General features: G+C 42.7%; 233 protein-coding genes, 1 tRNA gene, 2 pseudogenes and 3 riboswitches (1 of these 239 cut by a window edge). Of the genes and pseudogenes, 43 read left to right on the forward strand and 193 right to left on the reverse strand.

Going from position 1 to position 230,686, the window contains the following annotated elements; all coding sequences use genetic code 11:
- From V6C11_RS08150 to V6C11_RS08165, 4 genes and pseudogenes are all read right to left on the reverse strand, one after another.
- A pseudogene (locus V6C11_RS08150) lies at positions 1–494 on the reverse strand (transposase); the annotation flags it as partial.
- A gap of 163 nt (positions 495–657) precedes the next feature.
- The gene (locus tag V6C11_RS08155; protein WP_333530646.1) at positions 658–1,044 is read right to left on the reverse strand and encodes a hypothetical protein; all 387 of its coding nucleotides are present in this window, start codon (positions 1,042–1,044) and stop codon (positions 658–660) included.
- Between the two features lie 607 nt (positions 1,045–1,651).
- Positions 1,652–3,001, reverse strand: a complete 1,350-nt coding sequence (locus V6C11_RS08160; RefSeq protein WP_333530647.1) for a 4Fe-4S binding protein — start codon at positions 2,999–3,001, stop codon at positions 1,652–1,654.
- Position 3,002: 1 nt separating this feature from the next.
- Entirely contained in the window at positions 3,003–3,404 is a 402-nt protein-coding gene (locus V6C11_RS08165; RefSeq protein WP_333530648.1) for a hypothetical protein, read from the reverse strand.
- A 172-nt stretch (positions 3,405–3,576) separates the two neighbouring features.
- Here V6C11_RS08165 and V6C11_RS08170 point away from each other — a divergent pair, with 172 nt between their 5' ends.
- From V6C11_RS08170 to V6C11_RS08185, 4 genes are all read left to right on the forward strand, one after another.
- Entirely contained in the window at positions 3,577–3,750 is a 174-nt protein-coding gene (locus V6C11_RS08170; RefSeq protein ID WP_333530649.1) for a hypothetical protein, read from the forward strand.
- Positions 3,731–4,072 (forward strand): hypothetical protein, encoded by a 342-nt coding sequence (locus V6C11_RS08175; protein WP_333530650.1) that lies wholly within the window; start codon positions 3,731–3,733, stop codon positions 4,070–4,072. The genes V6C11_RS08170 and V6C11_RS08175 overlap by 20 nt, the downstream gene beginning before the upstream one ends.
- Before the next feature lie 6 nt (positions 4,073–4,078).
- Complete coding sequence (locus tag V6C11_RS08180) at positions 4,079–4,774, forward strand: anti-sigma-I factor RsgI family protein (protein ID WP_333530651.1); 696 nt, start codon at positions 4,079–4,081, stop codon at positions 4,772–4,774.
- 108 nt (positions 4,775–4,882) lie between these two features.
- Positions 4,883–5,083: a hypothetical protein gene (locus V6C11_RS08185; RefSeq protein ID WP_333530652.1), complete on the forward strand. Its 201-nt coding sequence runs from the start codon at positions 4,883–4,885 to the stop codon at positions 5,081–5,083.
- 82 nt (positions 5,084–5,165) lie between these two features.
- On the opposite strand, the pseudogene V6C11_RS18690 reads toward V6C11_RS08185, so the two are convergent.
- A pseudogene (locus V6C11_RS18690) lies at positions 5,166–5,243 on the reverse strand (hypothetical protein); the annotation flags it as partial.
- A gap of 42 nt (positions 5,244–5,285) precedes the next feature.
- The gene (locus tag V6C11_RS08190) at positions 5,286–6,662 is read right to left on the reverse strand and encodes an MATE family efflux transporter (RefSeq protein ID WP_333530653.1); all 1,377 of its coding nucleotides are present in this window, start codon (positions 6,660–6,662) and stop codon (positions 5,286–5,288) included.
- 465 nt (positions 6,663–7,127) lie between these two features.
- Between V6C11_RS08190 and V6C11_RS08195 the strand changes: the two genes are divergently transcribed.
- Positions 7,128–7,700 (forward strand): TetR/AcrR family transcriptional regulator, encoded by a 573-nt coding sequence (locus V6C11_RS08195; RefSeq protein ID WP_333530654.1) that lies wholly within the window; start codon positions 7,128–7,130, stop codon positions 7,698–7,700.
- A 622-nt stretch (positions 7,701–8,322) separates the two neighbouring features.
- On the opposite strand, the gene V6C11_RS08200 is transcribed toward V6C11_RS08195, so the two are convergent.
- Both V6C11_RS08200 and V6C11_RS08205 read right to left on the reverse strand, forming a co-directional pair.
- Positions 8,323–8,823 (reverse strand): cyclophilin-like fold protein, encoded by a 501-nt coding sequence (locus V6C11_RS08200; RefSeq protein ID WP_333530655.1) that lies wholly within the window; start codon positions 8,821–8,823, stop codon positions 8,323–8,325.
- An 88-nt stretch (positions 8,824–8,911) separates the two neighbouring features.
- Entirely contained in the window at positions 8,912–9,490 is a 579-nt protein-coding gene (locus V6C11_RS08205) for a sugar O-acetyltransferase (protein WP_333530656.1), read from the reverse strand.
- A 257-nt stretch (positions 9,491–9,747) separates the two neighbouring features.
- On the opposite strand from V6C11_RS08205, the gene V6C11_RS08210 reads away from it, so the two are divergent.
- A complete protein-coding gene (locus V6C11_RS08210; RefSeq protein WP_333530657.1) occupies positions 9,748–10,191 on the forward strand; it encodes a MerR family transcriptional regulator in 444 nt (147 codons plus the stop codon).
- Between the two features lie 149 nt (positions 10,192–10,340).
- Here the strand turns inward: V6C11_RS08210 and V6C11_RS08215 are convergent, their stop codons facing one another.
- The 7 genes from V6C11_RS08215 to V6C11_RS08245 form a co-directional block, all read right to left on the reverse strand.
- Positions 10,341–11,447 (reverse strand): DUF362 domain-containing protein, encoded by a 1,107-nt coding sequence (locus V6C11_RS08215; protein WP_333530658.1) that lies wholly within the window; start codon positions 11,445–11,447, stop codon positions 10,341–10,343.
- 184 nt (positions 11,448–11,631) lie between these two features.
- The gene (locus tag V6C11_RS08220) at positions 11,632–12,489 is read right to left on the reverse strand and encodes an arginase family protein (RefSeq protein ID WP_333530659.1); all 858 of its coding nucleotides are present in this window, start codon (positions 12,487–12,489) and stop codon (positions 11,632–11,634) included.
- Positions 12,490–12,621: 132 nt separating this feature from the next.
- The gene (locus V6C11_RS08225) at positions 12,622–13,470 is read right to left on the reverse strand and encodes an ADP-ribosylglycohydrolase family protein (protein WP_333530660.1); all 849 of its coding nucleotides are present in this window, start codon (positions 13,468–13,470) and stop codon (positions 12,622–12,624) included.
- Positions 13,471–13,491: 21 nt separating this feature from the next.
- A complete protein-coding gene (locus tag V6C11_RS08230) occupies positions 13,492–13,782 on the reverse strand; it encodes a hypothetical protein (protein WP_333530661.1) in 291 nt (96 codons plus the stop codon).
- Between the two features lie 254 nt (positions 13,783–14,036).
- Entirely contained in the window at positions 14,037–14,573 is a 537-nt protein-coding gene (locus V6C11_RS08235; RefSeq protein WP_333530662.1) for a cysteine hydrolase family protein, read from the reverse strand.
- A gap of 207 nt (positions 14,574–14,780) precedes the next feature.
- Entirely contained in the window at positions 14,781–16,022 is a 1,242-nt protein-coding gene (locus V6C11_RS08240; protein WP_333530663.1) for an MFS transporter, read from the reverse strand.
- Between the two features lie 96 nt (positions 16,023–16,118).
- Positions 16,119–16,760: a Vat family streptogramin A O-acetyltransferase gene (locus V6C11_RS08245; protein ID WP_333530664.1), complete on the reverse strand. Its 642-nt coding sequence runs from the start codon at positions 16,758–16,760 to the stop codon at positions 16,119–16,121.
- A 141-nt stretch (positions 16,761–16,901) separates the two neighbouring features.
- Here V6C11_RS08245 and V6C11_RS08250 point away from each other — a divergent pair, with 141 nt between their 5' ends.
- Positions 16,902–17,762 carry an alpha/beta fold hydrolase gene (locus V6C11_RS08250; protein WP_333530665.1) on the forward strand — a complete coding sequence of 287 codons (861 nt, stop codon included), beginning with the start codon at positions 16,902–16,904 and terminating at the stop codon, positions 17,760–17,762.
- A 72-nt stretch (positions 17,763–17,834) separates the two neighbouring features.
- On the opposite strand, the gene V6C11_RS08255 is transcribed toward V6C11_RS08250, so the two are convergent.
- The 6 genes from V6C11_RS08255 to V6C11_RS08280 all read right to left on the reverse strand — a co-directional run bounded on the left by V6C11_RS08255 (position 17,835) and on the right by V6C11_RS08280 (position 25,009).
- On the reverse strand, positions 17,835–19,298 hold the full coding sequence (locus V6C11_RS08255) for an Msr family ABC-F type ribosomal protection protein (protein WP_333530666.1): 1,464 nt from the start codon (positions 19,296–19,298) through the stop codon (positions 17,835–17,837).
- A gap of 594 nt (positions 19,299–19,892) precedes the next feature.
- Positions 19,893–20,978: a ribosome small subunit-dependent GTPase A gene (rsgA, locus tag V6C11_RS08260; RefSeq protein ID WP_333530667.1), complete on the reverse strand. Its 1,086-nt coding sequence runs from the start codon at positions 20,976–20,978 to the stop codon at positions 19,893–19,895.
- A 326-nt stretch (positions 20,979–21,304) separates the two neighbouring features.
- Positions 21,305–21,928, reverse strand: coding sequence for a GTP-binding protein (locus tag V6C11_RS08265; RefSeq protein ID WP_333530668.1), 624 nt, complete (start codon positions 21,926–21,928; stop codon positions 21,305–21,307).
- A gap of 4 nt (positions 21,929–21,932) precedes the next feature.
- A complete protein-coding gene (locus V6C11_RS08270; RefSeq protein ID WP_333530669.1) occupies positions 21,933–22,973 on the reverse strand; it encodes a CobW family GTP-binding protein in 1,041 nt (346 codons plus the stop codon).
- Positions 22,974–23,191: 218 nt separating this feature from the next.
- A complete protein-coding gene (locus V6C11_RS08275) occupies positions 23,192–24,211 on the reverse strand; it encodes a metal ABC transporter substrate-binding protein (RefSeq protein ID WP_333530670.1) in 1,020 nt (339 codons plus the stop codon).
- A 411-nt stretch (positions 24,212–24,622) separates the two neighbouring features.
- On the reverse strand, positions 24,623–25,009 hold the full coding sequence (locus V6C11_RS08280) for a winged helix-turn-helix transcriptional regulator (RefSeq protein WP_333530671.1): 387 nt from the start codon (positions 25,007–25,009) through the stop codon (positions 24,623–24,625).
- A 176-nt stretch (positions 25,010–25,185) separates the two neighbouring features.
- Between V6C11_RS08280 and V6C11_RS08285 the strand changes: the two genes are divergently transcribed.
- The 4 genes from V6C11_RS08285 to V6C11_RS08300 all read left to right on the forward strand — a co-directional run bounded on the left by V6C11_RS08285 (position 25,186) and on the right by V6C11_RS08300 (position 31,019).
- Positions 25,186–25,476 carry a hypothetical protein gene (locus V6C11_RS08285; RefSeq protein WP_333530672.1) on the forward strand — a complete coding sequence of 97 codons (291 nt, stop codon included), beginning with the start codon at positions 25,186–25,188 and terminating at the stop codon, positions 25,474–25,476.
- 196 nt (positions 25,477–25,672) lie between these two features.
- Positions 25,673–26,620, forward strand: coding sequence for an SLAC1 anion channel family protein (locus tag V6C11_RS08290; protein WP_333530673.1), 948 nt, complete (start codon positions 25,673–25,675; stop codon positions 26,618–26,620).
- Positions 26,621–27,260: 640 nt separating this feature from the next.
- Positions 27,261–27,641 (forward strand): hypothetical protein, encoded by a 381-nt coding sequence (locus tag V6C11_RS08295; RefSeq protein ID WP_333530674.1) that lies wholly within the window; start codon positions 27,261–27,263, stop codon positions 27,639–27,641.
- A gap of 297 nt (positions 27,642–27,938) precedes the next feature.
- The gene (locus V6C11_RS08300) at positions 27,939–31,019 is read left to right on the forward strand and encodes an EAL domain-containing protein (RefSeq protein WP_333530675.1); all 3,081 of its coding nucleotides are present in this window, start codon (positions 27,939–27,941) and stop codon (positions 31,017–31,019) included.
- A 50-nt stretch (positions 31,020–31,069) separates the two neighbouring features.
- Here V6C11_RS08300 and V6C11_RS08305 read toward each other — a convergent pair whose 3' ends face one another.
- The 3 genes from V6C11_RS08305 to V6C11_RS08315 are packed head-to-tail and all read right to left on the reverse strand — an operon-like array spanning position 31,070 to position 33,746.
- Positions 31,070–32,491 (reverse strand): polymer-forming cytoskeletal protein, encoded by a 1,422-nt coding sequence (locus tag V6C11_RS08305; protein ID WP_333530676.1) that lies wholly within the window; start codon positions 32,489–32,491, stop codon positions 31,070–31,072.
- A complete protein-coding gene (locus V6C11_RS08310; protein ID WP_333530677.1) occupies positions 32,491–33,168 on the reverse strand; it encodes an anti-sigma factor family protein in 678 nt (225 codons plus the stop codon). The genes V6C11_RS08305 and V6C11_RS08310 overlap by 1 nt, the downstream gene beginning before the upstream one ends.
- Positions 33,169–33,170: 2 nt before the next feature.
- Positions 33,171–33,746 carry an RNA polymerase sigma factor gene (locus V6C11_RS08315; RefSeq protein WP_442886061.1) on the reverse strand — a complete coding sequence of 192 codons (576 nt, stop codon included), beginning with the start codon at positions 33,744–33,746 and terminating at the stop codon, positions 33,171–33,173.
- 226 nt (positions 33,747–33,972) lie between these two features.
- Here V6C11_RS08315 and V6C11_RS08320 point away from each other — a divergent pair, with 226 nt between their 5' ends.
- Both V6C11_RS08320 and V6C11_RS08325 read left to right on the forward strand, forming a co-directional pair.
- The gene (locus V6C11_RS08320) at positions 33,973–34,575 is read left to right on the forward strand and encodes a class I SAM-dependent methyltransferase (protein WP_333530916.1); all 603 of its coding nucleotides are present in this window, start codon (positions 33,973–33,975) and stop codon (positions 34,573–34,575) included.
- A 74-nt stretch (positions 34,576–34,649) separates the two neighbouring features.
- Complete coding sequence (locus V6C11_RS08325) at positions 34,650–35,207, forward strand: hypothetical protein (RefSeq protein ID WP_333530678.1); 558 nt, start codon at positions 34,650–34,652, stop codon at positions 35,205–35,207.
- 109 nt (positions 35,208–35,316) lie between these two features.
- Here the strand turns inward: V6C11_RS08325 and V6C11_RS08330 are convergent, their stop codons facing one another.
- The 12 genes from V6C11_RS08330 to V6C11_RS08385 form a co-directional block, all read right to left on the reverse strand.
- Positions 35,317–37,161 (reverse strand): heavy metal translocating P-type ATPase, encoded by a 1,845-nt coding sequence (locus tag V6C11_RS08330; RefSeq protein ID WP_333530679.1) that lies wholly within the window; start codon positions 37,159–37,161, stop codon positions 35,317–35,319.
- A 130-nt stretch (positions 37,162–37,291) separates the two neighbouring features.
- Complete coding sequence (locus V6C11_RS08335) at positions 37,292–37,513, reverse strand: cation transporter (protein WP_333530680.1); 222 nt, start codon at positions 37,511–37,513, stop codon at positions 37,292–37,294.
- Between the two features lie 212 nt (positions 37,514–37,725).
- The gene (locus tag V6C11_RS08340) at positions 37,726–38,097 is read right to left on the reverse strand and encodes an ArsR/SmtB family transcription factor (protein WP_333530681.1); all 372 of its coding nucleotides are present in this window, start codon (positions 38,095–38,097) and stop codon (positions 37,726–37,728) included.
- A gap of 140 nt (positions 38,098–38,237) precedes the next feature.
- Positions 38,238–38,966, reverse strand: a complete 729-nt coding sequence (locus tag V6C11_RS08345; RefSeq protein WP_333530682.1) for an EcsC family protein — start codon at positions 38,964–38,966, stop codon at positions 38,238–38,240.
- Positions 38,953–39,519, reverse strand: a complete 567-nt coding sequence (locus tag V6C11_RS08350; RefSeq protein WP_333530683.1) for a GNAT family N-acetyltransferase — start codon at positions 39,517–39,519, stop codon at positions 38,953–38,955. Before V6C11_RS08350 ends, V6C11_RS08345 begins: the two co-directional genes overlap by 14 nt.
- Before the next feature lie 119 nt (positions 39,520–39,638).
- Positions 39,639–40,808, reverse strand: coding sequence for an MFS transporter (locus tag V6C11_RS08355; protein WP_333530684.1), 1,170 nt, complete (start codon positions 40,806–40,808; stop codon positions 39,639–39,641).
- A gap of 552 nt (positions 40,809–41,360) precedes the next feature.
- Entirely contained in the window at positions 41,361–41,789 is a 429-nt protein-coding gene (locus V6C11_RS08360) for a MarR family winged helix-turn-helix transcriptional regulator (RefSeq protein ID WP_333530685.1), read from the reverse strand.
- A 314-nt stretch (positions 41,790–42,103) separates the two neighbouring features.
- On the reverse strand, positions 42,104–42,640 hold the full coding sequence (locus V6C11_RS08365; protein WP_333530686.1) for a DUF2269 family protein: 537 nt from the start codon (positions 42,638–42,640) through the stop codon (positions 42,104–42,106).
- 104 nt (positions 42,641–42,744) lie between these two features.
- Positions 42,745–43,014, reverse strand: a complete 270-nt coding sequence (locus tag V6C11_RS08370) for a hypothetical protein (RefSeq protein WP_333530687.1) — start codon at positions 43,012–43,014, stop codon at positions 42,745–42,747.
- Positions 43,015–43,102: 88 nt separating this feature from the next.
- Entirely contained in the window at positions 43,103–43,531 is a 429-nt protein-coding gene (locus V6C11_RS08375) for a MarR family winged helix-turn-helix transcriptional regulator (RefSeq protein ID WP_333530688.1), read from the reverse strand.
- 239 nt (positions 43,532–43,770) lie between these two features.
- Positions 43,771–45,051 (reverse strand): alkyl/aryl-sulfatase, encoded by a 1,281-nt coding sequence (locus V6C11_RS08380; protein ID WP_333530689.1) that lies wholly within the window; start codon positions 45,049–45,051, stop codon positions 43,771–43,773.
- Positions 45,052–45,134: 83 nt separating this feature from the next.
- Entirely contained in the window at positions 45,135–45,593 is a 459-nt protein-coding gene (locus tag V6C11_RS08385; RefSeq protein ID WP_333530690.1) for a MarR family winged helix-turn-helix transcriptional regulator, read from the reverse strand.
- Positions 45,594–45,749: 156 nt separating this feature from the next.
- Here V6C11_RS08385 and V6C11_RS08390 point away from each other — a divergent pair, with 156 nt between their 5' ends.
- Positions 45,750–46,301: an HDIG domain-containing metalloprotein gene (locus V6C11_RS08390; protein ID WP_333530691.1), complete on the forward strand. Its 552-nt coding sequence runs from the start codon at positions 45,750–45,752 to the stop codon at positions 46,299–46,301.
- 141 nt (positions 46,302–46,442) lie between these two features.
- Positions 46,443–47,756, forward strand: coding sequence for a hemolysin family protein (locus V6C11_RS08395; protein WP_333530692.1), 1,314 nt, complete (start codon positions 46,443–46,445; stop codon positions 47,754–47,756).
- Positions 47,757–47,860: 104 nt separating this feature from the next.
- On the opposite strand, the gene V6C11_RS08400 is transcribed toward V6C11_RS08395, so the two are convergent.
- The 4 genes from V6C11_RS08400 to V6C11_RS08415 form a co-directional block, all read right to left on the reverse strand.
- On the reverse strand, positions 47,861–48,988 hold the full coding sequence (locus V6C11_RS08400) for a putative sulfate/molybdate transporter (RefSeq protein WP_333530693.1): 1,128 nt from the start codon (positions 48,986–48,988) through the stop codon (positions 47,861–47,863).
- A 21-nt stretch (positions 48,989–49,009) separates the two neighbouring features.
- A complete protein-coding gene (locus V6C11_RS08405) occupies positions 49,010–49,834 on the reverse strand; it encodes an extracellular solute-binding protein (protein WP_333530694.1) in 825 nt (274 codons plus the stop codon).
- A gap of 17 nt (positions 49,835–49,851) precedes the next feature.
- Positions 49,852–50,208, reverse strand: a complete 357-nt coding sequence (locus tag V6C11_RS08410) for a PadR family transcriptional regulator (protein WP_333530695.1) — start codon at positions 50,206–50,208, stop codon at positions 49,852–49,854.
- A 268-nt stretch (positions 50,209–50,476) separates the two neighbouring features.
- The gene (locus V6C11_RS08415) at positions 50,477–51,235 is read right to left on the reverse strand and encodes a L,D-transpeptidase (RefSeq protein WP_333530696.1); all 759 of its coding nucleotides are present in this window, start codon (positions 51,233–51,235) and stop codon (positions 50,477–50,479) included.
- A 148-nt stretch (positions 51,236–51,383) separates the two neighbouring features.
- Here V6C11_RS08415 and V6C11_RS08420 point away from each other — a divergent pair, with 148 nt between their 5' ends.
- Positions 51,384–52,076, forward strand: a complete 693-nt coding sequence (locus tag V6C11_RS08420) for an AzlC family ABC transporter permease (protein WP_333530697.1) — start codon at positions 51,384–51,386, stop codon at positions 52,074–52,076.
- Complete coding sequence (locus tag V6C11_RS08425; protein ID WP_333530698.1) at positions 52,063–52,389, forward strand: AzlD domain-containing protein; 327 nt, start codon at positions 52,063–52,065, stop codon at positions 52,387–52,389. The genes V6C11_RS08420 and V6C11_RS08425 overlap by 14 nt, the downstream gene beginning before the upstream one ends.
- On the opposite strand, the gene V6C11_RS08430 is transcribed toward V6C11_RS08425, so the two are convergent.
- From V6C11_RS08430 to V6C11_RS08475, 10 genes are all read right to left on the reverse strand, one after another.
- Positions 52,369–54,066 carry a GAF domain-containing protein gene (locus tag V6C11_RS08430; RefSeq protein WP_333530699.1) on the reverse strand — a complete coding sequence of 566 codons (1,698 nt, stop codon included), beginning with the start codon at positions 54,064–54,066 and terminating at the stop codon, positions 52,369–52,371. The two genes, V6C11_RS08425 and V6C11_RS08430, sit on opposite strands and share 21 nt — an antisense overlap.
- Positions 54,067–54,219: 153 nt before the next feature.
- Complete coding sequence (locus V6C11_RS08435) at positions 54,220–54,486, reverse strand: YgaP family membrane protein (RefSeq protein WP_333530700.1); 267 nt, start codon at positions 54,484–54,486, stop codon at positions 54,220–54,222.
- Between the two features lie 32 nt (positions 54,487–54,518).
- Positions 54,519–55,994 carry a protein adenylyltransferase SelO gene (locus V6C11_RS08440; protein WP_333530701.1) on the reverse strand — a complete coding sequence of 492 codons (1,476 nt, stop codon included), beginning with the start codon at positions 55,992–55,994 and terminating at the stop codon, positions 54,519–54,521.
- Positions 55,995–56,160: 166 nt separating this feature from the next.
- On the reverse strand, positions 56,161–56,613 hold the full coding sequence (locus V6C11_RS08445; RefSeq protein WP_333530702.1) for a MaoC family dehydratase: 453 nt from the start codon (positions 56,611–56,613) through the stop codon (positions 56,161–56,163).
- Positions 56,614–56,664: 51 nt separating this feature from the next.
- Complete coding sequence (locus V6C11_RS08450) at positions 56,665–57,774, reverse strand: 4Fe-4S dicluster domain-containing protein (protein ID WP_333530703.1); 1,110 nt, start codon at positions 57,772–57,774, stop codon at positions 56,665–56,667.
- Positions 57,775–57,854: 80 nt separating this feature from the next.
- Positions 57,855–58,322 carry a MarR family winged helix-turn-helix transcriptional regulator gene (locus tag V6C11_RS08455; RefSeq protein WP_333530704.1) on the reverse strand — a complete coding sequence of 156 codons (468 nt, stop codon included), beginning with the start codon at positions 58,320–58,322 and terminating at the stop codon, positions 57,855–57,857.
- A gap of 203 nt (positions 58,323–58,525) precedes the next feature.
- Entirely contained in the window at positions 58,526–59,932 is a 1,407-nt protein-coding gene (locus tag V6C11_RS08460) for a biopolymer transporter Tol (RefSeq protein WP_333530705.1), read from the reverse strand.
- 147 nt (positions 59,933–60,079) lie between these two features.
- Complete coding sequence (locus V6C11_RS08465; RefSeq protein WP_333530706.1) at positions 60,080–61,459, reverse strand: biopolymer transporter Tol; 1,380 nt, start codon at positions 61,457–61,459, stop codon at positions 60,080–60,082.
- 59 nt (positions 61,460–61,518) lie between these two features.
- Positions 61,519–62,955 carry a sensor histidine kinase gene (locus tag V6C11_RS08470; protein ID WP_333530918.1) on the reverse strand — a complete coding sequence of 479 codons (1,437 nt, stop codon included), beginning with the start codon at positions 62,953–62,955 and terminating at the stop codon, positions 61,519–61,521.
- On the reverse strand, positions 62,936–63,610 hold the full coding sequence (locus tag V6C11_RS08475; RefSeq protein ID WP_333530707.1) for a winged helix-turn-helix domain-containing protein: 675 nt from the start codon (positions 63,608–63,610) through the stop codon (positions 62,936–62,938). The genes V6C11_RS08470 and V6C11_RS08475 overlap by 20 nt, the downstream gene beginning before the upstream one ends.
- A 225-nt stretch (positions 63,611–63,835) precedes the next feature.
- Here V6C11_RS08475 and V6C11_RS08480 point away from each other — a divergent pair, with 225 nt between their 5' ends.
- Positions 63,836–64,426, forward strand: a complete 591-nt coding sequence (locus tag V6C11_RS08480; RefSeq protein ID WP_333530708.1) for an HD domain-containing protein — start codon at positions 63,836–63,838, stop codon at positions 64,424–64,426.
- A gap of 73 nt (positions 64,427–64,499) precedes the next feature.
- Here the strand turns inward: V6C11_RS08480 and phoU are convergent, their stop codons facing one another.
- From phoU to V6C11_RS08515, 7 genes are all read right to left on the reverse strand, one after another.
- Positions 64,500–65,156 (reverse strand): phosphate signaling complex protein PhoU, encoded by a 657-nt coding sequence (gene phoU, locus V6C11_RS08485; RefSeq protein ID WP_333530919.1) that lies wholly within the window; start codon positions 65,154–65,156, stop codon positions 64,500–64,502.
- Positions 65,157–65,175: 19 nt separating this feature from the next.
- Positions 65,176–65,934 (reverse strand): phosphate ABC transporter ATP-binding protein PstB, encoded by a 759-nt coding sequence (pstB, locus tag V6C11_RS08490; RefSeq protein ID WP_333530709.1) that lies wholly within the window; start codon positions 65,932–65,934, stop codon positions 65,176–65,178.
- 18 nt (positions 65,935–65,952) lie between these two features.
- Complete coding sequence (gene pstA / locus V6C11_RS08495; RefSeq protein WP_333530710.1) at positions 65,953–66,837, reverse strand: phosphate ABC transporter permease PstA; 885 nt, start codon at positions 66,835–66,837, stop codon at positions 65,953–65,955.
- The gene (pstC, locus tag V6C11_RS08500; protein ID WP_333530711.1) at positions 66,834–67,766 is read right to left on the reverse strand and encodes a phosphate ABC transporter permease subunit PstC; all 933 of its coding nucleotides are present in this window, start codon (positions 67,764–67,766) and stop codon (positions 66,834–66,836) included. Before pstC ends, pstA begins: the two co-directional genes overlap by 4 nt.
- 251 nt (positions 67,767–68,017) lie before the next feature.
- A complete protein-coding gene (locus V6C11_RS08505) occupies positions 68,018–70,105 on the reverse strand; it encodes a DNA topoisomerase III (RefSeq protein WP_333530712.1) in 2,088 nt (695 codons plus the stop codon).
- Positions 70,106–70,240: 135 nt separating this feature from the next.
- Positions 70,241–71,032, reverse strand: a complete 792-nt coding sequence (locus tag V6C11_RS08510; RefSeq protein ID WP_333530713.1) for an NRDE family protein — start codon at positions 71,030–71,032, stop codon at positions 70,241–70,243.
- Between the two features lie 35 nt (positions 71,033–71,067).
- Positions 71,068–73,617, reverse strand: a complete 2,550-nt coding sequence (locus V6C11_RS08515) for a PEP/pyruvate-binding domain-containing protein (protein ID WP_333530714.1) — start codon at positions 73,615–73,617, stop codon at positions 71,068–71,070.
- A 434-nt stretch (positions 73,618–74,051) separates the two neighbouring features.
- Here V6C11_RS08515 and V6C11_RS08520 point away from each other — a divergent pair, with 434 nt between their 5' ends.
- Positions 74,052–74,834 (forward strand): respiratory nitrate reductase subunit gamma, encoded by a 783-nt coding sequence (locus tag V6C11_RS08520; RefSeq protein WP_333530715.1) that lies wholly within the window; start codon positions 74,052–74,054, stop codon positions 74,832–74,834.
- A gap of 344 nt (positions 74,835–75,178) precedes the next feature.
- Here V6C11_RS08520 and V6C11_RS08525 read toward each other — a convergent pair whose 3' ends face one another.
- From V6C11_RS08525 to V6C11_RS08595, 15 genes are all read right to left on the reverse strand, one after another.
- Positions 75,179–76,468: a TerD family protein gene (locus tag V6C11_RS08525; protein ID WP_333530716.1), complete on the reverse strand. Its 1,290-nt coding sequence runs from the start codon at positions 76,466–76,468 to the stop codon at positions 75,179–75,181.
- Positions 76,469–76,471: 3 nt separating this feature from the next.
- Entirely contained in the window at positions 76,472–77,875 is a 1,404-nt protein-coding gene (locus tag V6C11_RS08530; RefSeq protein WP_333530717.1) for a serine/threonine-protein kinase, read from the reverse strand.
- Between the two features lie 5 nt (positions 77,876–77,880).
- Complete coding sequence (locus V6C11_RS08535; protein ID WP_333530718.1) at positions 77,881–79,137, reverse strand: PP2C family serine/threonine-protein phosphatase; 1,257 nt, start codon at positions 79,135–79,137, stop codon at positions 77,881–77,883.
- Positions 79,138–79,198: 61 nt separating this feature from the next.
- Entirely contained in the window at positions 79,199–79,858 is a 660-nt protein-coding gene (locus V6C11_RS08540; RefSeq protein ID WP_333530719.1) for a vWA domain-containing protein, read from the reverse strand.
- Between the two features lie 235 nt (positions 79,859–80,093).
- Positions 80,094–81,353 carry a TerD family protein gene (locus tag V6C11_RS08545; RefSeq protein ID WP_333530720.1) on the reverse strand — a complete coding sequence of 420 codons (1,260 nt, stop codon included), beginning with the start codon at positions 81,351–81,353 and terminating at the stop codon, positions 80,094–80,096.
- Between the two features lie 43 nt (positions 81,354–81,396).
- Positions 81,397–82,083, reverse strand: coding sequence for a TIGR00266 family protein (locus tag V6C11_RS08550; protein ID WP_333530721.1), 687 nt, complete (start codon positions 82,081–82,083; stop codon positions 81,397–81,399).
- Positions 82,084–82,133: 50 nt separating this feature from the next.
- Entirely contained in the window at positions 82,134–82,928 is a 795-nt protein-coding gene (locus tag V6C11_RS08555) for an HAD family hydrolase (RefSeq protein ID WP_333530722.1), read from the reverse strand.
- Positions 82,925–84,124, reverse strand: a complete 1,200-nt coding sequence (locus V6C11_RS08560; RefSeq protein WP_333530723.1) for a cysteine protease StiP family protein — start codon at positions 84,122–84,124, stop codon at positions 82,925–82,927. Before V6C11_RS08560 ends, V6C11_RS08555 begins: the two co-directional genes overlap by 4 nt.
- Positions 84,117–85,460 (reverse strand): phosphoribosyltransferase family protein, encoded by a 1,344-nt coding sequence (locus V6C11_RS08565; RefSeq protein ID WP_333530724.1) that lies wholly within the window; start codon positions 85,458–85,460, stop codon positions 84,117–84,119. Before V6C11_RS08565 ends, V6C11_RS08560 begins: the two co-directional genes overlap by 8 nt.
- Positions 85,399–86,586, reverse strand: a complete 1,188-nt coding sequence (locus V6C11_RS08570; protein WP_333530725.1) for an HpcH/HpaI aldolase/citrate lyase family protein — start codon at positions 86,584–86,586, stop codon at positions 85,399–85,401. Before V6C11_RS08570 ends, V6C11_RS08565 begins: the two co-directional genes overlap by 62 nt.
- Positions 86,583–87,353, reverse strand: coding sequence for a TerC family protein (locus V6C11_RS08575; protein ID WP_333530726.1), 771 nt, complete (start codon positions 87,351–87,353; stop codon positions 86,583–86,585). Before V6C11_RS08575 ends, V6C11_RS08570 begins: the two co-directional genes overlap by 4 nt.
- 31 nt (positions 87,354–87,384) lie before the next feature.
- Complete coding sequence (locus tag V6C11_RS08580; RefSeq protein ID WP_333530727.1) at positions 87,385–87,837, reverse strand: tellurite resistance TerB family protein; 453 nt, start codon at positions 87,835–87,837, stop codon at positions 87,385–87,387.
- Positions 87,838–87,916: 79 nt separating this feature from the next.
- Positions 87,917–88,495: a TerD family protein gene (locus tag V6C11_RS08585; RefSeq protein WP_333530728.1), complete on the reverse strand. Its 579-nt coding sequence runs from the start codon at positions 88,493–88,495 to the stop codon at positions 87,917–87,919.
- A gap of 31 nt (positions 88,496–88,526) precedes the next feature.
- Complete coding sequence (locus tag V6C11_RS08590) at positions 88,527–89,138, reverse strand: TerD family protein (protein WP_333530729.1); 612 nt, start codon at positions 89,136–89,138, stop codon at positions 88,527–88,529.
- A gap of 18 nt (positions 89,139–89,156) precedes the next feature.
- Positions 89,157–89,732, reverse strand: coding sequence for a TerD family protein (locus V6C11_RS08595; protein ID WP_333530730.1), 576 nt, complete (start codon positions 89,730–89,732; stop codon positions 89,157–89,159).
- Between the two features lie 121 nt (positions 89,733–89,853).
- Between V6C11_RS08595 and V6C11_RS08600 the strand changes: the two genes are divergently transcribed.
- A complete protein-coding gene (locus V6C11_RS08600) occupies positions 89,854–90,147 on the forward strand; it encodes a helix-turn-helix domain-containing protein (protein ID WP_333530731.1) in 294 nt (97 codons plus the stop codon).
- A gap of 75 nt (positions 90,148–90,222) precedes the next feature.
- On the opposite strand, the gene V6C11_RS08605 is transcribed toward V6C11_RS08600, so the two are convergent.
- From V6C11_RS08605 to cobT, 23 genes are all read right to left on the reverse strand, one after another.
- A complete protein-coding gene (locus tag V6C11_RS08605) occupies positions 90,223–92,139 on the reverse strand; it encodes an ABC-F family ATP-binding cassette domain-containing protein (RefSeq protein WP_333530732.1) in 1,917 nt (638 codons plus the stop codon).
- 307 nt (positions 92,140–92,446) lie between these two features.
- Positions 92,447–93,130 carry a response regulator gene (locus V6C11_RS08610; protein ID WP_333530733.1) on the reverse strand — a complete coding sequence of 228 codons (684 nt, stop codon included), beginning with the start codon at positions 93,128–93,130 and terminating at the stop codon, positions 92,447–92,449.
- On the reverse strand, positions 93,127–95,844 hold the full coding sequence (locus V6C11_RS08615) for a sensor histidine kinase KdpD (protein ID WP_333530734.1): 2,718 nt from the start codon (positions 95,842–95,844) through the stop codon (positions 93,127–93,129). Before V6C11_RS08615 ends, V6C11_RS08610 begins: the two co-directional genes overlap by 4 nt.
- Positions 95,845–95,912: 68 nt before the next feature.
- Positions 95,913–96,053, reverse strand: coding sequence for a hypothetical protein (locus V6C11_RS08620; protein WP_333530735.1), 141 nt, complete (start codon positions 96,051–96,053; stop codon positions 95,913–95,915).
- A gap of 338 nt (positions 96,054–96,391) precedes the next feature.
- Positions 96,392–97,045 carry a potassium channel family protein gene (locus V6C11_RS08625; RefSeq protein WP_333530736.1) on the reverse strand — a complete coding sequence of 218 codons (654 nt, stop codon included), beginning with the start codon at positions 97,043–97,045 and terminating at the stop codon, positions 96,392–96,394.
- Positions 97,046–97,057: 12 nt separating this feature from the next.
- Positions 97,058–98,392 (reverse strand): TrkH family potassium uptake protein, encoded by a 1,335-nt coding sequence (locus V6C11_RS08630; RefSeq protein ID WP_333530737.1) that lies wholly within the window; start codon positions 98,390–98,392, stop codon positions 97,058–97,060.
- Between the two features lie 427 nt (positions 98,393–98,819).
- On the reverse strand, positions 98,820–99,368 hold the full coding sequence (gene cobO, locus V6C11_RS08635; RefSeq protein WP_333530738.1) for a cob(I)yrinic acid a,c-diamide adenosyltransferase: 549 nt from the start codon (positions 99,366–99,368) through the stop codon (positions 98,820–98,822).
- Positions 99,369–99,460: 92 nt separating this feature from the next.
- Entirely contained in the window at positions 99,461–100,039 is a 579-nt protein-coding gene (cobU, locus tag V6C11_RS08640; RefSeq protein ID WP_333530739.1) for a bifunctional adenosylcobinamide kinase/adenosylcobinamide-phosphate guanylyltransferase, read from the reverse strand.
- 14 nt (positions 100,040–100,053) lie between these two features.
- The gene (gene cobD, locus V6C11_RS08645) at positions 100,054–101,124 is read right to left on the reverse strand and encodes a threonine-phosphate decarboxylase CobD (RefSeq protein WP_333530740.1); all 1,071 of its coding nucleotides are present in this window, start codon (positions 101,122–101,124) and stop codon (positions 100,054–100,056) included.
- Positions 101,125–101,135: 11 nt separating this feature from the next.
- Positions 101,136–102,041 carry a GHMP family kinase ATP-binding protein gene (locus V6C11_RS08650; RefSeq protein ID WP_333530741.1) on the reverse strand — a complete coding sequence of 302 codons (906 nt, stop codon included), beginning with the start codon at positions 102,039–102,041 and terminating at the stop codon, positions 101,136–101,138.
- On the reverse strand, positions 101,993–102,742 hold the full coding sequence (gene cobS, locus V6C11_RS08655; RefSeq protein ID WP_333530742.1) for an adenosylcobinamide-GDP ribazoletransferase: 750 nt from the start codon (positions 102,740–102,742) through the stop codon (positions 101,993–101,995). Before cobS ends, V6C11_RS08650 begins: the two co-directional genes overlap by 49 nt.
- A gap of 18 nt (positions 102,743–102,760) precedes the next feature.
- Positions 102,761–103,708, reverse strand: a complete 948-nt coding sequence (gene cbiB / locus V6C11_RS08660) for an adenosylcobinamide-phosphate synthase CbiB (RefSeq protein WP_333530743.1) — start codon at positions 103,706–103,708, stop codon at positions 102,761–102,763.
- Positions 103,705–105,243 carry a cobyric acid synthase gene (locus tag V6C11_RS08665; protein ID WP_333530744.1) on the reverse strand — a complete coding sequence of 513 codons (1,539 nt, stop codon included), beginning with the start codon at positions 105,241–105,243 and terminating at the stop codon, positions 103,705–103,707. Before V6C11_RS08665 ends, cbiB begins: the two co-directional genes overlap by 4 nt.
- A gap of 12 nt (positions 105,244–105,255) precedes the next feature.
- Positions 105,256–105,879: a precorrin-8X methylmutase gene (locus V6C11_RS08670; protein ID WP_333530745.1), complete on the reverse strand. Its 624-nt coding sequence runs from the start codon at positions 105,877–105,879 to the stop codon at positions 105,256–105,258.
- Positions 105,880–105,885: 6 nt separating this feature from the next.
- Entirely contained in the window at positions 105,886–106,668 is a 783-nt protein-coding gene (gene cobK / locus V6C11_RS08675; RefSeq protein WP_333530746.1) for a precorrin-6A reductase, read from the reverse strand.
- Positions 106,665–107,375, reverse strand: a complete 711-nt coding sequence (cobJ, locus tag V6C11_RS08680; protein ID WP_333530747.1) for a precorrin-3B C(17)-methyltransferase — start codon at positions 107,373–107,375, stop codon at positions 106,665–106,667. The genes cobK and cobJ overlap by 4 nt, the downstream gene beginning before the upstream one ends.
- The gene (locus V6C11_RS08685) at positions 107,360–108,424 is read right to left on the reverse strand and encodes a cobalt-precorrin 5A hydrolase (protein ID WP_333530748.1); all 1,065 of its coding nucleotides are present in this window, start codon (positions 108,422–108,424) and stop codon (positions 107,360–107,362) included. The genes cobJ and V6C11_RS08685 overlap by 16 nt, the downstream gene beginning before the upstream one ends.
- Positions 108,402–109,148 (reverse strand): precorrin-4 C(11)-methyltransferase, encoded by a 747-nt coding sequence (cobM, locus tag V6C11_RS08690; protein WP_333530749.1) that lies wholly within the window; start codon positions 109,146–109,148, stop codon positions 108,402–108,404. Before cobM ends, V6C11_RS08685 begins: the two co-directional genes overlap by 23 nt.
- Positions 109,149–109,244: 96 nt before the next feature.
- On the reverse strand, positions 109,245–109,847 hold the full coding sequence (gene cbiT / locus V6C11_RS08695; protein ID WP_333530750.1) for a precorrin-6Y C5,15-methyltransferase (decarboxylating) subunit CbiT: 603 nt from the start codon (positions 109,845–109,847) through the stop codon (positions 109,245–109,247).
- Complete coding sequence (cbiE, locus tag V6C11_RS08700; protein ID WP_333530751.1) at positions 109,840–110,466, reverse strand: precorrin-6y C5,15-methyltransferase (decarboxylating) subunit CbiE; 627 nt, start codon at positions 110,464–110,466, stop codon at positions 109,840–109,842. The genes cbiT and cbiE overlap by 8 nt, the downstream gene beginning before the upstream one ends.
- Entirely contained in the window at positions 110,445–111,557 is a 1,113-nt protein-coding gene (cbiD, locus tag V6C11_RS08705) for a cobalt-precorrin-5B (C(1))-methyltransferase CbiD (RefSeq protein WP_333530752.1), read from the reverse strand. Before cbiD ends, cbiE begins: the two co-directional genes overlap by 22 nt.
- Positions 111,544–112,941: a cobyrinate a,c-diamide synthase gene (locus tag V6C11_RS08710; RefSeq protein ID WP_333530753.1), complete on the reverse strand. Its 1,398-nt coding sequence runs from the start codon at positions 112,939–112,941 to the stop codon at positions 111,544–111,546. The genes cbiD and V6C11_RS08710 overlap by 14 nt, the downstream gene beginning before the upstream one ends.
- Before the next feature lie 117 nt (positions 112,942–113,058).
- Positions 113,059–114,114 (reverse strand): nicotinate-nucleotide--dimethylbenzimidazole phosphoribosyltransferase, encoded by a 1,056-nt coding sequence (gene cobT, locus V6C11_RS08715; protein ID WP_333530754.1) that lies wholly within the window; start codon positions 114,112–114,114, stop codon positions 113,059–113,061.
- Between the two features lie 159 nt (positions 114,115–114,273).
- Positions 114,274–114,454: riboswitch (cobalamin riboswitch) on the reverse strand.
- 126 nt (positions 114,455–114,580) lie between these two features.
- A riboswitch (cobalamin riboswitch) is annotated at positions 114,581–114,762 on the forward strand.
- 106 nt (positions 114,763–114,868) lie between these two features.
- On the opposite strand from cobT, the gene V6C11_RS08720 reads away from it, so the two are divergent.
- The 6 genes from V6C11_RS08720 (at position 114,869) to cobI (ending at position 119,170) form a co-directional block, all read left to right on the forward strand.
- Positions 114,869–115,690: a sirohydrochlorin cobaltochelatase gene (locus tag V6C11_RS08720; protein ID WP_333530755.1), complete on the forward strand. Its 822-nt coding sequence runs from the start codon at positions 114,869–114,871 to the stop codon at positions 115,688–115,690.
- A 77-nt stretch (positions 115,691–115,767) separates the two neighbouring features.
- Complete coding sequence (locus V6C11_RS08725) at positions 115,768–116,520, forward strand: energy-coupling factor ABC transporter permease (RefSeq protein WP_333530756.1); 753 nt, start codon at positions 115,768–115,770, stop codon at positions 116,518–116,520.
- Positions 116,504–116,827 (forward strand): energy-coupling factor ABC transporter substrate-binding protein, encoded by a 324-nt coding sequence (locus tag V6C11_RS08730; RefSeq protein WP_333530757.1) that lies wholly within the window; start codon positions 116,504–116,506, stop codon positions 116,825–116,827. Before V6C11_RS08725 ends, V6C11_RS08730 begins: the two co-directional genes overlap by 17 nt.
- Positions 116,787–117,593: a cobalt ECF transporter T component CbiQ gene (gene cbiQ / locus V6C11_RS08735; protein ID WP_333530758.1), complete on the forward strand. Its 807-nt coding sequence runs from the start codon at positions 116,787–116,789 to the stop codon at positions 117,591–117,593. The genes V6C11_RS08730 and cbiQ overlap by 41 nt, the downstream gene beginning before the upstream one ends.
- Positions 117,593–118,456 (forward strand): energy-coupling factor ABC transporter ATP-binding protein, encoded by an 864-nt coding sequence (locus V6C11_RS08740; protein WP_333530759.1) that lies wholly within the window; start codon positions 117,593–117,595, stop codon positions 118,454–118,456. Before cbiQ ends, V6C11_RS08740 begins: the two co-directional genes overlap by 1 nt.
- A 3-nt stretch (positions 118,457–118,459) precedes the next feature.
- The gene (gene cobI / locus V6C11_RS08745) at positions 118,460–119,170 is read left to right on the forward strand and encodes a precorrin-2 C(20)-methyltransferase (RefSeq protein ID WP_333530760.1); all 711 of its coding nucleotides are present in this window, start codon (positions 118,460–118,462) and stop codon (positions 119,168–119,170) included.
- Between the two features lie 69 nt (positions 119,171–119,239).
- On the opposite strand, the gene V6C11_RS08750 is transcribed toward cobI, so the two are convergent.
- Positions 119,240–119,440 (reverse strand): hypothetical protein, encoded by a 201-nt coding sequence (locus V6C11_RS08750; RefSeq protein WP_333530761.1) that lies wholly within the window; start codon positions 119,438–119,440, stop codon positions 119,240–119,242.
- Positions 119,441–119,468: 28 nt separating this feature from the next.
- A complete protein-coding gene (locus V6C11_RS08755) occupies positions 119,469–119,723 on the reverse strand; it encodes a hypothetical protein (protein ID WP_333530762.1) in 255 nt (84 codons plus the stop codon).
- A gap of 278 nt (positions 119,724–120,001) precedes the next feature.
- Between V6C11_RS08755 and V6C11_RS08760 the strand changes: the two genes are divergently transcribed.
- Both V6C11_RS08760 and V6C11_RS08765 read left to right on the forward strand, forming a co-directional pair.
- Positions 120,002–121,462, forward strand: coding sequence for an AlkA N-terminal domain-containing protein (locus V6C11_RS08760; RefSeq protein WP_333530763.1), 1,461 nt, complete (start codon positions 120,002–120,004; stop codon positions 121,460–121,462).
- An 11-nt stretch (positions 121,463–121,473) separates the two neighbouring features.
- Positions 121,474–122,013, forward strand: coding sequence for a methylated-DNA--[protein]-cysteine S-methyltransferase (locus V6C11_RS08765; protein ID WP_333530764.1), 540 nt, complete (start codon positions 121,474–121,476; stop codon positions 122,011–122,013).
- Between the two features lie 163 nt (positions 122,014–122,176).
- Here the strand turns inward: V6C11_RS08765 and V6C11_RS08770 are convergent, their stop codons facing one another.
- Entirely contained in the window at positions 122,177–123,733 is a 1,557-nt protein-coding gene (locus V6C11_RS08770; protein ID WP_333530765.1) for an ABC-F family ATP-binding cassette domain-containing protein, read from the reverse strand.
- A 131-nt stretch (positions 123,734–123,864) separates the two neighbouring features.
- On the opposite strand from V6C11_RS08770, the gene V6C11_RS08775 reads away from it, so the two are divergent.
- Positions 123,865–125,169 carry a hexokinase gene (locus V6C11_RS08775; protein WP_333530920.1) on the forward strand — a complete coding sequence of 435 codons (1,305 nt, stop codon included), beginning with the start codon at positions 123,865–123,867 and terminating at the stop codon, positions 125,167–125,169.
- Here the strand turns inward: V6C11_RS08775 and V6C11_RS08780 are convergent.
- On the reverse strand, positions 125,162–125,518 hold the full coding sequence (locus V6C11_RS08780; protein ID WP_333530766.1) for a hypothetical protein: 357 nt from the start codon (positions 125,516–125,518) through the stop codon (positions 125,162–125,164). The genes V6C11_RS08775 and V6C11_RS08780 overlap by 8 nt on opposite strands.
- Positions 125,519–125,743: 225 nt before the next feature.
- A complete protein-coding gene (locus V6C11_RS08785) occupies positions 125,744–125,995 on the reverse strand; it encodes a YgiT-type zinc finger protein (RefSeq protein WP_333530767.1) in 252 nt (83 codons plus the stop codon).
- 168 nt (positions 125,996–126,163) lie between these two features.
- On the opposite strand from V6C11_RS08785, the gene V6C11_RS08790 reads away from it, so the two are divergent.
- On the forward strand, positions 126,164–126,490 hold the full coding sequence (locus V6C11_RS08790; protein ID WP_333530768.1) for a hypothetical protein: 327 nt from the start codon (positions 126,164–126,166) through the stop codon (positions 126,488–126,490).
- A 165-nt stretch (positions 126,491–126,655) separates the two neighbouring features.
- Here V6C11_RS08790 and V6C11_RS08795 read toward each other — a convergent pair whose 3' ends face one another.
- The 3 genes from V6C11_RS08795 to V6C11_RS08805 form a co-directional block, all read right to left on the reverse strand.
- Positions 126,656–127,078, reverse strand: a complete 423-nt coding sequence (locus tag V6C11_RS08795; RefSeq protein ID WP_333530769.1) for a GatB/YqeY domain-containing protein — start codon at positions 127,076–127,078, stop codon at positions 126,656–126,658.
- A 96-nt stretch (positions 127,079–127,174) separates the two neighbouring features.
- Positions 127,175–129,289: a transglycosylase domain-containing protein gene (locus V6C11_RS08800; RefSeq protein WP_333530770.1), complete on the reverse strand. Its 2,115-nt coding sequence runs from the start codon at positions 129,287–129,289 to the stop codon at positions 127,175–127,177.
- A 351-nt stretch (positions 129,290–129,640) separates the two neighbouring features.
- Positions 129,641–129,934, reverse strand: a complete 294-nt coding sequence (locus V6C11_RS08805; protein ID WP_333530771.1) for a DVU0772 family protein — start codon at positions 129,932–129,934, stop codon at positions 129,641–129,643.
- Between the two features lie 138 nt (positions 129,935–130,072).
- Between V6C11_RS08805 and V6C11_RS08810 the strand changes: the two genes are divergently transcribed.
- Positions 130,073–130,702 carry a hypothetical protein gene (locus V6C11_RS08810; protein ID WP_333530772.1) on the forward strand — a complete coding sequence of 210 codons (630 nt, stop codon included), beginning with the start codon at positions 130,073–130,075 and terminating at the stop codon, positions 130,700–130,702.
- 27 nt (positions 130,703–130,729) lie between these two features.
- On the opposite strand, the gene V6C11_RS08815 is transcribed toward V6C11_RS08810, so the two are convergent.
- The 7 genes from V6C11_RS08815 to V6C11_RS08845 form a co-directional block, all read right to left on the reverse strand.
- Positions 130,730–131,890 (reverse strand): glycosyltransferase family 4 protein, encoded by a 1,161-nt coding sequence (locus V6C11_RS08815; protein WP_333530773.1) that lies wholly within the window; start codon positions 131,888–131,890, stop codon positions 130,730–130,732.
- Between the two features lie 76 nt (positions 131,891–131,966).
- Positions 131,967–132,239 (reverse strand): late competence development ComFB family protein, encoded by a 273-nt coding sequence (locus V6C11_RS08820; protein WP_333530774.1) that lies wholly within the window; start codon positions 132,237–132,239, stop codon positions 131,967–131,969.
- Between the two features lie 20 nt (positions 132,240–132,259).
- Positions 132,260–133,336 carry a 6-phosphofructokinase gene (locus tag V6C11_RS08825; RefSeq protein ID WP_333530775.1) on the reverse strand — a complete coding sequence of 359 codons (1,077 nt, stop codon included), beginning with the start codon at positions 133,334–133,336 and terminating at the stop codon, positions 132,260–132,262.
- Between the two features lie 213 nt (positions 133,337–133,549).
- The gene (locus V6C11_RS08830) at positions 133,550–136,354 is read right to left on the reverse strand and encodes a UPF0182 family membrane protein (RefSeq protein WP_333530776.1); all 2,805 of its coding nucleotides are present in this window, start codon (positions 136,352–136,354) and stop codon (positions 133,550–133,552) included.
- A 29-nt stretch (positions 136,355–136,383) separates the two neighbouring features.
- The gene (locus V6C11_RS08835; RefSeq protein ID WP_333530777.1) at positions 136,384–136,578 is read right to left on the reverse strand and encodes a hypothetical protein; all 195 of its coding nucleotides are present in this window, start codon (positions 136,576–136,578) and stop codon (positions 136,384–136,386) included.
- A 282-nt stretch (positions 136,579–136,860) separates the two neighbouring features.
- Entirely contained in the window at positions 136,861–137,793 is a 933-nt protein-coding gene (locus tag V6C11_RS08840; RefSeq protein WP_333530778.1) for a D-alanine--D-alanine ligase, read from the reverse strand.
- Positions 137,794–138,031: 238 nt separating this feature from the next.
- Positions 138,032–138,107, reverse strand: a tRNA-Trp gene (locus V6C11_RS08845).
- 181 nt (positions 138,108–138,288) lie between these two features.
- Between V6C11_RS08845 and tlp the strand changes: the two genes are divergently transcribed.
- Both tlp and V6C11_RS08855 read left to right on the forward strand, forming a co-directional pair.
- The gene (tlp, locus tag V6C11_RS08850) at positions 138,289–138,504 is read left to right on the forward strand and encodes a small acid-soluble spore protein Tlp (RefSeq protein WP_333530779.1); all 216 of its coding nucleotides are present in this window, start codon (positions 138,289–138,291) and stop codon (positions 138,502–138,504) included.
- 32 nt (positions 138,505–138,536) lie between these two features.
- Entirely contained in the window at positions 138,537–138,695 is a 159-nt protein-coding gene (locus V6C11_RS08855) for a hypothetical protein (protein WP_333530780.1), read from the forward strand.
- 82 nt (positions 138,696–138,777) lie between these two features.
- On the opposite strand, the gene V6C11_RS08860 is transcribed toward V6C11_RS08855, so the two are convergent.
- The 21 genes from V6C11_RS08860 to fusA all read right to left on the reverse strand — a co-directional run bounded on the left by V6C11_RS08860 (position 138,778) and on the right by fusA (position 164,815).
- On the reverse strand, positions 138,778–139,548 hold the full coding sequence (locus tag V6C11_RS08860) for a type III pantothenate kinase (RefSeq protein ID WP_333530781.1): 771 nt from the start codon (positions 139,546–139,548) through the stop codon (positions 138,778–138,780).
- A 32-nt stretch (positions 139,549–139,580) separates the two neighbouring features.
- Positions 139,581–139,964, reverse strand: a complete 384-nt coding sequence (panD, locus tag V6C11_RS08865) for an aspartate 1-decarboxylase (RefSeq protein ID WP_333530782.1) — start codon at positions 139,962–139,964, stop codon at positions 139,581–139,583.
- Between the two features lie 5 nt (positions 139,965–139,969).
- The gene (panC, locus tag V6C11_RS08870; RefSeq protein WP_333530783.1) at positions 139,970–140,815 is read right to left on the reverse strand and encodes a pantoate--beta-alanine ligase; all 846 of its coding nucleotides are present in this window, start codon (positions 140,813–140,815) and stop codon (positions 139,970–139,972) included.
- Between the two features lie 22 nt (positions 140,816–140,837).
- Positions 140,838–141,671 carry a 3-methyl-2-oxobutanoate hydroxymethyltransferase gene (gene panB / locus V6C11_RS08875; protein ID WP_333530784.1) on the reverse strand — a complete coding sequence of 278 codons (834 nt, stop codon included), beginning with the start codon at positions 141,669–141,671 and terminating at the stop codon, positions 140,838–140,840.
- Positions 141,577–142,554, reverse strand: a complete 978-nt coding sequence (locus tag V6C11_RS08880; protein ID WP_333530785.1) for a Rossmann-like and DUF2520 domain-containing protein — start codon at positions 142,552–142,554, stop codon at positions 141,577–141,579. Before V6C11_RS08880 ends, panB begins: the two co-directional genes overlap by 95 nt.
- 646 nt (positions 142,555–143,200) lie before the next feature.
- Entirely contained in the window at positions 143,201–144,442 is a 1,242-nt protein-coding gene (locus V6C11_RS08885; protein ID WP_333530786.1) for an L-lactate MFS transporter, read from the reverse strand.
- 528 nt (positions 144,443–144,970) lie between these two features.
- Complete coding sequence (locus V6C11_RS08890; protein ID WP_333530787.1) at positions 144,971–146,152, reverse strand: acetyl-CoA C-acetyltransferase; 1,182 nt, start codon at positions 146,150–146,152, stop codon at positions 144,971–144,973.
- A gap of 348 nt (positions 146,153–146,500) precedes the next feature.
- Entirely contained in the window at positions 146,501–147,661 is a 1,161-nt protein-coding gene (locus V6C11_RS08895) for a (Fe-S)-binding protein (protein ID WP_333530788.1), read from the reverse strand.
- A gap of 397 nt (positions 147,662–148,058) precedes the next feature.
- Entirely contained in the window at positions 148,059–149,198 is a 1,140-nt protein-coding gene (locus V6C11_RS08900; RefSeq protein ID WP_333530789.1) for an acyl-CoA dehydrogenase, read from the reverse strand.
- 236 nt (positions 149,199–149,434) lie between these two features.
- Positions 149,435–150,247, reverse strand: a complete 813-nt coding sequence (locus tag V6C11_RS08905) for a CoA-transferase subunit beta (RefSeq protein WP_333530921.1) — start codon at positions 150,245–150,247, stop codon at positions 149,435–149,437.
- Positions 150,244–151,203: a CoA transferase subunit A gene (locus tag V6C11_RS08910; protein WP_333530922.1), complete on the reverse strand. Its 960-nt coding sequence runs from the start codon at positions 151,201–151,203 to the stop codon at positions 150,244–150,246. Before V6C11_RS08910 ends, V6C11_RS08905 begins: the two co-directional genes overlap by 4 nt.
- A 69-nt stretch (positions 151,204–151,272) precedes the next feature.
- Entirely contained in the window at positions 151,273–152,415 is a 1,143-nt protein-coding gene (locus V6C11_RS08915) for an acyl-CoA dehydrogenase (protein ID WP_333530790.1), read from the reverse strand.
- 128 nt (positions 152,416–152,543) lie between these two features.
- Positions 152,544–153,326: a short-chain-enoyl-CoA hydratase gene (locus V6C11_RS08920; protein WP_333530791.1), complete on the reverse strand. Its 783-nt coding sequence runs from the start codon at positions 153,324–153,326 to the stop codon at positions 152,544–152,546.
- 17 nt (positions 153,327–153,343) lie between these two features.
- A complete protein-coding gene (locus V6C11_RS08925; protein WP_333530792.1) occupies positions 153,344–154,198 on the reverse strand; it encodes a 3-hydroxybutyryl-CoA dehydrogenase in 855 nt (284 codons plus the stop codon).
- 45 nt (positions 154,199–154,243) lie between these two features.
- A complete protein-coding gene (locus V6C11_RS08930) occupies positions 154,244–155,422 on the reverse strand; it encodes an acetyl-CoA C-acetyltransferase (RefSeq protein ID WP_333530923.1) in 1,179 nt (392 codons plus the stop codon).
- Positions 155,423–155,539: 117 nt separating this feature from the next.
- Positions 155,540–155,710, reverse strand: coding sequence for a Com family DNA-binding transcriptional regulator (locus tag V6C11_RS08935; RefSeq protein ID WP_333530793.1), 171 nt, complete (start codon positions 155,708–155,710; stop codon positions 155,540–155,542).
- Between the two features lie 84 nt (positions 155,711–155,794).
- Positions 155,795–156,772 carry an electron transfer flavoprotein subunit alpha/FixB family protein gene (locus V6C11_RS08940; protein ID WP_333530794.1) on the reverse strand — a complete coding sequence of 326 codons (978 nt, stop codon included), beginning with the start codon at positions 156,770–156,772 and terminating at the stop codon, positions 155,795–155,797.
- A gap of 15 nt (positions 156,773–156,787) precedes the next feature.
- Positions 156,788–157,555 carry an electron transfer flavoprotein subunit beta/FixA family protein gene (locus tag V6C11_RS08945; RefSeq protein WP_333530795.1) on the reverse strand — a complete coding sequence of 256 codons (768 nt, stop codon included), beginning with the start codon at positions 157,553–157,555 and terminating at the stop codon, positions 156,788–156,790.
- Positions 157,556–158,079: 524 nt separating this feature from the next.
- Positions 158,080–160,113 (reverse strand): (Fe-S)-binding protein, encoded by a 2,034-nt coding sequence (locus tag V6C11_RS08950; protein ID WP_333530796.1) that lies wholly within the window; start codon positions 160,111–160,113, stop codon positions 158,080–158,082.
- Positions 160,114–160,557: 444 nt separating this feature from the next.
- Positions 160,558–162,642, reverse strand: coding sequence for a sigma 54-interacting transcriptional regulator (locus V6C11_RS08955; RefSeq protein WP_333530797.1), 2,085 nt, complete (start codon positions 162,640–162,642; stop codon positions 160,558–160,560).
- A 169-nt stretch (positions 162,643–162,811) separates the two neighbouring features.
- Entirely contained in the window at positions 162,812–164,815 is a 2,004-nt protein-coding gene (gene fusA / locus V6C11_RS08960; RefSeq protein WP_333530798.1) for an elongation factor G, read from the reverse strand.
- Positions 164,816–165,196: 381 nt separating this feature from the next.
- Here fusA and spoVB point away from each other — a divergent pair, with 381 nt between their 5' ends.
- Entirely contained in the window at positions 165,197–166,744 is a 1,548-nt protein-coding gene (spoVB, locus tag V6C11_RS08965) for a stage V sporulation protein B (protein WP_333530925.1), read from the forward strand.
- Between the two features lie 203 nt (positions 166,745–166,947).
- Positions 166,948–167,115, forward strand: coding sequence for a small, acid-soluble spore protein, alpha/beta type (locus tag V6C11_RS08970; protein ID WP_333530799.1), 168 nt, complete (start codon positions 166,948–166,950; stop codon positions 167,113–167,115).
- 58 nt (positions 167,116–167,173) lie between these two features.
- Here the strand turns inward: V6C11_RS08970 and surE are convergent, their stop codons facing one another.
- The 8 genes from surE to V6C11_RS09010 form a co-directional block, all read right to left on the reverse strand.
- On the reverse strand, positions 167,174–167,938 hold the full coding sequence (gene surE / locus V6C11_RS08975; RefSeq protein WP_333530800.1) for a 5'/3'-nucleotidase SurE: 765 nt from the start codon (positions 167,936–167,938) through the stop codon (positions 167,174–167,176).
- A 10-nt stretch (positions 167,939–167,948) separates the two neighbouring features.
- On the reverse strand, positions 167,949–168,131 hold the full coding sequence (locus V6C11_RS08980; protein WP_333530801.1) for a YpmA family protein: 183 nt from the start codon (positions 168,129–168,131) through the stop codon (positions 167,949–167,951).
- Positions 168,132–168,277: 146 nt separating this feature from the next.
- Positions 168,278–168,841 (reverse strand): GTP cyclohydrolase I FolE, encoded by a 564-nt coding sequence (gene folE / locus V6C11_RS08985; RefSeq protein ID WP_333530802.1) that lies wholly within the window; start codon positions 168,839–168,841, stop codon positions 168,278–168,280.
- 12 nt (positions 168,842–168,853) lie between these two features.
- The gene (locus V6C11_RS08990) at positions 168,854–169,585 is read right to left on the reverse strand and encodes a 7-carboxy-7-deazaguanine synthase QueE (RefSeq protein WP_333530803.1); all 732 of its coding nucleotides are present in this window, start codon (positions 169,583–169,585) and stop codon (positions 168,854–168,856) included.
- The gene (locus tag V6C11_RS08995; RefSeq protein ID WP_333530804.1) at positions 169,586–170,149 is read right to left on the reverse strand and encodes a DUF366 family protein; all 564 of its coding nucleotides are present in this window, start codon (positions 170,147–170,149) and stop codon (positions 169,586–169,588) included.
- A gap of 1 nt (position 170,150) precedes the next feature.
- On the reverse strand, positions 170,151–170,849 hold the full coding sequence (gene queC / locus V6C11_RS09000; RefSeq protein ID WP_333530805.1) for a 7-cyano-7-deazaguanine synthase QueC: 699 nt from the start codon (positions 170,847–170,849) through the stop codon (positions 170,151–170,153).
- The gene (gene queD, locus V6C11_RS09005; protein WP_333530806.1) at positions 170,849–171,235 is read right to left on the reverse strand and encodes a 6-carboxytetrahydropterin synthase QueD; all 387 of its coding nucleotides are present in this window, start codon (positions 171,233–171,235) and stop codon (positions 170,849–170,851) included. The genes queC and queD overlap by 1 nt, the downstream gene beginning before the upstream one ends.
- A 111-nt stretch (positions 171,236–171,346) precedes the next feature.
- A complete protein-coding gene (locus V6C11_RS09010; RefSeq protein WP_333530807.1) occupies positions 171,347–172,426 on the reverse strand; it encodes a tetratricopeptide repeat protein in 1,080 nt (359 codons plus the stop codon).
- A 195-nt stretch (positions 172,427–172,621) separates the two neighbouring features.
- Here V6C11_RS09010 and V6C11_RS09015 point away from each other — a divergent pair, with 195 nt between their 5' ends.
- The gene (locus tag V6C11_RS09015; protein WP_333530808.1) at positions 172,622–173,074 is read left to right on the forward strand and encodes an N-acetyltransferase; all 453 of its coding nucleotides are present in this window, start codon (positions 172,622–172,624) and stop codon (positions 173,072–173,074) included.
- 90 nt (positions 173,075–173,164) lie between these two features.
- On the opposite strand, the gene V6C11_RS09020 is transcribed toward V6C11_RS09015, so the two are convergent.
- Positions 173,165–174,064, reverse strand: coding sequence for an NAD(P)/FAD-dependent oxidoreductase (locus V6C11_RS09020; RefSeq protein ID WP_333530809.1), 900 nt, complete (start codon positions 174,062–174,064; stop codon positions 173,165–173,167).
- A 139-nt stretch (positions 174,065–174,203) separates the two neighbouring features.
- Here V6C11_RS09020 and V6C11_RS09025 point away from each other — a divergent pair, with 139 nt between their 5' ends.
- On the forward strand, positions 174,204–174,398 hold the full coding sequence (locus V6C11_RS09025) for an LAS seventeen-binding protein 3 (RefSeq protein ID WP_333530810.1): 195 nt from the start codon (positions 174,204–174,206) through the stop codon (positions 174,396–174,398).
- 56 nt (positions 174,399–174,454) lie between these two features.
- On the opposite strand, the gene V6C11_RS09030 is transcribed toward V6C11_RS09025, so the two are convergent.
- On the reverse strand, positions 174,455–175,051 hold the full coding sequence (locus V6C11_RS09030) for a TatD family nuclease-associated radical SAM protein (RefSeq protein WP_333530811.1): 597 nt from the start codon (positions 175,049–175,051) through the stop codon (positions 174,455–174,457).
- A 79-nt stretch (positions 175,052–175,130) separates the two neighbouring features.
- Between V6C11_RS09030 and V6C11_RS09035 the strand changes: the two genes are divergently transcribed.
- Entirely contained in the window at positions 175,131–175,529 is a 399-nt protein-coding gene (locus tag V6C11_RS09035) for a TIGR04086 family membrane protein (RefSeq protein ID WP_333530812.1), read from the forward strand.
- 35 nt (positions 175,530–175,564) lie between these two features.
- Here the strand turns inward: V6C11_RS09035 and V6C11_RS09040 are convergent, their stop codons facing one another.
- The 3 genes from V6C11_RS09040 to V6C11_RS09050 form a co-directional block, all read right to left on the reverse strand.
- Positions 175,565–176,566 (reverse strand): two-component system sensor histidine kinase NtrB, encoded by a 1,002-nt coding sequence (locus V6C11_RS09040; RefSeq protein WP_333530813.1) that lies wholly within the window; start codon positions 176,564–176,566, stop codon positions 175,565–175,567.
- Between the two features lie 545 nt (positions 176,567–177,111).
- Positions 177,112–177,615 (reverse strand): CDP-diacylglycerol--serine O-phosphatidyltransferase, encoded by a 504-nt coding sequence (gene pssA / locus V6C11_RS09045; protein ID WP_333530814.1) that lies wholly within the window; start codon positions 177,613–177,615, stop codon positions 177,112–177,114.
- An 89-nt stretch (positions 177,616–177,704) separates the two neighbouring features.
- A complete protein-coding gene (locus V6C11_RS09050) occupies positions 177,705–180,491 on the reverse strand; it encodes a helicase C-terminal domain-containing protein (RefSeq protein WP_333530815.1) in 2,787 nt (928 codons plus the stop codon).
- A gap of 124 nt (positions 180,492–180,615) precedes the next feature.
- On the opposite strand from V6C11_RS09050, the gene V6C11_RS09055 reads away from it, so the two are divergent.
- Both V6C11_RS09055 and V6C11_RS09060 read left to right on the forward strand, forming a co-directional pair.
- Positions 180,616–180,948 (forward strand): hypothetical protein, encoded by a 333-nt coding sequence (locus tag V6C11_RS09055; protein WP_333530816.1) that lies wholly within the window; start codon positions 180,616–180,618, stop codon positions 180,946–180,948.
- 123 nt (positions 180,949–181,071) lie between these two features.
- Positions 181,072–181,503 (forward strand): peptidylprolyl isomerase, encoded by a 432-nt coding sequence (locus V6C11_RS09060; RefSeq protein WP_333530817.1) that lies wholly within the window; start codon positions 181,072–181,074, stop codon positions 181,501–181,503.
- Between the two features lie 178 nt (positions 181,504–181,681).
- Here V6C11_RS09060 and V6C11_RS09065 read toward each other — a convergent pair whose 3' ends face one another.
- From V6C11_RS09065 to V6C11_RS09080, 4 genes are all read right to left on the reverse strand, one after another.
- The gene (locus tag V6C11_RS09065) at positions 181,682–182,503 is read right to left on the reverse strand and encodes a hypothetical protein (RefSeq protein ID WP_333530818.1); all 822 of its coding nucleotides are present in this window, start codon (positions 182,501–182,503) and stop codon (positions 181,682–181,684) included.
- A gap of 170 nt (positions 182,504–182,673) precedes the next feature.
- A riboswitch (FMN riboswitch) is annotated at positions 182,674–182,802 on the reverse strand.
- A 112-nt stretch (positions 182,803–182,914) separates the two neighbouring features.
- Entirely contained in the window at positions 182,915–183,427 is a 513-nt protein-coding gene (locus V6C11_RS09070; protein WP_333530819.1) for a GNAT family N-acetyltransferase, read from the reverse strand.
- 186 nt (positions 183,428–183,613) lie between these two features.
- A complete protein-coding gene (locus V6C11_RS09075; protein ID WP_333530820.1) occupies positions 183,614–183,802 on the reverse strand; it encodes a hypothetical protein in 189 nt (62 codons plus the stop codon).
- Positions 183,803–183,829: 27 nt separating this feature from the next.
- Positions 183,830–184,321 carry a GNAT family N-acetyltransferase gene (locus tag V6C11_RS09080; protein WP_333530821.1) on the reverse strand — a complete coding sequence of 164 codons (492 nt, stop codon included), beginning with the start codon at positions 184,319–184,321 and terminating at the stop codon, positions 183,830–183,832.
- A 71-nt stretch (positions 184,322–184,392) separates the two neighbouring features.
- Between V6C11_RS09080 and V6C11_RS18695 the strand changes: the two genes are divergently transcribed.
- Positions 184,393–184,641 carry a flavodoxin family protein gene (locus V6C11_RS18695; RefSeq protein ID WP_442886058.1) on the forward strand — a complete coding sequence of 83 codons (249 nt, stop codon included), beginning with the start codon at positions 184,393–184,395 and terminating at the stop codon, positions 184,639–184,641.
- 45 nt (positions 184,642–184,686) lie between these two features.
- On the opposite strand, the gene V6C11_RS09085 is transcribed toward V6C11_RS18695, so the two are convergent.
- Positions 184,687–185,571: a DMT family transporter gene (locus V6C11_RS09085; protein WP_333530822.1), complete on the reverse strand. Its 885-nt coding sequence runs from the start codon at positions 185,569–185,571 to the stop codon at positions 184,687–184,689.
- Between the two features lie 412 nt (positions 185,572–185,983).
- Here V6C11_RS09085 and V6C11_RS09090 point away from each other — a divergent pair, with 412 nt between their 5' ends.
- On the forward strand, positions 185,984–186,184 hold the full coding sequence (locus tag V6C11_RS09090) for a cold shock domain-containing protein (RefSeq protein WP_333530823.1): 201 nt from the start codon (positions 185,984–185,986) through the stop codon (positions 186,182–186,184).
- 37 nt (positions 186,185–186,221) lie between these two features.
- Here V6C11_RS09090 and V6C11_RS09095 read toward each other — a convergent pair whose 3' ends face one another.
- The 29 genes from V6C11_RS09095 to V6C11_RS09235 form a co-directional block, all read right to left on the reverse strand.
- The gene (locus V6C11_RS09095; protein ID WP_333530824.1) at positions 186,222–186,689 is read right to left on the reverse strand and encodes a CarD family transcriptional regulator; all 468 of its coding nucleotides are present in this window, start codon (positions 186,687–186,689) and stop codon (positions 186,222–186,224) included.
- Positions 186,690–187,144: 455 nt separating this feature from the next.
- Entirely contained in the window at positions 187,145–187,831 is a 687-nt protein-coding gene (locus tag V6C11_RS09100; protein WP_333530825.1) for a metal-dependent hydrolase, read from the reverse strand.
- Between the two features lie 269 nt (positions 187,832–188,100).
- Positions 188,101–188,640 carry a hypothetical protein gene (locus tag V6C11_RS09105; RefSeq protein WP_333530826.1) on the reverse strand — a complete coding sequence of 180 codons (540 nt, stop codon included), beginning with the start codon at positions 188,638–188,640 and terminating at the stop codon, positions 188,101–188,103.
- A 143-nt stretch (positions 188,641–188,783) separates the two neighbouring features.
- Positions 188,784–189,629: a flavodoxin family protein gene (locus V6C11_RS09110; RefSeq protein WP_333530827.1), complete on the reverse strand. Its 846-nt coding sequence runs from the start codon at positions 189,627–189,629 to the stop codon at positions 188,784–188,786.
- A 299-nt stretch (positions 189,630–189,928) separates the two neighbouring features.
- Positions 189,929–190,852 carry a thioredoxin-disulfide reductase gene (gene trxB, locus V6C11_RS09115; protein ID WP_333530828.1) on the reverse strand — a complete coding sequence of 308 codons (924 nt, stop codon included), beginning with the start codon at positions 190,850–190,852 and terminating at the stop codon, positions 189,929–189,931.
- 100 nt (positions 190,853–190,952) lie between these two features.
- Positions 190,953–192,422 (reverse strand): HEAT repeat domain-containing protein, encoded by a 1,470-nt coding sequence (locus V6C11_RS09120; RefSeq protein WP_333530829.1) that lies wholly within the window; start codon positions 192,420–192,422, stop codon positions 190,953–190,955.
- Positions 192,423–192,499: 77 nt separating this feature from the next.
- A complete protein-coding gene (locus V6C11_RS09125; protein ID WP_333530830.1) occupies positions 192,500–192,670 on the reverse strand; it encodes a hypothetical protein in 171 nt (56 codons plus the stop codon).
- A 5-nt stretch (positions 192,671–192,675) separates the two neighbouring features.
- Positions 192,676–193,926 carry a Ger(x)C family spore germination protein gene (locus V6C11_RS09130; protein ID WP_333530831.1) on the reverse strand — a complete coding sequence of 417 codons (1,251 nt, stop codon included), beginning with the start codon at positions 193,924–193,926 and terminating at the stop codon, positions 192,676–192,678.
- A 33-nt stretch (positions 193,927–193,959) separates the two neighbouring features.
- Positions 193,960–195,072 carry a GerAB/ArcD/ProY family transporter gene (locus tag V6C11_RS09135; RefSeq protein WP_333530832.1) on the reverse strand — a complete coding sequence of 371 codons (1,113 nt, stop codon included), beginning with the start codon at positions 195,070–195,072 and terminating at the stop codon, positions 193,960–193,962.
- Between the two features lie 260 nt (positions 195,073–195,332).
- Positions 195,333–197,228: a spore germination protein gene (locus V6C11_RS09140; RefSeq protein WP_333530833.1), complete on the reverse strand. Its 1,896-nt coding sequence runs from the start codon at positions 197,226–197,228 to the stop codon at positions 195,333–195,335.
- 176 nt (positions 197,229–197,404) lie between these two features.
- The gene (pruA, locus tag V6C11_RS09145) at positions 197,405–198,949 is read right to left on the reverse strand and encodes an L-glutamate gamma-semialdehyde dehydrogenase (RefSeq protein ID WP_333530834.1); all 1,545 of its coding nucleotides are present in this window, start codon (positions 198,947–198,949) and stop codon (positions 197,405–197,407) included.
- 45 nt (positions 198,950–198,994) lie between these two features.
- Positions 198,995–200,143 (reverse strand): NAD(P)/FAD-dependent oxidoreductase, encoded by a 1,149-nt coding sequence (locus tag V6C11_RS09150; protein ID WP_333530835.1) that lies wholly within the window; start codon positions 200,141–200,143, stop codon positions 198,995–198,997.
- Positions 200,136–200,426, reverse strand: coding sequence for a (2Fe-2S)-binding protein (locus V6C11_RS09155; protein WP_333530836.1), 291 nt, complete (start codon positions 200,424–200,426; stop codon positions 200,136–200,138). The genes V6C11_RS09150 and V6C11_RS09155 overlap by 8 nt, the downstream gene beginning before the upstream one ends.
- On the reverse strand, positions 200,427–200,921 hold the full coding sequence (locus V6C11_RS09160; protein WP_333530837.1) for a 4Fe-4S binding protein: 495 nt from the start codon (positions 200,919–200,921) through the stop codon (positions 200,427–200,429).
- Between the two features lie 26 nt (positions 200,922–200,947).
- Entirely contained in the window at positions 200,948–202,024 is a 1,077-nt protein-coding gene (locus V6C11_RS09165) for an NAD(P)/FAD-dependent oxidoreductase (RefSeq protein WP_333530838.1), read from the reverse strand.
- Positions 202,021–202,326 (reverse strand): (2Fe-2S)-binding protein, encoded by a 306-nt coding sequence (locus V6C11_RS09170; RefSeq protein WP_333530839.1) that lies wholly within the window; start codon positions 202,324–202,326, stop codon positions 202,021–202,023. The genes V6C11_RS09165 and V6C11_RS09170 overlap by 4 nt, the downstream gene beginning before the upstream one ends.
- 297 nt (positions 202,327–202,623) lie before the next feature.
- The gene (locus V6C11_RS09175; protein WP_333530840.1) at positions 202,624–204,351 is read right to left on the reverse strand and encodes a sigma 54-interacting transcriptional regulator; all 1,728 of its coding nucleotides are present in this window, start codon (positions 204,349–204,351) and stop codon (positions 202,624–202,626) included.
- 237 nt (positions 204,352–204,588) lie between these two features.
- Entirely contained in the window at positions 204,589–205,296 is a 708-nt protein-coding gene (locus tag V6C11_RS09180; RefSeq protein ID WP_333530841.1) for an ABC transporter ATP-binding protein, read from the reverse strand.
- A gap of 3 nt (positions 205,297–205,299) precedes the next feature.
- Entirely contained in the window at positions 205,300–206,070 is a 771-nt protein-coding gene (locus V6C11_RS09185; RefSeq protein ID WP_333530842.1) for an ABC transporter ATP-binding protein, read from the reverse strand.
- 15 nt (positions 206,071–206,085) lie between these two features.
- Positions 206,086–207,009, reverse strand: coding sequence for a branched-chain amino acid ABC transporter permease (locus V6C11_RS09190; protein ID WP_333530843.1), 924 nt, complete (start codon positions 207,007–207,009; stop codon positions 206,086–206,088).
- A gap of 10 nt (positions 207,010–207,019) precedes the next feature.
- Positions 207,020–207,892 carry a branched-chain amino acid ABC transporter permease gene (locus V6C11_RS09195; RefSeq protein ID WP_333530844.1) on the reverse strand — a complete coding sequence of 291 codons (873 nt, stop codon included), beginning with the start codon at positions 207,890–207,892 and terminating at the stop codon, positions 207,020–207,022.
- 82 nt (positions 207,893–207,974) lie between these two features.
- Positions 207,975–209,171 (reverse strand): ABC transporter substrate-binding protein, encoded by a 1,197-nt coding sequence (locus V6C11_RS09200; RefSeq protein WP_333530845.1) that lies wholly within the window; start codon positions 209,169–209,171, stop codon positions 207,975–207,977.
- 181 nt (positions 209,172–209,352) lie between these two features.
- Positions 209,353–211,098: a sigma-54 interaction domain-containing protein gene (locus V6C11_RS09205; protein WP_333530846.1), complete on the reverse strand. Its 1,746-nt coding sequence runs from the start codon at positions 211,096–211,098 to the stop codon at positions 209,353–209,355.
- A gap of 143 nt (positions 211,099–211,241) precedes the next feature.
- Positions 211,242–211,946 (reverse strand): ABC transporter ATP-binding protein, encoded by a 705-nt coding sequence (locus V6C11_RS09210; protein ID WP_333530847.1) that lies wholly within the window; start codon positions 211,944–211,946, stop codon positions 211,242–211,244.
- Positions 211,946–212,713, reverse strand: coding sequence for an ABC transporter ATP-binding protein (locus V6C11_RS09215; RefSeq protein ID WP_333530848.1), 768 nt, complete (start codon positions 212,711–212,713; stop codon positions 211,946–211,948). Before V6C11_RS09215 ends, V6C11_RS09210 begins: the two co-directional genes overlap by 1 nt.
- A gap of 13 nt (positions 212,714–212,726) precedes the next feature.
- Positions 212,727–213,668: a branched-chain amino acid ABC transporter permease gene (locus V6C11_RS09220; RefSeq protein ID WP_333530849.1), complete on the reverse strand. Its 942-nt coding sequence runs from the start codon at positions 213,666–213,668 to the stop codon at positions 212,727–212,729.
- A 4-nt stretch (positions 213,669–213,672) separates the two neighbouring features.
- On the reverse strand, positions 213,673–214,554 hold the full coding sequence (locus V6C11_RS09225; RefSeq protein ID WP_333530850.1) for a branched-chain amino acid ABC transporter permease: 882 nt from the start codon (positions 214,552–214,554) through the stop codon (positions 213,673–213,675).
- Between the two features lie 82 nt (positions 214,555–214,636).
- Complete coding sequence (locus tag V6C11_RS09230) at positions 214,637–215,821, reverse strand: ABC transporter substrate-binding protein (protein WP_333530851.1); 1,185 nt, start codon at positions 215,819–215,821, stop codon at positions 214,637–214,639.
- A gap of 346 nt (positions 215,822–216,167) precedes the next feature.
- Positions 216,168–216,809, reverse strand: coding sequence for an adenylate kinase (locus V6C11_RS09235; RefSeq protein ID WP_333530852.1), 642 nt, complete (start codon positions 216,807–216,809; stop codon positions 216,168–216,170).
- Between the two features lie 185 nt (positions 216,810–216,994).
- On the opposite strand from V6C11_RS09235, the gene V6C11_RS09240 reads away from it, so the two are divergent.
- Complete coding sequence (locus V6C11_RS09240; RefSeq protein ID WP_333530853.1) at positions 216,995–217,222, forward strand: hypothetical protein; 228 nt, start codon at positions 216,995–216,997, stop codon at positions 217,220–217,222.
- 122 nt (positions 217,223–217,344) lie between these two features.
- Here V6C11_RS09240 and V6C11_RS18700 read toward each other — a convergent pair whose 3' ends face one another.
- The 15 genes from V6C11_RS18700 to priA all read right to left on the reverse strand — a co-directional run.
- Positions 217,345–217,458, reverse strand: a complete 114-nt coding sequence (locus V6C11_RS18700) for an RCKP-type rubredoxin-like domain-containing protein (RefSeq protein WP_442886059.1) — start codon at positions 217,456–217,458, stop codon at positions 217,345–217,347.
- Between the two features lie 36 nt (positions 217,459–217,494).
- A complete protein-coding gene (rpe, locus tag V6C11_RS09245) occupies positions 217,495–218,151 on the reverse strand; it encodes a ribulose-phosphate 3-epimerase (protein ID WP_333530854.1) in 657 nt (218 codons plus the stop codon).
- Position 218,152: 1 nt separating this feature from the next.
- The gene (gene rsgA / locus V6C11_RS09250) at positions 218,153–219,031 is read right to left on the reverse strand and encodes a ribosome small subunit-dependent GTPase A (protein WP_333530855.1); all 879 of its coding nucleotides are present in this window, start codon (positions 219,029–219,031) and stop codon (positions 218,153–218,155) included.
- Positions 219,032–219,060: 29 nt separating this feature from the next.
- The gene (gene pknB / locus V6C11_RS09255; RefSeq protein WP_333530856.1) at positions 219,061–220,944 is read right to left on the reverse strand and encodes a Stk1 family PASTA domain-containing Ser/Thr kinase; all 1,884 of its coding nucleotides are present in this window, start codon (positions 220,942–220,944) and stop codon (positions 219,061–219,063) included.
- A gap of 33 nt (positions 220,945–220,977) precedes the next feature.
- Positions 220,978–222,405, reverse strand: coding sequence for a peptidoglycan D,D-transpeptidase FtsI family protein (locus V6C11_RS09260; protein ID WP_333530857.1), 1,428 nt, complete (start codon positions 222,403–222,405; stop codon positions 220,978–220,980).
- On the reverse strand, positions 222,389–223,714 hold the full coding sequence (locus V6C11_RS09265; RefSeq protein WP_333530858.1) for an FtsW/RodA/SpoVE family cell cycle protein: 1,326 nt from the start codon (positions 223,712–223,714) through the stop codon (positions 222,389–222,391). Before V6C11_RS09265 ends, V6C11_RS09260 begins: the two co-directional genes overlap by 17 nt.
- Positions 223,715–223,751: 37 nt before the next feature.
- On the reverse strand, positions 223,752–224,465 hold the full coding sequence (locus tag V6C11_RS09270) for a Stp1/IreP family PP2C-type Ser/Thr phosphatase (protein WP_333530859.1): 714 nt from the start codon (positions 224,463–224,465) through the stop codon (positions 223,752–223,754).
- On the reverse strand, positions 224,443–224,961 hold the full coding sequence (locus V6C11_RS09275) for an FHA domain-containing protein (RefSeq protein WP_333530860.1): 519 nt from the start codon (positions 224,959–224,961) through the stop codon (positions 224,443–224,445). Before V6C11_RS09275 ends, V6C11_RS09270 begins: the two co-directional genes overlap by 23 nt.
- Positions 224,962–224,963: 2 nt before the next feature.
- The gene (locus V6C11_RS09280) at positions 224,964–225,752 is read right to left on the reverse strand and encodes a DUF3662 and FHA domain-containing protein (protein ID WP_333530862.1); all 789 of its coding nucleotides are present in this window, start codon (positions 225,750–225,752) and stop codon (positions 224,964–224,966) included.
- A gap of 14 nt (positions 225,753–225,766) precedes the next feature.
- The gene (gene rlmN / locus V6C11_RS09285) at positions 225,767–226,813 is read right to left on the reverse strand and encodes a 23S rRNA (adenine(2503)-C(2))-methyltransferase RlmN (RefSeq protein ID WP_333530863.1); all 1,047 of its coding nucleotides are present in this window, start codon (positions 226,811–226,813) and stop codon (positions 225,767–225,769) included.
- Between the two features lie 2 nt (positions 226,814–226,815).
- Positions 226,816–228,177, reverse strand: coding sequence for a 16S rRNA (cytosine(967)-C(5))-methyltransferase RsmB (rsmB, locus tag V6C11_RS09290; protein ID WP_333530864.1), 1,362 nt, complete (start codon positions 228,175–228,177; stop codon positions 226,816–226,818).
- Positions 228,174–228,914: a DUF116 domain-containing protein gene (locus V6C11_RS09295; protein WP_442886060.1), complete on the reverse strand. Its 741-nt coding sequence runs from the start codon at positions 228,912–228,914 to the stop codon at positions 228,174–228,176. The genes rsmB and V6C11_RS09295 overlap by 4 nt, the downstream gene beginning before the upstream one ends.
- A gap of 56 nt (positions 228,915–228,970) precedes the next feature.
- Positions 228,971–229,924 carry a methionyl-tRNA formyltransferase gene (fmt, locus tag V6C11_RS09300; protein WP_333530865.1) on the reverse strand — a complete coding sequence of 318 codons (954 nt, stop codon included), beginning with the start codon at positions 229,922–229,924 and terminating at the stop codon, positions 228,971–228,973.
- Between the two features lie 14 nt (positions 229,925–229,938).
- Complete coding sequence (def, locus tag V6C11_RS09305; protein WP_333530866.1) at positions 229,939–230,397, reverse strand: peptide deformylase; 459 nt, start codon at positions 230,395–230,397, stop codon at positions 229,939–229,941.
- Positions 230,398–230,491: 94 nt separating this feature from the next.
- Positions 230,492–230,686, reverse strand: partial view of a primosomal protein N' gene (gene priA / locus V6C11_RS09310; RefSeq protein ID WP_333530867.1) — the final stretch only. It continues 2,004 nt past the right edge of the window; 195 of the gene's 2,199 nt are visible here — the last part of the coding sequence; its start codon lies off the right edge, out of view; the stop codon is at positions 230,492–230,494.

The raw sequence follows: 230,686 nt of genomic DNA on the forward strand, positions 1-230,686 counted from the left end.
TTTTCCACACGAAGCTATATCGGTTTGCGTTGGCTTCCAGCTTTGTTCCATCAATAAAAACACTGCATAATGACAGTTCCCCTGCTTGGGACAAAAGCTCTATCAGTTGGGAGAACATATCCTCCACTATTCCCATCAGACGTTCGCTCCGAAAGCGGGCGATGGTGGCATGATCGGGTGCCGGAGACCGGCCTAACAGGTACCAGGTACATGAAGTTAATGTCTCGCTGACAGGCCTGTTCCAGTTTTCGGCTGGAATAGATGCCGTTCATGTATCCGTAAACGATGATTTTAAAGAGACTTTCCGGTGACCTCTCGATTCTCCCCAGCCGGGAGTACGCCGCATGCAATTTCCGATAATCAATCCTTTCCAACACGGCATTGAGTAGTCTCACTGAATCGTCCTCCGGGATCATTTCCCCTATATCCATCGGAATTACCAGTTGATATACATTCCCGGTTAATGTATAATCTGGTTGTAAAGTTTTGTTCACAACTATATTTTACAACAAAAGACGGCTTCTGGCATTTGCCAGTCGCCGTCTTTTGTTGCTTTCCAAGCTGCCTGACTGCGACAGCCCCATGATTGTGCTTTAGAAAAAACTAATATAGAACGAAATTTTTCTCGTTCTATATTAGTCAAATTGTTAAATAAGATTAATAAAGAATCATTATAATCTCAGATTTTATAGGGATATCATAACCAACATTTTGACAGTGCCATCTCTCAAAAGTGATATTTACCCTGATTTTGTTATGCTCTGGGCTTCTATCTAAGATTGCCTTATATTCTCTCAGTCGACTCAAGAAGGTTTTCGCATTGGAAATAATTTGAGTAACTGAGAGATTATATAATTGTGCACAGGCCCTGAGTGCTAAAGCTCCATACGCACAAACTATCATAAGAAGATCGGTAAAAACAAAAGTTGTTACATCTACAAAAAACGCTTCGTTATCTTGTTTATTAATAAACCGTTCCATCTCTCTAATAGCATTGTCAATATCAGATCTAGTCAAATCACATTTTTCTGTCCAAGTTGCCATAACTAATCTCTCCTCTTATTTTATTAATTTTCTGAACGCAATTCCCGTGGCCACGGTTATTTTTACATTCATCTCTTAAAGAGGGATAAATCTTATTTTTGCAAACCTGGTTCAATAAATTTGTGTGAGTATTTTTTTGTTCCGAACTTGCCATCAATAAATATGGAGTACGAATCATGAACTATTCAATCAAGAATGGCATCTGCCAAGGTATCCTCGCCAATCTTTTGGTGCCAGCCACAGGGGCGAATTGTGAACCAAAGATGATTGAGCCATTCCCATGCCTTACCTCGATGATCTCAAGTAGGTCACGTACTTCGGCTCCCTTCAGTGATCATTCTCTCACCACTGCATAGATGGTGAAATCAATGATTTTTTCGGGGTCAATATCTTCCCTCTGAGCCAAACGCATGGCCAGCCAAAGCCCAGCCATAATCCCTAAGAACACCATCATTCCTCATGCCCTAATGGGAAAATCACTGATATAGAAGAGAATCGGATACTCCTCTCACACCCCTTTCAAAGAAATCTTTATTATCTTATCAAGCACCGCAAAGGTTGTTATGCCAAGAACAGGCCACCCGATGGGTAACCTGTTCTGAGTTCTTTACATTCTATGGGCCATCGGCAGCATGAACAGGTAGACGTTAAAGGCCACCAATGCCAGGATGAGGATGGCATAGGGCACAACCGTACCCATAACTTCTGGTCCTTTATAGTTGTCCTTGGCAATGCGGTAGGCTGCATAGATAGAAGCCAGGGTACCCAGGACAAGTAGCGCATACTGTAGGAAGACAATGGTTCCCATGCCCACCAGTGCTGCAGAAACCCCTTCGTTTTGGATACCAAACAAGGCCAAGCCAGTAAACAGTACAGACTTTCCTTCGGCCAGTAGGTGGAACAGGTTGTGGGCCATGTGACCGGCAAAGTCAAGCGGGATTAAGGCATAACCAAATTTAGTTAAGTTCATCAAGGCATTATCAGAGTTCTTTAAGGACGCTACCCAACTGGTTAGGTAGAGAATAAGGGCCGGGATAGCCATTGCAATAATAAAGGTAACAGTGAAGATGACATCTTTATTGGCGGTTCCTATTAGGCCACCCATCCACTGCTGAATTTCTGCCCATACTTCCAGCATGGTAATGTTCTGCACGAACACGATACCCATGATGACAATGGCTAAGAAGGATTCTTCCAGCTTCGGTTTACGGATAAACCACAGTTCCTTGGTAGGAATTCTTGTGGAAACCGTAATGGAATCATTGGGGCAGTTCTTTACACAGTTACCGCAGAAGTTGCAGCGGGCGCTGTTGTCCATTGTTTTGGGAAATTCAAACATCGGACAACCAGGGGCCTTTTTCCCACCTTTGTAGCAGGCGGATACGGTACACTTGGCGCAGACTTCCGGTGTGCCCCGTAGTTCCAGGGCTCCGGCCCGGGAATAGTTGCCTGCCAAACCGCCAATGAAGCACAGGTAACGGCACCAGGTTCTTCTTTCAAAGAAGGCTCCAGCTACGATAACACCGGTTGTAAGAATAAGTAGCAGTACGCCGGAACCCCGGGGGGATTCCACAATACCCCAAATATGATCTGCCCAGGTAATAAGGATAAACAATGCATCAATAATCCAGATACCATACTTTTTCAAAAACTTGGGTACCGGGCGTTTGTTGCCCACAAACTTTTGTACCAAATCACTGACGGTAGCAAAGGGACAGATGGCGCACCAGAAACGACCCACCAGTAGGAAAACCAGCGGTATTACAGGCCACCACAAGACCCATGTCATGGCGGTACCAAAGTTATCGTGGGCTACCGGAATGCCGATTAATAATTCATACATAATGACAGCAAAGACAATTAAAGTAGGCCACTGAAAGATACCTGGAAACCATTTGCTTTTTAATATATTTTTCAATAGTTGACGACCCTGTTGACGACCCTTTGGTTGGCTCAACTTAATTCACCCCATTTACACTTTTGTTTTTCAGAAACGCCGCAGCAAGTATTACCAGTAGGTTAAAGCCACCAAAACCATAAATCACTGGCCAGTTAGGAGGCATATTGGGATCTTGAGGTGCCCCGCCATGAGCGCCGCTACCGGAATCATGACTATTTCCACTTGAGTCATGGCTGTTGTGAGAGGAACCTTGGTCACCTCCCACATTTTCTCCATGCTCAGTTGCTGAACGATCATGGGACATGTCTTCCATATCATTCATATCATGCCCACTCGTTTGATCCGACCTCATGTCATGGCCCCCGTGATCACCCGCTGCCAGTGCCCCACCTGCTAAGGGACCTGCCAGCAGTATGAATGCTAGCATAATACCAAACAAACCCAACCATTTTGACCTCATATCTTTCCACCCTTTCAATCCGTTTCATTTTTCTGGCCCACTTGCTGGGCTGGCTTAATTTACAGAAGCAATAATACCGAATAAATTTCACAGGGCTGTTACAAAAATAACACGTTTTTGTGATATTTTATAAAACCACAAAAAACAGTAACCACGATAAAGGAGGAATTGCATGATGCCAATGATGTACGGCGGTTATGGCATGGGCTTTGGAGGGATTTTCATGATGTTAAATCCCATAGCTCTGTTTGGACTGGTGATTTACTGGGCGGTAAATGCCGGGATGAAAAATGCCCTTAAGGATGGAGGTGAATTAAATCAATTGGTTGATAAGTTTAAAGTATAAGCAAAGAAGCCAACCTGGCTGGAGGTTGGCTTCTGGTATTACTCTGGAGGACATGGTACTGTGTTCCCCCAAGCACCGGGATAGTCGGGAAAAGTTATTTCAGGTGGCCATGACCATTCTCCATCACGAAAATTTGCTGGGCTGCCTGCATAATACCCGGAAGCTACCGGCCAAAGAGTTGGTGGAAATTACCGGTCTTAGCACCCGGGTGCTGGAAAAGGGTCGTAAATATATTATTGCTACGGTCCTCCTGTTCAGCGAACCGGACCTCTCAGCCCTTAAGAGGTTCACTAAACCATTCAACCCTGAGACAGAGAGGTAAAAACAAATGGCAAAAGTAAAAGCAGTGGTTATGGCCCACAGAAACCAATATAAAAATGTCTTGGTCTACACCGAAGACGGCCAATACCTAACCACCCGCCTCCAACCGATCCCGCCGGTGGGCTCTACCGTCTATGTGAAGCCACCGGCACTCATAGCCAAACCCAAAATGTTGGCTGTGGCAGCGGCAGTATTTTTAATCCTCTTCACTGGTCTGATGCCCAATTTCGCTCCTACCCCGGCAGCATCCGCGGCCTATGTTAACCTAGCCTGGCAGCCGGAAATTGGGCTGTGGGTGGACGAAGAAGGCAAAGTCACCCAGGCCAATCTAGTGGGCCTACCGGAAGAGGAAGAGAATTTTGCTACCACCCTTAAGGGCCAAGACCTTTACACCGCCCTTGACCAGCTATTGCAGTACAGCCGAGAGCAGGGGACTTTGAACAACAAACAAACTCTGGTTATCGGCACCTTAGTTAAAACGGATGAGCAAAAGCCTCCCCATCTAACGGAGCAGCAGTTACAGGACTTTTTATACAGCCAACTGGCAAAGCAGGGCTACCAGGGGGCAGTGCTGGTAACCAGCCAACCCCAGGAGATGCTGCAAGCCGCTGAAAAGGCCGGGATGCCCTTGGGCAAGTACACCGTTTATGAAAAATGCCGTCAGCAAAATCAACCGGTAAAACTTGACCTATTAAAGCAGTAGGATGTACCCACCGCCCTAACTAAGTCTGACGTCAAGGCCAGCGATGTCTTTGGCCAACATTACTTGGAGTTTGAGGGGCATATGCAAAACCAAAACCAGGAGAGCCCTATGGAACAAGGCACGATGATGCCCCAGCCTATGGAGCACCAACAGAGCACGACACCCGCTACCAACCCCTCCACCGGTGTATCCGGTCAAACCCAGATGCATGGGAACCAGGGGACTTTGCCGGGTAGCAGCAATTCGGACACTTCACCGCATACAGCTCCTACCCAGGATGGTCATATGAGAATGAACAGACACAACTAATGTAACAGCCAGGCAGCAACATCTTTGCACCTGGCTTTAAGTTTTTGACTAAAGAAAAAAGCCTGTGGTTTTTGCCACATGCCTAAGTCATTTGCTCCTTTTGTCTTCGAAAATCGTCCACGGTAATTTCACTAGCATGGCACCAATTGTGGCCATAGTAATTGCATGACCTCTATACCACTTAGTTAATCAATGGTAGTCGTTATTCTAACTTATCTACCTTAAGGGAGCATCCGTTTTTAGAGTAATCCAACACGACCTTTTTATACCTAAAAAACTGGAATATAGCTCGTACATATAAATCCATTGCGATTGACAGCCAAACTCCGGCAATTCCCATTTCAAAATGAATCCCAAGTATAAATACTCCCATTACACGAATCAGCCACATCCCAATAGCTGTGCTATACATCGGGCCTTTCGTATCCCCTGCCCCTTGTAATGCTCCTGCTAAAACTAAGCCAACGGCTAATCCAGGTTGAGCAAAAGCATCTATTCTTAAAGCTGTAACGACCATATCGATTGCATTTTTATCTGTAGTAAACCAGGTAGCAAACCAAGGGGATAAAAAGAATAAAAGAAGACCAATAAAGGACATAAAAATAATTGCCACCACGGTTGTGATCATTCCGTACTGATAAGCGTCTTTGTATTGTCTCCTTCCCATACTTTGCCCTACCAAAGTTGTGGCTGCAATAGCCAGACCGTAACCGGGCATATAGGAAAAGGTTTCGATATTTCCCGCAATCAAATGGGAAGCATAGACATCCGTCCCAATCCGGAGTATTAATCCTAAATAGAGTACTTGCCCAAAACGCATAATTAAACGTTCAATCGCTGTAGGAGTAGATAATTTTAAAATAGACAAGGTATCTTCCTTTGAAGAAGTCCTTAATAATGAAAAAGATACTTTTGAACGCTTAATATAGAAAAACAACAGAAATGTGCCAATGATTCGGACAATGACTGTTGCCCAGGCGGCCCCTACTACGCCAAGTCCCTCCAGGCCAAAGACACCAAAAATTAATACGTAGTCCAATCCGATGTGAATAAGATTTATCCAGCAACTCACTTTCAGCGGAGTTTTAGTGTCACCCGTAGCCCGAAGAATACTGCCAAATGTAAACATTAGCGTAATAAAGATAGAAGGAATGGCAACGATACGAAAGTACGCCACTGCATCGGTTAAAACTTTTGATTCCGCTCCCATTAAACGAAGTAGTGGTTCGCTAAAAAAGAGGCTAATCAAACCAAATAACAGTCCAAGCATAACTGACAGGATGGTTGATTGACGAGCAAAAGACTTTGCTTTAGAAACATCGCCTGCACCGATACTTCTAGCAATCAGAGAAGATGCTCCTACGCCTATTGCCATAAAAATAGCAATATATACAGCTAATATTGCATTGGCCACACCTACTGCGGTGACTTCATTTAAACCTAATTTGGCAACAAATAGAGTATCTACAAAGCCCACTACGGTTTGTAGGATGTTTTCAATCATTGCAGGTACTGCTAAAGCAATGACGATGGCAAGCTTTTGTTTAGTGGTTTGGTTTTGTACTGTGACTGCTTCCATTTTCAATGGCTCCCTATCGGAAAAAAGTCAGTGTAGGCTTCGATTACGCCTAGCCCACTTAAAAGGCTAAAGCAACCTGTCCGCATCATATCACCATAGGGTGCTGCTTCATGCCAGCCCAACTGTTTTGCCATAACAAGCTGTGTCCGGCTGGCATAATCATTTGGGGACAGTTTTCTATATTTTTGCCAGTCTGATAGACTAACACCTTGGGTACCTGAACCACCATCAACCCCAAAAATATCTTTTACTTAAATGATTCGCTTTCACCCACTGTCACCATTGGCGCCCCTTTTGTTTAATTTTGACTGAGTATAAAAAATATAGTACATTTTGTATTGTAATGTACATAATATACTATAATTATTGTAATAATTTTCTAACCGGCCTATCAATAATCAAAATATATGAAATGTAAGATACTGAATAAAATGTTGCTATTTGTACGGAAAAAAGAGGTTGGATATGGATAGACGAATACAAAAAACGAGGGAATCAATATTCACTGCTTTCAGCAAACTTTTAGCCCAAAAGGGATATTCTAAAATTACGGTACAGGAAATCATTGATGAAGCCAATATCGGCCGCAGCACCTTTTATTCCCACTTTGAAACCAAAGACGATTTATTGAAGGCATTATGCAGTGATATATTTGATCACATCTTCTCAAAAGACCTGATTTCTGAGATCACCCATGATTTTTCCTCCACCAATAACGACTTAGAAAGTAAAATCACACACATTTTATACCACTTAAAGGATAGTAAAAGGGATATAAAAGGAATTATCACATTTGAAAGCGGCGAGTTGTTTTTAAGCATATTTAAGATGTATCTGGGGCAGTTGTTTGCAGGATTTATCACGACCAATAGTTTGCCAGAAATCCCCAAGGATTATCTCGTTAATCATATGGCTGGTAGTTTTGTTGAAACGGTAAAATGGTGGGCTAAAAAAGATATGATACAGTCACCCGAGGAATTAACCAGATATTTTTTCACGGTTACCTCATCGATTAAAAACATTGGGTCTTTTGGGTAGATTTCTTAATATAGCAAACCGTCCTTATAGTTTCATTTGGATAAAGTTTTTTTTATCTGGTCCAGTCATAGAATGCCTCCTTCTTTTGGGGGATGGGATTCATGACCCTCCCCCTTTTTGGTAGCTTTCTTTTATTCCAATACTTCTGTTAGCCGGTTCTTCATCTGTTGCCAACCCTGATTGTATTTGGCCATAAAAAAATACAGATCAAAGATCCCTTATGCGGGCTTAGATCTGCATTTATCACGAGGAAGAACACGGCTATTTTTCCTGCTTTGTTCCTGAATAAATTTCCTAGCGTTTTTTTAGCTATCTTTTTAGCTATCAAAGAAGATATTGATGCCGCCGCCCTCTTTGTTACTAGCTAGGGTTAGTTTTAGCACACTGGCTCTTCGTCTGGAGTCAGTTCAGATAGCCATTTGGGGTAAGCTTCACTTGTTGGCTAACTGCGGGTGCCAATTCGCAGTGTTATGTACGTGTGTTCGTAGGATTTGTGGTAGGAGAAGGTGCTATCTTTCTTCCTCCCCTGCCCGTTTGGTTGGTTAAGTGATGTCTTAATCGTTGGGTGCTGCTAAGTTTTCGGTGTATCCTTAATCTTTTACTTTATTCTCCTTGAGATTTTCTACTTTACCAAATCAAAAGTAACCGTTATATTGCCATCACCAACTGCTTGTGCGAAACCGGTAGCATCTTCAACATATCCGAGACGGGTATATTTATAGGTACTTGAGAAGGTTTCATAGAATACGACCAGACAGTCATCGCCGTATAGCATGATATCTCCGGCATGAATTTCTCCCGGTTGCTCGGAAGCTGTAGGGAGTGTATTTGACAAGTAGTAATATTTTTCATTGCCGTTTAGTTCACTCATGTCAACGGTTATTGGAAAGTTGTCAACTAACGCATGGGTGGTTTGATTATCATAAAGCTTCGCAGAAAACGTCTTGTTCCCAACTCTGAGGCTCAAATCTATTGTCGCTGCTGTCTGTTGGGTAGAATCTCTTTTTTGTACCTCAACCTCATGTTGATAGATTTGCTTGCTTTCATTCGTTTCATTGGTATCGCAGGCAATTAAACAAAGGCTCAACAATACCACACAAATTGATAAAATTACTTTTCTCATGTTCAATATCCATTTCTGTGTAATTAAATAACAACATACCACAAATCAATCATCGCGTATAATTTGTAATAAGACGAAAACAGCAGGATTATTCCTGATTGTTTTCGATTTTTTTAATAATCTTGGCAGGTACACCGCCCACAATAACATTAGGAGGTACATCCTTGGTCACAACGGCACCGGCGGCAACTATAGCACCATCACCAATTGTCACACCGGGAACAACAGTGGCATTTGCTCCAATCCAGACATGATTACCGATCACAATGGGCGCAGGATGCATAGTGCTGCGTTTTCTTGGGTCAATGTCGTGATTGAGGGTAGCCAACACGACATTGTGCCCAATGAGAACACCTTCGCCAATGGTAATGCCTCCCTGGTCCTGAAAGCGACAGCCTGAATTGATAAAGACATTCCTTCCCACATGGATATTCTTACCACAGTCTGCATAAAAGGGTGGAAATAATGCAAATGTAGCATCCACTGGCCTGCCGATCAGCCGGGAAAATAGTTCCCGAATTTCTTCCGGGGTATGATAGCTTCCATTGAGTTCGGAAGTCAGTTTCAGTGCCTCCTGGGAGACTGCATGCATCATTTGGTGCATTTCCGAACCACCTTCAACCGTTTCACCCCGATTCAAGTGTGCCAAGAAATCACGAATATTCATGGTTATTCTCCTATCGATATGAATTCTTAAGAACCGCTACAACATCATCATGGGTCATTTCACATGGATTTGCTTCATGCTATCTTTCCATCCATTGTGCATCACTCTACTCATATCGTATCCTAAGCCTTCCATTGAATTATCGCATTGTTCGTGTTAAACTCAGATTATTAAGTTTGATATGATTCTACATCTTAAAGTAAACTTTAAGTCAATGCTTTTCACAAGAAATCTATAATTATTATGGAGGAAATAAAATGATTTATACCGTTGGTGAAGTGGCGAAACAGCTTAACGTCGCAGCTTCAACATTAAGATATTATGATAAAGAGGGATTGCTTCCATTTTTAGAACGTTCCGGTGGCGGTATGCGTATGTTTAAAGAGGAAGACTTATCGTGGTTAAAAACGATTGAATGCCTGAAAAAAACAGGTATGCCGATCAAGGACATCAAACATTTTATCGACTGCTGCATGAAGGGTGATTCTAAGATAGATGAGCGACTATCCATCATAGAATCACAGCGGGATGCTGTCATAAAGAAGATGGAAGAAATGCAGGAAATGCTTGATATGTTAAATTTCAAGGTTTGGTATTATGAAACCGCTAAAGAAGCAGGAACCTGTTCAATTCACGATCCCGATAATGTGCAACTGGGAAATATACCCAAAGAATACCATAAGTTTATAAACGAAAAATAGGACAATGCGCAATCAACAAAGCACTCTGTAAATTCTAAACAAGAATTCGCAGAGTGTTTTGATTTTAGAACTTATTTCTACACATAGTTCAACATCTATTGTGATGAGTCTTTTTCGCGTCTTTTCCATTATGTGTATCCAAATGATGCCTACAGAATAATTAATTCATAATCTCGACTACCCATACCAATTTCTTCACCATGTCGCATTTGGATGGTGCCGTCAATATAGGGGCGCAAGCCTTGGAATTTATCTTCACCGGCCTCATGGTTGCAAGTGAGATGAGAATTAAAGAATCCAAGCTGTTGATTAACTAGATCATAACTTGCCTGATCAAGGGCCACAGGATCGGTGGATGCCAAAAAGCCGATATCTGGAACAATGGGCGCATCGCTCCACGTCGCACAGTCACAATCAGGGGTAATATTAATCAAAAAGTTGATAAATCCGATCCGCTTTTCATGAGATTTAGCAAAGCCATATGCGTATTCGGCCATTCTCTCCAGAAAATCTGCTATGTCGGTCTCCCAGTTTATGCCGTTGGCCTTCACCGGGCATACAGTTAAACACTCACCGCAGCCGATACATTTCCCGTCGGCAACACTGGCCTTCCCATCGCTCATCGTTATGGCTTGTTCAGGACAAACTTCGCTACACTCACCACAGCCAATGCATTTATCCTGATCCACTGTAATTTTGACAGCATGCTGCTCTTTTTTACCAATGGCCGGTGCTCCGCCCATGGCAAGGTTTTTGATGGCCCCGCCAAAACCACCCATCTCATGCCCTTTAAAGTGGGACAATACAATAACGCTGTCGGCATTTACTATGTCTTTAGCTAGTTTCACTTTTTTAAAGTGTTTTTTATCAATCTGTACTTCAGTAATGTTATCACTCCGTAATCCGTCTGCAATGATAAGGGGTGCCCCTGTAACAGTATAATCAAAACCATGTTCCAAGGCCGTGAGTAAATGATCTACTGAATTATGCCGACTTCCACCGTAGAGCGTATTCGTATCGGTTAGAAAAGGCTTGGCACCCTTTTCCTTGATTTTGTCCACAACTTGGCGCACAAATAGCGGACTAATAAAGCCATCACTGCCACGTTCTCCAAAGTGCAATTTGATCGCGGTTAGGTCATCCTTTTGAATAAGCTCATTAAAGCCAGCCTGATCAAATAAATTTCTTATTTTGCTAATTTTATTGGTTTTATCTGTTCTTGCCCTCAGATTTACAAAATATACTTTGCTGGACATGTCTTTTTCCCCTCTCTGCATAAGTAAGATAAAATCCCAAGTCTATCCTACAACTTAAAGTTAACTCTAAGTCAATAGTTTTTTAAAATATTATTTAACCTAAACCACGAATGGCTAAATATTGGAAGGCCATTCGTTTTTTTAAAATAAAAATGGATCTGCTTAAAAACAGACCCACTTTTATCTATTGTTCAAAAATATCTAACTCAGATAGCATATTTTTTAAATTTATAGAATCCCAGGGTAAAAACTCTGCAATCGTTAATCCGACAACATCATTTTTTTCAAAAATGCCCTTTAATATATTCAATAATTCTTTAGGAGTCATCTTTCCCGATTCCGAAGGAAATTCTGTCACACCAGGTTCAGAGAAATATAAAGATCTAAATAAATTAGGGTCTAAAACATCTAAATCAAGATGAATCGCTATTTTGGTAAAACCATTCTCTTTAATCCACTTTTGTATTTCTTCAAATTTTAAATTATTTTTATCTTGAACAGTATAATTTAGATTTAAATCCTCTAGTAATTTAACTTCTAAATCAAGTGGTTTTTGCAATCCAACATATAAAAATTGATCTGAATCAAAAGGAAATTCAACACTTTTTGATAACTCAGGATCTCCTGCTCCTAATAAATTCCCCAATACCATCGCATGTTCGTGATAATATTCTTTTGGAGTTGAAACATCAGGATGGGAATCTATCCAAATGACGCCGAGTTCTTTGCCATATTTACCATGAAGATAATCAAAAGGTGCTTGAGATACTAAGCAATTTCGACCAAAAGTAATGATTTTATCTGGTAATTCTTTTTTTAATACTTCTGCTGCCATACGCACATTTCGTTTAACAATAGATTGAGCAACCACACCATTTTCTTTTTCTAATTCTTCATTATTCGGTTCCTCAATATCCAGCTTTATCTCTTTTTGGTTATCATTTTTTGGAGCCAACCATGACAGTAATTCTGCACCAAAATAATATTCTCGCTTGTTTCCCCCTTGCCAATCGGGGGCTATTAATCTTATTGTTTTAGCCATATTACCTACTCCTTTCATGGTTAAATCATAAATCCTATAGTAACTAAAGGGTCAATCATTTTCTTTTACCTTAATTCTAAGTTCGGTTAAGTGAGGAAAAACATTAAGCATGGCAAAAAACTGCACCGGAAGCTAAAAAAACAGTAACCTACACTCCTGCTCCACAAGCGTTTCGGCAACTTGATTTTCAAACAATGGAGGATATTTATTTTCAAAATCAACAAGTATTTTCATTAGACGCTCATCGAGATATCTAAAAGCCTGCTTTCTAATATTAGCTGGAATGCCATAATAGGCCTCGGCAATGCCACCAGAGATGGCTGCAAGGGTGTCGCTGTCTCCGCCAATAGAGATAGCATTGCGAATCGCATCTTCAAAACATGTAGACTCAAGAAACGACATAATGGCTTGAGGCACAGTACCTTGGCAGGTTCCATTAAATTCATAGGAGTCACGAATGCCGTCTAAAGTAAAATTCATTGGATAGTAGTGATCATTGATATAATCACGAATTTCAAGAATGTTTTTTCCTGTTTTGGCAAGAAATATCGCAACCGTAGTTGCTTCTGCTCCTTTTATTCCTTCCGGGTGATTATGGCTAACTTCAGTAACTTTTTTAGACAGTCGTTTTGCTTCTTCTATCGTAGATGCAGCAAAACCACAGGCACTAACCCGCATCGCAGCTCCGTTACCAAAGCTGTTATACGGCTGCGGCTGATCGGCATACATCCATCTGATAAACATACCGCCATAGCCACAATCCGGATAAGGTCTACCAACCTCTTGCATACATTTCACGGCAAGGTCACCTAATTTATTGTAATCACCGTCGCTGTCAAGAATAGCCTTTGCAACTGCCAGCGACATGATGCTATCGTCTGTTATGGAACAGCGGCAGGTTAAAAAATCAAATTCTTTTGTCTTGATATTGTTCCGCTCGAAGCGCGAGCCGACGATATCACCTATGATTGCTCCTAACATAAATGCCACCTCATTAACTTGTCATGCAGTTTGTGCTTCGTGCAGCAGGCTCATCTTCAGTTCATAATAATACGGGCTCATATTCAAATCGTGTTTATGCGGGTTTTCAAACCGTTGCTCTTCTTGCCAAATTTCGCTTTCCAATTGTTGCTTTACATAACTGCGAATCTTATCTAGACTGCGCGCTTGATCTACCCGTTGCCCAGCTTTCACCACAAGCTGCTGTAATTCTTTCACGGTGCAGTTGGTGAAATAGCGGTTTTTCCAGGGTTTCTCTGGATCGACATAGCGGTAGGGTTTGTCCTGATCCACGGCTTCGTCCGCCCTCGTAATCAGGTCTGCTACCGCATTTCGGATTGGTAATTTTCTCGACAGTTTCCGACATCTTGATCCTTGATACAAAGATGCCATTTTGTTCCACGGCAGCAAGCTTATATAACGCACCGAATACCGGGTCGCTTTTGGCCGTAATCAGACGCTCTCCCACGCCAAAGCCGTCGATGCAGCCGCCTTGGTTGAGGATGGAAGTAATTGTATATTCCATCATCATGCTGAGATTCCGCTTATCAAACTGAGTCATCGTCTTTTCCTCCGATCACTTCAATCTGACAGGCCTTCATTGCATCCAGTGCATTTTGATGGCTTTCCAAAGTCACACCTGCACAGCAGGATGCATCAACCACCAGGGGAACCTCTGGCATTTTTGCTTTTAAAATCAGTGCATTTGATATCACACAGATATCGGTACAAATCCCGATCAGCTCGATAGACTGTATTTCCTCCATCCCTGCAATCAATTCAGCAAGCTCTAGTGAACCGAAAGAGGGCTTTTCAATCACCGGACATCCGCTCACATACACCCTTGGCGAAATTTCCCAGCCAGGCGTTCCCTTTATGCAATGCTCAACAGGCAGCTTTTGTCCTTCTTGTGTTTTAAGATAGGCCTCGGTATGGGTATCTTGCGTATAAATGACGATGTCACCGGCTGCCAAATAACTGTCAATCTTTGCTTTCACAGAATCAACAATCTTTACAGCTTCCTTCGTGCCAAGGGCTCCATTAATAAAATCATTTTGCATATCAATGACTACCAGAACCTTCATTCTTTAATCCCCCTTGCTGTTAACATTCTTATTTTCTTTAGTTTCACACTTTTATCTGCACCAATTGCTGCAACACCTTACGATACTTCCCTACCTTGTGTTGATTCTCCATCTTCCAATGAATTCATTCCTTGCATATGCGAAACCCGATCTCTTAGTACTTGTGCAATATCTGCATTCATCGTGATTGCTTTATTTTTTATTATCTCAAGAGTTTTCCTCCCCTGCTTTATCCACCTTTCGGGGAAGGATCAGCAGGGCACTAATCAGCGTAAGCAAGAGAAGAGCGATGCCTGAAACATAAAACCACAAAGACACACCCTTGTTTTCGGCAATTGGGCCTGCTATGAGCAATCCCAAAGGCATAGTCGCTGAACTGAGGCTTCCGATAAGGGAAAAAGCACGCCCCATCTTATCCGGGGAGATGGTTTCCTGCATATAGGCCACATAGGGTATATTATACAGGTTGCTGCTGGCTCCAAGCAGCGCGCACAATGCCGCGAACACCCAGAACCAGCCCATCCCCGCAGGAAGCAATCCGCATAATAACGAGGATATTCCCATACCCATAAGCCCCACATGGATGACCGGAAACTTGTTTTTGATGGCGCCATGCCTTCCTAGCAATATGGCACAGAGCATCATGCCCCCCGCATAACTGAAGTTGATCATGCTGGCATGCCAAGCGTCGGCGCGAAAGTAGTCGCTGGTCATGAGCGGATAGTAGGTGGATAAGGGTGCGTAAAATACCATGCCGAGCAACGTAGCTGCCGTTACGATAAACAGCTTTTTGTCCTGCCAGATAGCCGCCGCGCCTTCCTTCATTTCATAGAAAAAGCGTGGCCTTTGTTGTGTCTGCCGTTTTGGATCGGGTATTTTAACCAGTGCTACAGTGACGCTGGCCACAAGCGCGCCTGCCAAATCGGACAATAATATGATCCAAAGGGGCAGGGCGGCATACATGGCCGCGCCCAGTACAGGCCCTAGCAGAAAAGCACCCGACTGCATAAACTGGCTCCAGCTGTTGGCGCGCACCAACTCCTGTTGTGGCACCAGCATGGGCATCGCAGCTTGAATGGCTGGACTGTGAAACACATTGCCCACTGCCCTGATGCCCAGTACCACACAAACCGACCAATAGGGTGGCTGATCATATAAAAAGAACAGGGCAAAAACAAGGGCTGCCAGGCCAATGAAAAGGTCTGCCGCTATGATGACGGTTTTACGGCTGAGGCGGTCGATCCATACACCTACAAAGGGGCCGAGAATAAGCTGGGGTAAAAAGGCAAACACGCCGGCGATGGACATCATGATCGGTGACGCCGTTTCACTGGCCAGCCACCAGATCAGGGAAAACTGCACAGCGGCGCTGCCTATCAACGACACCGTCTGCCCGCCGGCGATGGTGAAGAAGTCCCGCTGCCAATTATTTTGTTGGTACTGATTCATAAGTATTTGCTCCTTGTTTTCAAGCACTTCTCCCGCTGATGTTGAGAAAGGCGCATCCGTCTGCGCTGCCAGCAAGCATATATGCTGTTTCAAACCCTAATCTATTAATTTTTTCAGCGTAGCAGCATCATTAGCCGAGACCAATTGCTCAAGGTTGTCAAATATCTTTTTCTCATCCCAGTTCCACCATTGCAACTGCAAAAGCAATTTAATCACTTCATCATTAAACCGCATTCTGATAAGCTTAGCAGGATTACCACCAACAATCGCATAGGACTCAACATTTTGTGTTACTGTTGAATTGGCGGCAATCATAGCACCATCACCAATCTTAACTCCCGGCATAATCGTAACATTCTGCCCGAGCCATACATCATTGCCAATTACAGTATCACCCTTAAAAGGCAACTGTTCGATTGTAGGCGTTACCTTTTCCCAGCCCCCACCGAAAATATTAAATGGATATGTTGTAAAGCCAGTCATACGGTGGTTCGCCCCATTCATCATAAAGGTTACTCCCTCGGCAATAGCACAAAATTTCCCGATAATCAGTTTGTCCCCTAAGAATTCATAATGATGCTGGATATGGTCATAGAAATTCTCCGGGTTGTTATGATGATCACTGTAATAAGTGTATTCCCCAATCTCAACATTGGGTCTTTGGGGTAAATTGCTTATATAGCAAACCGTCGTTATACTTTCATTTGGATAAAGTTTTTTCTTATCTGGTCCAGCCATAATGACCCTTCTCCCTTTTTGTTAATAAATAAATTATAGCCCGGCTTGGAATGATTATATAACAAAAGCCGTCCCTTGGTATTTGTCTTTGTAGTAAGCAATGATCCGGTTTTCCTAAAAACTGAGGTGTAAAAAGAAATAATGATTAATAACTCAGAAATAAAAAGTAAAAGATTACATCTAAACGGTATTTATGTTAATTGCTATACAGCAGGGGAGTCTGGGACACCGGTTATTCTGCTGCATGGGGCAGGTGTTGATTCTGCCGATATATCCTGGGGTGAAATTATTGTGCCGTTATCAAAACAGCATCGTGTGTTTGCCCCTGACCTGCCTGGGTATGGTAAAAGCGACAAACCTGCTGATGTCGAATATTCAATGGCTTTTTATGTAGAGATATTGGAAAGTTTAATTGAATCTCTCAATCTTACTCAAATATGCCTAATCGGCCTTTCCCTTGGTGGTGGGATTTCCATTGCCTATACACTAAAGCATCCAGCACAAGTTGAGAAACTTGTCTTGGTCGGGGCATACGGACTATTTAAGAAGCTTCCTTATCATCTGTTGTCATATTGGTATACAAAAACATCACTGAATGAATTATCTTACCGGCTCACAGCTAAGAGCAGAAAACTTGTCAAATGGACGCTGTTATATGGTTTGTTTGGTAATCCAAAGAATCTTTCAGATGAACTGGTGGAAGAAATATATCAAGCACTAAAAGATCCTGGTGCAGGCAAAGCCTTTGCATCTTTCCAAAGAAGTGATATTTCCAGCCAGGGTTTGCGTTCAAATTTAGCGGCAAGGTTGGCAGAAATTAAAGTGCCTACATTAATTGTTCATGGGACTAAGGATTATAGTGTTCCTGTGCTATATGCACAACAAGCACATCAAATGATCAAAGGCTCCCAACTTTATCTAATGGAAGGGTGTAAACACTGGGCCCAAAAGGAGAGGCCGGAAGAGTTTAGCCAGGTAGTCTCTACTTTCTTATCATCGTAGAAATAACCAACACCAGAGATACCACTTTGGGCAGTATCTCTGGTGTGGTAACAGTAATATCCCAGTCACACACTAAGCCTTCTGAATAATCTTTTCATCCTTGATTTCATAAACTATATCGGCTGCGTTTTCCAACAAACGGACATCGTGCGATATGAAAATGATTGTACCGGCGTAGTTTTTTATCAAATTTTCTAGTGCTTCCATAGCAGGAAGATCGAGAAAATTGCTGGGTTCATCCATGAGCAAGATGTTATATCGCCCCAGCAGCATTTTAGCAAGCTGTAATTTAATGATTTCGCCACCGCTTAAAACAGCTAACTCTTTGTGTACATCAGGAGGAGAAAACCCCATAGATGCCAGTACAGCGCGAATTTCAGACATCTGGTAATCACAGTTTTCCACCATAAACTCCATAACAGCTTGATTATGGTCAAACTTGTATCCGTTTTGGGCAAAGTAGCCGATTTCTGCCTTAGGCGATATGGAGATGCCATCTGCACGATCGAGTATCATTTTGAAAAGCGTGGTTTTACCTGTTCCATTGGCACCTGTTACCGCAATCTTGGCTCCCAACGGAAATTCGAAAGATGCTTTATCAAAAATGACCTTATCCCTAAACTGTTTGCAAATATCTTTTCCCGTGATTGGGAATGGGTTGTGAAGTTCTAAGGATTTACTCTGCCGGAATTGAACAGAACGAATGGCTTCGGGAGGTTTCACATCACCAAGGGATTCTATTCGATGCTCCATATTTTTAGCAGCATGATGGAGCTTCTTTTGCTTGCTGCCCATCGTTTTTTGATGACCAAGTCGTCCGCCACTTTCAGAGCTGTTTTTTCTTGAAGTTCCCTTCGCCTTTTGGACAATATTCCGAGCCTGACTCTTTTTTTCGGTGATTGCTTTCTCCAGCCGGTCTCTTTCAGCGGTAAACTGTTTATATTGTACAGCCCGGTTTTGCCGTTCTTCTTCCTTTTGGGCCAAGTATTCGGAATAGCCGCCCCAATACTCGGTAATCTTTCCCTCTTTCAACTCCCAAATCTTATCGACAACGTGATCAAGGAAATAGCGATCATGACTTATGATGAACAAAGCGCCAGAGTAATATTTAAGCTGGTTGATCAAAAAGTCTATACCATCCCGATCCAGGTGACACGTCGGTTCATCGGCAAAGATACCATGTACCTCGCCTGACAGAGCCTGTGCAATTTTAAGCCGGGTTTCTTCACCACCACTCCTATATTCCCCTTTTAAACTGTCAATGCCCAGCTTGCCCATTAAAGCGTAATCCTGCACCTGTTGGATAGCTACTTCATCCATTTGTGGGATGTAGGTAAAATTACCCTTCCGAACAATTTTGCCCTGTGCTATAGGGCGTTCACCTAGCAGCACTTTTAGCAAGGTGCTCTTTCCTGCTCCGTTCGCACCTACCAGACCGATCCGATCATAACTATAAAGCGCCAAATCATCAATATCTAAGACAGTGCGGCCCATATATTCCATGTAAATATCTTTTGCTTTTATCAATAATTCCATCATGGTTGCCTCCTTCAAAAATCGCAGTTTTCTCTTCGCAGGCTAGCCTGCGATTTAAGAAGCGAGGACTATATAAAAAAGAAGTACCAATGCATAGATCGCATAGTTTAGCTCCTTTCTTCATTTATTTAGCTAAATCTCGGTAGCTACACAGAGAAGTGCAATTCCTCTGTTGCAAACCCTAATTGTATTTGGCCATAAAAAAATACAGATCAAAAGCCCCTCATGCGGGCTTCGATCTGCATTTATCACGAGGAAGAACACGGCTATAAGGCACAGCAAAAAAAGCTAGCCTAATCGCCATCTATGTCTACATACGTAATAATAAGCAGCCCAAAAAAGCCCACAGTTGTGGATAAAAATCAGCTTTTTTATTGCCATCTTATCGAATACGCATGGCGTGCAACATAGATAACGAGCCTCCTAATAATGAATATATTGAATCATAACATTGACGATCCCACCTGTCAATTCAGTATGACAACCGCTCCCGTATTGAATTTCTATTTCTGTTCCTTTCTATAAACCACAGGATTAGTGATCTGTGAATTAACAGACTAGTCCTAGTCGAGAAAGCATTAAATTTATTTTTATTTATCTTTTTTTCTTACTTTGTTCCTGAATAAATTTCCTGGCGTTTTTCATACCACCCATGCCGGAAAACATCCTGTTGATTTTCTCTGTTTCAATCTGCTTGGAGGTTAAACCCTCATATCCTGCTTCTTTTTTTAGTTTAAGATAGCTGTCCAACCGTTCCCTGGTGATTGTACCCTGTTGGATAGCCCTTTGGATTGCACAGCCTGGTTCGCTTCGATGGGAGCAGTCACGAAATTTACACTGTTCAGCCAGCCGATCAATGTCTGAAAAGGCTCTGGCTAAATCAGCATTTTCCAACCCCAGCTCTCTCATACCAGGTGTATCAATAACGATTCCCCCATCTTGCAGAACAAGTAATTCTCGCCGAGTGGTGGTATGCCTGCCCTTATCATCTTTGCGGATATCATTGGTTTGCAGCAATTCCTCCCCTGCCAGACGATTGATCAGGGTAGACTTACCTACCCCTGATGAGCCAATCAAGGCAACGGTTTTCCCCGGCTGCACATAGGAGCGAATACTACCGTAGCCGTCCCCAGACATTGCTGAGGTAACCAATACATCCACACCAATGGCCACAGATGAAACCTCTGCCATTTTTTCCTCCAGGTTAGGGCAAAGGTCTGCTTTGGTTAGCACCACCACGGGAAGGGCTCTGCTGTCCCAGGCAATCGATAGGTAACGCTCTAACCGTCGCAGATTATAGTCCTGATTCAGGGCCATGCAGAGAAAGACGGTGTCAATATTGGCAGCAACAACTTGTGTCTCTTGCTCCATGCCTACTGCTTTACGTTCAAAGGAGCTTTTTCTTGTCAGCACCTGGTGAATGATGGCATTGCCACCTTCATCCATACTACGGTCCAGCATAACAAAATCGCCTACCGCTGGATAATCAGACAAGCGGCTAGCCCCATAGCGAAACCGACCGGATACTTCAGCAAAGACCTCACCCTGGGGTGTCACTGCTTTATATAAATCCTTATATTGGGAACAAATACGCCCCAGCACTAAATCTGGATACAGAGTTGCCTCTTGCAAAAAACGTTCGCTAATGCCGTAACTTTTTAAATTGTCTTTATGAAACACGTTATACCCTCCTCAAAATGATGAAATCACCCTTTGGGAGGTTTAGGCAGCTATTTTATCTTCCACAAACCTCCCCATTAACCACAATTGTCACAATATCCATCATTTTGTTCAAAATAACATCTCCTTTCATAAGAGCTACCTCTAGTATATTGGTTTTTCTATTATTACGCCAGTGAGGAAATAACATGACCACCGTCATTAAAAGGGGGATTGATAATGGGTGGCACCGGATATGGTGGTGGAATGAACTTCTCCTTTATTATATTGTTAATTCTTATCCTGCTGTTCTTGGGGCAGGGTTTTGGCACAAATTGTGCTAAAGCTTACTTCAGCTTTTTTAAGATTAACCAATAAAGCCGATATAACCCCGGCACAACGGAACAACGTTTAACTAACTTTTTTACAATGTTATACTTACCAGCTTGATTAATCTGTTTATACCACAACACCCAGTCATTACCCGTTGTTAAACATCCTTTGGGTTGAGTCTTTTGAATCCACTGTTGCAACGCTTTACTCCCTTCTCTAATCCAAAACCCCTGACTGGTAAGAACCATAAGGCTAAAGATTTCTTCCAAGGGTTTTCCCATGACTTCCCAGGTCGGTCCATGAAACACAGACATACAGTTACCTAACTTAATTTCTCCCCTTGTGTCCATAATATCCAGGGCATGCAGTAATTCGCTGGCAGGAGCCATGCCGTTTAATTCAATTATTATCCGGTCTACGCCTGGCATATGGATAAGTTTCCTGACTTCTAACAGGTTAAAGCTCTTTTCCCAGTCCCGTATTGCTACCCTGTTTCCATAATCACCCAGTTCAGCCTCTCCCCATTCGGTCTGGATAACAAGAATTCGTTCCTGAGTAAAAACTTCTTGTATTAAGTTATTTATTAATGTCGTTTTACCCGAGCCTAAAAAACCTTGTACAACATCAACAACCCTCATAAAACTATTCCTCAAATGATAGGCGCAGCTGTTCTACCTTCAGGTTGACGCCGATAACCACAGCCCGTCCGGTTAGCTGAGGTGTGCCACCTGCTATATCCCAGTCACCGCTTACATACTCAAAGTGAAGCCATTCGCCATTCCCCGGAACAATTCCCTTTGCCCTCAGAACCTGTCCGTATTTTTTGTTTTCTTGAAAGCTTGATAAAATTCTTTGCAATGAAGACGCATTGAACTCCTTTGGGCTTTCCCAGGACCAACTGTGAAACACTTCTGCAGCGTTATGTCCGTGCTGCTCGGAAGGATCACAGCTACAAGAATGGCTATGCTGCTGGCAGCCGCAGCCCGGAACGTGGTGATGGTGCATTTCCTCATGACAATTACAGACACGCTTAATACCCGGTAGTTTAATCAAAGGCGATAGGCCCTTGGTCAAAAAAGTTTCTATCGGTATATTAGCCCTTAGAATTTGACTGCCTGCTAACTCTTCCCAGGGAGTTGTTACCCACCGGGCGTTTGGATTTAAGGGTTTCAGCACCTGCACAAGCTCCTGAATTTTTTGCCAGTCCAGGCCCTTTGTCTTACTAAGGATTAGGGTCTGAGCATGCCTTAACTGGTCCTTAAAGAATTCACCAAAATTCTTTAAATAGATAAGGCCCTTCCGGGCGTCCACCACTGTGAGGATATGATCAACTATTAATTTGTCTTTGAAGACCTTCTGCTCCAGAATACTGAGAATCTCAGAGAGTTTTCCCACGCCTGTAGGCTCAATGATGATGCGCTGGGGCTTCACTTGATCTAAGGACTCTAGCAATACCCGGGTAAAATCACCCTTTAACGAGCAGCAGATGCAGCCGGAATAGATCTCTTTCATTTCTACGTCCTGTTTGGCCAAAAGTGCCCCGTCGATCCCCACCTGACCGTATTCGTTCTCCAGCAGGAAAATCTTTTGGTTTTGATACGAATCGCTCAAGAGTTTTCGGATTAGAGTTGTTTTCCCTGCACCTAAGAAACCAGAGATAATGTCTACAGGTATCTGAGTCATTCGTGCCCCCTCCTTAAGCAACTTTTAATAATCCTGATAAATATACGGCTCAGATAGTGCTTATATTTTTTTAATAGCCTTCATTTTTAACTCACCGAATAGACGGTACATTCCTTCCTGGGCGTAAATATTCACGTCCGTGCTTGGTTCGTTTAGTAGCAATCGCTCTGGGTCAGATGCCTGAGATGAGCAATCTCTAAACGGACCCGCTTGTTCATTTATACAGCTCCCAGGGCAATTTTTAAATTTTTAAGATTTTCCCGCATGATAGAAAGATAATCTTTACCTGCGGCGATATCCTGATCGGATAAACTTTCAATTGGGTCCAGCACCAGGGTTTGGCCCTGCAGTTCAGAAGCAATTGTCTCGGATACTTTGGAACTTACCAGTGTCTCAAAGAAAATATATTTGATATTTTTTTCTCGGGCCAGTTTTATTACAGCAGCCATATCCGCAGGGCTGGGTTCACTTTCAGCAGTAAGTCCCCTTACCGGAACCTGGATTAGATTGTATCTTTTGGCCAGATAACCAAAGGCGGCGTGGGATGTAACAAATTCTTTTAACTTAGCAGTGGCCAGGCCAGTTTGATATTCTTCATGGAGCTGATCAAGTTCTTTTTTGTAAGCCTCCGCATTAGCCTCGTAAGTGCCTTTGTTCTGCTCATCTACCTTTACTAAACCAGCCAAGATGTTATCTACCATTACCTTAGCATGAATAGGGTCAAGCCAAATGTGTGGGTCCTTGCCGCTATGATCATGGTCATGCTCCTCGTGCTTATCGGTTTCCTCTTGCTGGCGATCCTCTTTGTTAGCTTCTTGATCATGAGCATGTTCTTCTTGGGGTGTGTCATGATCGTGTGGGATTCCTGCAATTAATTCAATGTTTTGACCGGCAAGAATAACGGTAACTTTATTCTTGTCAATAACGTCCAGCACCTTGTCAGCCCAAGGTTCAACGCCTGAACTACTAAGTATTAAGACATCCGCCTTCGTCATTTCTGCCATGTCCTGGGGACTGGGCTCCCAGTCGTGTGGTTCGGCCCCGGCAGGTATAATATTTTTTACTATTATTTTTTCACCGCCAACATGCTTGGCAAAGTCAAAAAGCGGGTAGATACTGGTATATACTTTTAGCTGCTCCTTAGAACCGGAACTTTCCTCAATGGAATTAGTACCGCAACCTCCGATTAAGATAGCGCTAAAGAATAAAAAAACAACCAATAGAACGGATTTCTTCAAAATTTGTCTCCTCCTTTAATCCATAATTTTTTCGCACTTGTCCCGTAACGGATTAATTAAACAACCCGTCGTTCAAAACACCACCCCTCAATAAGAATAATTCCTATTTAGTATTTATTATTATTAACATCAACACCAATATATGTCAAGTTCTTAACGGTAATTTAAGGAAATTTTAAAAAAGATCCATGGAATAAAACAACCACCCTGTTTAAGTGGTGGCTGTACAACTATTCGGTCGTTATATTTACAAGAGAAGAACCCTTTTGAAAACGGTAGTTCCCTCTCTAAGTAATGATTAGCTGCTGTTTGATAACTACTGGGCCTGGGTATAGACGGTTAGCTAATGATCTCATCAAAATTATATTTCATCATGCTTCTCCCCCAATCAATCAACATTGGCTTCCAAAATCACTCAGCCTTGAAGTTGTAATCACATTTTTGACATTGCGAAAGGATATGCTGGCTATCCTCTTTGTGGTATGCGCCCGACCATCTGCAAATGCTTTGCAGGATGGGTACAACGGATTTTCCCTTATCCGACAGGCAATATTCCACTCTTGGCGGGATTTCATTAAATTGTTGTCTTTGAACGATTCCGTCTGCCATCAACTCTTTCAAAGTCGATGCCAAAACAGCGTCTGTGATATTTGTCATTTCCTTGCGCAGAGAGCTATAACGTAAAACCTCTTTCTCTGCCAGAACACAGATAATCCGCGACTTCCATTTCCCGCCGAAAACTTCCAAGCCATATTCCAGTGGGCAACGAATATCTTTTGCTAACTTAGGCTTATACATTTTGTACAACCTCCTGTAGCGTAATTATAAAAGGCATGCTGTACTAGCAGCAAGTAACTATGAAATTTATGAGTTACTCATGAATTTGCTAATATATTCTTCTTCCGAAGTCCTTTGACTATAATCAAAGTAAGCTCGGCCACAGGAGCCTTACAAAATCCATTTAGGAGGTTATAATGAAAGTCAATGCATATCTGGAAATCACGATGAAAATCGAAGCCGTTAATCGTCCCGCAGCAGCAAAGGTCTACGCCGATTACCGCGAGCCTTTCCTCAAGACGATTGAAGGTGCTCTAACGAAGGACTTGTTGATCCGTGACGAGGATGTTCAGGTGTTACACGGTTTTGACAGCGTGGCACAGGCACAGGTATACTTGACCAGCGAGATGTTCCAAAATGATGTGTTTGTTGGCCTCAAGCCGCTATGGAGTGCCGATCCCGATGTGAAAATATACGGCGTGGCCTAACCTCTGCTCTCACAAAGTTGTGTCCGATAAAACACGTAAGAAAAGGAGTCTGTTTCGATAAACGATGACAGCTCCTTTTCTTTTATTGCTTTGGGTTGTAAAAAATATGTCTTTTTCAGTGGCCTTGGTCCGTTCCTGATGTACTATATAGATAATCGTTATAGAAATAAATACTTTTATTAAGGGGTGATTTATTTTGGGTCAAGGGGTGCAATTTTTTCCGATTGGGTTATTTGCCAGCGTGATGGGGCTATGCGGATTGTCTATTGCCTATCAGCGGTTTGAGCAGGTCTTTGGGCTGCATTTAGGAATTGGTCTGCTGCTGCTGGTGATAGCCTATGTCGTGTTCGTGGTGGTCAGCGCGGCCTATTTAGCAAAACTGGTTAAACACACGAAGGAAGTGGTGAATGAATTTAATCACCCGGTCAAAGCCAGTTTTTTCCCGGCTCTATCTATCAGCCTGCTATTATTGAGTATCGGCACGCTGGAGGTATCCCGTGAAGTGGCTAGGTACTTATGGATCGTTGGCGCGGGCCTGCATTTTGTCTTTACTATTATCATTATGTCCCGCTGGATTAACCGCAGCTATGAGATTGCTCATGCTAACCCAGCCTGGTTTATTCCTGTGGTCGGTAATATTCTGGTGCCGATCGCCGGCGTAGAATTTGCCCATAAAGAATGGATGTGGTTCTTTTTTAGTGTGGGTCTGTTTTTCTGGCTGGTGTTGTTTACGGTAATATTTTACCGTATCATCTTCCATAACCCCCTGCCACCCAAGCTAATGCCTACTTTGTTTATTTTGGCTGCCCCCCCGGCGGTGGGATTTGTTGCCTATACAAAAATGACAGGTGAGATGGACGGTTTTGCCCGCGGTCTCTTATATGTGGCGATTTTCTTTGTCTTTTTGCTATTCTCAATGGTGCGGAATTTCATGGGACTGAATTTCTTTGTATCCTGGTGGGCTTACACTTTCCCCATGTGCGCTGCGACCATTGCCACTACTCAGGCCTTTAAATTTACCGGCCTAGCCCTGCTCGGGTGGCTGGCAGCTATTTTTATAGCCGTAACCACTCTAATTACCGCGATCGTAGCGGTTCAAACGATAAACGCTTTTCGTCAAAACACTGTCTGTGTGCCGGATTAATCAAGGGCTTACCTAGAAACAAAAAACAAAGAGTCCCAGCAAAAATTGCTGGAACCCTTGTCATTAAAGTCTTTTGAGAGAATGGTGGAAAAAAGATTTTTTGCGGTTAGGCAGAAAGTATGATCCTCTGCTTTTCAAATTGAAATTTATACGTTAATAAAATATTATCCTAAATTACAATCAAGTATCATCTGACTATGAGGGATTCCATCTTCCAGGAATTCTTCTGAAACCTGTCTAAAGCCTTGCTTTTCGCATATGTCTGTGTTTCTATTTTTATAGCAGCTGCTCCCAACCTATTCTTTGCAACCTTTATCCCTTCTGAGAGGATTCTGCTGCCTATCCCACATCGTCTTTTTATGGCAATCACTCTGCCGATTGATACTTCGTCAAAGGAGCAGCCTAAATTCCTATCGCATGCTGTAATAAACTTTGAATCCATCATAGCACGCTTTACGACACGAAAAAAGATATAGCCCTCCTTGGCGGAAAGGCTATGTCTTTTGTGTTTTGTTCGATATATCTATATCATCTATCCAATTAGGAGGGATTCGAACTGGCACAAGCCATTTTTTTGAATTTAGTGTATTGTTTTATATGATATAATATTCTAAATGTTTGCGAATTGGGTGACGTTGCCATGTTCATTCGAACCAAGGTCTTTAAAAATAAAGACGGTTCCATCAGAACATATCGCCAACTGGCAGGGTCTTATCGTGACGGTAAGAAAAATCGTCAACGGATTCTTCTGAATCGAGGTCGCCTAGAGGAATTGCAGGAAGGTCAAATTGACCGTCTTATTGAGCAGTTGGCACGTTTTTCTCAAGAACAGTGGAATAAGGTTACTATGACTGAAAATGCGGATGTCCGTTGGATGAAACAATGGGGTTCGGAAATTATCTTTCGCCATCGATGGCAGCAACTTGGCCTTGGTAATATGTTAGATGATGGAACTATAAACAGTAAGGGTACCATTTTATCCCGGAAGGGATGTAGTGGTATGTTTTGCTGTTTTCTTTAATTTCAAGGGTTCACACCTATCTCATTTCAAACGTGAGTTTTAGCCCCTTTCGGCAGAAGGATACTCGATAAAAGGGTTTCCAGAAGTCTTATTAATGAATTTGAAAATGCATACAGGCTGATGATAAGATCGTTAAAATCATATCAGGTTGCACCTGCGGCTGGTAACAATTGTTCCATTTAAAATACACAAAAAATGTCGATGAGGAAAGCAGAGGAGCAAACAAGCTGTCCGCGTGTCTTTGGTTCGCCAGCAGCTAACAAAAAGACCAAATCATGAAAGATGGAGAGATGTTTTATGAATCAAGTACCTTTGCTTTTTTCGTTGCTATTCTTCTCTGCATTTGCTATTTATTTACTCTTTGGCTTATATATCATCTATATGAATCCGAGGAGAAGTCTTAATCGAATGTTCTCGGCAGTATGCATTTCCTTATGTTTTTGGTCCATCGGTTTTTCCGTTGCAAATTCTGCACCGGATTTGGAAACATGCTTATTGTGGAGACGGATCTCCGCCCTCGGCTGGGGAACCGCCTATAGTTTAATGCTGCACTTTTTGTTATTACTTACCGGCGCAGAATGTTCCCGCAAACGTTGGAGACTTTGTGCGCTTCTGCATCTGCCCGCGGTTGTCTGCATCTATGCCTTTGCTGCTTCGGGAAAGATTACGGCAGTTCAGTATAATTTGGTAAAGCTGGATAGCGGCTGGATTAATATAGCGATCCAGAATGGATGGACCACATTTTTTCAGATTTATTATGTTGGCTATGTCCTGGCCTGTTTGGGGGTCATTTGGCGATGGAGGCAAAAAGCCTCTAATCAAACTATCCGCAAACAGGCAAATATTCTCTTACTCTCAATGGCCGCGGCTCTATTGCTGGGAAGCCTAACGGATGTGATTTTAAGTGCTGCCTTAAAGGGTTCGCTGCCACAGATGGCCCCAGTGTTTACCTTGCTGCCAATTGCGTCAATATACTATTGCATGAAACGTTATGGTTTAATGGGGGATGTTTCCCAAAATGAGGACGATTTGATACTAAGCGGCGAGACCCGTTCGAAACTGCATTTTTACTTATCTTTTGCGTTTTTGGCAGGAGGCTTTACCGGTGCCTTAGCTTATTTTTTACCCCACATGGTGCAAGGAGAAAAAAGCTTGAGGACAATGCTTAATGCCAGCGTATGGCTATTTTTCTTAGGTGCAATTACCCTATTGTGCCAACTAATTAAAAATAAGAAAGTAAAAGAAACCATTGTCTTAATCGCAATGCTTTGCAGCATTCCGATCATAACTTTGCAATTTATTGATTTTGCCGGGATAACGGTCTGGGCTTTCCCCTTGGTTTTAATGATCATTTCCTTGGTCTTCGGTACAAGAATTCCTTTAATTGCGCTTATGGCTGTATCCGTTGCAACTCAACTTTTGGTTTGGATTAACAGCCCCGAAGGGGTTATCCAATTGGATAGATTTGATCACATTGTAAGAATCAGCATCTTTCTGATTGCCTTTTGGGTTGGTTCTTTTGTAAACAAGACGTATATTAAAAGAATAAAAGAAAACATCTATCAGATTGAGTTTCAAAAACTTATCTCCGATATCTCTTTTAACTTTATTAGTGTTAATCAGATAAACATTGATGAGAAAGTTAATGATATGCTGTACAAGATAGGCCATTTCTTCCAGGTTGATCGTGCCTATATTTTTTTGATTAATCGGAAAAGCACCACAATGACCTATGCCTATGGATGGTGCAGCGAGGGGATCAGCCCCGAAACCGAAGCCATTCAAAATGTGCCGACAGATGTATTCCTCAGGTGGCTGGAGCAGTTAAGCACGGAGAAACTGGTCTACATAGAAGATGTAAGGAAGCTTCCCGATGAGGCTTCTGCCGAAAGGGAACTGCTTATTGAGCAGGGGGTTAAATCTGTAGTGGTTATACCGATTGAGGAAAATGGGGAGCTTCTGGGGTTTATGGGCCTTGATTCCGTGCGGTTATTTAAAAGCTGGTCACGTTATCATATCGAATTGCTAAGGATTTTATCCAATTTATTGGCGGATGGACTTATCAAGATTAACTCAGAAAAAGAGATAGAATATATGGCATATTATGACCAGTTGACGGGGCTCCCTAACCGCACGCTGTTTTCTGACCACCTTGCTCGGGCCATTCAGCTTGCTAAGCGAAATGAGAAGTTTATCGGCGTTATATTCATGGATCTGGATAGCTTTAAAATGGTGAACGACACCATGGGGCACAATGCTGGGGATACTTTGCTCAGAGCAGTGGCACAGGGGTTGGCGCAGCGCCTGCGAAAAACCGATACCGTTGCCCGTTTTGGCGGAGATGAATTTCTAATTTTAGTCAATCACTTTGCGGATAATGAAGATGTTATTAAGGTTGCCGATACTATCATGAAAATGTTTGAGCATCCCTTTGAAGTGCAAGGGCAGGAATTTTTCATTACCGGGAGTGCGGGGGTGGCAGTATATCCCTTTGATGGTGATGATGCCGAAACCTTGATAAAAAATGCCGACATCGCCATGTATATAGCAAAATCTAAAGGAAAAAATCAGTATGAACTGTGCACGGCGGAAATGAAAGACGAGGTAAAGCAAAATATCAAGATATCTAACAGTCTGTACAGGGTACAGGAGCGAGGCGAGCTAACCGTTTATTATCAGCCCCAGGTCAAGCTGCAAACGGGGCAGATTACCGGCCTGGAAGCTCTGTTACGCTGGAATCACCCGGAGATGGGTATGATACCGCCCAATGTTTTTATCCCGCTTGCGGAAATGAACGGCACCATTAACAGTATTGGTGATTGGGTGTTAAAAACGGCCATAAGCCAAAATAAGCGATGGCAGGAAAAAGGATTCCCCCATCTGCGCCTGGCTATAAACCTGTCCATTATTCAGTTCAGAAATCCGTATTTTGCCGAGAATTTAGATAAGCTTATAAAAGAAATCGGATTGAATCCCAAATGTATTGAGCTGGAGATTACAGAGAGTGTCGCCACGAAAGAAGCTGGACACATCGTAGATACATTAACTAAACTCAAGCAGCTGGGGGTATCCATTTCTATCGATGATTTCGGGACGGAGTATTCTTCCCTCAACCGGTTAAAGGTGCTCTCCATCGACCGAATCAAGATTGACATGCAGTTTGTTCAAGGTATTGAAAACAGCGAAAAAGACCGTGCTATCACTAAAGTTGTTATCAATCTGGCCAAGAGCTTGGGATTGGAGGTGCTGGCAGAAGGCGTAGAAACAGCACGGCAACTCGACTTCCTCAAGCAAAAATTATGTGATGAAGTACAAGGATATTATTATTACAAACCCATGCCCGCCGAAGAGATTGAAAAGCTTTTTCTGCAGCTTTAAAAGACTTTTTTATAATGAAGGGCCTCCAATATGGCTGCCCTTCATCATACTTATTCGTTTTTCGTATCTCCACCATCGATAGTTATCGGTGTTTCTTCGCTGGATTTTTCTATTGGGTTGTCTTCCTTTTTTTGTTTCCGTGACTGACGCCATAGGGACCAGCGATCCCTAAATCGTGGGTACCAAATCATCGTTACACTCCCCAGACCCATAATGCCAAGAACCAGTAATACCAGCCAACCCAGCAGAGGAATCCACACCAGGTGAGCTACCAGCAGGATACCCAACAGCATTTCCTTTACTTGGGAGAATTGTTTTAGATCAAAGGCGGAGCTAACCTTACGTCCAATCTTAAGGCAGACACCAGACATGCCTACCAGGGATGCCAGGACGAGGGTAATCCCCAGTGCAATGGATATTGGAATACCAATGATCGTGATAAACAGAAGAAATACCAAAGGGATACCCAAAGCAGTTGAGACAAATCCAAACCATAAGGTCTTCAGGGGTCTTAATGTGATATTCTCCATGCTGGCTGCCGCATCATTCGTAAAGAAACCATAGGTTATGAACAAGGCGGCCAGGATGCCCAGTAAGATCGGCAGCCAAAGCAGGAATAGGAATGCTTTATTCTCGTCTTGAACCACAACCCTTTCAGTTCCATCGTAACGGTTGGCAGAATTGTAATGGGAAAGATTAGCTCCTGGGGTTTCGGCCTTAACAATCCTGATGGCTTTATTTTCCGTGTTCATAATCTTGCCTAGTACATTGGCACCTGGTTCCATGACCACCGATTCAGTGCTTGTTAGCACATCGCCATGAATGATGGCCGTGGAGCGTAGAATAATTTGCTTACCAGTGACCTTACCTTGTATGCTCCCAGCCAAGTCCAAGCGGCTTTCCTCTGAACCGGCATTACCCATAATCGTTGTCCCAACAAAGGTTTGAATATCCTCGCCGGTAACATTGCCATATACAATTCCTTGGTTTCTGTTTTCTATTTGCGGATCGAAACTATAGTTTGGGTTTCTTTCGTGTTCAGCACGCATGTCGGGTGCCAGAATTACTTGGGAGCCTTGCACATCTTGGGTAACTGTGCCACCATAGATGGCCACCATTTCTTTGGCCACAATGGAGCCAACCCGTGCATCCTGATAGATGCGAACTTCCTTCGCTTCAAGGGTACCCATCACCTGACCATTTCTTAATTTAACCCGTTTAGAAGGTTCTTTTAGTTCATGGATAATTTCATTTGGGTTGCCGAGGTATTCCCATTGATTTACGCTTTCTTGTATGTCCGGTGGGGCGGCTGTTTCCTCTTGCCACATTTCTTTACTGGGTAGATTTAGGCTAAAGGATATTTCCTTGGCCAGTTCGCCTTTCTCTAAAAAACTAAAGGCTACAGCCAGGGAGATCATAGCCAGGAGCAACGTAAACCATTTGAAAAATAACTTCAAATATCTTTTAATCACTAAGTCCTCTCCTCTCCGTGGTCGAAAAATATTCTTGAGCTTATAAAAGCAGTTATCATAGCAATAATTGTCCAGGCAATCACTGCCAGTATCGTAAATTCAATTACTTTTTGGTATGTTGTGGCCTTCGTCAAGAATAAAAGTAATTTGCTAAGAAATTGGCCGGTGGATTGATCCGGTAGGGTAAATACGGAACCCCAGGTTGAATAAAAAGTTTGACTGCACTTATTGCCAGCCAGATTGATCGTTGCGTAGAAACCATGCCACATCTTTGCCACACTCTGCCACACTAACAAGGGGGTTTCCTGCCAGGTATATTTTTGACCCAGGTAAATGACCCAGGTGATGACGCCAAGTATAGAAAAGGAAACCAGAAGAGGAATTCCCTTAAGCATAAAATCCCACCAGGAAAGTTCATGGTTTGTTTCTTCTATCGAAACTTTTTGGGAGTTTGCCAGGGGTTGGATTGCCGCCATGATATTTTTTGTTAAATCTTCCGGAACGGGTTCTCTGGGTAGTTGAACCAACAGACGATCTAGTTCATCGTACCCTTCCCATAACGGTTGGCACTGGTTGCATGTTTCTAAATGCTGTTTAAAGAGTTTTTCTTTTGGTTCGGATAACGGATGATCTAAATATTTCGTTGCATCACGGTGCGTCCATTTACAGTTTTTCAACGCTAATTCCTCCCCTCCTTGGACAAATTTAACTTTTTGTGTAGTACAGCTTTGCCACGATGCAGCAAGGTACCGACAGTCTGTACCGGGAGTTGCATAATTTCTGCAATTTCCTGATAGCTAAAGCCTTCCATATGCCTCAACACAATCACAGTCCGATACTTTACGGGTAATTCATCAATGGCTTTTTGCAGCCCTAAAAGCTTTTGTTTAGCCTGGTAGATTTGTTCCGGGTTGCTCTGTCCATTAGTGGAAAGGGGTGACAGATGTTCTGTGTATTCAGGTACTGTGTTCTCGCGTATTCTTTTATTACGCCGATAGCGATCCAGACAAACATTGATGGCAATTCGATAGAACCAACTGGTAAAGCGAGCTTCCCCGCGATAGCTTGGCAGTGCTTGATATAACTTAATAAAGGCTTCCTGGGTGGCATCCTGGGCCTCTTCCCGGTTGTTAAGGATGCGGAAGGCCAAATTATAGATGCCACTCTGTGTGAGTTTGACAATGGTTTCATAGGATGCTGCATTTCCTTGGATTGCCTGGTCAATCAGGCCTTGGGCTATATCTGGTGTTGCAATGGCCTTCCGCCCCCCTTTCCTTCTTTTTGCTGATCCGTATAATTTGACGGACGCATCGTTTAGATTATTTCACCTAAAAAGAAAAATTCAAGAAAAATGGGGTGGCAAATTAATCCAGGGGAAATCTTAATCCATTCTATTGTTGAAGAAGGAATCTGGATTGCAAAATTGAATACAGAATCACATCGGAATATTCGTAAAATTATAGGGGGGTAAAAATATGACCATGATAGAGGAAGGTTATAAGAAAAGATATAAAGCAGGTAATACTCCTTGGGATCTTGGCCGACCTGATTTTAACCTTATTCAGACTGTAACCGCCAGGGCCATAAAGCCATGCCAAGTACTGGATATTGGCTGCGGAACAGGAAGTAACTCCATCTGGCTTGCCCAAAATAACTTTGCTGTAATAGGTATTGATACCTCAGAGATTGCCATCCAGAAGGCTGTTGAGGAGGCTTCGAACAATAATGTCACTTGTACCTTTCTGGTGAATGACATCCTTTTAAACAAAATTGAGGGGTCTCCATTTGGCCTTGCCTTTGACAGGGGCTGTTTTCATTCATATAATTCGGATGAAGAACGGAGGATTTTTGCAGAAAAAGTGGCTGCTCATTTAGAAAAGGATGGTCTGTGGCTTAGTCTGGTTGGCAACGCGGACGAACGGCGTGATGTCCCAGGGCCACCGCAGCGTTCTGCCCGGGATATTGTTAACTCAGTGGAACCCTACTTCGAGATCCTTTCCCTGGTTTCGAGCCATTTCGAATCAAACCATCCAAGTCCCCCTAGGGCCTGGGTTTGTCTAATGCGTAAAAGACCTATTGCATAAATGTTTGGCTATTATCATTGGCAGCTAGCTAACCTAATCCCCTTACTATACTAAAACTAAGGGAGTGGGTACGAATGGAGGAAACGTTAAAACAGATTTTCGAACAATTAGCCCAGATAAATGGTAAAGTGGAAAGCTTAGAAAATAACATCAATAGTAAAGTGGAAAGCTTAGAAAATAACATCAATAGTAAAATGGAAAGCTTGGAAAACCGTATAGATGATAAAATGGAATGCCTAGAAAACCGTATAAACGGGAGAATGGATAACTTAGAAAGTCGTATAAACGATCGAATGGACGGTTTAGAAGACCGTATAAACGATCGAATGGACGGTTTAGAAGACCGTATGGATGAGAGAATGAACGGTTTAGAAAACCGTATGGATGGGAAAATGGAATGCCTGGAAAATCGTATCAATGTAAGAATGGACAGTGTAGAAAACCATATTGAAAAGGGATTTGTGCAGGTAGACCAAAGGTTCCAAAAAGTGGAAGTGCGCCTCGACCGGATAGACGAATCAATAAAGCAGGTGCAAACAGCTTCCTTGGAACTTCTATCTGACGTTAAGGAAATCAAAGAGTATAACGCCAATTTGGTAATGGTTCCAGCCTCAAGGATAAAAACGGTATAAAATATTTAAAGGGGACTGACTAAAAGGTCAATCCCCTTTTTGCACGATCAGAGGTTTCTAATTGTACCGATAACGTACTTAATAATAATCCAGGGTAATCGACTACCCCTTATAATTTTTTAACGTTTAATGCCCTGAAGGAATTTAATACTGCGATGATCGTAACGCCCACATCTGCAAATATTGCTGCCCACAGGGTCGTTATTCCTAAAGCACTCAAAACGAGAATCCCTACTTTTATACCTATAGCAATCACGATATTTTGCCGGGCAATTCCTAGTGTCTTTTTTGAAATTCTTATGGCTGTGGCAATTTTAGAAGGTTCATCGGTCATGATTACAAGATCTGCAGCCTCAATGGCAGCATCGGAACCCAAACCACCCATTGCAATACCAATGTCTGCACGGGCTAAAACAGGGGCATCGTTAATACCGTCACCCACAAAGGCAAGTTTACCCTTTTCTGATTTCTGTAACAATAATTCTTCTACCTTTTCCACTTTATCCCCTGGTAACAATTCGGAATATACTTTATCTATACCAAGTTCCTTAGCAACCTTTGCAGCAACCGCTTGTGTGTCACCTGTTAGCATCACAGTTTTCTTAATGTTAGCGTGCTTAAGTTCCTTAATGGCCTGTGCTGAGTCGGCCTTTACTTCATCGGCAATAACGATATAACCAGCATAAATATGGTCTATTGCAACGTGCACAACAGTACCGATAAGCTCACCTTCATAGTAAGGCATATTCATCTTTTTCATGAGCTTACTATTTCCTACCAGGACCTTTTTTCCGTCGATCGTTGCAATAACACCATGACCTGAAATCTCTTCTACATTTGCAATGCGTCCACTGTCAATTTCTTTGGCATAGGCCTGTTTGATAGAATTGGAAATTGGGTGGTTAGAGTAGCTTTCTGCATAGGCAGTGAACTCCAGTAGTTCCTCCTGAGATACTCCCTCTGCATGAATCTCCTGTACAAGAAATACACCCTTGGTAAGGGTTCCGGTTTTATCAAATACAATAATCTCAGTTTCTGCTAATGCTTCTAAATAGTTACTTCCTTTTACTAATACTCCTTTTCTTGATGCCCCACCAATTCCGCCAAAGAAACTTAAGGGGATGGATAAAACCAGGGCACAGGGGCAAGAAACCACAAGAAATGACAATGCCCTATATATCCAATCCCCAAAGGTGGCACCCTCTAGAACCAGTGGTGGAATAATGGCAAGGAAAACGGCTATTATAACGACGATCGGAGTATAATACCTGGCAAATTTCGTAATAAATTGCTCCGAATGTGATTTTTTATTGCTTGCATTTTCAACTAAATCCAGAATCTTACTTACGGTAGATTCCTCATACTCCTTTGTAACCTTAGCTGTAATAACTCCATTCAGGTTAATGCAGCCACTTAAAATATCACTTCCCACTTCTACCTCACGGGGAACAGACTCGCCGGTAAGGGCGGATGTATCAATCATTGACTTTCCCTTAAGTACGATACCGTCAAGGGGGACTTTTTCTCCTGCCTTTATGACAATAATGTCGTCAGTTTGTACCTCATCCGGGTCAACTTTTACCAGTTCCTCGCCTCTTTTTACATTGGCGTAATCCGGTCGAATATCCATCAGGCTGGCAATGGATTTTCTTGACTTATCAACCGCATAGCTTTGAAAGAGCTCACCTACTTGGTAAAATAGCATCACAGCAACACCTTCTGGATACTCCGCAATGAGCATTGCACCAATGGTGGCCACAGTCATTAAAAAGTTTTCATCAAAGGCCCGACCCTTAATAATGTTTTTACAGGCTTTTATTACAACATCCAAACCTACCACGATATAACTGAGTCCATACAAAGCAATCTTAAACCATTGGTCACTTGGATTCATTACCGCTGCTGCAATAAATAACACGGCCCCAAAAAGAATTCGCCAAAGACGTTTTTTCATTACGACACGACCTTTATGCACAAATTTTCCCTGTATTGGACGGAGATCTTTAAATAATTACATGAATAATTGAACATTCATTCATATATAAGGCTAAAAAAGATTACCTATCTTTCGTTGAACACCTTTATTATGCCTTTTTCAGTATGGTATCTGGTTCAAGGTCTTTAATGATTTTTTCCGCCGCCTGTATAATGGCGATCATCTTTTCAGCTTCACCCTCAATCACAAGTTTGCGGGTCATAAAGTTGACGGTAGCTTCTTTAACACCATCCAGCTGACGAATGGATTTCTCCATTTTGGCTGCACAATTTGCACAATCTAAACCTTCCAGAATAAATTTCTTTTTCATAATATTTATCAGCCTCCTATGTTTTTGCATCGTTTGAATACTTGCTTATATGTTCATGTTTAAACCTAAAAAATATTACCTCCTATTAGCCTATCGGTATGAAACACGGGATTAGACGGCAGATTCGTGAACTAATTGGTTATTCAACGAAAGATGTTAGACATAAAAAGCCGATACTCCTTGGAGGGGGATATGTTAGATTCCTTTTACGGTTAATCGTCCTCATTGATGTGAACTAAACCTTGATTAAATATATGTTTGACGTGCTCATCATCCAATGAATAATATACCACTTTACCCTCCTTTCTGTTCTTTACCAAACTAGCTTGCTTTAGGACTCTAAGTTGATGTGAAATCGCTGATTGTGTCATGTTCAGTAAGGCAGCAATGTCACAAACACACATTTCCGCTTCATCTAAGGCCCATAGTATCTTGATTCGTGTTGAATCTCCAAATACCTTAAAGAGTTCTGCCAAGTCATAGAGGGTTTCTTCTGGAGGCATTTTACCCTTCACTTGCTTTATGACTTCCTCATGGATTACATCGCAAGAGCATTTTTCAATTGGGTTCGGCTTTTTTGCCATATTCAGACCTCCCCGATAACAACTTGCACATACATATGAGCGACTGCTCATGTGTTATAACTCTATTATATTCCGATTTTACGATGTGTCAATAGTTATATGAACAGATACTCAAGTGTTTAGTCCTACTTACGAATCATCTATTTATTAAAGTACCTTAACCGATACCCATTGATAGCGGTCTCTCCCAGGGTATCTAGCAACCGATAATTTCCATATGCCCCTACCACAGCCCCAATGCCGGGCAGCAATTGTAGTAACTTCACCAAATCAATATAATCTCGATATTCTTGCTGTAGTTGTCGCCAATCGATGCTCTGCAGGGGTAGGTCCGGGGGGAATTTTTGTACGGTGCTCTGCCAGTGGTAGATTTTCTGGTAGATTTCCCGGCGCCCCTTGTCACTGGCAAAGGCCAATTGAAAAAGATGCAGGATATACAACCGCTCCCGGTAATCCCGTACATTATAGCCATAAAGAGCGGCCACCTCAAAGAGAAATTTCATCTTCAAAGAAAGCAATAACGGAAAATCGGCCAAACCCAACAGAAGCCCACCGGCCCCAGTGCCAGCCCCCTCCCAGGCAGCGGCCTTGCGATAGAATATCAACCGACTCTGTACCTGTTTTTCTCTTTCCTCCAAGGTTAAGTTTAAGGAAACGGGCTTTTGGGTTGTATACTCCGAACCGATTAAAGTGGCTCGGAGCAGATTTTTAATGGCCGTGGTCATGGCCTGATGAACCCGTTCAGGGATCAATTGATTCACTCTGTTTTGCATCCCCTTGGTCAAGTTATTGAAAAGCGAGGGTCGTTTTATCATTTTAGCCTGCCAATTACTTAACTCTAGGCGAGCTCTCTTTTCATAGTTTTCCATGGCGAATATTCTTCACCCTTCTACGCATAACAATACCGTCTTGATGCTCTAAACTAAGGGGTTGAAAAAAGTTTGGAATAATTGCTGCTTCCCTAAAGCCATTCCTTTGATAAATCCTTTGTGCCGTCAACCAATTCCTAGAAACCATTAATACAATGCTTTTAATCTGGGGATATGTCTTTAATAATCGATTGATGAGGGACTCAAACATCAACTTCCCTACCCCTTCACCCCTAAATTCCGGCAATAGACCCATCGATGAAATATATAATTCCTCGCCTGCGGGATCATGGATACCCTTAATCCTATGGCCTAGTTTTAGATTTACTGCATCTATATTTTCTTGATACTTCCATAACTCCGAACATATATAGCCAATTACTCTGTCCTCATGTTCCAGCAGCAGAAAACCGGTGGGGAATGTAACTATTCGTTCAAGAAAGACATCCTTTTCTTCTTTAATACCCTGATGAAAGGAATTATCCTCAATAAACATAATGTTATTAATATCTTCCTGTGTGGCTTCCCTAAATTTAAGATCCGCTCGATTCATATAAACTCCACCTAAAACGTATTTTCTCTTTATTTTTATACATAGTTATCAACGGGTCAACACCTTTGACCATTTATGTGGACTAACACGGAAGTTGGCAACAGAAAACAGGCCAATATCTAACTGATCTGTTTACTTGGCATTTTGGCGTCCTTCCAAAAGAAGACCACCATAGGGATAATAACGATAAAGGCACAGATAAGATACATATAAGATAGCCCAAGTGTATTTGAAACAAACCCTAGTAAGATAGAGCCAATGCCAATTCCTAAATCAAGGGCAGTAAAGATTGTGCCGTTGACAGCCCCCCTGCGAAATGGCTCAACTCGATTGATAGCCATTGCCTGAAGGGTTGGTTGTATAATGCCAAAGCCAATGCCCAGTATTATTGCTGATATGACAAACATCAGATAGCCCTTTGCCATAAATAGAACAAAAAACGAAGTGGACAAAGCCACGAAACCGATGGACATTATCTGATTCGGACCGCGTTTATCAAAGATTTTTCCTGCATAGGGTCTCACAAACAATAAGGACACACCGTAAACCATGAAAAAGATACCTGCATTCGCAACGTTTAATTCCATTGCGTAAAGAGTTATAAAAGAAACAATTCCTCCATAGGTCAAGTTAACAAAGAATATTACAACTGAAAGGGAATAGACCCTTGGTTCTAAAAAGCTGTTAAGGCCAATCTTTGTTTTCGGCTTGTCCATATTACTTTCAAAGCTCTTTATACCAAGTACACATAAAAGGGCTAGGGATGAAATGAATGCACCAGTGGTAAATAGGGTATTAAAATCATACCTATCAAGAATATAAAGACTTAATACGGGTCCCACTGCCATAGCGAAGGTACCGGCTAAGCCGTAGTAACCCATTCCTTCCCCTCTTCTTGCAGCAGGCACAATATCACTGGCTATGGTTCCTGCACCTGTTGAGGTAAAACCCCAGGCAAACCCGTGAACAGCCCTTAACAGAAAAAGTATAAGCATACTTGTTGCTAAGTTATAGGCAAAGGTTACTGCCACAAAAGCAACTAACGCTAACACCACAACACCTTTTCTACCCATCGTATCCAACATGTAACCAGAGATTGGACGAACTAAAACTGCTGTTATGGTCAGAATCCCCACAATATATCCAACATTACGTTCACTACCTTTTAAGACCCCGGTAACATACATCGGTAAAGTAGAAATCAAGAAATAAAAGCTTGTAAACATAAACAAACTGGTTAGACAGATAAGGATGAAATCCTTGGTCCACAGAGATTGTCTTTCGTTCATAATCGTTTCTCCTTCTATTATTTTGTAGTCTGGCTGTTAGTGTGTTTAGGAGTAAGAAAATACCTGGAACGAACTTCCAATATTTATCTCACTTTATATTTGAATAGGATTACTGAACAATCTGACTGGCTTCTAAACCTTGATTTATTGCACCAAAAATAAGTTGAAATATGCAGCCCCAGTTCAACGACTTGAGCGTTTCTTTTGACAAATGTTTGTTTGCTGCCAATTGGGTAGTACCTGTAACCGTCTACAAACTTCTTAAGTTTATATCCACTTCTTCGAAGACATTCAGGGTCAAAAAAGGCAGCTAGATGGGCATCATAAGAGAATTTAAAAAAGAGAATTTAAAAACCAAAGCTTTTCCCATAGTACCCCCCTTACTGCTTAATATATTCTCCTTGAAAAGAGGTAAACCATGCAACCAATTAGTAAGAACAATATAATTGCGAATTCCGTTTTAAGCATTTTTTACCTCCTGGAAAATGCTAGTTAAATCATTATTCGCATGAAAATATTAGTTGTCAAAACAAGTATTAATATACAAAAACCTTATCCACCTAAATTTTCGAAGATTTTATTAAGAATTACTTTAACCTGCTCTATTTGCTTTCGATCGATACCTTTTAGGGATTTATCGAGAGCCTGAAATGCTATCGGAAATAATTTATCCTTTAATGCACGCCCTTCGCTAGTAAGAAAAATTTGATAAGCCCTACCATCTTCTGGGTTAACTTTTCTTGTAATATAACCCTTCTTTTCAAGCTTTGCTAGCATTCTTACCGTTGTGGGTTGATCTTTGGAAGTCAATTCTGCCAGTTCTGTAGAAGAAATTCCTTCCCTCTCCCATAAACGATTTAAAACTGCCCATTGTTCGGGCGTTACATCATAATCTTTAAAATGATGCAACAAGTTATTTTTCATGCGTGTATTTGTACGATTCAAAATAAACCCCAGACTATTATCAAGTTTAAAAGTCACTGGTCTCTGTATCTCCTCTATAACGAATGAATCTTGTCTAGACAATTATATCCTTTAAAAAGCTGAATTTCAATAAATGGTCCTTATTGTTTTTTAGTCAATGACATATGGTTTCTACAGCAATAAAAAATAAAGCTCCTTGGACTATAGAGTCGAAAGAGCTTTATTTTTATGATTGTTTATCTCCTTTTGTTAAAAGTATAATTTAAGCCGTTTTGAATCGAAGCATCCAAGCCCACCTAGAGCCTGGGTTTGTCTAATGCGAAAAAGGCGTGGGATATTAGAAAAATAATGATTTGCTCATTACAAGTACGTTATGTTGATGATGCTTTAATATTGTGCTTTTTATTGATTTTCCCCCTTTTACCCCAAGGCTTAAAGACAGATAGAAAGGCTGCTACAATTAGAGTAAAGGCCTGGAAAGATCCAAAGTAAAGGTTCAGTTTGGCATACTGTAAATAGGTACTATTTTGCAATGCGGCAAGACGCTCTACTTTTGAGATAGCCTCCATACCATTCACCCAGGTGCCAAGGTAGAAGGTTCCAAACAAAATAGCACCAACGGTGATAACATACTTGACAATAATCCAGGGGAATTTAAAGAACCCCCAGTTTGTTAACCATGAAAAAAGAATACCGGTTATTAAACAACCCATTGCTGAAGGTATAATGATAAAGTCATCGATCATTTTTATAGAGGCATTCACTGCCCAAAGTTCATCTCCATTAGCAAGTTGGCCTCTAAAAAAGGAAAGAAGAATCATGGATAACGCCGCTCCAATCCATAAACAGGCAAAGAAGATATGGAAACCCTTTAACCATGCCTTTCCCGTCAACCCAATTTGTTTCATCTAGCTACCGTCCTTTCAAAATGATTTTGAGATGGCAATATTTTTCCCACACCCCCCTCATGATTGCCACAATTTGATAAATTAAATGACACCTTGAATATGTACTACTTCACCTTTTTAAAGGGTATTACCAGACAATTAAACTGGTTGCGGGATTTCCTGTGGCCAGACCAATAATAGGTTGAAACATGCTGACCCACTTCTATGACCTGCGGATTTCTTATCACATAGGTGTGTTTGCTGCCTATAGGGTAGTATCGATAGCCATCGATATACTTTTTTAGCTTGTAGCCACTTTTTTGAAGACATCCTAAGTCAAAACAGGCAGCTAGATGGGCATCATAGGAAAACCGAAACACTGCGTCCTTTCCCATAGAAAATTCCCCCTTACTGCTAACTTAAAAATGGGAAATCAAGACTACCCATAAAGTAGTTGTCAGAAGAAGTAATCTGCTAGAAATGTTACCGATCTAAGTTTTCAAATATTTTATTTAAGACCACTTTTACCTGTTCAATTTGCTCCTGATTGATACCTTTTATTGCCTTATGAAGGGCTTCAAAGGCAAGAGGAAAAAGTTTATCTTGCAAAGCTTGCCCCTTATTGGTTAAATAAATCAGATAAGCCCTACCATCTTCAGGATTTCCCTTTCTTTTAACAAAGCCCTTTTTTTCAAGCTTTGAGATAATCCTTACGGTTGTGGGTTGATCTTTGGAAGTGAGTTCTGACAACTCCTTTGGTGAGATTCCTTCCCTTTCCCACAAGCGGTTTAAAACAGCCCATTGTTCAGGTGTAACATCATAATCCTTAAAGTGGTGTAACAGAGTATTTTTCATGCGTAGATTCGTACGATTTAAGATAAAGCCCAGACTATCATCAAGTTGAAAGGTCACTGTAATCCCTCTATCCTTACATTATTGTCAAGACAATTATATACTGGCCTCAAAAATCAAACAAAACGTGTAATTGGTCTTTAAAGAGCTTTTCCAGATTTATTCTGTTTTTTCCTTTTTATTGCTGTATAAGTCATAGGTTTTGCAAATAATAACGGCATACCTTCTTCATAATTTAAAGGGGTAATGCCAGCTAAGCCAGCATTACCCCCCATAGGAACAGTATTAAAACCACATGTTTACAAATTGGCGAGCAGTTCCTTAGCGCAGGCGAAATAGTAGTGACGGCCATTCGCACTTGTATCCAGACGGCCGAGTATGAGAAGACCTTGGGCTTTGTATTGTTTTGCCTGTCTATGGGAACAATCCGCAGCAATAAGGATATCTGCAAGCTCAATAGCCCATTGCGCTTCTTTGTTGTCCAGGGCTTGGCTGATAGCGGAAAGCACGGACTCCGCGCCACCCATGAGAGCGATGGTTTTTTCTGCACGGATTCGACTTGGCAAGGGATTAAGATGGGTTGGGTTGCCGTCAAACCAACCTACATAGCCGGCATATATGCCACGAACAGACCAGGCAACCGTACCATAAAATTCGCCAAGGTAAGGAAGCTTGGCCCACTTTTCAGGTAACTTTACTGCTTCTGCCACCTCCTCCATCGTCATGCCCTGATTCATGCCTTTAAGGGTTTCTGAAAGTATGTAATCAATAGCATTACGGAAATTAGTCAGTGTTTCTACAATAGCAGTTTCTCCCAGGATGGGGTGGGTATGGCCGGGGAGGAGACATTCAGCGCGATAAGCGATCAGCTTATCTAAGGTCTCAATCCAGGTGCTGATATCACGATATTGACTGCCCCGGATAGCATACAGATTGGGCCAGCAACCGTAATAATTATCACCACAAAAAAGCACCTTATGAGCTGGCAACCAGACCAGCAGCTGATCATCCGTTTCACCTGGAGCGGCAGCAAGTTCTAGGTGAATGCCATCGATCGTGCGGTTGATTTTTTCCTCATTATAAATTGTAGTAGGCGGTACAAAAGCCCTTTTGCCTTCACTTTGAACCATACCTTCACGGATTCCTATGCCTTGACAAAGGGCTTCTTCGTCGCTGATTTGGTAGCCATGTTGTCTGATACCGCGCTGATTGAGAACATCATTGAGGGCATTCATCCGCCCAAGGACTGGCTTGCAGGGGGCAAAGGCAATAATTTCTGGATTCGTTTCCATGAAAACCCCGGCACCACCACGGTGATCGGGGTGGCCGTGGGTATAGATAATGGTCTTAACTGGTTTGTTAGCATACCTAGCGATAATGCCTTTAAGGTCTTCTGCACGCTTGTCGGTATCAAGGGTATCAATTAAGATCACGGAAGTTTCTCCAATGATAAAGCTGGCATTGCTATGGCCATAACCCATGACGTGATAAATGACACCTGGAATGATTTCTGTGATTTGGCGTGGGTATGCCTTGGCTGAAAAGTCCTTTAATAATTGTTCTCCATCTGGTCTTAACATGGATTCACCTCTTTATAAAATTTGTTTGCATGAAGGTTTGATATCAAACCTTTTGTTGAAAAATAAATGAATCCATCGTAGATTCATATTGTTATATCAAACTTAGAGTTAACCCGATTTAGTAAGCTTTCCAGGCTAACTGATTCTTCATCTGTTAAGTCTCCGTAAAGAATACCATTAAGTTTTCCGGAAATATCATCAAAAATCGGCTTCAATTCAAATCCTTTCTTTGTTAATTTTATATAGGTTACCCGATTGTCCGTCTGGCTTTTTTCCCTCTCCACAAAACCGTATTGTATTAGCTTTTCGACTAATACCGTGACGGTCGGTTTTGTTCGATGGATTTTTTCAGCTAACTCCCTCATCGTGAATTTTTCACCATAAAAAAGAACAACTAAAATATCTCCATGCGAAGGAACGATCCCTTTAACTCCTTGAACTTCCAGTTCCCTAACGATAAATTTTGTTGCCTTTTCTCTTATTCTACTTATAAGCGATAGTGCATTTCCCTGTTTCATAATGACATTATAATTAGATATCAAACCATTGTCAACCGGGATAAAAAATTATCACGCAATCCATTCATGAGGCTCCCCTTCCGTTGAGTATTATTTTGGTGTAAAATGGAGATAAATTTGGTTTACAGGGGTAGAAAAAGTTAGTCAAAGAAAAATACACATAAGGATAAGAGGGTTCTAATGATGAGAGAAAAGGCAATGTCCGTGTTAAAACAGTACAATAAAAGTGAAGCATTGGTTCGGCATGGTATCGCAGTGGAAGCAGTAATGCGTTATTTTGCTGCGGAAGCTGGAGAAGATGTAGACTATTGGGGTGCAGTTGGTCTTCTGCACGATGTAGATTATGAAATGTATCCGGATGAACACTGCAAAAAAGCGCCTGAATTATTAAAAGAGGCAGGCTATGATGATGCATTCATACATGCAGTTATTAGTCATGGACATGGTATAGTAGTGGATGCAGAACCAACACGGTACATGGAAAAGGTGCTTTTTGCGGTAGATGAGTTGACGGGGTTAATAGGGGCCGCCGCTTTAATGCGTCCGTCAAAGTCAGTAATGGATATAGAAGTCAAAAGCGTAAAAAAGAAATTCAAGGACAAAAGTTTTGCAGCTGGTGTAAATCGTGACGTAATTCTAGATGGCTGTAAAAACCTTGGTATGGAACTGGACGATGTTATTAACAAATGCATACTTGGTATGCGTACACAGGCAGCTGAAATAGGATTATAAATACAAATTTCTCAATTCAGGAACTCGGCGCAACTGCGCCGGGTTTTTGTTTTTTGTACAGTTATACGTTGCAGTGTATTTGCGGAGTAAAGTTATCTTTTTAGGGATAAGATAGTTATGTTATAAGGGGGCGTTGGACGCATGGTTCTTATCAATCTTTTTCTAGTAGCGATGCTCATAGCCGCCACTGCTTATTTTGTGGCCACAGAGTTTGCTATTGTCAAGGTGAGAGAATCCCGTATTGAGCAAATTATACAAGAAGGCAATCAAAAGGCAGTGGCAGTAAAAAAAGTGTTACATAATCTGGATGGTTACTTATCAGCTTGCCAGTTGGGTATTACCTTAACCGCCCTGGGTTTGGGTTGGTTAGGAGAACCTGCCGTGGCAAAACTAATCGAACCAGTTTTTCACTACTTTGGCTTACCCCAGGCCCTGATTGAAGGCTTGGCCTTTCTAATTGGCTTTTCGACCATCTCTTTTCTACACGTAGTAGTGGGTGAACTGGCCCCCAAGACCTTGGCCATCCAACGGGCTGAAGCAGTCACGCTAGCCCTTGCTCCTTCTCTCATCTGGTTTTATAAAATTATGTACCCAGCCATTTGGGTTTTAAATGGTTCGGCCAGAAACTTGGTTCGGCTGTTTGGCTTGCACGCCGTTTCCGAACATCAGCAAATTCATTCAGAAGAAGAAATTAGCATGATTTTACTACAGAGCCATCAAGGGGGAGAAATCAATCAAACAGAACTTCAGTTAGCCCGCAATTCCCTGCATTTTGCCGATCGGGTTGCCGGAGAAATTATGGTCCCCCGCACGGACATGGTCTGTTTATACACGAATCTAAGCTGGGAAGAAAATTTACGTTTTATTACCGAGGAAAAGTTTGCCCGTTATCCAGTATGCGAGGAGAACAAAGATCGCATTGTGGGTTATATCAATACCAAAGATCTCTGCTTTAATAGTTCTCTGACATTGAACGCCATTAACATGGAGGACTTTCTTAAGCAAGCCCTGCGACCAATTATAGTGGTAACAGAACATACTGGCATTGATGAAATATTAAAGCAGATGCAGAAGAGTCATAAACAATTGGCGTTGGTGGTGGATGAATTTGGAGGAACTGCTGGGCTCCTGACGATAGAGGATATACTTGAGGAAATTGTCGGGGAGATTCAGGATGAACATGATGAAGAACGAAGTTCTGTAGAACCTCTGGGAGATAATAGATACTCGTTAGATGCTCGTTATGCTGTTGTAGATCTCAAACTGGATTTTGGCCTTGATTTGGAGGCCAAAGGAGTTTTTACCCTAGCTGGTTGGTTTTTGGAAGAGACCCAGCATCGCCCCGCTGAGGGGCAAGTTGTTTGCTACAAAAATGTACAGTTTAAACTGACGGAACTCGAAAAAAACACCATCCGACGGATCGAGATGGAATTTTTACCTGCTTCAAAAGAATAATAAAAAGGAGATTCTTTATAAGCCTATATAGCATTGTAGTAAACTTCTTGAAATTCAGTATCCGCCGCAAGGGTAATTGTAAATTATCTTAAAGGAGTAGAAGATCAAACCTTAAATATTTTTCTTTTTAAGCATTCCTGCATAATTAATCCTGCTAAAAAGCCAATCCCCATGTTCCAAATGGAGAACCCAGCGGTAATAAGCAGCGTATAGTAGTCATTCTTTTCTTTGCCCACGTCCCTGGCAGAAACAGCAAGCTCCAGACCAGCAAAAAACAGGATTACTCCCAAAACACTGGTAGGGAAAATCTTGAAAATCAATAGAATTGAACTGCTGAAGCAAAGAGCAATTACTAACAAGATACCCCCCAAAATAACTGTTGAACCACCGGTACGGGCACCAAAGCGGACATGACCTGCCATGCCACCTGCACCGTGACACATAGGAATCCCACCAAAGATAGGGGAAATTAAGTTCATAATACCTTGAGACATGGCCATTTTCTTTTCTGTAACAGGATGTTCCGGAAACAGGCGGTTATTCTCAGCAGTAACTGCCATAACTGCATTACCAAAGGTTAAAGGAATCTGGGGTATAGCTAGAATAAGTGACCCTTTGACAAAGTCAGACCAGGTAAATTCCCCTAAAGCAAATTGGGGCAGACGGAAATCAAACTTAATACCGGCAAGTTCATGAACCAAACCCGGGTTTTTGACCAGAGCAGCAATGACCCCAAAGACAATTAAGGCAAACATAGCTGGCATTCGTTTACTGGTTAGTAAAATAAAAGTGATAAATATGGCAATAACAGCCACCGCAAAATCTGTCTTCATCAGCCTGGTTCCTTCCATAATAAAGGAAAGACCCAGACCAAGTACAATCCCCCGAAGAACTGGTTTTGTCGTAACCTTAGAAATAAAATTCAGGGCACCGGTTGCACCGATGATCAGCCAAAAAAGTCCTGTGAAAATACCAGAACCCCACACCATACCAGGGGTTATTACTGCTGCCTGCGTAATCGCTGCACCACCAATTGCCTTCATTGGTTGGATAGGAATGGGTGTTTTGTAATAAGATCCTGCCAGGATAAGCAGCATACCAAACATAAATAGTACACCCAATGGATCCATTTTCATTACAGTAATATAACCTACAATAAAGGGGATTAGGGTTCCAAGGTCCCCGAAGGCTCCTGCCCATTCCGTTTTGTCATAGCGATTTTTTCGAGACATAAAATCACTCCATGCGGTTTTTTAGCAAGGAATCATACCACATTCCTCTAATATGGCATGACCCTCATGACCGGTAAGAAGGTCTACAAATTGCTTTGCCAGGTCATCGTGCTGGGTAGTTTTGCTAATCCCTACAGCAAATTCTATCGGTTTACCGTGGATAATAATATTTTTACCGGGTATTTTGCTTTCAACAGATACCGCTGCCTGATCATAATAATCTGCATAGGCTGGATTAGAGAGATTAATCTTGGAAGGTAGAGTAATGTAGGGAAGTCCCAGTTGCTTTGCTTCTGAGGAATATAAAAAAGCATAGTCGACCTTGCCTGCAAGCAAAGCCCCGGCTAGATCCAATGATTTGGGGTAAGTAGAGTAGTGGAGGCAGGCACTGTCTAATTCATGAGTAAGTCCGGGCCTATTGTAAAGCTTTTCTGCAAGTTGCCATACCATCAATGTTCTATAACCGCAGGGATCAAGGTTATGATCGGAACGGGCAAAGATCACCTCTGGTTGAAGTAATATATCAGCCCAGTTTTCTGAATTAATTTCTTTGCTTCCCCTGGAGAAGTGATCATAGGCAATGACAATTTGATCCGTGGCAAAAACAAAATAATCTTCCACCAGATCAGGTACTAACAACTCTGCAAATAGTGCCTGGTCTGCAAGGGCAATGATGTCGCATTTCTCCCCAGAAAGCAACCGCTTTGCACCTTCTCTTGAACCAACCCCTTTCATTTCTAGTGTTACTTCAAGATTTTTTTGCATAAAAACCTCTATGCAATTACCTATTATCCTGTGTAAAGCCCCGGCATTCATTATCTTAAGATAATAGTTATTATTAGCCATGCTAATACCCCCATTAACTACGAGTTATGGTATTGTTCATAAGTTTTAAGGAAGTTAGCGAGTTTTTCCTTTTGCTGTTTAATATTGATGGTCCATTGACTGAGCAATTCCTCTCCACTTTTTGTAACTGTATAAAGACGTCTTCCTGGTCCCGACGGACCTGTCTCCCAATGAGATTTTACGAGTTCTTCCTTATCCATACGTCGTAAATGGCGGTAGATCGTAGCTGGGTCCACTTCCTCGATGGTAAAATCCGCATCATTTAGCCTTTGAATAAGTTCATATCCATGTGAGGATTTTATCTGTAAAAGCAAAAGCAACTGAGCTTCGATAAGTCGGTCACTGGAAAAAGTAATTTTTTGTAGGTGACTCATATCCTTACACCTCAACTATTTTCACATTGCAAATAGGTTTTGGAATCACTATAGCACAGCAATTTAACATTATCAATAATATCTGTAATTTTTTATATCGATAGCATTTGCTTAAAGATGTATTGTAAAATCGGGTATTCGCTAGGGTGATTTACTCTCTGTTTTCCGTTTTTTACCTTATTATAGGACTACCCCCTCTTTTTAGAGGGGGTAGAGAAAGCATACCCTTAACAAATGAATAATTACCTTGAAAAAACCTGTTAGTGTATTACTCAATCAGTACCTTAGTGCCCACAGGCACCATGCTGTATAATTCTAGGATATCATTATTATTTAACCGAATGCACCCACCCGAAGCCTGGGTACCGATGGAGTCAGGCTCATTCGTACCGTGGATGCCATACTTATGACCAAGGGGAGCCCGTTCATCATCATTTGCCCTTTTGTCCTTGGCATCGGATACAGCTAGGCCCAGCCAACGGGGACCATAAATATCATCCGGATGCTCCCCTTCCTTTATATGTATTTTGTTTACTATTTTAAAGGAACCTTTCGGTGTATAATACTCTTTTTTCCCTGTGGCAACAGGATACTTCTTTACCAGGGATCCTTGCTCATAATAATAGAGTATATTTATTTGTTTGTTAATGATAATTAATTTTTCTTTAGTATGGGGATTTGGATAAGAAGCTAATAATTTTATTTCCGGTGTTAGACTTACTAAATAGCTGTTATTCTGACCCTTTATCAGTAAGCCATCTTTGATATAGGTTCCTTTTAGTGGAAGGTTTTCTTTTTGTTTGTTTTTAATCCTAGAAGCTCCCGAAAAAGAGTTGTCTTTCGACGCAAAGACTTTTCTGGATAAACCACCGGTTACGATTAATTGATGACCCTCTACAATAACCAGATATTGACCATGGCGATAAATGACTTGATTTTCTTGTAAAGGTTTTTTAAAGGGGGCATTTTGGCATCCTGAAATTAAATATAGAAAAATTAGCAAAACCAGCAATATGACTTTTTTCATTCCCTTTCCTCCTCGATAATTCTATTGTTTACCGCAAAGGAAGGAAATATCGTAGTGGCATGAAGGAATGTGCAATAGTTCTTCACATTCGCTTAATTATGTGTAAAAATGGGAGTGTTGAGTTTTTTCAAAGGAGATAAGTTTAAAAATGCATAAGGAAGAATTGAAACAAGGAATCCATGATTCAATCCCCATTGTTTTAGGTTATTTACCCCTGGGGGTTGCCTTCGGGGTGTTGGCAAATCAGGTTGGTATGTCAATCATACAGGCTACGATGATGTCGGTCCTGTGTTTTACAGGGGCCGGGCAATATATCGCCCTTGGGGTCATGCAAGTGGGAGGGGCGGTGTTCACCATCATCGTAGCCAATGCTTTGGTAAATTTAAGGTATTTATTATTTGCTACATCTCTGGTGCCCTATTTTAAGGGACAAGTTCCTACTGCCATTGGGACCCTGCTCTCCTATGGCTTGACGGATGAAACCTATGCAGTAGCAATGAACCGCTATCAGGATCACCCGCCCACTGCCTCCTATATGGCTGGTCTCAATATAACCTCACATCTTGGTTGGATCAGCAGTACCTTATTGGGAGCCATACTGGGGAGTTTTATTGGAGATACAGATCGTTTAGGTCTAAATTTTACCTTGCCGGCGATGTATATTTGTTTATTGGTTTTTATTATCAACCGTAAATCCGACACCATTGTGGCCCTGGCTTCGGCATTATTATGTTTGCTAATTGGCTACCTGCTTCCGGCTACGATGGGGAATATGTTTAATATCATTATTGCGACGGTTATTGCAGCCAGTTTGGGGGTGTTTATTAGTGAGCGAGAGTAGCATTTGGATGATGATTATCGGTGTTTCGTTGGTATCCATTTTGCCGCGTATTTTGCCGATCGCTCTGTTTTCCCGCTATGAATTTCCCAAACCACTAAAACTCTGGTTATCCTATGTTGCCCCGGCTGTTTTAGGCGGCTTAACTGCTTTAAGTATATTGGCACCAGAGGGAGACATTGATATCCGTATTAATAACTTGTATATTTGGGCCTTTATACCTACACTCGTAATTGCTATGAAAACAAAAAGCCTCTTCTATAGTTTGCTGGTTGGCATAGTAGCCATGGCTTTGTTATATAACTTTACTTCCTAATATTTTAAACTTGACAAGGAATGTTGTTCCATCTTGCCCGGTTTGAATTTCAATTTCCGCGTTGTGTCTAGCCGCAATGCTATAACATATGCCCAAACCCAACCCTGTGCCATTTGCCTTGGTAGAAAAGAACGGGGTGCCTATTATCTTTAGTAGTTCTGGCTTAATGCCAGTTCCTTGATCCTTTACCGCAACTACTACATAGTTATCTTCCTTGTAGGTACTTATTGTTAAATATTTACCACCAGGCATTGCTTCTAGTCCATTACGACAAAGGTTTAAAACTAACTGACGAATCTCTTTGCTATCTAACAGTAAATTTGGAACATCATTAAGTTGTGTTTCTACATATTTATATTGACCAACCGCATCTGCTTGAATTAAGGGTATCATGGCATTGATTATTTGGTTTATACTTTCTACCCTTAATTCTTCTGGCTTAATCTTAGTGATAGACAGAAATTCTGTAAGCATAGAGTTTGTACGATCCAACTCTTCAATCATCAGCTTAAAGAAGTCCTGATATCTGGAGCATTCCTCTTTACTCTGTAGCATTTGCAGAAATCCTCGAACAGTGGTCATTGGATTCCTTACCTCATGGCTTATGCCAGCTGCCATTTGACCAATAAGATTAAGGCGATCTAGCCTTTTTAATTCTAATTCAGTTTTTATTTTTTCCTCTTCATTCTTTTTTTGTTGAATAAATGACCAATATCCATTAACTAAAAGAGATAATTGGTTGGCATCTGTTAGGTTATAATCATCCTTTTTATTTGCAACGATTGCATTCATTACTATACGATTTCCCGAGAAAATAGGTGCGTTTAATACACGGGTTAAGGGTATATGACCAACAGGCAGACCCTTCTTACCTGGTAACTCAGCGTCATAGTCATTGATAATTGTAACTTTCCGTTGACGAATGGCTTCTGCCCAAATACCACCATCCTTTATTGAAAAAAAGATAGGGCTTTGTTCTTTTATTTTGCAGGCAGACATGACATTCTCTGATCTAAAAGAAACCTCCGTCATGGTTTCATCTTCATTAACTAAAGCAAAATACCCTATTTCACTGCCTGTTAATTTTATCATTTGATTCAATACAAATTTGCCAACTTCATTAATTGAAGCATCCTTCATTTGGTTCATTTCCAGAAGTGCTTCAAGTCTCATTTGGTTAAGTTTTATATTGTTTTCCATTGCTTTTCTCTCTGAAATGTCCTTCATAAACACAGATATCCCATCATCATAAGGATAGGCCTGCACTTCGTAATAAATATTGTTGTAAATAGATTTTGTTTCAAAATTTACTGGTATCCGTTCGGACATTGCTCGATGTAATTCTTTATAAAATGTTGAATGAATAACCTCATGTAAAATGTCCCATATATTCTTACCTAATAACTCTGCACGGTTTTTGTTTAATGGATAGTCTTGGTATTTATTTACATAGGTAAAATTCCACTCTTTGTCCAATGCAAAAAAGCCATCAGAAATACTTTCTAGAATTTCGTTTAGCTTTTTATTTGCTTTTTCTATTTCCCCTGTTCGCTCTTTTACGATTATTTTAAGTTGTTTTAGCAGCATGTTAAATAAATGACTTAATTTTTTATTCTCATCTTGTGTCTTAATTAGTTCGGCGATTAATTGTTCCTTGGTCTTATCTTGATACCTCATAAGAGTACCTCCGAAACTTTGACATTTTCTACTATTTTCGGAATGCATTTAGATATTCCTTCTCCTGCATCATGTTATTAGTTTAATTATTTAATATAGTAAAATAAAAAATCCCCCATTAATAGGGGGATTTTTTTGAATAGATGTTTTGCACTACTTCTTATCCGTATCCGACACTCCGGTGGTCCAGTATGCTACGTCCTCTTTCACTGTCAGTTGGGGTTTTAGACTGGAATATCCCAATAACCGATAAAGTGGACTGAACCCTGTGGCCGCTACCACTAAAACACCGATTCCTAATATAAGAAAAATTATTGACCACAGGGCACCAAAGGTACCGAGGGAGCCAAGGGCAAGAAATAAAACGCCAAAGGTTGCTCTTAAAATACGATCGGCTGTACCTGCATTCTTTTCTATCAAAAAAACCCCCTTTCTTAACTGAAATATTCGATCTAAGTTCCACAAAAAGTTCGGTAGGGACGAACGGATGGCTTAGGCGGTGCGGCGTAGTCAGCTTGTTCAGGTGAGTATGAGTAAGGGTTTGAAAGAACATCAAGAAGCCGCTTCATCATACTGTAGTCCCCGTGATCCACCGCTGCTGATAGTGCTTCTTCTACCCTGTGATTGCGAGGTATTAGTGCAGGATTACTACGCTTCATCAACGGATGCGAAGAGGTTTTTGCTTCCTGCTGCCTACCTAGTCTAGCCTGCCACTGTTCATGCCACTGAGCAAATTCCGTTGTGCCATACAAGACCATCTCTTCTGGCTTATCAAGAGTTAAGGCGCGGAAAGTATTGGTATAGTCCGCACGATACTTTTGCATCATACGGAGGAGGTCTTGAATAAGAAATTTATCCTCGGCCTCCTCGTCAATTATACCCAGTTTAGCTCTCATTCCCGCGAGCCAATGACTGTGATACAAATTATCAAAGTTCGATAGTTCCTCCTGAGCCAGTTTGATAGCCTGATCCTGGTTTTCATGTAGCAGAGGCAATAGAGTATCTGCAAATCTTGCAAGATTCCACGCTGCAATATCCGGTTGCTTACCATAGGCATAGCGGCCATGGGTATCAATGGAACTGAAAACCGTGGCTGGGTCATAGGTATCCATAAAGGCGCAAGGTCCATAATCAATGGTTTCTCCACTGATGGCCATGTTGTCGGTGTTCATCACGCCATGAATAAAACCAACCAATTGCCATTTGGCAATTAGCATGGCCTGACGCTTGCAGACCTCCTGAAGTAGAAAAAGATAACGGTTCTGGTTGTCAACGTCTGGAAAGTGCCTTTGTAATGTATAATCAGCCAGGGTACGGAGATCCTCAACAGAGCCCCATCTTGAAACATATTGAAAGGTACCGACGCGTAAATGACTGGCGGCCACACGGGTCAGAATTGCACCGGGTTTCGTGTTTTCACGGAATACGAACTCACCCGTTGTCACTACCGCTAGGCTGCGGGTGGTAGGAATACCAAGTGCATGCATGGCTTCGCTGATAATGTATTCACGCAGCATCGGTCCCAGTGCCGCTCGTCCATCGCCCCCGCGGGAATAGGGAGTTTTACCTGAACCCTTGAGTTGAATATCAAACCGTTTGCCTGAAGGTGTGACCTGCTCACCAATCAGTAAAGCCCGGCCATCCCCTAAGATGGTAAAATGCCCAAATTGATGCCCTGCATAAGCCTGTGCAAGGGGCAAAGCACCCTCGGGAATTTCATTGCCGGCAAGTACGGCTACTCCTTCGCTGCTTTGTAGTGCCTGCACATTCAGCCCTAGGGATTTTGCCAAAGGGTGATTGAGGATCATAAGATTTGGTGAGCTTACTGGGGTTGGGTTGAGTCTGGTAAAAAAGGATTTCGGCAAACCCGCATAACTATTATCTAAGTTCCACCCTGTTTTTTCTAATAGCGCACGATCATTTTTCATCTTGTCTCCTTCAATTATTTTTCCTCTAGTTTTTTCTTTTCTGTAATAACAAAACCATGGCAAAATACCCCATGTTAAATCTTTATAAATCTAACTATATTTGACCACCCTAGCAATAAAATTATGTTAACCCCAAAGGAGTAATTCTTTATTTTCAGTGAATTTTCTAACCGTCACTCTTTCTAAAGCTTAAAAGCTTTGCAGTTAAATTTTGACAAACCTCATTACGCTGATTTAAAGTTTCAGACTCAACTAGTAGAATGGCTTGATTGGGTTTTGATTTAGAAGGGTTGATCTCTTTAATTGTGCTCTTTACATATATAACATCATTGGGGCGAGTTGGCTGTGGCCATTTAATCTCTCCGCCAGTTCCAATAATCCCATGAGCAAAAGGCAGACTATCTGTCAATAATTTCATAGTAACCGCTGCAGTATGCCAACCACTGGCAGCTAATCCTTTAAAAAAAGTAGTTTTCGCTAGATTCTCATCGCAATGGAAAACCTGTGGATCAAACTCATGGGCAAATCTTTTTATTTTATCTGCATTTAAAGGATACTTTTCACTGATAAAAGTATCACCCACTTTTAAATCATCAAGATAAAGTGCCTGCTTAACCATCCTTATCCCCTCACTTTCGAAATGTTGGAGGTACCCGATATTATATGGGTGTTAAATTTTATTTTTTTCCCTGGCGATTCTCGAAAACTTTTCCGTTGCATTAGCAGGTGGAACATGTAAGCTCGAATTGCGGGACATGGTTAATGAACCGCTGGGGCAAGCAGATGCACATACACCACAGCCTAGACAAATATCTTTGTTCACATCAGGTACTTCCAAGCCGTCCCTATTGGATTTCAGGTTAATGGCCTTAATATGACAACTTTCCGCGCAGGTCCCGCAGCCAGTGCATGTTTCTGTGTTTAATTCAGGCGTAAAGTTGCTGGGGTGAGTAGCATATTGCCCTGTTTCATTGATGCCAGTTAAAATTACGCAGCAGCAACCACAACAGTGGCATATGTAAGCAGGTTTATTTAGTACGTTATCACAATTATGGACCAAACCAAGTTTTTCTGCTTGGTCAAGTACCTCCAGTAATTCGTCTACCGTAGCGCGTTTGCCCAAACCTCTGCGTATTATCCATTCCGCAGCACTGCCAAGGGAGGTGCAAACCTCTAGGGGTGCTCCACAGGACTTGCCCAAGTGACTTGCTTTATGACGGCAGGGGCAGATGGAAATTGCGCCTCCACCGGATTGCCGGATAATTTCACTCGCTCTTTCGTAGGTTAAAACCTCCGTTTCCACGGCCACGGGTATCAGGCTTTCATATACCAGGGTACGCATCATTCTGGTTCCATCGCCTGAGAATTCAGCTCTAACTTCCTGATTGCTGAAGTAACTTTGAAAAAGCTCTGCTAAATCCTTTAATTTTACATTATCCTGTACCCGCATGAATGTATATTCAAAAAATCCCACTACCATCGGGGCTAGCATATAATAAACAGTTTTCTTGCGGGGGATATCCAGCACCAATCCTTTGTCAGCCATGCCATCGAGAATTATTTTTAATTGTTGCTCCTTAATACCTGTAATATTGACAATTTGCTCCAAGGCCATCGGCACCAAAGGAAATTTGCTGCCAACAATGGCCTCGGACTCCGTATAAAGACGATGAAGAATGGCCATCAGGGTATCATTGATTGGTGCCCCCACGGGACTCTTGTTTAAACGTTCGGCCAATAGCCGATAAACTTCATCTTTGTTATTAACCAAATGTCCCATATAAAAATTCCCCCTTTTAATAATTGAATAAAAAACAAACGCATAAATAAGTGTATATGCACATTATGTCGCAAAAAAAATTATTGAGGTTTGGATCCCTTTGCTAAATCCCGTAGGTCGCTGATCAGTTCATTCAATCGTGTATCACCCATTTTGTCAGCCAATTGCCTTTGGATCATATCCCATAGGGGTATGGCCTCTAACAGCAATGAGCTTCCCTTTTCAGTAAGGTATACTAGCTGTTCCCGACGATCTTCCCCCTCTCCTAGTTCGATTAGCCCTTTTTTCTCTAAAATCCTAGCATTACGACTTAAGGTAGTTCGATCCATTCCCAAGGGACGGGCCAGCTTTCCAATGGTTATCCCACTATTTCCAGCCACCGCCATCATTAAAGAAAACTGCGTTACCTTTAGTCCGGTTGGCTTTAACCCCTGGTCATAGACCTGGCTCAAAAGCCTAGAAGCCTTGCGTAAATTGAAACAGACACAAGTCTTGCCCGTTGTCCTGGACATTTCTTTTAATTTTTCCCTTACGGATTCATTACTCATTTAAGGACCCTTTCTTTGGTTTAAAGATTAATATGAGTATATACACGTTTTGGGTGTTCGTCAAGGGTGCCAATTGTTGAATTTATGCTTTGTTGAATAAGAACAAAACGGGTTCAGGCTGGCCTTATGCAAAACGCTTATGCAATAAGGCCAGCCTGAATCCTAAGTGCCATTTATGTTAACCTTATAAAGCAGTTTTTAGTTTATCCCCTATACCAGGACAAAACACTTTCGTAGGATGTAAATCCATAAAAACCGAAGTGATCCTCCTGACCAGAGACTACTGGAGCAAATATTTTTTCTGGTTGTCCACCGTCAGCCTTCATCTGCCAAAGAACATTGTCTTTCACATATAAAATATGACTGCCGTCCTTTGACCAGATAGGCTGTATGATCCCCTTCCCCGCCTCTGGTATGGCACGCGCATTGGAGCCATCGGCATTGGCAATATAAAGTGTCCGTGAGGCAATCCAGGCTGACAAGTCGCCGGACTTTTTAAAGCCCCAAACATCGCTGCCAAGATTCCTGGCAGCAACATAGGCTATTCTTTTGCCGTCCGGTGAGAATTGTGGGTCAAGTGCCACGCTGCCGCTGGGGTTGGGTAGGTTTTGTACCTTCCCTGTTTTGATATCGACAGTTGTCAGACTTTTTTCTGACCAGGCAATACGTCCCCTACCTGCCACGGTTAGAAGTTTCCCCTGGGGTGAAATTGACTGCCACCCTTTGTAGGTTAAACCAGATGTCAGTGATTTAGGCTCAGCTTCAGACAACAGGAGACTCCACAGGCCAACACCGTCTGCCGCGAGGGAGCCACTATGGACAGGTATCAGCCAATAGAGCAGACCCTTGCCGTCATTGTGCCAACCAGCCAACATGATGCCGGCATCCGGGGTGTGCAGGTGTTTAACGGGTTTACCACCGTCAACCGCCAAAGTAAAAAGCAGGTCATCCATATTCCACGGTTCCTCAGCTTGGAGGGTAACATTATAGGCTAAAGATTTGCCATCCGGTGACCAACTGAAGCTGGGATATTCACCGGGTGTCCGAACGAGTTGCTTAGGAGTCTGAACGAATTGCTGTGGTTCACCCTCTGTGGGCACCAACCAAAGACCATCTTTGGTACTTACAGACAGCCTATTCGCAGTGGGTGACCAGGAAAACTTTCCGGACCTAACGGTTCCGGGCAAGCCTTGAACTTGATGGGCCTGGGAACCGTCCTGGCGTACCAGCCAAAGGGGTCCGGTCATCATATTCTGGTCTGTTATCTGAAGAAAAGCCAACCATTCGCCATCATATGACCAGGTTGGTTCAGCAGCCATGCCAGTGTCCGTCAGTTGTTTTACCTCTCCGGTGCTGCCATCAAGATGATAGAGTAATCCCTTCCAGATGAAGGCCAGCTTGCCCTGTCCCTTAAAGGCAGCGGCATTTACATCTGGGAGATCTTGAGGGGAGGGTTTTTGCTGCCTGTCCTTGGATTCAACCTGGGCCACGGCATCTAACGGTTTGAAGTGCGGTAGGTCTAAGGGCTGGTTTAACCAGACGAATGCAGCAATCACGCCGCCAATTGCCAATCCCGTAATAATCGGCCGGGTAAATTGTTTATTCTTCATGCTCTCAACCTCCTTACCCCGGTTAGAACACATTAATTTTGCAATCCGGTTACCAGATATTAAGAAATGGTTACAGGTTGCGGATGTGGGGCAATTTTGGGGATGATCAGTCTAATAGTAAGGCCTTGTCCCGAGGGAACTAATATTTTATCCCCTATACCAGGACAAAACACTTTCGTAGGATGCAAATCCATAAAAACCGAAGTGATCTTCAGGCCCGGAGACGGGAGCAAATATTTTTTCTGGCTGGCCACCTTCAGCCTTCATCTGCCAAAGAACATTGTCCTTCACATATAAAATATGACTGCCATCCTTTGACCAGATAGGCTGTATGATCCCCTTCCCCGCCTCTGGTATGGCACGTGCATTGGAGCCATCGGCATTGGCGATATAAAGTGTCCGTGAGGCAACCCAGTCTGATAGCTCCTCTGGCTTTTCAAAGCCCCAAACATCGCTGCCAAGATTCTTGGCAGCAACATAAGCTATTCTTTTGCCGTCCGGCGAGAATTGTGGGTCAAGTGTCACGCTGCCGCTGGGGTTGGGTAGGTTTTGTACCTTCCCTGTTTTGATATCCACAAAGGCAATATTTTTGTCCGCCCAGGCAATACGTCCCCCGCCTGCCACAGTTAGAAGTTTCCCCTGGGGCGAAAGGGATTGCCACTCTTGGTAGGTTAATCCGGTTGTAAGCGGCCTAGGCACAGTTTCACCCAGTGGCAGGGTGTATAGCTCAACACCGTCCGCTGCAGTGGAGAGACCATGGCCAGGTATAAGCCAAAATAGTAAACCTTTGCCGTCGTAGTGCCAACCAGCCAGTCTTATGCCTGCATTCGTATGCAGGTGTTCAACCGGTTTCCCACCATCAACCGTCACAGTAAAAAGGAGGTCATCCATATTCCCTGGTTCCTTTGCCGGGAGGGTAACATTATAGGCTAAGGATTTTCCGTCCGGTGACCAACTGAAGCTGGGAAATTCACTAGGAGTCTGAACAAACTTCTGTGGCTCACCCTCTGTGGTTACCAACCAAATACCATCTTTGGTACTTACAGATAGCCTATTCGCAGTAGGTGACCAGGAAAATTTCTGGGACATAACGGTTCCGGGCAAGCCTTGAACTTGATGAGCCTGGGAGCCGTCCTTACGTATCAGCCAAAGGGATCCAGTCATCATATTTTGGTCTGTTATCTGAAGAAAAGCCAACCATTCGCCATCATATGACCAGGCCGGTTCAGCAGCCATGCCAGTGTCCGTCAGTTGTTTTACCTCTCCGGTGCTGCCATCAAGATGATAGAGTAATCCCTTCCAGATGAAGGCCAGCTTACCCTGACCCCTAAAGGCGGTGGGATTCACATCTGGAGACTCCTGGGGGGATAAATATTGTTGCCTATCGTTGGACTCTGCCTGGGCCACGGTATCTAATGGTCTGAAGTACGGCAGGTCTAAGGGCTGGTTTAACCAGATTAATGCAGTAATGATTCCCCCAATTGCCAATCCCGTAATAATCGGTCGGATAAATCGTTTATTCTTCATGTTCTCAACCTCCTTACCCCAGTTATAACACATTAATTTTGCAATCCTGTTACCAGATGTTAAGAAATTGTTACAGGTTGCGGATGTGGGGCAATTTCAGGAACAATCAATTTAACCATGAGGCCTTTTCCCGGGGGAGATGCAAATTCCAGCCTACCCTGATGCAGCCGCAGCACTTCCTTTACAATGGACAGGCCTAGGCCTGCTCCTCCGCTGTTCCGTTCCCTGGCAGCGGCTGGCCGATAAAACCTGGTTCCCAACTGGGCTAAAACATCCAGCGAAACACCTGTCCCCGTATCTTCAATGACAATATGAACATAGCCTTGTTTAGTCTCCATTCCCAGGCGCACTTGACTGCCGATGGGAGTGTAGTAAACGGCATTACTTAGTACATTAACGAAAGCTTGATGCAGCCAATCCGGGTCGCCTTCAATCCATAACTCTTTATCTGCTTCTATCTCAAGCTTTAGTTGACGTGCCACAGCCAAAGGTTTAACAACCCAAAGGGCCTCCTCAATAAGGTTTGGCACCCTTATGGGGAAGCGATTTAATTGTAATTCTGGATTATCCAGTCTGGCCAACTGTAGCAAACTGTCCACTAAACGGCCCAGGCGTTCAGTCTGGCGTACAAAGGCATCCATTTCTTCCGGTTTGGGTACTGATTCCTGCGGCATTCCCTCTGCTAAGGCTTGCAGTGATGCCAGGGGAGTGCGGAGTTCATGGGCAGCGTTAGCCACAAAGGTTCGCCGCTGTTCATCCAATTTTGCTACCCTGGCAGTCATTTGATTAAAGGCCTCCGTTAAAGATACGATTTCCTTGCTGCCGGACACGGGAACCGATTGCTGCAATTCACCGTACCGGATTTTCTGTATGGCATGGGTTAGTGCTTCCAGTGGCCTTGACATGGTTCCGGCAAGAAAGATTCCGATACCGGCAACAATTAAAGATAATACCCCGCCGAGGAGCCATAGACGCTGTTTTAGTAGTGCATACTCCTGCCGCAGGGCAGCTAAATCTTGTATTAACAGTAATCTGCCGGAGGTTTTGCCGGCGATTTGGAGGGGTGCAGAGGTATAAGCGACCCAACTCTGCCCGGTATCGTAAATTTCAGCAGCTTTAACATCTGGATCCTTTAGTTTGGGTGGGACCTGAAAGGGTCGGCCACTTAGGCGAGCATCACCATAACCATCCACCCTCACCCGATCGTCCGGTCCCAGCCAAATAACCCGGCCATTGGCAGCCAACCCTAACTGTTGGGCGGTCTGGGCAGGATCAAGCGAAGAGCCTAGGGAATCAGCAAAGGCAGTGGCTACCCCAGTAATGGAAGAAAGGGCCTGTTCCTTTTGGGCCGACATGGAAATAGTCATGGCAGTTTGCACCGCCAGGCCAGTCAAAAGTGCGGTAACTACGATGGCCATGACAGAGTAGCTAACACCTAAACGCCAACGAAGGCTGGTAAAATTATCAATGATTTGCTTATACTTTTGCCAAAACATAGCCAACACCAAACCTCGTTAAAATTATTCTTGGATTAGCTGGGTCCGCCTCTATTTTCTGGCGCAGACGTCTCACATGCACATCTACTGTTCTCAGATCCCCGGGAAAATCGTAGCCCCAGACTGTTTCTAATAAGTTAATTCGCGAGAATACTTGCCCCGGGTGCCTGGCTAACTGTATCAGCAGGGCAAATTCCGTGGGAGTCAAAGAAATTTGCTCATCATCCACCGTAACCCTTTGCTCATTGATATGAATCTGTACCCGACCATTACCAACGGCAACGGTCGATCCTTGATACTGCCTATTCGTCCGACGCAGTATGGATCGAATACGAGCAACCAACTCCCGGCTGTTAAAGGGTTTTGTTACATAGTCATCGGCACCAAATTCAAGACCTAGTATTTTGTCAATACTGTCATCCCGGGCTGTTAGCATGAGGATGGGCACATCCGAAACCTTACGAATCTCTTGGCATACCTCCAAGCCGTCTTTAACAGGAAGCATTAAATCCAGCACAACTAAGTCCGGCATAGCATCCCGAAAAATTGTCAAAGCCTCGCCGCCATCCCCGGCGGCAACCACCCGAAAGCCAACTCCAGTTAGGGTATTGCTTAGCCCCCTAACTAGATCTTGCTCATCATCCACAAGGAGCACGAGGGGACTCGTCCTTTCCCGTTTACTATGCTTGTTCAGATCAAATATTTTTCTCTACTCCTTTATATTTACCTATGTTTAAAACTATTTCATAATAATATTCTATCTTACCGAAAGCATTCGTCCAACCCCCTGATTAAAGGGGGGTGGCTCCATTGTATTTTTGCACTACAATTCGTGGTATAATGGCCAATGTATAATGTTAACTTATGGGAGGTCCTATCAGTGGTTAATGAGAGGTTGTCACAACAAATCAAGTTTATCGTAGAGATTGATAAGCTCAAACAAATCCTAAGACAAAGTGTAATTATTGGTAGTAAGAAAAACGAAAACGATGCGGAGCATTCCTGGCACCTGGCGGTGATGGCAATTTTGTTGTCTGAATATGCTGCCCAGGAGATCGATGTCTTAAAGGTGATTAAAATGGTTCTGATCCATGATCTGGTGGAAATAGATGCAGGTGACACATTTTGCTATGATGAGAAGGGTAATTTAGATAAGGAAGAAAGGGAACAAAGGGCTGCTGAGCGAATTTTTAATCTTCTGCCAAAGGACCAAGCCCAGGAAATTTATGATCTTTGGCAAGAGTTTGAAAACATGAACACCCCGGCTGCTTGCTTCGCAGCCTGCCTGGATCGTATGCAACCCTTCATTCTTAATTACCACACCAACGGTCACACCTGGCAAAAACCAGGCGTAAACAGCACGAAGGTCTACCAACGTGCGGCAGTTGTTAAAGAAAACGCACCGATCCTCTGGGAATTTGTTCAAGAATTAATCGAAGACGCCATAACAAAGGGCTACCTCATTCGCTAAATAAAATGGGGTCAGGCCTTGAATAATTCGCTTAGCAGTAAATAAGGGAATTATTCAAGGCCTGACCCCGTTCCTAGTTCATTTCCTCCCAATAGCCTGTTATCAAAAAGACTACCTCCTCACCAATATTGGTAGCGTAGTCTGCGATACGTTCCAGATAGCGGCAAACAAGCAATAGGCTGGTTGCCTGTTCAATGCTGGTGGGATCCTTCTTCATAAACTCAATTAATTCTTCAAAGACTTCCCGAAAATAATAGTCCACATCATCGTCGTAGCTGCACATTTTTCTTGCCTTGGCTTCATCAAGATTTACATAGGCATCCAGGCCATCCTTAACCATCCGTTGGGCCAAATGTGCCATTTCATGTATTTTTACCAGGGGTTTAATTAATCTTTGACCGGAAAGCCGTAAGGTTACCTTGGCAATATCAACGGCAAAGTCCCCCATTCGTTCCAGACTCATAATAATTTTAAGCCCTGAAACGGCGAGTCTTAAATCCTTGGCGATGGGCTGCTGGGTGGCGATGATTTTAATAATGGTATATTCAATATCATTATATAGTTCGTCAATGCTGTCATCATTTTCGATAACCCCCCTGGCTAAATCGGTATTTTGTTTAGCTAGGGATTCCACCGAGTCGTAAATCGCTTTTTCCACGAAACTTGCCATTCTCAGAATATGTTGCTGCAAATCCATGAGCTGACGATCAAAGGATTGACGTGTTGACATGGGCATGCTTTTCCTCCTTTTAACCGAAACGGCCAGTGATGTAATCTTCCGTACGTTTATCCCGCGGCATGGTAAAAATACCCTCTGTATGTCCTGATTCAACCAATTCACCGTTAAGGAAGAAGGCGGTTGTATCGGACACCCGGGCTGCTTGTTGCATGTTATGGGTTACGATGACGATGGTATATTGATTTTTTAGCTCCGTGATTAACTCCTCGACCTTGATGGTTGAAATAGGATCGAGGGCGGAGGTTGGTTCATCCATCAGCAATACTTCTGGTTCCACAGCCAAAAGCCTGGCCACACATAATCGCTGCTGTTGTCCCCCTGAGAGACTCAGTGCACTACGGTGCAGGCGGTCTTTAATTTCCTCCCAGAGTGCTGCTGCCTTAAGACTTTGCTCCACGATTTGGTCAAGTTTCCTTTTATCCTTTAAGCCGTGAATACGTGGTCCGTAGGCAATATTATCATAAACCGACATGGGAAAAGGATTAGGCCGTTGAAATACCATACCAACTCTCTTACGTAAATTCACTACATCTTCATCGGGCTGGTAAATATCTTGACCATCCAGCAGAATACTGCCCTCCAGCCGTACGCCTGCAATTAAATCATTCATACGGTTTAAGGTGCGCAGAAAAGTAGATTTGCCGCAACCAGAGGGACCGATTAAGGCCGTAATATGCTGTGGCTTGATATCAAAATGAATATCTTTAAGTGCCTGCATATTTCCGTAATATAAGTTTAGGTTTTGTATATCAAATTTTGCTAAAGCCATGCCATTCCTCTTTTCTTTTTATTGACCAGTTAGTTTATTGTGAATTCTACGGCCCAGCCATCTGGCTGAAATGTTAAAGAATAAAACCACTAAAATTAAAATTGCTGCGGACCCATCGGCCACCCTTCGAACATCGGGAATTAAGCTTTCCGAATTAACCTTCCAAATGTGCACCGCCAGTGTTTCAGCAGGCCGAAAGGGGTTCCAGGGCGAAGCGGGACTGGTAATGTCCAAGTTGGTAAAGTTAAGGGGCGGGCTGCTCATGCCAGCGGTAAAAAGCAGTGCCGCTGCCTCCCCAAATACTCGACCGGATGTAATGATGATGCCTGTCATAATACTTAAAAAGGCTGAGGGCAGTACCACCTTACAAATTGTTTGCCATTGGGTGGCACCTAGGGCCAGGCTGCCTTCCCTAAGCTCCATGGGTACATTACGAATCGCTTCTTCCGATATGCGAACCATCATTGGCAGATTAATAACCGTCAGGGCCAGTGCCCCGGACATCAGGGTATAACCCCAGCCTGTATAATTGACAAAGATTAAAAGTCCAAACAAGCCTACCACAATGGATGGCAAGGAGGTAAGGGTTTCGATGCTTAGTCGAATCGCTTCTGTGACTTTTCCTGGTTTGGCAAATTCAGCTAGATAAATACCGGCCAATAGACCGATTGGAATCGTAATGAACATGGTTAAAAAAAGTAAATAAAACGAGTTAAAGATTTGCGGTCCAATGCCACCACCCGCAGCCAGCCCCCCGGGAGGACTGGTAATAAAGGCCCAATCAATTGAGCTTGCCCCATGATAAAGAATGTAGCCAATTAATCCGGCAAGAATTAGCACCACAACCCCTGCGCCGGCATAAAAGAAACCCGTGGCGATACGGTCAGCAGTCTGTGCCCTCAACAATTAGCCCCCCTTTTGGCAATAATTCGGATCAAAAGAATAAAGAAAAACGACATAAGCAATAAAATGGTGGCCATCGACCAAAGAGTATTGTTCCAGAGAGAGCCAACCACGGTATAACCCATATCCATGGTAATGCCACTGGTTAACGTGGTCAGCTGATCCAATAACGACTGGGGAATTTGTTTGGTGTTTCCGATCACCATTTGTACCGCCAACGCTTCACCAAAGGCCCTGGCCAAGCCCAGAATGACCCCAGTAAACAAGCCAGTTTTGGCGGCAGGAATAAGAATCAGCCGAATTGTTTGCCAGCGAGTGGAACCAAGGGCATAGGCTGCTTCCTTTAGGTGGGACGGCAGTGACCGAAGGCTGTCTACACTTACACTGACGATGGTGGGAATGATCATCACCGATAGCACCATGACCCCCGCCAACAAACTAAAACCAAGCCCCCCAAGATATTCCCGAATAAAAGGCACCAGCACACTTAAGCCAATATAACCATACACCACCGAGGGAATGCCTGATAAGAGTTCTATGCATGGCTGCAAAAGGCGTTGCCCCCAGCCAGGGGCAATTTCCACCATAAAGATGGCGGTAATAAAACTTAAGGGTGCACTTATTAAAACCGCCAGCATAGAAACGGCCACCGAACCAAAGATAAAGGTCAAGGCACCAACCCTCGGGCCACCTTCTTCCAGTGTTCGATCAGGGAACCATTCTGTGCTAAAAAGAAATTCTTTCAGGCTAACGTTGTTTATCAGAAAGGTCGAGAGCCCTTTAGAAGTTATAAAAACCACGATGGATAGGGTTAAAACAATTACCAGTAGAGCACACAGGAAAGATATCCTGCGACCCAATTGGTATCGCTGTTTTTTTGGTTTGATGCCCTTGGTTAATACCACTACCGTTTCAACCGTTTTCCCCATATTGTTGCCCCTCCGTAAATGCCAAAGATCTTAAAGTGAATCACTTCGTTCGCGTCCTTGGTGACCTTCATCTCTTTAATCGGAATATAACCAAGTGTACAAGTTAATCATAACGATTGTTTGTTAAGATTTAATTAACCCCTTGTAAAGAATGTGGTAAAAGATTGTTAAGTTTAGATTAAAAAGGGGTCAGGCCTTGAATCATTCACTTAGCAGTAAAAAAGTGAATGATTCAAGGCCTGACCCCGGGTTTATGAAAAGTCGAAGGAAATTTTGCCATTTTTCAGTACGAGGGCTGCGTCGAATTGTTTTCCTGTCTTTGAGGAGATGAATCCTTTTACTTGTACCTTGCCGCTCGTTAATAAAGATTTGGCTTGTTCGGTGGTAATATTTTGCTTGAGAATCAATTTACCAAAGGAAAAGCTACAGCCTTCGCGGAAGCCTGAGCAGCCGTAGCTTTTGGGGTATTCTAAAACATCACTGCCGCACAAGGGGCATTTGCCAATGATCTCTCTGGTTTGCTGCTGATTAGTACCCTTGGTCTTTTGTTCTTTGGCCAGTTCAACGATCTTTTTAGTTAAGCCAACAATCCGAGTCATAAAATCACCGGGATTGACTTGTCCTGCTTCGATGTCTGCCAGGGCCTTTTCCCATTCGCCGGTCATTTGTGGACTGGAGACTATTTCTGGCACCAAATCGATGAGGGTTTCGCCCTTGGGGGTTGGTATTAAAACCTTCCCTTTCCTCTCTAGATAACCTACCTTTATTAACCGCTCAATGATGGCTGCCCTGGTGGCACTTGTTCCCAGGCCATGTCCCTTCATGGCATCCTTTAAGACCTTGTCCTCTACAAACCTTCCAGCCCCTTCCATCACTGCCAATAGTGTTCCCTCCGTATATCTTTTGGGAGGCTCTGTTTTCTTTTGTTGCAATTCAGCTTTATCTACCGTAACCTGCTCACCTTTGATTATCGGAGGAAGCAGTACCTCTTCATCCGTTTTGGACAGTTCTTCCCCCTTTGACGGAGTTAAAACTTCCTTCCAGCCGGGGCTCAGTTCAATCTTACCGGAGGTTTGGAAGGTTTCAGTGCATACGCTAGTGGTAATCTTTGTCTGTTTGTATTGGGCAGCCGGGTAAAACATGGCCAAAAATCTGCGTGCCACCAGATTATAAATTTTGGCCTCATTGGCGGTTAGCTTGCTGCTTGGCTTTACACTGGTTGGGATTAAGGCATGGTGGTCGCCAACCTTTGCGTCATCGATAAATCTTTTGCCCGGCTTGGGGGCGGATTTAGCAAAGGCCACATAACTTGCATAGCCGGACACAGACTCCAGGGCAGCTAGCCTGGCTGGTATTGTCTTAGCCAATTCTTTGGTTAGATGCTTAAACTCCGTTCTTGGATAGGTCAGTAATTTGTGCTTTTCATATAATGCCTGGGCTATTTCTAGGGTTTGGCTGGCGGTAAAACCAAACTTTTTGTTAGCTTCCTTTTGTAAATCATTTAGATTAAAGAGTAAAGGCGGTGGTTCTGACACATTTTTTTCCTCTGTTTTGGTAATGGTACCAACTTGGCCGGTAATCTTCTCTTTAATGGCGAGACCATCGGATTCTTGCTCAAATCTGTTTAGGTTTTTATTTTTATACCATTTACCCCGATAGATCTGACCACTTGCTGTAACGAAATCTGCATATAGCTCCCAATAGGGTACAGAAGTGAAATTTTTTATTTCCTTTTCCCTGGCTACAACGATCCCCAGGGTTGGGGTTTGCACTCTGCCGATGGAGTATAAATCACCGTGCTTTTTGGTAAAGGCTCGGGTGGCATTAATTCCGATCAACCAGTCCGATTGGGACCTGGACTCAGCTGCTGCCGCCAATAAATCCTTCGCTTGGCCGGGTAAAGGATTAGCAAGTCCCTTTCGGATGGCCTCCGGCGTTGTTTCTGATAGCCAAAGGCGTTTAAAGGGTCTGTTGTAGCCTGACAAATGCAAAATATATCTAAGAATTAATTCCCCTTCTCGCCCGGCGTCAGTACCTGCTATTAACTCAACGTCAGGCCTGCTGAGAAGCTGTTTGACTATTTGATATTGTTTAATTGTGTTGGGGTTTGGCTTTAGTTTAAAGGAAGTTGGTATGATTGGCAGGGTCGACAGCTGCCATCTTTTAAGGTTGGGTTGATAATCCTCTGGTTCGCATAATTCCACTAAATGACCAATGGCCCAACTAACGATGTGCCGTTCACTTTCGAAATAACCATCCCTTTTTTCAAAGCGGCCCCCTATGGCATTTACGATATCCCTTCCCACTGATGGTTTTTCCGTAAGAATAAGCTGTTTCATAGTACCCCCAAGAATCTTTCACCTTTATTGTACATGAAAAATAAAAGCACTCCCTGCAGAGTGCTTGATGTTATCAATATTTACTTTACCTTGGCTGGCTTGATCAGTCAAGGTCCGTTTTTACCCTACAACACGTTACGACGGATTATTCTCTCGCTGCTCCTCAATATCAAACTCGAAGAAAACATCCTGCCATTTACTGGGATCTTTCTGAACGAAACTGCGCTCCCAGTACTGCACATGGTCATGGTGATCCACCAGTACAACCGTAGAGCATTTGGTTCCGTAGGAGGAACTTACAACAAAGGCTGGTGACATGATACGCTCCCACTCCAGGCTTAAGCCAGTTTGGGGTAATCGATGATCCTCCGGCTGCTCCCGATCTGCCATTATGGCAAACAACTGCTCTTTATTTATCGTTTGACTTTGCAGGCAGTCTGCCAGGGCTTTCTTCCCTTTGCTTACCTTGGGCCATGGCACATCAAGAAAGCTATTGCTAAGGCCATGGATACCGCTATCTACTTTACGAATAACCTTTTCTAAATTGGAGTAGTAGTAGATTCCTTTCGTGCTTCCCATGAGGAGGTTAAAACCATTAAATTCCGTTACTCCACTGCTTATGCTGTTTATATAGTTTTCAGGAGAAACCGCTCCGCTAAGATATTGATAAACCAGATGTCCCCGTGATGGGGCCTGGGAGTTAAAACGGGCAGGATCCCTGTAATTAGTCAAGGAGGAAAAACGACCGGTGGTGGTGAGACCCAACCAGGTCCCTCCTTGTTTTAAATCTTTCCCCGCTAGGATTACTTTATGGTCATACCAAAAGGCAGCAGGCCTAGTGGGCCGACCATAAAACTCGTCCCTGTTGGACGCCAATACCAGCCGGTATTGGGGGTGACAATTAGTGGCAAAAAGTATCAGGCACATGGCTACCTCCATAAGTGAAAAATCGCCTACATTGTTTACCTACACAAAACCTTCTGTGTTACAATGTCTGAAAAAACTTCCATTCCCTCTGTTTTGGCAATGTGGATTACATCGGAAAACGGGGTGCTTTGGGGCAAAAAGTAACCCAACAGGTTTTCTTTTTCTAAAATACGGTTGGGATTAAATATTACATTTTTATGTCCATTAAATATTGCCACATAAAAAATTCCTGTTTCCACCAGATCCTGAAAAAAGTGACTGCCATAGGATAATTCAGGCATAAATCCTTCATCGACGGATGCCACTTCGCAAATAACCGACATATTGCATAACTCTGTAAAGTGTACCGGTATCCCTAAGGATGGTGTTGTGGTTCCCCACCTGCCTGGTCCTAGCAGCATAACGTTTTTCTCTTTCAAAACACTGTTAATCATACCAATCTGTCTAGCAATCGTGTATTTGTTCTGTTCATTAAGTTTTAGGTAGGACTGTGCACGAACAAAAACAACAAAATCAATGGGCAAGCGCACATTGCCACCCATGAAATTTCCCTTGGTGGTAAAGAAACAATCCTGTTTATCTGCCAGCTTGGGGATTGCAACGGATTTACCTAATCCTCTTGTCTGTAAAGGACGGCACTGGAGAAGATTAACCTTAAAGCGATGGTCCTTTGTAAAATTCGCTGTAAACTCAATATCTACGGGGTAATCATAAACTTTAGACAACAAAGCAAGCATGTCTCTCATAACCTTGGGTAATTCTGTATCGACAAGTAATTTTTGAAAATCTAGAACATAGGGTACTGTGATGTCGGTATAGCCAAGTTCACGCAGGCTATTTACCCTTTTGTAATCGAAATGGCCAAATAGCTCTTTATCTACCTTTAAATCACAGGCCATAATTTCTTCCAAATTTGTGGTCTTTATAACGTTTTCTTTTAAGGAAAGTGTATCAACATAATGCTGAGAAAATTTATTTTTATCTTGGTAATTCATTGGCGGGATGCGCAAAGGATTATCGAGACAGACAATTCTCACATAATCGCCAACATTTCTGTCCACTGCCCTTGTACCAAGTCCAAAGACTAGGCGAAGCATCCCAGCGTCCATATCTACGCTTTTATCCCAGACATATAGATTTGAAGAGTTTCCGACACCCGCAGCATGGGGAAAGAAATTTTGTTCATAGTAATCCCCGGAAACGCGCTGAACCAATATCGCCATCTGTTCATCTTTCTCAAAGAGTCCTCTATTCATCCTGTAGGTAAGCGCGTCCTCATTCATGGTGCTGGCATAAACGGTGCGAATAGCCTGTTCAAAAGCTTCATAGCGTTCTTCCGGGGTGCCTTGGTTCACACAAAATACACTATCATATTTGCCCGCAAAAGCGTTGCCAAAGTTGTCCTCAAGCAAGGAACTTGAACGTACAATAATCGGAGATTGCCCAAAGTATTCTAATAACTGAATGAACTGCTCCTGGATGTTTTCTGGAAAACTACCATGCAATATTTTTTCTTTCAGCTCAGGGGCATATTTAAAGTAGCCTTCTTTCGTTTTTTGCTTTGTCCAGAGTTCCCAACAGCCGTTTTGTACAATATAAGTATAAAAAATATCGGAGCCAAGATAATACGAATCATGATGCTCCATAAAAGGAATAAAACGCTCCCCACCATCATGCTCTAAAATTTTTCTGGCCAATAGCATCCCTACACTTTTGCCGCCGATAAAGCCAGTTCCTACCTCTCTGGATGCTATTGCCAAAATATCCTTTAAGGTAAAGTATTGGTCGCACAATTCCAACATTCTTGATTCATTGCCAATCAGCATGGACATTAAAAGTTGTTTCGTTTTTTCCTGCTGCTCAGGCCGGTGCTTAAGATCTTCTTTAGCCTTGTTAAGTACAATCTCCCAATAATCAAGCCATTCCCCACCGCGATTGATACTGGAAAACAATTCAGCTGCCTGGGAACTGGCCGTGATGCAGACAGCCTCCTGACCTTGTATTAAATGAGGGAAAAACATCGTGGGGGAATAACGCTGCCAGGCCTTAAGGGGGTGGATGTAGTATTTATGATTTACCTGGTATAAATCAAGCAGAAGCTGTGTCGTTTCACGGATACCAGCAATGGTACTGTAGGTATGGGTATTACGGATGATGGCAAAATAGGCAATGGCATCCAATTCATATAAAAATGGACAGGTAACTTTAAAAAAATTACCAATCATTAGATCGGAATACCAATATTCTAGTAAATCGGTCAAGCAGTCAAAAACGTATAGGGTTTTTTTGTCCTCCTGTTCAATCAGGCTACGTACAGCAATGGCAAAGCTTTCAAAGCCTTTTTCAGCCTCAACGGAATAAATTTTTATATCTGAGCTGTCATTTAGCAACGATTTATGTTTGCCAAAGCGAATATAGATTACTTTTCTTTTATCCTGCATAGCCTGTGCGACATAGGGCTCAACCATTTTTTTGTAATCTGATACAGAATCCACCTGCCAAACAACATTGTCTCCCAACCTAAGTTGGTCAATTATTTGATCAAGACCAGCCATACCTGTACTTACCCTATCGTGCATAACCATGGTTGGTACCTCATTTCTACGTAATTTAACCTCTCTTGTTGCTCATCTATGATACTTCTTATTCAGCAGCAATTGTTCAGAAGCTAAATAACTTACATAAAATATATGCACCAACGACATAGCCCTTCATAAGCCTCAGCACCTTTATAATATTTTAAGAGTCAATTGTGCTCATGATTTCAAATTATGTTATTTCAGAAAGTATTGTATAATTCGGTATTAAAATTCAAAAAACCTCTCTTTTGTTGTAGGCAATTATTAATAAAGGCTAGGATTTGCCTGTTTTATAACATCGATGGTTTAGGTTTAAAAATTTGGACTTCATATCTGACTAGGCTGAGGCAATAATAAAAAAGTATAAGAGAGACAAGAAAATAGCTAACAAAATATGAATCCGTTGCAGCCCTTTTTTCAATAAAGGAGGAATTCGAGCAATGATCACTTATTTTATTATGCAGGTGCTGCCCTATATTTCCATAACAGTTTTCGTCATTGGCCTGCTTTACAGACTGGGCAGATGGGCCAATGCTCGTATCGTCCATGCTATAACTTTAACCCCGGCACCTACTACAGAGGCAGGTGCCATCCTGAACATTGTCAAAGAAGCCACTTTTTTCAGCAGCCTCTTTAAAAGTGATCGAGCTCTTTGGGCTGGGGCCTGGATTATGCACATGTCTTTGTTTTTGATACTGGCGGGTCATGTACTGGGTATTGGATTACTAGGCAGACAATTTGCTTATATCGGACTTACCTCTGAGGAAACCAGCGAATTACTGTCAACCTTGATGGGAACTTTTTTTGGTATGGTGCTGCTGATTTCTTTGCTCTATCTCTTATACCGTAGGCTAAGTATGAATGAGGTTAGAATCATATCAGCCCCCAGTGATTATATGCTGCTGCTGCTCTTAATCGGTATCGTTCTAGCCGGTAACCTAATGCGCTTTGTTCCCCAGTGGGGAATTCATTATGAACCGGTTCGTGATTATGTTGCCCGATTAATCACCCTTGCTCCTATTACCAGTGAAATGGAAGTAATGAGTAAGCCAGCTTTAATGATTCACATCCTTTTGGTGCAATTACTTATGCTAGTATTTCCCTTCAGTAAGCTGCTTCATTCTGCCGGCATGTTTGCCCACCGCTATATTATTAATCGTCCCATTGTAGAACCAGCACCTGGATTGCCGGGGTCTCAGGACAAGGTGCCGGAAGAGAAGTAACAAATGAAGGAATTTAAAAGGCACACCAAAACGAATGGGTGTGCCTTTACTTAAGCTCAAAAATTACATATTTATTCTGTTAACTTGGCGAAGTTATGAAGTAAAGGCTTCGGGTTGGTATATAATCCCTTGTCTTTTTTGGTGTTTGCTACATGACCTTATGACCGATCAAAGCATAATATAGGTAACGACAGCATAGGCAGGTGATAATTGTGAGTGAGACTCTAGCAATCGCATTGGTAACGTCCTTCGTTCTTAAGATGATGATCACACAACGCCTAGATATTTTTAAAATAACTAAAAACCGCAGTAAACACCTTGATCATCTTATTAGACGTTAACAATTAATCCTTTACTTCTAAACCGTATTTACGGCACAAATAAGCTAAATCTTCACGGTAGCCGGAGCCAACCGCAGCAAACTTCCATTTCCCTTTATATCTATAAATTTCTGCTGCTATTAACGTTGTTTCAAGCATTGTCTGGTCGTTCATTTCAAAACAAAATAATTCTTTGCCAACGGCAGCGTCTTTTGCTTTGATAAAAACCCGGGACATTTGAGCAAAGCCTTGCCGTCTCTCTTTTCCTTGATAGACCGCCAGTGCAACTATAATCTTTTGCTGTTCCGGATGGATCTTTGAGAAATCAATAATTATCCTCTCATTTATACCCTCTGCAGAATTGGGGCCAAGCAACTCCAGACTTTCATCCATCGTCCTGCGGTTACCATAGAAGATAAAATCCTCATCTTTCAGAACCTTTTCTCTTTCTCCCAGCAGGAAGGCAACTACATCAACTTCGATATGGTCGCTTATCCTACTTTTCCACCCCAACTCAAAGGTAATTTTGGTTGGGGAGTTTTCTGCAACCAGATCAATCCGATGACCTTTTTTTAACTGCTTAGGGTGTGTATTTTGCTGCACTTCTTGTAGCATCTCCGTACTTAGTTTGTTAGGCTGCGAAGCAATAAAATTTTCATTTGCCGTTCCCTTTGGTGGCCAGATGATTTGTCCGTTACGGATATCGCGACCTTGAATTCCATTGACCGTACTACTAACAGCAATTCTTCGAATAAATTTAGAAACCATCAAAAAACTTCCACAAATAATCGAATTCTCCAGTAGTGGTTCAATCTTAATTGTTGTCTCAGAAAGTCCAGGGCCTATATCTTCTGGTTCAAATTTAATTCCAGCGATCTTAGATATAAGCTTACAACGAACCGGTAATCGTAACCTCATTTTAAAATGGAGAGTTTGGCCATGGGGCAACTTGCCAAAATTTAGCGATAAGGGGTAATCCCAATCATCTGATTCTTCCCCGAACCCAACTACCTTCCCTTTTACCTCCACATTTTCTATGAGGGTACCGTATTTAGGGTCAGTCATGATAGCCGCTTGACAAATCTCTTTCGTTTGACCTTGGGTAGCCTCTACCTGCAGGTTTTTAAGCACAACCCCTCGACAGTTGACCCGCACAACCGGACCCGTTCTTGACCAAATGGTTGTGTTGTTACCTTCGATAATTGCTGAATGGTTAAGAATGGCCGGCCCTTCATACTCCCCCGGACGAAGTTTAAGATAACCCTTTGGTTGCAGTTGGTTAATTTGATCTTGTAAATTAATTGTACCCACCATCCTTTAAACCTTAAGAAACTGCGTTAGCAGCAGACGTCCTCGGGGGTCGGAAGAAAGTCTAAGCTGTAAGCCCTCTATAAGTTTAACATATTGACCCTTGGCAACATTTCTGTGTAGGCCATTATCAATAATCGTTAAATTCATTTCGATATTATAGAGATACCATTCGTAATTATGATACACAAAGTATCCCTGAGGAGTTTTATCTACATTCTCCCCCGGCCAAATATTGTCAAATACGTGCCATTTGTATAGATATAAGCCATGCCACACCACTAAACGGTGTTTTTCATTCAAAAAATTACCCGGTTTTCCAGGCTGCTCCCTGTAAAAATGCAGTGATGGAACATAGGGTGCTCGGGGCTTTTGTTTACAGAAGGGGCATGTATAATTTGTGGATTTAGACAAGACAAACCATTTCATTTCACAGCCACAAGGATAAATTAAGTCCGTAGTTCTCACTAAGGCAGTTTCCCAATCCATTGCTGTTGGCCGGTTATCCGGCATATGGAGCGAAGAAACAAAGGACTGGGTGATTAATTCAGAAAGATAGGGACCTAAGCATTCATAACCAGTTGCTAGCCCCTTGGGCCGATTGGATTTATTTAAGGGATGCTCTATGAAAAGGGCATTTTTACCCATTGATAGCTTTTCATCTTCTTCTGCAGATACGGTGGAGTTGACCTTGGGACCCCTCAGAGGATGTCGAAACATTAATGTTTGGTAAATCAGTACAGCCAGAGCATGAAGATCCGTCCGAATAGAAGGCTCAGCAGTCCCCATGATGACCTCTGGCGCAATTAATCCCGGGGTGCCGGCAATTTTAGGGGGGTGTAGCCCAGGTACCACAAGTCCGTCAAGATCAATCATGACAGTCATGCCGTTAACAGGGTCCCCTAGAAAGTTATTGTAAGAGAGATCGGAGTGGGCTAGCCCCGCTGAGTGAAGGCGTCTTGTTGATCGAGCCATGGTGATAGCCATTTGTAAATGGCCTAGCCAGGTTCCCCTTTCTTCTTGGGGTATCAGTTTGCGGCTTTTGGGATTGACAAACCAACTCAATTTTTTCTCTGTTCCGTCATTGGTAAAGAAATTCTTAGGATAAATGGGCACCCGAACACCAAGCTTGGGTGATACCACAAGACCATCTGGCCAGCAATAAAGTTTTTTCCAATATTCACCGGATCGGGTATCCAAGGTGGGGTTGTACTTTTCCACGATATTAATAATACGTTCCATTCTTTCAGGGTCCCTGAGATCGTCGTCATCCTTATAGAACTTGATAACAGATTTTCTGTCGGCAGTGAAATGAACAACTCCTTCACTACCCTCCCCAATGATTTCAGGTAAATACGCTACCCTCGTACCATCGGCCAACTTTGCCATGAGCTTGTTTTTATTTTTTGCCATGGGTATTACCTCCTGTGGAGAATCACCATCGTTCTGTCATCAAAGGAACCCCTGCGTTCGTAAGATAGCCATTTGAGCAGATTCTCGTTGGGTTTTGCCGAGCCAATAAGCTCTTGATAGACACTTTCAAACATCTTCGGCATAATGGTTTCCGGGGGGAAAAAATCATCGGACACCCCATCGGTCATCACAGCTATGGCATCTACAGCGGGCTTTATTGCGAAGAATACTTTGTGTTCCAACTCATTTTCAATACCCTTGGTAGTAATAAATTTTGTTTCGCTGGCAAAAACCCCGCTATCCGCTTTCCCTAAAATAGAAACATTACTACCTCCGTGCCAGATAGCAATTAGCCCATCACCAATTTGGATGCTTGCTACCATATTTTTTCCCTGCCAGTGGTGGTGAATTGCTATTAGAATGGTAGTGGATAGTAGGTCGAAGGTGACGCTTCTCTTGTTTGCTTCATCTTTTACAGATTGAATAATCCGTTGTACGGTCTCGATAAGAAACCGTTTTATTTGTAAAAGATCAGATTCCTTTGGTATCGCTGAACCTTCATTTTCTTCTATGATAAAATTCTCTAGGTAGGCCTTAAGGTGCTCAACCGCCATGCTGCAAGCCATTTTAGCTCCTACTCGGGATAGGCGATAGGAACCTGCCCCATCTGCTGCTGCTAGGATGCTCCAGCCATTTTGAAACCCGAAGTCAAAGGAATCGTCCCTGTGACTTCCTTCATGGGCATGTGTCTTACCCCTACGGCTGGCTGCAGCCACTGCCCAGCCATCTTTTCTTTCCTGGTAGCCGGACTCTTCGATTTCTACCCAATCTTCCTTATCCGTTGGCTCAAGGTTCTTCCACTGAGGCGTTACTTCCTCTGGCCTCTGTGGTACTTGGCTTTCCGGTTCTTGGTTTGATTTTATTGGGTGAAGAAATAATTTTATGCCATTTATTCTAACCTCTATGGGTCTCAGCGGATGTGTTGTTTCACCAACCATTATGCCTTGAGTCGTTCCCCATTTATTTATGATCCTTACTGAATGATCATGGCAAGTAAATTTTTTCTTTGCCTCAACTAAAAATTGGTTCATATCAATTTGCCCTGCATTAAATCGATCAATTAATTGTTGCTGCTCTGGGTCCTTGGCCTGAATGATGATACTATCCTTCGATTCTAAAATGGAGAAATCTAATTTTTTTACTAGAAGGTTGCGTATTTCCTCTAGTTTTACTGAATCTTTAAAATGCTTCTTTAAATCCACAACTTCACCTCCTAATATCAAGGAGGCCCCCTGCTGCTGCAAGAGGCCCTATGCTTAAAGGTTAGGGAATGATTTGAATAGTCGGAGGAGGTGCAGATAAGTTTGTTGGTTGATCGCTATCTTTGGTGAATTTAATACTAGCTTGTTTAACCGATTGAGAAACCCAGCGGAAGAACTGTCTGAAGTCATCCGGCTGGTATGAAGTCATTATTAAAACAATCTCAGTAATCTTCTTAAGGGTATCCTTGTTCACATGGGGACCGCAACCAACCGCAACGATATTGGCGAGTTTACCTGCTTTTTTCTTGATTTCTTGGGCGATGTTTTCCCAGTTGTCGGTTGGCTCTCCGTCTGTCATAATGAATACGAGAGGTTTATAGTCACCCTTTTGGGTGGGTGTGGATTTACGCACTTCGGTTTCCAGGCATTGATTTAAAATGGACAGAGCTTCACCCAAAGCGGTAGTTCCGTTGGCTTCAAGGAGTGGTTCTTTAAAGGAGGTTAATTCGGTCAATGGTATATCTTGCCTGGCATCGCTGGCAAAGGTGATCACCGATATAAATGCTGTCTCAATGGCCTGGGGTTCTTTTTTCAGTTCAGAAATCATGTACTTAACACCCTGTTTAACAGACTCGATGGGTTCTCCAAACATGGAACCGGAACGGTCTAGGAGTAGATAAACAGGTAATCTACGGGATGCACCTTCCACTTCGTTAAACATATAAAATTACCCCCCTTGGAAATTTTTTGTTTTAGTCCCAGCCTCGCAGCAACATCCTCAAGTCTCGGGTCTGCGGCATAAATGGCTGGATCATCCTTGCCGGACCGCTTCACATCTCCCGTCTCTTCGTACATTCATCCACGCATGTATCTGACACAGAGAAGCAATTCCTTGGGCCGATCCTTTTTCCTTTTAAAGAACCGGAATCCCCTTGTCAGAGCACCCGATTGCTATCTTAATCCTTGGATCCCGCTTTCCACCGGAGACCCCACTTAAATGCTTTATCCATTTCCGAGTGTCCAGAGAAGTAGCGCACAATACGTTCAATGCTAAAGGTCTCGTTCTTGACGTTTTCGATGAGGGCAATGGCACACATGATTTTCCGATTATCGTGTTCATCCATTCTTACCACGATGTCCGGCCCCCCCGGTTGCTTAATGGTTACAATACCATCTGCTTCCGCCCAGTTGGCAACGCCATCATAGATGAAAGCAAAGACGAGGATTCTCTTGAATTCCGGTATGTGGTCGCCATTTATTCTCAAGTTTTCGCCTGCTGAAGCTGCTCCGGTTCTGTCATCCCCATCCAATGAGATGTATGGGAAGCCATGATAATTGCCAAAGCTTTTTCCCAGTGCTTGGATTACTCCTTTATCACCGTTTCTCATTTCTATTAAACAGCCAAGATCTAAGTCAACGCCACTGCTCCTGCCACCAAAGATCGAACCCAATAAACCAGTGGGCTTGCCAGATTTTTGATTCCAGTTTAGGTTGATTAAGATTTCCCCTAATTGGTTGTTGGCCTTTTTCTCAAGGCTGATCTTATCACCTTTCTTTTTAAGTTCAATCTTAGATAGATTGAGTTTTTGCTTTGGCTGCTCCGCCGGCGGTTTTGGTAGATCGATGGTTGGTGCCGATTCTTTCTGGGCCTGGTTTGCTGGTTGATCAGATACCGCAATACCAAAACCACCACACAAGGCAGCCAAGCCACCTTGATAGCCCATGGCAATGGGATTGAATTTCCACTCCCCATTATGCCGATAGATTTCTGCAACGACGATGGCTGTTTCGGAATGGAAGCCTTGCTCCACATTAAAACGTAAAATTTCTTCTTTTCCCTGATTCATTAATCTTATGTAAACTTGAGGCACTTGTCCAAAGCTATGACCTCTTTTGGGACCCTCATAAATCGTTAGGGTAAAGGCAATTTTCTGTACATCCGTGGGAACTTGCCTAAGATTTACGACTAGTTGTGCTTTATCCGGTGTGTTAGTGTTTTCTACTGATACCGCACCACCACGTCCCTTTGGATTACCGTAAAAGATAAAATCTTCATCGCTTCTACATTTTCCATCTTGTTGAAGCATAAAAGCTGCACCATCAATTTCAATGCCAGTCTGATTTGTTTGCCAACCCATTCCAATAACGGCTTGCGAAAGACCAGGATACCTCTTTGTAAGATCCGTCTTTTGCCCTTTCATTACGGTCAGAGACATGAGAATCACCCCTTATCTTTAGTAGTTAACCTACGTTAAGGAATTAAGAACTTCTTGAGTTGGGCAGGAATCTTCTGATCCAGCTACCAAAGCCTCGTGGGTTTCTTGTTTGGATAATAACAGGACCAGGCCCTGTGAATCTGCAGACTAGAGCCTCGCCAGACGTAAAAGAGGAGATCCAACCCTGTGATGCCTTTTCAATGGTGTAATGCATATAATCAGGCCAAGCAACCAAGTGGCTATTGTCCACGATGAAGGATTGACCTGGATCTAAGTTAATGACATGGATGCTGCCATAGGTGTTAATAAATACGACTCCTTTTCCGCTAACCTTTACCACAAAGAAACCTTCTCCCGAGAAGAGGCCTTGGGAAAGGTTTTGCATCTTGGTAGATACTTGCAGACCCGCAGAACCTGCTAAAAACCCATCCTTTTGAACCACTAGGCTGTAGGTACCATCTAGCTCAACATCCAGTAAGTCCCCAGGGATGGCCGGTGCTAAAAGTACCTCCCCAGGTCCCCTGCGGGCAGTTAGTGTTTGAAAGAAAAAACTTTCCCCCGCTACCATTCGGGCAAGTCCCCCTAAGAAGCCTCCGTCCATTTTTCCTTCAACATCTACGGTGGTAGACATACCAACCATGGCATCTGATTCTGCTTTAATTGTTTCTCCCTGTTCTAAATTAACTTGTACTAATGGATATGCACCTTGGTATAATATCTGATACTTCATATTTAAAACCTCACTTTTGGCAAGTTAATAAGCACACGACAGGAATCATTCTAATTATCACTGCCGCAGACCATGTGATATACTTGCTGGAGAATTTCTTCCCCGGCAAGTATTCCGGATGCCTTTGTAAATTTCCATTCTTTTTCGGAACTACACTGTTCAAACAGTTCTCCATGGGCGGGTGAAATCCGATACTGAGCTTCTTTTATTAGGGGAATATCCAGCAAAGAGTCACCAGCACTGAAAATTGCTGCTTCTCCAATCCTTTCGGAAATGATCCTTAGTGCTGCCCCCTTATTGATAACACAAGGTACTAGATATAGTTTTCGACCTTGGATGGACATTTCCCACCTTTGATCCTCTGCCCACTTTTTGAAAAAATTTAATTCTTGCCAAGGGGCCTTATCCCGCTCAATAATGCAGTAGTGAAAAACTCCATCTGCATGTCTCATTGGCTGGGTCCAATTGCCACAGTTCAACTTATCAAATTCTTTAAGAATATCTTCACTGGCCAGACAATTATTTACTAAAGCTTGGGCGATGCTTTTTTGGTAGTCTAGGTCTAGGTTACCATCTACTAAAAGGTTGGCCCCGTTGCTTACCACCGCATATTTAGGAGTTACTTCCCTTTGAAAAAATTGAATCCGTTGGTATTGTTCAATCGTCCTGGTGGTACAAGGAACAAAGGTGATTTCACGGTTTATTATTTTTAATAATTGGCTGGCAGGTTTGGTCATATAAGAGTTGTATTTACCATATTCAACGGCTACAACTTCTCCGGAGAAGTCCCTGAGGAACTTATCTGAGTAAATAATGGTACGGTCTAAGTCGCTGGCAAAGATCATTTAGCATCCTCCAGGTTTTTTATCAGTCCGTAGCAGGAGTAACTCAGTTCGGGATACTCTTCCACCGGAACCCCTCGGGCCTCTGCCAATAGCAGTACGTGTTTGACATCCGGGCTATTGATGTCTTTGACCAGTATTTTCCACGGTATCCGGCGCAGGAGAACCCTTGTTGTTTCCCCTACCCCAGGCTTAACATAGTTGATATTTTTAATATCAAACTCAACTTGAACCTTGGTGGTTTCTTTTTTACCAATCCAAGCAGGCGTATCATCCATACCAGTTGAGGGGTTGTTTTGAAGTATTTTTCGTGCTTTTTTTTGGGCATCTGCAAAGTAACCGGATATAGAGTCAACAAAGTAGTTTGATAAATCTTTAGCCAGAAGTTGCCGATAGAATTTTGCACCATGAAAATCAAAGGGACCGCAAAGGTCATCCCTATAAACAGTGCGGGACATTAATCCGGATACAGTGGAGTTTAGGCAGGCACTGGGAATCAAAAAATCCTCCCTTGTGCCAAAGATATTGGCACAATAACCAGGGTCCGCCAGCACAGCCAGTTCCTTACTAATTGTATCAGGAACCATGTTAAATTCCTTTTCAAACGCAGTAACGGATTTAATTAATTCCAAAGTAATGGCACCTTTACCCGTCCAGCCATCGATAAACTGAATCTCGCAGCCAGGGTGGTTTTGCAGGATATAGGCAAGGGCATTTTTATCGATCCCTTTATCACGAATAATGGAGATACTGTAATGTGGGGCGGCAATGCCGTAGAACTGATGGATATATTTTTTAATCAAAACACCGATGGGCGTTCCAGCCCTGGCCAAGGACACCAATGCCACCCCTTGACCCCTCTTGATTAAAATATTTTCAGAAACAATGGCGGTGGCTAGGGCCAATCTAGGGCCATTCTCCCTCAGGGATTGATGGAATAGTTCAATGTACTCTTGGCTTGGCTCATATTCAATGGGCAGCATTTCTGAGTAGTGCCGCCCACTTTGCATGGCTCTCTCTCGTTCTTCATTACCTTGTTCTTGAATGTATGGTGCAATATCTTTTAAAAGAAAAATTGCATCGCCAATGGGGTAACTGCCAAGGGGTTCTGGACTGGGAACCTTTGGGTAGTTCTTGAAACAACCGTATGCTTTACTCTTATTAGCAGTATTTATAAAAACACCTCCCAGATCAGACACCAAAATACACAAATACAATATTTTCTATGACAAGTTTTTTGAGTGCTTTAATGAATGGAGCCACTTGTTCAGCATCAACTCGTCTTTCCCAAAAGACGAACACTTCCTCATAACCATTAGGCGGAATATTATAGATAAAGTTTTTAATGCCGGGCCTAAAGGGATCTTCAAAGGATATGGCATGTTTTACCGCGTAGTTATTTCTAGCATGTGGATGAACCGGACTGCGGGTAGTGGACTGCACCATTACCCCATCCCCCATAAAATTGGCGATTAAGAAAGGGATATACATAAATTCTCCGGTACCCAGACACAAAGTTTTCTTCCCTTTTCTCATTTGCGAAAGTTTCAAACCAATTCTCTTTGCCTCAATCAATGCCTGGTTGTTCTTTTTCGCATTGATCCCAAAGCGGCCGGTATAGCCAAGATAGGTGGCTTTAAAGCCATCCGGGGAGATTGTGTCGATCCCATAAGCCATTTTTTCATGTACATTTTTTACATCGGGAAGATCCTTTTCCATAACCAGCGGGGCTGTGTTAATCACCGGAGATTTTCCCCAATGCCGGAATTGACCTTTTAGTAAGGAGAGCACCTGAATTTTTATGCCTAGTTCCTTTTCAAATTGGCTGTATCGAGAGATTGCTTCTTCCGAACGCCAATCTAAAATCGTTAAAATGGCATAGCGTTTTTGTGGATATCTCTTTTGTATATTTCTTATAATATTCAGACAGGTATTACCTGTAGTAATTTCATCGTCAATCAACACGAACAAGTCATTATCCTTAACCATATCGGTATCACAAATTAGGCAACGCTGGTCGGGCGCATGGCAGTGGTCTTCGGTAAAATAGATGGTATCATCCGTACCCTTGAGATCCTCCCTCGTTGTATGAAGAAAATTAACATTGCCAGTGAAATTGTTAAAAACAGTATGGCCTAGGGCTGTGGCAGTTTCAGCAAAACCAATGAATAATGCTTTATTAGGAAACGGATAGGGCGAACAATAAAAATCAAGATTGGCAGGGGAGGCTAAAATAGTTGCCGCTTCGTTGATTTTGCCTTGGTCAATTTTAAGCCCCATCCATTCCGCAATTCTAGTTGCTAATAAAAAACCAGTAATCAAGGGAATATGTGGCAATACGGGTATATGTTTGCCAATTAGCTTACTGACAAATAAGAAACTTCTCTTGGGGTTATTTCTAGCTGCCATTGAGAAAATGCTCTCGGGCGGTAAGGAGTAGGGATTTTCCTCTACCCTTATACCGACCGAGAGGCTATCGAGCACGTTGTAGTTTCTCTCCTGCGTAAATGATACTTGTGTGGTCATATCTTTCATTCAGCACTCCATATATTTTTGAAAGTGTCATAATTTTTCTTGCCCAATTGGTATGTGGTTTGGCTTCGTTCATTTTATTACCGTAAACACTCTTGGTTACGCCGCCATTTCCACCGTTGGCTAAGATGTCCTTGGCATCACAGTACTCTTCGTGTGTAACGGCATACATAGCCTGCACGGGTAGGATGTGAGAGGGGTGAATAACTGTTTTACCAATCAATCCGTTTGCTTTATCCAACATTACCTCGTGTAAAAGACCATCGATATATCTGTCTAACAGGTCTAAACGAATCCTGCTCCCTTCCCCGCCAAATTGCTCTTGGAAGGGCGTTTGTCTTAGCTGTGGTTTTAACAGCCTGGTATTGCTGCTAAAATATTCCCAGACCGGGCCGGAAATCACGTAGCCGTCCTGGGGCTTACCAAATACATTGACCAGGTTGGCAATAAAATCTCTTATGACTGAAATGTCATAAATGGTTAACTCCGGACTCCTTCTAAGTCCATATAACCCGGATAAATCGGTGGCACCCATGCGTACATTAAGAACGAGTTCTTTATACTGATCAAGCAAAGATTTAATATTTAGCAAGGTTTCTGACCTTGACTCCAGATGAATGACCGATGGCCCCTCCAAAATGGGCATACCGAAGATGGTTTTTTCAGTAGTCTTATTAACCTCTACCAAGTGTTCAAAATACTCAAATCCTGAAGTCGTATCAAATTTTGGAAAGACAAAGCCAGTTAAGACATTCATTGCCTCACCCAGTGTTTTCGTCAGTCTTTTCAATTGCTCTACATTGCGAATCCTGATAAAGATTAAGGGGAGCGAACTCCCCTGTCCTTTAAATGAAAGCATCGTCCCAAGCTGCAGAGCAAGATTTTGCTCTGCAGCTTCAACCTCTCGATCATCCACAGCATCCTCAAGGCAAAGAACGGTGGAAGTAAGTCCCGGAATTTCATTATTAATGACCTTACTAATTGACCGATTAGCCGTACCAGGCATATAAAGGGTTGCACCTAAGGCGTGGGCCAAAATATTTTTATCTGTAGCCAATGAGCAATCTGCCGGGGAAATGTAGAACATTTCTTCTTTCTGTTCGATGCTCAGATAATCAAAATAGATCATGCAGCCTTTTTACCACCTTCACGAATGTAATGTAGTACAATGGTACCAATAATTACCAACGCCATAACGGAGAAGAAGATGGTGTGGGATACATGATATCCAAAGGCCTGACCCATCAGTTTTGCACCGATTAAAGCGATCAGCACATAGGCTGAGGCTTCTAATTCAGGGTATTTATCCAGTAGTTTAATAAAGACAGTGGCAACGCCCCGCATCATGAGAATACCCAATAGTCCTCCAACAAAAAGAACCCATACTTCATTGCTCAGGGCAAAGGCTGCCAGAATACTATCCACGCTGAATGTTATGTCCATCATCTCAACGGTGATTACAGTGGCCCAAAAAGGACCAACTAATTTTATCCAGAAACCGCTAACCTTTGTTTCTTGCTCCTCTTCGCCTTCACCTTCCGTATTCGATTTAGATAGGAAGAACTTCCCTGCCATCCACAATAAGTAACCAGCACCGACTATTTGAACCCAGGTTATCTTAACTAAATAGGTTCCCAGTCCGATTGCCACAAAGCGGAAAAAATAAGCGCCCCAAATACCATAAAGCAAGGCTTTCTTTTGTTGATGTTTGGGTAGTTTATTAACCAGCACAGCTAAAACCAATGCATTATCACAGGAAAGGAGACCTTCTAAAATGATTAGCCAAAAAATAATTCCCCAACTCACCGGGTCGGTGAGAACCCTCTGAATTTCTGCTAGGTTGAAAAAGTGTCCATAGTTGGCGATAAGCCCAGATAAAAACGTTGTAGCTTCCACTAAAGTAAATGCCTCCTTAAAAATCTAGGTCTTACAGTTGGAATTCCGAGGTCTCGATGCCAATTTCACGACAGATATCTCTAACGACCGCTTTTTCTTGTTCGTCAAAATTTCCATCAGCCATCCCAATGGCACAGCAAACGCTTACAACCACGCGAGCTGCCTCTCTGTTAGATCGCATTTTCATGATTGCTTTATATGCTTCTGCCTTACCAATGGTATGGTCAAAACCAAAGTTTTCCGTAAAATGGTTAAATCTTTCAATTACCTTTGAAGTATCGAATACTTTTAGTTCTTCACTTCTTTGAATATAGCCTAACATTTTGGTCTTTTCTGCCGAATCAATGTGTCCATCAGCGGCAGCCACTAGGGCGCAGCCTGCTATTACAGCATCCAAAAATTCTTTGTTTTTGAAACGTTTAACCGAATCGAGCAGGGTACTCTTTGTACTGTTAAAAAAACCTTTTATGCCAGAAAAACTCAAGAATTATCACTCCTATATTTTTTATGACTTTAAGAAGGGGTGCACGAAGCACCCCTTCTCACATATTTAATTGTTAAATCTAGCCTGCGCTTAAGCCGTAAGTTTCAGCCAAGGAGGCCAGTCCACCTTGGAAACCACTGCCCACTGCATTGAATTTCCACTCGCCATTATGACGGTAGATTTCGCAAGCAACGATACCTGTTTCGACGGAGTAATCTTCGCCCAGATCGTAGCGCATAAGTTCCTCGTTTGTTTCGTTGTTGGCTACACGAACATAGGCGTTGGAAACTTGTCCAAAGTTCTGATTGCGAGCAGCAGCTTCGTGGATGTTAATGCAAATAGCAATCTTTGCAACATCAGCAGGAACAGTGGCTAGATTGACGGTTAAGGATTCATCATCACCATCACCTTCGCCAGTACGGTTGTCCTCGGAAAGAACCACAGAACCAGAGGGATCTTGCCGATTGTTGTAGAAGATAAAGGCACCGTCGCCAGAAGCCTTACCGTCTTCTTTTACCAAAAAGGCGACGGCATCTAAATCGAATTCATTACCGCCATCATATTTATTGGTGTCCCAACCAAGTCCAATAAAAATTTTGGTTAGCCCAGGATTGGTTTTCGTTAAATCTATCTTTTGACCTTTAGCAAGAGAAATCAAATTAATTACCTCCCATATTGTTTTTATATTATTACATATATCGTCTGGTCAAGGTTTCAAGACCAGTGTCATTGGTTGCCTCGCCAGTGGCAGCAAATTTCCATTCACTATTATGTCGATATACCTCGCCAAGGATGAGCGCTGTTTTTCCATCGTATCCCTGGGATAGGTTAAATTTGCAGATTTCCTGACCGTTGGCACTGTTTACCGCACGGATATAGGCGTTTTGGATCATGCCGAAGTGTTGTTTCCGTTGAACACATTGGTAGATATTGACCACAAACACTAGACGATGAACGTCAGCAGGAACCCTTGAGAGATCCACATTAATTTGTTCGTCGTCACCATCACCTTCACCGGTTAGGTTGTCCCCCATGTGCTGAATGGAGCCACATGAGCTTTTCTTGTTGCCAAAATAAATAAGATGGTCCTTTTTCTTTAACTTTTGATTAGCATCTAACATGTAAACGGAAGCATCGCAGTCAATGTTGGCACCACCGCCACCGCCGCCAAAAAGTGATTTTAAAAGACCACCGCCGCCGCCGCTTTTAATGGGGTCCCAGCCAAGACCGACCGTTATTTTTGTTAGACCAGGGTTCGTTTTGGTTAAGTCAATTTTTTGACCCTTTTGTAAGTTAATCAAACTAGCTAACTCCCTTCTTTATGCATCTAAACCGTAAAGTCGCACCAGCCCTTGCAGTCCATCATTAAAACCTTGTCCAACTGCAGCAAACTTCCACTCTGCACCATGACGATACAGTTCTGCAAACACGAGGGCAGTTTCGACACTGTAATCCTCACTTAGGTCGTAACGAAGCAATTCTGCACCGTTGGCGTCATCAACCACACGCACGAAAGCATTGGATACCAGACCAAAGTTTTGTCCCCGTTCACGGGCCATGTGGATGGTTACAGTAATCGCTATCTTCTGTACGTTTGCCGGAACCTTGCTCAAATCAATGGTTACTTGTTCGTCGTCACCATCACCATCACCCGTAAGGTTGTCCCCCATATGTTGAACAGAACCGCTTTTGTGCATGAGGTTATTGTAAAACACAAAGTCATCGGCACTGGTGCATTTGCCGTTTTCACTGAGAAGGAAGGCAGAAGCATCCAAATCAAAGTCTGGTCCATCAAATTTATTGGTGTCCCAACCAAGACCGACAACAACCTTAGAAAGACCTGCTCTACCCTTTGTCAAATCAACCTTTTGGCCCTTTTGTAAATTAACTGCCACAGAAAATATCCTCCTTTATTTGTTTTGACAAAAACTACAACTTTATGTAGAATTATACTAGCTAATCGCAATTTTAGCAAGAAATATCTCGTATCCAAAATACTTTCTGGAGTTGGTATCATTGTTTTCTTATAAACCTTTAATGCTGCAGTTAATGTTGCGTGGCATTAAAAAAGCGGATTTGCAAAAAGCACTCTCCCTAAGCCCCACAACAATTGCCAAAATTAAAAAAAATAAATATCTTTCGATGGAAATACTGGATCGTATCTGTACCTACTTAGATTGTGAGATTAATGAAGTTATCCAGCATATCAAGCCATCTGTAAATAAACGACCAAAGGTATCATTAATGAAGCCGGTAAAGGTGATGCTGCTAGATAAAATTCGAATGAACAGCCAGGAGAAGAATCCCTAATTTAGTCAATAGAAAGGGACTGTTTGTACTAGAACCACTGGTTCATTGTGCAACAGTCCCCTTAACATTTTATTCTTAGCGTCGACTTTGTTTTTCTATTTCTTCGGCCAGTTCATTTAAATAGGCCCAACGATCCATTAATTCTTCTAACCGAAGTTCCAATCCCTTTTGCTTCTCTATCAGTTCCTGCAATAACTCATAATTGCTGCCGGCCTGGTTAATTTTATTATTTATTTCTGCCAGTTCCACCTCTGTCTCGGCGATAATATCGTCAATTTGCTCATATTCCTTCTGTTCTTTATAGGTAAACTTTAGGGGTTTGGCTTTTTCCTGGGCCTGAGGTTCGATGGTTTTAGGGGTTGGCGGTTTCCTGTCTACTGCTGGTTCTTGGGGCAGGTTTTCAATAAAATCCTGATAATCAGAATAATTTCCCACAAAGTTTCGGATCTTGCCATTTTCTTCAAAGGCCAAGATGTTTTCGATGGTTCGATCCAGAAAGTAGCGGTCGTGGGAAACCACAATTAAGGTGCCAGGGAAATTATCCAAATAATCTTCAAGGATGGTCAAGGTTTGAATATCCAGGTCGTTGGTTGGTTCATCAAAAAGCAGCACATTGGGAGATTCCATCAAAATCCTTAATAAATAGAGCCTTCTTTTTTCCCCACCGGAGAGGTCGGAAATGGGTGTCCATTGAACCCTGGGCGGAAATAAAAAACGATTTAACATTTGTGAGGCACTGATTAGCCCACCATCTGAGGTCGGCAAATATTCGGCTGCCTCTTTGATATAGTCAATGACCCGGATATCCCTGTCCATTGCCTGGTTTTCCTGAGCAAAATAACCGATTTTCACCGTTGGGCCATGTTCTGCCTGGCCGCTATCGGGACTTAATCTGCCGGCTATTATGTTCAGTAAGGTTGTTTTGCCGCTGCCATTGGGACCAATAATTCCTACCCGCTCATCCTTAGTGAAAATATAGTTAAAATCTTTAATTAAATTTTTCCCCCCGAAGTCTTTGTTAACATGTTCTAATTCAACGACTTTTTTGCCCAGGCGTGAGGCTTCGATGGAAATTTCTAATTTGTCCGTATTGCTTTCAAATACTTTTTCCTGCAGCTTTTCAAAACGATCAATTCTGGCCTTTTGCTTGGTGCTTCTGGCCTTGGCCCCCCGCCGAATCCAGGCCAATTCCTTTCTTAGAATGTTTTGTCTTTTTCTTTCCGAAGACTCCAACTGCTCTTCCCTGACCGCCTTTGCTTCCAGATAGGTGCTGTAGTTTCCCTCATAGCGGTAAACCTTACCATTGTCTAATTCCCAGATGTTATTGACCACTCGATCAAGGAAATAACGGTCATGGGTAATCATCAGCAGGGCACCTTTGCGTTTGTGTAAGTACTGTTCCAACCAGGCAACTGTTCCATTATCAATATGGTTGGTAGGCTCATCCAGAATTAAAAAATCCGCAGGGTTTATCAGGGCACCGGCCAAGGCAACCCTTTTTCTTTGGCCTCCGGACAGAACTTCAATGGGGTCATTAAAGTTAGCGATGCCCAGTTTGGTTAACACGGTCTTTGCTTCATTCTCCAGGTGCCAGGCATCCAGCTCATCCATTTTCTGCCCCAAGACAAGAAGTTTATCTTGCAGTTCTTTACTGTTTGGTTGGCAATTTAACATATCCATGGTCTTTTCATATTCCAGAAGTAGTTTCATAACCGGCGATTGTCCCCTGAAAACCTGCTGCAGCACCGTGGCAGATTCATCAAAGAGAGGATCCTGGGGAAGATATTCCACCTGTAGGTTACTTATCATGGTGATTTTGCCGGCATCAACCGGTTCCTTGCCAGCCAACACCTTTAACAAAGTTGATTTTCCCGTGCCATTTATGCCCACCAGGCCAATCTTTTCCCCTTCCGAGATGCCAAAGGAAATGTTGTCTAATACTTCCTTAACGCCAAAGTTCTTTGAGATATTTTCAACTGTTAGTAAATTCATAGAGATTCCTTCTTTTATAATTATTCTCTAATAATGTAGCACAGGATATTAACCGGTGTCCATTCCCGCTTGTTCAATCTGGGAAATGGCCATGAGTCAGGGGCTTTGGGCTTTAAGCCATCAGATTGCCATCCTGGGCGGTAGCGAATAATCTTTCTTACATGAGCACCTTCTACACCATAGCCTTGTATAATGCCGTATCCTCTATCACCAACAACCCCATAATAATATAATACATTAAAAACAGACCAAAAGATTTGAATCTGTTAACCTGCTTACCAGACTTTTCTGTCGCATCATAAGTATACTATACTAACCGATACCCCACTCCGGGCTCTGTGATTATATGACGGGGCCGGGTCGGGTTTGCCTCTATTTTCCTACGAAGCTGTCCTATGAAAACGCGTAGATAGTGTGTGTCATTTTCATAGGTTGGACCCCAACAGGCAATCAATAACTGCTTGTGGGTTAAAACCTTTCCTGCATGAATGGCTAAGTTCTTAATTAAATCGTACTCTGTAGGGGTTAGCTTAACTTCTTCACCCTGAACTAAAACCTTTCTGTGGGCTAGGTCTATTACTAAATCATCAAACTTTAACACCGGTTCATCTGTGACCTTCACAGAATGTCTCATGGCGGTCCTGATGCGAGCTAATAGTTCGCCCATGCCGAAGGGCTTAGTCAGATAATCATCGGCGCCGGCATCCAGTGCTATTATTTTATCCTTCTCCTGCTCTTTTGCCGATAAGATGATTACAGGTGTCTTGGTCCATTCCCTTAAACGGGTCATTACTTCCAATCCATCCATATCCGGCAGACCCAAATCTAATATTATTATATCTGGACGAAAGGTGGTAGCTTCACTAAGTCCCTGTTGACCAGTGGCCGCTTCTGCCACTTCATAACCATGACTAGTTAATGCCACCCTCAGTAGTTTTTGAATTTGACTTTCGTCGTCAATAACCATAATGCGTGCCCCTTTACTTTTCATAGTTCTCCTTTGTAAACTAACCTATCGTTTACTGTTGGCTGATTTTCTAAGGGTAAGGTAAATATCATCTCTACTCCTCCACCCTGCCTATTGGCTGCCCAAATTTTACCCTCGTGAGCTTCCAAAAAGCCCTTACAAATGGCTAAGCCTAGTCCTGTGCCACTAACAAGTCTGGGTGATTGTAAACGGTAAAATTTATCAAAAATCCGTTTCATGTCTTCCTCTGGAATTTTCGGTCCTTGGTTTGCTATGGTTATTTCAATTTCCTTTTCATTTTGAAGGGCTGAAATGGTAATCTCGGTACCAGATTCAGAGTATTTTAACGCATTATCTAATAGGTTAACAATTACCTGTTCAATCAATGTAAAATCCACTTTTACTAAGGGGAGGTCGTTATTAATTTTGATATTAACGGACCTGTCCCCTAATGATTTCTCCAAGGAGCTAATGGCAACACCAACTATATCTTGTAAATCACACCATTCTTTATTGGGCTGGACCAGGCCACCTTCCAACTTGGCCATATGTAAAAGGTTATGGACAAAGCGGCTCATGCGCAGTGCACCCTGCTGAATGCTTTGCAGCAGATCCCGCCTGGCCTCCTTGGTATAAACCTCGTCACTTTCCAGCAGTCCGGAAACTGCACCAAGTATGGAAGCCAGGGGCGTCCTTAAATCATGGGACAAAGAATTAAATAAGGCACTACGTAAGCGTTCAGACTCTGCCAGTGTTTGGGCTTCTCTGGCCTGTTCAGCCAGCTTAACCCTGGCTATGGCCATGGAGGATGTTCCGGCAATGGCCTCCAGTAGGCGTAGTTGTTCCGGTTCAAAATAGGTATCAGGGTCTCCTGAGCGTATTCCCAATACACCTCTAATTTCATTATCTGTTCGCAAGGGTAAATAAAGCCCTTCAGCAGCACTCAAGGTCTCTGTACCTTTGCCAGCCTTTTGGCCCCGGCTGAAAACCCAGTCGGCCACTGCGTGCTCATTTGCATTAAAAAAACTATTTTCTACGGTTATATAACTTGCCTTAAGCTCTAACTTCTTGTCTCGATCCGGTAACAGAAGCACAACCTGACCTTCAATGGTTTCTGCAACCTTTTTTACAATGCTTTCCAGAACAGGTTCTAACTCCGCCACCGCCGCTATCTCCTTGCTTAAAGAGTAAAGGGCAGAAACCCTGGCCTCCCGGCGACGGGAGTTGATTACCTGTTGTCTAAGACGGGTAGATAAACGACTGGTAAAAAGAGCCACCACCAGGAATATGCCAAAGGTAATGACATGGCGTATATCGGCAACCGTTAAGCTAAAGGTGGGTGGCACCACAAAGAAGTCAAAACCTATCATAGCCATTATGGACGTGGCGATTGAGGGGCGGGTGCCCCATCTTACAGCACTAAGAAGAACCGGCAACAAATAAAGCATGGCAATATTAACTACCCCCAGTTCCTCTTTTAAAGATGAAGCTACCAGTGTTAGAGCCATAACGATTAATAACAAAGTTAGATAGGTAAGAAAAAAGGACAAATTCCTGGTCGGTTCCTGGGCAGGTTGTTGTACCTTTTGGCGTTTTTGAAGCAATTTTGGGTTTCCTGGAATAACGTGAACACTCATTCCATCACTCATCCTAATAACCTTATCTACCACCGAGCCGTGCATTAGTTCCCAAAGTCTTGAATAAAGGGGCTTTCCAAGGATAATCTGGGAAATATTTCTCTTACGGGCCAGTTCCAGTAACTCTTCTGCTGCATCATTACCTGTTAGGTTTATAGTTTCTGCTCCTAATTCCTCAGCCAAGTGCAAATTCTTAGCCAGTTGATCCTTTTCTTCCTCACTTACAGGAAAGCGCCGTGGAGTATCCACATAGACAGCCATCCACTCCGCTTGCAAGCCCTCTGCCATTCTTCTTCCTATTCGAATCAGTTGGGCGGAGAAAGGACTGGCACTGATACAAACTAATATTTTTTCACCAGTGGGCCAGGGCCCGGCAATACCGTGCACTCGCATGTAAGATTCCAGTTGACGGTCTACCCTTTTTGCAGTATACCGTAGGGCCAGTTCCCTTAGAGCATTAATATTGCCCGTTCTAAAGAACATCCGCCTGGCCTCCTCAGCCTGCCCGGGTATATAGACCTTACCGTCCTTTAGTCGCTGAATTAATTCTTCCGGTCGGAGATCAATCAATTGAATTTGCGCATTTTGTTCCAGAATTCTGTCCGGAACGGTTTCTCTAACGGTAACGCCAGTAATTTGAGCCACCACATCATTTAGAGTTTCCAGATGCTGAATATTGATGGTGGTATAAACATTAATCCCCGCAGCCAGCAGTTCTTGAACATCATGATACCGTCGGGCATGACGGGACCCTGGTATATTGATATGGGCCAATTCATCCACCAGGGCAATTGCAGGTTTACGGGCCAGCAGGGCATCTAGGTCCATCGCCTGGAACTCTTTACCCCGGTATTCCATTTGTCTTGGAGGAACGACGGGAAGGCCTCTAACAAGGGCCTCCGTCTCAGCTCTTCCGTGGGTTTCCACCCAACCGATAACAACATCTACACCTTCGGACAACCTTTCCCAGGCGTCCTCCAACATAGCATAGGTCTTACCCACACCAGCTGCGGCACCAAGAAAAACAGTCAGTTTTCCCTGTCCTTCCTTTTCAATAGTGGCCAGTAGGGCATCTGGGTCTACCCGTCTTTCTTTAAACATTAAAACGATCTCCTATCCTTAAAAAGGGAATCCAATTCCATATTTAACTTTAGCACATTAACCCTAAGTTACCAAAGGATCCAAATTGCCATCCCGCTTTTGCTGCTCTGCCAACCGGTAACTGCCAGTGGATAAGCAAGGCCTGTTGCCAGTGTCATGACTAATAAAGAGTAATCATGCTCGGGATACGGTTTTCGCCATTTTCTCATACTTCCCTTTCCTATTTTCTTACTAACCCTAAACCAGTTTTTTCATACAATTGCTTTAGGGGTTACCAGAAAATACTTATTGGACCCCCACATAGCAAAATTCGATAGAAATTGGCCTAACCCAATTCTTTTATAGAGGGTTAGGCCTTGCGTATGATCAAAAAATAAAAGCTCCAAGTTATCCAAACTTAGGACTTTTAAGTGAATGCCTTTATTGAACCAGATAATCAAACTTATAATACCTATAAGGGATCAACTTGCTATCCCTTAATTCTATATGGGGGTTTTTTATGCTATGCATAGTAAATATAGAGATTGATGCTCCATGTGATTAACTCTTATACTTCAACTGTGTCAAAATATTGCAGCCGTTCTGTTTTGCCAATGACCACCAGTATATCTCCTTCTTCTATAACCTGACTGGCGTTTGGGGATATAATCATCTCTCCGCCCCTGCGGATGGCTAAAACCGTTATACCATAATTTTGACGAGCACCTGACTTCTCCAGCGATTTGTTAACAAGTTTGGGTGGGGCGACCATTTCCACCAAGCTGTATTCTGGGGAGAGGGAAATCTGGTCCATAACATTTTTAGATACCAAAGCAGAGGCCACTTTTATCCCCATATCCCGCTCCGGGAAGATAACTTTATCTGCCCCTACCCTCTCCAGGACCTTCCCATGTAGTTCACTCTGTGCTTTAGCAACCACCTTATTCACGCCCAATTCTTTAAGCATAACCGTTACAAGTATACTTGCCTGAACTTCCTTACCGATGGCTACCACAACCACATCAAAATTTCTGATACCTATGCTTTTTAGTGCATGTTCATCTAAGGCATCCAAGGTAACGGCATGGGTTACATGCTCCACTATATCATTAACCCGTTCCTCATCGATGTCTGTGGCAAAGACTTGATAGCCCATTTTACTAAGGGTCATAGCAACGCTGGTGCCAAACCTACCCAATCCAATTACTGCAAATTGTTTCACTTAATAGTCCCCCTACCCTATGATTACTCGCTCCTCTGGATAGCGAATGTGGTTTTTTCTTTTAAGGCGTGAAGCCAATGCAAATGCCAAGGTTAAGGGCCCAAGTCGCCCGATAAACATGGTCAGGATAATTATAATTTGGCCAAAAGACGTAAGATTTGTGGTTAAACCCGCACTTAATCCCACTGTGCCAAAGGCTGAGACAACTTCAAACATTATTGCCAGGAAGTCTGCTTTTTCAGTTATACTCAAGGCTAAGGTAGCAAAAATCACCCAGCTAATAGCTAGTAAAACTATACTTAAGCTCTTGAATATTAAATCTTTAGGGAGTCTTCGTTGGAAAAGCTCAGCGTCTTCTTTGCCCTTAGCCAAGGTAATGACCACCAGCCCAAGCATACCAAAGGTGGATGTTTTAATTCCACCCCCTGTAGAACCAGGGGAAGCACCAATAAACATTAATAAAATCATGAAAAATAAGGTAGCAGGTCTTAGTGTTGCTATATCTATGGTATTAAAACCGGCTGTACGTGGAGTTACTGACTGAAACCAGCTGGCCCAAAGCTTAGTTCCAAAATCTAGCGGTGCTAGGGTATTATTGAATTCCAGTAAGAATATAACCACTGTACCTAGAACTAAAAGTGACGCAGTAATAAGCAACACAAAGCGGGTATGCACTGTTAATTTTTTTGTTTGACGAAAGCGTAATAGGTCTGCAATAACTGTGAAACCAATACCGCCTAATATAATGTTGAAAGTAATGGCAATGTTGACAATTGGGTCACCGACATAGGAAGTTAATCCCTTGAAGCCTCCCATTAAATCAAAGCCTGCATTATTAAAACCGGAGACAGCATGAAAAATACTAAACCATATTCCTTTTAAAGTACCAAATTGGGGTATCCAGCGGGTCATAAGAAGTAAAGAAACCATTAATTGAATGGTTAGGGTAATAAGAATAACCTGTTTGGCTAACCTAACTAATCCACTAAGGCCAATTAAATTTAGGGATTCCTGAATTAATAGCCTTTCTCGGAAGGAAATTTTTCGCCCCATTAGTAAAGCAAAAAGTACAGCCATTGTCATAAAGCCTAGACCCCCTACTTGAATGAGAGTCATTATAACTACATGGCCGAAAGTGCTCCAGTGTGTGCCAGTATCCACCACCACCAGGCCTGTAACACAAACAGCAGATGCAGAGGTGAAAAGTGCTGTCAGAAAGTCGGTATACTGGTTATTGGCTGATGAAATCGGTAGTGTGAGCAAAAATGCACCCGACAATATCACCCCTAAAAAACCTAACACCAATACCCTTGATGGATGATTTAATATAACCAATATTTTGTCCATGAGATATCACCTTCTTGTGTCCTTTAGCTTGCAATTAAAAAAAGCTAACGTAATCCGGTCGTTAGCTTTTAGATTTGCACTTTTATCTCTACGAACAATATTATATAGCTCATTCCCATAAATATAGGGTAAAGAAAGTGTTAAGGGATATAAAGAAAGTATAAAGATTTACAGTAAGTAATGCACAACAAGTCCGGCTAAGACAATCCTCAATAGCTGGTAACCACTTTTTACTGGATAAGGATGCAGTAAAGTCCTGTTGAATTAAGTTGGTTTTCGTTGGTGCCGCTAGCGGTATGGGGAACTCACCTAAACACGGAATAAGATATGTTAGTTTACATAATTATGTGATATGTAAACCAACATAAGTAAAATAATTTAATCAAATATACCCAAAAGCCCCTGGCTCATGGCCCGGGGCTAAAAATCACATCTCTATGCCCACAACAGCACCTACACCCTCATTGTAATAGTGCTTCACTGGGTTAACCTCGCTGACTAGATCCGCTGCTGCTATAATTTCCGGCTGGGCATTTCTCCCGGTAATTACCAGATGCATGCCCTGGGGCCTGGTTTTAATTAATTCCAGAACCTCCGCCAGTGGCAGAACATCATCAATGGGGAAGTTTTTAATGGCCAAAGCATTGTTTAGTTCATCAAGAATGACCAGATCATAGTCTCCGCTGGCAACCTTTTCTTTGGTAAAGGTCCAGGCCTGCCGTAAAGCCTCCCGATGTTCTTCCGGTGTCTTGGTCCAGGTAAAACCACTGCCCAGTTGAAACATATCAATGCCAAGCCGATCGAATGCTATTTTTTCCCCGTAGGTATGTTCCGGGGATTTGATAAATTGAATCATCAGCACCCGTTTGCCTCTGCCCCAGGCACGAACAGCCAAGCCCAGTGCCGCTGTTGTTTTACCCTTGCCATCTCCGGTGTATACCAAAAGCAAACCCCGCTGGTTGTCAGGTTTGTCCATATGTTGCACCAAGCCTCCTTTTTCAATATTATTATGGTAATTTTTATTACGGTTATATCCTTCCCACTCCACTCTGACAATAGCCTGGGGAATTACCTTGAAATTGGCAACTTAAACTCCAAGCTTTTCAGTTCAAGGGGAATCCCTGCGGTTACCAGAAATACTTGGCCGCAAACCTGAGCCAATCGTTGGTTCAGCCAGCCGGCCAAATCTCTGAATTCTCTGCCCAGCGGATAGGCAGGAACGATGCCGCTGCCCACTTCATTGCCCACCAGCAATAGGTGACCCGAAAAATCAGCGACGGCATTGACCAATGCGTCTATTTGCGAAGAAACCTTTGAGACTTCCGCTTCTTTTTCAGCCAACAGCAGCCAATTGGTGAGCCAGATGGTTAGACAGTCCACCAAAATCACTTTGTTCCCGGCCTGAACAGCAGCCTCTGCCCCAAGCCGCAGCAGTGTGGCGGCCAGTTCATAGGGTTCTTCGACGGTTGTCCAGGAAAATTCAGAATCCCTGCGGCGATTGCGGTGCAGTTGGATTCTTTGCTCCATTTCTTTGTCATAGGCATGGGATGTTGCGATATAAATGCCACTGCTGCCCAGATAGGCTGCATATTTCTCCGCAAAGGCACTTTTACCGCTTCTGGTGCCGCCCGTTACCAGTGCGATCATTTGATCAGCCTCCATTAGGTTTTTGGCAATAATTCTCGTAGAGACAGCAGAAGTATTGCATTATCCTCTTCCGATCGAACCGCTACCCTAAAATAATATTTATCCAGGCCCATGTAGTTTTCACAAAGCCTGATTAAGATTCCCTTTGGTCCTAAGAAGTTTTGCAGCTCCTCCGCTGTATAGCCGCTTTCCCGACAGTCCACCAGGATAAAATTGGCTGTTGGCCAGAAGGGCCTGAGACCTGGGATGGAGCTAAGTCCATCTGCCAACAGGGGTCTAAGGCGATTCATTTGCGCGAACGTATTGGCACGATAGGGCTTATCCCGCAAGGAGGCAACACCGGCCACCTGAGCCATTAAGTTAACCCGCCAGGGTGGTAAAACAGCCGTTAAAGCTTCAACGACAACCGGCGATGCTGCTAAGTAACCCAGTCTAAGTCCAGGCATGGCGAAGAACTTGGTTAAGGAACGCAAGATATATAAGTGGCTATTAGCTGGCAGCTCTGGCAAGAGGGATTGTTCCGGCGAGACAAAGTCCATAAAGGCTTCATCCAGCAAAAGAGAGGCTCCGCTGGTTTGGGCCAGATCCAATAGAATCTTGACCTGTTCTTTTGCTACCAAATGGCCGGTGGGATTGTTGGGATTACAAAGGATAACTAAATCATCCTGTTTTAGCTGTTGCCCCACAGCCTCGATATCTAAGATAAAATTATTATGCCTGACCAAAGGCAGATGAACTTGTTCAATTTCCCTAAAGGCATCGGCGTACTCACTAAAAGTAGGCACTGGCAATAAAACCCTGCGAGGTTTTAATAACCTGCCCAGGGCATAGATAAGCTCTGCAGCACCATTCCCCAAGATCAGCATTTCCTCGGGCAGGCCGGTTAAGAGGGCTATTTCCTTTCTTAAAGTATCTGCCTGGGGTTCCGGATAATGCCTAATCTGGAGCAGTGACTGCTGGATAGCCTCCAGAGCCAAGGGTGATGGCCCCAGGGGGTTAATATTGGCACTAAAGTCCAGGATGGATTCTTCTTTCAGGCCATAGGTCTGTGCTGCCAACCAGACATTTCCACCATGCTTTTGCATTGCTGTCCCCCCTATTTTAGACCGCCGCTGACCATGGTTGTCTGCCAAACCTGCCACCCCGGTCTTTTATGGCCAATGTATTGGGCGGCCTCCCCTGCAGCAACCCGGTCAGGGTGCATAAGCATACCCATGACAGTACCGCTATGGGCCACCAGTACACCCAGGGCCTGCAGCTCCGCGGCCCACCTGAGCCATTGGGCTAAGTGAGGCTTGGGTAATATTACCTGGTTGGCCTGGGCGCTGATACTAGCTCCCCGCCCCAGCATTTCCCAATCCCTGGTTAATAAGCCTCTGGTTACTAAATCAGTGGCTTGACGTACCATGGGTTCCTTTTGTAAGTTCTTACTTGCCAGGTCCTTACGATGGTTAAAAAGAATGGTATCCACTGTCCCGCCGGGATCAGCAATAACCAGTTTAAGGGGCGGTGCTGGTCCTAAATATTTTTTTACCACACCGTTTAAATGATTGCAGATAATAATGCCGGGAAACATTATTCCGTCACTTGGTTCAATGCTGGTGGCAATTTTCGCGATGATTTCCGCCCTAAGCTCTTGACCAAAGGCTCTGGCAGTGGCCAGGCAAGTGGCGGCAATATCCGCACTGCTGCTGGCCATTCCTTTGCTTTCGGGCAATCGGGAGTTTCTTAGGATAGAACCCCGGTAAGTTGGTTGGCCCAAATAATCTAAGGTCATTTGCAAGGCATGGTAGGATTTTTCCAGCCCCCTGCTATGTTCACCCCACTGTCCCAGTTCAACTGTTACTTCACTCCAAAGATCAATGGGGCAAGTAATCAGAAAGGGTTCTCCCTCGATGGTGCCCTGTACCAGTTCACCACAGGTACCGGGAGCGGTGGCTGTACCACGCAGAACTATAGCATTAAGGTCTGCTGAATCAATAGGATAAGGAAAAACACCCACGTTTCCATCATCTCCCCCAAAGCTCCGTAGGTGTCACCTGTCATGCCACCTAACCTTTTTACAATGAATTCTATGGTAAACCAGGTAATCAAGCAGATTAGCCCCAGCAGGGCTAGTCCTTTCGGGCCAAAGAACCACAAACAGCCGGCGATCAGGGTTAATGTGGCCAATGCTAACTGGATTTTGCCCGCTTGCTGCAGACAGGTTCCCAGACCACCTGTGGCCCTGGCATAGGGATAGCGGGTAATGGCCAGAACCATTGCCCAGCGGCCAGCCATTGGAGCCAGCATCAAGGCTGTCAGCTTAAGTGGTAAATCAAGTTCAGATAGGAAAGATATTTTTAGGAGCAGTATTGTACCAAAGGCAATGGCACCCATTGCCCCCACACGGCTGTCTTTCATAATTTCTAATTTTCTCTGGTGATCACGTCCGCTAAAGATGCCATCGGCTGTATCCATGAGTCCATCCAGATGCAAAGCACCGGTGAGTATAATGATGGTTATCAGTCCAAGGGCATCAGCCGCTAAGTTTAAGCCAAGGGAGTGTAAAGCATAACAAACCCCGGCTGCCAGTGAACCCAGCAGTAAACCCACCAAAGGGTAATAGGCAACGGAATTAGCCAATTCCCTATGGCCTGCCATTTTATTGTAAACAGGAAAGATTGTTAAGAAACTGATTGCCAGCCGTAAAGAGCTAAACAATGGTAGGCCTCCCGTATCTTAATGAAATAAGTAATCAAATACCATGCCAACTGCCACCACCGAAGCGGTAACCCCATAGGTAAGCTTTAGTGCTTGGGCAATATGCCGATGGGATAGGGGAAATTTTTCTTCTCCCATCACGGCTCTGTGGGATACCTGACCTCGGTAGTAATTGGTACCCCCTAATTGAATTCCCAGGGCACCGGCCACCGCAGCTTCTGGAATACCACTATTGGGACTGGGGTGCTTAGGGGCGTCTCGCAGCATGGTCCGAATGGTGGCCCTAAAGCCACCGGGGTAGAATACGGCCAACAATGGATAAAAGAAACCCGCCAATCTTGCCGGGAGGTAGTTGGCCAGGTCATCCAGCCGGGCAGCGGCCCAGCCCAGATAGCGATATTTTTCATCCTTGTGACCAATCATGCTATCCATGGTGTTGACCGCCTTGTAAGCCATGGCCAGGGGTGCACCACCAATAAAAGCATAAAAGAGCGGTGAAATAATGCCATCTACGGTGTTTTCCGCCACGGTCTCCACCGTAGCCCGGGTAATTCCCCGGTCATCTAATTGATCCGTATCCCGTCCAACGATCATGGCAACCTTAGAGCGGGCTTCCTTTAAATCACCCCTGGTCAAGGGCTCAGCCACTGCCATGGCATGCTGACCCAGACTCTTCACGGCCAGTGTGGTGGCAAGTAACCATAGGTGTACCCCAAAGCCCAGATAGGGATGGACCCTTTCCGCCAATTTAATCAAGGTCCAGGTTCCCAGCCAGGCAAAGGATATAACCACGAAAACCAACAGGATACCACCCAGCCGTAATCCTGTAGGGCTTGTGGTTAATTTTCGCACAGTCCTTTCGCACCGATTAATCAGACTGCCCATGATGACCACCGGGTGGGGAATAGGCCGGGGATCACCCACCAAGATATCTGTTAGCAATGCCAGCAGGATAAGGCTGATCATGGCTTCCCTGCCCCTAAACCCATCATTTGATAGAGCTTTTGCATATCGAGATGCTGTCGCACAGCTTCTGCCAGGTGATCATATTTTTCTTCCCGATTTTCCGGCAGCTGCGCCAGGGTAAGCTTTTGTATGCCCTTAGCCTGGCGCAGGGAATTGATCCAGGCCAATAGCAGGGACTTATTATCGAATAACCCGTGCAGATGGGTCCCCCAGACAGTACCTTGGTTGTTCACGGCACCGTCTTGTAAATCTGCACGCTGACCGGAACGTTGGGTTATCTGCAGCAGAGGTTTTACTTCATTACCCAGAGTGACCTGGCCAGTGTGAATTTCGTAGCCGGTTATTTCCTGGTTCGTTACATCACAATCAATAAATTCCGGACAAATTATTTTTGCTTTGCAACGGTGGGTTTGCTTTTCCTGGTAAAAGGTTGTTTCTATATCCAGCAGGCCTAAGCCAGTTACACTGCCTAAGCTTGCTTCGGTGCCCCAGGGGTCATAAAGCATTTTCCCCAGCATCTGATAACCACCACAAATTCCCAAAATGGGTAGACCACTTCCGGCCAATTCAATAATTACTTGATCGGTGCCCTTTTCTTTGAGGTACTGCAAATCTTCGATGGTATTCTTGGTTCCTGGCAATATTAGGACATCCGGTGTCCCCAGGGGTTCCCCAGGACGTACAAAACGCAGGGAGATTCCCGGCACCTGTCCGATTAAATCAAAATCTGTAAAATTGGAGATACGGGGTAATTTGATAACAACGATATCCAGCTCAGACCCGGCCGAAACATGTACATTTCCCTCTAAAGCAACGGAATCCTCCTGTTCAATGCCATGCTCATGCAGGTAAGGTATAACACCCAGCACGGGTTTGCCTGTGCGCTGCTCTAAAAATTCCAGCCCTGGTTTAAGCAGCTCAATATCACCCCGGAATTTGTTAATCAGAAAACCTGCTACCTTTTCACGCTCATGGGGTTCCAATAGTTCTAAGGTCCCCACCAGGGAAGCAAAAACACCGCCACGGTCAATGTCTGCCACTAAGATTACCGGGGCTTCCGCCAGCATAGCGGTTCGCATATTAACGATATCTCGATCTTTTAAGTTGACTTCCGCAGGGCTGCCAGCCCCTTCAATGACCAGCACCTGAAATTCCCGGCGCAGTTCCTCAATACACTGACTCACTAAACTGACCGCTTCAGGTAAAAATTTTGCCCGGTAGTCCCTGGCACTCATATCTGCCAGAGGTTTTCCCAACACCACAATTTGAGCGTTGAGATCCTGTTTGGGTTTAATTAACACAGGATTCATGGTCACTGTGGCCTCTATACCCGCTGCCTCTGCCTGGGCCCCCTGGGCCCGTCCAATTTCCCCCCCGGCTAAGGTTACGTAGCTGTTGAGGGCCATATTTTGGGCTTTAAAGGGTGCCACACGAAAACCGTCCTGTTTAAAAATACGGCACAGGGCCGTACATAGCAAACTTTTCCCCACATGGGAAGAGGTTCCCTGAATCATGATGGTTTTTGCAAGGGCCAAAGCGGCACCTCCCTATTTGTAATACAGCAGGGCATTGATGGTTGCTGCTGCCAGGGGACTGCCACCACGGGTACCTAATATGGTAATATGGGGCAGATCCATTTGGGACAGCAATTCTTTGGAGTGGGCCGCGCCCACAAAGCCCACTGGCATACCCACAACCAGGGCCGGCTGCAAGCCTTCCTTCATCATGCGCATCAAGGTATACAGAGCGGTGGGGGCATTGCCGATGGCCACCACTTGACCCTGCAGGCGATTGCCAAACCTCTCCATGGCCACAGCCGAACGGGTAATGCCCCGCTCTTTGGCCTCTGCCACCACTTCCTCACTGTGTACCGCACAGTGTATCTGACCACCCAATTCTGCCAGTCGACGGCTGTTTATCCCAGACTGCAGCATGGTCACATCCGTATAAATATCGACGCCAGCTCTCAAAGCTGCCAGTCCCTGCGCCACGGCCCGGGGATGGAAACGAACCTGTGAACCTAATTCAGGATCACCGCTGGTATGTATAATTCGGCTAACCACAGCCTTTTCTGCCGGCGGCAAATTGAATGACTTAAGAAACTCTGCCACCTGCCGCATACTTTCACGTTCAATCTCCTGGGGCTGCCAAATGATATCCTTAAAGTCCATATTTTTTCACTTCCTTGTCTGCCGGCTCGCCTTAAATTTTTGGCAATACTGCAAAACTTCTGCCGGGGCATGCAGTATCAGGGGGTAATTGATTAGGGGCCGCTGCCAGATAACAATGGGTATGCCTAGCTGCAAGGCCGCCTCTAGCTTCTCCTCTACGCCGCCGGTATTACCGCTATCCTTGGTGATGACGACCTCTGCCCGGTACTGTTTATATAAGGCCAGATTCAATTCCCGGCTGCAGGGTCCTTGTAAAGCAATGATGTCCCTTGGTATTAAGCCCAACGCCAGACAACTGGCGACAACCGCCGGCTCTGGCAATACCCTGGCCACCACCCTTACATCCGTTTCCTTAGCAGCAGCCATGAGCAGAGGCAGGTTTTTACTGCCCAGGGTTGAGAAAATAACCTTGCCCAGGGACAAGGCTTTCTTAATACTATTGTTGAGGTCGTCGCATGCATGGACCAGTGGGTGAGCAGGGAGCTTTGTTTGAGGTCTTTCCAACCGCACATAGGGAATGCCCACTTCTTGGGCAGCAGCAATGGCCGTCTTTGAGGCTTCGGCTGCAAAGGGGTGTGTGGCATCCACCAATAACTCAATGCCTTGAGCCAGGAGTTCCTCCAAGGAAGCTTTGTCCAAAGCCCCAGCCCGGACCTGCTGCACCCCTTGGTCGCTAAGAAGCTTACTGCCATAATCTGTCACAGTGGAAGCCAGCACGGTAAACCCAGCTTTCTGCAATAATGCAGCGGTTTTTCTGCCTTCCAGTGTACCGGCCAGTACTAGGATCACAGGCGGTAGCCCCTTGGGGTTACCATCTGCCCATCGATTATCCTGGTCTGGGAATTGCCAATAATGACGGTGGTTAGCATATCAATATCATGCTCCAACATTTCTTGCAGGGTGGTAAGAGTTTTTTGTTCATCACCGCGCCGGGCCAGGCGGACAATGCCCACCGGCGTATGGGGTGACTTATGTTTTAGCATCCGTTCCTGGGCAATTTTGATATTGTCCGGTCGACCGTGGCTGCGGGGGTTGTACAAAGCAATAATAAAATCTCCGGCTGCTGCTGACTCCACCCGTTTAAACATAATTTCCGTGGGTGTTAACAAATCACTCAGACTGATCACAGCAAAGTCATTCATGAGGGGTGCTCCCAGGCTGGCTGCTGCCGCTGAGACAGCCGTAATACCGGGAATAATCTTCACCGGAACCCGCCCCTCGGCGACCTCCAGGATTAGTCCGGCCATACCGTAGATACCGGGATCACCGCTGCTGACCACGGCCACCACTTTTCCCCCGGCGGCCAACTCCACCGCCTGTTGGGCCCTGGCTACTTCACCCCGCATGGGTGTGGTCACCCTTTCCTTATGCCCAATTAAATCTGGAATTAATTCTAAATAAGTATGATAGCCCACCACAACCTGGGCAGCTTCGATGGCTGCCAGGGCTTCCGCCGTAAAGGTCTCACGGTTGCCTGGCCCTAGTCCCACCACCATAATTTGGCCTCTGCCAGGGCCACTGTCACTGGCCCTATTTTCTGCTTGGGTACTTTGATCTGTCCCATGCCACTGGCTGTTATGGCTGCCGGTTCGCATACTCCACCAACTCCTATTTGTTCTTTAACAAAATCTGATTGGTTATATTGCACGGTAAGATGCTGTATTTGTTCCCTGGTCACTTCAATTAAGGGAACCCTAAAATATCTTGCTGCCTGCAATAGTCCAGGTTCCTGCATTTTTAAATCCACTGTGGTCAGGTATTTTAGAGAGAGTAAACTATAACCTGAGCATCTAAAAGTTTCTTTGATTGCAGCAATAATTTGTTTCCCACTGACCCCTTTGCGGCAGCCCACTCCGGCTACCAGATTCCTTGGCCTTAACATTAGTCTTGGTTCCCCACGGTGCTGTACCAATTGGTTGGTAATATATACCACAGGTCCCTGGCAACTGCCTTGATCCGTCTGGGACACAGTTAAACCCTGCATGACCTCTGGCTTTAGCTGCCAGGGGGAAACAATTTGTAATGGTTTTCCTTCCACCAGAAGTCGATTAAATAACTTGATCCCTCGAAAAGGGTAAACCTCACAAGCCAATTCCTTCGCTAACAGATCCAGGGAAGGTACACCCACCACATCCGTGGCAGTGGTAATAACTGCCGTGCCACCGATTAATGCAGCGATCCTTCTGGCCAAAACATTGGCACCTCCCAGATGTCCGGCAAGCAGACTGATGGCGTGCTGACCCCTTTCATCCAGTACCACCACAGCGGGGTCGGTCCTTTTGGACTGCAGCAAAGGTGCCAGTGTCCGGACCACAATGCCTGTGGCCATGATAAAAATAATTTGGTTATATTGGTTAAAGACAGTTTTTACTGTTTCCTGCCAATGATCAAAGAAAATTGTCTGAGCAGGATATCTGTCACTGGTAAGCCGCTGCGGCAGGTAAAGATCGGCACCCTGGCAAAGTCCAGCCAATTTCTGGGCTAAACTGGCGCCACCATCCGTCAGAGCCAGTACTGCAACCCTATTCTTCTTTGCGATAGCCATGCTCAAACCCAGCATCGTAAAGTAAAGAACGACCTCCTGCGGTTAAAAATTCACCCACCAAGATCAGGGCTGTACGTTTGATACCCGCCTTTTCCACCAGCTTTGTCAATTCCTGGAGTGTGCCGCGGCACACTCTCTCCTCGGGCCAGGAGGCCCGCTCCACCACTGCCACAGGTGTGTTTGGCTCATAGCCCTGCAGCAATTCCTTCTGTACTTTTTCTGCCATTCCCACCGAGAGGAAAACAGCCAGGGATGCTCTATGCTGGGCCAAACTGGACAATTCCTGAGCCGCCGGTACCGGCGTGCGTCCGGCCAGGCGGGTAATAATAACTGTCTGGGAACCGCCGGGGACGGTATATTCCCTTTTAACAGCAGCAGCGGCGGCCAAAAAGGAGCTGACCCCTGGTACGATTTGGTAGGGAACTCCCAGCTTATCCAATTGCGTCATTTGTTCCCCAATGGCCCCATAAATGCTGGGGTCTCCTGTATGCAGCCGCACCACCAACTGATTACGCTGCTGGTATTCCACCATCAAGGATACGATTTCTTCTAAAACCAGCGGGGCACTGTCAACCAACCGGGCCTCTGCCCGGCAGCAGTTCATTACTTGTAAAGGCACTAAGGATCCTGCATAAACAACCAAGTCAGCCTGTTGCAACAACCGCCAGGCCTTAACCGTTAGTAGCTCCGGGTCCCCTGGCCCTGCTCCGACAAAATAAATCATCCGTTCATCATCCGTTCCGGTTTATTTATTTAGGAGTGTCGTAAAACTACTCGTTCGTACGCAACACACCCCGAAAAGTCCCACGGCCCATGGCCATTAATCAGCTTTCTGTCCGCTAACTATCAGCACCGGGTTAAGACCCTGCCACATCTGGGATTGGCCCACCTGCCTGGCCCTGGCCACTGTGATATTGACAGCCTCTGTTTGCTGATAACCTTTATCCGCCAGGAATCTGAGTACCCGGGGACCTGTTTCCAGGGTTATGGCAGTGGCCACCAGCCAACCACCGGGCTTAAGCTTGCGGTGGGCTGTCTCCAGAATTTCCGTCAAGGCCCCGGCACTGCCGCCAATAAAGATACGGTCCGCCGGCGGCAGCTTTTCCATTGTGTCAGGGGCAAAGCCTGGTACCAGACGAACATTCGTAAGTCCAAAGCGTCGGGCATTGGCTTCCACCAGTTCATCGGCAGAACTGTCCTTTTCCAGAGCATAAACAGTACCGTTTTTTATCTGGAGGGCACATTCCACCGTCACACTGCCGCTGCCTGCCCCCACGTCATAGACCACAGCACCGGGAAATAATTTCATTTTCCCGATGGCAATCATGCGTATTTCCTGTTTGGTTATGGGCACGGTGTTTGACTGTTTGAAAAGCTGATCCGGTATACCGGGTGTTGTATAGGCCCATGCCACTTTAGGCACCGATAACCACCACGCAATTCTCAAATTTTTGGTTTGACTCTGCCAGAGCAGCTAAAGTTCCTCGGAAAATCGTTTCATTGGCACAGGAAAGATTGCAGCCCACCGAAACCGGCAAGTTATGGCAACCATTGGCTAATACTTCCTTGGCTAAGGCCTGGGGACTATTTTTAGCATCTGTTAAAACAGCAACCGTAATCCCTGCCTTAACCATGCCGACTAACCGATGGTCCTCTCTGCCGTGGCGACTTAGCACCACAGCATCCTGCCAGGGACTTTTTAGCCTGGCAAACATCAGCTGTACAGAGCTAATGCCGGGAATAAACTCTAAACAGTTAGGCGACAGCTTTTCTGCCAGGGTGGCGGCAAAACTATAGATTCCTGTATCTCCGGATACCAGCACCACCAGCCGCTTGTGTTTATAGTTTTGTTGTATAAATTCAATGGCAGCATCCAGATTGGCAGCCAGAGCATAGGTTTCTTGCTCCGGGCGGGCAAACTGATCCAATAGCCTGCGTCCACCCACCACCACTTCCGCCTGTTGTATGGCGGCAGCCCCGGCAGCAGTAAGGTAGTCCGGTCCACCGGGACCCACACCAACTACTTTGATGATATTTTCCATCCCAGTGCCTCCCCAATTTCTCTGGCTCCCTCATCATAGCCCACAATTTCACCGCTGAGGGCATACATGACCGTTCCCACCTTGAACTTTTCCCTGACATAGCCAGCAGCCCTCTGACTGGCTGCCGCAGCCAAGTTTTCAAAGACCTGGGATAAGTCATGGCGACCTAAGATAGTTACCGCTTCCTCAGCGGTATTCATGTTCATTAACAATTCAATGACCGAGCGGGGTGCCCCCAAAAGAGCCGCGTGGGCCGCAATGGTTTCCCGCCGTCCATCGGCAAGCTTGCCCAGGGTATGAAAAATTCCCGCGGCTAGCTTGACTAATTTACCCAAGTGACCCAGTAAAAGTACCCCTTCCACAGGCCTTTTGGCACACTCTTCCAGCATGGTGCCGATAAAATTACTGGTTTCGATCACTGCCTCAGAGGGTAGTGCAAGCTCTGCTGCCTTTTTTACCCCTAAACGACCCGGTGTCAGTACCAGTAAGCTGTGTCCCAGGGCCAAGGCCTGATCAATTTGCGGCACCAAAGACCGTCGGTATGCATCCTCGGACATGGGCCGGACAATGCCGCCGGTGCCCAGGATGGAAATACCTCCCACAATACCCAGTTTGGGATTCATGGTTAGATTTGCCACCGATTCCCCCTCCGGCACGGCTATGACAACCTTTGCTCCCCCATCCGGCCCCAATACTTCCCTTACTTCCTGTTCAATCATTTGCCGGGGTACCGGGTTAATGGCCGCTTCTCCCACTGGCACCGACAGGCCGGGCTTGGTAACGACTCCTACACCCTGGCCGCCGGTAATCTGAATTTCCCCGGGCTGCAGCGACACTTCAGCCACAACCGTCATGCCGTGGGTCACATCTGGATCGTCACCGGCATCCTTCACCACGGAACCACGACAGAACGGATCTTCCTTGTCCACCCGGTCAATGTCTATTACGATCTGACCACCACCGGGTAGGGAAACAGAAACATTTTGGACAATGATGCCCTTTACCAGGGCCATTGTCGCTGCCTTGGCCGCCGCTGCGGCACAGGTGCCGGTGGTAAAGCCAGATCTTAACTCCTTTTTACTTTCTTCCATGATTTACTCTCCGTACCCTGTATCGTTGGCAGGCCGCTAAAAAGTTTTGGGCCGCCCCAAGGTTATAGCGAAAATGAATGTGTACATAGGATGCCAGAATTTCCTTATGGGCATAGCCTTCAGCACGGCCTTCCTTGCCACGTCCTCCGGTTAACTGATAGACATTCGATGCGGCAGGTAGATCCTCCATAATGGACCAATGAAACTCATGTCCTTTCAGGGTCATATCTGGTTCTCCCAACAAACAGGTTTTTGTTAACTTGGCCTGGACATAACCCAGGGCTGCCAGGCGCTGTCCCATTTTTACCCGAGCCGGTACCAGTCCTACCCCGGCAAAGGCTTGGCCGGCTAGATCCGTAATGCTTTCACACAGATACATAAACCCACCACACTCTGCATAAACGGGCATTGCTTGCCGGCTGCGCTCTACTAATTCATGCTTTAATAATTGATTAGCGGCTAACATGGGTAAAAATTGTTCGGGAAATCCTCCGCCAATATAGATGCCGTCTATATCCGGTGGCAACAGGGTATCCCTCAGGGGACTAAAAAATACTAATTCCGCCCCTAACTCTACAAGGTAATCAAGACTGTCTTGATAATAAAAATTAAAGGCTTCATCGCTAGCCACCGCTAACCTCACACCCTTAAAGGACTGTTGTACCGGCAGTATTTCACGATCTGTCAGCTCCGGTGCCTGTTGGGCTAGAGTCAGCAGCCGTGTCACATCGATTTGTTCCTCAACTAACTGGGCCAGTGCTGTTAGGGTTTGGTCTAATTCCTTATTTTCTGCTGCGGGCAGCAGTCCCAAATGACGCTGGGGCATCACAATATCCCTTTGTTTGACCAATGCTCCCAGTAAAGGAATGCCCAGTTCCCCTTCCAACACCTGTTTAATAAATTGTCTATGACCCTCACTGCCTACTCCATTGGCAATAACGCCACAGACCTGTAAATTCGGATCAAAATTTTGGTAACCGCTAATTAGGGCCGCAGCACTGCGGGCCAACCCCTGGGCTGAAAAAACCAAAACCACCGGGGCCTTAATAATTTTGGCAACCTGGGCTGTACTGCCCCTTTCCCCTTGCCCTCTGGCCCCGTCAAATAAACCCATGACGCCTTCCACCAGGGAAAGATCCATTCCCTTGGCCCTTTTAATAAATAACTCATGCACTTTCTCCGGTGAGCCCATCCAACTGTCAAGGTTATGGGAAGTGATACCAGCGGCTGCTTTATGGAGACCGGGATCGATATAATCAGGCCCTACTTTGAAGGGTTGTACCTTAATACCCCTCCGTCGGAAGGCTGACAGTAATCCCAGGGTGAGGGTAGTCTTTCCTACACCACTGTGGGTTCCGGCCAGAACAATTCTTGGTATTCTCATAGATTGCTCCTGTTTGAATATTCATACTTTTTAACGAGAGTTAGTAAAACAAATTATAGTATAAAATTTATGGCAATACAAGGAAAAGCAGCCAGGGTTTGGTTTCACCTTTTCTATCTATCCTTCACTAACTCCTGCTTCTGCGAAGGTAGCCATTTCGTTAATAATACGTAGCGCAGATTCGATAATGGGGAAAGCTAAGGCGGCACCTGTGCCCTCGCCCAATCTCATTTCCATATGCAGAATGGGTTTTAATTCTAACTTCTGCATCATATAACGGTGGCCTGGTTCTTCTGATACATGGGAGGCAAACATAAACCTACGGCTCAGAGGAGCCAGGGATTTGGCTAGCATTGCCGCTGCACCGGAGATAAACCCGTCCAGCACGACCGGAATTCCCTCTGCGGCACAACCCAAGATAACTCCCGCCATAGCACCTATTTCTAAGCCACCCACCTTGGCCAGCACATCTAGGCCATCCTTGGCATCGGGTTGATTTACCGCCAGCCCCCGCTTAATCACAGCGATCTTATGCTGCAGTCGTTGATCATCAATACCTGTACCGCGACCAGTAATTTCCTCCGGGGCCACGCCTGTAAAAGCAGCTAAAATAGCGGCACTGGGCGTGGTATTGCCAATGCCCACCTCACCAATCCCAACCAGGGCCGGACGTTTTTTAACTTGCTGACCTAGAAGGGTGATACCAGCCTCAATGGATCGAATGGCATCATCCCTGCTCATGGCGGGACCGATGGCAAAATTATCTGTGCCGGATCTTACGCGACAGGAAATCAGACCCTCCCTTGCCAAAGGTGGTCCGGTAACCCCGACATCAGCCACCACAACCCTGGCACCAGCCTGACGGGCCAGTACATTGATACCTGCACCACCCTGCAGAAAATTGAAGATCATTTGAGGCGTTACTTCCTGAGGAAAGGCACTGACCCCTTCTGCCACTACCCCGTGATCTCCTGCTAAAACCAGTGATACCTTATCCAGAGGAAGTTTCGGCAGAGGGGACCGCTGGATACCAGCCAACCGCCAGGCGATCTCCTCTAATATGCCCAGGCTGCCAGGTGGTTTGGTCAGTCTGTCTAACCTCTGTTTGGCCTGTTCTTCACAGGTCTGGTCCGGTAGTTGAATCCTAGCAAGTGTTTCAGTTAATAAAGACATTTTTTTACCTCCTTTATTTCAAATGGCCATGAGCCTTGGGCTTTTTTAGCCATCAACCATCTACCATGTCATCTTTGCTGGTGTCGCTGGCAGGGTGAACTTGCCTGAAAAATAAAAAGTCCTCAGCCTTAATAGGCCGAGAACTTTTCCATCATTCTCAGAATTGTATTTTTACAGGCAGGTCTCCTGACTTGCGGATCATTGCCGGATACCCGCCTTCCCAACCCAAGGTCAGTGGCAAAATGGGTATTCGCTTACCGCTTACAGTGGCGGGACCGTTCGGACTTGCACCCGATTCCCTATTCTCCCCTACCGGGGCACCTGGAAAAATTATACTCTTTAAAAGATTGTATCGTTCTTTTATGATTCTGACAATATATATTTTCTATCGGGCATAAGAAGGACTCGGTTTTTTACATGGGTTTTTATGGACATAATGGAATATATATGTTATGATGGCACCATAATTTAATACTTCGTGTTTGGTTCCCCCTATGGGGGCTTAAAAGGGAATCGGGTGCAAATCCCGAACGGTCCGGCCACTGTAAATGGCTAGTTTGTTTCAGTTTACACCACTGGTACTACTGGGAAGGTAGAAACAAATTTTTATGCCTGAGTCAGGAGACCTGCCAAACAAAAAACTGACCCTCCCGAGGAGAGGTAAGCAGTTAAACCGGGGTTTATCCTGGTTTTTTTGACTTACCTTAACGTTTAATTAGTTAAGGTTTTTTATTTTGTAAAGGTGGTTATTGTAATGGAAAAAGAAGCTATTCTACTGGTAACCTTTGGCACCACTGTGGATCAAGCAACCGCTGCATTTAAAAAATTAGAGGAGCAAGTCAGAGTAGTTTTCCCCGGTATCGAACTACGCTGGGCCTACACGGCAAAGAGTATTCGTGGGGTATTGGCCAAAAGAGGTATCCAGATAGACAGTCCGATTACTGCTTTGGCTAGACTGCAGGATGAAGGCTATACCAGGGTAGTGGTACAGTCCGTGCATATCATACCAGGCATGGAATACTATGATCTGGTCAATGTGGTAGATAATATGTCTCACCTGCGAGGTATTTCCGGCAAGCAGTTTCAGAGTAAAATAGGTAAGTTTGGTTTTCATCAATTAACCCTGGGGGCGCCACTCCTTTATCATCTGACAGACTACCAGGAGGTTGTGGCCTGTATCAAGGATCTGGTTCCTGCGGACCCCCAACATGCTCTGGTACTGGTGGGTCATGGCAGTGATCATCATAGCTTTAGTGTCTACGGTTGCCTAAATGATATGCTGCGTCAAACCTATCCAAATGTTATCCTTGGTACCATTGAGGGTTATCCTTCATTAACGGATGTTAAGGCTGATCTTGCCAGGAAGGATTTTCAAAAGGTAACGCTCGTCCCCTTTATGAATATTGCCGGTGATCATGCCATCAATGATTTGGCCGGGTCTGAGCCAGATGCCTGGCAAAATGAATTGGCTCAAAACTATCCGGTAACAACTCTTCTCAAGGGCCTTTTGGAATTTGATAACATTGTGGAAATCTACATCAAGCATATACGACAGGCCTATGAACTTCTTAACTAGTTAGAAAACCAGTGCTAAAACAGGCAAGCAATATGTCAAAATATTGGGAAAATTGTATTAAAGGGGGACTTAGAACCATGAAATATCGGGTTACTTCACTTTGGGTCGTTTTCTGCTTATTATTCCTTACTCCTAATGCCGCCTATGCGATGCATATTGCCGAGGGTTTTCTACCTGCCGGTTGGTGCTTATTCTGGTTGGCCCTATCGGCTCCCTTTGTTATCTGGGGACTTCGCTCCATTCGCAAAACTTTACAGGCAAACCCAAATCTAAAAATGCTGCTGGGTTTGGCGGGGGCCTTTGTGTTTGTTCTTTCCGCTTTAAAAATCCCTTCGGTCACAGGCAGTTGTTCTCACCCCACCGGTGTGGGACTGGGTGCCATTTTGTTTGGTCCCGCCGTGATGAGTGTTCTAGGTTGTATTGTTTTGTTATTTCAGGCTTTATTATTGGCCCACGGTGGGATAACAACCCTTGGTGCCAATGTGTTTTCCATGGGTATTGTGGGTCCCTTCGTATCTTTTGGCATTTACCAACTGTTAAAGAAGCGGAATGCGAAGGTTGCGGTGTTTTTGGCTGCTTCATTGGGTGATATGGCGACCTACATGGTTACCTCCCTCCAATTGACCTTGGCATTCCCCGACAGTACGGGCGGTTATTTAATTTCTTTTTATAAGTTCATGAGCATTTTTGGTATTACCCAACTTCCATTAGCCATAACAGAAGGATTATTGACTGTATTTGTTTTTAGCTTACTGTACAATTACAAGGAAGAATTTCTGCCCGGGCTAATCAAAAACGAAAGGAGCGGTCCCTATGATTTCGTCAAGTAATAACCCTTCTTCCAATCGGTCCTTAAACTGGGTACTTTTAGGTATTGTGGTCCTATTGCTCATTATACCCCTTATTTTCTTGCCCGAAGCAGGATTTGAAGGTGCCGATGGACAAATTGAAACCGTGATTAGCCAGGTAAATCAGGACTACCAACCCTGGTTTGAACCATTCTGGGAACCACCGAGTGGGGAAATTGAGAGCTTACTTTTTGCTCTTCAGGCAGCAATAGGTGCCGGAGTAATTTGTTATATTATCGGTTTCTGGAATGGCAAAAGAAAGGCGGCAAAAAAATCAAGTGCTGCTTGATCGATTTTCCTATAACAGTCCCTTAGGGCAAGTACACCCGGTGGAAAAAACATTTTTTGCCATTGTCAATATGATTATTTGTATCTTAGCGAATTCGGCTATTATATCTTTTCTAGTTTTGGTTCTAATGGCAGGAGGCACTACTTTCATGGGGAAAGTGCCTCTGCGTTTTTATTTAAAGCTCCTGTTACTGCCCATTACCTTCCTCTCCTTAGGAAGCTTAAGTATTGCTGTAACAACCATAAACCCAACGGATATGGTCATTTGTCAGTGGAGCTTACTGGGTTACCCCCTAGGTATAACAACCGAAAGCTTGCATACTTCCCTTATGGTCTTTACCAAATCCTTGGCCTGTTCCTCCTGTTTGTTTTTTTTAATCCTTACCACATCGATGCTGGATATCATTGATCTGTTACGAAAGCTCAGGATCCCAGAGTTATTTCTGGAACTGATGCTATTAATCTATCGTTTTTTATTTGTACTCTGGGACAGCGGGCAAAAAACATATCTTGCCCAATCCGCCCGGTTGGGTTATTCCTCTGGTAAAAAAGGTTTGCATTCCATGAGCATGTTGGTCAGTGGCCTGCTGCTGCAATCTCTCCGCCGCTCCAGGGAACTTACCTTAGCCCTGGAAGCAAGGGGGTATAATGGTTCCTTACAAGTTTTAGCCAGGGATTATACCTACTCCACAAGAAATATTACGATTATTTGCTTTATTGAAATACTGTTATTATTGGTAGCATATAAAGGCGGGAGTATTATATAATGACAGACATTATTCTGGAAACATGCAATCTCCGTTGTCAGTATCCCGATGGAACCATCGCCCTGCAGGATATCTCCATTACTATTAAAAAGGGTAAAAAAATTGCTCTATTAGGTACGAATGGTGCAGGAAAATCCACCTTACTGCTTCATTTAATTGCACTTATAAAGCCAACCTCAGGAAAAATCTTTTTCCAGGGTAAGGAACTGCACTACAACCGTTCTTCCTTAGCTAATTTGCGCAGCCGAGTTGGTCTTGTTTTCCAGGATCCTGAAAGTCAGCTATTTGCACCCAGTGTACGTCAGGAAGTATCCTTTGGCCCAATAAATTTGGGTTTGGCCAAGAAACAAGTGGAGGAACGGGTATTTAGCTCCCTTGAACTAAGCGGCATCCCTCATTTAGTTGACAAGCCAGTACATTTGCTAAGCTATGGCCAGAAAAAGTTGGTATCCATTGCCGCTGTTTTAGCCATGAAGCCGGAGTTACTGATCCTGGATGAACCAACTGCCTCATTGGACCCGCATAACTCAAAGGAAATCATGCAGCTACTAAATACACTCAATCAGAAAGGCATGTCCGTTCTTCTGGTGACTCACAATGTGGAAGAAGCCTATGGCTTTGCAGACGAAATTATTTTAATGAACAACGGGCTGATCACTGGCCAGGGGACCCCGGAAATTATCTTGTCCCAGGATGAATTATTGGCAGACAACCACCTTACCAAACCAATTGTTTTAGAAATATTCAATTCCTTACAACTGGCAGGGCATCTGCCAAAAAACCTGCCTATTCCCCGTAGCCGGCAGGCTTTAATGGATTTGATTCAGAATAATACCCCTATACAAGATAATAATGGGAGGTAAAGCATGAAAGGTATATTCTATGGCATTGGCGTAGGTCCCGGTGACCCGGAATTGATTACACTAAAGGCCGTACATATCTTAAAAGAGGTGGCGGTGGTTATTGCCCCTCGCCCCAATGCACGGGCTGCTAGCACAGCCCTTCGTATTGCACGTCCCCACATTAAAGAGGATACCGAGATCCTGGAATTAACCTTCCCCATGGTGGATGATGGGCTGGAATTAAACGAGGCCTGGGAAAACAACATGTTAACCATTCTGGATCTTTTGCAGGCTGGCAAAGGGGTAGCCTTTTTGACCCTGGGCGATCCCATGCTTTATAGTACATACATCTATATTTATCGGTTATTGGCAAAACATCAGGTGGCAATACAAACAATTCCCGGTATTACTTCCTTTGCCGCTTCGGCCAGTCGGGTTGGCTTTCCCTTAGCAGAAGGGAATGAGATACTCACCATCATCCCCGCCACCTGCCAGGCTGAAAAGCTAAGCCAAGCCTTAGCCTTGGCCGATAATGTAGTGCTCATGAAGGTTTCCCGAAATACCTCTAAGCTAATCAATGAAATGTCTGATCACGATTTATTGGATCAGGCCGTAATGGTAAGTAAGTGCGGCCACAAGGATGAATCAATCCTTTTTGATTTAAGAAGCCCGGAACTAAAACCAACCTATTTGTCTACTATTTTGGCTAAAAAGAACTCCAGCGGAACAGCTTAAACAAATTTAATTGTTTCTTCTAACGTTGTGACTATAAATAATGGGAACGACCCCTCGGTCGTTCCCATTTTAGTATTCTTTTAACTCTTGAATAAGCTCCTGGATCGGGTCGACTCCTTTACCCTGGGCTAAGGCGGATTGCTTAGCATTTTCCAACATATCAATTATGTTTTCAATTTTCTCAGAGGAAATCTTGCCATTCTGTGAAGCAGTTTGGAGAAATTCCCTAATATCTGAAGCAAATTTTACAACATCATTTTCTGTTTCCATAAACTGTCCCTTCCTTATTATATTATTTTTACCTACTACAACTACAGCCACAGCTTTTTTTAGTTTGTTCCTGCTGTTGAACAGAGTAACAGGTATAGACCTTGCCTTCAAATTCTTTCTCTTTTTCTTGGTGGTCATAGGCCCCATTTAATACAAAGTCAATAAATCTTACAGCCTCATCAGGGTCTTCAAAGGCAATGGGTTCCTTAAAATTGCTATGGGATTGAATAAGACCAGCACGATCAACCAATTCACCAGAAATATTATGACAAACGAAAAACAATGGCAACCCTCCATATTAAGCAGTATATACATAGTATTGACATTTTACACAAAATTATGGTTAGAAAAAACACAGTTACATATGCCATGATGACATAATCAATGTTTTTATGGCAACGGGCAAGCGGGAACGCTACTAAAACTGAATATCGAACGAAAAAGGGATACTGCGAAGGGTATCCCTTAATTGCTTATATCAAGAAGCATGTCCGAAAATAGCGAGTTATTTGCGTGAAACGTGCTATAATTTAATTGCTTCAAAAAAGGGGGCGAAAAAGAATGATCGATAACGATAGCGGTCTATACGCAGCCTTTAAGGCGAAAGACGCTCGCTTTGATGGACGTTTTTTTGTAGGAATATCTTCCACGGGCATATACTGCCGCCCGGTGTGCCGGGCAAGACAACCGAAAGCCGAAAACTGCACTTTTTATCGGACCGCAGCGGAAGCTGAACAAGCCGGGTACCGCCCATGCCTTTTATGTAGGCCTGAGCTTGCCCCCGGTACTTCAATCACGGACGCTACCGCTAATTTAGTTTACCGGGCAGCAAGAATGTTAGAAAAAAATTGCGGAAGCGGACAGAATTTAGAGGAAATAGCCGGGCGGCTTGGTTGTACGGACCGACATTTGCGGCGCGTTTTTACCGCAGAGTATCATGTGTCGCCGGTCCAATATTTGCAAACATGCAGATTGCTCCTTGCTAAAAATCTGCTTACAGACACAGATTTGTCGGTTCTGGAGGTTGCAATGGCGGCTGGTTTTGGCAGTTTGCGCCGCTTCAATGACCTTTTCAAAAAACAGTACAAACTTTCACCCACAGCTTTACGGAAACACACCTCAGAAGAAAAAAAACCTAATGATAACATTACGTTAGCATTGGGCTACCGCCCGCCCTATCCTTGGGAAGAAATGTTGAACTTCCTTGCCGGACGCGCCATAGCAGGAATTGAGGTTGTAAAAAACGGTGAATACATGCGTACCGTACATTGGGAAAACCCAGCGGGAAAACATGTATACGGCTGGGTAAGGGTAGGCCATGTGCCTAAAAAAAATGCATTGAGTGTTACCGTGAGTGAAACGTTACTGCCTGTACTCCCGCAAGTATTAGCGCGGATACGACACCTGTTTGACTTATATTGTGACCCTGAGGCGGTGTATGAAACACTCCGGGTAATGAACGACATTCGACCCGGCCTTTGTGTTTTGGGAACCCGCGTACCAGGGTGCTTCAACCCTTTTGAGATGGCAGTACGGGCGGTGCTTGGACAGCAAATCACCGTGAAAGCAGCAACCACATTAGCGGCAAGGATTGTTGAAACTTACGGCACGCCTATACAAACTGGGATGAAGGGCTTGTCCCATATCTTTCCTTTACCCGAAGCGGTATTCGCTTTGGACGGATCCATTGAAAATCACTTTGGCGTGTTAGGTGTCACTGCTGCGCGGTCAAATACGATTTACGAACTGGCGCGGGCATTCGTGCAAGGGGAAATTGATTTTGACCTTTGCGCCCAACCGGAGGAAGAAATGAAAAAGCTGATGGCTATTCGTGGTATTGGAAGCTGGACAGCGCAATATATTGCCATGCGTGCGATGGAATGGCCTGACGCTTTCCTTGAAACAGACGCGGGTGTAAAAAAAGCCTTACAGCCCTACACAGCAAAAGAATTGTTGAAAATAGCAGAAGCCTGGCGACCGTGGCGCAGTTATGCCACCGTCAACCTTTGGAACACACTATAAGGAGGTATAAAATGTATTATCGGGCAACCTATCCGTCACCCGTAGGAGTAATAACACTTGCATGTGACGGAAGTAATCTTGTTGGCCTATGGATTGAAGGACAAAAGTATCACGGGAATACGATACTGGAAGATATGATCGAGAATAACGACCTGCCGATATTAGACACCGCTAAAAAATGGCTGGACAGGTACTTTGCGGGTGAACAACCCAACATTTCAGAATTGCCGTTAGCTCCTGTTGGCAGCGAGTTTCGTCAAGGAATATGGCATATTTTATGTGAAATACCCTATGGCAAAGTTATTACTTATGGCGACATTGCAAAAAAAATGGCGGCAAAGATGAAAAAGGAAAGTATGTCAAGTCAAGCAGTAGGCGGTGCGGTTGGGCATAATCCCATCTCTATTATTATCCCTTGTCACCGGGTTGTAGGCTCAAACGGCAGCTTGACAGGCTACGCTGGGGGTGTTCATACAAAAGTAAAATTGCTTGAATTAGAGGGGGCTGATATGTCCCGGTTGTTTATACCGACAAAAGGAACGGCACTTTAGACAGAGAAAAGAGTTAATTTACAGTAAATGGGTTGCTACATCACAAGCCCAAGATAACCACGCAATGGCAAAAGTCGGCATAACCGAATGTGCCATGCCGACTTTCGCATTAAATGTTTTCCTGACCCACCGCCGCTTACCCGGTTGTGTTTTGCATAAAAAATTAAACGATTTTAGTTGTCCAATCCTCTAAATTCCATATGTCGGTTACCCAATCCTCATAAAAGTCAGGCTCGTGGGATACTAGAATAATGGTTCCTTTAAATTCCTGAAGGGCCTTTTTTAATTCTGCTTTGGCGTCAACATCCAGGTGGTTGGTAGGTTCGTCTAATAAAAGCCAGTTAACCTCCTTGAGCATCAGTTTACATAATCTAACCTTGGCGTTCTCACCGCCACTTAAAACCATCATTTGACTGGTGATGTGTTCATTGGTCAGACCGCATTTGGCAAGGGACTGACGAACCTCGTAGTTACTCAGCCCTGGGTATTCATCCCAGATTTCTTCCATGGCCGTATTACTATTATCCTTGCTGCTTTCCTGTTCAAAATAACCGGCAAAGATACTTTCCCCCAGCTTTACTTCTCCCCCAAAGGGCTTTACTTCACCCATTAAGGTTTTTAACAAGGTAGATTTACCCAGGCCGTTGACTCCCCGAATGGCTACTTTCTGGTTTCTTTCCAAGATAAGATTCAAGGGCTGGGTGAGGGGCTCATGATAGCCTAATACAAGGTCCGTGGCCTCAAAAATAATTCTGCCGGGAGTTCTGGCCGGGTTAAATTTAAAGGTTGGTTTCATTTTTTCCTTTGGTTTTTCTAGGATTTCCATTTTATCCAGTTGCTTTTGCCGGCTTTTCGCTCTGCCAGTGGTCGATATGCGGGCCTTATTGCGGGCAATAAAGTCTTCCAGTCTTTCTACTTCTTTTTGTTGTTTTTCGTAGGCCTTAAGTTCCTGTTGCTTTTTTAGCTCGTAACCCTGTAAAAATTGATTATAATTGCCCGCATATCGGGTCAGAATGCTGTTTTCTACGTGATAAATAACATTAACCACGTCATTCATAAAGGGCACATCATGGGACACCAAAATGAAGGCATTTTCGTAGTTGGTTAAATACCTTTTGAGCCATTCAATATGTTCAAAATCTAAAAAGTTTGTGGGCTCATCTAATATTAATATAGTAGGGTTTTGTAGAAGCAATTTGGTTAGCAGGACCTTGGTTCTCTGACCCCCGCTAAGGTCGGTGACATCCTTGTCCAAACCGATATCAGCTAGGCCTAAACCGTTGCTGATTTCCTCAATCTTGGCATCAATGGTATAAAAGCCATTGTGTTCTAAGATGTTCTGAATATCTCCTACATCTTCCATCATTTTATTTATTTCAGCCTCAGAGGCCTCACTCATTTTATCGTATAATTGAAGCATTTCGGCTTCCAGATCATACATGCCTTGAAATGCTTCCCTTAAAACCTCACGAATCGTTTTGCCCCTGGTTAAAATCGTATGTTGATCCAGGTAACCCACCGTAACACGGTTGGACCATTCAACCTTTCCTTGGTCAGGGGTTAATTCACCCGTTATGATAGCAAGAAAAGTAGATTTTCCCTCGCCGTTTGCCCCCACTAAACCGACGTGCTCTCCCTTAAGCAGGCGAAAGGATGCATCCTCTAATATTGCCCTCCCACCAAAACCATGGGTCACGTTTTCTACTGTTAATACACTCATAGCGTTCTCCTTTTTTCTAAATGAAAAATCACCCTGAAATTATAACATAAAATATTAGTTTAAAGCGAAAAGACTTATAATATCATAAAGGTGCAATGTGCAATCCTGAACCCTAAAGGAGGGTGAATGTGATGCGTGTTTTGAGGGAACGGTTAGAGGAATTGGAAAGGGCCTTTGATGTGCCTGGGGAAACAGTTTGTGAAATTGCCAAAACCTTTTCGGAGGAAATGCTGGCTGGTCGATGGGGCCAGGGGTCTTTAAAAATGTTGCCTACTTTTATAACACCCCCCACCGGCAAAGAATTGGGTGATTTTTTAACAATTGATTTTGGTGGGACAAATGTTCGGATAGGGTTGATAGGCCTAGGGGGAGATGGTTGCTATAAAATAAAAAGGACCTGTTCGGTTACCCTGCGGGACTCGGCCGGTAACTATGACTATACATCCGAAAATACAACTGCTGAAGAATTATTTGATTTTATCGTGCTGCAGATTGGTCATTTAACGAAGGACTGTCGTACAGGTACCAACCTGCTGGGGCATACCTTTTCCTTTCCCACCCAGCAAATAAACTCCGCCAGGGCAATTTTATTAAACTGGACAAAGGAATTTAAGACAGGGGGCGTTGAAGGCAAGGAGGTAACCGCCTTATTAGAGGCTGCCCTGGACAGGATTTCCCTGCAGCATATTAAACCAGTGGTGATCTTAAACGATACCACAGCCACCCTTTTAACTGCTGCCTATTTGGATTCGGATGCCCATATTGGCTCCATTTGCGGCACTGGTCATAATACTTGTTATTTAGAAGGACCGATGCTGATAAATATCGAGTCTGGTAATTTTAATAAATTTCCCATAACAGTCTTTGATAGACTCCTCAATGAAGCCAGTGAAAAGCCAGATCACCAATTACTGGAAAAAGCTGTGTCAGGCAGGTATGTGGGTGAATTAATCCGTTTAATTATCGGAAGCTTGGTGGAAGAAAAACTCCTTTTTAGGGGTCGAGCTGCAGCGATTGAGGTTGCCCATTCAATTTCAGCACCGGAAGTAGCCCTTATCATAAAGGATGAAAGCACAGACTTATCCTCTGTGGCAAATTGGGTTAAGACTAAATGGGCCGTTCAGGAGCTTTCCTTTAAAGAATTAAACTCCTTACGTCAGATCAGCCTCATGGTTGTTCGTCGCGCAGCCCGCTTGATTGCTGCCACATTTATTGGCATTTTGCTGCGAATTGACCCCGGGTTAAAGTCACGTCACGTTATTGGTATCGATGGATCGATGTTTGAAAAGATGCCGTTCTTTTTGGCTACTATTTTACAGGCCTTTCATGAGGTTTATCCGGAAAAAAGTGATGCTATTGTGGTAAAACACATAAATGATGGTTCAAGTGTAGGGGCTGCCGTTGCTGCCGCAGTGGTATCACAAAGGGTTATTTAATAACAAAGCTAAATTTCTCTGCTAGTTTAATATCTGCCTCTGTCATTGCTGCCAAAATATTATAACTTTTCTGTTTCTCAAGCTTAAATTCACCGTTAATATCGTAATAGCGGTCACCGATGTTGCTAATAATGTGTTTGGGCAGAAAATCTGTTTTGGTAAGATTATTGGGGTTTCGGCAATAGGCTACTTTGTAAGGCTTGGCCCCTGGAAAAACCGTCTTAATGATTAAATGAAAACGGTAGCATCCCCCCTGGGTAAATATTTTGCCCATTTCCTTAGGAGCCGCCCCCTTTAATAATTGGATAAAATCTAACACTTGATCATGTAGGGAGTATTGAATGGCCAACAAAAACCCCTCCTCCTGTTTTTCGATGATAAAAACAGTCCTTTCATATGGTCAGGTTTCATGTTGTTATTGATAGGCTATGTTTGTTGAAAGGTGTGCTGGTGAGTATTTGGTTAAGTAGGTAGTGAGTGTATACTGATTATTCTTTATTTATCGTGGAAATCCTTTTCGATAAATAATTTAGCCGGGTTTTACCCGGCTAACAGTTCAAATATAAAAATTTATTTATTCATCAATTAGGTGGGAATACTTGTACTTTTCAAAGTCTATAACCTTAGGCCTTTTATCTTCAGAGAGACCCGATAATAAAACCGTAAGATTTAGTAAAAGATTTACCTCTTCCGGTTCATAAAGTATCTTACCGCAGGAATCACATTTGTAAGCCCTTACACCCTTAATATCTACGAGGTACTCCCCCCATTTGGCATGATATGTTTCCTTTGTTCCATTCATCGTGCCATTACAAGTACAATTCATCAAACCACCTCCAAAACTTCTTAATAAATTAATTCTTCACCTTTTTTATTACACCTTTTATTCAAATAATTATGCTTATTTAAAGGAAACTTGCAAATTTTTAGCGAACTCCTTATGTTGAGAGATTTTATGTCTAGGGTCCTAGTAGTATATTTGGGGGTGTTATTAGTGGATGAAAAAGAAAAATTGTATGTAGATTTAATGATGGATCATATGCCTGAAGATTGTGATGCCCTTGGTCTAAAAAAACTGGGTTATTTTAATGATCAAATGAAACTTACACCAAAGGCCTATACCTTTATGGAGGATTTTCTTGCCTCCAAGGAAAAAGTAGTGCTTGCAGCAATAAAGGAATTGGGACCTGGGGCCAGGAAAAGTGCAATCATGCAATCTGCCAATATAAGACAAATGGGTACCTTGTCCGATGTGGTGAAAAGACTCGAACAAGCAGGTAAGATAAAAAGAGAAAATGGCGATTTTATCCCTTTAGTTTAAGCGAAGAGAAAACAGAAATCCGTCGGGAATCACGGGGACGGTTCTCCGGATTCCCGAGATCACCAATAAAAGTGTTTGTGTCAGCCTGGGCGTTAGCGAAGGAGCGAATAACTGAGGGACTAGCCCTAAGCTCCTTTGCTGTCGCCCAGGCTGACAAGAATATTCCTAAGCCAATAACTCCTTAACGATGCTGTTGACCAGTTTCCCGTCTGCTTTTCCTTTAACCTTGGGCATTAAAGCTCCCATTAGTTTGCCCATGTCCTTCGGACTTTGTGCTCCGGTTTGTTGAATGGTTTCCTGAATCAAGATTCTTAAATCCTGTTCGGAAAGTTGAGCTGGCATATAGGCCAACAAAATATTGATCTCCTGTTCTATTTTTTCCACAGCCTCTGGGCGATTTGCCTTTCTATACTCCTCCAATGAATCCCGGCGCATTTTTATTTCCCTTGCCAGGATGTCTAGTACCTGTTCATCTACAAGCTCTTTTTTGATGTTTATTTCTGCGTTTTTGATTGCCGCATTAGCCATTCGAATGGTATCAACCTTTAATTTATCCTTTGCCTTCATCGCTATTTTAAGATCATTCATCAATTTTTCCTTCAACTTGTTCATCCTTTCAAGGTGATTTCTACATTAATTCAAATCCATTATACCATTAAAAGGCAGAACGTACCAAGTACCCGGCTACTGATTGACTGTAGCGTCTTGGTTTCTTTGTTCATTGTTACTATCCGTAGAGGGAAGATAACTCGGCATAGAATTATTATCTTGTTCGGGTGTGGCTGTGGTATTGTTGGTGTCTTGGTTATTCGGTAACGGATGGTTATTATGTTCCGGATTGGGGTTTTCCCTGGGCACTTCTGCCTCGGGTTTTGGATTTTCTTCAATTGGTTTAGGTGTTATATATTCTTGCTTTAGTGGTATATAAGTAGAATAAATAGGTGCAGGCTTATTAATGATGTTATTTTCCATTAGCGTGGTTATGTATTCTCGCCAGATCGGTGCTGCTAAATCACCACCATGATAACCATACACTGGCCTGTTGTCATTGTTGCCAATCCAGATGGCTGTGGAAATATCTTTATTCAGTCCCACAAACCATAAACATCGGCTATCATCGGTGGTTCCTGTTTTGCCAGCTTCATTGCCAGATATATTGGCCCTTGTGCCGGTCCCCCCCCTTACAACTTCCACAAGTATTTGGGTAATGATCTGGGCTGTGCGGGGTTTAATAATTTGTCTATTTTCAGCTTTATGCTGGTATAATACATGACCATTCTTGTCTTCGACCGTTTTAATCAGATAGGGTTTGTTATAAATTCCTGAATTAGCAAATGCAGCATAGGCTGCGGCTAACTCAATGGGTTTGATCCCATAATACATCCCCCCAAGGGCGATGGCCAGATTGCTGTCCTTTTCACTGAGGGTTGTAATCCCAAAATTCTTTAGGTTTTCTAACACAGCCTTAATACCAAAGGAACTAACAACTTCAACGGCGGGAACATTCATCGAGTGTTTCAATGCCACACACACTGAAACATTGGCTTTCGTATTGGATGATACAAAATAGTTGCCAAAACTTCTGGGCCCTGCATGAAAAATTTTGTTTTCATTAATAATACCCTGATCCAAGGCACCAGCATAATGTAAAGGTTTGATAGCAGATCCCGGTTGTCTGGGGAGAACGGCCAAATTATTCTGGTCAGTTGTAAAGTCAACACCGCCAACTAAAGAAATTACAGCACCATCCCTGTTATTTACTGACACAAAGGACATGTTTTGGGCGGCTATGCCTGAGGTTTTGAATTGGGCTACCTTGTTTTTAGCGATTACTTCTGCAATTTCCGCAGCTTTGGTATCAAGCGTTGTCGCTACCCTTAATCCACCGTTATATACTCTGTCTTTTCCATACATGACAATTAGTTGTTGTATTACCTCGGATGTGAAATAAGGGAATTTATAATATTCCCTGTTAGGTTTTAGTTTCGTATTTTTAATGTCAATTTTTTCATTGACCAGTTGTTGTGCTTCATACTTGTTGATATATCCTAAGTCTAACAGCCTATTGATGATAATGATTTGTCGATCCCTGTTCTCTCGATGGTGATAGATTGGTTCCAATTGACTTGGGGCCTTGGGAATGCCGGCCAGCACGGTGGCTTCAGCGAAACTAATTTCACTTGCCTGCTTGTTGAAATATTTATTAGCAGCAGTTTCTATGCCATAACAACCGTTACCAAAGTAAATTTCATTTAAATACATTTCTAATATTTCTTCTTTACTGAACTTGCTTTCCAACTTAATCGCCAGGAGAAGTTCGGTAAATTTTCTGGATAAGGTTTTTTCCGGGGATAAGAATAAATTTCTAGCTAATTGTTGTGTGATGGTACTTCCACCCTGGCTGGCTTCACCGGAAAAAATATTTGTCAATAGCGCTCGGACTGTGCCAATTATGTCAACACCATGGTGACGATAGAAACGGTGATCTTCTATTGCCATGATCGTACGCTGCATTGGCTTGGATATTTTGTCCAAAGTTACATGTTCCTTATTCTGGTCAAAAAGGTATGTCAGGACCACTCCATCCGCAGAGTATATAACTCCTCTTTTGCTAGTTTGATAGTCAAAGGTGTCCATGCTATATAGATTTGAAACACGATTATATTCATAGTAGATCCAGAACGAAAATGACAATAAGAGAAAAGAAAGAACACCCGCGATTATTAATCGTATTTTTTTTCGGCCATGCCAATTTAGTGCCTTTGTATCTTGTTTAAGATCGAGCTGTTCCTGATCCAAATTATCTACCTCCAGTCTTGGAAATAAGTTCTTTCTTAAATATATATTCCGCTAGGAGGTTTTATTGCTGATTGAAATTGTTAGAAAAACTTGGCTGACGCCATCCCTAAAGGGCACGAGGGTCTTAGGTGCTCTTTAGGGGATGGCGTCGGCCTTAGTTTGCCCTTATGCAAATAAAAAACCGGCCTTAGCCGGTTAACCAATTAAACGAGTTGAATTATAAAAACAGTAACTACCACGGCAGAAAAGATCAGAAGTTCGATTACAGGACTGACGGAGAAAACAGAAAATAAGCCACAAAGTGCTCTAATCAATGCTTATCCACCTCCTTTTACCCTCTAATCCATTAACCTAATCAACGATAAGATTGTTTTCTTCAATCCATTCCCTAATTTCCTGATTAATTTTATACATTTTATCTGCGGATTTTTCTTGTTCCTTGATAGCGGTCTCTAACATTGCCAAAGGAGGCTGCTTTTCTAAGGAACTACAATTTATACCAAATCGAGTATATTTATATAAGGAGAGTATGGGTGCCCCCCCCCAAGCATCTATAACAAAGGTGCATTTTTTTTCACGATTGTTAAATTCATTCTTAAAATTATAATCCCAATCAACGAGTTCTCTAAAAATTGGTGATTTCATTTTAAATCCCCCTCTTTTGGCTATATTTCGTATACTTCTATGTATTTATTTTAAATCCTTTATATATTTGTGACAACTCTAATTTATCTTGGTTTACAGGGAATAATATTATTAGAAACATGCAGGAGGGATTTTTAAATGAATGAGCAATTAAATGTAATAAACCTGGAACAGGAAACCGTTAATAAAAATACGGATTTATTTGTTAATATTACTGAAAGAATTGGGGAGTTAATGAATAAAGGTTTGGCCAACATATCTCTTAGCTATCAGGATTGCGCGATTACCTTTTCCCCTGCACAGGAAGTTCAGCAGGCCTTTGCCCAATATTCCGTGGAAAGAGTCCAGTCTGTGACCGATGAGGTAATCGATCTTACATTAAAGCTATTAGACAATCAGGAACAAAATTTGCTCATGCAGGCCCAAAAGGATGGAAAAACTGTTTTTAGCATCACCCAGAAAAAAATAGCCTTGGTCAAAAAACACATTGTTAATGATAAACTCCAAAGGGCCTATCCCTTTTATCGAACCACCATTGGTAATGTACTTGATCAGTTTGTGGCCCAAAGAGTTATTAAACCACCCACAGAGAATTACCCTTCCTTAGAAACGGTCATGTTAAAAATTGTAACGAAGGATAATATGGATCAGGCAGAGAGAAAAATTATCAGTTTTGAATTGTATAATGATCAAATCGATGAGATTATTAATATTCTTACAGAATTAAAACAAGATACTAACTTAAAAAGCAATCAGGAACCCCAATAGGGTTCTTAATTGCTTTTTGGCGGATGACTATAGCATACTGACTCTTAAATCATTGGCTTGAATTAATTCACCATAGTATTGTTCTAGTTTTCTGGCACAATTTTGGGAAGAAAGTGTTTGAACAGAGGCCAGAGCCCTTTGTCCCATTTTTATCCTTAATTCCGTGTCACTCATTAAGTTAATAATCTTTTCACTAAACAACTGGATATCTGGTGGAACCAGAAAACCATCTGCCCCATTTTGAATCATATTCGAAACCCCAAAGGCATCGATTGCTATTGTTGGTAATCCTGCGGCCTTTGCTTCAGCAATGACTAAACCCTGGGTTTCCGTTTGGGAAGCGAAAACAAACAAGTCGGCACCACAGTAGGCTTTTATTAGATTCTCACGTCTAATTATTCCGGTGAAAATTACCTTCTTCTCCAGCGCCAGATCCTTGGTTAGCTTTTTTAAGTTGTCCATTTCAGGACCTTCTCCCACAATTATTAATGTTGTATTGGGATAGTGGGAATTTACCTGAGAGAAACTATTCAGAAGAAAAGGAATGTTCTTTTCCTTGCCTGTTCTTCCCACAAAAAGCAAAACAAATTCGTTGGGATTGATGCCATAGGATCTTTTTAACCAACCCTTATCTTGATCAATAAATTCAGCTAGGTTTATGCCTGTTGGCAGCCAATTAACCTTCGTTTTTACACCCATCTTTTTAATATGGCTGGATATTATTTCTGTGGGGGTAATGACTAACTGACAACGATTACAAAACTCCACACATAATTTACGGATTAATTCTTTACTGACATTCTTGCCAATGGGGGCATAGTGGCTGTACTGATCATATAGGGTATGGTAGGTAAATACCAAGGGAAGACCAAAACTCTTCGCAATTTTTGCCCCTAACCGCCCCAGGATGAAGGGTGAATGTACGTGAACGATATCAAGGGGCTTTTCCTTAATATAGGATTGCAAGCCACGGGTAAGGGGAATGGCTAGATAAAATTCTTGATTCGTCAAAGAAGGTATCGAGGGAAAACGATATACATTTTCTTCCTTTGCAATGCCTGGATAATTGGGGGCAAAAATAATAACCTCATGACCTAACTGTTTTAATTCAGAGGTAAAAAGCTCTATGGAACGTACCACGCCACTGACATAAGGTGTATAGCTATCTGTAAAAATACCGATTCTCACAAAAACACTCCTATACTTTACTTTAGTAGTAACAGTATTAACAAAAACAGTGTTTTTATATCATTGTCTTAAAATCCTAATGTCTGGGGCTTTCTTGTACCAATTTGATTGCGTTAAGTATCGCAGCGATCACCTGGGCCCTGCCGCCTATTTGCTCCATGGCCACCTTGGTAAAAATACTACCTTTATCGGTTACTACATAGCGAGTGGGTAAGCTATTAAGGGCAATGGCCATAATATCCGAACGACATCTGTCACAGGTACACGTGCCGGGTTTTTTTTCTGCATATTTAGAGAGTAAATCATCCAGCATTTCTTCTACAGCCAGCTCAATATAATTTTTTATCACACGATCGCCCCATTCTTTAATTAGTCACCAAAGCAGATCCCTATTTTACGGGCACAGGTTACTAAATCCCCATGAATGTCTACATTTCTAATTCCCTTTGCAACTTCTGCCAAAGACACTGGTTTAATGTTTTCACCATCCATCGCCACCACATAGCCAAATTTCCCTTGGGCAATTAAATCCATTGCTGCTACACCGTATCTGGTGGCAAGAATTCGGTCATGGGGGGTAGGGCTCCCTCCCCGCTGCAAATGGCCTAATACGGTAACACGACATTCAATGCCAGTAACTCTTTCCAATTCCTTAGCCACCACTTCCCCAATGCCGCCTAAGCGAATAGGCTCAGGTCTGTTTGATTCATAACTATTGATGATCATTTCCCCATCCTGGGCTTTGGCACCTTCTGCAACCACTACAAGACTAAAACGTTTATTTTGGCTTAATCGATCGTTAATCTTTTTCGTTATTTCTTCATAGTTAAAAGGTATTTCAGGAATGAGAATGATATCGGCACCTCCGGCTATACCAGAATGGAGTGCAATATGTCCCGCATATCGTCCCATGACTTCCAGAACAATGATTCGATGGTGAGATTCTGCTGTGGAGTGCAGTCTGTCTAAGGCTTCTGTAGCAAAGGCATAGGCTGTGTCAAAACCAAAGGTTTTGGCCTGACCCACGGCCAGGTCGTTGTCAATGGTTTTGGGGCAACCAACAACCTTTAAACCCCTTTGGGCAAGTTCATAGCCAATGGACAGAGAACCGTCTCCTCCGATGATGATTAAGGCATCCGCATGTTTGTTAATAATTTCAATGCATTCATTCGAACGATCCTCATATTTACCTGCTGCCACTTGATAAGAAAAGGGATTGTCACGGTTGGTTGTACCTAGGATCGTGCCTCCCCGGGGCAATATACCGGATACTTCTGCCTCGGTAAGCTTTACCAGGTGTTTTTCCATTACTCCTTTAAAGCCGTCACGGAAACCAATAACTTCAATCCCATACTCTCGCACCGCCGTTTTCGCAATGGCTCTAATGACAGCGTTTAAACCAGGAGCATCGCCCCCACCTGTCAAGACAGCAACTCTCTTAACCAAAATATCTCACCCCAAACTTTTTAACTTATTCTACCATAGTTTGATACAGATTGTACAAAGTAATTGTAAAAGTATAGCTGTATCAGGGGGGAATAAAGATAACACCTGATAGTTGAAGGGTTTATCCTTCCAAAGGATCACCTTTGCACAGGTGACGGAAAAAAGGAGTGTCGCTTGCTACTCCTAAGTAGTTTGCGGCACTCCTTTACTGTGCTATTGGGTAGCTGATTGTTCCTGTAATTGAGATAGGATATTCTTAAGCTGATTTATAGATTGGCCATAACCAGCCCAATCGCCTGCCTTAAGCTTAGCTTGGGCATCTTCATAAACACGATTAGCTTCGGAAGCTAATTCTTTTACGGTTTTTCCGCCAGTGGGTTGTTGCTCAGTCGGCTGCTGTGCCTCTGGATCCATTCCTTGCTGGGGTGGCTTTGCCCCTTTTATTGCATCATCTCCGTAAATCCTTTGAATAGCTATTTCCAAGGTCGGTTCCATGACAATCCTGTCTCCGGCGGCCACAATGACCCTTCTAAGTTCTGGCATTTTACTTTGTTCAGATTGTAAATACAAGGGTTCCACATAGACTAGAGAATCCTTGATAGGGATTACTACCAAATTGCCTCGGATAACGTTCGAACCACGTTGATCCCAAAGGGATAATTGTTGGGAAATGGTTGTATCCTGGTCAATTCTTGCCTCAATTTGCATGGGGCCGTATACCAGCTCCTGTTTGGGGAACTCATAGACCAACATTTTACCATAGTGCTCTCCATCGGAGCGGGCAGCCAACCATGAGATCATATTCTTTTTATTTTGTGGGGTAAAGGGCATTATCTGCACAAATTCAGGTTCTTTTTCCCCAGGTAATACAGTAATGACGTAATAGGGTTCCATGGGTTTCTCTTCATCTCCAACCTTCTCGGTTGGTAAAGTCCATTTATCTTCCCTATTATAAAAGACCTGTGGATCTGTCATGTGGTACAAAGTATACATCTGAGATTGAATATAGAACAGATCCTCCGGATAACGAATGTGCTCCTTTAAATCATCAGGCATTTCGGCAAGTTGTTTAAACATGCCAGGGAAAATACTAGCATAGGCCTTAATAATTGGGTCTTCAACATCCGCTATATAAAAGCTAACCGTACCGTCGTAAGCATTTATCGTAATTTTTACAGAGTTTCGAATATAGTTGTTGCCTTGTTCATCAAATGGTTCCGAATAGGGGTACATCTTGCTTACGGTATAAGCATCCCACATCCAATAAATCTCACCCTGGTTATTAATAACTGGATAAGGGTCACTGTCATAGCTTAAGAAAGGTGCAATCTTAGGTACTCTCTCTTTAATGTTCCGATATAACAAAACCTGACTATCATTGCTGATGTCACTTGTTAAGAGTAACTTATAATCTGCAAAGGTGATGGCTAACAGGAGTTTACGGAATATGGAATTAACCTTAACTCCTCCGCTGCCCTCGTATTTACTGTAGGCATTACCATCCCCTTTAGGATAGTCAAATTCATCGGTTTTTGTATTAACGATGACATAGCCATCATTGGATTCACCATAGTAGATTTCCGGTCTGGTAACTTTAATATCTGTCGATGACACAGGCGGAATATCTTTTAGAAAGAATTGTGGCAAGCCTTCCCCTGAGACTTCATTAACCGGACTCATGGCAATTCCATAACCATGGGTGTATACTAATCTTTGGTTAATCCAGGTTTGGGCCTGGGCAGATAACTGGCCCTGATTCATTTCCCGAGCTGCCAGCATAACTTGACGATATTCCCCATTAATTTGATAACGGTCTATATCGATATTCTTAAATTCATAATACAAACGCATTTCTTGTAGCTGACTATAGGTTTGCTGCAAGGGCGCCCAATCCCAAAGACGAACATTGTCAATGGTATTTTGGTTTTCTTGAATGTCTTTAGCCTGCAGTGTTCTACCCGCTGGAAAGTCCTTTTGCTCTATTTTATCAAGATTATAGGCTTGTTGGGAAAACTTAATATTATTTGCAATGTAGGGAGCCTCACGGTTAAATTCATTGGGTAAGACAATAAATTTCTGAATAGCCACTGGGTAGACAGCACCCAGGACGATCGATGTCACAATCAAACCAGCTATAGCATAAACCGTCATACGGAAACGATTGAAGAAGATGTTAGCTATAATGATTACGGCTGTGATTAGGCTAAGGAACATTAATACCTTATAGGCAAGTAAAGTAGCATGAATATCTGTGTAGCCTGCCCCATGGATCACCCCATTGGAAGAAAAAAGAAGGTCATATTGGTCTAGTCGATAGCCCCAGGACTTTAAGAGGAAAAATAAAGCGGCTAAGGCAGATAAATGATACCTTGCTGAGGGGAACCGAAATATCTTGGCCAGCCCACCACGGGCTGAATCTGTTACCAGGTATACTCCTGCCACCAAAACAATGTTTAGGAAGATGGCAGAGGCCAATATTCGAAAAATAATATGCAAAAAAGGCAAACTAAAGAAATAAAATCCTAAATCTTTATTATAAATAGGATCTGTCGTTCCGAAGGCGTACTGATTAAAATATTTAAGGACGGTTGTCCAATCTCCGGCCACAGATGAACTATAAAGAAAACCTAGAACTGCACTGATAGCTGTAAAGGCTATGGTTAGCCGACCTGGTGTAATTTGCTCACGCCAATTCGCAAAGGGTAATTGATTAATAGTGATGACATTATCATCATCCTGTTGTTGAAATGGCCGGAAGGCATTTGCAGACTCAATTGCCTTTAGTACGGATTTACGGGTTAACATCAGGTTAATCAATAGCAGCAGGAACATAAATAGCCCTACTAAGGTTCTCAGACCTATATCCGTAACAAGTCTGGTGACAAAAACCGTTTGATAATTTTGGGTCTTAAACCAGATCCAATCAATGTACAGTCCAGCTCCCCAGCCCACTATGGAAATCAATATGGTTGCAGCTAAGATTAAAAGACCAAGGGATAACCGAGACTTTCCTTTCACGACAACACCTCCAGCGTCAATATTTAATATTACATAGGCTTAGTCCCTTTCATCTGATCATCAGACTCTTTTCTTAACTTTGCTTCACACATCTGGCAAAAGGACACGGATTTTTTTGGTTTTGGAATAAAATCATCCTCTTCATCCCAAGGGTCTAAGCTCTTTTCAATAACAATGATTTTCCCACACAGAATACAACGCAGCTCATTTTCTTTTTTCTCCATAGATAGCACCCCCCTATAAAGTATCCCAAAATGACAAATTAGTAAGGTATTTCTTTAAGGGGTGGTAAAAATCCTGCCTTTTTTAGCCAAAGTAATAAATATCACAACCAAAATATAACTTAAAACTTATAGGTTATTTACTTTACCACAACTTGGGTATTATTGTCAAAAATAGTTGCACAAGGGGACGATCTTAGCCGTTCCCTTGCTGTTTCTATCCTAATGGAAATAAACAGAGGACTGGTCTGCCAGCCCTCTGTCGTTTTGCGGCACGCATCTTTATTATTGTTCAATGGCTAGCTTTACCAGACGGTCAATCAATTCTGGGAAACCTATCCCTGCGTATTTAGCGGCATCTGGAAATAGGCTGGTTGCTGTCATGCCAGGCAGGGTGTTAATTTCAAGGGCGTAGGGTTGGTTGTTATGAACAATAAAATCCACACGGCCTATTCCTTTACAGCCAAGGGCTAGGAAGCCTTTAACAGCAAACTTCTTAATCTGTTCCTGAATAGCCAAATCGATCCGTGGCGGAATAATGTGGTCACTCATACCGGGTGTATATTTTGATTCATAATCATATACCCCGGTTACCGAGGTTATTTCAATCAGGGGTAAAGCAACCGGATCATCATTACCTAGTACAGATGCCGTAATTTCAGTGCCTGAAATGAATTGTTCAATCAAAACATCGTGATCATAGGTCAATGCAGATGTTAATGCCTCCGCCATTTTTTCCCGCTCATGGACAAAGGTAATTCCAATGGTAGAACCCTGGGTATTCGCCTTAACCACTGCGGGAATACCTACCTCATTTATTACCCTTGCCGAAATTGTCTGCAAGCCCTGGGTCTCTACCTCTCTCTTGGTTATGACAGTAAAGGCAGGGGTGGGTATACCTTCCATTTTAAAAATTTTCTTAGTGGCAATTTTACTTATGGCCAAGGCACTGGCAAGCACGCCACTACCGGTATAGGGAATATCTAACATCTCCAGTAAACCCTGAATGGTACCGTCTTCTCCGTATTTACCATGCAAGGCCAAAAAGGCTAATTCAACCCTTTGATCTTTAAGTTGTTCTACCAAATCATAACCAACATCTATTTTAACTACATCATCGTAGCCTGCAGTTTTTAGAGCTTGAAATACTGCTTCACCACTCCTTAGGGAAACCTCCCTTTCTGCTGAGCGTCCACCGCATAAAACCCCTATGCGCATGTTATTTTCACCTCCTGAATTTTACCACTAAATGCAATGCGTTTTATTATATTCTGAAGCAGATTATAAAATCCCTGTCTTATTATGCAACTTTTTTCGGTTCTATAAAATATATATGGTGGCAGAATTCAAATATACCCGTGATAGAAAAAAAGCTAAGGCTCACGCCATTATAGCGCGAGCCTTTCTGATGGTACTAAAAAAACCCAGTAAGCTTTGTGCTTACTGGGTTTTTTACTGGCGGGGGCACTAGGACTTGAACCCAGAACCAACGGTTTTGGAGACCGCTACTCTACCAATTGAGCTATACCCCCATGTTTTTTGCTTCCCTTAACGCAATTGTAAGTATACCAAAAGTGACACTAGCCGTCAATATATATAAACAAGAATTTTTATTACTAAAAATAGGCCCTGTTATGATCATTTTGGTTCTTGGAATATTTATTTGTTATTTGCAAATAATAATCTTGAAATACTAATAAGGAGGTATAAACTTTGGCTAAACCTGATGATAGAAGTGATAATGTTGAGAAACTTCAAGAAATGGTTCAAGATACAATACAAAACCTAGAAGAAGCTCATGAAACTCTACAAAACGAATCCCTTAGTGAAGAACAGAGACAAGCAATTATTGATAAGAACCATCGACGCGAAGAAAGTATTCGGTCTTTCAGAGATGAAATAAAAGACGAATACCGTGATCAACACTAATTATTGGCCCTCGGACAGGCAGGTGTAATGTCATGGGAAATTTTATTAACTATATACCACCAGGAAAAGATATGGAAATGGCAACCGAATTGCAAATTGAAGACAATAGTAATTTAATATCACCCCAAGAATGGACTTATTGTGAAAAGGAAAGAGAACTTGCTAAATTTGCTGAAAATAATGCTAAATAGCTTAAAAAGAAGTGTCGCAAAACTACTTTACGTAGTAAGCGACACTTCTTTTTTAGATGAATTGTAGGATACTACCCCTGTGTCACTGGGTCTGATTGCGATCATAAATAAATTTTAGACCCTGTAAAGTAAGGAACTGATTTACTTTATCTATGACGGAAGTTTCTTGGGCCATAATATCAGCTAAACCACCAGTGGCAATTACTTTAGCGTCGGCACCTATTTCCTGTTTCATGCGTCTTACCAAAAATTCCACTTGACCGGCAAAGCCATAAATAATACCGGATTGCATGGCGGTAATGGTGTTTTTGCCAATAATTCCTAATGGTTTGACTAATTCTACCCTAGGTAGTTTGGCTGCTTTAGTATATAAGGCCTCGGCAGATATAGTAATTCCTGGGGCTATGGCCCCTCCTAAGTACTCGCCCTTTGCTGTTACACAGCAGAAGGTTGTGGCAGTTCCAAAATCAACAATGATTAAGGGTCCACCGTAGAGGGTGTAAGCCGCAACTGCATTAACAATTCGGTCTGCACCAACCTCTCGGGGGTTGTCCATCTTAATATGGAGGCCATTTTTGATGCCTGGTCCCACCTGAATTGGCGATATATTGAAATATTTTTTTGATACATATTCTAATATGGGATTTAGAGGCGGAACCACGGAAGAAATAATGATACCTTCTACATCTTTCATTTTAATGTGTGATAAACTAAATAGTTCCTTTAATAATACAACATACTCATCGGCTGTTCGGTTTCGGTCTGTAGCAAGTCGCCAATTAGCAATTAAGGTCTTATCATTAAAAACCCCGAAAACGATATTGGTATTGCCTATGTCCACTGCAAGAATCAAGGCTTTCCCCGCCTTTCCGAAATAGGCATCATTTAATTGGATTCACCGTGGGTTTCATGATGGATAACCTCATTGATACGATTATTTTCGTCCACCATGACAATCTTAGGTTTAAAGGTTTTGGCTTCCTGTGCATCAATAGCCGTATAAGTGATAATGATGACAACATCGCCAGGTTGGACATAACGTGCTGCGGCACCATTAAGGCAGATGACGCCGGAACCCGGTTCCCCTTCGATAACATAGGTTTCAAGCCGAGCACCATTATTATTATTAACTACTTGAACCTTCTCATTGGGTAAAATTCCTGCAGCTTCCATTAAATCTTTATCAATGGTAATGCTGCCAACATAATTTAGATTAGCCTCAGTTACAGTTGCACGGTGAATCTTTGATTTAAACATAAATAATAACAATTCTCTCACGCCTCCAAAACAGCGTTATCGATTAGTCTCGTTTTTCCAAAACGGACTGCCAAAGCCAACAGGACTTTTCCTGTTAAATGTTCGATTGTTGTAAGATTAGGAAGGGATAATATTTCTACATAATCTACATTTGCCAAAGGTTCTTCTAGGATATTGTTTAAGACAGCCTGTTTTAATTGACGAATATCCTTCTCACCATTGGCTACTAATTCTTGGGCCAGCTTCAAACTGCGAAACAATACTAAACCTGCTTGTCTTTCCTCCGGAGAAAGGTAAACATTACGGGAACTCATAGCTAAACCATCAGCTTCTCTCACGATTGGCACAGCTATGATTTCTGAGTTAATGTTGAGGTCTTCAACCATACGTTTAATTACTAATACCTGTTGAAAGTCCTTTTGTCCAAAAAAAACTGCGTTAGGCTGAATAATATTTATTAATTTAGTTACCACTGTGGCTACACCCTGGAAGTGACCTGGCCGTGCCCCCCCACATAAAGGTTCACTGACCCCAGTTACATTTACGTAACTGCTGAAAAATTGTGGATACATTTCCTTTACCGCGGGAGCAAAGATTACACTAACTCCTGCCTCTTCTGCCAATGCTGCATCTCTTTGTAAGTCCCTAGGGTAGGCTTCATAATCTTCATTGGGTCCAAATTGAGTAGGATTAACAAAGATACTCATTACTACCACATCAAAACGAAGTTTAGCCTGGTTTACAAGGGACAGGTGTCCTTGGTGCAAATAACCCATAGTTGGAACCAATGCAATACTTTTTCCTTGAGATCTAACAGTATTTAATACGAAACGAACTTCCTCAATGTTTTGGCAAAGTCTCATGGGACACCACCTTAAAAAAGACTTAGTAAAGTTTTTTCAGTTCCTCCTCTTTCATGTTAAAAACATGCTCAGGACCAGGGAAAGATCGATCTTTAACCTCTTCAACATAGCTGGAACATGCCTGTACAATTTGTTCTTTTAGATTTGCATATTGTTTGACAAACTTAGGGGTAAAGTCTGAGAACATACCTAGTAAATCGTTGATTACCAACACCTGTCCATCACAGCCTGCACCTGCCCCAATGCCAATGGTAGGTATTGAAATGGCTTCGGAAATGGCTCCGGCCAATTGATGTGGTATGCACTCCAGTACAATGGCAAAAGCACCAGCCTGTTCAAGTCTTTTGGCATCTTCTAATAACTTTCTGGCTGCTTCACCATCTTTCCCCTGTACCTTAAAGCCGCCCAATTGATGTACGGATTGTGGTGTCAAGCCCAAATGCCCCATAACAGGAATACCGGCATCCGTTATGGCCTTAACATTATCTGCCACCTCACTGCCACCCTCCAACTTTACAGCCTGGGCAAAACCCTCCTGCATGAGGCGTCCGGCATTTTTTATACTTTCTTCCCTGGAAATGTGGTAAGACAAAAAGGGCATATCGCCAACGACCATGGCTCTCTTAACCCCTTTGCTGACCGCTCTGGTATGATGCACCATCACATCCATGGTCACAGGTACTGTAGAGTCATAACCCAAAACCACGTTGCCAAGGGAATCTCCCACCAAAATGGCATCTATGCCGGCTGCATCAACCAAACTAGCCATTGAATAGTCGTAGGCGGTTAACATGGCTAGTGGTTTGCCCTCCTGCTTCATACGCCGGAAGTCGGCAGTGGTTACCCTTTTGCTCATTATTCTCTACCTCCATAAAGATATTGTTAAGGGCTGTACCCTCCTTGGGCGAAATCCGACCGCTTTCCATAGCCATTCCCACCGTATATAATCCCAGATGACGGTATGCCTCTTGGGCTCGCCAATCCATATTTTTGAGTGCTTTCATGTGTTTTATTACGGTCGCTCCATCCCCCCTGGCTACCGGCCCGGTAAGAGCTGCCGCAGAACCAGATCTTAAAATATTGTTTAGGGTACCTTGTACTAAAGGCAGCAGAGCAGCTAAAGACTGTTCTTCGTTTAATCCAAGATTTTGATACATTGAAGTACTTAGATTAATTATGGAAACTAGGTAATTAGAAGCCACCACTGCTGCTGCATGGTAAAGGGGTTTATCTTCAGGTTTAATAATGAAATATTGGCCTTGTAGATCGTCTACCAATTGTTTACAGGTATCTAGGGCCTCACCGTCTCCTTCTAGGGCAAAGCAAGATCCAGGTAGATTCTTTTTTGCGCTGTCTACGTCTGCAAAGGACTGTAATGGATGCACAGACACTGCCAAAGCACCATGATCACGTAAGGGCTGCATAACGTCACTACCTAAGGCACCACTGGTGTGTATAAAAATCTGTCCGGGTCCACAGCCTCCCTTTAAAGCAAGCATGCTGGCGGTAGCAGCAATCTCCCTGTCTGTAGTAGTGATAAAGACAAGATCCGCAATTTTTGCAGCTTCAGATGCTTGGCTATATCTTTTGGTCTGAATTTTTTCAGCCAGAGTTTCGGCAGAGGAAGCAGTTTTACTAAAAACCCCCAGAGGAACATAACCTCGTTCCTTTAAAAGAATACCCAGTGCGCTGCCTACCTTACCTGCGCCAATAATTACGAAGGAAGGTTTGTCTTTCATAATAAATCCCCCCAACTTGAGATCCATTCCTGGGGCAACCAAGTCTAATAAACGACAAAAAACCCCCCGATGACTCAAGAGGTTCCCATAGCCACACCCCCCGTCTCGGTCCATCGGCTCCAAGCGGAAAAACACCTGCTATGTTTTTTTAGTTCATGGTTTGGTGCAGTTCCCATTAGGATACTACCCGTCTGTACCATAATATTTTACCTACCTTTACTTGGTCTTTTAAGCACAACCACTTAGGGAAGTAAAATGAAAATAGAAAGTGCAATATTTATACCAAAGTTGTCACTATCTGTCAACCCTAGTAATAATGGGTCGATCAGCAATTCGTTATTGTAACCACGCTAACAATAGTTGCAATATAGCAACATTTCTAACTCGATGAAAGGTATATGTAGTCTCTTACTATTTCTGTACTTTGTAATAGCCATGCCTTTGTTGCTCAATTTAGAATGTTCAAACCCATTATGCAAATAAATCTATTTAAAAATATATTACAGGAAATCTACGTTGCAGTAAACCAAGATATGTTGCATTATTGCTTTTGGAGACCGTTGACCATAACTAATCAACGGTCTCCTTTAATTAATTAAAAGTATTCAACTAAAAATTTAAAACCAAATACGCCTAGTAACCTTCGTTACATTGACACGCCACTGTTACGGTACTCTAATTGAGCCTTAGGAGGCTTAGCAAGGTAGCACATAACTGCTGCCGCAGCGGAGAGGACACCACCAATCATAAAGGCTGTAGCATAGGAACCAGTGGCATCAAAAATCATACTGGATATCATAGAACCAAAAACACCGCCTACGCCCCAACCGGTAAAGACAAAACCGTAGTTTAAGCCAAGGTTCTTGGTACCAAAGAACTCAGCCGTGGACGCAGGGAAAATAGCGGCAATGGAGCCATAGCAAAAGGCCACAATAATCAAAGCAAAGGCAAGTACATAGGGTGAATTAATAAAGTTCAGGGTAAACATGGTTACAGCTGAAAGACCGAAGTAAAAAGCACAGGTTCCAGGACGACCCAGTTTGTCAAATAGGAAACCAGAAGATGGTCTGCCTAAAGCATTGGCTATGGCTAAAATGGCTACCAAAATGAAGCCCCATTGAGCACCTTGAAGAGCCATAATTTTAGCTGCGTGTCCGATAACAATTAAACCTGCAACAGCAGTGAAGGCAAAGCTCAACCAAAGAATATAAAATTGCGCGGTTTTAAAAATATCCTTTGTTTCATATTGTAATACCTTTACAGGTGCCGCATTCGACTTAGCACCGCCGCCACCCATTTTAGCTAGTTGCTCACTCCATTCCTTTGGAGGGATTGCAAAAAATTGAGCACATAAAACGATAACGATTGAATAAGCAACACCTAAAATTAAAAATGATTGCTGAAGTCCATAGATGCCTAGCAAATAGTTTACCAGCGGAGATGCATAAAGAGAAGCACCACCAAAACCTGCCACAACAAGACCTGTGATTAAGCCTTTTTTATACAGTGGGAACCATTTTATTACAGTAGGAGTTGCCGCACCATAGCCAAGGGCTAAACCCATACCTGTTAGTACACCAAAACCCATCATTGCACCATTAGGTGTTAGTGACAAACTAGTAACAATCAAACCACCGCCACATAATAAACCGCCAATGGAAGCTGTTATACGGCCACCTAGCTTATCCTGCATCCGACCAGCAGGAACCATTAGGAGGGCAAATAGGGCGATGGCCACAGTGTAGGGCATTGTTGCCTCAGTAACAGACCAACCTAAACTTGCTACTATTTCTTTAGAAAATACACTCCAAGTATAGAGAATACCAAAGCATAAGTTCATTCCTATACCAGCTATAAGGACAGTCCAAGCACGACTTTGATAATTCATCCAAGCCCCTCCTTAATTCTTAAACTCTCTCAACCTTTTCAAGCCTTCCTTCAATATAAAGTTATTATACTTACTCTCAGAAAACTACATCACCCCCTCAATAATTAGTTACTGTAAAGCATCCTTTACAAAAACGTAAAGAACTTTTTGAAATTTCATCAAATTTAATAAATTTTGATTATTTATTCTCGTTCAATTATATTCACTTCAATAGTATATTGGACTGAATTTTAAAAATTTTACATATAAATATTATTCCAAAATTTGTGGGTAGAAACGACTAAAGATGGAATCTTTAGCCGTTTCCAAATCATTTACCTCTTATTGATTTTACGCCAAATATTCATTTTTTGAGCTTTTTTATGATATTTTATATATTTAGAATATTAAATCAATTCAGTATTTAATTTTACTTATTATATAAATAATATAAGTAATATAAGTAATATAAGTAATAGGTTGTTGTTGAAACGACTAGAGCCGAATGGCTTTAGTCGTTTCAACCCTAATGGTCATTACTCTCATTAATTACCTAGCAATAATAAGGGCTTGACCCATACCGCCGCCTATGCACAGGGTAGCAAGGCCATAGCGAGAATCTCTGCGCTGCATTTCATGGATTAAGGTAACGAGGATACGAGCACCACTGGCACCTACAGGGTGACCTATTGCAATGGCTCCACCATTAACGTTAACTTTTTCAGTTGGCATTTCCAGATCTTTTACAACTGCCAGGGATTGGGCTGCAAAGGCTTCGTTGGCTTCAATAAGATCAATATCAGCTATTGTCATACCAGCCTTTGCTAAGGCCTTACGGGTAGCAGGAATAGGACCTAGACCCATAACTGCAGGATCTACACCACCGGTTCCTGCGGATATAATTGTGGCTAAAGGCTTGAGGCCTAACTGGTCAGCTTTCTCTCTGGACATAACAACCAACGCTGCAGCTCCATCGTTAATACCGGAAGCATTACCGGCGGTTACAGTACCATCTTTCTTAAAGGCAGGTCTTAATTTACCCAGTCCTTCCAGAGTTGTGCCACGTCTTGGGAATTCATCCGTATCAAATACTTTGGGGTCACCTTTCTTTTGAGGAATTATAACAGGGACGATTTCATCTTTGAATTTACCTGCATCAATGGCTGCAATAGCTTTTTCTTGGCTGGCTACGGCAAATTTATCTTGAGCTTCACGGGTTAAGCCATATTGCTCGGCAATGTTCTCGGCTGTAATACCCATGTGATAATGGTTAGTAGCACAAGTCAAGCCATCTTTAACCATGGTATCAGTAATTTTTCCATCGCCCATGCGATAACCATAACGGGCTTTTTCCAATGTATATGGTACAATACTCATATTTTCAAAACCACCTGCTACTACGATATCTGCATCACCACAGATAATGTCGTTGGCAGCCATGGCTACTGTCTTTAGACCTGAGCCACAAACGATATTTACACTATAGGCTGGAATTTCAACGGGAATACCTGCTTTTAAAGCTGCTTGACGGGCAGGGTTTTGTCCCTGGCCTGCTTGAATAACGTTGCCTAGGATTACTTGATCAACTTGTTTTGCTTCCAAACCAGCGCGGACCAAAGCTTCCTTAACTGCAATGGCACCTAAATCAGAAGCAGGAATATTGCTGAGGGTACCTCCAAAACTACCCAATGCGGTACGAACCGCGCTGACAATGACAACTTCTTTACTCATAATAATCAGTCCTCCGTTTTTTATTTATTCTGCATAATTAATTAAGCTGTTGCAAATTTGAGTAAAATAAAGATTTAAAGAATATAAGGTGTGGGTCAGCTTATGACCAGTTAATTAAGTTAGGAATACATTTTTTTGCATAAACAATATGGGTTTTTGGGAGGTATAGTATCACATAAATATTCCATTAACCCAAATAAAATGTCAAATTTTAATATTTATTCTCAAGCAAGAAGATTTAGAAAAGTATGATAAATAGACTATTCTATAAATTCTCTTAAAAACCTGCAAAGTTGCAGGTTTTAAGAGAATTTATTTTTATAGTTTTTTATTTATTTCATGTAAGTACTATTTTAAATTTTCCTTAAGGATTTCACTGATGTCCTTAACTTTTATTTCGTCGTCTTTATTTAAGTTTTTAACACTATCTTCCATCATAACTACACAATAAGGGCAGGCAGTAACAAGGATATTCGCTTCTTTTTCAGCAGCCTCAGCTACTTTGAAATCGGAGAAACGTTGTCCAGGTTCGGTTTCCATCCATATACGTGCTCCGCCGCCGCCACAGCATAGGCTATCGTTTTTAGATTTTCCATATTCGATTGTTTCAATTCCGGGGACTTGAGACAATAGATCCCGGGGGGCTTCGAAAATTTGACCATGACGTCCTAAGTAACAGGGCTCATGATAGATAACTTTTTGACCATCAATATTATTGAAGGCAAGCTTACCTTCTTTGACTAAGTTTTCAAGTATTTCTGTGTAATGATAAACCTCAAATTCACCGCCAAATTCAGGATAGTCATTTTTGAAAGCTGATAGACAGTGGGGTGATGTGGTAATAATCTTTTTAACACCATTCTCTTTAAAGAGCTTGATGTTTGCTTCAGCTAACATAGAAAATTCAGTTTCAGCACCAATCTTACGAATGGATTCGCCGCAACATTGTTCTTCGTTACCAATAATTCCAAAGCTTATTTCAGCTTTTTTAAGAAGCTCAGCAATAGATTGGGCTATTTTTTGGCTTCTGCCATCAAAGGCTGAAGTACAGCATACATATAAAAGGTACTCTGTGTCAGGTGTAAATTTGTTAATGTCCAGGCCCTTAGCCCAGGCATCCCGCTTTTCTCTTGGCTGTGACCAGGGATTACCTTGACTGTTGATACTTCCGACAGCTGCCTTTAGGTTTTTGGGGATACCACCCGTTTCACCGATTACACTACGCATAGCACGTACTACATCCGTGATTTTTACCCCGCGTGGGCAACGGGTAACACAGTGTCCGCAGGTTGTGCAGGCGTATAGTATATCATCGGTTTCATAACCATCAATACCCATCCTACCCTGATAAATCATTTTACGAATATTAAAGTGGCTTTTTTCCTCTAATCTACCCCAGGGACAGGTTCCGGCACAGGTCCCGCACTGCATGCAAATGTTAATGTTGTCGCCACCCATCTCTACAATAGCGTCTCTGACTTCTAAAAAATAAGGTGCTGCTTCTTTCATAATCTCTCCTCCTAAATGTCAAATTGTGTTAGGAAACTCAGTGGTTCCCAGGTGCCAATAATACCTTGATGCCTCCAAAATAGGTACCATCGGCAAAATAACCCTCCCTATATATACATTTTTTATAGGGTACGTACTCCAGATGACATCCCATTATTTCTAAAATTGGTACAATTAAGACCAGAGTGCTCGTGAGATTCCGTGACTAAATTAGATAAATTGCAAAAAATATAAAAAGGCCGAAATATATATTAGTCCTCTGAATCTTCACTATGTGAATAAAATAACAGAGGAATGCATTCTTAATCTATTCTATTTGTTAATAAGTTAATTAAATAATTCTAAGAATTCGGGTAGAGTAACGAAATATCTCGTTGCTCTACCCGAAAGTGTCTAATTATCTGAGAATGCCAGCAGCAATAACAATACGTTGAACTTCGCTGGTACCTTCATAGATCTCTGTAATCTTAGCATCACGCATCATGCGCTCAACGGGATACTCTCTGGTGTAACCGTAACCACCGAAGATTTGTACAGCTTTGGTGGTAACTGCCATAGCAGTTTCAGCAGCATGCAGTTTAGCCATAGCGGATTGCTGGCCATAAGGAAGTTTGGCATCTTTTAGATAAGCAGCTTGATATATTAACAATCTAGCAGCTTCGATTTGGGTAGCCATATCGGCTAACATCCAAGCAATACCTTGGTTAGCGGAAATGGGCTTGCCAAATTGCTCACGGATTTTACTGTATTCTACAGCAGCTTCAAAGGCACCTTGGGCAATACCTAAAGCTTGGGAAGCAATACCGATACGTCCGCCGTCAAGGGTCATCATAACTTGCTTAAAGCCAGCGCCTAGCTCGCCCAGTAAGTTTTCCTTAGGAATTCTGCAATTTTCAAATACTAATTCATAGGTTGCGGAAGCACGAATGCCCATTTTGTGTTCTTTTTTACCAAAGGTAAAGCCAGGGGTATCCTTTTCAACGATAAACATGGAAATACCTTTAGCTTTTTTCTCTTTATCAGTAACAGCTATAACAATATAAGTTTCTGCATAGAAACCGTTGGTAATAAATATTTTAGTACCGTTAAGTACCCACTCATCGCCATCTAAAACAGCGGTGGTCTTTTGACCAACAGCGTCAGAACCAGCAGCGGGTTCAGTTAAACCAAGAGCACCGATTTTTTGACCGTTTGCTAGAGGAACCAGATATTTTTTCTTCTGTTCTTCGGTACCAAAGGCATAGATAGGCCATGCGCATAGGGAGGTATGGGCAGAAACCAGAACGCCGCTGGAAGCACATACACGGCTCAGTTCTTCTACTACGATAGCATAGCTAAGGTTGTCCATGCCGGAACCTTCATATTCTTCGGGGAAAGGAACGCCAGCAAGACCCATTTCAGCCATTTTGGTCCATAGGCTGTAATCATACTGCTCATTCTCATCCATTTCTGCAGCTTTAGGCTTAATTTCGCCCTCTGCAAAGTCACGCACTGCTTTACGAAGCATTTCCTGCTCTTCAGTTAGTTTAAAAATCATTCACTTTTCCTCCTCGTATTTGATTTTGACAGGGCTGCCGATATATTTTTTCAGTGCCGGTTGAGCATTCCTAATGTTAAAAAAGCTAGGTCCACCTTATAAGTTCTATATATAGGTTATAAGGTGCCAGTGCCACACTGTGGCGGCACCGGCTGAATACGACCTGATAAAATCTTAGTTCAATCAATAGAAGGAATAAGGGGTAACAGGTAACCAACACTGGCCGACAGGCATATTTAGGGTAGGAATATACCCTCTGGATCAATCACCTTATACAGTAGTTCAAGCTCATGGTAGGTAGGTGGTTTGGTTTCCCCACTGACTCTGGAGATATCTAGGTCAAACTCACAATTATCCTTAACATCTTGGGCTGTGAAACCAGGATGATAGGTATCTAGGTACATTTCACCGGTTTCTTGATCAAAGCGGAAAACAGCCATATTGGTTATAACAGCCGATGGTCCACCCCGATGGAATTTGCCATATAACTCCTGCTTAGGAACAAATTTACGGCCGGGGAATGTAGGCACTCTCCATCCCGGAGAGGTAACATAGCTAACATTATCCACAAAGCGGCGTTTTTCTTGAACCATCATAAATACAGTTCTTTCAGCTAAGGAGTTAATATCGGGGTTACCGCCACTGCCTGTTAGTCTGGCTGAGGGATTTAAATAGTCTCCCATGGCGGTGGTATTCACATTACCATATTTATCAATTTCTGCCCCACCTAAAAAGGCTAGATCGACACCGCCTTTATGGAGTTGGTTAAATACATCAAATAGACCGGAAGCAATGGCACCGCCATAGGCACAACGGGCATCACCTACTGAGGTGGGTAAATGAATGGGTCTACCATCGATTGATCCAGCCTCGTAGATGCAGTAAGCACCTGGAGAGGTTGTTTTTTGGGCAAGCATGATAGCAAGCATTGGTAAACCTGTGCCGGCAAATACCACTTCGCCATCATTAACTTCCCTAGCCGCAGAAACAGCTAGCAAATCGATGATTTTGTATTCACCCGGTTTAGCAAACTCATGGCTACTCATTATCTCGCCCCCCTCTTCACTTTACTTGAATAATTCAAGGCAGAGTTAGCACGTAAATTCTCTAAGCGTCTAACGCCTAATTTTTCGAGGTACTCATAATGATCTTTAACCCCGAAGACCCATTCTTGTGCCCAAGCATCAAAACCTTCTTGGGTTCTGGTCTTATTATAAAAGTCACGAATAAAATCACCATCTACTTCATACTTGCCGTAGCAACCAGTTGGGTGACCCGCCATGGGTAATTCAACAATGGCATCAACCAGATAAGGGGGGATAAGGTTGCGATCCGGCTCACGACGGATGTATTCTTCAGGCACAACTTCTTCAGCAATGACAATTATTTTATCCGCTGCTTTAGCAGCTTCTTCGTCGGTATATTTCTGCCCGTTGATTCTTACAGTACCTTCTTCACCCACCTGTTGTGCAAGCATGATGCATACATCTGGCTTAGCAGCAGGAATATGGACGAGTTCGCCCATGTCATAAAAATTGTCTTTAACAACTTCAAACTTAGCAGCAGGTATTTTGGGGTTTTCCCCATTCCGTAAGCCATGAACTGCCAAAGAGTCTAATTCTGGATTAAGAATATCGGTACCCATAGCAGATGCTGTAGGCAGGTAAGGTACCCCCATCGCTCCGGCCATTAAACGTAAAACCATATGCACGTGACTATAGTCATTGGCAATGATTTCACCTTCTTTTACCTTACGCGAAAAGTTACCACCTAACTTACCAAACAACTCATGACCTATCCAACAGGATTCCCAAATCTTTACACAACCTGCGCCGATCAAAACCTCACTATGGGTGCCAGAGTTTACTTCCATTAGATGTAAATTCTTTTTTCCTTGCCGTACAATTTCATAAACTGCGGCCATGGGGCGCCGCCAAATCGTGAACCCGCTGAAAGTAAGCATGTCGCCATCTTTGATCAGGCTGATGGCTTCTGTTAGAGACATCCTCTTACTAGACTTTGTCACTAACTGATACCTCCTTTTATATATTTGGGTTTATTCCTCACTAAAAACCTATTTAAGGAGGTTTTTAGCAATAACGATTCTTTGTACTTGGTTGGCACCTTCATAGATTTGAGTGATTTTAGCATCTCTCATGTAACGCTCGATTTGGTACTCTTTGCAATAACCGTAGCCACCAAACAATTGTACGCAGTCCGTGGTTACTCTCATGGCTGTATCCGTGGCAAACTTTTTAGCCATAGAAGCTTCCATTGCATGCTCTAGGCCGTTGCTCTTTAACCAGGCTGCACGGTATACCAGCAGACGGGATGCATCAATTTCTGTCTGCATATCAGCCAGCATAAATTGAATACCCTGTTGTGCAGACAGAGGTTTGCCAAACTGCTCACGGGTCTTGACATAGGGAATGGTTAAATCCATAGCACCTTGGGCAATACCTAAGCCCTGGGCACCAATGGTAATCCGACCACCGTTTAAGAGACCCATGGCCACGTTAAAGCCTTTACCTTCTTCAAGTAAGCGGTTTTCAACCGGTACTTCGGCGTCTTCGAAGGTCAAGGTTACGGTAGCAGAACCATTTAAACCCATTTTTTCTTCTGGCTTGCCAATGATCAGGCCAGGAGTATCTTTATCAATGATCAGGCAGGTAACTCCATTGTAATTTTTGGTAGTTGGATCGGTGCGAACAAAGGTCACATACATATCGGCATAGCCACCGTTGGTAATGAAAATCTTACTGCCGTTAACGATGTATTTGTCACCTTTCCGAACTGCCGTACATTTTAAAGCAGCAGCGTCAGAACCAGCCTGGGGTTCAGTAAGGGCAAAGGCTCCCAGCATGGTACCTTCACATAACGGCTTCAGGTATCTTTCTTTTTGCTCATCGTTACCAAACATATAGGTAGACATACAACCTAACCCGGTGTGAACAGAAAGAACAACGGCTGTTGAAGCACATACCTTAGCAATTTCTTCTACTAGGATAGCAAAAGTTACGTAGTCAGAACCAGCACCGCCGTATTCTTCGGGGATGGGAAGACCCATTAGTCCCATATCGGCTAATTTCTTAATTGTATCAAGAGGGAACTGGTGGGTATGGTCAGTTTGAGCAGCAATTGGAGCTATTTCTTTTTGAGCAAATTTACGTATTGTGTCTCTAAACATTTGTTGTTCATCGTTTAACCTAAAATCCATACATTGACACGTCCTCTCTAGTACTGTTTATTGCTAGGAGCTGCTTAAAACAGTTGTTTTAGGAACTATAATGGTGGGGAGGAATTTCACTGATAAATACCAGTGAAATTCCGGTTTAAATCAAAGGGTTACTTACCAGTGAAACTAGCCTTTCTCTTTTCAACAAAGGCAGTCATACCTTCTTTTTGATCCGCAGTGGCGAAGCATAGACCAAATACCTCTGCCTCGTATGCCATACCTTTATCAGCATCCATTTCCAGACCTTGATCGATAGCAGCTTTGCAAAGACGAACAGCTACCTGACCCTTGGAAGCAATCCGACCAGCCATGGCTTTACAGAAATCTAATAATTGATCTTCCGCAACTACATGGTTAACCAGGCCCATACGATGGGCATCTGCAGCACCAATAATATCACATGTATAGATCAGTTCCTTAGCCCGACCTTTACCAACTAAACGAGGTAATCTTTGGGTTCCAGCGAAGCCAGGGGTTACACCAAGACCAGCTTCTGGTTGACCAAATTTACTCTTTTCAGTAGCAACCCGAATGTCACAAGCCATGGCTAATTCACAACCGCCGCCCAATGTAAAACCATTGATGGCTGCGATAACAGGTTTGTTCATATACTCCAACTTTTTGAATACATCTTGACCCAGAATAGCAAAGGCACGGGCTTCAAGGGCATTCATATTCTGCATAGCAGTAATATCTGCACCAGCCACAAAGGCTTTCTCGCCTGCACCCTTAAGGATTACAACAAAAATCTCGTCATCAGCAGTAATAACGTCTACAGCTTGACCAATTTCTTTAAGAACTTCTGGGTTTAAGGCATTGAGGGCCTTGGGGCGATTGATGGTCAACAAGGCAATATTGCCTTCCTTTTCCAGTAGAAGGGTATTAAATTCCATCAGGTTGACCTCCTAATTTATTTATTATACTCGTAGAAACCTTTACCAGACTTACGGCCTAACCAACCAGCTTTAACATATTGACGGAGCAGTGGGCAAGGACGATACTTGGAATCAGCATAGCCTTCATGCAGTACGTTCATAATAGCAAGAACGGTGTCCAAGCCAATCAGGTCTGCCAAAGCAAGAGGTCCCATGGGGTGGTTGCAACCAAGCTTCATTACATTGTCAACACCCTCTGGGGTAGCAATACCTTCATAAACACAGAAAATAGCTTCGTTAATCATTAATTGAAGTACACGGTTGGATACAAAACCAGGAACATCTTTAACTTCAACCGGAACTTTACCTAGTTTAACGCTCATTTCTTCAATGGCCTTGTAGCATTCATCCGATGTAGCAATACCACGAATAACTTCAACCAATTTCATAACAGGAACAGGATTCATGAAGTGCATACCGATTACTTGAGCAGGACGCTTGGTGCATGCAGCAATTTCAGTAATAGGTAGGGAGGAAGTATTAGTAGCTAAGATTGCGTGTGGGGGGCAAATGCCATCTAAATCAGAAAATATTTTAGCTTTAAGTGACATATTTTCAACAGCAGCTTCAACTACCAGATCGCAATCCTTCGCATCTTCTAAACTGGTAGAAGGAGTAATGAGAGCAAGAGCAGCATCCTTAGCTTCTGCTGTCATTTTACCTTTGTCTACACTGCGGCTTAAATTTTTAGTAATGCCGGCAATGCCTCTTTCAACAAATTCTGTTTTTATGTCATTTAAAACGACAGCAACGCCTGTTTGAGCAAAAACCTGGGCAATACCACTACCCATTTGGCCAGCACCAATGACCATCATCTTTTTAATTTCCATGATTGTCCTCCTCATCTAATAACTAGTATTATCGATGGTGGCTAGTTATTCCACCTTAATCATCATTGCATCACCTTGGGCTGCACCACTGCAGATGCAGGCGATACCATATCCGCCGCCGCGTGCTCTTAGAGCAAAAGCTAAGTGCATCAGGATACGTGCACCACTGGCACCAATTGGGTGACCATAGGCGATGGCTCCGCCATCTACGTTAACACGATTGGAGTCCCAGCCAGCTATCTTCCCACTGGTCAGAGCAACGGCAGCAAAGGCTTCATTGGCCTCGATCAGATCGATCTGATCAATCGTCATACCTTTTTGTTTTAAGAGTTTTAATGTTGACAATCCAGGAACAGTTGCAATATATCTTGCTTCCTGAGAAACTTCTGCGTGGCCTACGATGGTTGCCAAAGGCTTAAGGCCAAGTTCATTAGCTTTTTCACGAGACATAAGCACTAGGGCACCGGCACCATCATTAACCCCGGGAGCATTGCCGGCAGTAACAGTACCGTCTTTAGCAAATACAGGGGGCAACTTAGCTAATGCTTCGATGGTGGTATCTGGACGGGGACCTTCATCGGTATCAATAATTGTTGAACCCTTCTTGCCAGGTATTTCAACTGGCACGATCTCTTCTTTTAAACGACCGGCTTTTATTGCTTCAGAAGCATATAATTGACTTCGTAAAGCCCACTCGTCTTGAGATTCCCGGGTAAGGCCAAATTCATTAGCTACTTCTGAGCCATGAATTGCCATATGACGATCATAGAAGGAGCACCAGAGGCCATCGTTAACCATCAGGTCTTTCGCCTTTTGATCCATCATACGAGCACCCCAGCGCATACCAGGAAGGAAATAAGGAGCATTGCTCATGCTTTCCATACCGCCTGCGACGGCTATATCAATCTCACCTAGACGAATGGCCTTATCAGCCATGGATACAGTAATTAAACCAGAGGAACAAACCTTATTGACAGTGATTGAGGGGACTTCCCAAGGTAAACCCGCTCTGCGAGTTGCCTGACGGGAAGGAACTTGACCGCAACCGCCTTGTAGAACTTGACCCATATAGACATAATCAATTTGCTCTGGAGAAATCCCCGCACGTTTGACTGCCTCTTGAATGGCAATGCCGCCCAGATCGACTGCTTTAAATGATTTTAAACCGCCGGCAAAGCGGCCGAATGGGGTTCTAGCAGCACTAACTATAACGGTTTCCTTCATCAAACCCGCACCTCTTCTTCCTACATCTTATTCGGAAAAAAAGCCCCGCAGACAAATTGTCTGGCGGGGCTCTAGGCTCTCAACGCAGAAAATCTATAACACTTTTGTTTTTAGTTGTTATTTTACAGCTAGTGACTTGTTGCAGGTAATTTCTTTAGCCTCATCCGTAAGATAGACACTATTAAGCTTATTTATTTGTCCACACCGCGGGCATTTAACCTCAAGCATCTGGCAATTACGATACCTCGCTAAAAGCTTCTGACATTTTGCGCAACGGAAATCCTGCAACCTCCGCTCACTCCTTTTTAGGTCAATTTATTTAGAGGTAATCCTATTTACAACAGTTTATCCATGCTCCGCGGGGACATCTAATTAAGCTAAAATTTTCTGAAGCTCTTCTTTTAATAGAGGAACTACTTCAAAAAGGTCTCCTACAATACCATAGTCAGCCATTTTAAAGATGTTGGCTTCGGGATCTTTGTTGATAGCAACGATGCATTTAGAGGAGCTCATACCAGCTAAGTGCTGAATAGCACCGGAAATACCGCAAGCAATATAGAGGTTGGGAGAAACGGTTTTACCAGTTTGACCAACCTGTTGAGCCTGTGGGTACCAACCAGCATCTACCACTGCCCGGGAGCAACCGACAGCAGCACCAAGGGCATCGGCAAAATCTTCAAGTAATTTCATGTTTTCGGGGCCTTTTACGCCACGACCAGCAGAAATAACAATGCTAGCTTCAGTAAGCTCTGGGCGGGAGGAAATTGCCATAGCAACTTCTTTAACGATCTGACGGATATCTCCGGTTACTTCTACATTTATAACCTCTGCTTGTTTGCCAGCTTGAGGTTCATTAATTGCCAATACGTTGGGACGCATTGCAGCGATTGCCGGGCGAGCTTCAGGGCATGAAGCTGTTACAAAGGCCTTACCAGCATAGAGGGGGCGATCAAATACTAATTGTCCGCCTTCAGCCTTAACAGTTACACAGTCAGAAACCATACCGGTTGCCAAGCGTTGAGCTAAGGAAGCACCCAGGTCACGGCCTACTGCAGTATAACCAAAGAAGATTGCACTGGGCTCATTGGCTTTTGCCAGGTCAGCCAGTGTGCTTACATAACCATCATTTGTATATTCAGCTAATTTATCATTGTCAGCTACATAAACCTTGTCCGCACCATATTCACCAAGGGCTGCAGCTATACCAGCAACATCTTTACCAAATAATACAGCACATAGTTCTTCACCCAGGCTGTCAGCTAAACCGCGGCCTGCGCTTAATAATTCGTAAGTAACTTTTTTGATTTTGCCATCACGTTGTTCTGCAAATACCCAAATACCTTTTGCCATTGGCCATTCCCTCCTTTATATTACTTTTGCTTCTTCGCGCAGAAGTTTTGCTACTTGGCTAGCAGCTACAGCAGGTTCATCGGTAATAACTTTTCCGGCTGCCCGAGCTTCTGGCAAATAGATATTTAAGGTCTTTACTTTTGCTGCAACAGCGGCAGCATCCAGTCCTATGGCATCCAATCCAACTTTTTCAATTTTCTTTTTCTTAGCTTGCATAATTCCCTTCATAGAAGGATAACGAGGCTCGTTTAAGCCCTTTTGGCAAGTTACCACTGCTGGAAGAGGAACTTCAATAATGGCAGTACCACCATCTATTTCAGTGGTAGCAGTGGCTTTACCACCAGCTACTTCTAATTTAATTGCTAAGTTAACCAACGGAATATTTAAAGCTTGGGCAACACGGGATGCCACTTGGGCAGAACCATCATCAATTGCCCGCCACCCAGCTAAAACTAGATCATATTGCATACCACCAATAGCTTTGCCTAAAGCAGTGGCTACACTATACTCATCAGCATCAGCCAGGGCAGCATCTTCAACTACATAACCGCTGTTGGCACCCATAGCAAGGGCTTGACGTACTGTTTGGTCTACATTTGAACCTACAGATACGATTGTCACTTCACCCTTGTTGGCTTCTGCGATTTTTAGGGCCTCTTCAATAGCAAACTCGTCATAGGGGTTGATAATTTGGGTGATACCGTCACTGTTAATTTTACCATTGGCGATTTTGATAGCTGCTTCGGTATCAAAGACTTGTTTAACTAACACTAAGATTTTCATACGCACCCTCCTTTTTACTTATATAAAATTATGAGCAGTATTTTTTGTTTGGCTCATAACTTTAGGACTTGCTTAGAAATTCCAATGCTTGTTTTCTTGTTTTACAGTGCAAATATCATACCAAGTTTGTCCACTTTCTCAATAACACCGTAAAATCACGGTTTTTTCGCGAATAAATACGTAGTGCAATTGTTACATTAGTTGCAATCGTTTTATATTTGCAACAACCAACAAGCCTTGGTTTTTATTTTTTTATTGCAATAGAGAAAATATTTTGTCATTACCACTTTATGCCAATATTGCTAAAAGCCACACACTATCGAATTTCATAAATTCAAAATAGTCAAAAAATATGATTTTTGATAATATTCGGCATATTTTTAAAGATGCTTCTTTTAGAATTTGGCCCCCTTTCTTTTGTTTCCCCAATGCAACAAAAAATGTAATTTTGCAACAATATCTTCTTTGATATAAGGGTGATAACCTCACCCTTATATCAAATACGTTTGTTTTAAAGGGTTGCTTTACTGCAGATTTCTTTCAACTAATTCAGCAATATCGAAGGCTTTAATATTTTCAGTTGCTTCTTTATCCTTAATACCATCTTCCATCATTGTGAGACAGAAAGGACAGTTAGTTGCAACGACCTCTGCATTTGTATCCAATGCCTGCTCAGTACGCATAACATTTATACGTGTGCCATGTTCTTCTAGCCACATCCGGCCACCACCGGCACCACAACAAAAGCCTTTGGTTTTATTTTTGGACATTTCAACCAAATTAATGCCAGGCAGTGTACCGATGATTTGTCTGGGAGCTTCATACTCATCATGATAACGACCTAAGAAGCAGGAATCATGATAAGTGATCTTTTTAAGAGCATCGGCTTGTTTAAACTTAAGTTTTCCTGCCTTGATTAGCTGGTCAATTAATTGGGTATGGTGTATTACTTCATAATTTCCACCAAATTGTGGATATTCATCTTTTAATACGGTCATACAGTGTGGACAGGTAGTAACAATTTTCTTAACGCCATAACCGTTTAAGGTCTCTACATTATTATTAATCAATTCTTGTGCTAAGTACTCATTACCTAAACGTCTAGCTGAATCACCGCAGCATTTTTCTTCGGGACCAAGAATAGCGAAATTAACTCCTGCGGCTTTCATAATTTTGACTAAGGCTGTTGCTACCTTTTGACTACGGTCATCAAAGGCACCTGCACAGCCCGTGAAGTAAACAATATCGACATTGCTATCATCACTTAATAATTTAACATCTAAATCCTTAGCCCAATCTCCTCTGGAGTTCCAACCAATGCCCCAAGGGTTGAAGTTACGTTCCATATTGGTAAAAGCCAATTGAGCTTCTGCCGGAAAATCACTTTCCATTAGAACAAGGTTTTGTCTCATTTGAATAATTTTAGGTACATGTTCGTTCATTACTGGGCATTGCTCCATACAGCTTGCACAGTTGGTGCAATCCCAAATTTCCTCTGCACTAAATACATCCGGTACCAAATTCTTTTCGAAAACTTCACTGGTGGCTGCCGTTTCATCAGCAACTATATCAGATATAGTGGTGGTTCCTAATTTAGGTCCCATGGCTTTGGCCGTTTCATCAACATGCACCCTTAACTTATGAATTAAATGTTTCGGGGACAGATGTTTGCCACTGAGATAAGCTGGACAGTTAGCCTGACAACGGCCGCACTCAGCACAGGCATAGCCTTCCATTAAATCCTTCCAAGTAAATTGCTCTAATTTAGCTACACCATATTGTTCAACACTCTCATCCTCAAAATTGATGGGCTGAATCATCCCGCCCCGGGGCTTTAGTGTACGGAAAAAGATATTTAAAGGTGCAAAAACTGGGTGTACGTGTGGTGAATAACGGAAAAATACCATGAAGCCGGAAGCAAATATTGTGTTGACCCAAAAAGAAACTTGGAATCCAGTTTCCAAACTTGATTCCGACATGCCGCTAAATAAACTGCCAAATAAAGCAGTAGCAGGGGCTAAGGCATAAACACCGGTTGTATCCATTGCGGCTTTAAAGCCAGTTCCTACGAATACAGAGGCAATCAAAATAGTAAGACCAGAAACCATTATTAATATTAAATTTTCTGCGGGTGTCCCAAAGGGCTCGGGATCCAATCTTTCTATCTTGGAGACCCAGCGACGCCAACCGGAATATAAAATTCCTACAATTGCTATAATTCCGAAAATATCAGTCACTAAATAAAACAGAGAATTATTACTAACAAAAGGAATTACAAAACCAGGAAATAATGCGGATAACATAAATTCAACAATTCTTAAACCAGCAATACTGGCACCGAAAAAAATCATGACGTGCATAATGCCGCCCTCGGCCTCATTAAGCACCTTCTTTTGTCCCAGTGCGTTTACTAAGACACCTTTTAACCTCTCCCCAAAATTGTCTGATCGGTCATCTTTCTTGCCCAAAAAAGCTGCATTTAATCGCTCTTGCACGCCTTTAACCATATTAAAAAGGCCAAAAGCAATTATAGCAGCGAATACAAAGATTTTGATCATGTTAAACTCTCCCTTCAATTAATATTTTTATATAAGAACTAGATGCGTTCTTAACACTGTTTGTATTATGCAATGTTCATACCAAGATTGTCCTAGTCATGATTTAGTTCGTAAAACCCTTAGTCTTTCGCTAATTAATTAAATATTAGACTTGAAACATTCTTAACAAGTGTGGCATTTTATCAACAGGAATACGGGCCTTGAAATTTAACTTGGTTTTAGCTTTGTCTGTTGCTGCCAGTCATTTACGAATCCTTTCATGACAAAATTCCCAAAATCATGAGCAAATAGGCGTCGTTGTTAAAATATTTACAAAAATCATAAAATTTTGTCTTATGCAAAAACAAAACTTACGGTTATTACATTGCTCTTGAAATATTTAACCTTGTATTTTTAGTTTCCAAAACGCAACAAGATATTGCGTTTTGGAAACATTCAAAACATTTATATTTCTTTGCTAATTCCATATTTGGCTGCTTTTCGAACAATGGTCGAAGCGTCCACCTTTAATAATTTCGCCATTTGCCTGGTTGTTCTGCACTCAGCATAGGCCTTTTCTAATACTTGTTTCTCAACACTTTCCACCGCATCTTTTAGAGGCATTAAGCCTGAGACTTGTACATTTAAAACCTCCAGATTATCTCCCCTTAAATTTGATGGTAAATCGTCCTTTGTTAGTGTATCTCTGGAGGAAACGACGACTAATCTTTCGATTAGATTCTCTAGTTCCCGAACATTGCCTGGCCAATCATACCTCAGTAAAATATCAATCATGTCCTGGGAGATTCTTTTGTTAAGCTTATATTTTAGGTTAAACATGAGAACGAAATGAGTAATCAGGACCGGAATATCCTCTTTTCTTTCTCTAAGTGGCGGAACATTAACGGGAACTACATTTAATCGATAGTATAAATCCTCTCTGAACTCTTTATTTTGTACCATCTCGAGTAAATTACGGTTTGTACCAGCCAAAATACGCGCATCAATTTTAAGGGGCTTTTCCCCTCCTACCCGGACAATTTCTCGACTCTGCAAAACCCTTAGGAGTTTAACCTGAAGATTCAGCGGCAGATCCCCGATTTCATCCAAAAATAATGTTCCACCCATGGCCAATTCAAAGTATCCCGCTTTCCCTTGTTTCTTAGCACCGGTAAAGGCACCATAATCATAACCAAATAATTCTGACTCTAACAGGTTTTCCGGTATGGCACCGCAATTAACCTTAATAAAAGGTCCATCGTATCGGGTACTGTTTTTGTGCAAGGTTTCGGCAATTAACTCTTTACCAGTTCCAGATTCACCAGTAATTAAAATTGTTGAATCTACCTTAGCCAACCGCATGATAAGACCCATAAGATCCTTCATTTTAGCTGAATGAACTACCATTTTATCTGAACCAGCATAACGTAAGGTACGCAATTGTTTCTCATAGTGTAAACTTAAACCACGGGCTTGTTCCAATTCTTGTTTTAATAAATTAAGCTCCGTGATATCACGAACATTACTAACCACTCTAAAGATATTGCCGTTTCTATCAAAAACAGGGTTACCGGTGGCTAATGTAGTTTTACCGCTCTTATTTTGTTGAATGATCGTAACGGGTTCCTTGCGTTCTAATACCAATGATGTAACTGATTCAGAGACAATCCCTTCCCTGATTATATCCTTAATATGTCGGCCCAAAAAGACGGAGCTATCCACACCGGTTATACGCTCATAAGCTTTATTAACGCGAAGAGTAAAACCTTCTCCATTGGTTATATATAATCCGTCAAAGGAAGATTCTATAATGGCATCTAGTTCCTGATTTAATTCCTTAACATATTTTAGTTCCCTGGATATTCTCTCCAGTTCGGAAAAATGTTGAAAAACTGCCACGGCACCAAAAATCTTATCCTTTATTTTAACAGGGGATATATTGGAAATAAAGCATTGGTTATTTAGCATGATTTTTTGCATGTGTTCTTCTTTTCCGGTTTGAATAACATTCGTCATGCCACTGTTGGGGAAAAATTCTTCTATGTTTTTACCCTTTACATCCTGAGCTGTCAGTCCTAGAAATCTTTCTGCGGATTGGTTAAATACCTTGATATTCCCTTCTTCATCGACTGATACGATGATATCGTAGATGGAGTTAATGATTGTGTCTAGTTCGCAGGAGATATCCCGATAAAAATCCATGAATACTCGCAGTAAGTCCGTGCGGGTGATTATCCCTATTACTTTATTGCCTTCTACAATTGGCAACCAGTTTAATTCTTGAATTAAGAGGCTATCCACATGATCATCGGGATAACCTGTCTTAATCTCCTGTTCCATTAACTCACCAATGGGGGTCAGTATATTAAGTCCTTCACTGACCAATTTATAAATCTGGTTTTTTGTAAAGAGGCCAATAATTTGTCCGTTGTTGTCGATGACCGGTGCTCCATCCAACCCTTGGTTTAGAAAGATTTTAGCAACTTCTTGAGCAGTTTGTTCGGGTGTTAGGGAAATTGGATTGGTAGTCATAATTTCACGAAGCTTCATTGCACCACCCCCACTAACCTTAACACAATTTTACGGGAAATGAAATGCAATCTTTTTCTGAAAAATGTGACAATATTCGACATTTTTCATTTGATCGCAAAGCCTAATTAAAAAGGGAGTGTCGCTTGCTATATGAAGTAGTGGCGACACCCTCTTTACCTTGTTGCATTTATTTCGCTTCTTTTTCTTCCTTGGCTTTCTTAATGACCATTTCTGCTTCACGACCAGAGAACTCTTCGTAACTGGCGAATTCCATTGTGAAGGAGCCACGGCCTTGGGTCATAGATTTTAGGTCAATGGCATACCGATACATTTCTGATAAAGGAACTTGAGCTTTGACGATCACATTCTTGCCCAGGGCTTCGGTACCTAGCACACGACCTCTTTTGGTATTGAAGTCACTGATGATGTCACCCATGAAGTTCTCCGGAACAGTAGCTTCAACGTTTTGAATAGGCTCTAATAAAACCGGGCTGGCTTGGTCACATCCCTTTTTAAAGGCTAGATGTGCTGCAATCTTAAAAGCCATTTCCGATGAGTCCACCGGGTGATAAGAACCATCATATAATGTGGCTTTTAGACCGGTTACAGGGAATCCTGCCAAAACCCCTTCTTCAAGGGCTTCTCTAAGTCCTTTTTCTACGGCTGGGAAAAAGTTTCTGGGTACTGCTCCACCAAATACTTCTTCTCCGAAAATAAAGTGTTCATCGGATGGTTCAAAACGAATCCAAGCATGACCATATTGACCACGTCCACCGGATTGTTTTTTATGCTTACCCTCCACTTCAACCTTTTTACGTATGGTCTCACGGTAAGGTACTCTTGCTTCCTCCAGTATTACATCAACACCATATTTTTTCTTTAGCCGGTCAACCATAATTTGGGTCTGGGCCTCACCCATGGTAATGAGCAATGTTTGTTTGGTTTCAGTATTTTTCTGAACCTTAACGGTAGGATCTTCTTCCATTAATTTAAATAAGGCATCGCCTAGTTTGTCTTCGTCATTTTTACTCTTTGGCATAACAGCAATGGTTAGGGTTGGCTGAGGGAAATTAATACCTTCTAATAATTCAGACTTATCTTTGTGAGCCAGGGTATCTCCTGTGGAAGTATCCTGCAGTTTAACGAGTACAGCTAAATCTCCGCAGGGTACTATATCGGTTGGTACGGTTGTTTTACCACGCACATAAAGAATTTGACTGAGTTTTTCTGGTTTTCCTTTGGAAGCATTGACAATGGGGGAATCATTTTTTAATTGCCCTTTAAACACTTTTATGAAATTCATTTTTCCAACATAGGGGTCAGCAATGGTCTTAAATACCAGGGATGAAACCGGGCCATCTTCCACCTGTGGTGCCGGGAAGTATTCCGCCAAGAAATCAAGTATTTGAGACACACCAATGTTTTTTGTGGCACTGCAAGCTAGAATTGGCACCACTTTGCCCATAGCCAGAGACTTACGGAAACCATCATTTATTTCATCGGCGGTTAGTGCTTCGCCTTCAAGGTATTTCATGGTAAGATCATCGTCACCCTCAGCGGCAGCTTCTATAAGGGTTTCATAATAGAGCTCTAGTTGATCCGTTAAATCATCAGGTACAGTAGTTTCCTTACCCTTTCCTTCTCCTTCGAAGGCTTTTTGTCCCATTACATTTACGATACCTTTAAAATCATTAAAGGAGCCAATGGGCAATTGAATAGGTACAAAATTAGCTTGAAATTTATCCTTTAATTCATCGACTACCTTGTCAAAGTTCGCATTTTCACGATCCATTTTGTTAATAACTACTATCTTTGGTAAGTTTGGTGCCATTTCCCAAATCGTTTCGTGCTGTACTTGAACACCATCTACCGCAGATACCACAAAGAGAGCGCCATCCACAACACGTAAAGAGCCTTTAACTTCACCAATGAAATCAGAAAACCCTGGGGTATCCAGTAAATTTATTTTCGTGTTATTCCATTCAACCGGGACCAGACTTGTGTGGATGGTCATTTTGCGTGCGGTTTCTTCAGGGTGGTAATCAGAAACAGTTGTTCCGTCATCTACTCTGCCAAGTCTGGAAAGAGTACCGGTATTAAACAACATAGCTTCTACCAAAGATGTCTTGCCAGAACCGCCGTGGGCCACCACTGCAACATTTCGGAGTTGGTTGGATTGGTAATTTTTCAAAGTTCAGGCCTCCTTTTGTAAATAATGGTATCCCTAATTGGTAATTTATATACCCTTACCCATTATTTGTTGAATATGAGTATGTAGGTAATTGAAAATAAAATTATGTTAACATTTCTACAAGTCTAATCTAAATCCTCTTAATTTAACGAAAATTGCTTTAAATTTTTTAGAAAAGCTTGGCTCGCGCCAAATTTATAGCGCACCTTTAAGGGCACAAGCAAGCCTTAGCTTTTCTGAATACGATCATCCTTAAAATCTTATGCTTTCTGGTCGTGTTATAAAGTGATTTTCATTAAGCCTTCTTTTCATACAGAAGGGTTGTCAATCATACATATAATTAAAGATTATCTGGCTTGCCAGTACGAAAGGAAAATGGACATGTCTCGACAATCCTTTGTGACCGGTGCTTTAATCCTGCTATCTGCCAGTTTTATCAACCGAGTAATTGGTTTTATTTATCAAATGGTTATTATACGATTAATTAAACCAGAAGGCGTAGGCTTGTTCAACATGGTTTTTCCCATCTATATACTGGTTATGGTACTGGCCAGCATGGGAATACCCGTAGCAATTGCAAAACTGGTGGCAGAGGAGGTTGCACGAAACAATATCCGAGGGGCTAATCGAATATTTAAAATTTGTTTATCGATATTAATTGTTTCTAGTATCTTTTTTACAACGTTGTTAATCCTTTGCGCCCCGCTTTTAACAAAATACTTGTTTCCAAATCCAAAGGTTTATTATATCTTTCTTTGTCTTGTACCCGGCATAATTGTAGTAGCAATTTGTTCAGCCTTTCGTGGTTATTTTCAAGGCTTGCAGCAAATGACGCCAACAGCTATAACACAAACTCTGGAGCAGATCGTGCGGGTGGTTACCGGCCTATTTATAGCCTATCTTTTGTTGCCAAGGGGTGTGGAATTCGCCGCCATGGGGGCAGCCCTAGGTGTTGTTATAGGAGAAGTAGCCGGTTGCCTGACGATGATATATCTTTACTTTAATCGTCAGAGACCCTATTCGGTAGGACCAAATATTTATCCAGAGCCAGTCAAAACTACCTTAACTCGTATATTCGGCCTAGGTATACCTGTTACTTTGACAAGATTCTTTAGCACATTAATATTGTCTGTGGAAGCGGTATTAATCCCTCAGAGATTGCAGGCGGCAGGCATGTCCGTAAGTGATGCAACCTCGGCATATGGCCAATTTGTTGGTATCGCTGAGGCTTTATTATTTACTCCTTCCATGATCACCATTTCCTTAGCCACCGCACTAATACCTGCTATTTCAGATGCCCTAGCCCTAAACAACTACCGATTAGTCCAAAACCGAACCTCCAAGGCATTACGCATTACTTTTTGTGTCGGGTTTCCCTGTATAGCGGTCTTCCTTTTGCTTCCCAAGGAAATGTGTGGTGTGCTTTTCGGCTATGCAGATGCAGGAGTTATATTAGGTGCTTTTGCCATAGGAGCTCCCTTTTTATACTTTCAACAAACAACAACGGGTATTTTACAAGGAATGGGTCAAGCTATGATACCTTTTAAAAACATGATGGTTGCCTCGATTATTAAAATTCTTGGGCTATATTACTTAATTACTTTGCCTCAATTTGGTGTCTTAGGTGCTGCCTATTCCATGAATATTGGTTATATCACCATGGCATTTTTAAATTATCTCAATTTGCGTAAATTAATTGGTTATCAAATTAATTGGTCCCATGATATCGTAAAACCTTTTTTAGCAGCATTGGGTATGGGATTGGTTATCTGGCAGGTAAAATCATTTTTATCATTTTCACCTTTATTTACTTTGTTGGGTGCCTTGCCGGCAGGATGTATTTCTTATCTTTTCTTTCTGTTTTTATTAGGGGGAATTCACCGGGATAATATTAAATTTATAAAAAATATAATTGACAAACGTGCCTAAGAAATATGGTTTTTTCGCCAAAATCTTAGCAAAATATTATTTGCAAAAGTATCACAAACTATCATTAGAAATTTCCCTGAACCAAGCTTCAGTGATAACCTTTTCTTTTACCGCCGAATGCTGTCTCAGGCTACGATTCACGCAAACTGAATTTATACCTGTGCAAGAATATTCGGCGAAAAAATTTACGAGGAGGAATCGTCATGGGTCGGGATAAAGTTATGAATTGGAAAATGAAGCATTATGCTGCTAACCAGCAAGGCGTTGAGGGTTTAATTTTAGGGGAACATAGTGACTATGGAAACTTAACTTCCCGTCAATGTGGCAACTTTGTAAAAATTGCCTTAGAAAGAGCCAATGAATTAGTATAATTGTATAAAAAAGAAGTGTCGCAGCTACTTATTAGTGTGCGGCACTTCTTTTTATTATCTATATCTTGGTCGGCAGCCAGCCGATCATTTTGTTTTTAAAGGAGTAATCCGTTAGATCTAAAAGTAAGGGTGTTATGGATACATACCCATTGTTTATAGCAGCTGCATCGGTTTCTACATCATCATCATCAAGATTGTATGGTTCCCCAGCCATCCAAAAATAAGTCTTACCTCTGGGATCTACTCTTTGATCGAAACATCTAATATACCGGCGGCGAGCCAATCGAGTAGCTTTCATGCCCTTTCCGTCATAGTTATTCGGTATATTTATATTTAACAATGTTCCTTCTTTAAGGGGATTTTTTGCAATTAATGGGATAAATTCCTTCATAAATTCCGCTGCTGGTTTGTAGTTGAGCTTATCCCAAGCTGCCAAAGAGACTGCAATGGCTGGAACATGGTTAATGATGGCTTCATAGGCCGCAGAAACTGTGCCAGAATAGAGTACATCCGTTCCTAAATTAGGACCTAAGTTAATGCCAGAAACAACTAAATCCGGTGGTTCAGGTAGTAGGGATTCCAAGCCCAACTTAACACAATCCGCAGGGGTTCCGTCAACCAACCACCCCTTGGCATGACCGGACTTAAACTGGTAGTCCTTTGCCCTGAGGGGACGAGTTACCGTAATACCATGCCCGCAGGCACTCCTCTCACGATCCGGTGCCACTACGTAAACCTCGCTGGTTATCTGCTCCAGAGCCTTTCTCAGTTCCCCGATACCATCAGCATAAATGCCATCATCGTTGGAAATTAGAATGCGCATTTACAACCTCCTAAGTTTCATAGATAGAAATTGTCATATTACCGTTTTTATCCTTTGTTAGGCCAAAAATTATTTGTTTTTCCTTTAGTGTACGATTTAGAAAATCTACAATTTTATACATTTCTGCATAGTTGGAAAAACTCCTTTGGGCAATTAATTCGAGCTTGTCAGAACCTTTGTTTTCAGAACTCATAATATTCCTCCAATTTTACTTATAACCATTGGTTGTTGGGGTCAAACCCAGCCGTCAGCCCTCATCTTTTTTGCCTTTCCTTCTCTGGAGTCTTTTCAAAGGAGCCCTGGCCCTTAGGCTGATGGCTGACGGCTAGACCCCAAAGACTATCTCTTAAGAATGAGACTCAGTGCTTCGGCACGTGATGCCTCGTTCTTTTTGAAAATACCCCTCACCGCAGAGGTAACAGTATGAGCACCTGGGGATCTGACGCCTCGCATGGACATACAGAGGTGTTCCGCCTCCACTACCACTAGAACACCGTAGGGATTTAGACGGGACATGATAGCATCAGCAATTTGTGTGGTTAGCCGTTCCTGAAGTTGGGGCCGGCGGGCATAGCCGTTGGCTAGTCTGGCCAATTTAGATAATCCAGTTACCTTGCCATTCCTTGGTATATAACAAACATGAGCTTTGCCCGTGAAGGGAATTAAGTGATGCTCACACATACTAAACAATTGGATGTCCTTTACCAACACCATTTCCTCATGTTGTTCTGAAAAGGTTTTGTCCAGATGTTCTTGGGGATCTTCTGCTAGTCCAGAAAAAATTTCCTGGTACATTTTTGCTACCCTGGCAGGGGTTTCTACAAGCCCTTCTCTATTAGGGTCCTCTCCGATGGCCTCAAGTATCATTTTCACAGCCTTTTCGATTTTTGGTAAATCGAACATTGTCTCAGCTCCTTAAAGTTGCCCCATCATCAAATGAGTTTGTGGGATAACCCTCACATTTTTTAGTGTCTTAAGTGCTTGCTCTTGTAATAAGAGAAGTGAATGGTTGTCCAAGGGAGCAATACCTCCCTTGGGTGTTACAGGTTGTAATACTAATTCAATATTCCGGTTTATGTTTTTTATTAGTTCAACAACTTGTTCCAACTCGTCAAAGTTAGTAGCAGAAGAAACCACTACCTTAACGTAAACATCTTTTTGGGAAGCAACTTGCAAAAACTCCTTGTGCAGCTCCCAGGGGGTTTTTTCTTTGGTTGAACTGAATAATTTAATATCCATACTGATTATGTCAATTCGGTTAATTATTGAAGCTAATTTTTCCGGCAAAGTACCATTGGTTTCCAAAAAAATTCCCCGTTTGGTTCCCTGAACAAGAGGAACCAATTGAGCAATATAATCGGTGTGTAATAGTGGTTCACCACCTGTAAGACTCACCGAGTGATGATTTTCTAAATTATAATAATGCTTAATTAGTTCAGCCATCCTTATTGGTTCCACAGGATTTTTGATTTGTATGAAGTCCCTTAGACCTGGCGTCTTTTCTAAGACAAAGTGCTCAGGTTTAGTATTTGTCGGTGTATCACAAAAAGCACAATTCAAATTGCAGCCTGTAAACCGTACAAATACTTGTCTTGTACCAACGTAAGGACCTTCTCCCTGTACCGAAGAAAAAACCTCTTGAAACAACTAACTTACCCCCCTAACCTTACACCTTGCCAGGCGGATGCTTTCTATTTCCTTTTTATATTTCTGGGCTATTAAGTCACCAAAGGGGAGTATTTCATCTGTTGACAAGCCTAGATCAGCCAGGCCAATGGTTGGTACAGGTGTATTTTGGGAAGAAACATTTAACCCAGTATGAATCATGGTAGATACCGGACTAGCTGTAGCAATGGATACAGATAATTTTAAGTTGTCTTTATATAGATCATCGCCACTGCGAGAAAATTTGATACCCATTCTATCTTCAATGATTTCCTTAATGATTGCAATAAAAAGTCTTTGACGAATAACCGTACTCTCTAAATGATGGTCAAAGTGTTCAATAATAAAATGCAGCATATCTTCGCTAAAAATAGGGGAATTTGCGCGAACATCCGCTAAATCCACCATTTCGGTTAAGGCCACCTGACAGCCACCCCGGAAACAAAGAATACTATCTCCCTGAAGGCCATAATTGCGAAAGGCAAAAAGGGAAGACAACTGAGTACCATCATATTTTAACGGTGCTTTGAGAACCTGGACTAGCAAGCTATTTCCCTCCCGAATTAGTTTCGAATAAGCTTAGGGGCAAATCTATATTTTGCTTGCGAAAGGCCCGCATCAAACGAAGACAACTTTCACATTTGCCGCACATTTGGGTAGACCCATGATAACAACTCCAAATCAATTCCCAGGGTAATCCTAACCGAACCCCCAAGGCTACGATTTCCTTTTTATCCAAACGTCCTGTATAACTTAAGACTTTAACTTTATTCGCAGTGGAATAAAACATGGCGGCAGTTGCTGCCGCGGAGAATTCCGGCGTGTTATCGGCAAAAGTCACAGCTTCTTCACGGTTAAACCCTGTAATGACGAGCTCACAATTAAGAGTTTCGGCAAAACAGGCAGCAATGTTGACAAATAATCCGTTACGATTTGGCACCCAAACCGCAGCAGCGTTTTTTGTGGCTAAATCACCCATGTCCAAATCCTGAGCTGCTGGCTCTGGCAACTGACGATCTTGATTAACCAATGCTGTTTTGGTGATTTCCGCCAACCAAGGCAGTTCAATAACTTGAAAGGGTATCTTGTAGTATTCGGCTAATTTACCTGCAGCCTCTATTTCACGTCGGGCAGCACGCTGACCATAGTTTATGGTCAGTGCCAATCTTACATCTCCCTCTGTTTGGGCATAGGCTAGATTTACCGCTGAATCCAACCCTCCGGAAAGTAAAACGACACTATTCATCAAAAATCCTCCCGATAGGTAGCATAAGCATCGGGAGATTCCCAAACAGAAACCTCTTTAAGCCTTACACCTTCTCTAATATTTCCTACCCTTTGAGCTAATGCCTGGAAAATATAGTAGGATATGTTCTCCGCCGTAGGGTTTACCCCAGCTTCTCCAAAGCCAGGTAAATCATTTAAATAACGATGATCAAATTGATCCACAATGGCAGCAAGTTGTTTTTTAATATCCTTAAAATCAACTAACATACCCAGTTCGTTGAGACTATGACCAGAGACCTTAACTTCAACGGTCCAAGTATGTCCGTGGAGATTTGCACAATCACCTGGATACCCACATAGAACATGGGCGGCGGAGAATTTACTCTTTACTGTTAATTCGAACATTTGTCTTCCTCCCTTAAAAATAGTATTTCTCCCGGCCCTAAACTTTACTATATTCTCCCCAACTTCCATTCTCCCTGCTAAAAGGCAAAAAAAATAGCCATCATTTGGCTACTAAACTGCCAAACCAAAGGCTTTCTCATAACACGCAGCGGCTTCTTTCATTTTACCCTGATTAATTAGTAGATCTGCCCTAAGCCCCCAGGCCCGGTAATTTTGGGGTTCAAGATCCAAAATTTTCATTACCGTATGGAGGGCTTCTTGTATATGTCCTAAACTTTCTAAGCAAACACAATAATTTAAGAGGAAGGTACAATTTTCGGGGGAAAATTTTAAGGCCATTTCATAGTTTTCCAATGCCTCTTTCGGGTTGGCGATATCTTCATAGCAAATTGCTAGATTATTGTAGAGAGTAGCATCATTGGGATAGGCTTTGATAGCACTTTTATAACAATCAATTGCATTAGAAGTCCTCTTCATAAATCTGTAACAGGATGCCAGATTGCTTAACAAAGTAATATCTTGTGGTAAATACTGACGAGCAACTTCATAACAAGCAAGTGCCTCTTCGTATCGTTCCAGATGGAATAAACTATAACCTTTATTATTTAGCAGTTCTGGGCTGTTAATTCCCTTAAATTGAGCCTCAATGTAATAGGCTAAGGCTTCCTGGTGCTGATTAAGCTTGCTTAAACAAATACCCGTATTAAACAAAATAGCTGAATCACCATCTAAAACCATGGCTTGCTTAAAACAAGCAAGGGCTTCACGATATCTTCCATTCTCCAAGAGATAAAGTCCACTGTTGTTAAATTCAGAAGTTTGATCCTCAGTTGGGTCAGCATAATATGCAGGTAATTCCTCCCGCAGCTCTAAAATTTCACTTTGTTCCCAATGATTCGGTTTAAGCCCCCTATTTTTAGACCGCTCCAACCAATAAATAAAACTTCCCGGCCCAAGACCAGAGGCAGCCTTTTTACAATGTAAGGCGGCTTGATCAATTTGACCCAGTTTTAGATAAATGCGACTGGCCTGTAAGTGCAAGTCCGTATTATCTTGGTCTATTGCGATGGCTTTCTCAAGGGAACGCAATGCTAACTTACCGGCCCCGGTTGCTTCATACAGGCAGGCTAGATTTTGAAAAAAATTTATCCTTATTAATGTTTTTAATAGTATCTCCTTAAAGCTCAACATTCAGCACCGCTCCTTTATTAATATTTGAAATAAACTTCTTGGGCGGAGCCTTGTATTCCTTCCACTTATTACCATTTTCGTGCGTCAAATCAATCTCAAATGTGACAATATTCTTTTAAATTAAATCGTTAATTTAGATTCCAATGGCGAAGTCTAGGGTGTATATTATAGGTAGAAACCATGAGGGGTGATATTATGCAAGTAATGAAAGCCCCAGACAGAGAAATTGAGCGTTTTCAAACTATATTGGAAGACTTAATGAAACACTCCCTTTGTCTGGTAAAGCATGTGTTGTTCCCCAATTGTGTATATCTAACTTCCACACAGCACAATAACGAAGTAGAAGAAGAAAACTTTTATTTAATTTTCCAACTAAAAAAGGACCGGGGTGGCTTACCCCAGGCCAAAATTCATTATATCCAAATACCACTGTCATTAAGACAACAAAATCTTGGTACACAGGTTTATCAGTTATTAGAAAATTATCTTAGAACGAGTGGTTGCCTTTCCATTGAGTTGGAGGCCAAGGTCAATACCTTGGACCCCAGAGACAATTCCGTTGGCTTTTGGGGTAGACAGGGTTTTTTACCCAGTGTACATTACGCCTTTGACGATGAAAACTTTCCCATGACCAAGAGATTGGTGTAACAGCATCTTTTTGCCTTTAGCCTTTAGCTCTTAGGCTTTCGATTTTGTGCTAAGGGCTAAAAGCTAATGGCTTCCGGCCATGACCATTTTTCAGGACCTAGCTTTTAGCTCGTCAATATATTTCACAGCACTTAAAGCTGCTACCTGACCCTCCCCGGTTGCTTTACTTAATTGATAAGGTGCACCTATACAATCCCCCGCAGCAAAAACTCCTGGTATGTTTGTGGCACCTGTACGATCCACCTTAATTCCTTTAGTGGAAAAATCAAGACCTGGTACCAATTGATCGGGTAAGACGGAATCACGAATGATGAAGATACCGTCTGCATGAATTTCACCACTGTCCAACGCCACACCGGTGGCCCATATTTCTCCGATAATTCTTAAAGGTTTACCATTAACCACTTTAATACTTTTATCAAGCTGAATTCCCTGCGCATCCTGTTCTTTAACCTGGGAAACCAAAGTAACCTCTGAAGCCAATTCTGCTAAGAAGTTTGCTTCTTCTAACCCCTCTTTATTATAGGCCAAAATGATAACCTTTTTTCCTTTATACAGAGGTCCGTCACAGGTGGCACAGTAGCTAACCCCTCTCCCCAGGTATTCAATCTCTTGCTCAATTGGTTTGATGGTGCTGACCCCACTGGCAAGGATAACCGTTTTCGCCGCATAGAATTTATCCCGGGATTGTAGAGTAAAGCCATTCTGATCCGGATAAACTCCGGTAATCTTACTTTGGCTGATTTTCAAACCCATTGCTGTTACGTGTTGCAAAAACCTTTGACGAAGCTCTTCACCCTTTATATTGTGAAACCCAAGATAATTATCGATATGTGGTGCATGGTGCAGTTTCGGGCTGCAGAAATCTGTACCAAAGATAGCAACCTTCTTCTTCCGAATAGCCCCATTTATTGCAGCAGATAGGCCCGCTGGCCCACAACCAATAATGGCAATATCAAAAGTATCGAATACGTTCATATCTCTACTCATAAATTTCACCTTCCTGATTTTTTTATTATTCTTTCCCGGTAGTTTTTTTCTAACACGATCAGAAAATATAAGATTTTAGTGTATAACTAAAATTTATCTGGTGAAATTAATACAAATGGTCATGGAGGTGTTTATTTTAATGACAGGGGATAATAGAAATAATTATCAATTAGAAGAAGAAAAGCATGATGATCCGGGCAAAAAATTTGTTCATGAACCAACTGGCTCTGCCACCCATATTCATGTCGATGGTAAGTGGGAGCATGACTTTTATGATCATAACAGTAATAAAGATCGCTCAGGCGGCACCGGAGATAATCCATTGGCTGAATAAAACAGCACCCCGAAATTGGGGTTGCTGTTTTATTCAATTTTGGCACATGGTTTACATTAAATTGTTGGTTTTCTGAGTCGAAACTCCGCACCTAAATCTTCCGCAATGGCACGACAGGCCCCTACATCTACCCCCGGCCATTCAACCACAGATAAAATAACCCGGGGAATCACCCCTACACATTTTCGTGCAAATTCCAACATAGCAAAATAAGCATTCTCACCATCTACAGGCTTGCATATTTCCGTATAAACGGCGGCATTTTGAGCATTTAAAGAAATTGACATGATATCAACTAATCCAACTAACTCAGGGGCAACATTATGCCCATAATAACGATTAGCCTGACCATTTGTATTGATGCGAATGCACTTAGCACCCATTTCTTTGAGCTTTTTAGCAACCTCTTTAACAACATCCAGCCTTATCAAGGGTTCGCCGTAACCACAAAAAACGATCTCTTGATACTGCCCGGGATCTTTTACCGTTGCTAAGACCTCATCGATAGTGGGTTCTTTATTTAACCATAAATTAAAGCCAATTCCCGAGGGTGTTTCGCGAATACAAAAAGCACATTTGTTTAAACATCGGTTTGTAACATTTAGATATAACGTTTCACCAATTTGATAACTTAAGATAAATTCCCTATCCATATTGTCTTCCTTTCTTTTATGGCATAAACATCAGTTTGCCACATAAAAATATGTTAAATAGTGTTAGGAGGTAAAAAATATGGCTTTTAAGCAAGATGTCCCAAGGACTCCCATGTTAAATTTTACTTCAATTTTCCGTGGAACCTTAGTTGCTTTGGGCTTTTCATTCGTTTTTAGTGTACTGGCCGGGTTAATCTATTATTTTACGAATGCTCCCGAAAAATCGATGTCTTGGGTTGCCATCCTTATACTTTTTTTAAGTGTTTTACTAGGCGCTGGTTATGCTGCAAGAAGGACTCGCAGTAAAGGGCTTTTTAATGGCCTTGGCGTAGGAATACTGACCTTTATCATAATTTGGCTATTAGTTGGTTTGTTTTTGCCCGGAAATGTGTTATTTCCCAGTGCCCTTGGAAAATTGGTATTGGCTCTTGCAGCCGGTGGACTAGGTGGCATATTAGGTATCGGTTTAACCTCTTAGCCTACTAAGGGGTTTTCTCTTTATAAATCGGATCATTAAGCCTTTGCTAAAGGTAAGGTCACAATAAAGGAACTACCCTTGCCAGGCTCCGAATAAACCGATATTTTTCCACCATGGTTGTCAACAATTTGATAGCTTACCGGAAGTCCTAAACCTGTACCCTCGGGACGGGTTGTGAAAAATGGCTGAAACAGCCTTGGTATATTCTCTTTATTAATGCCAATACCTGTATCAATAAAAGATACGGATATAGCCTTATTATTTTCAATGTACTGAGCGAAAACTCTAAATTCTCCCCCGGTTGGCATGGCGTAAATTGCGTTAGTTGCCAAATGCAAAAACACCTGTTTTATCTGATCCTCATCTAATATCATTAGCGGCAACTGGTCATTGTAATCCTTAATAATTTTAATTCCTTTAATATTTGCTTCTCCCTCAACTAATAAAAGCACTTGATCTAACATTGCAGGTAAAGAGGCAAAGCTGAGATTGGGGGTTGTCCTCCGGGCTAATAACAATAATTCTTTGATGATACTATTAATCTGTTCGATTTCCTTTAAAATAATATTAATATGTTGCCTTGCAGGATCATCCTGGGAAAATCGCTGTTCGATTAATTGTACCAAACCTTTTATAGAAGTGAGGGGATTACGAATTTCATGGGCTGTTCCAGCTGCCAATTCTCCTATCATAGCAAGCTTTCCCCTCTGACTTAAATGTCTGCTTAAAAAGGCTTGTTCAGAGACCTGACAGGCAATTAAAAGTGCTCCCTCCTGTTGTCCCGATTCATTAAGTATTTTTGTAGTACTTAGATACATATAGACAACTTCCTGAGCATCTTGGTAATTGTAATATTGTTCATGAAACTCTTCATCCCTTTGCAGGGTTTGGGCAAGGAAAAATAAAGGGGTATCCGTGGGATATGTATTTTGCAATATGTTTATTTGACTCTCACCAGGAGAGACACCGGATATTTTCCTGGCAAAATTGTTAAGCAGAATAATTTTGCCAGTTTGGTCCACGGCAATGATTGCCATGGATAGGTCCTCAAACAATTTAAGTCCTTTGTGGCTGCTTAAATCATGGTCAACCTTTTTAAACTTCCATAACATAAAAAACACGATGCCAGTCACAAAAATTAAATTTAAAAAAAAGTAAACATAACGATTAAGATTATAATTTTCATAAGTCCACTGTGATACACCTAGAAATAATATTATGCAAATAAAAAGCTGAGCCAGCGAAGACACCCTCTTCCAGCAATAACCAATATTATTTAATTGGTAAATTTGTTATATAATGTAAAATACGACTATAATATCCGTAAGTCCTGCATAAAAGCAAATGTTTTTACATTTTTTTAAAAGAATAAGGCAAGCCACCCGGCCTGCCCTATTCTCAACTCCAAATTTTTAATAAAAAAGAACGTATAAAATTGGGAAGCCGTACAAAGTACACACGCATTCCTTTCACCCCTCTTTAATCTGAATTCCTTATTATTGTATTAGTTTGGGGTCAATATTGTGCATCTGTGTAACAATATGACGTCTTAGCGTAAAAAATACCATGCAGAAAAAATTTGCTAGAATTTCGGTATTTTTACTTTACTAATCATTAACCAAGATAATAACAACATAACCATGGGAAGTACTAAAATAGGTAATTTTCCAGAGGAAATGATTAATAGTGCCACCGTACCGCCAGCTGCGGTGATGGGGACACCCATAAAACTTCCAGAAAATGTACTAACATTAAATCTTGCTAGTCGCAACGCACCACAGGTAACAAAGGCCAAAGAAATAGCTAACCCCCAATAGCCCCAATTCGATAATTGTAAGGCGTATGCTAAAATAGCCGGTGCCACTCCAAAGGATACAAGGTCTGATAGGGAATCTAATTCCTTACCAAACTCAGAAGAAACATTAAGTTTTCTTGCAACTTTGCCATCCAAATAGTCCATAACACCAGCTAAGAGCACCATCATACCACCTTGAATGTACTCTTGATCCAGTGCCAGAACTAAGGCAAAGACACCAAATAATAAATTGCCCAGTGTAAATAAACTGGGTATGTGTTGACCTTTCATCGGGAACCTCCCCGCAATATTTTAAGATACTGCCTTATGCATTACTTTATTTTAGCACTGTCTACCATTTAGTGAAAGGGGTGGAGAGATTATTTTCCAACATTCAACCATTTATTTACTTTGTTGGAAATTTCTATCCAATTATCCCGAATATGATGTGCTACTGGCAGAGAATTAAAAAATTTATGTCCGTATTTTCTTTCGGCCAAGCGACTATCCAATACCACCACTACTCCCCTATCTTTTGGTCCCCGAATCAGACGACCAAAGCCTTGTTTAAATTTGATAACTGCCTGGGGGATTTGGTATTCCATAAATCCATTTTTCCCTAAGCGAGATAATTTTTGCAGCCTTGCTTCAGTAACTGGATGGTTTGGGGGGACAAAGGGCAGTTTTACAATAATTACGCAGGACAATGCATCACCTGGTATATCGACTCCCTCCCAAAAGCTTGCGGCACCAAATAAAACAGTTCTTTTTCCTTCCATAAATTGCTCCACCAAGCGGCTTCGACTGCCATCCAGTTCATGACCAAGTAAACAAATATCCTCAGCTTCATATTGCTGTTTTAGCCGCTGATAGGTCTCCCTTAGGGAACGATGGGAAGTGAATAGCACAAGGGTACGACCTGCCGCTGCTAAAGAAATTTGAAAAATAGCCTTGGCTAAAACATCATGATAATCCTTACCAACCGTTTGTCCCGGCTGTGGTATATTCCTGGTAACGCATAAAAGAGACTGTTCACCGTAATTAAAGGGCGAGCCCAGTTGTTTTTCCAGAACATTATTTGGCGACAGACAATCAAGCCCAATGCTTTTTTGATAATGTTTAAAATTGCCGTCCACGGAAAGGGTTGCCGATGTTAAAATAACTGGCCTTGGCTCAGAAAACAATTTTTCGTACAACAGCGGTCCAACGTCAATGGGAGCAGATCTCAATATCACCTCGGGTGAACTGCCGCCCCCTTCAACCCAGTAAACTTGGTCATCTTCGTAACTCCTACAGATTAATTCAAGACTATTACTGAGGTCTTGACCGATGGAGGCCCAGGAGGATAAATCCCGAATGATACCGGGTGTATCTCCAGTAACCGATCTCTCTTCAAGTTGGTCTGACATTTTTATTAATACCTGACAAAGGGTTCGCAGATTTACTAATAAATTATCCAATGCGGAATCCACTGCGGGCGGTAAACTGGGACTACCCTCTAGTTTTCCCTCCTGGAAAAATCGCATACTTGAGCGGCCTTCCGCGTTATTCGCAGTAAAATTGAGCCAATTTGTGAGTAGTTCAAAAAAGCTTTGGGCAGCCTCACGGGTTTTCTGTTTTGCATCATTGCCTTTGACGATTAGCTTTGGCCATAATTCATTTTCATCAAGGAATAAAGCTTGATCGACCCTTTTCTGGAGTTTTGTAACGGCAGCTAACCATCGCACAACTTCTAATCGGGTGGCTGATCTACCCAGGTGATCTGTGGCACAGCTTTCCAGGTGATGGGCCTCATCGATAATTAAAGAGCCGTAGGAGGGCAAAATCATATTGTCCGCATTAGCGTCACTAAGCAGCAAGGAATGGTTAACGATCACGATATCTGCCCGTTCTGCCCTACGCCTGGCAGCCATAAAGAAACATTTTTCTTTAAAGTAACTACAACGGTTACCCAGGCAGCCATGACTTTCACAGCAAATACGATACCAATATTCTAGATCCTGATAACTCAAGATCAGATCCGCTTTATCACCTATATTGGTTTTGTATAGCCAAATGAGAATTTTGGCTAAAAAGGCTGCTTCTTCCTGGGTATGGTTGGTTTCCTTCATTAAAGATTGCCAGCGCCGAAGGCATAAATAGTTGCTGCGACCTTTCATAATGGCAGCCTTAAATTCATAATTGGGTAACTTTTCTAGTATAGGAATATCCTTATTCCATAATTGCTCCTGCAAATTAATGGTATGGGTAGAAATAATTACACGCTGATCCTTTTGTTTGGCCCAGGCTATGGCAGGCACTAAATATGCCAGGGATTTCCCAGTACCAGTACCAGCCTCCACTAAGACTATTTTATCCTCATTAAGGCCCTTGATGACATACTCCATCATCTCACATTGCTGGGATCGAAAATGAAAGCCAGGCAAGGTTTTTTCCAGCAACCCCGCCTCACCCAGGACAGCTAAACAATGTTCCTGATTTAAATTACCTTCTTGTTCTGACCGATGTTCCTTAGGCTTATCATCCTCTTTAGCCCCTGGTAAGGGAGCTGTGATTTTTCTATTCGGGAATAATTTGATCATTTGGCTGCTCAAGGTTTGCAACACAGGATGCCACGTAGAACTGGCTTGACTCAAAAGTTGGCTTAATTGCCAAATGATGTCTGGTTCAAATTCTCGGCATTGATCGAGTAATTTTAGCAGTAGGCCAGCACAACCCCTGGCATCGTCAAGGGCTCGATGCTGGTTTGGTATCAATATATTCAGGTCATTGCATAGCCTACCCAGACGATGACTGGAAGCATTGGGCATGATATATTTGGCCAGTTCAAGGGTATCGTAAAGTGTATTTAAGAGTGGTTGCTTTGCTGCTGCGGTTAAAAAATCGTAATCAAATTTGACATTGTGGCCCAACAACGGGTAATCTTCAATAAAACTTAGTATCTGGGGCATGATTTCCTGAATATCAGGGGCATTCACAAAGTCCTGATCATTTATGCCAGTAAGGCGTTTTATCTTAACCGGCAAGATACCCCTGGGCCGAACCAGGGAGGTAAAATATTCGCTTTCCTGGCCGTCAATTATTTTGACCAGGCCCACTTCAATTATTTCGTCCTGCAAGCAGTTTAGCCCCGATGTTTCCAGATCCAATGCCACAAAGGTTAGCATACCTGATACCCCCAGTACTTAACTAAGAACATAATTGGTCAAAATAATTATACATAAGTGAACAACTTACGTATAGCTCTTTTGCTATAATATATGTATATGGATAACGGTGGGAGGTTAATAAATGGATATTCACGAAGCACTGCGTCTTTTGGAAGATACACTGGGACATGCCTTTATTAAAAAAGAAGTACATAAAATGGATGGTTGGAATCCAGAATCCAGTATAAATTTGCATCCCTTGGTTTTACTTTGGTATAAAATCAGGGAGGAGTCGGGCTTTACAGAATTGACCGATGCTCAACCAAATTCTCAGAGATCAAGGGAGTTACTGACCTTGGCAGATCTGATACAAAATGTAAAAGATGATCCGGAATTTCCAAGGTTGCAGAGTTTACTAAGGGATTTAGAACATTGGGAAGCTGCAATCGCTCAAATGAGAGAATTAAAAACCTAAATCAATAAGGCTATGGCATCCGCCTGGGAGGACCATGGGCCGTGGTTTTTTTATGACATTATTTGCCTGTATGACTTCTTTGTAGTAGAATAATGAGAGTTATTGACAAAGGAGGCGCTTTTTTTGAAAAAAGGTAGTATCGAATTAGAAAATGGCGGTAAGATTTTAATTGAGTTTTTCGACGAAGCAGCACCTGGAACAGTTGCTAACTTTGAAAAATTAGCCAATGACGGTTTCTACAATGGTCTTAACTTTCACCGTGTAATCCCCGGCTTTGTTGCCCAGGGCGGTTGCCCCCATGGCACTGGTACCGGTGGCCCTGGCTACACCATTAAGTGTGAAACAGCAGGCAACCCCCACAAGCATGAACGTGGTTCCTTATCAATGGCCCATGCCGGTAAAGACACTGGTGGCAGCCAATTCTTTATCGTCTATGAACCACAACCTCACCTAAATGGTGTACATACTGTATTTGGCAAAGTTACTGAAGGTATGGAGTTTGTTGACCAGATTAAACCCGGCACGAAAATGAAAGAAGTTAAGGTTTGGGAATAGCAATGATAAAAACCAGCTCTGTTAAAAGGGCTGGTTTTATCAATTGTATGCTTATGTCACATTTGCTATAAAATGTGAATTAACACAGGAGGTTTTAACTATAAGAAATGACAAGTGTATGCATTTGTTTAAAGTAACAACAAATACTAGTGGCCTGAAAGAACATTATAGTGTAACCTCACCTTTTAACTTGATTTGGAATGGCCCAGGCCTGAAGCACTTCCCGGAGGTCATTATAGTCTAAGCTAACACGATAACTATACTCTTGGCTCGGCAGGGTTCCCTGAGGAAAAGATACTTCCATATTTTGGGGAAACAAGATAATATATTCGGGTTTCAATGCAGCTTCCATTTCGGCCCGTAAAGCAGGAGCGGCAACGACAAACTTATCCAAGAGCCACTGTCGGGTTTTCTCCTCTGGCAGAGTAAACATATCCCAGTTACTCAGCACCTCACCAGTCTTCCGGTCAAACGCCGCACCCAGACGAATCTCCTGTGCCATCTGCCCATTCACGGGTAGGGTTACTGATGTAAGAAAGCACATGATATTATCGTTAGAGGCTGTGGGAGCAATATCCTGACTGATAAAACGTTCCTGGTATACCTTTCCACTTTCCTTACAGGTCAGATACTCTTCATAAGCATTTTGCAGTTCAGCTAGCGTGTCGTAGAGTAAGCCCTGCCCTTCATAAAATCCACTGACGGCCTTTTGGGCAGACTCACTCAAATCATCGAAGCTCTCCACCCCACCGACATAAACATTGTCCGGGCCAATAGAGACTCGGATGGTTAGTAGAATGGTTCCATCCGAAAGCTTGTAAAGAGCATCGTCAATATAATCTCTCCGCCACAGGTTTGCGCTTTCACCATCAGAGAAGGTTATTGCATTTTCCCGCTCCAACACCCATGTTTCTTCCCCTTGTTTGGGATTGTCAGAGCAGCCCGCCAGCAAAACCAGACACCACAGTAGAACCACTGACAACAGCCGTTTTATTTTCATGAAAAATCCCATCGCTTTCCATCGTATAGTAGCTGCATAATACGGACTAGCATGTAGTGCAGTAACTGTGCTTGTTCCTAGTTGCTAAAAATAATAGCCCCTGGTTCGGGGCTATTTGACGATTTTTAACTTATCTTTTGTTCAAGTGATTTCCGGTAGGTTACTGACTGTCTTATCCTCTTCCATCCGGACTATACCGTCATCTCTGGCTTCTAACCAGATCTGCTGTCCTCCTTTTGGGCTTCCAGAATAAACTGGCTACCGCGAGTGGGGAATTTCACCCCGCCCTGAGAACAAGTTAGGTAAAATATACCACTTTTTACCGTAATGTCAATATCTTATTAAGTTAAGAAATAACATAACTAAAGGAACCTTCTTTTTAGTAGGTAAGCATTAAGTCCAATTATTAATTTAAATACCAAACGCAGGTGGATACTTAACGGTTCCTTTGATGTTTTTCAACGCTCCGGGGTAAAGTTCTAGAACCATGAATGCTTCATCGGGTACCTCAAATGGGGCTTCCAATCCCACCGACCTAGCCGGTACAAAACCAAAACGGGGATAATAATTCGGATGACCAACTAAAACTACAATCTTGAATCCTAATCTCTTACATTCTTCCAGCCCTTGTTTAATAAGCTCCGTACCAATTTTGCGGTTTTGATAGTCAGGTAGAACCGCCAGTGGTGCAAGACTAAGAACGGGTATATTCCCATTATCGGTTTCTATCGTGATGGTGCTAAACATTATATGCCCTACAACTGTGTCGTTAAGAACGGCAACTAAGGATAGTTCCGCATTATAATTTTCTGACTTTCTAATGGCTTCCACAAGTTTTGGTTCAACATGTTTATTAAATGCCCTTAAATTAACGTTATAAACTTCGGGATATTCTTTTTGGCTTTCGGGACGAATTTCAAACATCTTTCTGAATTCCTCCTAAATTTTAATTGTTACGGAAGAATCCTTACATGTTCAGAAGACCTGTCTGCTATGAAGGACTTCCGTAACCCCTTGTGAATGTTTCTAATAATACCGACATCCCATCAACTCCTCTATAAATTTCTAATGAATTTTTTACTTCTCCCATCAGCATAATGGCTTACTGAATTAGTTATGAAAGAAATTACTGCGTGCATCCCTTTGTATCTCATATTTCAATCGTAACTCTTTTAATTTTTGCTTTAAATTTTCTTTTTCACCAGCTATTTTACATTTTGCAAGCTCTTGCTCTATGCTTTCTATCTCTTTTAGTAAAATGATTTCTATTGGTAATTCCCCTGCACTTTTTAGGACCATAGCAATTATTTTAAACTAAAAAATACATTAGACAACTCGAAGGCCAAGGATTACTAAATCCCTTTCTATTCCATCCAGAACAGCTACTCTGGGCAAATAACCCCAACGTTCAAAATTAAATCTCAAAAACAACTGTAGACTTGGTTCGTTGTGACCAAAGATAAATCCCAGAATCGTATGAATCCCTAATCTTGGAGATTCTTGAATTGCCTTGGACAGTAAATTTTTACCGATACCCTTTCCTCGATGCTGTTCGGCAATATAAATGCTAACCTCCGAGGTAGCATGATAGGCTGGCCTGTTATAAAAAGAGGAGAAACTTAACCAACCTAAAATATTGCAAGTGTCCTCTATAACCCAGATTGGACGATTATTTGGATTGTGTTCACGAAACCAAGTTAACCTACTTTCAACTGTTACCGGGCTAGTGTCAGCCGTGACCATTCTAGAAGAAATAGTCGAATTGTAAATATCTACTATCGTTGGCAGGTCCTTTTCAACAGCATATCTTATATTCAAAGTTATCTCCTCCTCTAATCCTTTGACATTCGATTGTATGATACAATTAAACCAAAAACGGGGTAATTACTATGAAGATAGTCGGTTTTTTGGGTAGCCCACGTAAACATGGAAACACTGCAATATTACTCAATAGGATAATGGAAGGAGCTAAAAAAGAAGGGTCTGATTGTATCCTTTATCACACCAATGACCTAAATATAAAAGGTTGTCAAGGATGTAATGCCTGTAAAAGAAACCTGAATGGTATACATACTGTATGCACATTCGATAAAGACATATCCTGTAACAGGTGGTTCCTGGTTCATAATCAAGAATAAAAATAAAAGTAAAAAGACAGGTTGTCCCTGCCTTTTTACATCCTACTAACTCTTCTTCTTAAGCGTAACAACCAGGACGCCTAATAAAATCAACGCCCCACCCAGAAAAAAGTTTAAATCCAAACGTTCATTCAGTAATAGCCAGCCTAAAAAAGAGCCGACCAAAGGTTGGAAGAAGAAAAACAACGACCCAATTCCAGCATCAATCATCTCCATGCCCTTATTCCACAGGAAGAAAGCACCCGCCGTTGATACCGTCCCCAAATACAGAACACCAAGGATGATTTCCGTATTCAGCACGATGTTGTTCGTTTGAATCTCCCACAACATAAACGGCGTTGTAAAAATTAAAGCAAATAAAATAGCATAAGTTGTTATGGTTAATGAGGAGTGGTTGTATGATGCAACTTTAACATAAACAGATAGTAATGCCCATGTTATAGCAGCGCCTACTAAAATGATGCTTCCCCAAAGGTGACTGCCAAGGCTTGAATCCCAACCTACAACAATTGCAACCCCAATAGTAGCTAATAAAAGAGAGAAAATCTTGCGTGTAGTAAGTCTTTCTTTTAAAACCAATCGGGCAAATATTACAATGAAGGCTGGTGTTGCTGAGGTGATTAGTGCACCTGTATGGGCATCTGAAAGTTTCGTCCCGATAAACTGAAAAGAAATTGAAACAAAATATCCAATAAATCCAATCCATCCTAAGAGCAGCCAATCCTTCTTTTCAAATTTTTCAGGATTTTTATTTTGGTTTTGGGAAATTCTTAAGATTAGATATAAAACAAAGAACGCAACCACATATCTTAACCAAACAAGAGTAATTGGGGGTATAAAATCCAGTACATATTTACTTACCACATACATACTGCCCCAGATACTAGCTGCTAAAGATAAACATATTGCTCCTAATACCGTATTGTTCATGATCGGTTACCTCCGCCTATTTAGAAAGATTTTTATAGCAATCTCTAGACGAGGAGGCTTTAAACTTATCTGTTCATCCCCGTCCTAGGAATGAACGGAGGGTTGGTCATTTTCAAACAAATTATTGTAATACAATATTATTCTCCTTTCTGAAAGCCCTTCTAACCAAGTATAGCATAGATATTTGTTTAGAAACATTACCAATTATCCCATCGCTAATTTTTCATTTTTTACTAAAAGTTCTTGCATTGTAAGTTAAATAGTGGTAAAATATAAAAACATAAATTAACCTTTAGCTCACATATTGTAAAGGGTTGTTATTTGTGCGATGGAACCTTTTACAATGTGTGACTTTTTTATTTACTGGAAAATAAAAAATGATAACATTAATAAAAAATTGGAGGTAACAAATATGCAAGGTACAGTAAAATGGTTTAATGCAGAAAAGGGTTTTGGTTTTATTGAAGTAGATGGTGGTGGCAAAGACGTCTTTGCTCATTTTAGCGCGATAACCGGTGAAGGATACAAATCATTGGATGAAGGTCAACGTGTTGAATTTGACGTGGTAGAGGGTAATCGTGGACCACAAGCAGAGAATATTGTGAAGTTATAATGAATAATTAGAAGGACCACTTTTTAAAGTGGTCCTTCTAATTATTCATTACCTGATTTAATAAATCAGCCGCTTGTTCTTGACCAATTCCTTTTACTAAAACTAGTTCACTAATTAATATTTGTAGAGCATTATCTAACATTGCTTTATCTCCTGTGGAAAGAACTCTTCTTTTACTCATTAAAACTAGCTCACGGATAACCTCAGCCCCTTGGCAAATGTCGCCGGTTCTCATTTTATTCAAATTAGTTCTGTATCTTTGGTTTGGCTTAATGGTTGCGTCAAACTCCCCTTCATTGAGAGTTATAAATACTTCTTCCAATATATCTAAGCCCACAATAGGTCTTACTCGCGCCTCAGACTCCATGGGAAACATTACCTGCATGTTTCTAACATTCATTACATAATATAGCTGCTTATTCCCAAGGATCTCCTTTTCTTCAATTGCATTAATGATACCTGCCCCATGCATAGGATAAAGAACTTTATCCCCAACCTGATACATTCATTCACCCCCCATTTATTATACCTAATAAAGTATAACATGAATCACTAATTTTATCAAAAAATATTATTTTACACCTAATATTCACTGTAGTCAATATTTTTATTCTAAAATAAGCTGAGGTTCGGGAAGAATAGCAGCCCATAAGGATTACCTTATAGGTTGCATCATCATATCTGTATTTTACTTACCCTCCTTTTAGAGTTAAAATCTAAGCATAGCAAGGCTTCCAATGACTACCGAAAAGAGGTGCACGAACATGCTTAGATTATTTAAAGAACTTCTCTTTATTGCAGATGTTACTTATCAATATATCCACAACAAATCCAAACATTAATCTTAGACAGAATTAGGAAGTGTCGCAAAACTATTTATTAATAGGTAAAGCGACACTTCCTTTTTAATTGTTTGTAGGGAATGGTCCATACCATTCCCTACAATTTTGTGATAATATCTTATATTTCTATGGTATCCCCTGGTTGCATAATCCTCACCTTAGCAGCTGTTGATTGTTCTACCGACCTTTGGAAAGCAATTGGGTCTTGGTTTATGAGGGGCCAGGTATTGTAGTGCATGGGAATGACCTGTCTAGGATTTAACATCTTAACGGCTTCCAAGGCATCCTCTGGGCCCATGGTAAAATTATCGCCGATGGGTAAAAGTGCCGTATCAATGCTATTTAAGTCACCTATCAATTTCATATCGCCAAATAATCCGGTATCTCCGGCATGGTAAATTAGCCTATCCTCAACCTGGATTAAAAAGCCGCATGGGTTACCCAAATATTCAGCCGGGCCTTGATCACCGCCGGTGGAATTGCCGTGTAAGGCTAGGGTTAGTTTTACTTTAAAACTGCCAAAATCATGGGAACCGCCGAGGTGCATGGGGTGTACCTTAACCCCCTGCCTGGCACAAAAATTGGCCAATTCGAAAACTGACACAATGGTAGCTAAAGATTCTTTGGCGATGCTTAGGGCATCACCAACATGATCGCCATGTCCGTGGCTGACAAGAATATAGTCTGGTTTTATGTTGATATTCTTGGGAGCCACTGGGTTGCCGCTTAGGAAAGGGTCAATGGCAATGGTTACCTGTTGGGATTCCAATAAAAATGCAGAATGGCCAAAATAGGTAAGCTTCACTCTCATCACTCCAGGCTATGTAATTGAATTACTTTTCAGTAGTTTGTCCAACCAATTTATTAACCAAAACAATTGCTTCTTTGCTATGCTTCACTGTGAAAAGTTGCCGTGAGCCTTGGGTTTTAGTATGCAGTTATCTAATCCTTCGCTGTCGCTCAGGATGACATCGGTTTATAGGAACCCTGCTGCCTGGCTCCTTTGAGTGAAAGGTTCGTTTTAGGGTGGCAAAGAATGCAACCCAAAACAATGTCATATATGTTCGAGACTAGCTATTTATCCTTTCGTAGTATTTTACTAAATAAGTCCAGGATCTCCTTTATGGCCTGATCCTTATGCCCCGCTGCCTGAGATTTCTCATCAACACTTTTGGCCAGCATAATCTTGTTCTTAATGGTTTTGACCGTGTTATGACAGCTTATACCCGTGCCATTGTTAAAATTGATTGTTGATCTTCCCTCTAGTCCAGTCTGTTCAACTACCGAAGCAACATAATAAAGGTTTATATAGGCATAGCAGGGATCCCCTTTACACCGTGCAATACGTGTTTTTATTGGCAATAAAACATAGCCAGGTTTGAGCATTAAGGGGGGAAGTCCTATATCGCAATGATCCCGAAATTTATTACGTAAAGCTGAGTAATCCAATGCAAAATATTTGCAAAGGGCACGTCGAATACTTCGAATATTTCTCTTATCCGTGTGTTGGCTTCCATCGGTATAAGAGATGATTGTTCCATCACCTTGGGACAAATAAACCGGGTTGAGATATAAAATTGGCAAATCAAATTGCGAGTTTTGTACTTTAATCATGGTATTCCCTCCTTTTTAAATTACCAAGCTCCCAACGCATGGGTTAATTGCTAATTTATTCCATCTGGGTCGATTTGGTTACCATTTAAAGGAGGGAATTTACGGGCAGACCCACAGACTCAAAAGAACCGTCGTGAGTCTATTTACGGTTTTACCCACCAATCAAGGGAACGATAGGGTGCTTGCAGTTCTTTGTAATGGTTCTTCTTGGCGATAAACTCCTGTTTCTTGCTATTGAGAAACTCATCAAAATGATGGCGTTTTCCCTCATCACTGAAACGGTGCTTGGGTTCGGGATAAAAGATATATTTTACCTCCTGCCCTTCTACTTTAAGCTCACCCTTTGTGCCACAGAAGGGGCAGGTTATATCCTTGCCATCATATCGTAAAATTTCACTCCAACAGACCGGACATTCCGTTGCCTTGACCCTTCGCTGGTAATTGGGATCCACAAGGTTACGTCCCATTTGTCTAACCCTCGCCAGGTTTTCAGGATCTTCTAATACCTCACCAGGATTGGCCCCAAGAAATCTGGCACTATCAACCAGATGCAGATTTAAAAATTTTGCTGTAATATTTAATACTTCCTGGGCATAACCCTCCCAATCTGCTACTCCGTAACTGACAATGTTAATGCAAGGTTTGCCAGCAAAATCTTGATATTTGTTGCCCACTGAAAGAAACCGATCCTGCAAGATTTTAATACTACTATGTGGTCCTAAAAAATAGACCGGTGCAGCTAAAACCACAGCATCTGCAGCTCTAATTTTGTCCAGTAAAAAATTGAGGTCATCCTCAATATGACAGGGAACATCTGCCGGCAGACAACTATAACAGGCCCTACAGGGCCTTATATCCAGCTCAGGCAGTCTAATCATCTCCATCTGGTTATCCGATCCAGTTGCCTCCATGGCGGCTTTGGCCAAAATCTCAGAATTGCCAACCACCCTCCGTGACGCGACAATTCCCAGGATATGTTTCATAACCATCTCTCACTCCTTTACTCAAGTACTGCATAGGTTCTTTACCCCAGTTAGGTTTTCACACTGCTTTAGCCGTCAGCCTTTAGCTTAAAAATAAAAAGCCCAAGGCCCATGGCCCAAGGCTTAAAGAAAAGCTCAAGTGACCCCAAGCTAAAAGCTGATGGCTAACGGCTGAGGGCTATATATTTTCTTGTTGACTCAAATAAATATTTTTACCTTTGGTTATACTAAATTAAGTAGGTTGAATTCTCAACCTAATCTCCTCTCCCTTTCTCGCTGTATCTAACCCAAGATACAGCTTTTTTTTAATCTTCCAGGGACGCCAGGTACTTTTCTATTTCCATGGCAGCAATGGCACCATCGGCAACAGCAGTTACAACCTGTCTAAGTGTCTTTTGTCTCACATCTCCGGCCACATATAAGCCAGGAACGGAGGTTTCCATTTTTTCATTGGCTAAAATATAACCACGGGAATCCGTTTCTACTAAATCTTTTACCAGATCTGAATTGGCACTGGTACCTACGTATATAAATACACCATCCACTGCAAGCTGGGATAGTTCACCTGTTCTAACGTCTTTTATTCTCACTGCCTCAACTTGATTATCACCTAAAACATCATCCACCACGGCATGCCAAACAAAATCTATTTTTTCGTTGGCCAAGGCGCGTTTTTGAATAACCTTAGTGGCACGCAATTCACCCCTGCGATGAATAATATAAACCTTAGCGGCAAACTTAGTGAGGAACAAGGCTTCCTCCACAGCAGCGTCCCCGCCACCTACCACAGCAACGGTTTTATCTCTAAAGAAAGCACCATCACAGGTGGCACAATAGGAAACTCCTCTACCGTGAAATTTACTTTCACCCTGCACACCCAAAAATTGTGGTTTCGACCCACAGGCAAAAATAATGGTTTTGGCCTTGATGGTATCTTGACCCGTGGTAACCATAAATTCAGCACCCTGTTTTTCAATTTTTTCTACATCAGCAGTCATAATTTCTAAGCCAAAGGATCTGGCCTGCTCATCCATTTTTAGTGCAAGATCGATACCGCCGATACCGCCGGGAAAACCGGGATAGTTCTCTATCCACTCAGTGGCTGCTGCCTGACCCCCGGGCATACCCCTTTCGATTAAGACGCCATTTATATCAGCCCGTGCTGCATAAAGGCCGGCTGCATAACCAGCGGGACCTCCACCTACAATTACCAATTCTTTTTCTAACAAATCCGCACCCCCATAAATTTTGTCATGTCCGTTCTGCCATTATAATTATTATCTCATTTGCCAAAATAGTCCGTCAAGTCTGAGTTGGCAAGATGGCAGATTATTCCTCAATTTTTCCTTTTTCCCTTAAGCGAATGAGAATCGCCCTTATATTTCTTGCCTCCCTTTGAACCTGTGGTGTTTCTCCGGGATTATTGATAAGGCGTTCTAAATGTTTTACGGCACTGGGCATCTTTAGTTTACCCAGGGCTATGACCGCCTGCTCCCGAACCTCGTCCACAGTATCATCCAATACATTTATTAAGGCAAAATAAAAGGACGGTTCGGCTATATTACCCATGGCCTGACAGGTTTTTAAACGGACCAGGCTATCTCGATCCAAAATTGTTTTACAAAGCAGGCTTACGGAATCTTTACCCCCCAGTTGGCCACAGGCCCAAATAAGTTCAAGAAATATTTTCTTAGGTACCCGGCGTTGTAATGCTTTAAAACAAATAATAACCCCTGTGTCACCCCGACGAACCAATTCTTGAATGATATGGACAGTTACTTCGGGATTCTTTCCTTGTAAAACTGCCGTACTGCGGGATATCTTATCCCTGGCTTTACTTCGTAAAATGTTCTGCACTTCATCAGCCAACCCTGGTACCACCCTTGGTACAATAAGACGGGCAGCCTGCTCAGAGATATTTAAAACAGGTTCCTGGGAAGAATCCACTAAAATTAAGTTATTCTCCTGCAGCCTTTCCAGCAGGGCTATGATTTGTTTTTTTGACCAATCTGATAAAAGTCCATAACCCTTGGTTTTAATATAGTAACTCTCACCCGTTAACCAAGCAGTTTTAGATCCCTTAAGTAAATCCGCATATCGTCCCAAATTCAAAAGCCTCTCCACCTCAAATAATCCTTCAAAAAGAGTTATTAATTGTTCGGGATCAATATTTAATTCTGTATCCATAATAATTTGTTCGGCGCAAAGCCGTTCGTAGTAATTTTTGCAAGCCTGGAAGCGGCCTTGAAAATCATACATAAAACGAATTAATTCTATTTCGTTACCGTCCATTCCGTAGTAGCATAAAAGCTGCTCCTCAGAGGGATCTCCCAGGACTTCTACGGTCCTGCGAAAATCTTGATATTTTTTGTGTAATACATTGAGGTACGCCTCTGGATATCCTGTTTTTTGCGCGATTTCCGGAATCCCATAGCCGATGGTAAACATCCGCAGAATAATTTCCCAGGGCTGCCAGGGATGATTGTTTGGCAAGGTGCTAACACCTAAAACCCGCTTGGTGCAGGCCAAGATGTCCTCAGTCAATCCGGTGGCAAAGACAAGGGGATAGGCAAACTGTGTGTTAAGTTTGGAGCAAAGAATTTCACGGAAGGTTGGGTTAGCCAATAGCTGCCAGTTTTTTTTCAAGCAGCTTATTAAATCAGGGATTACTATATCCCGGAGATAAGCCAGGGCTAGAGCACTCTTTGGCCCGCCCCATTCCTCGGTAAATAGCCTTTTTAAGGCGGTGGCTAAATCTGCCGCATCCTCCAAGGGCCTGGGTTGAACCTTTATTTCCAAGATAAATCACATCCCCTAAAAAAGTGCCAAACTATGTTATTCCACAGTCAGGGTATTTTTTCCTTTTTTTTAGGTTTCTAAAAACTCTCCCTAACAAAAATGACATAAAAGGAAAGTATTATGGTAAAAATTGTTAACAAAAAGGTTCCCACTGCCCCGCGCTTATTTTTTTGTTGCCAAAGCCAATGAACAAAGGAAAGGGTATAAGCCCCAATCATTAAAGGGATCAGGGCTAAAAGGTACTCCAAATCATCTACCCCCTGATAATGTGATTGGTTGTTCTCATGAGACCTGGTCGTCGAATATTCGTTTTGTACTCCACCGTTATTTCAGCGGTATCATACATCTCTTTCCAATTTAGAGTTTCCCATTCCTCCCATGTGCTAACTTGCTTTCTATATACAAGATCATAATTGAATATATCGCCCCAATTATGATCTCTTGATTTATCGATTAAAGCTTGAGATAGCTGTTGCATTTGCTGGTTAAAGGCTTGCTCAACAATTTTTTTTCTTTTGGTGCCTTCATAGTTTTCACCGCTCTGGATGGAAAGAAATTCTCCCTCCATGTAGATGGTTTGGTGAATGTTGAGTTTTTCCTTGTCACTTACTATTTTGATATCCGGCTTTTTGGCCTGTCTAAGTCGTAAAGCAATAACATCCTTTGGTTTTTTGGGATCTCTTAGGGTAAAAGTGGAGATATTAAAATCCCCATTCATCAAAAGCATAAGCCTTGTTTCCGTACCGTCTAATTCCCCTACCAGCTGATCATCCCTAAAAACTGCTGTGCCAATAAATTCAGCGTTTGCGCTCCCCCCTTCCTGGGGCACCTCACCTGCTACATAGGGTACCAATAAAGGTGATTTTTGCTTAGACGCTTTTTTTTCACCGGTATTTGTTCCAACCAATGATGCCACAGGACTACTATGGAGGGACTTGAGAGTTGAGTAAAACTTATGAAGCGTGATGGACGGAGATAACTCTGTCAGTCCAGCTAACCGTTCCATGGCCTGATATTGCTTGTTTGGGGATGCCTCCAGTTGCGGTTTGTTATTCTTCATAAACTCCTTTGCAGTTCCCCGGCAAATTAATATTTGACTGTTTCTGCGCACTTCTCGCTGGCGTAACAGTGCGTGAAGGTATTTATCCATTCCTTCCTTGGCCAGCTCTTCACTAAATATATAAGCGATGGTGTGTACAAAACTTATGTCTCTGGTGCCAAAGGTGTTAAACAATAGATAACATTCCCAAATAGAGGGTCCCTCCACATTGGCCGTTATATAATTTTCCGCCTTACCCCCTCCCCCTCCTTCCCCGGCAGCAAAGCTCTGAGGATTGGCTATGGTAACCGTCATTTCCAGGGGAGAATTTTCCCCCTTGTCAAAGCCAACGGCCAGGACCAGTGCCACTTCATCGGTTTCCCGACCTCCGGTACAACCGCAAAGCTGGGGCAGTAAAAGTAATAATAAAATCATGCTCAGTATTTTATTCCCATGCTTCCCCATTGCCACAGCCCCTTATCTCAAATCAATTTCGTCCTAAGGGTCATTACGGGGTGACCCGGCGTTTACTCCAAGATTTCTTATAATTGATATTATCAATAGGAATAAAGGAATAATTAGTACAGGAATAAAACCTACCGTTCCCAGCATAATACCTTCCAATTCCAAGGTGCTAGGATAATCCGGCGGTAAAATGGCAATTACAAAGCATAACAGGGTAATTATCCACAATAGTGGTCGATAATCTGGCAGCTTAAAGATACGGGATAAGATGACCGTCGATAAATACAAATACAAGGCTGATTTAAGAAAGCCTACCATTGCCCAGGTCAATAAAAAAACTGGCTCCATTCTCTGCAAAAAACGTCCAAATGCAATTAATTTACTTGTTTCATAAAAGGGCAATGTTAATTCCGAACCACCCTGTACACCAAAGGTTAATAAAATCATAATTGAAGCGATTAGAATTATGGAGCCACCACATAATATGGCCCAAAAACTAATTTTGGCGGCAAAACGCCATCCACCCATTGCATGCAGAATAAGGCCAGGTACCAGCACTTCACTGGTAACGGAATAGTTTAATACTGAATTTCCGATAATCTTTAAAGGATCTTCCACAAACAGTGGAAAAATATAGTTTGGACTAATGTTTGGCATAGTTAGTAACAAAACCGATACGATACCAAGAACAATAAAGGTTAAGCATATCCGGGCTACTCTGGCAATGATTTCCACCCCGTAATGTGCACTGACGATGGCGGCCGTGGCTATGGTTATCAATACGATACTAATGGGTGTTCTTGGCAAGGTTGATAGCAAAAAGGCCTCTGAATAGCTGCGAAATAGAAAGGCCTCCCGCATAATAAAATAAGCTGCCAGGATTAGACCAATTAAGATTCCCAGATAACGCCCCAGTATCTGCTCACTGGCTTCAATAATAGTGGTATCGGCATGCCTCTTCATAAGTAAAATTATGATGACTAAATTAAGCATTGTTACTAAATGTACCATAGAAAATGTTAGCCAAATCATAGACTTTCCATCTTCCATTAAGCTGGCAGGCAAAGACAAAAACAGGCCGGATATGTTGGATATAAAGATCAGCGCAAAACCTTCATAGATGCCTATTTTTCCTTCCTTAAGCATTGATCTTCTTCCTTTCCGATTAGCCTTTCGCTTTTTGCTATGAGCCATTACCTTTTAGCACCTAAAAAAACAACCAGTATCTGGGCTGCCATAAACCGTTGTCATCCTGTGCTGTAACACAGTATCTTCTAAACATTGGCAGGGCTGGCTCAGGATGACACAAAATTTCCATTATTGATGGTACCCTTAACGGTATGAAGGTCTTAGCTTGCACCTTTTAGCTAATGGCTAACGGCCAAGCTAGACCCCTAAACAATCCCCTAGGTTTTAGTTTTAGTCTTAGTCTTATTTTTATCCTTAACCCAACCCCTGGCTATTTTAGGTTGAAACCTTGTTTTCTTGGTATTTAAATAGTCCGGTGTTCTTTCCCAAGAAAATACCGGCACCCGAAAAACCACATCTCCGGAAGATCGGGTGGTGGGTGACATTGGTGCCAGATAGGGTACGCCAAAGGATTTTAGGGAAGCCATCATATGCATTTGAGTAAACAAGCCAAAGACAATTCCCACAAAGCCCAACATTGCTCCTAAAAAAATATAACCAAACCTCATAATGCGCAGAGAAAATTGTAGTGAATAGGAAGGGATGGCAAAGGAGGCTAGGCCCGTAATAGCCACAATAATTACCAGAATAGGGCTGACGATATTGGCCTGTACCGCCGCCTGGCCCAGGACTAAGGCACCCACAATTCCTATGGTACTGCCCATCAAGCCCGGCACCCTCAATCCTGCCTCTCTGATCAGTTCAAAGGAGATTTCCATAATGATGACCTCTACAAGGCTGGGAAAAGGTACCTTTTCCCTGGCCCCGGTGATGGCCAGCAAAAGCTCAGTGGGAACCATTTCTTTATGAAACAATACAATGGCCAGATAAACACCCGGCGTAAGAAAGCTTAAATAAAAGGCTAAACCCCTGATTAACCTAAGAAAGGTGCCATACATGGGACGTAGATAATAATCCTCTTGGCTGTGCAGATGGTCAAACATGGTGGTAGGAACGATTAAGATATAGGGATTGCCATCAACAAAAATGGCTATCTTACCCCTTAGCAGCATAAAGGCTACCCGGTCCGGCCTTTCGGTGGCCATTACCTGGGGGGCAAAATTCCAGGGCCTTTCTTCGATGTATTGTTCCAAAATCCCACTATCCACTACGCCATCTGCTTTGATCGATGTTATGCGTCTTTTGACCTCTTGCAGCAGTTTTTCATTTACCCTATCCCTTAGGTACATGATGGCCACATCATTTTGAGTTACTTCCCCCAGTTTAAACATTTCTGTGGTTAATTGGGCGGAACGTATATACTTTCTCACCAGACCCGTATTGGTACGAAAGGTTTCTCCAAAAGCCTCCTGGGATCCCCGTATTAAGGGTTCATTGATGGGTAAACTTACACCCTTGTGCTCCCAACCCTTGGTCTCCACCAGCAAGGCCTGGTCAATGCCATCTATAAACACGGCTGTGGAGCCATAATTCACCTCAGCCACAATCGCTTTATATTCGCTATGGGCATTGACTTGGTTGCTTGTGATGACCCTTTTTTGTATATGATCCAGTAAATAGTCATCCACTTTTTCATGAAAATTGGAAAACAGCATCATGGGCTGTAGGATGTCCTGGTTGATGACAGTTTTGTCGCTGAGTCCCTCCATAAACAAAGCAAAGGCTTGCACAGGAGGTGATAATGCAATGGTAAATTCACGAATAATAAAATCCTTATTCGTTGGCAGATCATATATTTCTTCGATACGTTTTTTATTTATCTCTAAATGGATACTGACCTTATCCGGATCATCATGCTGGGCCTCGGATACTTTAAGGGGCTTTTTACCCCTTTTAGGTCCGCTATTCTTTTTACTCTCCTCTGTTCGATCAGGATTTTCTTTAATTTCAGACTCCTGTTTTTCAGATTGGCGTCTATTTTCCTCTTTGCCATCTTTATTCGCCGGAGTTTCTTTACGGGAAACTCGATGGGGTTTTTTAAAGCGGGAACGGCTTTCTGATTTGTCATCCTGGTTCTCAGGTTGGATAAAAACACGGAGGTCACCATCTTTAACCTGAGCTTTTTCTTCCGGAGTCTCTTTAAGAACAAAACCCTCCCGGTCTGTATCGGGTTTGTATGCAAAGGTTTTCTTAATCATCTGCCACAGTTTCATGTAATCACCATTGTTAGTTTCACCACTTTAGTGAAGATTATCCAGAAATTACATTAGAAAAGCTTGGCGCAAGCTTTAGCTTTTCTAACGCTATCATCCTTAAAATCTTATACTCTCTGACTAGTACAATGTGCAATAATAAAGGGAGTGTCGCCGTGCGACACTCCCTTTATCCATTAGCCTAAGGTTTCTGAGGTTATTTTCATCTGCATTAGTAAGCCTAAATAGTCATAGCCACCCGCCTTTGAACAGGTACCGGACATATTAAAACCGCCAAAGGGATGAACCCCAACCAGTGCTCCGGTACATTTTCTATTAAAATACAGGTTGCCAACATTAAATTCTTCCTTAGCCTGGGCAATGTTTTCTCTGTTTCTGCTATATAAGGAACCGGTTAAGCCATACTCTGTATTGTTAACAACAGCCAATGCTTCAGCAAAATCCTTTACCTTGATCAAGGCCAAGACCGGCCCAAAGATTTCTTCTAAGGAAATTCTGGCTGTGGGTGCTATATCCTTAAAGATGGTGGGCCTAACAAACCAACCCTGATTGCCAAATCTTTCGCCCCCCAATACCAGGGTGCCTTCTGTTTTTCCAATTTCGATGTACTCTAAAATTTTCTCCATGGCCCTCTTTTCAATGACCGGCCCGGTAGAAAAGTTTTCTTCCGGCAAGCCCATGGCCAATTTTGAGGCCAGTGCCAGAACCTTTTCGATTACTTCCTCATAGACACTTTCCACAACAATGGCCCTGGAACATGCCGAACACTTTTGACCCTGGAAACCAAAGGCCGAAGCAACAATTCCCTGGGCTGCTTTATCGAGGTCTGCTGTCTCATCCACAATAATGGAATCTTTGCCGCCCATTTCAGCGGCTACTCGCTTAATCCATTTTTGACCTGGGGCAACCTTAGCAGCTAATTCGCTGATCCTAAGCCCGACTTCCTTAGAGCCGGTAAAGTTGATAAAACGAGTTAATTTATGGGAAACCAAGTAATCACCAATGGCTCCGCCTGAGCCAGGCAGATAGTTTACCACTCCACTGGGTAAACCAACCTCCTGCAGCAGTTCCATGAATTTAGCAGCGATAACCGGTGTAGCACTGGCTGGTTTAAGAACAACGGTATTACCGGTTACCACCGATGCCACTGTCATACCCGCCATAATGGCCAGGGGAAAGTTCCAGGGCGGGATAACAACCCCTACCCCCAGGGGAACATATTTCATTTTGTTATACTCACCGTTTACCGGAATCAACTCTGGAGGATTGGCATAGCGCAACATTTCATGGGCATAAAAATTCATAAAATCAATGGCCTCTGCGGTGTCTGCATCTGCCTCAGCCCAGTTTTTACCCGATTCTAAAATTAACCAGGCGGAAAAATAATGCTTTCTTTGTCTCATCCGTTCAGCCGCTTTAAATAAATAGATGGCCCGTTCTTCGGCTTCTACCTTAGACCAACTCTTAAAGGTAGCATAAGCAGTTTCGATGGCCTGTTCAGCCTGAGCCAAGTTTGCCTTGGCCACTTTACCGATAATTTCATTTTCATTGGCCGGATTAGTGGAAATAATTAGATCATCGTTATAAATTGTTTCTTCTCCAATATATAAGGGATATGTTTTCCCCAATTCCTGACGCACTTGGGCGATGGCAGACTTAATCGCTTCTGCATTTTCAGACAAGGCAAAATTTGTAAAGGGTTCATTCGCAAAGTTTTTCATAAGCTCCTCCTTCAATATGTGTTCATTCCATGAATCTCAGTGGTGCTATACCACGGAGGGTTCAACAAATAGTTCTCCCCGCTCAAAGCGGGAGAAATCAAACATACCAATGGGGAAACTGGTTTCTTCCCCTAGAATGTGTTCGGCCATTAATTTTCCTGTCATGGGGGCAATCATAAAACCATGACCGGAGAAACCAGCGGCCAAGTGAAAACCTTCAACACCAGGCACACTGCCTAAAATTTGTTGACGATCCGGTGTCAAATCATATTGGCCGGCCCATTGCCGAACTACCCTTAAATTTGCCAGTGGTGGCAATAGGAAGGTGGCCTTAGCCGCCATTTCATGGAGGAACTGCCAACTGCCATTATCATTGTAATCCTTCGGTTCGTTAGGATCACCAAGGCCCATCACAAAACCCCCATGGGGTACCTGTTGGCAGTAAAGTCCATGGTAAAAACTCATCACCATGGGACCCTGCAGCGGTTCCACTGGTTCTGTGACCAGAATTTGGTGTCGCTCCGGGGTAATGGGTACATCAATGCCGATGGTTTGTGAAAGTTCCCGGGAATAGGAACCAGCACATAAAATAACCACGGATGACTCAATGGTTCCTTTATTTGTCTTAACTCCCTTGATTTTCCCTTCGTGAGCTAATAATCCAGTAACTTCCGTGTAGGTTAATATTTCAACCCCTAACCTTTGGGCTGCCTTGGCATAGGCATCCGTGGTTTTGAAGGGATTACAGTGGCCATCTTTACCACAGAAGGTAGCACCCAACAAGCCCTGGGTATTTAGGTGTGGTACAATTTCCTTCGCCTCTTCCGGCGTAACCCAACGGGAGGGAATGCCCAATTGATGTTGAACACCAAGATTTTTATGAAATTGTTCAACCATTTTTTCTGTGTAGGCTAGTAACAAGTAGCCGCTTTGTTTAAATTCGATGCTTCCATCATAACTAAGTTCTTCTTCCAGGTTTTCAAACATTTCAATACTGTTCTTCGCCAACATACAGTTGGTCTCAGTACCAAATTGCATCCTCACGCCGGCACCACAACGACCGGTGGCACCGCTGGTAAGGTATTTTCTTTCAATTAATACGATATCCTTGGCACCTTTCTTGGCCAGATGATAGGCAATGGAGCAGCCAATAACGCCGCCGCCAACAATAACATAATTTGCGGTTTTATTCATGCACGGTACCTCCTGCGAGAACCCCCATTTTTACGGCGGTGGTTGGTTGGCGGAATACGGTCAGAGGAATGTCCTCCACAGACAGTCCCGTTGCTTTAGCCAGTTCGTGAACAATTAAGGGGGTGCAGGTTCTACCCTGACAGGGTCCCATGCCAACACGCAATAACCTTTTCAGTTGTTCTAAATCAGTGATTCCCTTTTGAATATAGGCACGCACCTCTTCTACGGTGATGTCCTCACAACGACAGATTAGAGTCATATCCTGACCGTTATTTTGACACATTTACTGCACCCCCTTAACTTTAAAATGCCGAATTTCCATCATTAAGTCCTTAGGCACAGCTAACCATACAATGGCTGTCCGGTCCTGCACCTTCGTGTTTTGCACCCGGACAACTTTGGCATCCCCGATGGCCTGGCCAGCCCGATTAATGGCTGTGACGATTTCATTTACTTCAGGAATCGGTAAAAATTCATAGGGTATTTTAACCACGGCCTCGGTTTCGGAATAAGTAGCATCCACAACAAAAATTGCCAGGCCAGGGCAACGACTCATGCAGGTGCCGCAACCGTTGCATTGGTCAAATAATATTTGCGGTCGCTCATTGATATCGGTAAACTCTTTGATTGCTCCCCGCTTACAGCTATGGTAACAGGGATCACAGGGTATATTTTGAAAGCATTCAGCTATGGCCACCGGACCTAGGGCCAAGCGTTCCTGCGAGGGTAAGACCTGGGCCACATCTTCCGCTGTGGCAATACCATCCTTGGGCAGCATGGAACATCACTCCTACCATTTTATCATTAAAGAGATACCCGGGCTAATCCACTGCGGATTTTTTCACCCACTGAACCGGAACGCAAACCAGCCAGTTGTTTCAGGAAGTTAATTTTGTCCAGTTGTAAGGCTTCATTGCCATAACCAAGACTTTCAGCGGCATTTAAGCCGGCCAAGGCACCTTCCATCATGGCCGCGGAGGCTTCTTCAATACCTGACACGTCACCAGCCACATAAATACCAGGCACGGAGGTTTCCAATTGCTCATTACGCAAAGGGACATTGCCACCCAATGCTGGGACATAGACCATCCTGCAGCCAGCTTGCCAGAGCAATTCGGTCATAGGGGTTAGTCCCACTGATAAGCATATAACATCCGCATCGATGTCCTTTTCTGTGCCAGCCATGGGTTGCCAATTTTCATCAATTTGAGCAACCTTTGCACCACAGACTTCCCTTTCACCGTAGGCTTTTAAAATGGTATGACTAGTTAGGATGGGGATACCTGCTCGCACCACCTTTGCTGCATGTACCCAATAGGCACCAATCTTTGGCGCACCTTCAATAATGGCGGCTACTTCAATGCCTGCCTGAAGCAATTGATAACTTACGATAACGCCAATATTGCCTGCTCCAACCATAAGAACTCGATGACCAGGTTTTACGCCAAAAACATTGACCAGGGTTTGCACCGCTCCGGCACCATATACCCCTGGCAAATCGTTATTGGGAAAGAGCAAGGTCTTTTCTGCCCCACCCGTGGCGATGATGAGTTTTTTAGGTTTAATGGCAATTATTTTATGATGTTGTTCCACCAGCAGCACTCCGTCCTCATAATAGCCCAGAGCGGTTGCTTCGGTCATCACTTGAATATTGGCAGTTCCCTTTACCTGGTCACTGAGATCCCGGGCAATATTAATTCCCCGTTCCGAAGCCCTTTGCTCTTTGGAGCCAAAGAAACGGTGTGTTTGTTTGATGAGTTGACCACCTAAATAATCGTTACGGTCTATTAAAATAACCTCTGCCCCGGCCCGAGCTGCCTGAGTTGCTGCAGCTAAACCTGCGGGACCACCGCCCACAATGACAATTTCGGATTGTTTCACTTCAATTCCCCTTTCCCCTTCTGGGTCTCGACGATCATCCCCGCTTGCAATTTTTCTATACAAACACGGACATTGGGTTCGTCATTTACAATCATTAAGCAAGAGGAACAATTTCCTATATTACAAAACAAGCCCCTAGGCCGATGTAAATGCCCGCTTTCACGCATGATTCTCACCCCTGCCGCGTGCAGGGCCGAGGCTATGGACTCTCCTTCATATCCTTCCAATTCTTTGCCATCGAAAGTAAAGGTAACCTTTTCGCCGGCTTTAAAGTCAAGTATGGGATGTTTTTCAATTCTCATGGGCGATACCTCCTCATAAAGAATATTCTTGCAAATTTCGTGCCGAATGGACAATCTTCCCTCCGGGGTGTACAGTTTTTTGGCTATCAGCCATTAGCCTTTATCCGAACAGCTTAAAACAGGGCCTTGAAGCCTTGGACCTTGGGCTTTTTCTGCCTGTTATGCTTAAAGTTTTTAGCTAACCGCCAGAAAAAAAAGAACGCGTCATTGACGCGTTCTTTTTAGCAAGGAAACAAGTTGTATAATTTGCTGTACATTTAATGACTATCCTGACACATGTGTTTGGACAGTTAGGACTTACATAATTCCCAGTTGATGCATTTTATAGTAAAGGGTGCTTCTGGGAATACCTAACATGCGGGCAGCCTCTGAACGATTGCCATTTACCTGCTTTAAGGTACGTATGATAAGTTCCCTTTCAGTCTGTTCTGTAACGGAGGCTAGGCCTGTGGTCGCCGTTACTTGCTCCTGTAAGTTACCTGTTTTTAAAGAGTCGGGAATAGATTTCTCGGAGACGGTATCACCTTCCGTGAGAATAACCATACGCTCGATCACATTTTTAAGCTGCCGAATGTTACCAGGCCAGGGATAAGCTAAGAGGGTAGCCATAACACCTGGCTCCAGTTTGGAAATTTGTTTATGATAGAGCTGGCTGAATTCTTGCAGGAATAAGTAAACTAATTCCGGGATGTCTTCCCTTCTCTCCCGCAGGGGTGGTATCTCCAGGGATACAACATTAAGACGATAATAAAGGTCCTCCCGGAAGGTTCCCTTGGCCATCATATCCTCCAGTAAACGGTTGGTGGCGGCGATAATTCTTACATCCACCTTAATTGGTGCGGAACCGCCAACTCTAAAAAAGACACCATCCTGAAGTACGCGGAGGAGTTTTACCTGCATGTCCAAGGGCAGTTCACCAATTTCATCCAGAAAAAGTGTCCCGCCGTTGGCCGTTTCAAACACACCGGCTTTTCCCTTTTTGTCAGCACCAGTAAAGGCACCGCTTTCGTAGCCAAACATTTCGCTTTCGAAAAGACTAGGTGGAATTGCTGCACAATTTATGACACAGAAATTTTTTCCCGTCCGATGGCTCGCCTCATGAATGGCTTTGGCAAATAACTCTTTGCCTGTTCCACTCTCGCCGCGCAGGAGCACCACAGCACTGGTTAAAGCGGCTTTTCTTGCAACATTGATTAGATCAATGAGCCTTTTATGGTGACCCTTGATGGTAGCAAAGGGGTTTCGATCCGTGGCAAATTTATCAATCTCTTTTTCCAACCGCTGAACTTGGGAACTTGCCTGATTTAATTTATTATTTAATTGCACGATTTCCGTAATATCTTTTTCTACCGTAACACCACCAATTACCTTCGGCCCCAACCTTACTGGTGCAGCATTGACTAAAACGTGGGTACCTTCAACTGGTTGGTGCGGCAGAGAACGTATCTCCTGCCATTCTTTATTAACCCTGGTTACTACCAGATTCGTAAAAAAGCTATGGACAGACTTGCCAATAATATCCTGGGCTTTGATGGCATATAGTTCTTCTGCCCTGCTATTCCAGGTGATTACGATATCATCTTGATTTACAATGCAGATGGCTTCATCCACAGTCTCTACCACAGCATTTATACGGGCTTCGGTTTCACAAACCCTTAGGGCAAGGTCATGGAATACCTGATCATAGGATAATACTCCAAGAATTTTTCTATAATTATCACGGCACACGAGGGCATGATAACGAAGTTCCGGTAAAAAGGCTAAAATTTCCCGATCAAGATCCTCTTCATCGAGGGTCGAAAAATCCCTTCTCATTACCTGTTTTACCTGTAAATCAGTATCCAATTTACGGTTAATGGCATCTCTCCAAAGCAAAATACCAACCAATTTTTCTCCATCTTTCACCAGAACAATGGGACGCCCCGGTATACCCTTTTCTCGTATTTGACCGATGGTTTCATCTGGAGTAACGGACAAAAGTTCCTTGTATAGCATTTCTTTCACTGTCAAAAAGCCTTTATGCATTATATCACCCCATTTAAGCCGTCAGCTTAACTATTAGTCGATCCTGGCGTTGGAGGCCTTAACCGGCCGTGGACCATGAGCCGTGGGCTTTGAAGCATCACCTGTCATCCTGAACAACAGCGAAGGATCTTTTCGATCCTTTGGAAGGCTTCCTTCGCCACCGCTTAGGATGACATTAAAGCACCAAGGCCATAGGCCTTGGTTTTTTAGCTGATGGCTGACGACGGATGGCTTATTTTATTCCCCCAAGTAAGCCTTCTGCACCTCAGGGTTATTCGCTAAATCTGCTGCAGGACCGGATAGGACGATTTCTCCGGTTTCCAGTACATAGGCCCGATGGGATATCGATAAGGCCATGTGGGCATTTTGCTCAACCAATAGTATGGTTGTGCCAGTTTGATTGATTTCTTTAATGATGGAAAATATTTCTCGAACCAGCATCGGTGCTAAACCCATAGAAGGTTCGTCCATTAATAGTACCTGGGGGCGTGACATCAAGGCCCGACCCATGGCTAACATTTGTTGTTCTCCACCAGAGAGTGTCCCAGACAGTTGGTTTTTACGTTCTTCCAGACGGGGAAAGCGTTCAAAAACCTTTTTTATATCTTCCTTCACGCCGACTTTGTCCTTACGTATATAAGCACCCATCTCTAAATTTTCCATCACCGTCATGCGAGTAAAAACCCGCCGTCCTTCTGGTACTTGGCAAATACCTAGGGAGACGATTTGATGGGGAGGCATTTTGGTAATCGGCTGCCCTTTATAGGTAATGGTACCCAACTGAGGGCGAATTAAGCCAGAAATTGTGCGCAGAGTTGTTGTCTTTCCTGCACCGTTAGCCCCAATTAGGGCTACAATTTGTCCTTCTGCCACTTGACAAGAAATCCCCTTAAGTGCTCGAATAGCCCCGTAGGAAACATGCAGGTCATTTAATTCCAGCAGCATGGGCTAGACCACTTCCTTTCCCAAATAGGCTGCAATAACTGCGGGATCATGTTGGATTTCTGCTGGAGTTCCGGCAGAAATTTTTCTGCCATAATCTAAAACAGCGATACGATCAGATAAACTCATAACAAACTTCATGTCGTGTTCAACCAAAAAAATGGTCAGGCCCTTATCTTGAATTTTTCTGATCATGTTCATTAAAGTCATTTTTTCCTGGGGATTCATACCAGCAGCAGGTTCATCCAGCAAAATAAGTTTGGGATTGGTGGCCATGGCCCTGGCAATTTCTAAACGACGTTGCTCTCCATAGGGTAAGTTTTTTGCTAATTCATCTGCTTTATGATCAAGTTCCATTAGTTTTAAGGCTTCCATCGATGCTTCTGTAATGGCCTTTTCTTCCTTTTTAACCCTGGGACCTCTTAAAATGGCTGACAGAAAGCCAGCCCTCGTTCGACAATGTTGGCCAATTTTGACGTTTTCTAGGACAGTCATTTCACCAAACAGCCTGATATTTTGAAAAGTCCGAGCGATACCCATTTCAGTAATGGTGTGTGGTTTTAGACCACTTACTTTAATATTTTGAAAGGTTATTTCCCCTTCGGTTGGCGGATAAATACCGGTTATTAGGTTGAATATGGTACTTTTACCGGCTCCATTGGGTCCAATGAGGGCACGAATTTTACCCTGCTCAATCTTTATACTTACATTATCAACGGCAGTAAGACCGCCAAAACGAATGGTGACATCTCTAAGTTCCAGTAATATTTTTGACATGTGCTTTTACCTCCGTTAGTTAGCGCCGGTGGCTGAAGCTTTATCTCGTTGGGAAAGCTTCTTTTTAAAAACCCTGCTTAACCTAACACCGCCCAGCAAACCTCTGGGTCGAACAATCATCATAAATACCATCAATAATCCATACACCATCATCCGATAATCAGCAATAAATCGGAGAAACTCAGGTGCCAGAGTCAGGATACTGGTACCTAAAATAACGCCAGGAATACTTCCTAATCCCCCCAATACCACGAAGGTTAGGAATTCAAAGGATTTAAGAAAACCAAAATCCGATGGATTTAGATAGGTTAAGAGGTGAGCATACAGTCCACCACTTACCCCGGCAAAAAATGTACCTAAAGCAAAGGCAACAATTTTTGAATTAGTAATGTTAACGCCCATGGCCTCTGCAGCAATCTCATCTTCACGAATTGCTACTAAAGCACGGCCAAAGCGAGAATTTTCCAAGCGATACATGGCCCAAATTGTAAAAAACACAACAAAAATCACCAGAGTGAGACTGGAATTACGAGGAATCCCGGCCATACCAAGTGCCCCACCAGTAATACTTAAATTAAGAAAAACAACCCGCACAATTTCACCAAATCCTAAAGTAGCAATTCCTAAATAATCACCACTTAATCTGAGGGTAGGAAAACCCAACAAGATACCCCATATACTGGCCATAACTCCTCCGGCAAGAATAGCGATGGGAAAAGGCATGCCTAATTTAAGACTGGTAATTGCCGATGCATAAGCCCCAATACTTAAAAATGCCGCATGACCGAAGGATAACTGACCTGTTACCCCAGTAATTAAATTTAATCCGAGGGAGCCGATCAGGTATATACCCAGCATTGTTAGGACCTGAATATAATAGTCATTTAAAAACGCCTTAAAAATACTGTCATTTAATAAAATGTTAAAAATAGTATCCATGCTAAGTTACCTACACTTTCCTCTGGATTGGACGCCCCAGCAAACCAGTGGGCCGGAAAAGTAACACCACAATCAATAAGGTAAAGGCAATGGCGTCTTTATATAGATCAAACCCGCCGGCAATACCAAGGGTTTCGGCAACTCCTAAAAAGATACCACCCAGCATAGCACCAGGGATACTGCCAATGCCACCTAAAACGGCAGCACAAAAAGCCTTTAATCCTGCAGAAACCCCCATCAATGGGGATACCGAATTAAAGTAGATGCCCACCAACACACCACCGGCTGCAGCCAGCGATGAACCAATGGCAAAGGTAAAGGAAATAACTCGATTAACGTTAATACCCATGAGGGATGCTGCATCATAATCTTCCGAAGCTGCCCGCATGGCTTTACCGATTTTTACATATTTTACAATAAAGGTTAGTCCCGCCATCAATAAACTGGCCACAACCAGAATAAGGATTTGCACCTTGGTAATTTCCAGGGAACCAAACTTATAGATGGCATCTTCAATAACATGAGGAAACCCCACTGGCTGAGGTCCTTGAACCTTGGTCATTAGGGTCTGTAAAAAAATAGAAACACCAATGGCTGAAATTAACGGTGATAACCTCGTTGATCCACGCAGTGGTCGATAGGCAATTCTCTCTATGGATACACCAATAATCATGCAGGTAAGCATGGCAGCAACTAAAGACACTACCAACCCCTGTTTAAAAACGGTGACCATCAACACCCCGACAAAGGCACCTACCATATATATTTCTCCGTGAGCAAAATTAATTAATTGAATAATACCATATACCATCGTATAACCCAGTGCGATCAGTGCATAGGTTGCACCCAGTGTTAAGCCGTTAAGCAGTTGTTGTCCAAGCATAGAATCATCCCTTCCTGCGGGGTATTAACAGGTTTGCAGCCATTGCCATGAAGCAATGGCTGCAACTATCTTTGCGCAAATTTTATTTAATATCGACGATATCCTTAACAGCAAACTTGCCTTCTTTTACTTCCAACAAATAAACTGGGCTCTTAATTGGCTCACGGTTTTCCTGGAAGGTTATTGTTCCGGAAACACCTTCCCAATCCTTGGTTTTAGCCAATTCGCTGCGGAATGTTTCAGGTGCATCACTATTGGCAGCTTTTATGGCGTCTGCTAATAACATCACAGCATCATAACCCTGGGCTGCAAACATATCTGGCAGTGCACCATTGTTGCCTGCTTTATATGCTTCGATAAACTTCTTGGTTTTCTCTCCCGCTTTGTTTTCATCAGCAGCAAAACCACAATAGACCATGCTTCCTTCAACGGCTTCGCCGCCCATCTTCATAAGAACATCGCCAAGCAGACCATCGCCGCCTACCATAAATGCTTTGATACCTTGTTTACGAACCTCTTTCATAAAGAGGCCACCCTCGGTATAATAGCCAGTGAAAATAATGCCATCCGGATTTTTTTCTTTAATGGTAGTAACCTGTGCACTAAAGTTTTGATCTCCATCTTGAATACTTTGTTCTACGATAATCTCAATACCGTTTTCAACCAGTGCTGCTTTAAACAGCTTGGATAAACCTACGCTATAGTCGTTATTCATAGAAGTAACAACCGCGACCTTTTGCCAACCCAATTTTTCCTTTACATATTGGGTAACTGCAGGAGCAGCCACTGCATCCAGTAAGGTATCACGGAAAATGTAGTCACCGATTTCAACTACGCCAGTACCTACAGCACCTGCAGAAAGTAAAACAACCTTTTTATCCTGGGCAATTGGTGCAGCAATTTTAGTAATGGCAGTGGTTGGATCCCCAACGATGGCCACAACATTGTCTCTGGTAATCATTTTTTGAGTTACGTTGGCACCTTCGGAGTTTTTGCTGCCATGGTCTTCTTCGATAATTTCAATCTTTTTACCCAAGATACCGCCAGCGTTATTAACATCTGCCGCTGCCATCTTCATACCTTCCAGGGTAGGTATACCAAAGGCAGCATGTCCACCGGTTTTAGCACCTAGAAAACCAATCTTAATGGTATCTCCACCAGCAGCAGGCTTATCTCCTTCAGCAGCCTTTTTCTCTCCCCCACCGCCGCCACAGCCGACGAGCACCAGGGAAAGAACTAACATTAATGACATAACCTTCCATAGCTTATTCTTTTTCATCTCTCTATTCCTCTCCTCTGTTCAATAGTATCATTTTACCTGCCCCTTGCTTGTCAAGACCTGATGAAATACCGCAGGCGTTCTGTTAGCCATTAGCCTTTAGCTTTTAGCTTTTAGCTAATACTAAGAGCTAACGGCTAATAGCTAATGGCTACCCCGTCCTCACCTCCGTATTTCATTATTAAACCTTAGCTGGAATACCCAGTTGTCGAAGCTTGTAATATAACGTACTTCTTGGAATACCCAAAACTCTGGCCGCTTCTGAGCGGTTGCCCTTTACCTGTTGTAGGGTTTTTAAGATAAGCTGCTTCTCAGCTTCAATGGCTACATTCATTAGTTTACCTTGTGACACCGTACTTGTAACTAAGGAAATATAGGTATTCCTTCTTAAATTCTCTGGCAGAGAGGCTTCATCAATGATATCACCATCTGTCAAAACCACGAGTCTTTCCACTGCATTCTTTAATTCCCTGACGTTGCCTGGCCAGGTATAATCCAAAAAGGATGTCATTACGGCAGGTTCAATTTTTTTGATGGTTTTGTCATACTTATGGCAAAACTCCTGCATAAAAAGGTGGACAAGTTCCGGTATGTCCTCCTTCCGATCCCTCAGGGGTGGTATTTCCAAGGAAACAACGTTTAGCCTATAGTATAAATCCTCTCTAAATTGGCGGCGATTGATCATATCTTCTAAATTACGATGGGTTGCTGCCAGCACTCTTACATTGACCTGTACCGGTTGTGACCCTCCCACCCGATAGTAGGTGCTCTCTTGCAATACTCTCAAGAGTTTTGCTTGCATGTCGATGGGCATTTCGCCTACTTCATCCAAGAAAAGCGTGCCGCCGTTGGCCAATTCAAACATGCCAGGTTTACCCTTGCGGTCAGCCCCCGTAAAGGCACCACTTTCGTAGCCAAATAGTTCACTTTCAAAAAGATTTCCTGGGATAGCTCCGCAATTAACGACAATAAATGGATTAAGATGCCTGGGACTGTTTTGATGAATCGCTCTGGCCAGTAATTCTTTACCAGTACCACTTTCACCCCTAAGTAAGACGGTTGCATCGGTAAAGCTTATTTTTTTAGCAAAGATTGTGAGGTTTTGTATTGCTTCGCTTCTGCCAATTAATTTACGAAAAGCGCAATCCTGCCCGGAAATTTTTCTTATTTCTTGTTCCAGGAGTTTAACCTGTGAGCTGGCTTTATTTAATTCTTGGTTCAGTTGTACTAATTCGGTAATATCCTTTTCAACGGATATGCCTCCGACAACATTGTCTGCCACAAGGACCGGTGCCGAGTTAATTAGTACATGTGCACCATCACAGGGTTGATGATAATGTCCTTTAACCTCTTTTCTCTCATGCATACAACTGCTAACGCGTAAATTAGAAAAATAATCTTCGATACGCTCATTAAGAATGTTTTCGGCCTTGACATTGTATAGTTGCTCAGCCTTAGGGTTCCAAATTACTACCCGGTGTCCTTTGTCAATGCCGCAGATACTTTCATTCACTTGGCACAATACAGTTTCCAAAAACCCTCTTAGGTTGGTAAATTCAGAAAATATTTTATTGGCTACCAATAAGGGGTCTAATATAGCCACTGACTTATCCGTCCTATTATTTATAACGGGTATCGCTGTGGGGTCCTTCACCCATTGTTTAAATAATTCTTCCACTGTGCAGTGCTCTGGAATAAAAAGAGCAATTCTCCAGGCACAAGCACCTAGAGTCTCTTCTCCCATGCTAGATATATCTGAGTGTAATATAATAAAATACTGATCATTTTTCTGCAGCAACAAGCCACCCAACAGGCCAGATTCCAGCAACCTCTGTCCTTCTCTAACAGAAATTGTCCCGTCAACTTCCTGGACAGGTAAACTGGGCAAATCCCTGGCCTCTGGGTAAAATTGATGATATCTCCCCATAGCCCATCACATCCAGGTTATAATTATTTATCATTAGTTTAAATATTCAACACTATCCGTAATAATTCCTGCGAAAATAAGAATGTTATAAAAAATTAAATGAGAAATTTGTACAACTTGCCGACAGCTAAAATCCTCGTCGGTTACCCACCGAGGTAAGCCTTTTTTACTTCGGGGGATTCCAGAAGTTCATTGGCCTCACCAGCAAGAACGATTTTACCAGTTTCCACAACATAACCCCAGTGGGCAATGGATAATGCCATTTTAGCATTTTGTTCCACCAATAAAATGGTTGTTCCCTGCTCGTTTAATTCCTTAATCATTGTAAATATTTCTTTAACCAAAATAGGTGCTAAACCCATCGACGGTTCATCCAGCAAAAGAAGTTTGGGTTTTGACATTAAAGCCCGACCCATGGCTAACATTTGTTGTTCCCCTCCGGATAAGCTACCGGCCATCTGATTTTTCCTCTCAGCCAGTCTGGGGAACTTTGTGTAAACCTTTTGCAAATCCTTGGCCGCTTCTTTTTTATTCTTGTTTAAAAAGGCACCTAATTCGAGGTTTTCATAAACAGGCATATTCGCAAATATCCGCCTTCCCTCTGGCACCTGAGTTAAACCCTTCTTGACAATATCTTGGGTTGCTACGCCTGTAATATCGTTGCCTTCGAATCGTATCTTACCTTTTTGTGGTTTTATTAGGCCGCAGATGGTGTTAAGTGTTGTTGTTTTTCCTGCACCATTCGCTCCGATAAGAGTAACAATCTTACCTTTGGGAACCTCCAATGAAATACCTTTGATTGCATGAATTGCTCCATAATATACATGAATATCTTCAAGTTTTAACATTAGGAGGCCTCCTCTCCCAGGTATGCTTCAATAACTCTAGGATTATTTTTGATCTCGTCTGGTGTACCCTCAGCAATAAGTTGACCATACTCTAGAACAAATATATTTTCACATACTCCCATTACTAAAGACATATCATGTTCGATTAATAATATTGTCAGGTTAAATTCTTCACGAATCCATCTTATTAATTCCATTAATTCATGGGTTTCCTGGGGGTTCATCCCTGCGGCAGGCTCGTCCAAAAGAAGCAAGCGTGGCTGGGTAGCCATGGCTCTGGCAATCTCCAGGCGTCTTTGTTCTCCATAAGGAAGGTTTTTTGCCAATTCATTACTTTTATCAGCAAGATTAAATATTTTTAGAATTTCCATGGATTTTTCATGCATTTCCTTTTCGCCCGCATAAAACCCGGGTAAGCGGCAAATGGCAGACAACAGCCCATATTGAGCATGGTTATGATAGGCAATTTTTAGATTATCAATAACCGTTAAATCACTAAAGAGACGTATATTCTGAAAGGTTCTGGCAATACCCCGTTGATTAATATTATATGGCTTGAGCCCAACCAAACTCTTATTTTCAAATTGAATATCTCCCGAAGTAGGCAAATATACCCCTGTTAGCATATTAAAAACAGTGGTTTTCCCGGCCCCGTTTGGGCCTATTAAACCGGCTAATTCATTTTTATTTATTTGGATATTCAGCTCTGAAACAGCCCGTAAACCTCCGAAAGATATGGACAGATTATTAACCGATAGAAGTTCCATGTTGTTTTCCCTCCTAATCTTTCGTTTTGCCAAAGATGTTTAATGAAAATTCCTTTGTGCCCATTAACCCCTGTGGTCTAAAGATCATGATAATAATTAACAGTAAAGCGTAGATAACCAAACGTACTTCGGCGAAACTCTGCAGCGAAGCAGATATTATTGTTAAAACGATGGCTGCTATAATGGAACCTGTTATACTACCTTGACCTCCTAAAACGACCATCACTAGAATATCAAAGGATTTGAGGAAATTGAAGGTGTTTGGTTGGATGGTATAAAAAAAGTGTGCATGTAAGCCACCGGCAAGACCTGCAAAAAATGATCCAATGGTAAAGGCCATAACCTTATATTTAGTTGTATTAATACCCATGGCCTCCGCCGCAATTTCATTTTCGCGAATGGATATCGTTGCTCTACCATGTGTTGAATTAATAAAGTTGGTAATGATAACTACGGTCAAAACGGTTAACCAAAAAATCCAGGTCCAACTTACTGTTTTAGGAATACCTGAAAGTCCGTAGGCTCCTCCGATGTAATCTATATTAACGATAAGGCCGCGAATGATTTCACCAAATCCAAGGGTGGCAATGGCCAAATAGTCACCCCTTAGACGTAATGTTGGCAAACCTACCAAGATGCCAAATATTGCAGCCAATACAGCTCCAAATAAAAGGGCAGCAGGCAAAGGAAGTTGAGCCTTAAGGGTAATTATGGCAGCACCATAAGCACCTATGGCCATAAAACCGGCGTGGCCAAGTGAAAACTGACCATTAAAACCATTAATTAAGTTTAAACTTACTGCTAAGATGATGTTAATACCGATCAAGATTAGATTTAATTCATAGTAAGGGTTGATCATACCGGAACTAAGCAATAACTGCACAGATAACCAAAAGGCCATCAGAATTAAAAATGTTACTAGTATTTTGCCTTTGTTGTTCTGAAGCATTGACATTCACCTACACTTTCTCCCGGACATTCTTGCCAAAGATCCCAGTGGGCTTAACAATTAAGAAGATGATGAGAATTAAAAAGGCAACCGGATCACGGAACAGAGATTGTCCATAACCACTAACCATCGCCTCAATAATACCTAATAAGAAGCCGCCCGCCATGGCCCCCGGGATGATGCCTATGCCTCCAAGAACAGCAGCTACAAAGGCTTTTAACCCAGGCATAAGACCCATTAATGGGCTAATCGCATTATAGTAAATTCCTACAAGAACACCTGCAGCTGCAGCCAATGCCGAACCAATGGCAAATGTTGCTGAAATGGTGTTATTGACGTTTATTCCCATTAATTGAGCAGCCTGTTTATCATAGGACACTGCACGCATTGCTTTGCCAATCATTGTTTTATGTACAATAAATTGCAGAAGCAGCATTAAAAAGACTGTAACTACTAAAATAAGAATTTGGCGATTAGAGATAACTACACTATTAAAAAGGGTATATTGAATATCTGGTAAAACATTAGGAAAAGTACGAACCTGGGGAGAAACAAAAAACATCATGCCATATTCTAATAATAAAGAAACACCAATAGCCGTAATTAAAGCAGCCAGCCGAGGAGCGTTTCGCAAAGGTTTGTAGGCCAGTTTTTCAATGATAACACCGACGACAGCACAAATTATCATTGCCATTAAAAGAGCAGGTACAAATGACCAACCTAGGATGGCTGTAGTATAAAATCCGATATACGCTCCAACCATGTATACATCACCATGAGCGAAGTTAATTAATTGAACGATGCCATAAACCATCGTATAGCCCAAGGCAATAAGTGCATAGATACTGCCCAGGGATATACCGTTAATTAGTTGTTGAAAAAATACATCCATAACAGGCCACCCCTATCAGTTGTTTTAGAAAAATAATGAGGGAGCGAGGACTCCCTCATTACTTAATTGAAATTACCCGTGACTATGGGGTTACATAGGTATTATAAACCTGCTTACCATCTTTCATTTCTAAAATAACAGCACCTTTAACTGGGTTATGCTGCTCGTCAACGGAGAGTTTACCGGTAACGGTCTGCAGATCCTTCGTGGCTGCCAGAGCTTCATTAATTTTTTCAGGTGTGGCGTCGCCAGAACGTTTAATAGCATCCACTAACAAAATGGCTGTGTCATACCCAAGGGCTGCAAATGTGTCGGGAATTTGTCCATATTTTGCTTGATATTTCTCTACAAATTCTTTAACGATCGGATCATCCTGTTGTGAAGAATAATGGTTGGTAAAATAAGTGCCATTAAGGGGGTTTGCTCCAGCTATTTCGACAAGTTTAGGAGAATCCCAACCATCAGCACCTAAAAAGGGAGCAGTAAAACCAATTTCTCTTGCTTGTTTAACAATTTTTCCTACAGCTTCATAATATGCCGGAAGATAAATTACGTCTGGATTTAAATTCTTAATCTTCGTTAGGGTCGCTTTGAAGTCTTGATCTTCTGGAACAAAAGCTTCTTTACCTATAATTTTGCCACCCTGTTTAACAAAGGCTTCCTCAAAGAATTGAGCCAATCCTTTAGCGTAAGGAGACTGGTTGTCGACATAAATAACGGCTGTCTTTGCTTTAAGCTCATTGCTAGCAAAGTTTGACATGACAATACCTTGGAAAGGATCGATAAAACAAGTACGGAAAACATAATCACGTACCTGGTTGGTATTGGGATCTACTGTAACTTCCAGGGCAGTACCAGAGGGAGTAATAATAGGAACTTTGTTATCCATGGCTACTTGCATAGCACCCATTGTATTACCAGAAGTAGCAGCACCAAAAATTGCCACTGCTTTATCCTGGGTGATTAACCGAGTAGCAACGTTCGTAGATTCTGTGGTTTCGGACTTATTGTCTAATACTTTAAATTTAATTTGCTTGCCAAGAACGCCTTCACCTGCGTTAACTTCATCAAAATACAGCTCGGCACCATTTTTTAGGGCAGTGCCATATGTAGCCACCGCTCCGCTAAGTTCTAAGTTACCACCAATAATAATTTCTGTTGCATCTGCAGCTTTCTTTTCTTCTGTAGCACCGCCGCCGCATCCGGTTACGAATGCTGTCAACAATGTGATCATTGTTAGGATAGCAAAAATACGGAATTTTTTCATTTCAATCCTCCTCGCCTAATAGTAAAACATTTTGTCCACATAAAGCGTCAGGTTATTAGCCACCCCCTCTAGGTTTTTATTCAACTATTGACTAAAAATTTCGACGCCTTGTTTATTTCAACATGATATTGCAAAATCCTGCAGCATGTTTGGCAATTTGGGAAAAAATTATTGACAGGGCTATTTGCCAGCCGCCAGCCGCTTTTTGGGTTTTCAAATCACTTTAGAGCAGTTCCTAAATCGATGGCACGCACATCCCATATGCTTTAAAACGGCTGGCGAATGGCTAAAAAAATGCCCCCCAAGATTTGTACAATCTAGGGGGGCGGTATTTTTAGTTAGTCTACTACTTCACAGCAGCCATGATATCAGCAAGAACTACACCGATTTCTTGATCGCCATTAATGTCTTTCAAGATACCCTTGGCATCATAATAATCGATTAAGGGTTTGGTTTTTTCAATATAGGCATTGAGACGGGTTCCTACGGATTCTTCGTTGTCATCGGAACGCTGATATAACTCACCGCTGCAGGAGTTGCAGACATCTTCTGCTTGGGGAGGATTAAAGATAACGTGGTAGGAAGCACCACAGTTTTTGCAAACACGACGTCCGGTTAAACGAGCCATTAATTTCTCTAGGGGAACTTCAATATTGATCACAGCATCAAGTTTAATGCCCATGTCTTGCAGAGTTGCATCCAGGGCAGAGGCTTGTTCTACCGTACGGGGAAAACCATCCAGCAAGAAGCCTTGCTTGCAGTCAGCTTGAGATAGACGATCCTTAACCATACCAATAACTACTTCATCAGGAACCAGAGCACCCTTATCCATATACTCTTTAGCCTTTTTACCCATTTCTGTGCCTTCCTTAATAGCAGCACGGAACATATCACCAGTGGAAATATGGGTAATATTTAGTTCTTTTACCAAAACTTCTGCCTGTGTGCCTTTACCGGCACCGGGGGGTCCCATAATTAACAAATTCACAAATATCCCTCCTGAAAATTTTAGTGGGCTCGTCCTAATCATATTGTATATTATATCACAAACTGGTCAATATAGTTTAGCAATAAAAACAAAAAATGTTTACCTTGGAAAAGTTTTCTGCCATAATAAGGCCATGGCCCACGGCCAACCCATAAGGAATACCCCAAAGGAGGAAATCGTTAACCATGACAGTAGATGTTGACAAATTTGTTCAAGAACACCAGGAAGAGATTATTACTTTAGTTAATAACAGTCTAAACCGGGCTGGCGATATTGTGGCCAAGAAGGTACAGAACGGAGAAGTGGGTGCAACCATTCAGGATGTTCTGCCGATTATGCTTTACGAGATTCTCTTGACCAACACCGTGGCAACTCTGCGACTTGTTTCTGAGATGATCAATGAGGGTAATTAGCTGTCAGTCTTTAGCCTTCAGCTTTAAAGACTTTGCCCTTGGGGAAAACATGTAGCTTTTGGCCATGAGCCACGGGCTTTTTTTGAATAGATAAGCCCATGGCTCCTTTTTTGTGAAATGATTTACTTACTTTCTTCCTTAACATAATCTTCCTTGGTTGCTCCGCAAGTGCACTTTTGAGGACGACAACGTCCTTCCTTAATGGCTCCGCATTTTTGACATTTCCAAACAGCCATCCCTACCACCTCCTATCTCTAGTATGTGTTAAGGCCTTAGGAATTAGCAGCCGTTCGGATAGCAGCCACCGCTTGGGCTGGATCAGGTGCGCCAAAGATGGCTGAGCCTGCTACCAGGACGTGGGCACCTGCCTGGGCGATTAATGGGGCTGTTTCTGGATTAACCCCTCCATCAACTTCAATTTCTGTGTGTAAACCTTGGTCCTGGATTTTTTGGGATAACTTTTGAATTTTAGGTAATACCTCGGGAATAAATTTTTGTCCGCCAAAACCGGGGTTTACTGTCATTAATAAAACTAAATCCAGCATCGGCAGCACATGTTTCAGGATGCTTAAGGGTGTATGTGGATTTAAGGCCACACCAACCTTTGCTCCTAATTCCTTGATTTGGCTGATGTTGCGATGCAGGTGAGGGCAGGCCTCGGCATGGACACAGACTAAGTCAGCCCCGGCCTTAATAAATTCGGGAACATAACGGTCTGGATTTTCTATCATCAAGTGCACATCAAAAAACATCTTACTATGGGGCCTTAGGGCTTTAACGATAAGTGGACCAATCGTAATATTGGGGACAAAATGACCATCCATCACATCAATATGCAAATATTCTGCTCCTGCCTGCTCCACTACTTGAACAGATTGAGCCAGGTTAGCAAAATCTGCAGACAGTATGGACGGTGCCAGTTTAATCATGCTAGTATCTCCTCTCCTGTTGCAGGATTTCTAATAAAAAGGCTAAGTAGTTTTGGTATCTTTCTTTATCAATCAATCCCTTTTCTACGGCATCCTTGATGGCACATTGGGGCTCATGATGGTGCAGACAACCGTTAAACTTACATTCAGATATAAAGGTAGCAAACTCAGGAAAATAGTAACATAAATCTTCTTTATTCACTTGGGGCAGATCCAGGCTGGAAAAACCCGGGCTGTCCACTACGTAACCACCATTATTCAAAGGTAATAATTCCACATGACGGGTTGTGTGTTTGCCTCTTTTTAATTTATGGCTGATATCTCCTGTTTTTAGTTCTAGTCCCGGCTGCACGGCATTTAAGAGACTAGACTTACCAACCCCTGACGGGCCGGCAAAAACGGATGTTTTACCCACCAATAACTGTCTTAACTCGTCAATGCCTTCTCCTTTTTTGGTACTGGCAATAACCGTGGGGTAGCCAACTTTTTTGTATAAACGAAGCCATTCATGATCCCTGCGTCCGGTAAGCAGGTCACCTTTATTTAGACATACTAAGGGTGCAATTTCGGCTGTCTCTGCTAAAACTAGAAAGCGATCGAGAAGAGTTAGGTTTGGTTCTGGATTTTGCACAGCAAAGACAATAACAGCCTGGTCAATATTTGCCACTGCTGGTCTAAATAATTCTGTTTTTCTTGGCAGTACTTCATCAATACGACCAACATTTTCTTTGATCGGTGTGATCATGACCCGGTCTCCCACGAGGGCAGGCGTATCTTTACCTAGCCGAAATTTTCCTCGCAGGGAACATTCCCAAATCTCGTCACCTTTTTTGACATAATAAAAACCACCATAGGCCTTGATTAAAACCCCTTCGAACAATATGACACTCCCCTTGATCCAGGTTCCCTTTAGTCAACTTCCTTTTCATCTTCCAGCTTGTTATCAATAAATACTCTAACGATACCCTTACCATATAATCGAACGTTGGTAGCAACATTATCACCGGACTGGTGCGTATTAATATAAGCGTTCGATTTACCCCTGACATCCTCTGTCTCTATTTTAACCTCATGGCTATGCCCATCCTCCGTTACCAAGAGTTTAACCTTAACCTCCCTTGGTGCAGGTCCCGGACCCGTGCTAATTGTTATTTTTACTTTTTGCCCTTCTTCTAATTCACTGCCATGGCCAGGCTCTTGGGAGACAATTTGTCCACTGAGATATTCATTACTTTCGGTTTGTCCGATATTTTCATCCAAATTGAGTTTCAAGGCGGTTAATTCTGCCCGGGCTGCTTCCTGGCTGAGGCCAATGAGATTAGGCACCTTTTGTATTTGTGGTTTAGGGCCTTGACTTAGCCGTAAAATAATTCTACTGCCACGGGGTGCTTTGTTGTTACCCGCCGGTTCCTGCTCTGCCACTAAATCTTTTTCAATGCTGTTGCTGTAAACATACTCCGGCGTATCCACTTGGAACTGTCGATTAATCAAGGAAAATCTTGCTTCATCATAGGATTGTCCAATAACATTTGGTAAGTCAACCAAATCCTGGCCCTCACTCACCACGATAACCACCGGCCGCACCTTTTTCACGATATTGCCAGCCTCAGGTTGTTGGGATATTACTTGATCCTGCTCGATGGTTGCATGGTGCTGCCTGGATATACTTACCTCCAGTCCATAACCCTCCAGTACCTTCACGGCTTCGGCTGACTTCATCCCCGTAACCGGGGGCATTTTAACTTCACCCACATTTAAATAACTGTTGAGAGCAAAGATTAACCCAGCCGTCAATAATAGAACCAATACTCCCAGCATACCCCAGGCAGCAGGTTTCATCTGTATCTTTTTCTTTGGTTCTTCTTTCGTAGGTCTGCCCGCCTTCATTTCATCTTTGATGACAACAGGTCCGGGTAAAACCCTGGTATATTCTTCCTCATCTGGGTCATAGGCGGCCATATTTTTAGTTTCATCACTGATAAAAACTAAATCATCACCTAGAATTTTGGCACTTTTATGCCTTTTCTCCGGCCTCTTATCCATGGCACGCAAAACAACTTTTTCCAGATCTTCTGGAACATTTGGGTTAATCTCCCTTAATAAAAGAGGTTTTTCCTGAATATGTTTGAGTGCCACACCAATGGCACCATCTGCCTGATAGGGAACCTGGCCGGTTAGCATTTCATAAATCACTACACCCAGGGCGTAAATATCGGATTTTGGCCCCGCCGGCTCTCCCTTGGCCTGTTCCGGCGATATATAATGAACAGAGCCGATGATGGTATCCGTGTGCGTGATGGTAGAGGCACTAGCCTGGGCAATACCGAAATCAGTTAGTTTAGCCCGGCCGCTTCTGGTGATCAATATATTATGGGGCTTCACATCCCTATGAATAATATTGTTTTCATGGGCATGTTCAAGGGCATCGGCGATTTGACGCCCCAGTTGAGTAACCCTGGTCGGGTCTAGGGGGGCTTCCCTGCGAATCATCTCCTTGAGACTTTCCCCATCAATATATTCCATTACCAAGTAGTGGCTTTCATTTTCTTGCCCTACATCATAGATGCTTACTATATTAGGGTGGGACAGACTGGCCACAGCTTGGGCTTCACGACGAAAACGGCGTACAAAATCCTGGTCACTGGCATATTCTGGCCTTAGTACCTTAATGGTAACCAACCGATTTAGAAAGGTATCCTTGCCTTTCCAAACCAGTGCCATTCCTCCGCCGCCCAATTGTTCTAGTATTTCATAACGATTACCCAGAAGTTTGCCTATCATCTTCTGTCTCACTCCTTAATCCACCTGAATTAACAGATGAGAGCTTCAAATATCACTTCTAGCTAGGGCTGCAGAGAATATTTCCCTGGCAATGGGTGCTGCTATTCTGCCGCCTGAGCCTGACTTCTCCACTATCACCGCAACTGCAATTTTGGGGTTTTCTGCCGGGGCATAACCCACATACCAGGCATGGGGCTGACCTTTACCTTGGGATTCTGCGGTCTCAGCCGTGCCCGTTTTTCCTGCCACCTGAATACCTTGGATAGATGCTGCTGTTGCAGTACCCCAGTTTGTTGCTGCTATCATACCCTGGGCAATTTGTTCAGCAACTGCTGGATTTGTTGCAGTTAGCCATAAAGAGTTTTCTGTAACACTGACCGCTTTGCCATTGGGTTTTTTTATTTCTTTTACGATGTACGGCTTCATAATGGTCCCTTTATTTGCAATAGCGGCACAAGCCAAGGCCATCTGAAAGGGGCTGATTAGGGTATCACCTTGTCCAAAGGAGGATTCGGCCAATTGACTTTTATTCCTTCTCTCTTTTGCAGCAAGGGTACCTGCCCTTATTGGTATGCCAATGCTAGGTTTTTCACTTAAACCAAACTGATTAAAGGTATTCTCAAATTGCCCCCAACTGAGTTGTGATCCTTCTAGGGCAAAATATGTATTACAGGACAGAGCCAAGGCCTGGTTAAAATTCACATTATTGTGGACACCATTGTCTGCAATTCGTTGGCCATTAATCACTGCGTAGCCTGGGCACTGTATCTTATCCTGGGGCTCTAAAATCTTTTGCTCAAGAATGGCAGTACCTGTTACAACCTTAAACACCGAACCGGGCGGGTAAGCCCCTTGGGTGGCTCGGTTTAATAAAGGGGCATTGAGATGATCCTGGTTTAACTGCTGCCAAAGACCAGGGTTATCAATGGCGTTGGCATCAAAGGTCGGGAAACTGGCTAATACGAGAATTTCACCCGTTTGCGGATTCAGTGCCACCACTGCCCCCTTCCTATCCCCCAGGGCATTTAAGGCAGTCTTCTGGAGCGCTGTATCTAAAGTTAATACTAAATCATTACCCCGTGGCGTACGGTTTAATATCCCATCCAGAAGATTTTCCACCGCGTCAGCCTCTGTTAAACCGAGAAGTTCTTTACTATAGGAAGCTTCCAGGCCAAATGAACCATATCTTTGGGATACATAACCGGTTACATGGGAAAAGGGTGTCAAATTACCCTGTTTTAGATAAACACGTTCACCTGACTTACCATGCCAGACCGTTTCTGCTAATTCAATACCAGTCCGGTCATAGATGGTGCCGCGGATAATACCGGCTTCCTTAGCCGCCATTCTTTGATTTTGGGGATGTCTGGCCAGGCTTTCTCCTTCAGCCATAACCAGGTAGGTTAAATATAAGATTAAGGTAACAAAGATGAATAATAAGAAGTAACCTAATCTTTTAATATTCTCTGTCATTTCCTCCATTTACCTCGTGGGAGATGTTTAAAATTATACCAAGAATAATAAAATTAGCAATTAAAGAACTGCCGCCATAACTAACAAAGGGTAAAGTTACACCTGTCATTGGCAGAAGCTTAATCACACCTGCGATAATAATAAAGGTTTGAAGACCCATTAATAATGTCAAACCGGCAGTTAATAGCGATAAAAATTGATCCCGGCAATTTAAGGCGATCAGCAACCCCCTAAAAAGAAAACACATATATAAGACTAAGATTGCACAGCCGCCAAAAAGCCCTAACTCTTCTACAATGGCCGAAAAGATAAAATCAGTGTGCACAGCCGGGATTAAATCGGGTAATCCTTTGCCCAGGCCGGTGCCAAAGAGTCCACCTGACCCTAGGGCAAATAGGGATTGTACAATTTGATAACCGCTGCCCTCCATGTATAACCAGGGATCTAACCAAATATTCACCCGGGCTTGGACATGACTGAAAATGTAGTAAGCCAGAGTTCCTCCCATAAAAAACAGGATCAAACCAAGTATTATATATAAAACTCTTGCTGTGGCGGCATAGATCATCGCCAGGAAGGTACAAAAGTAAATGAGAGCGGTTCCTAAATCCCTTTGAAAAACTAAAATAAGCAGTGAGATGCCCCACATTCCCACTAAGGGGCCATATTCACGAATGCCAGGAATGCTTACGCCAAACATTCGTTCATTTCCATTAATTAGCATTCTGCGGTTTTCTGCCAAAAAACTGGCTAAAAACAAAACCAGAAGAATCTTGACAAATTCCGACGGTTGGACTTGAAATAAACCTAGGTTTAACCAACTGCGGGCACCGTACTGTTCTTGGCCCAAAAAAATTGGCACCACAAGTAATACCACACCTACGGCTACGTAAATGTATTTATATTCAGCCAGTTTATCTATGTGTCTAAGAATGGTAGTAACCATAACTAAGACCAGTAACCCTATTAATAACCAGGCAAATTGTCTTTCGGCATATTGGGGACGCAGTCTAAATAAAAAAATAAGTCCAATAGAGGTTAGAGCAGCAGTAATCGGCATTAAATATGGATCACAGCGAAAATCTGCTAATCTCCAGTAGATACTGACAAGACTAAAACCTGCCATCGTACCGACACTGAGAAAGGCTACAAACCACCAGAAAGGAAGTTTGGTGCCACTGCTTAAAGATAGTTCATATACCTTATTTAATTCTGGCTTTCCCAGGTAAAGGGTAATAATTCCCACTGCCAGGAAAGCTGCAATATAATACAGCAAGCTGCGTTCTTCTTTACGCAGATAAGCTAACATCAAGAGCACTCCTCTGACAAGGGGGTCGTTCCCTACATCATATTTCCACTAGAACCATGGTGATATTATCAAGGCCACCACGATCTAAAGCAATTTTCATTAATTCCCTTAGACATTTCCCGGGGTCTGACTGAGTCAAAATTATTTCCTTAATTTCCTGAGGCCTTAAATGATTTGTCAGGCCATCGGTGCAAAACAAAATCTTATCTCCGACCTGGATGTCTTTTCTGTACAAGTCTATTCTTATATTCGGTGCCGTTCCCATGGCCCTGGTTAAGACATTCTTTTGGGGATGATTGATTGCTTGTTCTTCAGTTAGTCCCCCACAACGCAGCATTTCGCCCACCAGAGAGTGGTCATTGGTAATTTGTAAAATGTCATCACTGCGGATTAAGTAAGCCCTGGAATCTCCTACATGGGCAATAATGAGTTCATTTCCTAAAATAATTCCCGCTGTTACAGTGGTACCCATACCACGAAATTGCTCATTTTCACAGGATAACTGGTATATTCTCTGGTTGGCCTCGTCCATGATACAAAGTAAATTTGTTGCCACATCTTCCTGTTCCACGCTAGAATTTTTTAACTGTTCCTTTAATAAGCTTAGGGCTGTACTACTGGCTATCTCACCAGCCCTGTGACCCCCCATACCATCAGCTACAGCAAAAAGACCAATTTCCGGACAGGCGCACATACTGTCTTCATTGCCGGCCCTAACCAGGCCAATCTCACTTATCTGACTCCATTTCATACGCCCACCTCACAAAATGAAAAATTACATCACCAATTCGAATAAGATCCCCATTTGCCAGTACCGTTTGCTTGTCTATTGGTACATCATTTAAGAATGTATGATTCAAACTATCTAAGTCCTCCAGCCAGTACTGCCCTTGCTTATAGACAATTCTAGTGTGCTCCTGGGATGCATAATGACCACTAAAAATAATATGATTGCCAGGGCCCCGTCCTAACCTTGTTTCATCACCCAGCAAAAAAACTTCACCTATTTTTATAAAATCATCACCGGAGGTTACTACTTTTAAAATAGCACCATCTCCATCGGTAATTAAATGCCTTTGACCCGGTAGGTGATTTACCGGAGGATGGTTTTCTGGATACTGCAACGAACCACTGGACCGATCGATATTTCTTATCTGTTCAATCATACTGGTAGTTAACCTAAAAATAAAAAGGTAGAGCAAAATTAAAAAAAGGGCACGTAAAATTGTTATAACGAGAGCTAACACGATTATAACTCCTTAAATATCAAAACTGTATTACCCAGGGTGATCACATCACCCGATGCTAATTTATAGGTATCAATAAGTAAACCATTGACATGGGTTCCATTGGTACTGTTAAGATCGGAGATATAGAAGCCATCATTGTTTTTTTCTATCTGGGCATGTCGCCTTGAAATACTGTTATCGTTTAAAACGATATCACAGGTATCCCGTCTTCCTATACTTGAACGAATAGCACTTAGCGGAAATTCTTTACCAAGGTCGGCACCTTCTTCTACTATCAGGCTGGCAAAGTAGATTTGTTTCAACTTGACGAGGGGTGCCGTATCAGAAAATGCTTCATAAGCCTTGGTTTCTTCATGCTTAAGGTTGTTCTCCGGTTGTGCTAGGGTTAGTGGTAAAGGGATGTCCCCACCCTCAGAAAAACCAAATTTACTTTCAACAAAAATATCGCCCGGTTCCAGTTCCGTTTGCTCTGAAAAATTAATAATGGGTGACGAAACCAAAGTATATTTCCTATCCTCCGCATTTTGCACCAGAAATTCCCCCAGCTCCTTTGTTAGAAGCAGGATCATGGGTTGAATATACAAAAAATCCGAGGGATGCAAAAGGACATGATATTCATTTGGCACATAGACATTGGAAACACTGATTCTTCGTTTATCCCGCATGGCCTTGGCTAGTTTTTTGGCGATATCTGTGGGGTGAATAGGCTTGTCAGAGCTGAATTTACCCTTAAAAAAACCCTCAATATATTTTTCTAAGCTGCTTTCCAACCCTGAAAATATACGCATAATATCACCACCATTTATTTTTCAAATCTACGCCTGAGTTGTCCGCAGGCGGCATCGATATCCGTGCCTAGTTCCCGGCGGACTGTAACATTTAGATTGGCTTTCTCTAAATAATTACGGAAACTTTCCACTCTTTCCGGTGGTGTTCTCAGAAAACCTTTTTCTTCCACCGGGTTGGCCGGGATTAGATTGACATGACACATTAGGCCCTTTAATCGCTCTGCCAACTGACGGGCATGTCGGTCACTGTCGTTTACGTCAGCCAACAGAGCATATTCGAAGGTTATGCGGCGACCGGTAATTTTGATATATTCAGAACATGCTGCCAATAACTGCTTTATATTATACTTTCTGTTCATGGGGACTAATTGATCACGCAGTTCATCATTGGGGGCGTGCAAAGATACCGCCAGGGTAATGGGGAGCTTTTTCTCTGCCAATTCCAGCATCTTTGGCACAAGTCCGCAGGTTGAAAGGGTGATATGACGATAGCCAATATTTAAGGCATACTCTGCATTGACGATTTCCAAAAATTTCATTACATTTTCATAATTGTCCAAGGGTTCCCCTGAACCCATTATAACAATATGACTGACCCTTTCCCCAGTATCCCTTTGGATGCCCATTACCTGGTCATAAATTTCCCCTGGGGTAAGATTCCTTACCAGACCATTTATGGTTGAGGCGCAGAAAAAGCAGCCCATACGGCAACCCACCTGGGTAGAAACACATACTGAATTGCCATAGGAATGTTTCATTAGTACACATTCAACTGCATTGCCATCTGACAGCCCAAATAAATATTTTCTTGTATCACCCTTTGCCGATACTTGGCTGGTTAATATGGTGGGTTGGCTCAGTTTAGCTGCTTCTGCCAGTTTGTCTCGCAAGACCTTGGGTAGGTTCGTCATTTCGGCAAAGGAGGTAACCCCCTGAGCAAAAACCCAACGACAGACCTGATCTGCCCGAAAGGGTTTTTCCCCTAGGCTTAAGAAAAACTCCTTCATTTCCTGTCGATTTAAGTCCCTTAAATTCACTTTATCCGTGATACTTCTAGGCATTTCTACTCAAATCCTTTTTTTCTCATGCGGGCTATAAAGAAGCCATCCATGCCATGAATATGGGGCAATAACATCAAAAAACCATGTTCGGCCGATTCTTCCTGGTCCAGGCCAGGTGGTAGGAATTGTCTCAGATCCCCCATGGTAAATTCGGGATGTCCCTTGAGAAAGTCTTCCACAACCCCTATGTTTTCTTCCCTTGTGATCGTACAGGTACTATAAACCAGAACTCCGCCCGGTCGTAAGCATTGGGCCGCAGATTGCAAAATCTCCTTTTGCAATCTTACGATACCTGGCAATTGACTAGGATCTTTGCGCCATCTGGCATCCGCCCTTCTTCTTAATACCCCCAGCCCGGAACAAGGTGCATCAACTAAAACATAGTCTGCCCAGCCCTGATATTTTTTGTCTAAATCTCTGGCATCGGCTACTTCGACTTGGATGGAGTGAATGCCTAGTCGTTGGCAATTTTCCATAATTAAATCTAATTTATGTTTATGTAAATCAAAGGCCATAATTTGCCCACTATCACCCATTATTTGGGCCAAATGAGTTGTTTTACCACCCGGAGCAGCTGCTACGTCCAACACCTTGGCCCCTGAGGAAGGATTTAAAACATGGGCCACCAACATGGAACTTTCATCCTGTACCTGAAATAGACCTTCCTGGAATGGCTTTAGACTCCGATAAGACAAAAAACCATGCAGATTTAAGCCTTCTGGTACATACTGGGTTTCCTTTGCTTCCACTCCTTCTTCCCTTAATCTGTCAATCAAATCCTGTCGGGATATTTTCAAAGTGTTTGTTCGCACAGTATTCGGTGCCGGACGATTATTAACTTGGCAGAGGGCAACTGTTTGCTCAAAACCATATTCCTTTAACCATCTTTCCACCAACCAGGTAGGATGTGAATATTTTAGAGCGATGTGGTCAACCGGTGACTCTTTGGGGTCTGGATAGGTCAAGCTTTGCTGTTGCCTTGCTACATTTCGTAAAACGCCATTGACAAACTTGGCTGCCCCGGCATGACCATATTTTTTAGCTAAATTTACTGATTCATTGCAGGCAGCAGAATCTGGGACCCTCGGCATAAACATAATCTGGTAAGTGCCCATTCTTAGGATGTTTCTTATGTAAATTGTTTGTGATGCCAAGGGTTGTTTAAGAAAATGGGCCAGGACCCAATCGATGGTATTGAGGTTCCTTAATATCCCGTAAACAATCTCTGTGGCAAAAGCCCGGTCTAATTTGCCGGGCTGATACTTTTCTAGTAATTTATTTAAGGCAAGGTTAGCATAAGCACCTTCATCTTCTACCGCTTTACTTACTAGAAGTGCAATTTCTCTGGCACTTATATTTTTCAATTGATCCTCTCTTCCCCTTTCCGGTTACCCAGAAAAAACTCAATCGCTTTTGACACTCCAAGTGTGGAAACCGATGTATTAATACATGGCCCAAAGGGACGATCATTCAGTACACCTAATACTGGAATTGGATTACAGTCTTGTATACCGCTGGACAGATCCCTTTCGCAGGCTATTGCTACGATGGCCTTTGGCCGATGCTCTTTAACAAGTTTGCGCGCTAGGGTCCCGCCGGTAGCAATCCCCACATGAATACCGTATTTATCCCTTAAGTCTAGTAGTTCCGAAACCTTACATTTGCCGCAGTGCTTACAATTGTTAATATCATTCGTCACCTTATGGGGACATGTGTATTCCTGAATACAATGGGGTGCTAATAATAAAATTTGCCTTGGTTCCAGATTGGGCGTATTGGTCCTAACCAGTTCATTATTTACCTCAATAAAGGAATTCTTAATTTTATCGGTATCAATTTTAAAAAGCCTGCCCAGGCCAATGGCAAAGGGAAATAATGACGACATGGCAATCCGCATCAAAGGTTGTAAAGGCTTAATCGTTTGGGCCAGCCAAATGGTTAAGACGATACCACCAAGGCCAAAGCCTACCAGAATAATGGCTAAAATAATAGCCACAACCAGGGCAACTAATACCGTTTGCTGTAACAAAGTGGTGGGATGATAGACCAGATACCAGATCGTAAAGATCGTTAGACCTACAATGACTAAGCTTGCAGCCAACAGGCCCAGGAACAATCTTTTGCGTACTTGTGGTGCCTGGACATGACTCTGTGTTATCAGTGGTCCCCCCCCCCTTCTTTTCCTAAAACCGTGCCAGGAAGTAACTGTTTGCCCCGGAGAAACTGCTCAGCCTCCATCCTTTTACTACCCTGAAGCTGTAATTCTTTAATCAAAATTTGGCCTTGTCCGGCTTGTACCAAGATACCTGAAGAATTCGTTTCTAAGACTGTACCTGGTTCAGCAGCATTATTCCCTTGGGGAGGCAGGGCTGTGCGCCATATCTTTAATATTTTATCTCCCCAAGTTGTATAAGTGACAGGCCAGGGGTTCATGCCCCGCACATGATTATGAATCTTGTTAGCACCAGTATGCCATTGAATTAACTCGTTTTCCTTCTTTAACATCGGTGCATAGGTGGCCAAATCATTATTTTGGGGTGTCCTGGGTGTCCGATTTTGTTCCAGTAAGCGAGTGGTTTCTAATAATAATTCTGCCCCCTGGGCCGCCAATTTATCATGTATTTCTCCCACGGTATCCTCTGAACCGATGGACAGATAACTTTTCAGGATCATGTCGCCGGTATCCATTCCCTTATCCATATACATGGTTGTAACCCCGGTTTCTGTCTCTCCATTAATGATAGCCCAGTGGATGGGAGCTGATCCTCGATAATAGGGTAATATGGATGCATGGACGTTAATGCAACCCTTAGGAGGCAAGTCCAGCAACTCCGACGGTAATATTTTTCCATAGGCCACTACGATAATGCATTCCGGATTAATTTCTTGCATTATTTGTAAAAATTCATTTGTCCTAACACTGGTTGGCTGAAGAACAGGTAAATCATAGGCCTCAGCCAAAACCTTGACAGGTGGTGCTTGCACCTGTTTTCCCCTGCCTTTTGGTTTGTCAGGTTGGGTAACTACCGCCACCACTTGTTGTCCTGCCTCAAGCAAGGCTTTTAATGATACTGCAGCAAAATCAGGCGTTCCCATAAATACAATGCGCATGTTAATACCCCTAACTACTCAACCTTACGGAGATTACTTGCTTTATCAACAAAGATAACTCCTTCCAGGTGATCAATCTCGTGCTGGAAGGCCCGGGCCAGAAAACCTTTAACCCGATAGACCACTTCTTCACCTCTGCGATTAAGCCCTTTGGCTACCAGTATATCCGCTCTGGCTACTTCCCCAACCATATTGGGCACTGAAAGACATCCCTCATCATCTACCACGGTGGGACCAGAGGCTTCTAAGATCTCTGGATTGACTAATTCGATCAGACCCTCTCCGATATCTATGACGATAACCCTCTTAGAAACCCCAATTTGCGGCGCAGCCAAACCCACCCCTTTGGCTGCATACATGGTATCAGCCATATTATCCAGTAGTTTATGAATATTTGGTGTAACCTCTTTCACCGGTTTGGCTTTTTCCCTTAAAACCTCATCACCGATTTCGACGATTTTGTATACTGCCATTGTCTATTTCCCTCCACTATTGACGCAAGCTTATTTGCTTATTGATTTGCAACTATGTGGCCATGGGCCATGGCCGATGGCCACAAGCGAATGGCTATATCGTCAACGGATCCACATCAATGCTAACCGTGACTTGTTTATAACGAATGCCCAATTGTTCCAAAACAAGGGTAACTATTTTTCGCAGGTCCCGGCTTACCGGACCTCTTAATAGTAGTTGCCACCTGTAACGATCATTAATCCTGGTTATGCCGGCAGGTGCAGGCCCGAGGATATCGATGTTTGACAA

The organism is Desulfotomaculum sp. 1211_IL3151 (genome assembly GCF_036763075.1).
Taxonomy (GTDB): Bacteria; Bacillota; Desulfotomaculia; order Desulfotomaculales; family Desulfotomaculaceae; genus Desulfotomaculum.

What these genes read in the sequence shown, in the direction of transcription:
- V6C11_RS08155 (WP_333530646.1), bottom strand. Translation starts at nt 1,044, where the DNA reads ATGGCAACTTGGACAGAAAAATGTGATTTGACTAGATCTGATATTGAC.
- V6C11_RS08165 (WP_333530648.1), bottom strand. Translation starts at nt 3,404, where the DNA reads ATGAGGTCAAAATGGTTGGGTTTGTTTGGTATTATGCTAGCATTCATA.
- V6C11_RS08170 (WP_333530649.1), top strand. Translation starts at nt 3,577, where the DNA reads ATGATGCCAATGATGTACGGCGGTTATGGCATGGGCTTTGGAGGGATT.
- V6C11_RS08180 (WP_333530651.1), top strand. Translation starts at nt 4,079, where the DNA reads ATGGCAAAAGTAAAAGCAGTGGTTATGGCCCACAGAAACCAATATAAA.
- V6C11_RS08185 (WP_333530652.1), top strand. Translation starts at nt 4,883, where the DNA reads ATGGAACAAGGCACGATGATGCCCCAGCCTATGGAGCACCAACAGAGC.
- V6C11_RS08190 (WP_333530653.1), bottom strand. Translation starts at nt 6,662, where the DNA reads ATGGAAGCAGTCACAGTACAAAACCAAACCACTAAACAAAAGCTTGCC.
- V6C11_RS08195 (WP_333530654.1), top strand. Translation starts at nt 7,128, where the DNA reads ATGGATAGACGAATACAAAAAACGAGGGAATCAATATTCACTGCTTTC.
- V6C11_RS08200 (WP_333530655.1), bottom strand. Translation starts at nt 8,823, where the DNA reads ATGAGAAAAGTAATTTTATCAATTTGTGTGGTATTGTTGAGCCTTTGT.
- V6C11_RS08205 (WP_333530656.1), bottom strand. Translation starts at nt 9,490, where the DNA reads ATGAATATTCGTGATTTCTTGGCACACTTGAATCGGGGTGAAACGGTT.
- V6C11_RS08210 (WP_333530657.1), top strand. Translation starts at nt 9,748, where the DNA reads ATGATTTATACCGTTGGTGAAGTGGCGAAACAGCTTAACGTCGCAGCT.
- V6C11_RS08215 (WP_333530658.1), bottom strand. Translation starts at nt 11,447, where the DNA reads ATGTCCAGCAAAGTATATTTTGTAAATCTGAGGGCAAGAACAGATAAA.
- V6C11_RS08220 (WP_333530659.1), bottom strand. Translation starts at nt 12,489, where the DNA reads ATGGCTAAAACAATAAGATTAATAGCCCCCGATTGGCAAGGGGGAAAC.
- V6C11_RS08225 (WP_333530660.1), bottom strand. Translation starts at nt 13,470, where the DNA reads ATGTTAGGAGCAATCATAGGTGATATCGTCGGCTCGCGCTTCGAGCGG.
- V6C11_RS08235 (WP_333530662.1), bottom strand. Translation starts at nt 14,573, where the DNA reads ATGAAGGTTCTGGTAGTCATTGATATGCAAAATGATTTTATTAATGGA.
- V6C11_RS08240 (WP_333530663.1), bottom strand. Translation starts at nt 16,022, where the DNA reads ATGAATCAGTACCAACAAAATAATTGGCAGCGGGACTTCTTCACCATC.
- V6C11_RS08245 (WP_333530664.1), bottom strand. Translation starts at nt 16,760, where the DNA reads ATGGCTGGACCAGATAAGAAAAAACTTTATCCAAATGAAAGTATAACG.
- V6C11_RS08250 (WP_333530665.1), top strand. Translation starts at nt 16,902, where the DNA reads ATGATTAATAACTCAGAAATAAAAAGTAAAAGATTACATCTAAACGGT.
- V6C11_RS08255 (WP_333530666.1), bottom strand. Translation starts at nt 19,298, where the DNA reads ATGGAATTATTGATAAAAGCAAAAGATATTTACATGGAATATATGGGC.
- V6C11_RS08265 (WP_333530668.1), bottom strand. Translation starts at nt 21,928, where the DNA reads ATGAGGGTTGTTGATGTTGTACAAGGTTTTTTAGGCTCGGGTAAAACG.
- V6C11_RS08270 (WP_333530669.1), bottom strand. Translation starts at nt 22,973, where the DNA reads ATGACTCAGATACCTGTAGACATTATCTCTGGTTTCTTAGGTGCAGGG.
- V6C11_RS08280 (WP_333530671.1), bottom strand. Translation starts at nt 25,009, where the DNA reads ATGTATAAGCCTAAGTTAGCAAAAGATATTCGTTGCCCACTGGAATAT.
- V6C11_RS08285 (WP_333530672.1), top strand. Translation starts at nt 25,186, where the DNA reads ATGAAAGTCAATGCATATCTGGAAATCACGATGAAAATCGAAGCCGTT.
- V6C11_RS08295 (WP_333530674.1), top strand. Translation starts at nt 27,261, where the DNA reads ATGTTCATTCGAACCAAGGTCTTTAAAAATAAAGACGGTTCCATCAGA.
- V6C11_RS08300 (WP_333530675.1), top strand. Translation starts at nt 27,939, where the DNA reads ATGAATCAAGTACCTTTGCTTTTTTCGTTGCTATTCTTCTCTGCATTT.
- V6C11_RS08320 (WP_333530916.1), top strand. Translation starts at nt 33,973, where the DNA reads ATGATAGAGGAAGGTTATAAGAAAAGATATAAAGCAGGTAATACTCCT.
- V6C11_RS08325 (WP_333530678.1), top strand. Translation starts at nt 34,650, where the DNA reads ATGGAGGAAACGTTAAAACAGATTTTCGAACAATTAGCCCAGATAAAT.
- V6C11_RS08330 (WP_333530679.1), bottom strand. Translation starts at nt 37,161, where the DNA reads ATGAAAAAACGTCTTTGGCGAATTCTTTTTGGGGCCGTGTTATTTATT.
- V6C11_RS08335 (WP_333530680.1), bottom strand. Translation starts at nt 37,513, where the DNA reads ATGAAAAAGAAATTTATTCTGGAAGGTTTAGATTGTGCAAATTGTGCA.
- V6C11_RS08340 (WP_333530681.1), bottom strand. Translation starts at nt 38,097, where the DNA reads ATGGCAAAAAAGCCGAACCCAATTGAAAAATGCTCTTGCGATGTAATC.
- V6C11_RS08345 (WP_333530682.1), bottom strand. Translation starts at nt 38,966, where the DNA reads ATGGAAAACTATGAAAAGAGAGCTCGCCTAGAGTTAAGTAATTGGCAG.
- V6C11_RS08350 (WP_333530683.1), bottom strand. Translation starts at nt 39,519, where the DNA reads ATGAATCGAGCGGATCTTAAATTTAGGGAAGCCACACAGGAAGATATT.
- V6C11_RS08355 (WP_333530684.1), bottom strand. Translation starts at nt 40,808, where the DNA reads ATGAACGAAAGACAATCTCTGTGGACCAAGGATTTCATCCTTATCTGT.
- V6C11_RS08365 (WP_333530686.1), bottom strand. Translation starts at nt 42,640, where the DNA reads ATGAAACAAATTGGGTTGACGGGAAAGGCATGGTTAAAGGGTTTCCAT.
- V6C11_RS08370 (WP_333530687.1), bottom strand. Translation starts at nt 43,014, where the DNA reads ATGGGAAAGGACGCAGTGTTTCGGTTTTCCTATGATGCCCATCTAGCT.
- V6C11_RS08380 (WP_333530689.1), bottom strand. Translation starts at nt 45,051, where the DNA reads ATGTTAAGACCAGATGGAGAACAATTATTAAAGGACTTTTCAGCCAAG.
- V6C11_RS08390 (WP_333530691.1), top strand. Translation starts at nt 45,750, where the DNA reads ATGATGAGAGAAAAGGCAATGTCCGTGTTAAAACAGTACAATAAAAGT.
- V6C11_RS08395 (WP_333530692.1), top strand. Translation starts at nt 46,443, where the DNA reads ATGGTTCTTATCAATCTTTTTCTAGTAGCGATGCTCATAGCCGCCACT.
- V6C11_RS08400 (WP_333530693.1), bottom strand. Translation starts at nt 48,988, where the DNA reads ATGTCTCGAAAAAATCGCTATGACAAAACGGAATGGGCAGGAGCCTTC.
- V6C11_RS08405 (WP_333530694.1), bottom strand. Translation starts at nt 49,834, where the DNA reads ATGGCTAATAATAACTATTATCTTAAGATAATGAATGCCGGGGCTTTA.
- V6C11_RS08410 (WP_333530695.1), bottom strand. Translation starts at nt 50,208, where the DNA reads ATGAGTCACCTACAAAAAATTACTTTTTCCAGTGACCGACTTATCGAA.
- V6C11_RS08415 (WP_333530696.1), bottom strand. Translation starts at nt 51,235, where the DNA reads ATGAAAAAAGTCATATTGCTGGTTTTGCTAATTTTTCTATATTTAATT.
- V6C11_RS08420 (WP_333530697.1), top strand. Translation starts at nt 51,384, where the DNA reads ATGCATAAGGAAGAATTGAAACAAGGAATCCATGATTCAATCCCCATT.
- V6C11_RS08430 (WP_333530699.1), bottom strand. Translation starts at nt 54,066, where the DNA reads ATGAGGTATCAAGATAAGACCAAGGAACAATTAATCGCCGAACTAATT.
- V6C11_RS08440 (WP_333530701.1), bottom strand. Translation starts at nt 55,994, where the DNA reads ATGAAAAATGATCGTGCGCTATTAGAAAAAACAGGGTGGAACTTAGAT.
- V6C11_RS08445 (WP_333530702.1), bottom strand. Translation starts at nt 56,613, where the DNA reads ATGGTTAAGCAGGCACTTTATCTTGATGATTTAAAAGTGGGTGATACT.
- V6C11_RS08450 (WP_333530703.1), bottom strand. Translation starts at nt 57,774, where the DNA reads ATGGGACATTTGGTTAATAACAAAGATGAAGTTTATCGGCTATTGGCC.
- V6C11_RS08455 (WP_333530704.1), bottom strand. Translation starts at nt 58,322, where the DNA reads ATGAGTAATGAATCCGTAAGGGAAAAATTAAAAGAAATGTCCAGGACA.
- V6C11_RS08460 (WP_333530705.1), bottom strand. Translation starts at nt 59,932, where the DNA reads ATGAAGAATAAACAATTTACCCGGCCGATTATTACGGGATTGGCAATT.
- V6C11_RS08465 (WP_333530706.1), bottom strand. Translation starts at nt 61,459, where the DNA reads ATGAAGAATAAACGATTTATCCGACCGATTATTACGGGATTGGCAATT.
- V6C11_RS08470 (WP_333530918.1), bottom strand. Translation starts at nt 62,955, where the DNA reads ATGTTTTGGCAAAAGTATAAGCAAATCATTGATAATTTTACCAGCCTT.
- phoU (WP_333530919.1), bottom strand. Translation starts at nt 65,156, where the DNA reads ATGTCAACACGTCAATCCTTTGATCGTCAGCTCATGGATTTGCAGCAA.
- pstB (WP_333530709.1), bottom strand. Translation starts at nt 65,934, where the DNA reads ATGGCTTTAGCAAAATTTGATATACAAAACCTAAACTTATATTACGGA.
- pstC (WP_333530711.1), bottom strand. Translation starts at nt 67,766, where the DNA reads ATGGGGAAAACGGTTGAAACGGTAGTGGTATTAACCAAGGGCATCAAA.
- V6C11_RS08505 (WP_333530712.1), bottom strand. Translation starts at nt 70,105, where the DNA reads ATGAAACAGCTTATTCTTACGGAAAAACCATCAGTGGGAAGGGATATC.
- V6C11_RS08510 (WP_333530713.1), bottom strand. Translation starts at nt 71,032, where the DNA reads ATGTGCCTGATACTTTTTGCCACTAATTGTCACCCCCAATACCGGCTG.
- V6C11_RS08515 (WP_333530714.1), bottom strand. Translation starts at nt 73,617, where the DNA reads ATGGTTATGCACGATAGGGTAAGTACAGGTATGGCTGGTCTTGATCAA.
- V6C11_RS08520 (WP_333530715.1), top strand. Translation starts at nt 74,052, where the DNA reads ATGATCACTTATTTTATTATGCAGGTGCTGCCCTATATTTCCATAACA.
- V6C11_RS08525 (WP_333530716.1), bottom strand. Translation starts at nt 76,468, where the DNA reads ATGGTGGGTACAATTAATTTACAAGATCAAATTAACCAACTGCAACCA.
- V6C11_RS08530 (WP_333530717.1), bottom strand. Translation starts at nt 77,875, where the DNA reads ATGGCAAAAAATAAAAACAAGCTCATGGCAAAGTTGGCCGATGGTACG.
- V6C11_RS08540 (WP_333530719.1), bottom strand. Translation starts at nt 79,858, where the DNA reads ATGTTTAACGAAGTGGAAGGTGCATCCCGTAGATTACCTGTTTATCTA.
- V6C11_RS08545 (WP_333530720.1), bottom strand. Translation starts at nt 81,353, where the DNA reads ATGTCTCTGACCGTAATGAAAGGGCAAAAGACGGATCTTACAAAGAGG.
- V6C11_RS08550 (WP_333530721.1), bottom strand. Translation starts at nt 82,083, where the DNA reads ATGAAGTATCAGATATTATACCAAGGTGCATATCCATTAGTACAAGTT.
- V6C11_RS08555 (WP_333530722.1), bottom strand. Translation starts at nt 82,928, where the DNA reads ATGATCTTTGCCAGCGACTTAGACCGTACCATTATTTACTCAGATAAG.
- V6C11_RS08565 (WP_333530724.1), bottom strand. Translation starts at nt 85,460, where the DNA reads ATGAAAGATATGACCACACAAGTATCATTTACGCAGGAGAGAAACTAC.
- V6C11_RS08570 (WP_333530725.1), bottom strand. Translation starts at nt 86,586, where the DNA reads ATGATCTATTTTGATTATCTGAGCATCGAACAGAAAGAAGAAATGTTC.
- V6C11_RS08605 (WP_333530732.1), bottom strand. Translation starts at nt 92,139, where the DNA reads ATGAATTTACTAACAGTTGAAAATATCTCAAAGAACTTTGGCGTTAAG.
- V6C11_RS08610 (WP_333530733.1), bottom strand. Translation starts at nt 93,130, where the DNA reads ATGAAAAGTAAAGGGGCACGCATTATGGTTATTGACGACGAAAGTCAA.
- V6C11_RS08615 (WP_333530734.1), bottom strand. Translation starts at nt 95,844, where the DNA reads ATGTTTAAAGAAAGACGGGTAGACCCAGATGCCCTACTGGCCACTATT.
- V6C11_RS08620 (WP_333530735.1), bottom strand. Translation starts at nt 96,053, where the DNA reads ATGAGAAAATGGCGAAAACCGTATCCCGAGCATGATTACTCTTTATTA.
- V6C11_RS08630 (WP_333530737.1), bottom strand. Translation starts at nt 98,392, where the DNA reads ATGGACAAAATATTGGTTATATTAAATCATCCATCAAGGGTATTGGTG.
- cobO (WP_333530738.1), bottom strand. Translation starts at nt 99,368, where the DNA reads ATGGACAAACCTGACAACCAGCGGGGTTTGCTTTTGGTATACACCGGA.
- cobU (WP_333530739.1), bottom strand. Translation starts at nt 100,039, where the DNA reads ATGATCGCACTGGTAACGGGCGGCACCAGAAGCGGTAAAAGTGCCTTT.
- cobD (WP_333530740.1), bottom strand. Translation starts at nt 101,124, where the DNA reads ATGCAAAAGCATGGTGGAAATGTCTGGTTGGCAGCACAGACCTATGGC.
- cbiB (WP_333530743.1), bottom strand. Translation starts at nt 103,708, where the DNA reads ATGATCAGCCTTATCCTGCTGGCATTGCTAACAGATATCTTGGTGGGT.
- V6C11_RS08670 (WP_333530745.1), bottom strand. Translation starts at nt 105,879, where the DNA reads ATGGACTTTAAGGATATCATTTGGCAGCCCCAGGAGATTGAACGTGAA.
- cobJ (WP_333530747.1), bottom strand. Translation starts at nt 107,375, where the DNA reads ATGGTGGTGGGACTAGGGCCAGGCAACCGTGAGACCTTTACGGCGGAA.
- V6C11_RS08685 (WP_333530748.1), bottom strand. Translation starts at nt 108,424, where the DNA reads ATGGCTATCGCAAAGAAGAATAGGGTTGCAGTACTGGCTCTGACGGAT.
- cobM (WP_333530749.1), bottom strand. Translation starts at nt 109,148, where the DNA reads ATGATTTATTTTGTCGGAGCAGGGCCAGGGGACCCGGAGCTACTAACG.
- cbiE (WP_333530751.1), bottom strand. Translation starts at nt 110,466, where the DNA reads ATGGAAAATATCATCAAAGTAGTTGGTGTGGGTCCCGGTGGACCGGAC.
- cbiD (WP_333530752.1), bottom strand. Translation starts at nt 111,557, where the DNA reads ATGGAAGAAAGTAAAAAGGAGTTAAGATCTGGCTTTACCACCGGCACC.
- V6C11_RS08710 (WP_333530753.1), bottom strand. Translation starts at nt 112,941, where the DNA reads ATGAGAATACCAAGAATTGTTCTGGCCGGAACCCACAGTGGTGTAGGA.
- cobT (WP_333530754.1), bottom strand. Translation starts at nt 114,114, where the DNA reads ATGTCTTTATTAACTGAAACACTTGCTAGGATTCAACTACCGGACCAG.
- V6C11_RS08720 (WP_333530755.1), top strand. Translation starts at nt 114,869, where the DNA reads ATGGAAAAAGAAGCTATTCTACTGGTAACCTTTGGCACCACTGTGGAT.
- V6C11_RS08725 (WP_333530756.1), top strand. Translation starts at nt 115,768, where the DNA reads ATGAAATATCGGGTTACTTCACTTTGGGTCGTTTTCTGCTTATTATTC.
- V6C11_RS08730 (WP_333530757.1), top strand. Translation starts at nt 116,504, where the DNA reads ATGATTTCGTCAAGTAATAACCCTTCTTCCAATCGGTCCTTAAACTGG.
- cbiQ (WP_333530758.1), top strand. Translation starts at nt 116,787, where the DNA reads ATGGCAAAAGAAAGGCGGCAAAAAAATCAAGTGCTGCTTGATCGATTT.
- V6C11_RS08740 (WP_333530759.1), top strand. Translation starts at nt 117,593, where the DNA reads ATGACAGACATTATTCTGGAAACATGCAATCTCCGTTGTCAGTATCCC.
- cobI (WP_333530760.1), top strand. Translation starts at nt 118,460, where the DNA reads ATGAAAGGTATATTCTATGGCATTGGCGTAGGTCCCGGTGACCCGGAA.
- V6C11_RS08750 (WP_333530761.1), bottom strand. Translation starts at nt 119,440, where the DNA reads ATGGAAACAGAAAATGATGTTGTAAAATTTGCTTCAGATATTAGGGAA.
- V6C11_RS08760 (WP_333530763.1), top strand. Translation starts at nt 120,002, where the DNA reads ATGATCGATAACGATAGCGGTCTATACGCAGCCTTTAAGGCGAAAGAC.
- V6C11_RS08765 (WP_333530764.1), top strand. Translation starts at nt 121,474, where the DNA reads ATGTATTATCGGGCAACCTATCCGTCACCCGTAGGAGTAATAACACTT.
- V6C11_RS08770 (WP_333530765.1), bottom strand. Translation starts at nt 123,733, where the DNA reads ATGAGTGTATTAACAGTAGAAAACGTGACCCATGGTTTTGGTGGGAGG.
- V6C11_RS08775 (WP_333530920.1), top strand. Translation starts at nt 123,865, where the DNA reads ATGCGTGTTTTGAGGGAACGGTTAGAGGAATTGGAAAGGGCCTTTGAT.
- V6C11_RS08785 (WP_333530767.1), bottom strand. Translation starts at nt 125,995, where the DNA reads ATGAATTGTACTTGTAATGGCACGATGAATGGAACAAAGGAAACATAT.
- V6C11_RS08795 (WP_333530769.1), bottom strand. Translation starts at nt 127,078, where the DNA reads ATGAATGATCTTAAAATAGCGATGAAGGCAAAGGATAAATTAAAGGTT.
- V6C11_RS08805 (WP_333530771.1), bottom strand. Translation starts at nt 129,934, where the DNA reads ATGAAATCACCAATTTTTAGAGAACTCGTTGATTGGGATTATAATTTT.
- V6C11_RS08810 (WP_333530772.1), top strand. Translation starts at nt 130,073, where the DNA reads ATGAATGAGCAATTAAATGTAATAAACCTGGAACAGGAAACCGTTAAT.
- V6C11_RS08835 (WP_333530777.1), bottom strand. Translation starts at nt 136,578, where the DNA reads ATGGAGAAAAAAGAAAATGAGCTGCGTTGTATTCTGTGTGGGAAAATC.
- V6C11_RS08840 (WP_333530778.1), bottom strand. Translation starts at nt 137,793, where the DNA reads ATGCGCATAGGGGTTTTATGCGGTGGACGCTCAGCAGAAAGGGAGGTT.
- V6C11_RS08855 (WP_333530780.1), top strand. Translation starts at nt 138,537, where the DNA reads ATGGGAAATTTTATTAACTATATACCACCAGGAAAAGATATGGAAATG.
- panC (WP_333530783.1), bottom strand. Translation starts at nt 140,815, where the DNA reads ATGAGACTTTGCCAAAACATTGAGGAAGTTCGTTTCGTATTAAATACT.
- panB (WP_333530784.1), bottom strand. Translation starts at nt 141,671, where the DNA reads ATGAGCAAAAGGGTAACCACTGCCGACTTCCGGCGTATGAAGCAGGAG.
- V6C11_RS08880 (WP_333530785.1), bottom strand. Translation starts at nt 142,554, where the DNA reads ATGAAAGACAAACCTTCCTTCGTAATTATTGGCGCAGGTAAGGTAGGC.
- V6C11_RS08885 (WP_333530786.1), bottom strand. Translation starts at nt 144,442, where the DNA reads ATGAATTATCAAAGTCGTGCTTGGACTGTCCTTATAGCTGGTATAGGA.
- V6C11_RS08890 (WP_333530787.1), bottom strand. Translation starts at nt 146,152, where the DNA reads ATGAGTAAAGAAGTTGTCATTGTCAGCGCGGTTCGTACCGCATTGGGT.
- V6C11_RS08895 (WP_333530788.1), bottom strand. Translation starts at nt 147,661, where the DNA reads ATGAAAGAAGCAGCACCTTATTTTTTAGAAGTCAGAGACGCTATTGTA.
- V6C11_RS08900 (WP_333530789.1), bottom strand. Translation starts at nt 149,198, where the DNA reads ATGATTTTTAAACTAACTGAAGAGCAGGAAATGCTTCGTAAAGCAGTG.
- V6C11_RS08910 (WP_333530922.1), bottom strand. Translation starts at nt 151,203, where the DNA reads ATGTCTCTAACAGAAGCCATCAGCCTGATCAAAGATGGCGACATGCTT.
- V6C11_RS08915 (WP_333530790.1), bottom strand. Translation starts at nt 152,415, where the DNA reads ATGGATTTTAGGTTAAACGATGAACAACAAATGTTTAGAGACACAATA.
- V6C11_RS08920 (WP_333530791.1), bottom strand. Translation starts at nt 153,326, where the DNA reads ATGGAATTTAATACCCTTCTACTGGAAAAGGAAGGCAATATTGCCTTG.
- V6C11_RS08925 (WP_333530792.1), bottom strand. Translation starts at nt 154,198, where the DNA reads ATGGAAATTAAAAAGATGATGGTCATTGGTGCTGGCCAAATGGGTAGT.
- V6C11_RS08930 (WP_333530923.1), bottom strand. Translation starts at nt 155,422, where the DNA reads ATGAAGGAAACCGTTATAGTTAGTGCTGCTAGAACCCCATTCGGCCGC.
- V6C11_RS08940 (WP_333530794.1), bottom strand. Translation starts at nt 156,772, where the DNA reads ATGGCAAAAGGTATTTGGGTATTTGCAGAACAACGTGATGGCAAAATC.
- V6C11_RS08945 (WP_333530795.1), bottom strand. Translation starts at nt 157,555, where the DNA reads ATGAAAATCTTAGTGTTAGTTAAACAAGTCTTTGATACCGAAGCAGCT.
- V6C11_RS08950 (WP_333530796.1), bottom strand. Translation starts at nt 160,113, where the DNA reads ATGATCAAAATCTTTGTATTCGCTGCTATAATTGCTTTTGGCCTTTTT.
- V6C11_RS08955 (WP_333530797.1), bottom strand. Translation starts at nt 162,642, where the DNA reads ATGAAGCTTCGTGAAATTATGACTACCAATCCAATTTCCCTAACACCC.
- spoVB (WP_333530925.1), top strand. Translation starts at nt 165,197, where the DNA reads ATGTCTCGACAATCCTTTGTGACCGGTGCTTTAATCCTGCTATCTGCC.
- V6C11_RS08970 (WP_333530799.1), top strand. Translation starts at nt 166,948, where the DNA reads ATGGGTCGGGATAAAGTTATGAATTGGAAAATGAAGCATTATGCTGCT.
- surE (WP_333530800.1), bottom strand. Translation starts at nt 167,938, where the DNA reads ATGCGCATTCTAATTTCCAACGATGATGGCATTTATGCTGATGGTATC.
- V6C11_RS08980 (WP_333530801.1), bottom strand. Translation starts at nt 168,131, where the DNA reads ATGAGTTCTGAAAACAAAGGTTCTGACAAGCTCGAATTAATTGCCCAA.
- folE (WP_333530802.1), bottom strand. Translation starts at nt 168,841, where the DNA reads ATGTTCGATTTACCAAAAATCGAAAAGGCTGTGAAAATGATACTTGAG.
- queC (WP_333530805.1), bottom strand. Translation starts at nt 170,849, where the DNA reads ATGAATAGTGTCGTTTTACTTTCCGGAGGGTTGGATTCAGCGGTAAAT.
- queD (WP_333530806.1), bottom strand. Translation starts at nt 171,235, where the DNA reads ATGTTCGAATTAACAGTAAAGAGTAAATTCTCCGCCGCCCATGTTCTA.
- V6C11_RS09010 (WP_333530807.1), bottom strand. Translation starts at nt 172,426, where the DNA reads ATGTTGAGCTTTAAGGAGATACTATTAAAAACATTAATAAGGATAAAT.
- V6C11_RS09015 (WP_333530808.1), top strand. Translation starts at nt 172,622, where the DNA reads ATGCAAGTAATGAAAGCCCCAGACAGAGAAATTGAGCGTTTTCAAACT.
- V6C11_RS09020 (WP_333530809.1), bottom strand. Translation starts at nt 174,064, where the DNA reads ATGAGTAGAGATATGAACGTATTCGATACTTTTGATATTGCCATTATT.
- V6C11_RS09025 (WP_333530810.1), top strand. Translation starts at nt 174,204, where the DNA reads ATGACAGGGGATAATAGAAATAATTATCAATTAGAAGAAGAAAAGCAT.
- V6C11_RS09030 (WP_333530811.1), bottom strand. Translation starts at nt 175,051, where the DNA reads ATGGATAGGGAATTTATCTTAAGTTATCAAATTGGTGAAACGTTATAT.
- V6C11_RS09035 (WP_333530812.1), top strand. Translation starts at nt 175,131, where the DNA reads ATGGCTTTTAAGCAAGATGTCCCAAGGACTCCCATGTTAAATTTTACT.
- V6C11_RS09040 (WP_333530813.1), bottom strand. Translation starts at nt 176,566, where the DNA reads ATGGCAATCATTGCCGTGGACCAAACTGGCAAAATTATTCTGCTTAAC.
- pssA (WP_333530814.1), bottom strand. Translation starts at nt 177,615, where the DNA reads ATGAAAGGTCAACACATACCCAGTTTATTTACACTGGGCAATTTATTA.
- V6C11_RS09050 (WP_333530815.1), bottom strand. Translation starts at nt 180,491, where the DNA reads ATGCTAACCTTTGTGGCATTGGATCTGGAAACATCGGGGCTAAACTGC.
- V6C11_RS09055 (WP_333530816.1), top strand. Translation starts at nt 180,616, where the DNA reads ATGGATATTCACGAAGCACTGCGTCTTTTGGAAGATACACTGGGACAT.
- V6C11_RS09065 (WP_333530818.1), bottom strand. Translation starts at nt 182,503, where the DNA reads ATGAAAATAAAACGGCTGTTGTCAGTGGTTCTACTGTGGTGTCTGGTT.
- V6C11_RS09070 (WP_333530819.1), bottom strand. Translation starts at nt 183,427, where the DNA reads ATGTTTGAAATTCGTCCCGAAAGCCAAAAAGAATATCCCGAAGTTTAT.
- V6C11_RS09075 (WP_333530820.1), bottom strand. Translation starts at nt 183,802, where the DNA reads ATGGTCCTAAAAAGTGCAGGGGAATTACCAATAGAAATCATTTTACTA.
- V6C11_RS18695 (WP_442886058.1), top strand. Translation starts at nt 184,393, where the DNA reads ATGAAGATAGTCGGTTTTTTGGGTAGCCCACGTAAACATGGAAACACT.
- V6C11_RS09085 (WP_333530822.1), bottom strand. Translation starts at nt 185,571, where the DNA reads ATGAACAATACGGTATTAGGAGCAATATGTTTATCTTTAGCAGCTAGT.
- V6C11_RS09090 (WP_333530823.1), top strand. Translation starts at nt 185,984, where the DNA reads ATGCAAGGTACAGTAAAATGGTTTAATGCAGAAAAGGGTTTTGGTTTT.
- V6C11_RS09095 (WP_333530824.1), bottom strand. Translation starts at nt 186,689, where the DNA reads ATGTATCAGGTTGGGGATAAAGTTCTTTATCCTATGCATGGGGCAGGT.
- V6C11_RS09105 (WP_333530826.1), bottom strand. Translation starts at nt 188,640, where the DNA reads ATGATTAAAGTACAAAACTCGCAATTTGATTTGCCAATTTTATATCTC.
- V6C11_RS09110 (WP_333530827.1), bottom strand. Translation starts at nt 189,629, where the DNA reads ATGGTTATGAAACATATCCTGGGAATTGTCGCGTCACGGAGGGTGGTT.
- V6C11_RS09130 (WP_333530831.1), bottom strand. Translation starts at nt 193,926, where the DNA reads ATGGGGAAGCATGGGAATAAAATACTGAGCATGATTTTATTATTACTT.
- V6C11_RS09135 (WP_333530832.1), bottom strand. Translation starts at nt 195,072, where the DNA reads ATGCTTAAGGAAGGAAAAATAGGCATCTATGAAGGTTTTGCGCTGATC.
- V6C11_RS09140 (WP_333530833.1), bottom strand. Translation starts at nt 197,228, where the DNA reads ATGAAACTGTGGCAGATGATTAAGAAAACCTTTGCATACAAACCCGAT.
- pruA (WP_333530834.1), bottom strand. Translation starts at nt 198,949, where the DNA reads ATGAAAAACTTTGCGAATGAACCCTTTACAAATTTTGCCTTGTCTGAA.
- V6C11_RS09150 (WP_333530835.1), bottom strand. Translation starts at nt 200,143, where the DNA reads ATGAATAAAACCGCAAATTATGTTATTGTTGGCGGCGGCGTTATTGGC.
- V6C11_RS09155 (WP_333530836.1), bottom strand. Translation starts at nt 200,426, where the DNA reads ATGTGTCAAAATAACGGTCAGGATATGACTCTAATCTGTCGTTGTGAG.
- V6C11_RS09160 (WP_333530837.1), bottom strand. Translation starts at nt 200,921, where the DNA reads ATGCTGCCCAAGGATGGTATTGCCACAGCGGAAGATGTGGCCCAGGTC.
- V6C11_RS09170 (WP_333530839.1), bottom strand. Translation starts at nt 202,326, where the DNA reads ATGAGAATTGAAAAACATCCCATACTTGACTTTAAAGCCGGCGAAAAG.
- V6C11_RS09175 (WP_333530840.1), bottom strand. Translation starts at nt 204,351, where the DNA reads ATGCATAAAGGCTTTTTGACAGTGAAAGAAATGCTATACAAGGAACTT.
- V6C11_RS09180 (WP_333530841.1), bottom strand. Translation starts at nt 205,296, where the DNA reads ATGCTGCTGGAATTAAATGACCTGCATGTTTCCTACGGGGCTATTCGA.
- V6C11_RS09185 (WP_333530842.1), bottom strand. Translation starts at nt 206,070, where the DNA reads ATGTCAAAAATATTACTGGAACTTAGAGATGTCACCATTCGTTTTGGC.
- V6C11_RS09190 (WP_333530843.1), bottom strand. Translation starts at nt 207,009, where the DNA reads ATGGATACTATTTTTAACATTTTATTAAATGACAGTATTTTTAAGGCG.
- V6C11_RS09195 (WP_333530844.1), bottom strand. Translation starts at nt 207,892, where the DNA reads ATGCTTGGACAACAACTGCTTAACGGCTTAACACTGGGTGCAACCTAT.
- V6C11_RS09200 (WP_333530845.1), bottom strand. Translation starts at nt 209,171, where the DNA reads ATGAAAAAGAATAAGCTATGGAAGGTTATGTCATTAATGTTAGTTCTT.
- V6C11_RS09205 (WP_333530846.1), bottom strand. Translation starts at nt 211,098, where the DNA reads ATGGGGAGATATCATCAATTTTACCCAGAGGCCAGGGATTTGCCCAGT.
- V6C11_RS09210 (WP_333530847.1), bottom strand. Translation starts at nt 211,946, where the DNA reads ATGTTAAAACTTGAAGATATTCATGTATATTATGGAGCAATTCATGCA.
- V6C11_RS09215 (WP_333530848.1), bottom strand. Translation starts at nt 212,713, where the DNA reads ATGGAACTTCTATCGGTTAATAATCTGTCCATATCTTTCGGAGGTTTA.
- V6C11_RS09220 (WP_333530849.1), bottom strand. Translation starts at nt 213,668, where the DNA reads ATGTCAATGCTTCAGAACAACAAAGGCAAAATACTAGTAACATTTTTA.
- V6C11_RS09225 (WP_333530850.1), bottom strand. Translation starts at nt 214,554, where the DNA reads ATGGATGTATTTTTTCAACAACTAATTAACGGTATATCCCTGGGCAGT.
- V6C11_RS09230 (WP_333530851.1), bottom strand. Translation starts at nt 215,821, where the DNA reads ATGAAAAAATTCCGTATTTTTGCTATCCTAACAATGATCACATTGTTG.
- V6C11_RS09240 (WP_333530853.1), top strand. Translation starts at nt 216,995, where the DNA reads ATGACAGTAGATGTTGACAAATTTGTTCAAGAACACCAGGAAGAGATT.
- V6C11_RS18700 (WP_442886059.1), bottom strand. Translation starts at nt 217,458, where the DNA reads ATGGCTGTTTGGAAATGTCAAAAATGCGGAGCCATTAAGGAAGGACGT.
- rpe (WP_333530854.1), bottom strand. Translation starts at nt 218,151, where the DNA reads ATGATTAAACTGGCACCGTCCATACTGTCTGCAGATTTTGCTAACCTG.
- V6C11_RS09260 (WP_333530857.1), bottom strand. Translation starts at nt 222,405, where the DNA reads ATGACAGAGAATATTAAAAGATTAGGTTACTTCTTATTATTCATCTTT.
- V6C11_RS09265 (WP_333530858.1), bottom strand. Translation starts at nt 223,714, where the DNA reads ATGTTAGCTTATCTGCGTAAAGAAGAACGCAGCTTGCTGTATTATATT.
- V6C11_RS09270 (WP_333530859.1), bottom strand. Translation starts at nt 224,465, where the DNA reads ATGAAATGGAGTCAGATAAGTGAGATTGGCCTGGTTAGGGCCGGCAAT.
- V6C11_RS09280 (WP_333530862.1), bottom strand. Translation starts at nt 225,752, where the DNA reads ATGCGTATATTTTCAGGGTTGGAAAGCAGCTTAGAAAAATATATTGAG.
- rlmN (WP_333530863.1), bottom strand. Translation starts at nt 226,813, where the DNA reads ATGCCTAGAAGTATCACGGATAAAGTGAATTTAAGGGACTTAAATCGA.
- fmt (WP_333530865.1), bottom strand. Translation starts at nt 229,924, where the DNA reads ATGCGCATTGTATTTATGGGAACGCCTGATTTTGCTGCAGTATCATTA.
- def (WP_333530866.1), bottom strand. Translation starts at nt 230,397, where the DNA reads ATGGCAGTATACAAAATCGTCGAAATCGGTGATGAGGTTTTAAGGGAA.